This window comes from bacterium, assembly GCA_024742285.1.
Taxonomy (GTDB): domain Bacteria; phylum Myxococcota_A; class UBA9160; order UBA9160; family UBA4427; genus UBA4427.
In genome coordinates, this window is record JANSYR010000007.1 from 112,855 (window position 1) to 322,256 (window position 209,402).

General features: G+C 69.2%; 177 protein-coding genes and 1 tRNA gene (1 of these 178 running past the window's edge). 95 read left to right on the top strand and 83 right to left on the bottom strand.

The window, feature by feature from the left end:
- The 6 genes from cobA to NXI30_14355 all read right to left on the bottom strand — a co-directional run.
- On the bottom strand, positions 1 to 558 hold the 5' end (the start) of the coding sequence (gene cobA, locus NXI30_14330; protein MCR9095394.1) for a uroporphyrinogen-III C-methyltransferase. It extends 999 nt beyond the left edge of the window; 558 of the gene's 1,557 nt are visible here — the first part of the coding sequence; its start codon is at positions 556 to 558; the stop codon falls past the left edge of the window.
- Entirely contained in the window at positions 551 to 1,498 is a 948-nt protein-coding gene (gene hemC / locus NXI30_14335) for a hydroxymethylbilane synthase (GenBank protein ID MCR9095395.1), read from the bottom strand. The genes cobA and hemC overlap by 8 nt, the downstream gene beginning before the upstream one ends.
- Complete coding sequence (hemA, locus tag NXI30_14340) at positions 1,495 to 2,796, bottom strand: glutamyl-tRNA reductase (GenBank protein ID MCR9095396.1); 1,302 nt, start codon at positions 2,794 to 2,796, stop codon at positions 1,495 to 1,497. The genes hemC and hemA overlap by 4 nt, the downstream gene beginning before the upstream one ends.
- Before the next feature lie 10 nt (positions 2,797 to 2,806).
- Positions 2,807 to 3,592, bottom strand: a complete 786-nt coding sequence (locus tag NXI30_14345) for a cytochrome c biogenesis protein (protein ID MCR9095397.1) — start codon at positions 3,590 to 3,592, stop codon at positions 2,807 to 2,809.
- A 147-nt stretch (positions 3,593 to 3,739) separates the two neighbouring features.
- Positions 3,740 to 4,288 carry a macro domain-containing protein gene (locus tag NXI30_14350; protein MCR9095398.1) on the bottom strand — a complete coding sequence of 183 codons (549 nt, stop codon included), beginning with the start codon at positions 4,286 to 4,288 and terminating at the stop codon, positions 3,740 to 3,742.
- Positions 4,285 to 5,328, bottom strand: a complete 1,044-nt coding sequence (locus NXI30_14355; protein ID MCR9095399.1) for a deoxyhypusine synthase family protein — start codon at positions 5,326 to 5,328, stop codon at positions 4,285 to 4,287. The genes NXI30_14350 and NXI30_14355 overlap by 4 nt, the downstream gene beginning before the upstream one ends.
- Positions 5,329 to 5,620: 292 nt before the next feature.
- On the opposite strand from NXI30_14355, the gene trxA reads away from it, so the two are divergent.
- Complete coding sequence (gene trxA, locus NXI30_14360; GenBank protein ID MCR9095400.1) at positions 5,621 to 5,944, top strand: thioredoxin; 324 nt, start codon at positions 5,621 to 5,623, stop codon at positions 5,942 to 5,944.
- Between the two features lie 85 nt (positions 5,945 to 6,029).
- On the opposite strand, the gene NXI30_14365 is transcribed toward trxA, so the two are convergent.
- From NXI30_14365 to NXI30_14390, 6 genes are all read right to left on the bottom strand, one after another.
- On the bottom strand, positions 6,030 to 7,340 hold the full coding sequence (locus NXI30_14365; GenBank protein MCR9095401.1) for a cyclic nucleotide-binding domain-containing protein: 1,311 nt from the start codon (positions 7,338 to 7,340) through the stop codon (positions 6,030 to 6,032).
- A gap of 41 nt (positions 7,341 to 7,381) precedes the next feature.
- Positions 7,382 to 8,488, bottom strand: coding sequence for a rod shape-determining protein RodA (rodA, locus tag NXI30_14370; GenBank protein MCR9095402.1), 1,107 nt, complete (start codon positions 8,486 to 8,488; stop codon positions 7,382 to 7,384).
- Positions 8,485 to 10,485, bottom strand: coding sequence for a penicillin-binding protein 2 (mrdA, locus tag NXI30_14375; protein MCR9095403.1), 2,001 nt, complete (start codon positions 10,483 to 10,485; stop codon positions 8,485 to 8,487). Before mrdA ends, rodA begins: the two co-directional genes overlap by 4 nt.
- A gap of 31 nt (positions 10,486 to 10,516) precedes the next feature.
- A complete protein-coding gene (locus NXI30_14380; GenBank protein ID MCR9095404.1) occupies positions 10,517 to 11,068 on the bottom strand; it encodes a hypothetical protein in 552 nt (183 codons plus the stop codon).
- The gene (gene mreC / locus NXI30_14385; protein MCR9095405.1) at positions 11,065 to 12,012 is read right to left on the bottom strand and encodes a rod shape-determining protein MreC; all 948 of its coding nucleotides are present in this window, start codon (positions 12,010 to 12,012) and stop codon (positions 11,065 to 11,067) included. The genes NXI30_14380 and mreC overlap by 4 nt, the downstream gene beginning before the upstream one ends.
- Positions 12,013 to 12,245: 233 nt before the next feature.
- Entirely contained in the window at positions 12,246 to 13,289 is a 1,044-nt protein-coding gene (locus NXI30_14390) for a rod shape-determining protein (GenBank protein MCR9095406.1), read from the bottom strand.
- Between the two features lie 521 nt (positions 13,290 to 13,810).
- Here NXI30_14390 and NXI30_14395 point away from each other — a divergent pair.
- Positions 13,811 to 15,337 (top strand): SurA N-terminal domain-containing protein, encoded by a 1,527-nt coding sequence (locus tag NXI30_14395; protein MCR9095407.1) that lies wholly within the window; start codon positions 13,811 to 13,813, stop codon positions 15,335 to 15,337.
- Between the two features lie 153 nt (positions 15,338 to 15,490).
- Here NXI30_14395 and folE read toward each other — a convergent pair whose 3' ends face one another.
- Together folE and lexA are read right to left on the bottom strand one after the other, a co-directional pair.
- Positions 15,491 to 16,084 carry a GTP cyclohydrolase I FolE gene (gene folE / locus NXI30_14400; protein ID MCR9095408.1) on the bottom strand — a complete coding sequence of 198 codons (594 nt, stop codon included), beginning with the start codon at positions 16,082 to 16,084 and terminating at the stop codon, positions 15,491 to 15,493.
- A gap of 362 nt (positions 16,085 to 16,446) precedes the next feature.
- Positions 16,447 to 17,118, bottom strand: coding sequence for a transcriptional repressor LexA (gene lexA, locus NXI30_14405; GenBank protein MCR9095409.1), 672 nt, complete (start codon positions 17,116 to 17,118; stop codon positions 16,447 to 16,449).
- 436 nt (positions 17,119 to 17,554) lie between these two features.
- Here lexA and groES point away from each other — a divergent pair, with 436 nt between their 5' ends.
- The 9 genes from groES to NXI30_14450 all read left to right on the top strand — a co-directional run bounded on the left by groES (position 17,555) and on the right by NXI30_14450 (position 28,132).
- On the top strand, positions 17,555 to 17,842 hold the full coding sequence (gene groES, locus NXI30_14410; GenBank protein MCR9095410.1) for a co-chaperone GroES: 288 nt from the start codon (positions 17,555 to 17,557) through the stop codon (positions 17,840 to 17,842).
- Between the two features lie 26 nt (positions 17,843 to 17,868).
- Positions 17,869 to 19,512 (top strand): chaperonin GroEL, encoded by a 1,644-nt coding sequence (gene groL / locus NXI30_14415; GenBank protein ID MCR9095411.1) that lies wholly within the window; start codon positions 17,869 to 17,871, stop codon positions 19,510 to 19,512.
- 259 nt (positions 19,513 to 19,771) lie between these two features.
- Positions 19,772 to 20,935: an alpha/beta hydrolase gene (locus NXI30_14420; protein ID MCR9095412.1), complete on the top strand. Its 1,164-nt coding sequence runs from the start codon at positions 19,772 to 19,774 to the stop codon at positions 20,933 to 20,935.
- A 107-nt stretch (positions 20,936 to 21,042) separates the two neighbouring features.
- Positions 21,043 to 22,404, top strand: a complete 1,362-nt coding sequence (locus NXI30_14425; GenBank protein MCR9095413.1) for a hypothetical protein — start codon at positions 21,043 to 21,045, stop codon at positions 22,402 to 22,404.
- A 43-nt stretch (positions 22,405 to 22,447) separates the two neighbouring features.
- Entirely contained in the window at positions 22,448 to 23,209 is a 762-nt protein-coding gene (locus NXI30_14430; GenBank protein ID MCR9095414.1) for a sulfite exporter TauE/SafE family protein, read from the top strand.
- A gap of 82 nt (positions 23,210 to 23,291) precedes the next feature.
- Positions 23,292 to 25,784 carry an ATP-binding protein gene (locus NXI30_14435; GenBank protein MCR9095415.1) on the top strand — a complete coding sequence of 831 codons (2,493 nt, stop codon included), beginning with the start codon at positions 23,292 to 23,294 and terminating at the stop codon, positions 25,782 to 25,784.
- A 142-nt stretch (positions 25,785 to 25,926) separates the two neighbouring features.
- Entirely contained in the window at positions 25,927 to 27,048 is a 1,122-nt protein-coding gene (locus NXI30_14440) for a response regulator (protein ID MCR9095416.1), read from the top strand.
- Positions 27,045 to 27,701 (top strand): response regulator transcription factor, encoded by a 657-nt coding sequence (locus NXI30_14445; GenBank protein ID MCR9095417.1) that lies wholly within the window; start codon positions 27,045 to 27,047, stop codon positions 27,699 to 27,701. The genes NXI30_14440 and NXI30_14445 overlap by 4 nt, the downstream gene beginning before the upstream one ends.
- Positions 27,702 to 27,853: 152 nt before the next feature.
- Positions 27,854 to 28,132, top strand: a complete 279-nt coding sequence (locus tag NXI30_14450; protein ID MCR9095418.1) for a hypothetical protein — start codon at positions 27,854 to 27,856, stop codon at positions 28,130 to 28,132.
- Between the two features lie 21 nt (positions 28,133 to 28,153).
- Here the strand turns inward: NXI30_14450 and NXI30_14455 are convergent, their stop codons facing one another.
- Positions 28,154 to 28,507, bottom strand: a complete 354-nt coding sequence (locus NXI30_14455; GenBank protein MCR9095419.1) for a hypothetical protein — start codon at positions 28,505 to 28,507, stop codon at positions 28,154 to 28,156.
- A 199-nt stretch (positions 28,508 to 28,706) separates the two neighbouring features.
- Between NXI30_14455 and NXI30_14460 the strand changes: the two genes are divergently transcribed.
- Both NXI30_14460 and NXI30_14465 read left to right on the top strand, forming a co-directional pair.
- The gene (locus tag NXI30_14460; GenBank protein MCR9095420.1) at positions 28,707 to 30,344 is read left to right on the top strand and encodes a thiamine pyrophosphate-binding protein; all 1,638 of its coding nucleotides are present in this window, start codon (positions 28,707 to 28,709) and stop codon (positions 30,342 to 30,344) included.
- A 67-nt stretch (positions 30,345 to 30,411) separates the two neighbouring features.
- Positions 30,412 to 31,626, top strand: coding sequence for a CoA transferase (locus NXI30_14465; protein MCR9095421.1), 1,215 nt, complete (start codon positions 30,412 to 30,414; stop codon positions 31,624 to 31,626).
- A gap of 30 nt (positions 31,627 to 31,656) precedes the next feature.
- On the opposite strand, the gene NXI30_14470 is transcribed toward NXI30_14465, so the two are convergent.
- Complete coding sequence (locus tag NXI30_14470) at positions 31,657 to 32,562, bottom strand: phytanoyl-CoA dioxygenase family protein (GenBank protein MCR9095422.1); 906 nt, start codon at positions 32,560 to 32,562, stop codon at positions 31,657 to 31,659.
- Between the two features lie 190 nt (positions 32,563 to 32,752).
- Between NXI30_14470 and NXI30_14475 the strand changes: the two genes are divergently transcribed.
- The 3 genes from NXI30_14475 to NXI30_14485 all read left to right on the top strand — a co-directional run bounded on the left by NXI30_14475 (position 32,753) and on the right by NXI30_14485 (position 35,718).
- Entirely contained in the window at positions 32,753 to 34,024 is a 1,272-nt protein-coding gene (locus NXI30_14475) for a PLP-dependent transferase (GenBank protein MCR9095423.1), read from the top strand.
- 68 nt (positions 34,025 to 34,092) lie between these two features.
- Positions 34,093 to 34,704 carry an energy transducer TonB gene (locus tag NXI30_14480; GenBank protein MCR9095424.1) on the top strand — a complete coding sequence of 204 codons (612 nt, stop codon included), beginning with the start codon at positions 34,093 to 34,095 and terminating at the stop codon, positions 34,702 to 34,704.
- Positions 34,705 to 34,785: 81 nt separating this feature from the next.
- Positions 34,786 to 35,718 (top strand): hypothetical protein, encoded by a 933-nt coding sequence (locus NXI30_14485; protein MCR9095425.1) that lies wholly within the window; start codon positions 34,786 to 34,788, stop codon positions 35,716 to 35,718.
- Positions 35,719 to 35,761: 43 nt separating this feature from the next.
- Here NXI30_14485 and NXI30_14490 read toward each other — a convergent pair whose 3' ends face one another.
- On the bottom strand, positions 35,762 to 36,148 hold the full coding sequence (locus NXI30_14490; protein ID MCR9095426.1) for a PilZ domain-containing protein: 387 nt from the start codon (positions 36,146 to 36,148) through the stop codon (positions 35,762 to 35,764).
- A gap of 282 nt (positions 36,149 to 36,430) precedes the next feature.
- On the opposite strand from NXI30_14490, the gene NXI30_14495 reads away from it, so the two are divergent.
- On the top strand, positions 36,431 to 36,979 hold the full coding sequence (locus NXI30_14495; GenBank protein MCR9095427.1) for a hypothetical protein: 549 nt from the start codon (positions 36,431 to 36,433) through the stop codon (positions 36,977 to 36,979).
- A gap of 33 nt (positions 36,980 to 37,012) precedes the next feature.
- Here NXI30_14495 and NXI30_14500 read toward each other — a convergent pair whose 3' ends face one another.
- Together NXI30_14500 and NXI30_14505 are read right to left on the bottom strand one after the other, a co-directional pair.
- Entirely contained in the window at positions 37,013 to 38,311 is a 1,299-nt protein-coding gene (locus NXI30_14500) for an aromatic ring-hydroxylating dioxygenase subunit alpha (GenBank protein ID MCR9095428.1), read from the bottom strand.
- Between the two features lie 32 nt (positions 38,312 to 38,343).
- Complete coding sequence (locus NXI30_14505) at positions 38,344 to 39,549, bottom strand: amidohydrolase family protein (protein MCR9095429.1); 1,206 nt, start codon at positions 39,547 to 39,549, stop codon at positions 38,344 to 38,346.
- 182 nt (positions 39,550 to 39,731) lie between these two features.
- On the opposite strand from NXI30_14505, the gene NXI30_14510 reads away from it, so the two are divergent.
- A complete protein-coding gene (locus tag NXI30_14510; protein MCR9095430.1) occupies positions 39,732 to 40,622 on the top strand; it encodes an alpha-ketoglutarate-dependent dioxygenase AlkB in 891 nt (296 codons plus the stop codon).
- A gap of 10 nt (positions 40,623 to 40,632) precedes the next feature.
- On the opposite strand, the gene NXI30_14515 is transcribed toward NXI30_14510, so the two are convergent.
- The 4 genes from NXI30_14515 to NXI30_14530 are packed head-to-tail and all read right to left on the bottom strand — an operon-like array spanning position 40,633 to position 44,789.
- Positions 40,633 to 41,031: a carboxymuconolactone decarboxylase family protein gene (locus tag NXI30_14515; GenBank protein MCR9095431.1), complete on the bottom strand. Its 399-nt coding sequence runs from the start codon at positions 41,029 to 41,031 to the stop codon at positions 40,633 to 40,635.
- A complete protein-coding gene (locus tag NXI30_14520) occupies positions 41,032 to 42,282 on the bottom strand; it encodes a CoA transferase (protein MCR9095432.1) in 1,251 nt (416 codons plus the stop codon).
- On the bottom strand, positions 42,279 to 43,562 hold the full coding sequence (locus tag NXI30_14525) for a CoA transferase (GenBank protein ID MCR9095433.1): 1,284 nt from the start codon (positions 43,560 to 43,562) through the stop codon (positions 42,279 to 42,281). Before NXI30_14525 ends, NXI30_14520 begins: the two co-directional genes overlap by 4 nt.
- 54 nt (positions 43,563 to 43,616) lie before the next feature.
- A complete protein-coding gene (locus tag NXI30_14530; protein MCR9095434.1) occupies positions 43,617 to 44,789 on the bottom strand; it encodes a cytochrome P450 in 1,173 nt (390 codons plus the stop codon).
- Between the two features lie 82 nt (positions 44,790 to 44,871).
- Here NXI30_14530 and NXI30_14535 point away from each other — a divergent pair, with 82 nt between their 5' ends.
- The 6 genes from NXI30_14535 to NXI30_14560 all read left to right on the top strand — a co-directional run bounded on the left by NXI30_14535 (position 44,872) and on the right by NXI30_14560 (position 51,623).
- Complete coding sequence (locus NXI30_14535) at positions 44,872 to 46,323, top strand: FAD-dependent oxidoreductase (protein MCR9095435.1); 1,452 nt, start codon at positions 44,872 to 44,874, stop codon at positions 46,321 to 46,323.
- Between the two features lie 53 nt (positions 46,324 to 46,376).
- Positions 46,377 to 47,237, top strand: a complete 861-nt coding sequence (locus NXI30_14540) for a VOC family protein (GenBank protein MCR9095436.1) — start codon at positions 46,377 to 46,379, stop codon at positions 47,235 to 47,237.
- Between the two features lie 4 nt (positions 47,238 to 47,241).
- The gene (locus NXI30_14545) at positions 47,242 to 48,060 is read left to right on the top strand and encodes an SDR family oxidoreductase (protein MCR9095437.1); all 819 of its coding nucleotides are present in this window, start codon (positions 47,242 to 47,244) and stop codon (positions 48,058 to 48,060) included.
- Positions 48,061 to 48,166: 106 nt separating this feature from the next.
- Positions 48,167 to 49,630 carry a wax ester/triacylglycerol synthase family O-acyltransferase gene (locus NXI30_14550; protein ID MCR9095438.1) on the top strand — a complete coding sequence of 488 codons (1,464 nt, stop codon included), beginning with the start codon at positions 48,167 to 48,169 and terminating at the stop codon, positions 49,628 to 49,630.
- A 170-nt stretch (positions 49,631 to 49,800) separates the two neighbouring features.
- Positions 49,801 to 50,523, top strand: coding sequence for a TonB family protein (locus NXI30_14555; GenBank protein MCR9095439.1), 723 nt, complete (start codon positions 49,801 to 49,803; stop codon positions 50,521 to 50,523).
- 260 nt (positions 50,524 to 50,783) lie between these two features.
- Positions 50,784 to 51,623 (top strand): pentapeptide repeat-containing protein, encoded by an 840-nt coding sequence (locus NXI30_14560; GenBank protein MCR9095440.1) that lies wholly within the window; start codon positions 50,784 to 50,786, stop codon positions 51,621 to 51,623.
- Here NXI30_14560 and NXI30_14565 read toward each other — a convergent pair.
- The gene (locus tag NXI30_14565; GenBank protein ID MCR9095441.1) at positions 51,603 to 52,109 is read right to left on the bottom strand and encodes an elongation factor P hydroxylase; all 507 of its coding nucleotides are present in this window, start codon (positions 52,107 to 52,109) and stop codon (positions 51,603 to 51,605) included. The genes NXI30_14560 and NXI30_14565 overlap by 21 nt on opposite strands.
- Before the next feature lie 194 nt (positions 52,110 to 52,303).
- Here NXI30_14565 and NXI30_14570 point away from each other — a divergent pair, with 194 nt between their 5' ends.
- A complete protein-coding gene (locus NXI30_14570; GenBank protein MCR9095442.1) occupies positions 52,304 to 53,320 on the top strand; it encodes an alpha/beta hydrolase in 1,017 nt (338 codons plus the stop codon).
- A gap of 27 nt (positions 53,321 to 53,347) precedes the next feature.
- Entirely contained in the window at positions 53,348 to 55,855 is a 2,508-nt protein-coding gene (locus NXI30_14575) for a CoA transferase (protein MCR9095443.1), read from the top strand.
- On the opposite strand, the gene NXI30_14580 is transcribed toward NXI30_14575, so the two are convergent.
- Both NXI30_14580 and NXI30_14585 read right to left on the bottom strand, forming a co-directional pair.
- A complete protein-coding gene (locus NXI30_14580) occupies positions 55,852 to 57,111 on the bottom strand; it encodes an MFS transporter (protein ID MCR9095444.1) in 1,260 nt (419 codons plus the stop codon). The genes NXI30_14575 and NXI30_14580 overlap by 4 nt on opposite strands.
- Before the next feature lie 46 nt (positions 57,112 to 57,157).
- Positions 57,158 to 58,330, bottom strand: a complete 1,173-nt coding sequence (locus tag NXI30_14585; protein ID MCR9095445.1) for an acyl-CoA dehydrogenase family protein — start codon at positions 58,328 to 58,330, stop codon at positions 57,158 to 57,160.
- 250 nt (positions 58,331 to 58,580) lie between these two features.
- Between NXI30_14585 and NXI30_14590 the strand changes: the two genes are divergently transcribed.
- The 10 genes from NXI30_14590 to NXI30_14635 all read left to right on the top strand — a co-directional run bounded on the left by NXI30_14590 (position 58,581) and on the right by NXI30_14635 (position 69,885).
- Positions 58,581 to 59,372: an enoyl-CoA hydratase-related protein gene (locus tag NXI30_14590; protein ID MCR9095446.1), complete on the top strand. Its 792-nt coding sequence runs from the start codon at positions 58,581 to 58,583 to the stop codon at positions 59,370 to 59,372.
- A gap of 1 nt (position 59,373) precedes the next feature.
- Entirely contained in the window at positions 59,374 to 60,081 is a 708-nt protein-coding gene (locus NXI30_14595) for a TetR/AcrR family transcriptional regulator (protein MCR9095447.1), read from the top strand.
- 76 nt (positions 60,082 to 60,157) lie between these two features.
- Entirely contained in the window at positions 60,158 to 61,645 is a 1,488-nt protein-coding gene (locus NXI30_14600) for an ATP-grasp domain-containing protein (GenBank protein ID MCR9095448.1), read from the top strand.
- 18 nt (positions 61,646 to 61,663) lie between these two features.
- Positions 61,664 to 62,191, top strand: coding sequence for a biotin/lipoyl-binding protein (locus tag NXI30_14605; GenBank protein ID MCR9095449.1), 528 nt, complete (start codon positions 61,664 to 61,666; stop codon positions 62,189 to 62,191).
- A complete protein-coding gene (locus tag NXI30_14610) occupies positions 62,191 to 63,798 on the top strand; it encodes a methylcrotonoyl-CoA carboxylase (protein MCR9095450.1) in 1,608 nt (535 codons plus the stop codon). Before NXI30_14605 ends, NXI30_14610 begins: the two co-directional genes overlap by 1 nt.
- Positions 63,795 to 64,646 carry an SDR family oxidoreductase gene (locus NXI30_14615; GenBank protein ID MCR9095451.1) on the top strand — a complete coding sequence of 284 codons (852 nt, stop codon included), beginning with the start codon at positions 63,795 to 63,797 and terminating at the stop codon, positions 64,644 to 64,646. The genes NXI30_14610 and NXI30_14615 overlap by 4 nt, the downstream gene beginning before the upstream one ends.
- Before the next feature lie 68 nt (positions 64,647 to 64,714).
- Positions 64,715 to 66,232 (top strand): amidase family protein, encoded by a 1,518-nt coding sequence (locus NXI30_14620; protein MCR9095452.1) that lies wholly within the window; start codon positions 64,715 to 64,717, stop codon positions 66,230 to 66,232.
- Between the two features lie 400 nt (positions 66,233 to 66,632).
- Positions 66,633 to 66,875 carry a hypothetical protein gene (locus NXI30_14625; protein ID MCR9095453.1) on the top strand — a complete coding sequence of 81 codons (243 nt, stop codon included), beginning with the start codon at positions 66,633 to 66,635 and terminating at the stop codon, positions 66,873 to 66,875.
- A 62-nt stretch (positions 66,876 to 66,937) separates the two neighbouring features.
- Positions 66,938 to 68,287: a class I SAM-dependent methyltransferase gene (locus NXI30_14630; protein MCR9095454.1), complete on the top strand. Its 1,350-nt coding sequence runs from the start codon at positions 66,938 to 66,940 to the stop codon at positions 68,285 to 68,287.
- Positions 68,284 to 69,885 carry a hypothetical protein gene (locus NXI30_14635; GenBank protein MCR9095455.1) on the top strand — a complete coding sequence of 534 codons (1,602 nt, stop codon included), beginning with the start codon at positions 68,284 to 68,286 and terminating at the stop codon, positions 69,883 to 69,885. Before NXI30_14630 ends, NXI30_14635 begins: the two co-directional genes overlap by 4 nt.
- A gap of 57 nt (positions 69,886 to 69,942) precedes the next feature.
- Here the strand turns inward: NXI30_14635 and NXI30_14640 are convergent, their stop codons facing one another.
- The 8 genes from NXI30_14640 to NXI30_14675 all read right to left on the bottom strand — a co-directional run bounded on the left by NXI30_14640 (position 69,943) and on the right by NXI30_14675 (position 84,152).
- On the bottom strand, positions 69,943 to 71,994 hold the full coding sequence (locus NXI30_14640; protein ID MCR9095456.1) for a DUF3604 domain-containing protein: 2,052 nt from the start codon (positions 71,992 to 71,994) through the stop codon (positions 69,943 to 69,945).
- A gap of 65 nt (positions 71,995 to 72,059) precedes the next feature.
- Entirely contained in the window at positions 72,060 to 74,048 is a 1,989-nt protein-coding gene (locus tag NXI30_14645; GenBank protein ID MCR9095457.1) for a DUF3604 domain-containing protein, read from the bottom strand.
- Positions 74,049 to 74,081: 33 nt separating this feature from the next.
- Entirely contained in the window at positions 74,082 to 75,101 is a 1,020-nt protein-coding gene (locus NXI30_14650) for an MBL fold metallo-hydrolase (GenBank protein MCR9095458.1), read from the bottom strand.
- Positions 75,102 to 75,183: 82 nt separating this feature from the next.
- On the bottom strand, positions 75,184 to 76,209 hold the full coding sequence (locus NXI30_14655; GenBank protein ID MCR9095459.1) for a hypothetical protein: 1,026 nt from the start codon (positions 76,207 to 76,209) through the stop codon (positions 75,184 to 75,186).
- Positions 76,206 to 77,555: a hypothetical protein gene (locus tag NXI30_14660; GenBank protein ID MCR9095460.1), complete on the bottom strand. Its 1,350-nt coding sequence runs from the start codon at positions 77,553 to 77,555 to the stop codon at positions 76,206 to 76,208. Before NXI30_14660 ends, NXI30_14655 begins: the two co-directional genes overlap by 4 nt.
- A gap of 8 nt (positions 77,556 to 77,563) precedes the next feature.
- Positions 77,564 to 80,254 (bottom strand): TonB-dependent receptor, encoded by a 2,691-nt coding sequence (locus NXI30_14665; protein MCR9095461.1) that lies wholly within the window; start codon positions 80,252 to 80,254, stop codon positions 77,564 to 77,566.
- Between the two features lie 104 nt (positions 80,255 to 80,358).
- Positions 80,359 to 81,789, bottom strand: coding sequence for a sulfatase-like hydrolase/transferase (locus NXI30_14670; GenBank protein ID MCR9095462.1), 1,431 nt, complete (start codon positions 81,787 to 81,789; stop codon positions 80,359 to 80,361).
- Positions 81,786 to 84,152: a tetratricopeptide repeat protein gene (locus NXI30_14675; GenBank protein ID MCR9095463.1), complete on the bottom strand. Its 2,367-nt coding sequence runs from the start codon at positions 84,150 to 84,152 to the stop codon at positions 81,786 to 81,788. Before NXI30_14675 ends, NXI30_14670 begins: the two co-directional genes overlap by 4 nt.
- A 509-nt stretch (positions 84,153 to 84,661) precedes the next feature.
- Between NXI30_14675 and NXI30_14680 the strand changes: the two genes are divergently transcribed.
- On the top strand, positions 84,662 to 86,005 hold the full coding sequence (locus tag NXI30_14680) for a PEP-CTERM sorting domain-containing protein (GenBank protein MCR9095464.1): 1,344 nt from the start codon (positions 84,662 to 84,664) through the stop codon (positions 86,003 to 86,005).
- 196 nt (positions 86,006 to 86,201) lie between these two features.
- On the opposite strand, the gene NXI30_14685 is transcribed toward NXI30_14680, so the two are convergent.
- Positions 86,202 to 86,531, bottom strand: coding sequence for a hypothetical protein (locus NXI30_14685; GenBank protein ID MCR9095465.1), 330 nt, complete (start codon positions 86,529 to 86,531; stop codon positions 86,202 to 86,204).
- A gap of 208 nt (positions 86,532 to 86,739) precedes the next feature.
- On the opposite strand from NXI30_14685, the gene NXI30_14690 reads away from it, so the two are divergent.
- The 3 genes from NXI30_14690 to NXI30_14700 are packed head-to-tail and all read left to right on the top strand — an operon-like array spanning position 86,740 to position 89,524.
- Positions 86,740 to 87,414, top strand: coding sequence for a nitroreductase family protein (locus NXI30_14690; GenBank protein ID MCR9095466.1), 675 nt, complete (start codon positions 86,740 to 86,742; stop codon positions 87,412 to 87,414).
- A complete protein-coding gene (locus NXI30_14695) occupies positions 87,411 to 88,571 on the top strand; it encodes an acyl-CoA dehydrogenase family protein (GenBank protein MCR9095467.1) in 1,161 nt (386 codons plus the stop codon). The genes NXI30_14690 and NXI30_14695 overlap by 4 nt, the downstream gene beginning before the upstream one ends.
- Entirely contained in the window at positions 88,568 to 89,524 is a 957-nt protein-coding gene (locus tag NXI30_14700) for an LLM class flavin-dependent oxidoreductase (GenBank protein MCR9095468.1), read from the top strand. Before NXI30_14695 ends, NXI30_14700 begins: the two co-directional genes overlap by 4 nt.
- 11 nt (positions 89,525 to 89,535) lie before the next feature.
- On the opposite strand, the gene NXI30_14705 is transcribed toward NXI30_14700, so the two are convergent.
- Positions 89,536 to 91,110 (bottom strand): long-chain-fatty-acid--CoA ligase, encoded by a 1,575-nt coding sequence (locus tag NXI30_14705; GenBank protein MCR9095469.1) that lies wholly within the window; start codon positions 91,108 to 91,110, stop codon positions 89,536 to 89,538.
- An 88-nt stretch (positions 91,111 to 91,198) separates the two neighbouring features.
- On the opposite strand from NXI30_14705, the gene NXI30_14710 reads away from it, so the two are divergent.
- Positions 91,199 to 92,674, top strand: a complete 1,476-nt coding sequence (locus NXI30_14710; protein ID MCR9095470.1) for an alanine:cation symporter family protein — start codon at positions 91,199 to 91,201, stop codon at positions 92,672 to 92,674.
- Positions 92,675 to 92,700: 26 nt separating this feature from the next.
- A complete protein-coding gene (locus NXI30_14715; protein MCR9095471.1) occupies positions 92,701 to 93,162 on the top strand; it encodes a hypothetical protein in 462 nt (153 codons plus the stop codon).
- A 22-nt stretch (positions 93,163 to 93,184) separates the two neighbouring features.
- Here NXI30_14715 and fdhF read toward each other — a convergent pair whose 3' ends face one another.
- Genes fdhF through NXI30_14735 form a run of 4 tightly spaced genes read right to left on the bottom strand, consistent with a single transcriptional unit; the run spans position 93,185 to position 100,286 of the window.
- Complete coding sequence (fdhF, locus tag NXI30_14720) at positions 93,185 to 95,989, bottom strand: formate dehydrogenase subunit alpha (protein MCR9095472.1); 2,805 nt, start codon at positions 95,987 to 95,989, stop codon at positions 93,185 to 93,187.
- On the bottom strand, positions 95,986 to 97,788 hold the full coding sequence (locus tag NXI30_14725) for an aldehyde ferredoxin oxidoreductase family protein (GenBank protein ID MCR9095473.1): 1,803 nt from the start codon (positions 97,786 to 97,788) through the stop codon (positions 95,986 to 95,988). Before NXI30_14725 ends, fdhF begins: the two co-directional genes overlap by 4 nt.
- A gap of 2 nt (positions 97,789 to 97,790) precedes the next feature.
- On the bottom strand, positions 97,791 to 98,603 hold the full coding sequence (locus NXI30_14730; GenBank protein ID MCR9095474.1) for a molybdenum cofactor guanylyltransferase: 813 nt from the start codon (positions 98,601 to 98,603) through the stop codon (positions 97,791 to 97,793).
- Between the two features lie 48 nt (positions 98,604 to 98,651).
- Positions 98,652 to 100,286, bottom strand: coding sequence for an NAD(P)H-dependent oxidoreductase subunit E (locus NXI30_14735; protein MCR9095475.1), 1,635 nt, complete (start codon positions 100,284 to 100,286; stop codon positions 98,652 to 98,654).
- A gap of 158 nt (positions 100,287 to 100,444) precedes the next feature.
- Between NXI30_14735 and NXI30_14740 the strand changes: the two genes are divergently transcribed.
- Positions 100,445 to 101,275 (top strand): thioesterase family protein, encoded by an 831-nt coding sequence (locus tag NXI30_14740; protein MCR9095476.1) that lies wholly within the window; start codon positions 100,445 to 100,447, stop codon positions 101,273 to 101,275.
- A gap of 21 nt (positions 101,276 to 101,296) precedes the next feature.
- Here the strand turns inward: NXI30_14740 and NXI30_14745 are convergent, their stop codons facing one another.
- Positions 101,297 to 102,172, bottom strand: coding sequence for a DUF1207 domain-containing protein (locus NXI30_14745; GenBank protein ID MCR9095477.1), 876 nt, complete (start codon positions 102,170 to 102,172; stop codon positions 101,297 to 101,299).
- A 15-nt stretch (positions 102,173 to 102,187) separates the two neighbouring features.
- On the bottom strand, positions 102,188 to 102,694 hold the full coding sequence (locus NXI30_14750) for a 6-carboxytetrahydropterin synthase (GenBank protein ID MCR9095478.1): 507 nt from the start codon (positions 102,692 to 102,694) through the stop codon (positions 102,188 to 102,190).
- Positions 102,695 to 102,774: 80 nt separating this feature from the next.
- Here NXI30_14750 and NXI30_14755 point away from each other — a divergent pair, with 80 nt between their 5' ends.
- Entirely contained in the window at positions 102,775 to 103,566 is a 792-nt protein-coding gene (locus tag NXI30_14755) for a dihydropteroate synthase (protein MCR9095479.1), read from the top strand.
- A gap of 78 nt (positions 103,567 to 103,644) precedes the next feature.
- Entirely contained in the window at positions 103,645 to 104,394 is a 750-nt protein-coding gene (locus NXI30_14760) for an SDR family oxidoreductase (protein MCR9095480.1), read from the top strand.
- Positions 104,395 to 104,463: 69 nt separating this feature from the next.
- Here NXI30_14760 and NXI30_14765 read toward each other — a convergent pair whose 3' ends face one another.
- From NXI30_14765 to NXI30_14775, 3 genes are all read right to left on the bottom strand, one after another.
- On the bottom strand, positions 104,464 to 106,668 hold the full coding sequence (locus NXI30_14765; protein ID MCR9095481.1) for a xanthine dehydrogenase family protein molybdopterin-binding subunit: 2,205 nt from the start codon (positions 106,666 to 106,668) through the stop codon (positions 104,464 to 104,466).
- Positions 106,665 to 107,126 (bottom strand): (2Fe-2S)-binding protein, encoded by a 462-nt coding sequence (locus NXI30_14770; protein ID MCR9095482.1) that lies wholly within the window; start codon positions 107,124 to 107,126, stop codon positions 106,665 to 106,667. The genes NXI30_14765 and NXI30_14770 overlap by 4 nt, the downstream gene beginning before the upstream one ends.
- A 65-nt stretch (positions 107,127 to 107,191) precedes the next feature.
- A tRNA-Pro gene (locus tag NXI30_14775) sits at positions 107,192 to 107,266 on the bottom strand.
- Between the two features lie 271 nt (positions 107,267 to 107,537).
- Here NXI30_14775 and NXI30_14780 point away from each other — a divergent pair.
- Both NXI30_14780 and NXI30_14785 read left to right on the top strand, forming a co-directional pair.
- Positions 107,538 to 109,838 (top strand): response regulator, encoded by a 2,301-nt coding sequence (locus tag NXI30_14780; protein ID MCR9095483.1) that lies wholly within the window; start codon positions 107,538 to 107,540, stop codon positions 109,836 to 109,838.
- 118 nt (positions 109,839 to 109,956) lie between these two features.
- Complete coding sequence (locus NXI30_14785; protein ID MCR9095484.1) at positions 109,957 to 110,877, top strand: response regulator; 921 nt, start codon at positions 109,957 to 109,959, stop codon at positions 110,875 to 110,877.
- Here NXI30_14785 and NXI30_14790 read toward each other — a convergent pair.
- From NXI30_14790 to NXI30_14800, 3 genes are all read right to left on the bottom strand, one after another.
- The gene (locus tag NXI30_14790; protein ID MCR9095485.1) at positions 110,874 to 112,430 is read right to left on the bottom strand and encodes an ATP-binding protein; all 1,557 of its coding nucleotides are present in this window, start codon (positions 112,428 to 112,430) and stop codon (positions 110,874 to 110,876) included. The genes NXI30_14785 and NXI30_14790 overlap by 4 nt on opposite strands.
- A gap of 70 nt (positions 112,431 to 112,500) precedes the next feature.
- Entirely contained in the window at positions 112,501 to 112,932 is a 432-nt protein-coding gene (locus NXI30_14795; protein ID MCR9095486.1) for a hypothetical protein, read from the bottom strand.
- A 96-nt stretch (positions 112,933 to 113,028) separates the two neighbouring features.
- Complete coding sequence (locus tag NXI30_14800) at positions 113,029 to 113,724, bottom strand: response regulator transcription factor (protein MCR9095487.1); 696 nt, start codon at positions 113,722 to 113,724, stop codon at positions 113,029 to 113,031.
- Positions 113,725 to 113,855: 131 nt separating this feature from the next.
- Between NXI30_14800 and NXI30_14805 the strand changes: the two genes are divergently transcribed.
- Positions 113,856 to 114,878, top strand: a complete 1,023-nt coding sequence (locus NXI30_14805; GenBank protein MCR9095488.1) for a response regulator — start codon at positions 113,856 to 113,858, stop codon at positions 114,876 to 114,878.
- Between the two features lie 176 nt (positions 114,879 to 115,054).
- A complete protein-coding gene (locus NXI30_14810; protein ID MCR9095489.1) occupies positions 115,055 to 115,519 on the top strand; it encodes a response regulator in 465 nt (154 codons plus the stop codon).
- 94 nt (positions 115,520 to 115,613) lie between these two features.
- Here the strand turns inward: NXI30_14810 and NXI30_14815 are convergent, their stop codons facing one another.
- A complete protein-coding gene (locus NXI30_14815) occupies positions 115,614 to 116,294 on the bottom strand; it encodes a prolyl oligopeptidase family serine peptidase (GenBank protein ID MCR9095490.1) in 681 nt (226 codons plus the stop codon).
- A 174-nt stretch (positions 116,295 to 116,468) separates the two neighbouring features.
- On the opposite strand from NXI30_14815, the gene leuC reads away from it, so the two are divergent.
- Positions 116,469 to 117,893 carry a 3-isopropylmalate dehydratase large subunit gene (leuC, locus tag NXI30_14820; GenBank protein MCR9095491.1) on the top strand — a complete coding sequence of 475 codons (1,425 nt, stop codon included), beginning with the start codon at positions 116,469 to 116,471 and terminating at the stop codon, positions 117,891 to 117,893.
- Positions 117,894 to 117,898: 5 nt separating this feature from the next.
- The gene (locus NXI30_14825) at positions 117,899 to 118,507 is read left to right on the top strand and encodes a 3-isopropylmalate dehydratase small subunit (protein ID MCR9095492.1); all 609 of its coding nucleotides are present in this window, start codon (positions 117,899 to 117,901) and stop codon (positions 118,505 to 118,507) included.
- Between the two features lie 13 nt (positions 118,508 to 118,520).
- On the opposite strand, the gene NXI30_14830 is transcribed toward NXI30_14825, so the two are convergent.
- A complete protein-coding gene (locus NXI30_14830) occupies positions 118,521 to 119,297 on the bottom strand; it encodes an enoyl-CoA hydratase-related protein (protein MCR9095493.1) in 777 nt (258 codons plus the stop codon).
- A gap of 155 nt (positions 119,298 to 119,452) precedes the next feature.
- Here NXI30_14830 and NXI30_14835 point away from each other — a divergent pair, with 155 nt between their 5' ends.
- Complete coding sequence (locus tag NXI30_14835; protein ID MCR9095494.1) at positions 119,453 to 120,166, top strand: DUF1499 domain-containing protein; 714 nt, start codon at positions 119,453 to 119,455, stop codon at positions 120,164 to 120,166.
- A 13-nt stretch (positions 120,167 to 120,179) separates the two neighbouring features.
- On the opposite strand, the gene NXI30_14840 is transcribed toward NXI30_14835, so the two are convergent.
- A complete protein-coding gene (locus tag NXI30_14840) occupies positions 120,180 to 121,124 on the bottom strand; it encodes a terpene cyclase/mutase family protein (protein MCR9095495.1) in 945 nt (314 codons plus the stop codon).
- Positions 121,125 to 121,200: 76 nt separating this feature from the next.
- Between NXI30_14840 and NXI30_14845 the strand changes: the two genes are divergently transcribed.
- From NXI30_14845 to NXI30_14860, 4 genes are read left to right on the top strand one after another with little or no spacing between them, the layout of a single operon-like run.
- On the top strand, positions 121,201 to 123,264 hold the full coding sequence (locus NXI30_14845; GenBank protein MCR9095496.1) for a thioredoxin domain-containing protein: 2,064 nt from the start codon (positions 121,201 to 121,203) through the stop codon (positions 123,262 to 123,264).
- A 36-nt stretch (positions 123,265 to 123,300) separates the two neighbouring features.
- Positions 123,301 to 124,362: a deoxyhypusine synthase family protein gene (locus NXI30_14850; protein ID MCR9095497.1), complete on the top strand. Its 1,062-nt coding sequence runs from the start codon at positions 123,301 to 123,303 to the stop codon at positions 124,360 to 124,362.
- Positions 124,359 to 125,432, top strand: coding sequence for an alcohol dehydrogenase catalytic domain-containing protein (locus NXI30_14855; GenBank protein MCR9095498.1), 1,074 nt, complete (start codon positions 124,359 to 124,361; stop codon positions 125,430 to 125,432). The genes NXI30_14850 and NXI30_14855 overlap by 4 nt, the downstream gene beginning before the upstream one ends.
- A gap of 29 nt (positions 125,433 to 125,461) precedes the next feature.
- Positions 125,462 to 125,833 (top strand): response regulator, encoded by a 372-nt coding sequence (locus tag NXI30_14860; protein MCR9095499.1) that lies wholly within the window; start codon positions 125,462 to 125,464, stop codon positions 125,831 to 125,833.
- Positions 125,834 to 125,843: 10 nt separating this feature from the next.
- On the opposite strand, the gene NXI30_14865 is transcribed toward NXI30_14860, so the two are convergent.
- From NXI30_14865 to NXI30_14880, 4 genes are all read right to left on the bottom strand, one after another.
- On the bottom strand, positions 125,844 to 127,025 hold the full coding sequence (locus NXI30_14865) for a hypothetical protein (GenBank protein ID MCR9095500.1): 1,182 nt from the start codon (positions 127,023 to 127,025) through the stop codon (positions 125,844 to 125,846).
- A 141-nt stretch (positions 127,026 to 127,166) separates the two neighbouring features.
- A complete protein-coding gene (locus NXI30_14870) occupies positions 127,167 to 128,792 on the bottom strand; it encodes a peptide chain release factor 3 (protein ID MCR9095501.1) in 1,626 nt (541 codons plus the stop codon).
- Between the two features lie 89 nt (positions 128,793 to 128,881).
- Positions 128,882 to 129,772: a fructose bisphosphate aldolase gene (locus tag NXI30_14875; protein ID MCR9095502.1), complete on the bottom strand. Its 891-nt coding sequence runs from the start codon at positions 129,770 to 129,772 to the stop codon at positions 128,882 to 128,884.
- Between the two features lie 189 nt (positions 129,773 to 129,961).
- Positions 129,962 to 130,639 (bottom strand): PilZ domain-containing protein, encoded by a 678-nt coding sequence (locus tag NXI30_14880; GenBank protein MCR9095503.1) that lies wholly within the window; start codon positions 130,637 to 130,639, stop codon positions 129,962 to 129,964.
- A 166-nt stretch (positions 130,640 to 130,805) separates the two neighbouring features.
- Here NXI30_14880 and NXI30_14885 point away from each other — a divergent pair, with 166 nt between their 5' ends.
- Positions 130,806 to 131,600 carry a PAS domain-containing protein gene (locus NXI30_14885; protein ID MCR9095504.1) on the top strand — a complete coding sequence of 265 codons (795 nt, stop codon included), beginning with the start codon at positions 130,806 to 130,808 and terminating at the stop codon, positions 131,598 to 131,600.
- Positions 131,601 to 131,654: 54 nt separating this feature from the next.
- Here NXI30_14885 and NXI30_14890 read toward each other — a convergent pair whose 3' ends face one another.
- A complete protein-coding gene (locus NXI30_14890) occupies positions 131,655 to 132,383 on the bottom strand; it encodes a dienelactone hydrolase family protein (GenBank protein ID MCR9095505.1) in 729 nt (242 codons plus the stop codon).
- A 268-nt stretch (positions 132,384 to 132,651) separates the two neighbouring features.
- Here NXI30_14890 and NXI30_14895 point away from each other — a divergent pair, with 268 nt between their 5' ends.
- Positions 132,652 to 133,767 (top strand): MaoC family dehydratase, encoded by a 1,116-nt coding sequence (locus NXI30_14895; GenBank protein MCR9095506.1) that lies wholly within the window; start codon positions 132,652 to 132,654, stop codon positions 133,765 to 133,767.
- A 331-nt stretch (positions 133,768 to 134,098) separates the two neighbouring features.
- Complete coding sequence (locus NXI30_14900; GenBank protein ID MCR9095507.1) at positions 134,099 to 135,535, top strand: amidohydrolase family protein; 1,437 nt, start codon at positions 134,099 to 134,101, stop codon at positions 135,533 to 135,535.
- A 36-nt stretch (positions 135,536 to 135,571) separates the two neighbouring features.
- Here NXI30_14900 and NXI30_14905 read toward each other — a convergent pair whose 3' ends face one another.
- The 3 genes from NXI30_14905 to NXI30_14915 all read right to left on the bottom strand — a co-directional run bounded on the left by NXI30_14905 (position 135,572) and on the right by NXI30_14915 (position 137,657).
- Complete coding sequence (locus NXI30_14905; GenBank protein MCR9095508.1) at positions 135,572 to 136,309, bottom strand: NUDIX hydrolase; 738 nt, start codon at positions 136,307 to 136,309, stop codon at positions 135,572 to 135,574.
- A 98-nt stretch (positions 136,310 to 136,407) separates the two neighbouring features.
- A complete protein-coding gene (locus tag NXI30_14910; protein MCR9095509.1) occupies positions 136,408 to 137,241 on the bottom strand; it encodes a chemotaxis protein CheX in 834 nt (277 codons plus the stop codon).
- Positions 137,241 to 137,657 (bottom strand): response regulator, encoded by a 417-nt coding sequence (locus tag NXI30_14915; protein MCR9095510.1) that lies wholly within the window; start codon positions 137,655 to 137,657, stop codon positions 137,241 to 137,243. Before NXI30_14915 ends, NXI30_14910 begins: the two co-directional genes overlap by 1 nt.
- Positions 137,658 to 138,088: 431 nt before the next feature.
- Between NXI30_14915 and NXI30_14920 the strand changes: the two genes are divergently transcribed.
- On the top strand, positions 138,089 to 139,138 hold the full coding sequence (locus NXI30_14920) for a CoA ester lyase (protein ID MCR9095511.1): 1,050 nt from the start codon (positions 138,089 to 138,091) through the stop codon (positions 139,136 to 139,138).
- A 41-nt stretch (positions 139,139 to 139,179) separates the two neighbouring features.
- Here the strand turns inward: NXI30_14920 and NXI30_14925 are convergent, their stop codons facing one another.
- The 4 genes from NXI30_14925 to NXI30_14940 are packed head-to-tail and all read right to left on the bottom strand — an operon-like array spanning position 139,180 to position 143,621.
- On the bottom strand, positions 139,180 to 139,701 hold the full coding sequence (locus NXI30_14925; GenBank protein ID MCR9095512.1) for a group 1 truncated hemoglobin: 522 nt from the start codon (positions 139,699 to 139,701) through the stop codon (positions 139,180 to 139,182).
- Positions 139,701 to 140,546, bottom strand: a complete 846-nt coding sequence (locus tag NXI30_14930) for a DUF3034 family protein (GenBank protein ID MCR9095513.1) — start codon at positions 140,544 to 140,546, stop codon at positions 139,701 to 139,703. Before NXI30_14930 ends, NXI30_14925 begins: the two co-directional genes overlap by 1 nt.
- Before the next feature lie 22 nt (positions 140,547 to 140,568).
- Entirely contained in the window at positions 140,569 to 142,920 is a 2,352-nt protein-coding gene (locus NXI30_14935) for an EAL domain-containing protein (GenBank protein MCR9095514.1), read from the bottom strand.
- The gene (locus NXI30_14940) at positions 142,917 to 143,621 is read right to left on the bottom strand and encodes a methylamine utilization protein (protein MCR9095515.1); all 705 of its coding nucleotides are present in this window, start codon (positions 143,619 to 143,621) and stop codon (positions 142,917 to 142,919) included. The genes NXI30_14935 and NXI30_14940 overlap by 4 nt, the downstream gene beginning before the upstream one ends.
- A 142-nt stretch (positions 143,622 to 143,763) precedes the next feature.
- On the opposite strand from NXI30_14940, the gene NXI30_14945 reads away from it, so the two are divergent.
- The 4 genes from NXI30_14945 (at position 143,764) to NXI30_14960 (ending at position 148,131) form a co-directional block, all read left to right on the top strand.
- Positions 143,764 to 144,969, top strand: a complete 1,206-nt coding sequence (locus NXI30_14945; GenBank protein MCR9095516.1) for an MFS transporter — start codon at positions 143,764 to 143,766, stop codon at positions 144,967 to 144,969.
- A gap of 656 nt (positions 144,970 to 145,625) precedes the next feature.
- Complete coding sequence (locus tag NXI30_14950) at positions 145,626 to 146,189, top strand: PEP-CTERM sorting domain-containing protein (GenBank protein MCR9095517.1); 564 nt, start codon at positions 145,626 to 145,628, stop codon at positions 146,187 to 146,189.
- Between the two features lie 285 nt (positions 146,190 to 146,474).
- Positions 146,475 to 147,116: a PEP-CTERM sorting domain-containing protein gene (locus NXI30_14955; protein ID MCR9095518.1), complete on the top strand. Its 642-nt coding sequence runs from the start codon at positions 146,475 to 146,477 to the stop codon at positions 147,114 to 147,116.
- Between the two features lie 133 nt (positions 147,117 to 147,249).
- On the top strand, positions 147,250 to 148,131 hold the full coding sequence (locus NXI30_14960; GenBank protein ID MCR9095519.1) for a haloalkane dehalogenase: 882 nt from the start codon (positions 147,250 to 147,252) through the stop codon (positions 148,129 to 148,131).
- 25 nt (positions 148,132 to 148,156) lie between these two features.
- On the opposite strand, the gene nadA is transcribed toward NXI30_14960, so the two are convergent.
- Positions 148,157 to 149,110, bottom strand: coding sequence for a quinolinate synthase NadA (nadA, locus tag NXI30_14965; protein ID MCR9095520.1), 954 nt, complete (start codon positions 149,108 to 149,110; stop codon positions 148,157 to 148,159).
- 121 nt (positions 149,111 to 149,231) lie between these two features.
- Positions 149,232 to 150,098, bottom strand: a complete 867-nt coding sequence (locus tag NXI30_14970) for a VOC family protein (protein MCR9095521.1) — start codon at positions 150,096 to 150,098, stop codon at positions 149,232 to 149,234.
- Between the two features lie 40 nt (positions 150,099 to 150,138).
- On the opposite strand from NXI30_14970, the gene NXI30_14975 reads away from it, so the two are divergent.
- Together NXI30_14975 and NXI30_14980 are read left to right on the top strand one after the other, a co-directional pair.
- Positions 150,139 to 151,410, top strand: coding sequence for a hypothetical protein (locus NXI30_14975; GenBank protein MCR9095522.1), 1,272 nt, complete (start codon positions 150,139 to 150,141; stop codon positions 151,408 to 151,410).
- Complete coding sequence (locus NXI30_14980; protein ID MCR9095523.1) at positions 151,407 to 152,780, top strand: hypothetical protein; 1,374 nt, start codon at positions 151,407 to 151,409, stop codon at positions 152,778 to 152,780. Before NXI30_14975 ends, NXI30_14980 begins: the two co-directional genes overlap by 4 nt.
- 52 nt (positions 152,781 to 152,832) lie before the next feature.
- On the opposite strand, the gene NXI30_14985 is transcribed toward NXI30_14980, so the two are convergent.
- Positions 152,833 to 153,897, bottom strand: a complete 1,065-nt coding sequence (locus NXI30_14985) for a serine/threonine protein kinase (GenBank protein MCR9095524.1) — start codon at positions 153,895 to 153,897, stop codon at positions 152,833 to 152,835.
- Between the two features lie 217 nt (positions 153,898 to 154,114).
- Between NXI30_14985 and NXI30_14990 the strand changes: the two genes are divergently transcribed.
- The 5 genes from NXI30_14990 to NXI30_15010 all read left to right on the top strand — a co-directional run bounded on the left by NXI30_14990 (position 154,115) and on the right by NXI30_15010 (position 159,336).
- Positions 154,115 to 156,106, top strand: a complete 1,992-nt coding sequence (locus NXI30_14990) for a protein meaA (GenBank protein MCR9095525.1) — start codon at positions 154,115 to 154,117, stop codon at positions 156,104 to 156,106.
- Between the two features lie 26 nt (positions 156,107 to 156,132).
- Positions 156,133 to 157,170 (top strand): methylmalonyl Co-A mutase-associated GTPase MeaB, encoded by a 1,038-nt coding sequence (gene meaB, locus NXI30_14995; protein ID MCR9095526.1) that lies wholly within the window; start codon positions 156,133 to 156,135, stop codon positions 157,168 to 157,170.
- Positions 157,160 to 157,363 (top strand): hypothetical protein, encoded by a 204-nt coding sequence (locus NXI30_15000; protein ID MCR9095527.1) that lies wholly within the window; start codon positions 157,160 to 157,162, stop codon positions 157,361 to 157,363. Before meaB ends, NXI30_15000 begins: the two co-directional genes overlap by 11 nt.
- A 192-nt stretch (positions 157,364 to 157,555) precedes the next feature.
- Positions 157,556 to 159,064 (top strand): HAMP domain-containing histidine kinase, encoded by a 1,509-nt coding sequence (locus NXI30_15005; protein MCR9095528.1) that lies wholly within the window; start codon positions 157,556 to 157,558, stop codon positions 159,062 to 159,064.
- Positions 159,052 to 159,336 (top strand): hypothetical protein, encoded by a 285-nt coding sequence (locus NXI30_15010; protein MCR9095529.1) that lies wholly within the window; start codon positions 159,052 to 159,054, stop codon positions 159,334 to 159,336. The genes NXI30_15005 and NXI30_15010 overlap by 13 nt, the downstream gene beginning before the upstream one ends.
- On the opposite strand, the gene NXI30_15015 is transcribed toward NXI30_15010, so the two are convergent.
- The 3 genes from NXI30_15015 to NXI30_15025 are packed head-to-tail and all read right to left on the bottom strand — an operon-like array spanning position 159,333 to position 161,374.
- The gene (locus tag NXI30_15015; protein ID MCR9095530.1) at positions 159,333 to 159,902 is read right to left on the bottom strand and encodes a cob(I)yrinic acid a,c-diamide adenosyltransferase; all 570 of its coding nucleotides are present in this window, start codon (positions 159,900 to 159,902) and stop codon (positions 159,333 to 159,335) included. The genes NXI30_15010 and NXI30_15015 overlap by 4 nt on opposite strands.
- Positions 159,903 to 159,918: 16 nt before the next feature.
- The gene (locus NXI30_15020; GenBank protein ID MCR9095531.1) at positions 159,919 to 160,434 is read right to left on the bottom strand and encodes a cytochrome c-type biogenesis protein CcmH; all 516 of its coding nucleotides are present in this window, start codon (positions 160,432 to 160,434) and stop codon (positions 159,919 to 159,921) included.
- 4 nt (positions 160,435 to 160,438) lie between these two features.
- Complete coding sequence (locus NXI30_15025) at positions 160,439 to 161,374, bottom strand: serine O-acetyltransferase (protein MCR9095532.1); 936 nt, start codon at positions 161,372 to 161,374, stop codon at positions 160,439 to 160,441.
- Between the two features lie 332 nt (positions 161,375 to 161,706).
- On the opposite strand from NXI30_15025, the gene NXI30_15030 reads away from it, so the two are divergent.
- From NXI30_15030 to NXI30_15040, 3 genes are all read left to right on the top strand, one after another.
- Positions 161,707 to 162,576, top strand: a complete 870-nt coding sequence (locus NXI30_15030; GenBank protein ID MCR9095533.1) for a PD-(D/E)XK nuclease family protein — start codon at positions 161,707 to 161,709, stop codon at positions 162,574 to 162,576.
- 61 nt (positions 162,577 to 162,637) lie between these two features.
- Positions 162,638 to 163,402: a hydroxyacylglutathione hydrolase gene (gene gloB / locus NXI30_15035; protein ID MCR9095534.1), complete on the top strand. Its 765-nt coding sequence runs from the start codon at positions 162,638 to 162,640 to the stop codon at positions 163,400 to 163,402.
- Positions 163,403 to 163,474: 72 nt separating this feature from the next.
- On the top strand, positions 163,475 to 163,912 hold the full coding sequence (locus tag NXI30_15040; GenBank protein ID MCR9095535.1) for an acyl-CoA thioesterase: 438 nt from the start codon (positions 163,475 to 163,477) through the stop codon (positions 163,910 to 163,912).
- A gap of 115 nt (positions 163,913 to 164,027) precedes the next feature.
- Here the strand turns inward: NXI30_15040 and NXI30_15045 are convergent, their stop codons facing one another.
- Both NXI30_15045 and NXI30_15050 read right to left on the bottom strand, forming a co-directional pair.
- Entirely contained in the window at positions 164,028 to 164,498 is a 471-nt protein-coding gene (locus tag NXI30_15045; protein MCR9095536.1) for a YkvA family protein, read from the bottom strand.
- The gene (locus NXI30_15050) at positions 164,495 to 166,072 is read right to left on the bottom strand and encodes an alkaline phosphatase family protein (GenBank protein MCR9095537.1); all 1,578 of its coding nucleotides are present in this window, start codon (positions 166,070 to 166,072) and stop codon (positions 164,495 to 164,497) included. The genes NXI30_15045 and NXI30_15050 overlap by 4 nt, the downstream gene beginning before the upstream one ends.
- A gap of 200 nt (positions 166,073 to 166,272) precedes the next feature.
- On the opposite strand from NXI30_15050, the gene NXI30_15055 reads away from it, so the two are divergent.
- From NXI30_15055 to NXI30_15085, 7 genes are all read left to right on the top strand, one after another.
- Entirely contained in the window at positions 166,273 to 166,986 is a 714-nt protein-coding gene (locus tag NXI30_15055; protein MCR9095538.1) for a hypothetical protein, read from the top strand.
- Positions 166,987 to 167,025: 39 nt separating this feature from the next.
- On the top strand, positions 167,026 to 167,724 hold the full coding sequence (locus NXI30_15060) for an MBL fold metallo-hydrolase (protein MCR9095539.1): 699 nt from the start codon (positions 167,026 to 167,028) through the stop codon (positions 167,722 to 167,724).
- Between the two features lie 457 nt (positions 167,725 to 168,181).
- Positions 168,182 to 168,967 (top strand): electron transfer flavoprotein subunit beta/FixA family protein, encoded by a 786-nt coding sequence (locus NXI30_15065; protein MCR9095540.1) that lies wholly within the window; start codon positions 168,182 to 168,184, stop codon positions 168,965 to 168,967.
- A gap of 125 nt (positions 168,968 to 169,092) precedes the next feature.
- Positions 169,093 to 170,049, top strand: coding sequence for an electron transfer flavoprotein subunit alpha/FixB family protein (locus tag NXI30_15070; protein ID MCR9095541.1), 957 nt, complete (start codon positions 169,093 to 169,095; stop codon positions 170,047 to 170,049).
- 158 nt (positions 170,050 to 170,207) lie between these two features.
- Positions 170,208 to 170,951 (top strand): PilZ domain-containing protein, encoded by a 744-nt coding sequence (locus NXI30_15075; protein ID MCR9095542.1) that lies wholly within the window; start codon positions 170,208 to 170,210, stop codon positions 170,949 to 170,951.
- A 256-nt stretch (positions 170,952 to 171,207) separates the two neighbouring features.
- Positions 171,208 to 173,391 (top strand): marine proteobacterial sortase target protein, encoded by a 2,184-nt coding sequence (locus NXI30_15080; protein MCR9095543.1) that lies wholly within the window; start codon positions 171,208 to 171,210, stop codon positions 173,389 to 173,391.
- Positions 173,391 to 174,017, top strand: coding sequence for a class GN sortase (locus NXI30_15085; GenBank protein ID MCR9095544.1), 627 nt, complete (start codon positions 173,391 to 173,393; stop codon positions 174,015 to 174,017). Before NXI30_15080 ends, NXI30_15085 begins: the two co-directional genes overlap by 1 nt.
- Here NXI30_15085 and NXI30_15090 read toward each other — a convergent pair.
- Entirely contained in the window at positions 174,007 to 175,491 is a 1,485-nt protein-coding gene (locus NXI30_15090; GenBank protein ID MCR9095545.1) for a hypothetical protein, read from the bottom strand. The genes NXI30_15085 and NXI30_15090 overlap by 11 nt on opposite strands.
- Before the next feature lie 89 nt (positions 175,492 to 175,580).
- Positions 175,581 to 176,969 (bottom strand): MATE family efflux transporter, encoded by a 1,389-nt coding sequence (locus NXI30_15095; GenBank protein MCR9095546.1) that lies wholly within the window; start codon positions 176,967 to 176,969, stop codon positions 175,581 to 175,583.
- 123 nt (positions 176,970 to 177,092) lie between these two features.
- On the opposite strand from NXI30_15095, the gene NXI30_15100 reads away from it, so the two are divergent.
- The 4 genes from NXI30_15100 to NXI30_15115 all read left to right on the top strand — a co-directional run bounded on the left by NXI30_15100 (position 177,093) and on the right by NXI30_15115 (position 181,343).
- Positions 177,093 to 178,160, top strand: coding sequence for a zinc-binding dehydrogenase (locus NXI30_15100; GenBank protein ID MCR9095547.1), 1,068 nt, complete (start codon positions 177,093 to 177,095; stop codon positions 178,158 to 178,160).
- Positions 178,161 to 178,439: 279 nt separating this feature from the next.
- Complete coding sequence (gene efp, locus NXI30_15105) at positions 178,440 to 179,009, top strand: elongation factor P (GenBank protein ID MCR9095548.1); 570 nt, start codon at positions 178,440 to 178,442, stop codon at positions 179,007 to 179,009.
- Between the two features lie 18 nt (positions 179,010 to 179,027).
- Entirely contained in the window at positions 179,028 to 180,302 is a 1,275-nt protein-coding gene (locus tag NXI30_15110; protein ID MCR9095549.1) for a patatin-like phospholipase family protein, read from the top strand.
- 69 nt (positions 180,303 to 180,371) lie between these two features.
- Complete coding sequence (locus NXI30_15115; protein MCR9095550.1) at positions 180,372 to 181,343, top strand: WYL domain-containing protein; 972 nt, start codon at positions 180,372 to 180,374, stop codon at positions 181,341 to 181,343.
- Between the two features lie 49 nt (positions 181,344 to 181,392).
- Here the strand turns inward: NXI30_15115 and NXI30_15120 are convergent, their stop codons facing one another.
- Both NXI30_15120 and NXI30_15125 read right to left on the bottom strand, forming a co-directional pair.
- Positions 181,393 to 182,445 carry a diiron oxygenase gene (locus NXI30_15120; protein ID MCR9095551.1) on the bottom strand — a complete coding sequence of 351 codons (1,053 nt, stop codon included), beginning with the start codon at positions 182,443 to 182,445 and terminating at the stop codon, positions 181,393 to 181,395.
- A gap of 112 nt (positions 182,446 to 182,557) precedes the next feature.
- Positions 182,558 to 183,220: a TetR/AcrR family transcriptional regulator gene (locus tag NXI30_15125; GenBank protein ID MCR9095552.1), complete on the bottom strand. Its 663-nt coding sequence runs from the start codon at positions 183,218 to 183,220 to the stop codon at positions 182,558 to 182,560.
- Between the two features lie 436 nt (positions 183,221 to 183,656).
- On the opposite strand from NXI30_15125, the gene NXI30_15130 reads away from it, so the two are divergent.
- Both NXI30_15130 and NXI30_15135 read left to right on the top strand, forming a co-directional pair.
- The gene (locus tag NXI30_15130; GenBank protein MCR9095553.1) at positions 183,657 to 185,711 is read left to right on the top strand and encodes a hypothetical protein; all 2,055 of its coding nucleotides are present in this window, start codon (positions 183,657 to 183,659) and stop codon (positions 185,709 to 185,711) included.
- 76 nt (positions 185,712 to 185,787) lie between these two features.
- Positions 185,788 to 194,316 carry a hypothetical protein gene (locus NXI30_15135; GenBank protein ID MCR9095554.1) on the top strand — a complete coding sequence of 2,843 codons (8,529 nt, stop codon included), beginning with the start codon at positions 185,788 to 185,790 and terminating at the stop codon, positions 194,314 to 194,316.
- 173 nt (positions 194,317 to 194,489) lie between these two features.
- Here NXI30_15135 and NXI30_15140 read toward each other — a convergent pair whose 3' ends face one another.
- Positions 194,490 to 195,947 (bottom strand): insulinase family protein, encoded by a 1,458-nt coding sequence (locus NXI30_15140; protein MCR9095555.1) that lies wholly within the window; start codon positions 195,945 to 195,947, stop codon positions 194,490 to 194,492.
- A complete protein-coding gene (locus NXI30_15145; protein ID MCR9095556.1) occupies positions 195,944 to 197,281 on the bottom strand; it encodes an insulinase family protein in 1,338 nt (445 codons plus the stop codon). Before NXI30_15145 ends, NXI30_15140 begins: the two co-directional genes overlap by 4 nt.
- 315 nt (positions 197,282 to 197,596) lie before the next feature.
- Here NXI30_15145 and NXI30_15150 point away from each other — a divergent pair, with 315 nt between their 5' ends.
- Positions 197,597 to 198,031, top strand: a complete 435-nt coding sequence (locus NXI30_15150) for a CoA-binding protein (protein ID MCR9095557.1) — start codon at positions 197,597 to 197,599, stop codon at positions 198,029 to 198,031.
- An 11-nt stretch (positions 198,032 to 198,042) separates the two neighbouring features.
- Positions 198,043 to 198,438 (top strand): translation initiation factor Sui1, encoded by a 396-nt coding sequence (locus tag NXI30_15155; protein ID MCR9095558.1) that lies wholly within the window; start codon positions 198,043 to 198,045, stop codon positions 198,436 to 198,438.
- Positions 198,439 to 198,456: 18 nt separating this feature from the next.
- Here the strand turns inward: NXI30_15155 and NXI30_15160 are convergent, their stop codons facing one another.
- The gene (locus NXI30_15160) at positions 198,457 to 199,194 is read right to left on the bottom strand and encodes a glycosyltransferase family 2 protein (protein ID MCR9095559.1); all 738 of its coding nucleotides are present in this window, start codon (positions 199,192 to 199,194) and stop codon (positions 198,457 to 198,459) included.
- 34 nt (positions 199,195 to 199,228) lie between these two features.
- The gene (locus tag NXI30_15165; protein MCR9095560.1) at positions 199,229 to 199,864 is read right to left on the bottom strand and encodes a hypothetical protein; all 636 of its coding nucleotides are present in this window, start codon (positions 199,862 to 199,864) and stop codon (positions 199,229 to 199,231) included.
- Between the two features lie 70 nt (positions 199,865 to 199,934).
- Between NXI30_15165 and NXI30_15170 the strand changes: the two genes are divergently transcribed.
- From NXI30_15170 to NXI30_15180, 3 genes are all read left to right on the top strand, one after another.
- A complete protein-coding gene (locus NXI30_15170) occupies positions 199,935 to 201,605 on the top strand; it encodes a glycosyltransferase family 39 protein (protein ID MCR9095561.1) in 1,671 nt (556 codons plus the stop codon).
- A 359-nt stretch (positions 201,606 to 201,964) separates the two neighbouring features.
- Positions 201,965 to 203,251, top strand: a complete 1,287-nt coding sequence (locus NXI30_15175) for a citrate synthase (GenBank protein MCR9095562.1) — start codon at positions 201,965 to 201,967, stop codon at positions 203,249 to 203,251.
- 12 nt (positions 203,252 to 203,263) lie between these two features.
- Positions 203,264 to 204,013 carry an aminotransferase class IV gene (locus NXI30_15180; protein MCR9095563.1) on the top strand — a complete coding sequence of 250 codons (750 nt, stop codon included), beginning with the start codon at positions 203,264 to 203,266 and terminating at the stop codon, positions 204,011 to 204,013.
- A 188-nt stretch (positions 204,014 to 204,201) separates the two neighbouring features.
- On the opposite strand, the gene NXI30_15185 is transcribed toward NXI30_15180, so the two are convergent.
- Together NXI30_15185 and NXI30_15190 are read right to left on the bottom strand one after the other, a co-directional pair.
- On the bottom strand, positions 204,202 to 204,642 hold the full coding sequence (locus NXI30_15185; GenBank protein MCR9095564.1) for a PEP-CTERM sorting domain-containing protein: 441 nt from the start codon (positions 204,640 to 204,642) through the stop codon (positions 204,202 to 204,204).
- A gap of 179 nt (positions 204,643 to 204,821) precedes the next feature.
- A complete protein-coding gene (locus NXI30_15190) occupies positions 204,822 to 205,229 on the bottom strand; it encodes a hypothetical protein (GenBank protein ID MCR9095565.1) in 408 nt (135 codons plus the stop codon).
- A 211-nt stretch (positions 205,230 to 205,440) separates the two neighbouring features.
- On the opposite strand from NXI30_15190, the gene NXI30_15195 reads away from it, so the two are divergent.
- Positions 205,441 to 206,373: a COX15/CtaA family protein gene (locus NXI30_15195; GenBank protein MCR9095566.1), complete on the top strand. Its 933-nt coding sequence runs from the start codon at positions 205,441 to 205,443 to the stop codon at positions 206,371 to 206,373.
- A gap of 126 nt (positions 206,374 to 206,499) precedes the next feature.
- The gene (locus NXI30_15200; GenBank protein MCR9095567.1) at positions 206,500 to 206,976 is read left to right on the top strand and encodes a hypothetical protein; all 477 of its coding nucleotides are present in this window, start codon (positions 206,500 to 206,502) and stop codon (positions 206,974 to 206,976) included.
- Positions 206,977 to 207,079: 103 nt separating this feature from the next.
- Here NXI30_15200 and NXI30_15205 read toward each other — a convergent pair whose 3' ends face one another.
- The gene (locus NXI30_15205) at positions 207,080 to 207,991 is read right to left on the bottom strand and encodes an SDR family oxidoreductase (protein ID MCR9095568.1); all 912 of its coding nucleotides are present in this window, start codon (positions 207,989 to 207,991) and stop codon (positions 207,080 to 207,082) included.
- 266 nt (positions 207,992 to 208,257) lie between these two features.
- Between NXI30_15205 and NXI30_15210 the strand changes: the two genes are divergently transcribed.
- The gene (locus NXI30_15210; GenBank protein ID MCR9095569.1) at positions 208,258 to 209,046 is read left to right on the top strand and encodes a DUF3047 domain-containing protein; all 789 of its coding nucleotides are present in this window, start codon (positions 208,258 to 208,260) and stop codon (positions 209,044 to 209,046) included.
- Between the two features lie 70 nt (positions 209,047 to 209,116).
- On the opposite strand, the gene NXI30_15215 is transcribed toward NXI30_15210, so the two are convergent.
- Positions 209,117 to 209,402, bottom strand: a 286-nt coding sequence (locus NXI30_15215) for a hypothetical protein (protein MCR9095570.1), incomplete at its 5' end; no start/stop codon positions are given.

Sequence of the window (209,402 nt, forward strand, 5' to 3'; positions counted from 1 at the left end):
CTCGTCGACGAGTCGCGGCAGGTTGCGCATGCCCATCAGGATCACGAGCGTGTCGACCGCCTTGCCGAGCTCGCGCCACCGGGTCTGCTCGGCGGCCTTGGACGGATCCTTGTGACCGGTCACGACGGCGAAGGACGCCGAATGGCGGCGATCGGTCACGGGGATGCCCGCGTAGGCCGCCGCGGCGATCGCCGAGGTCACGCCCGGCACGATCTCGAAGGGGATCCCGGCCTCCGCGCAGGCGCTCACCTCCTCACCGCCCCGCCCGAAGACGAAGGGGTCCCCGCCCTTCAGCCGGACGACGGTCCGCCCCGCCTGCGCGTGCTCGACGATCAGCGCGTTGATCTCCTCCTGGGTCCGGGTGGGCTCCTCGTGACCGCGCTTGCCGACGTTGATCCGCTCGGCGCGGGCCGGCGCGAGATCCAGCAGGTCCCCGGTCGCGAGCTGGTCGTAGAGCACGACGTCCGCGCTCGCGAGCGCCTTCGCGCCGCGGACGGTGATCAGATCCGGATCCCCCGGCCCCGCGCCGATCAGCACGACGCGCCCGCGATCAGCCATCGTCCGACGACTCCGTCAGCGCAGCGAGGATCGCGCGCCCCCCCTGCGCGAGCACGCGCTCGGCGACTCGCTCCCCGAGCGCCGCCGCCTCCGACTCCGCGGCGGTCTCCTCCGCGCGCACGACCTCACGTCCATCGAGGCTCGAGACGAGCCCGCGGAAGCGGAGCGAGCCCGAGTCGATGCGCTCGGCGAAGCCCGCAAGGGGCACGCTGCAATCGCCGCCCAATGTGGTCTGAAAGGCGCGCTCCGCCTTCGAAACCGCCGAGACCTCTTCGGGCTCGAGGGCCGCGATCCGCGCGTGCCAGGGATCGTCGTCCCGGGTCTCGAGGGCGAGCACCCCCTGCCCGACCGCCGGCAGCAGGACGTCCGGCGCGATCCGCTCGTCGATCACTTCGGACAGGCCGAGACGATCGAGCCCGGCCGCCGCGAGCACGACGGCGTCGAGCCCGTCGCTCTCGAGCTTGCCCAGCCGCGTCGGCACGTTGCCGCGAAGCGGCACGATCTCGAGATCGGGGCGATGCGCCCGAAGCAGCGCCGTGCGCCGCGTGCTGCCGGTTCCGACGCGCGCGCCTTCCGGCAGCGCCGCCAGCGTCGTCCCGCGCACGCGACAGCAGAGCGCATCGCGGGGATCCTCGCGCTCGGGATGCGCCGCGATCACGCAGCCCGCCGCGATCTTCGCGGGCACGTCCTTCGCGCTGTGGACGGCGACGTCCGCCCGCCCGTCGAGGAGCGCCTCCTCGATCTCCTTCACGAAGAGACCCTTGCCGCCGATCTTGGCGAGGGAGCGGTCCTGGATCCGATCGCCGGTCGTGCGCAGCACGACGAGCTCGGTCTCGACGTCGAGCGCGCTCGCGATCCGCGCCGCGATGTGGCGGGTCTGGGTCAACGCGAGGTCGCTGCCCCGCGTCGCGATCCGCAGCGAACGTTCGCCCGCGGTCATTCCGAGGCGTCCTCGTCGTCGTCATTGCGCGGTCCGTCCAGACCGAAGAGCACCCGGGCCTCTTCGAGACGGACCAGCCCGGCTTCGCGGTCGGTCTCTTCGCGGAGTCGCGAAATCGGCGCGTGCATGAGCTTGTTGACGATCGAGTTCGTGAGCTGTTCGAGCGTGTCGGACTGGGCGCCGGAGAGGCCGAGGCGCCCCGCGAAGCGATCGATCTCGCCGCGACGGATGGCCTCCGCGCGGTCGCGCAGGTCCCGGATCGTCGGCACCGCCTGGAGCGCCACCAGCCACCCTTCGAACTGCTCGCGCTCCTCGTAGACGATCCGTTCGGCCCGCTCGGACTCCCGCCGCCGCTCCTCTTCGTTCGCCGCCGCGACCTCCTGGAGATCGTCGAGGTCGTAGAGATAGGCGCTGTCGAGCTCGTGCACGCCGGGATCGACGTTGCGCGGCACGCCGATGTCGATCAGGAAGAGCGGGCGACCGCGACGGGCGACCAGGCTCCGCTCGATGCGTTCCCGGGTCAGGATCGGTTCGTCCCCGCCGACGCAGGTCAGGACGACGTCGCTGTCGGGGAGCAACCGGTCGAGCTCGTCGAGGGCGTGGGCGCTTCCGCCGAACCGGTCCGCGAGGGATTGGGCGTTGGCGGCGGTCCGGTTCGCGACGCGGCGCTCGCCGAGACCGTGATCGTGCAGGGCGACGAGGGCCGCCTCGATCATCTCGCCCGCTCCGATCAGGAGCCCGCTCTTGTCGTCGAGGCGCTCGAAGATCTGCTTGGCGAGATCGACGGCGACCCGGGCGACGGAGACCGGCCGTTGGGCGATCCCCGTCTCGTTCTTCACGCGCTTCGCGGTCGCGAAGGCCCGCTGGAAGAGGCGCGCCAGGACGGGACCGCAGACGCCGGCTTCGGTCGCCTCTCGGTAGGCGTCCTTTACCTGACCCAGGATCTGCGGCTCTCCGACGACCATCGAGTCGATCGCCGAGGCGACCCGGAAGACGTGCTCGACGGCCTGCCGGCCCTCGCGCAGATAGGTGAGCTCCGCGAGCGCGCCCGCCGAGGGCCCGTCGCCGTTGCCGAGCTCCCGGGCGAAGAAGTCGTAGAGGACGTGCCGGGCCGCGTCGGCGTTCTCGGCGGTCACGACCAGCTCGACCCGGTTGCACGTCGAGATCAGCGTGGCCTCCGCGATCTCCGGCCGATCGATCAGCTTCCGGAGGACCGGAGCCGTCGCCTCCACGGCGAAGCGCTCGCGGACGTCCACCGGCGCGGTGCGGTGGTTCATGCCGAGGACGAGGATCTTCATGTCCACCCCCTCACGAGACCAGCCCGGCGCCGACCACGGCGAAGAGAAGGAAGGCGAAGCCGGCGACGGCGCTGGCGGCGGCCTGCCGCGCGCCTTGTCCCCCGCCGAACCGGAGCACGACGAGCCCGACGTAGATCGCCCACGCGATCAGCATCCAGGTCTCGTGCAGACTCCCACCGAAGTAGCTGCCCATGCGCGCGTGCAGCCAGAGGCCGCCGGTCACGACGCCCAGCGAGAGCAACGGGAAGCCGACCGCGAGGGTCACGCGATTGACCCGGTCGAGCGCTTCGAGCGAGGGCATCGGCACCTTGCGGGTGACCTTGCGGCGCTGCTTGAGGGTCCGGTGCTCGAGCAGGAAGAAGAAGCCGGCGAGGCCCGCGATGCCCAGGGCCGCCAGGCCGGCGCTCGCGAGGAGTACGTGTGCGTGCGGAAGCGTCACCCCGACGTCGCGGACCGCCGCCTCCGGGCGCCCGAGGGTCGCGCCGAACGTCGCCACGAATGCGACGAAGGCGACCGGCGGAACGAAGCCCGGCAGATTGATCCGCGTGAAGAGGAAGAGCGTCACGCCGACGGCGAGCCACGCCATGACCGAGATCGCGTAGCCTAGATCCGTGAGCGAGGGCGCGGGATCGAGCCGATGGACCGTCGCGAACGCCCCGAACTGGACGACGGCGCCGAGGGCGAGGCCCCACCGCGCACCACGCAGCACCTTCGGCGCGGGCAGGGAGAGTCCCAGCACCGCACCGACTCCGGCCGCCAGATAGAGGGCGGCCGCCATGTATTGGAGTGCGTACACGAAGTTCCTCGCGGGCGAGCCACGGGTGGGGGAATTCGACTGAGAGGGGAAGACGGGAGTATACCGAGGCGCCTCGGCCCCTCCCGCCGCCCGGCCCCGGGGCGCCGCCATCCGCTGCGGCGACGCCTCGCGTGGCCCCGGTCGTCGCTATCGGTTCTGCAGTCGGCGCATCTGCGCCTCGACTTTCGCCGCGTCGTTCACCATCTCGAAGAGCCGGTAGGCCGGCTCGCCGAAGAGCACGAAACGGATCTCCTCGAGGCCGCAGGCGTCGCCCCGCTCCTCGACATAGCGCCGGACCTCGGCCAGGGAGATCTCCGCGCAGGTCTGGAGCGAGAGTCCCCCGACCCCGGCCCCGATCGCGGGAAAGGCCACGGTCCGACACGCGTTCTCCTCGGCCAGAGCGAGGCTCGCGTGCAGCGTCCGTCGAAGCGCCTCCTCGGTCACCTGACCGCCCGGCGGCATGCCCGCCGCGTGGATCACGAACCGGGCCGACAGGTCGCCGGCCGTGGTGACCGCCGCCTCGCCGACCTCGATCGCGCCGTGGGCCGCGCACGCTTCGCCGACCGCCGGGCCGCCCTTCCGATCGATCGCGCCGGCGACACCGCTCCCGAGCACGAGGGCGCTGTTCGCGGCATTCACGATCGCATCGACCTCCTCGTCGGTGATGTCGCCTTCGCCGAGCGTGATCCGGGTCATTGCTTCTTCTTTCTCGCGCCGCCGCGCCGACCGCCCGGCGCCTTTCGCGCGCCGGCCTTCGTCTGCTTCGACCGCCGGGCCTTGCTCGCCTCGGCGTGTCGTTCGATCACGCCCGCCGCCATCAACGGGATGAGCACTTCGTGCTGCCCCACGAGCGAGATCCCGCGCCCGCCGAGCCGCGTCGGTCGCTCGACGACGTTCACCTGCGGCCGGTACTGGCGGAGGAAGTCGCAGTTGACCGTCGTGAAGCGCTCGACCCGGCGTCCGACGTTCCGCGCCAGCGCCAGGGCCTTCAGGAACACCTCCGGAAGAATCACCGCGGAGCCCACGTTGAGCAGCACGCCCCCGCCTTCGAGTCGCGGGACGAGCCCCGCCAGGGTCTCGAAGTCCCGGTAGCTCGTCTCGCCGATCGCCGCGCCGTCGGCGGAGGGATGCATGTGGTGGATGTCCGTCCCGATCGCCGCATGGACCGTGACCGGGACCTCGAGCCGCCACGCCGTCGCGAGCACGGAGCGCGCCGCGTACCGGTCGTTCGACGTGAAGATGTCGCGACCGATCGCCGCGCCCATGCCGAGGCCGTCGACCCGGCCGGCGGCGATCGCCGCATTGAGCCGCTCTCCCGTCTCCCGGGCCATTCCGAAGGTGCCGTCGTCGAGGGCCTCGGCGACGTCCTCGCTGGTCCGCCCCATCATCGCGAGCTCGAGGTCGTGCACGCACCCGGCGCCGTTCATCATCAGCGCGCCGATCGCGCCGCGCTCCATCAGGTCGACCACGATCGGCGCGAGCCCCACCTTGATCAGGTGCGCGCCGAACCCGAAGAGGACGAGCCGGTCGCGCTGCCAGGCCTTCACCCAGGCATCGATCGCCGCGTTCAGGTCCGCAGCCCCGAGCAGATCCGGCAGGGAGTCGAGGAGCTCTCCGACGCCGGCCCCGGGCCCGACGGGCCTCGCTTCGTCGAGGGTCTTGACCTTGCTGGGACGCCTCCGGGCGGGCTGGGTCCGGACCCGGGAGCGGTCGACACTGGGTGTGCGGCGGGTCACACGGGGGTCCTCTGCTCCGACGAAGAGCGGGTCACGGGCTTCTCTCGCGCCGCCGACCGAATCGTTCGACTGGCGGTCAGTCGCTTCGGATGTGCCCGGAACCACGAGGGAATCCGGGCCGGCGCAACTGCTATATTGGCGCGCCCCAACCCGGATCGACAAGCCTTCCGAGCCGGAGGGCTTGCCAACGGGCGATTCGGCGCGAGCTTCCCCGGCCTCGAACCGACACGCCCGGAACCCCACCTCGCGCCGCACCCAGGCACGGGGCCCGAAATCAGAAAAGAGAGTGGAAATGGCCGAGATCAGCGATGTGACCGATGCGACCTTCGACGGCGAGGTGCTCAAGAGCGATACCCCCGTCCTGGTGGACTTCTGGGCCGAGTGGTGCGCGCCCTGCCGCGCGATCGCCCCGATCGTCAAGGAGATCGCGGACGACAACGGCGAGAAGCTCAAGGTCGTCAAGATGAACATCGACGAGTCGCCCCAGACCCCGGGCACCTACGGCATCCGCTCCATCCCGACGATCCTCGTCTTCAAGGACGGCCAGGTCGCGGGACAGCTCGTCGGCGCGCGACCGAAGGGCGACTTCCAGGAGATGGTGGATTCCGTCGTCTGATCCGGAACGACGCCCGAACGGCGCCGAGGATCCGAACGGCCGTCGTGGGACTCTCGTCCCGCGGCGGCCGTTTTCCCTTCGGAGGTCAGTCGTCGTCGTTCTGCATGAGCTCGACGAGGCGCTCGGAGCGATCGACGAAGCGGTCGACGACGCCTTCGAGCATGGCGAGTACCCAGGGACTCAGACGTTCGGTCTCGGCGAGGAGCGAGGCGCGGTCGATCTCGCGCACGACCACGTCCGAGAGCGCCGTGGCGCTCGCGGAGCGCGGTCCGTCCCGGAGTACGCCGAGCTCGCCGAAGGTGTCGCCTGCCAGCGCACGACCGAGGACGCGGCGACTCTCCCCCTCGCCGCTCCAGATCTCGACCTCGCCTTCGACGAGCACGAAGGAGAGCGGCGCCTCCTCGCCCTCCCGGATGATCAGCTCGCCCTTCGCGAAGTGACGAAGCGGGAACTCGCCGGCGCTGCCGCGGAACGCTTCGAGCTCCGAGATCACGGCGTCCATGTCGTAGGGCCGGTCGTCGGGATCCTTCGCGAGCATCTCGAGGACGAGACTCGCGAGGCGCGCATGGACGCCGGGGGCGACCTTGCGCGGATCCGGCGCCTCGGTCTCCCGGATGTGGAAGAGGAGCTCTTCGAGGCTCTCACCCTGGAAGGGCAGCCGCCCCGTGAGCATCTGATAGAAGAGGATCCCCGCGGAGAAGACGTCGGAAGCCGGCGTGAGGGTCGAGCGGGCGCACTCGGTCTGCTCCGGCGACATGTAGCGGGGCGTGCCGACGATGAACTCGTCGCTCTGGACGAGCCGGGGGTCGAACTCGCCGAACTCGTCGAAGAGCTCGGCGCCGAGACTCTCGCTGAACCGGTCTTCGTCGTAGACCGTGGCGGCGCCCCAGTCGACGAGGATGACCTCGTCGTAGGGCAGCACGATCACGTTCTGCGGCTTGAGATCGAGGTGGACGATGCCGCGCTCGTGGGCGTGGCCGAGGGCCTCACAGAGCAGAGTGATGATCTTGAGCGTGCGCTCGAGGGGGAGCGGCACGACGTTCGCCGTTCGCTTGTCCATCTCGAGATGCTGGGCGAGGCTGCGACCGCTGATCTCGCGCATCGTGTAGGCGGGCAGACCGTCGGGGGTGAGCCCCGCATCGAAGATCGGGATGATCGCCGCCTGGTCGAGCCGCCCGAGGATGCGCGCCTCGTTCACGAACGATCGGAGCGCGTTCGTCTCGCCGAGGTGCTTCGCGTGCAGCGTCTTGGCCGCGACGACCCGCGCGAGATGGGCATCGTAGACGCGGTCGACACGACCGAGGGACCCTTCGCCGAGCTTGCCGAGCAGGCGGTACCGCTGCTCCTGGCGCAATCCGTCGAGGATCTCTTCGTTCTCTGCGCTGTCCCCGGCCATCGCGACGTACTCCCGCCGCGAACCCTAGCCCTCGCCGCAGCCTAGAAAACGTAACGCCGCATCGAGACGTTCAACAACAGCCCGATCACGATCGACGTGGAGAGCAGCGCGGACCCGCCGTACGAGAAGAGCGGCAGCGGCACGCCGATCACCGGCGCCAGCCCGAGCACCATCGCGACGTTGATCGCCGCAGGCCAGAGCAGCGTCCCCACGAGCCCGATCGCGAGCACCGCACCGAAAGCGTCCTTCGAGTTGCGGGCGATCAGCAGCCCCCACAGGAGCATCGCCGCGTAGACGCCGAGCGCGAAGCTCGAGCCCAGGAAGCCCCACTCCTCGGCGAGGACCGAGAACGCGAAGTCCGTGTGCTGGGTCGGCAGGAAGCGGAGCTGGGTCTGTGTCCCTTCCTGCCAACCGGTGCCGAAGAGCCCCCCGGATCCGACGGCGATCTTCGACTGCATCTGCTGGTAGCCCGACGAGAGCGGGTCGCGGGACGGATCGAGGAAGCCGAGAATCCGCTCCTGCTGGTAGGGCTTGAGGCCGTACTGCCAGAGCGCGGCGAGCCCCGCCGCTCCGAGCATCGCGAGCCCCACCCATGCCCGGAGCGGAACGTGCACCATCGGCAGGAGCGTCAACCCGATCAGGAGCGTGAGCACCGCCACGCCGAGGTCCTTCTGCGCCACGATCAGGCCGACGGGGATCGCCACGATCAGGCCGGGCACGAAGAGGTCCCGCAGGCGATGGATCGTCGAGGGCGGGTTGCGACCGAACCAGTGGGCGAGCGCGACTACCATGCCGATCTTGGCGAGCTCCGAAGGCTGGAAGCGCCCGCCGAAGAGCCAGGCGCGGGCGCCCCGGGTCTCCTCGGCGATGGCGAGGGTGAGCAGCAGGAGCGCGACCGTGCCGCCGTAGAGGAAATACGCGAAGCGGTCGTAGTGGCGGTAGTCGATCAGGACGACCACGGCGATCACGAAGAGCCCGAGGCCCATGACCATCATCTGACGGCTCACGATGTCCGAGCCGCCCTCGACGCCCGAGGCCGCCGCCGAGACGAGATTCACGATGCCCATGCCCATCAGGAGCAGGACCATCCCGGCGAGCACCCAGTCGAAATGCTGACCCCGACCGCGATCGACGCGCAGCGCGCTCATTGCACGACCTCCTCGGCTTCTGCCTCGGCCCCGGCGCTGTCAGCGACCGCGAAGAGCGCGGGATCGATCGCGATCCCGGCGACCTGGGTCGGCACCCGCTTCTCCTTCTTCCGGAAGTACTCGGCGAAGACCTTCTGGACCATCGGTGCCGCCACGGCGCCGCCGCCGAGCCCCGCATGCTCGGCCACGGCGACCACCACGATCTCCGGCGCCTCGACCGGGGCGAAGGCCGCGAAGAGCGCGTGGTCCCGATACTTGAGCGGGACCTCCTCCGGCTCGAGCCCTTCGATCAGGTCGAGGCTCACGACCTGCGTCGTCCCGGACTTGCCCGCGACGTTGATGCCGGGAACGGCGGCCCGACGGCCCGTGCCGCTCGGGTCCTGCACGACCTTCGAGAGGCCGCGGGTCACGAGCTCGAGGATCGCCGGCGCGATCACCGATCGTTCGCGGACGATCGGCGGGTTCTCGTCGAGGACCCGTCCGTCCCAGGTCTCGCGCCGCAGTACGATCCGCGGCTCGACGACGTGGCCGCCGTTCGCGATCACGGAGTAGGCGACGGCCAGCTGGATCGGCGTCGTCAGGTTCGCGCCCTGCCCGATCGAGAGCGAGATCGTCTCGCCGTCGATCCAGCGCTCCCCCCGCACCCGCATCTTCCACTCCGGCGTCGGCACGAGGCCGCCGACCTCGCCGCGAACCGCGAGCCCCGTCGGTCGTCCCAGCCCGAAGAGGCGCGCATATCGGGCGAGGGTCTCGACGCCGAGCGTCTTCCCGAGCTCGTAGAAGTAGACGTCGCAGCTCCCGGCGAGCGCCCCGGCGAGATCGACCGGCCCGTGGCCCGCGCGCTTCCAACAACGGTAGACGCGGCGTCCCAGCCGGAAATGCCCGGGACAGGGCACGACCGTCGTCTCGTCGATCACGCCCTCGGCGAGGCCGGCCGCCGCGACGATCGCCTTGTAGGTCGAGCCCGGTGGATACACGCCGGCGATCGCGCGATTGCGGAGGGGACGCCACTCGTCGCGGTTGAGGTCGCGCCAGGTCTCGCGATCAACCCCGCCGGCGAAGGCGTTCGCGTCGTAGGACGGGGCCGAGACCAGGGCGAGCACGTCGCCGGTCCGCGGGTCCATCGCGACGAGCGCCCCCATGAAGTCCGGCTGCGGACGAGGGCCGGCGTCGGGGTCTTCCGGATCCGGCGGCAGCGGCGGGCGTCGGAACGCCTCCTCGGCGACGCGCTGGAGGTCGAGATCGAGGGAGAGGACGAGTCGACCGCCGGGCGTCGGCTCGATCATGTCGATCGTCTCGATCTCACGTCCGGCGACGTCGACCACGCGGTTCTCGCCGCCCGCGCGACCGCGCAGATGATGTTCGTTCGTGGCCTCGATTCCGGTCTTCCCGATCGTTTCCCCCGAGCGGTAGTCGGCATAGGACTCTTCGGCGAGCTCGCTCGAGCCGATTTCGCCGAGGGTGCCCAGCAGCTGCGCGGCCATCGGTCCATAGACGTACTCGCGAAGGGGCTGGCGACGCAGCTCCACGCCGGGCATCGCATAACGATGGGCATCGACCTTCGCCCAGGCCTCGCGGGATAGATCCTTCGCGAGGGAGACCGGCTGGAAGCGGCGACGGCCGCGCGGCTGGCCGACGCGCTCGGAGAGCGCCTCGGGATCCTCTGCCAGGATCTGTCCGAGCACGGAGTACGTCCGCCACGGATTGCGCACTTCGTGGGGAATCACGTCGACGCCGTAGGCGAGACGGCTCGCCGCGATCGTCCGCCCCTCGCGATCCACGATCGAGCCCCGCTGGGCCTCGAGCCGGACCGTCCGCACGTAGTTGGCCTGGGACCGGCTCGCGAGATCGTCGCCCTGGAGGATCTGCAGCTGGAAGAGCCGGACCGTGAACAGGCCGAAGATCGCGATCACGATCAGCGCGACCGGCCAGAGCCGGATGTCCCCGGGACCGTCCGAGGTATTCGAGAGTCGGGTGTCGCCGAAGGGGTCGTTCACGACGACGCTCCGATCCGGACCTGCGGACGCCTCACAGGAGCCCCCCTCTTCCCGCCTCGAACCCGAGCGGCATCGGTCCGCGCCGCCCGACTTCTTCGTCGGAGAAGCGCGCGAGCACCCGCTCGACCCCGCCGATCATCGGCCCCGCCGCCAGCACGTTCACGATCGCGTGGGCGAGCGCAGCGCCGACCACCTCGAAGCCGGGCCAGCTCGCGCCGACGAAGAACGAGAGACTCGTGACCATCGCGACGCCGTACACCACGGTCATCACGAGCACGAAGATCCCGACCGGCACGCCGCCGGACAGGTCCAACTGGCGCGCCGCGAGGGCGGCGGCGAGGAACGAGACGAGGCGCAGGAGCGCGTGCTGTCCCATCAGCGATCCGGACAGCAGGTCCATGCCGTAGCCGAGGGTGACCGCCAGGACGACGCCGGACAGGAAATGGGGCCAGCGCAGGCCGATCCCGACGACGACCAGCCAGGCGAGGTCGGGGCACCAGGGCGGCGGGATCGTACGCGCGAGCGCGCCCTGCACGACGAGGGCGAACACACCGATGGCGAAGAGCGCGCCGATCGACTTCATCGCCCTTCCTCTCCATCTCCGTCCGTCGCCTCGTCCGGCGGCGGCGCGCCCACCGGCGCCGGTCCGTCGAGATCCTCGAGCGGAAGGTTCGGCTGATAGAGCAGGTCCATCTGGGGACCGCGGCGCAGCATCACGAAGACCTGCTCGAGCTGCCCGAGGTCGACGGCGGGCTCGATGACCGCGATGCGGGTGAGACGGCCGCCCGAATCCCGCAGCTCGGCGACCCGGCCGAGCCGCAGTCCCTTCGGATAGACGCCCCCGAGCCCGGAGGTCACGACCTCGTCGCCCTCGACGACGTCCGCGCCGCGCACCACGAACTCGAACTCGAGCCGATCGCGACCGACCCCACGCACGACCCCCCGCGCGCGGCTCCGCTGGACCAGCGCGTCGACCGCGCTCTGCCGATCGAGCAGGAGCATCGTCTTGGCCGCGTGCCCGGAGGTCGCCGTCACGACGCCGACCACGCCCTCGTGGGTGATCACGGGCTGACCCGGCTCGACACCGTGCTGTGTCCCCCGATCGACGAGCACCGACCGGAACCACGGCGCGACGTCGAGACCGACGACCTCCGCGGGCAGCATCGGAATCTCGACCTCGTCCCGCATGGAGGCCACGCGACCGAGATGGCCACTCGCGACGAGCGCTTCCCGGAACTGCAGGTTCTCCGCTTCGATCTCCGCGATGCGACGTTCGAGCCGACGGTTCTCGGCACGCACGCCGATCAGATCCACGTAGCCGTCGTAGAAGTCGCGGGTCGCGACGAAGGGCGCGGAGACGAGTCGCTCGATCGGCGCGGTGATCTCGAGGAGCGACGCCTGCCACCAGGGCAGGTCGCGACCGCCGTCTTCGCGCGCTCGCCGGTCGCCCACCATCGAGACGATGGTCAGCAGAACCAGGAACACGACGACCAGAGGCGCCGCGAGGCGTTTGAACAGATCCCCCAATGAAGCTCCTACGCGGGCGGCGATCGCACCGCATCTTCGAGCGCTTCTCCCTGCGCCCTGCTCGACGTACGAGAGTACGTCCGCGCGGGGCTCCGGTCCGAGGCACTCGAATCTACGGCACGCTTGCCGCCCTCCGCCGTGGGGTTGGCGTATTCAGGGCCGCAGCCCTCTCACTTGGCGCCCTTTGGGGGAATGGGGGCACCAGACTCCGAAAACCGGCTTGCTGCCCCGGCTCAGCTCACGCTGGAGCGGATCGTGACTTCCTTCAGGAGGCGAAGCTCGTCCAGGCAGCGTCCGGTGCCGACCGCGACCGCCGTCAGCGGATCCTCCGCGAGCATGACCGGAAGCCCCGTCGTCTCGCGCAGCAACACGTCGAGATTGGCGAGCATCGAGCCACCCCCGACCAGCACGATTCCCTTGTCGACGATGTCCGCCGAGAGCTCCGGGGGCGTCTTCTCGAGGGCCATCTTCACGGCCTCGACGATCGCGTTCACCGGCTCCGCCAGCGCCTCGCGCACTTCCTCGCTCTTGATCTCGAGCGTCTTCGGAACGCCGAGGACCAGGTCGCGACCCTTGACCTCGATCGAGTCCATCGAGTCGGTCGGGTACGCCGTGCCGATCCGGATCTTGATGTACTCCGCGGAGCGCTCGCCGATCAGCAGGTTGTACTTGCGCTTCACGTAGTTAATGATCGCCTCGTCCATCTTGTCGCCGCCGACCCGAACCGAGTTCGAGTAGACGACGCCGGAGAGGGAGATCACCGCGACCTCGGTCGTGCCGCCGCCGATGTCGATGATCATGTTGCCCGAGGGCTCGGTCACCGGAAGGCCGGCACCGATCGCCGCCGCCATCGGCTCTTCGATCAGGTAGACCTCGCGCGCACCGGCGAGCATCGCGCTCTCCCGAACGGCCCGCTTCTCGACCTCGGTGATTCCCGACGGCACGGCGATCACGATCCGCGGACGGACCATCGTGCGTCGATCGTGCACGCGCCGGATGAAGTAGCGGAGCATCGCTTCGGTGATGTCGAAGTCCGCGATGACGCCTTCCTTGAGCGGGCGGATCGCGACGATGTGGCCCGGCGTCCGGCCTAACATGTCCTTCGCCGCCTTCCCGACCGCGCGCACCTTGTCCGGCCCGCGCGCATCGCGCGAGACCGCGACGACCGACGGCTCCGAGACCACGATCCCGCGTCCCTTCACGTAGACGAGGGTATTCGCCGTGCCGAGGTCGATTGCCAGATCGCTCGAGAACCAGCCGAGGACGGTGTCGATGATCAAGTGGCCACTCCTACTGAGGTCGGGTTGAAAAGCGTGCGGGCTGCGGGCGGCCGAACGGGGCGCGGGGGCGCTTCGAGCGGCTGGAGATCGCGGGCGACGCCGACGGGGCAGGGACGGATCACTGCCCGGAAATGCGGCATCACTGCCCAGAAAGAAAGCTTCTAAATACCTGAAACTCCAAGACGTTTGGGCTCAGGGAGGTGCCGCCAAAGTAACAGCCGGTCATCCTTCGATCAATGCGAAAGTGCGCGCTCGTGATCTCAGGCGAACCCGCCGGATGAAGAGACCGACGATGCCGACGGGCCGACTGTTCCCGGGATCTCCACGCCGTCGGTTCGGGCAACGAAAGGCTTGGCGTTCTTCTTCCCTCGCCGCCCGTGGTCTCGTACTCTTCGCGCCCGTCGCGACCCGGTCGCGGCGACCCCCGATGACCTTCCAGGTCGTTCCCGCTCGTGCCGGTCCGGCGAACAAGCTCGGTCCGATCGACGACGACACGAAGGGCTCACACGAGGTCTCCATTGCTCGAATCGTTCCGCAAAGGCCAGCGCTGGCTCACGCTCATCTTCGTCGCGTCCATCGGCGGCGTCTTCATCTTCTTCTTCGGAAGCGGCGGCGGCGGGATCGGGCCGTCGACCCCCACGGGTAACGCGATCGTCCAGCTCGACGACGTCCAGCTGATGCAGCGCGACTTCCAGCGCGTGTCGAGCCAACGTGAGCAGCAGCTGCGCGAGCAGCTCGGTGCTGCCTACGAGCAGCTGAATGCGGACCAGATCGTCGCCTCCCAGGCGCTTCAGCAGCTGGTGAACGGCCTGGTCCTGGCGGCGGCCGCTCGGGACATGGGACTGCATGTCACCACCGACGAGGTCCGCCGCGTCGTCCAGGCGAGCCCGGCGTTCATCAACGCCGAGGGCAGGTTCAGTCCCGATGCCTTCAACAACTACGCCCAGAGCCTCTACGGCACCCAGCGCAACTTCATCCAGGCCTTCACCCGGGACCTGCTCGGTCAGAAGCTGCTCGAGCTCCTGACCGCGCAGACGACCGTGAGCGACGACGAGATCGACCTCGCGACCCGCTACGCCCTGGAGGAGGTCCGGATCGCCTACGCGTCGATCGACGCCGAGACGCTGCCCGAGGACGAAACGCTGCCCGAGGAGGCGGTGGAAGCGTGGGCCGAGGAGAACGAGGACGCGCTCCGTGAGACCTTCAATGCGAGGGCAGAATCCCTCGCCACCCCGGAGCAGGTCCGGGCCCGCCACATCCTGGTCCAGGTCCCGGTGGGCGACGACGACGAAGAGATCGCGGAGGCCAAGGTCCGGGCCGAGGCGGCCCGGAGCCGGATCGAGCTCGGCGAAGACTTCGAGGTCGTCGCCGGCGAGGTGTCCGACGACGTCGGCACGAAGAGCCTCGGCGGCGATCTCGGCCTCTTCGCCCGGGGCTCGAACGACCCCGCCCTCGACGAGGCGGCCTTCAGCCTGGAGGTGGGCGAGCTCTCCGAGGTGATCCGCTCCGGCGTCGGCTGGCACATCGTCCGGGTCGACGAGAAGGTCGAGGCCGAACCCGCCACCTGGCAGGGCCAGCGCCTGGCGCTGGCCCGGGAGGGGGCGCGCGCCGAACGCGCCGCCGCGTGGGCGCAGGAGCGCGCCGAGCTCCTGGTCCAGGCGATCGGCCGCGGCAGCTCACTGGAGGACGCAGCCCGCGATGCGGGCATGACCCTCGAACGTCCCCCGGCGCTCACGCGACGCCCCGACGGCTTCGTGCCGGGACTGGGTGCCGCCGAGGACCTGCTGACCGCAGCGTTCACCCTGGACGAAGGCGAGAGCAGCGACGAGATCTTCGACGTCGCGGGTCGCAAGGTGCTGATCCAGGTCCTCGAGCGGACGGTCGCCGACGAGGACACGATCGCCGAGCGTCGCGACGAGAACCGCTCCACGGCCCTCGTGCAGAAGCAGAACGCGGTGGTCGAAGCCTGGATGGCCGACTACCGGCGCCAGCTCGAAGAAGCCGGCCGCCTGAAGATCAACGCCGCCCTCGCCCTCGGCAGCTGAGAGCGAGCCTCAGCGACGCCCCGGACACGGACGGGCTGGGCGTCGCCCTGCGCGCACGGCGCCACGAAGGCGTCGGGCGCTTCTCCGCGCTGGGCGTCGCCTCAGAAGCAGGGTGCCACGAAGCCAGTTGTGGCGCCCAAAGCCGCAAGAAAGTCAGGCGAAGGATTCCTTCGCCTGGCGGATCAGCGCCATGAACTCGCTGCGCGTCTTCGAATCCGATTCGAAGGTCCCGCGCATGGAGCTCGTGACGGTGTAGCTGTTCTGCTTCTGGACGCCGCGCATCATCATGCAGAGGTGCTTCGCCTCGACGACGACGCCCACCCCCTGAGGCTTGAGCACCTGCTCGATCGTCTCGGCGATCTGCATCGTGAGCCGCTCCTGCACCTGCAGACGACGCGCGAAGATTTCGACCGTGCGCGGCACCTTCGACAGACCGACGACCTTGCCGTTCGGGATGTAGGCCACGTGGGCGCGGCCGAAGAAGGGCACCATGTGGTGCTCGCACTGGCTGTAGAAGTCGATGTCGCGGACGAGCACCATCTCGTCGTAGTCGACGTCGAAGAGCGCGCCCGTCAGGATGTCGGCGGGGTCCTGCGCGTAGCCCTGCGTGAAGAAGCGCATCGCCTTGGCGACGCGGCTCGGCGTCTTCTGCAGTCCGTCTCGACCCGGGTCCTCGCCGAGCTCCTTCAGCATGCCGTGGACGAAGCCCTCGATCGGGTCCGGCATGTCGTCGTCGTTCGCGCTCATCGTGTCTCCTGTGGGAATCGCCGCTCGAGGTCGCCCGCGCCGAGGCGCGCCTCGGAGAAGGCAAGGCCGCACAGAGCGTCGCCTCGCACCGCGGCGGACGGCCGACTCGTTGGCCTCTCCCCACACCGCAACCCCGGAGCGGTCGCGGCGGAGCCTAGCCCCGAAACCCGCCCACGTCAGATCGCCCGCGAGCCCCTCGAGCGCCACCCGGAGCCCTGGCAAGCGCCCCGAAACGCTCGGCATCCGATCCGAAACCACAGCCCCTGGATTCTCGACATCCGATCCGAAACCACAGCCCCTAAACACTCGGCGTCGCCCTACGAGCAAGGCGCCACGAAGTCACCCTGACGCTCAAAGCCGCACTAAAAGCTGCGCATCAGCCCCCGGACCACCCCACGGATCTCGACCTGCGAAGCGTGGTACTCCATGGGCTGCATCGTCGAGTTGGCCGGCACGAGCTTCACGTCCGCCCCGGACCGGTAGAAGCGCTTGAGCGTCGCCTCGTCGCCGTCGACCAGAGCCACGACCGTCTCGCCGTTCCGGGCCTCGCTCCGCCCTTCGATCACCACCAGGTCCCCGTCGCAGATCTGGTCCTCGATCATCGAGTCCCCCCGAACCCGGAGCACGTAGTGGTCCGTGCGGCCCGGGACCATCTCCATGGGAACCGCGACCTGTTCGGCGACGGCGGCATCCGGCTCGATCGCCTCGATCGGACGGCCCGCGGCGACCGTTCCCAGGATGGGAAGGTGCACGCTCTCCGGCGCTTCCTCCTCGGGAACGGGCTCGACGGAACGCGACCGGTTCCAGGCCTTCCGGAGGTAGCCCTTGTCCACGAGGTGCTTCACGTGCTTGTGGACGGTCGCGACGGAGGACAGCCCGAAGGCGGCCGCGATCTCCTCGAGACTGGGCGAGTATCCCTGCTCGGCCACGAAGCCGGAGATGAAGTCGAAGATCTCCCGCTGGCGGCGGGTCAGCGCGGCGGACCGGGCTCCGGAGAGATCGGTCACGGAAGCGGAGTCGGGCGTCTCGGGCATGAGCAGAGGGTCCTCCTCGGGCCCCGGGACGTCCTCCGAACGGAGGCGCCGGCGGGCCTTCGGTGCATTTTCGCCCGAGAGAGTGGCGAAGTCGCGGCGAAAGTCAACCAGGGTGCGATTCCGGGGGACTCATGTGCAACTTTTTTCGGGGCCTTGGTTGACTCGCTCGGGCGCGGGTATAGCTTGCGGCGCCGTTGGCACTCGGGCCCCCCGACTGCCAACGCCGGCCGGGCGCTGCCGTCCGACCACCACAACCCGTTCCCGACTGAACTCCGAGGCGTCCCGCCTGGCACCCATGGCGCACCCATGGCCAGGGGACGTTCCGGAGTCGTCCTTCAACCGCCCCCCTCGGTCAGAGCGGGGGCCCCTGCTCTCCGGCGCCGCCGGAGGACTCCCGACCCGGACGCCCGGGCGGGCAGTCGTAGAGAGGCGACCCATGAAGATCCGTCCGCTCCAGGACCGCATCCTCGTCAAGCGAGTCGACGAGGAAGAAACCACCAGCGGGGGCATCATCATCCCCGATTCCGCCAAGGAGAAGCCCCAGGAGGGCCAGGTGGTCGCTGTCGGCCCGGGCAAGACCCTCGACAACGGCTCGGTTTCCGAGCCCGGCGTGAAGGCCGGCGACCGCATCCTCTTCAGCAAGTACGCCGGCACCGACGTGAACGTCGACGGTGACGATCACATCATCATTCGCGAAGACGACGTCCTCGCGGTCTACGAGTAAGTCGTAGTCAAAAGGAGAAGACGAACATGGCCAAGGAAGTCATTTTCGAGCAGGACGCCCGATCGAAGATCCTCGAGGGCGTGGATGGACTCGCGAACGCGGTCCGCGTGACGCTCGGCCCGAAGGGTCGCAACGTCATCATCGACAAGAGCTTCGGCTCCCCCACGATCACCAAGGACGGCGTGACCGTCGCCAAGGAGATCGAGTTCGAGGACAAGTTCCAGAACATGGGCGCCCAGATGGTCAAGGAGGTCGCTTCGAAGACCTCGGACCTCGCCGGTGACGGAACCACGACCGCTACGGTGCTCGCCCAGGCGATCTTCCGCGAGGGCAGCAAGCTCGTGGTCGCCGGCATGAACCCGATGGACCTCAAGCGCGGCATCGACAAGGCCGTCGCCGCCATCGTCGAGAAGCTCGGCACCCTCGCCAAGCCCACCCGCGACTCCGCCGAGATCGCCCAGGTCGGTACGATCTCCGCGAACAGCGACGCCACGATCGGCGAGATCCTCGCCGAGGCGATGAGCAAGGTCGGGCAGGAAGGCGTGATCACGGTCGAAGAGGGCAAGAGCCTCGAGACCGAGCTCGACGTCGTCGAGGGCATGCAGTTCGATCGCGGCTACCTCTCCCCGTACTTCGTGACGGACCCGGAGAGCATGGAAGCGGTCCTCGAGGAGCCCCTGATCCTGCTCCACGAGAAGAAGATCTCGAACATGAAGGACCTCCTTCCGCTGCTCGAGCAGGTCGCGCGCGCCGGCAAGCCGCTGCTCCTCGTCGCTGAGGACATCGACGGTGAGGCGCTTGCCACGCTCGTGGTGAACAAGATCCGCGGCACGATCAACGTGTGCGCGGTCAAGGCGCCCGGCTTCGGCGACCGCCGCAAGGCGATGCTCCAGGACATGGCGATCCTCACCGGTGGCCAGGTCATCTCCGAGGAGCTCGGTCTCAAGCTCGAGAACGTGACCCTCAAGGACCTCGGCCAGGCCAAGACCGTCTCGATCGACAAGGACAACACGACGATCATCGACGGCTCCGGCGCCAAGAAGGACATCGAGGGCCGCTGCCAGGAGATCCGCAATCAGGTCGAGACCACGACCTCCGACTACGATCGCGAGAAGCTCCAGGAGCGCCTCGCGAAGCTCGTCGGCGGCGTCGCGGTCGTGAAGGTCGGTGCTGCGACCGAGACCGAGATGAAGGAGAAGAAGGCGCGCGTCGAGGATGCGCTCCATGCCACTCGTGCTGCTGTCGAAGAGGGCATCGTCCCTGGCGGTGGCGTGGCCCTGATCCGCTGTTCGGCCGTCCTCGACGACCTGCAGGGTGACAACGAAGAGCAGAACGCGGGGATCAACATCATCCGCCGCGCCATCGAGGCTCCGCTCCGCTTCATCAGCGAGAACGCGGGCATCGAGGGCTCGATCGTCGTCGACAAGGTCAAGGGCCAGAAGGGCAACAACGGCTTCAACGCCGCGACGGAGACCTACGAGGACCTCGTCAAGGCCGGCGTCATCGACCCGGCCAAGGTGGTCCGCACCTCGCTGCAGAACGCGGCGTCGGTCTCCGGCCTCCTGCTCACGACGGAAGCCATGATCGCCGACAAGCCGGAGCCCGCGGGCGCCGGTGGTGGCGGCATGCCCGACATGGGTGGCATGGGCGGAATGCCGGGGATGATGTAACTCTGGTTGGCCTGCGGCCTGCCCGCGCCTTCGGCACGGTGGGCCCATTCAGTCCGGTCCCCGCGCAAGCGGGGTGCTGAACCGATGAAGACGCCCCCGTTGCCTCGAGGCAGCGGGGGTGTTCTCGTTTCGGGGCGCACACTCCCGGAATCCCGGGCGATCCGTTACGTCCGCTACATCGCCCGCGATCTTCCATGTGCTAGTCGTGCGCCTCTGCGGATGCGTGATCTCGCGCTCCGCGGATCGAGGAGGCGGATCGATGGCGAAGCGGAAGCTCTTCTACGCGACCAATCGCGGGCACGTGAAAGGCGAGAACGGCTCGCGCCGGCGTCCCGAGAGCTACGGCCAGGGCTTCTCCTCGGACGGACTCGAGAACCTGCGCTTCGGCCGGCTGAACCTCTCCGTCGACGGGGACCGCATCCGGCGCCACCTGAACGGGAACACGAAGATCGGCCGGGGGAACGGCGGCGACCTCGCGAAATACCTGACGAGCCGGGCGAAGAAACCGGAAGCGATCTCGATCCGGACCTACCGCGAGCACCTGCCGGATCGCGAGGCGTCCGACGCGAATCAGCCGGAGGGCGCGGTCTGGGGTTCGCTCGAGATGTTCGCCGAGCTCCAGGAGGAGATGCGGGATGGGGCGGACGTGCTCGTCTTCATCCACGGCTTCAACGTCGACTGGTACGAGGCCGTGGGGAGCGCCCTGGCGCTCCAGGAGATGCTGAATCGCAAGCCCTCCCTCGTCTCCAGAAAGCAGATCGTCGTCCTCTTCAGCTGGCCGTCGGACGGCAAGGCGATCCCGCACGTCTCCTACAAGTCGGATCGCGCCGACGCCACGGCGTCCGGCCCCGCCGTCGGTCGCGCCTTCCTCAAGCTCCGCGACTTCCTGGTCGCCGAGCGGCGGCGCCAGCGGGACGACGACGCCCCGCCCTGCGACGGCGAGATGAACGTGCTCTGCCATTCGATGGGCAACTTCGTCCTGCAGCACGCGGTCGCCCGCCTCGCCGAGCACACCCCGGGCAGCACGCTGCCGCGCCTCTTCGGGCAGGTCTTCCAGTGTGCCGCGGACGTCGACGACGAAGTGCTCGAGCCAGGGCGCGGCCTCGGCCAGCTCCACCAGCTCGCCAACCGCGTGAACGTCTACTTCAATCGGGGCGACGCGGCCCTGGCGATCTCCGACTACACCAAGGGCAACACGGATCGGCTGGGAACCGCCGGCGCGGCGAGCATGAGCCGCGTCCACAACAAGATCCATCAGGTCGACTGCTCCCCGATCGTGCGCGGCGCGGTCGAGCACAGCTACTACGTGAACGGGCGCGTCAACGACGACATCCGCCTCTCCCTCGACGGCGCGGGACCGGACGACCCGGCTCGACCGCGGCGGCGACCGAACCCCGGGATCAACGAGTTCGTGATGAAATAGGCCGCGGCGTCCGCGCATTCGCCTCCTTCCGTGAACCCCTTCACGGAACGTCCCCTTCCCCCGGATCTACGCTCGTGTTCGTCGCCCGCCCAGGAGGTGCCGTCACGATGTCGAAACGATCCCTTCTCGCCCTCCCCTTCTCCCTGCTCGCGTCCCTCGCCGCGATCTCCCTCGCCGCCCCCGCCGGCGCCCAGTCCGTCGCGATCGCCTTCGAAGGCGACCCCGAACCGGGCGGATCCGGCGGGACCTACAGCGCGCTCCGGGCGCCCGTCGTGAACGACTCGGGCGTGGTCGCCTTCCGTTCGTCGATCGCGAGCGGAAGCGCCACCTCGGGCGTCTACCGGGACGCGGCGTCGGGCGTGGCCGCGATCGCGCTGACCGGCGACCTCGCCCCGGACACGGGCGGCGGAACCTTCACCTCCTTCGGCGACCCCGCGATCAACGCCTCGGGCGACGTCGTCTTCAACGCCACCGTCGGCGGGGGCACCGCGAACGCGGGCATCTGGCAGTCCACCCCTGCCGGTCTCCTCACGATCGTGACGACCCAGGTCGCCGCGCCGGGTACCTCGGGTGGCTTCTACACCGCCTTCGTGTCCCCGATCGCGATCAACGACGTCGGCGAGATCACCTTCTTCGCGAACACGTCGAGTCCCGCCGCGACCGGCGGGATCTTCGTCGAGGGCGACGGCGTGGCGAGCCGGTCGGTCTTCCTCGCGAACCAGGCGTCGCCCCCGGACGTGATCAACGGGACCTACTTCGCCTTCGGCCGGCCGGCCATCAACGCGAGCGGCGACGTCGCCACCACCGTCACGATCTTCGACGGCGTCTCCACCTTCACCGAGGCGGTCGTCGTCGACGAGGCGGGCGGCCCGCGCGTCGTCGCGTTCGCCGGCGACGCCGCGCCGGAGGTGGGCGGCGGCACGTTCCAGAACTTCAACTTCATCGGCCCGCCCGCGATCGACGACGGAGGCGCCGTCTCCTTCAGCGCGAACGTGAACGGCGGCACGGCCCTCCGCGGCCTCTTCCGTGACGAGGCCGGCGCGCTCTCGGCGTCCGAGCTCCAAGGCGAGGAAGCTTTCGGCACGTCGAGCGGCGATTTCTTCCTGTTCCAGGCGGACCGGCTGACGAACACCGCGAGCGGGGGCCTCGGTTTCGCCGCGAATCTGCTCGGCAGCAGCGTGAATGCGGGCGCCTTCTTCACGCCGCCGGGAGGAGACAGCTGGCCGATCGCGGTCGTCGGCGACGTGGTCCCCGACGGCGGGGGCAACACGTTCCGAGCCTTCCCGAGTGCACCGGACGTGAGCGACGGCGGCGATGCGGTCTTCCTCGCCCGACAGGGGCCGGCCTTCGATGACGTGATCGTCCTGGCGGTCCCGGAGCCCGGTCGGACCCTCGGCCTCGCGATCACGAGCCTCGCCCTGCTGCTCGGAACGGCGCGCGATCGGCGGCGCGCCTGCGCGGGACGCTAGGCCGACTCCGCATCCGCCCGGCGGCACGGTACCCTCCGCCGTCATGAGCGAGCTCGACCTCCTCATCGTCGCGCTCGTCTCCCTCGCCGGCTCCCTCGTGAAGGCCGTGACCGGCATGGGCTACCCGCTGATCGCGGTCCCCGTGCTCACGCTCTTCCTCGGAATCGAAGCGGCGATCGTCGTGATCGCCATTCCGAATTCGTTCTTGAATGCTTGGCTGGTCTACGACGCCTGGCCGGACCGCGAACAGACGCGCGACCTGCCGATCCTCGTCGCGGGGGCGCTCGGTGGCGGCGTGATCGGCGCATTCGTGCTGGTCCGCGCTCCGGAGCGGCCGCTGCTGATCTTCCTCGCGGCGGCCGTGTTGATCTACGTCGTCCAGCGGTTCCGGCAGCCGGACCTGGCGCTCGCACCGGCGACGACGAAGCGCTGGTCGCCGCTGATCGGTTCGATCGCCGGGTTCTGCCACGGCGCGGTCGGCGTCTCCGGGCCGATCGTCGCGGTCTGGTTCCACGGCTATCGCCTGCCGAAGAACGCCTACGTCCTGTCGGTCGCCTCCCTCTTCCTGATGGGCGGCCTTGCGCAGCTCGGCGTCCTGATCGGCGCCGGCGCCTACGGCGGCGATCGCTGGCTGGCCACGGGCGTCGCGCTCGTCGCGACCCTCTCCGTCATTCCCGTCGGCAAGCGCCTGCGCACCCGGATCTCGGCCCCGACCTTCGAGCGGATCATCCTCTGGATCCTCGTCGGGTCGGGCCTCTCGCTGCTCTGGCGCGCGATCGGCCAGGCGGGTCCGGGCGCCGTCTGACTCGCCTCGCCTCCCGCTCTACGTCTCGCTCCCTCCCGGCGATTCTCTTATCGTACGCAGCGGACGCGAGGGACGAGCGCCGATGGAACGAGAGAGCAGCGTCGCGGCGGCCGAGCCGAACGGAGAAGCCGGCCCCGACGGGCTCACGGACCGCTTCATCTCGCCGGCGATCCTCGCTCGCGGTGAGCCCCACGTCACCCGCGCGCGCGTGCTGGTCTTCCAGTCCGCCGCCATCGCGGTGATCGCGGCCTTCTCGACCCTCTACCAGGTCCGTTTCGGTGCGTCGGCGCTCGGCCTGGTCGGCACGTTCATCGCGGCCGCCGCGCTGATCACGCCCTTCCTCCTCAGGCGCGCGCACTCCCACGTCTGGGTCTCGGGCGTACTGACCGCCAACCTCTTTCTCGCCCTCTCGGTCGCCAACTTCGTGACCGCGGGACATGGGGTCGTTTCGACGATCTTCATCACGGCGGTCCCGCTGGTCGCGACGCTCACCCAGGGCGTGCGGCTCGGCGCACTCTGGGGCGCGCTCACCCTCGCCGAGCTGTTGGTCCTCGCGCTCTTCCGGGAGTTCGACGTCGAACCGCTCGTCATGCCGAACCCTCGCGCCGCCGAGATCGGAACCATCCGGGCCTCGGTCCTGGTCACGATGCTCGTGACCTCGACGGGCATGCTCCACGCCTACTTCAACGACCTCGCGAGTCGCCGCGCGGTCGAGAGCGAGAGCAACCTCGAGCGCAACCGGGCCAACTATCGGGAGATGCTCGACAGCTCCCCCGACGGTCTCTTCTCCGTTTCGGAAGGCGGGATCATCGACTTCGCCAATCACACGCTGATCCGGCTGCTCGGCCTCTCCTCGCGCCTGGACATCCAGGGGCGCAGTCTGTCCGAGATCCTGGTGGGCGCGGACCTCGAGCATCTTCGCGACGAGGCCGCCGAGCTCGGCGAGGCGGTCGCCGTCGAGTGCGACGTCGTGCACGCCGACGGGACGCGGATCCCGGTGGAGGTCGCCACCAGCCGCTTCTACGTCTACGGCGATCGCGGACAGGTCTTCCGCGTCCGCGACAATCGCCGTTTCCAGACCGCCCATCGCGAAGCGCAGATCCTCCGTGCGACCTTCGACGAGGCACCGATGGGCGTAGGTGTGTTCCGGCTCGATGACACGGAGGTCCTCTACGCCAACGACGCCTACCTCGAGCTGACCGCGTTCACCCGCGACGAGCTGATCGGAAACCGACTCATCGACCTCGGCCGCTCCGAGGAGTCGAACGAGCTCCTCCTCTCCATCCAGCGCGTGCTCGCGCGTGGGGAGTCCATCAATCTCCCGAAGCAGGACTGGCACCAGTTCGGGACGAAGCCGGGCTACGTCGACATCCGCTCCTTCACGGTCCAGCCCCCGGGCGAGGACGCCCCGCGCTGGGTGACCTTCGTCCGCGACGTAACCGCCGTCGTCGAGCTCGAACGCGAGGTCTCCCGCGCCGAACGCATCGACTCCCTCGGCAAGCTCGCCGGCGGGATCGCCCACGACTTCAACAACCTGCTGACCGTGATCATGGGGCAGGTCGACATCCTCGACGAGGACCTCGGCGGCGACCACTGGGCGCACGACTATCTCGCGACGATCATGGACGCGTGCGAACGCTCCGCGGCGCTCACCAGCAAGGTCCTCGACTTCAGCCGCAAGCAGATGCTCAGACCGACGGTCTTCATGGTCGACGACGCGATCCGCAGCCTCGTCCCGCTCCTCCGGCAGCTCGTGCCGGAGCGCATCTCCCTCGATCTCGGCATTGCCCCGGACGACGATCCGCGTGTCCGCTGCGACCCGAGCCGCTTCGAGCAGATCGTCCTCAACCTCGTGGCCAACGCGCGCGACGCGATCGATGGTACGGGCACGATCGTCGTCCGCGTCCGTACCCATCCGGGAAGCGAGGACATCCACCGCTCCCTGGGCGAGGTCGAGATCGAGGTCTCGGACGACGGCGCGGGCATGTCCAAGGACGTGCAGGACCGGATCTTCGACCCCTTCTTCACGACGAAGCCCGTCGGCGAAGGGACCGGCCTCGGCCTCTCGACGGTCCACGGCATCGTCCACCAGAGTGGTGGGCGACTCGAAGTGTCGAGCCGCGAGGGGCAGGGCACGACGCTCCGGGTCTTCCTGCCCTGGACCGATGCGCCGCTGACGGTCCCCGAGACGCAGGCCAACGCCGGCGCGGCGATCGAAGGCGGGCTGCGGACGGTGCTCGTCGTCGAAGACAACCCGGACGTGCGAGCGCTGGTCACGCGCACCCTCGAGCGACTGGGCTTCAGCGTCGTCGCAGCCCAGGACGGAAACGAAGCCAAGGCCTGGATCGAGGATCGGGATCGCGATTTCGAAGCACTGATCAGCGACATCGTGATGCCCGGCGTGAGCGGAGTCGAGGTCGCACGCCTCTTCCGGGCACGCTTCACCCGCCAGCGAATCATCCTGATGTCGGGCTACGCGGAGGACGAGATCGGTCCGATCGAGCAGCTCCCGAGCGACATCCGATTCGTGCAGAAACCCGTCACGGCGAAGGTGCTAGGCGACGCTCTCCGCTGATCCGTCTCCCGCCGCGAGAGCGACGCGTCGAAGCTCGGGAAAGGCCCAATTGACACTGCGCCGTTCGATCCGGTATCGACCCCAGAGGCAATCCGGACGGAACTCGGCTCCCAGGACGGATCAGGCGCTCGGGAAACGGTAGATGGCAGAAGCGAGCGACCCCCGACAGGACGACGCCCCGAACGAGCTAGAAGCCGAGCTCGATTCGCTGGAGCGACTCGTCAGCGGGGTCTCGCACGACATGAACAACCTGACGACCGCGATCCGGACCTCCGTCGACACCCTTCGCCGCCTGCCCGAAGACGCGCCGTCGACGGCGCGCGAGGCAGCGCTCGCGCAGATCGATCGCGCCGCAGCGCAGGCCTCGAGCCTGTCGAGCGCCCTCGCCTCCTTCGGCCGTCGGGAGGTCCAGATCACGGCGGCGGAGCTCGGTACGGTCGTCGAGGATGCTGCGCAGTTCCTGCGGCGCGCCCTCCAGACGGAGATCGAGGTGTTGCCGGCCGCGACCCCGGTCAGCGACCGGCCCACGGTGCACGGCCTCGTGCGAATGGATCTCTCCCGGCTCGTACGGGCCCTGATCCAGCTCTGTGTGCGTGCCGCGCGGGCCGGCGGCAGGATCCGCCTCGCCGCCGTCGGCGATCGGGAGATCTCGGTCGAGCTCGTCCCTGCGGAGGGAAGCGACGCGACCGTGGCCCCGCTCGAGCGGGAGGTCGAGCACGCGAAGACCCTGCTCTCGGAGATCGGGGGCTCGCTCCCGCTCTGCTATGCGGATCGACGCGGCGTCTGGAACGCTTCCCTCCGGGTTTCGTCGGCCCCTCCGGCGAGCATCGTGGATCCCCGCGAGCACGGACGCGGCGCCGCGGTCCGACGCGGACGGGCGCTGATCGCGGAGGATCATTCCCAGGTGCGCGATGCCCTGATCGACGCGCTCTCGCGCTGTGGCTTCTCCGTCGAGGCCGTCGGCGATGGGGACGCCCTCGTCGATCGCGGCCTCGCCGAAGCCGGACAGCACGACGTCTTCCTGATCGACTTCGACCTGCCCGGGCGCGACGGAGCGACGGCCCTCGAAGCGCTCCGGGCGGCCGGCATCCGGACACCTGCCCTGATGATCTCGGGTAACATCGATTTCGGCTCCCGCGTCGAGACGATCGAGAACGCGGACTTCCTGAAGAAGCCCTTCGGCCTCGCCGACATCCGCGCCTGGGCGACGCGCCATCTCGCCGAGGACGAATCGGACACCGCGACGGAGGCGTCCCCGCGATGACGACGACCTCGAAGATCCTGCTGGTGGACGACCAGGAGATGATGCGCGAGGCCCTGGCCCAGCATCTCGCGAGCCAGGACGGCTTCGAAGTCGTCGCCTCGGTCTCGAACCACGCGCTCGCGATCGAAGCCGCGGGCGATCACCAACCCGACGTGGCGCTCCTCGACATCGAGGTCCCCGGCCTCGACTGCTTCGTCGCCGCCCGCGAGATCGCAGAGCGATCTCCCGAGACCCGAATCGTCTTCCTGAGCGCCTTCTGTCGCGACCACTACATCGAACAGGCCCTCGAGGTGAAAGCGGCGGGGTACATCGTGAAGGGCGAAGAGCCGGGCGTCCTCCATCGCGCGATCGAGATCGTCGGGGCGGGCGGCACCTTCTTTTCCGAGCAGGTCGAGAATCGACTCGTCCTCGGCGACGATGGACTGATGATCGCCGAGCCGGGCTCGACCCGGGCGGCATCCTTGACCAAACGCGAGCGCGAGATCCTTCGCTACGTCGCGGTCGGCATGTCCAAGAAGGAGATCGCGTCCCTCGTCGACCTCTCCGTCCGGACCGTCGACGCCCACGTCCGGAACATCATGGAGAAGCTCGACCTCCACGACCGCGTCGAGCTCGCCCGCTTCGCCATTCGCGAGGGTATTTCGCCTCAATAGAGCGTAACTCTCCGATTTTGGAACATTTTTTCTCCGCCCCCTCGCAACCGAGACGACGCTCTCCGGTGTCATTAGTGTCCTGGAGGTGATGGCCGTCACCGCTTCGCGCCCCCGAATCAGGTGGGATGGTCTCAAGCGAGGAGGGATTCCCCATGGCGTCGGCAATTCCTGGACGAGTCGATCGAGACACACGCGGCGGTGAGGCCTTCAGGCGGACCGCCCACGATGCACGTGCGCGCGTCTCGACGCGCGCGCAGGCGGGCGGGCAGGTGGCGCAAGCCGTCGCGCCGCCCGACATCGACGTATTCCGCCTGGTCGTCGCGGCCGCAGGCCTCTCCGTGGGGGTCGTCCTGCCCGCGGCACTCATCCTGTGGGCGGCGTCGGACGTACTCGCGGGCCTGGGCGCACGCGTCCTCGCGCTGCTCGCCTAGCCCGACCCCCTGCGGCGTCGCTCAGTCGAACGCCGCTGCAATCCGCGGTGGGGCCGGCTCGGCACCCGTCGTGTCGATCGCGACCTCGATGTCGTCGCCGTCCCGCGACGAGCTCTCGAGGAGATTCCGCCGGACCTCGACGATCACGCCTTCGGTGTCGTGACCGATCTCGAGGCGAGGGGTCGCCGGCCGCTTGAAGCGGACCTCGGCGAAGGGCAGCTCGAAGGGAATCTCCAGCTCCAGCCCGGGCAGCGAGAAGTCGATCGCGCCCACCGCGCCCGCCGCGTCGTCTTCGCGGCCCCCGCTCCAGAGGGCGAGGCCCAGGACGAGGGCGAGGATCCCGAAGTAGAAGACGTCTCCTCGTCGACCGGTCATGACGCCCAAGCCTCGCGCGCGCGGACCGCGCCAGACGGCGGTCACGCGATCATCGAGGGGTAGCGCCGATCATAGCAGAGCCCCGATCCACCCCGTGCATTCGCCATTGCTCCGCGCGACGAGGATGCGAACCTGTTCGGACCGACGCGACCCGCGAGACGTCCTCTCGACGGGAAGACGAAGACCCGGAAGGAGCGGAATGGCGGAGATCGATGGCGGACGGATCGCAGCGCGACAGCTGAATGCGCTCGGGATCGATCACCTCTTCGGGGTGGTGGCCGGACCGATGATCGAGCTCTTCGGCGGCGCACAGGCCGAGGGCATGAAGGTGATCGGCAATCGGCTCGAGCTGAACGGCTGCTTCATGGCGAGCGCATGGGGCTGGCAGAAGAAGAAGCCCGGGGTCTTCGTCGCGGGCTCCGGGCCCGCCGTCACGAACTGCCTGACGCCCCTCTACGTCGCCACCGAGAGCGCGATGCCCCTCGTGGTCCTGGGCGGCTCGGCCTTTTCCGGGACGACGGGCCTCGGCGGCTTCCAGGAGCTCGACCAGGTCTCCGCAGCGAAGCCCGTGTCCAAGTGGACCGGCCGCGTCGATTCGACGGAGCGGATCGGGGAGTGGATCCGGCTGGCCGTCGGCAAGGCGCTCGAAGGCAAGCCGGGCGGCGTCTATCTCGATTTTCCGGCGGAGGTCGTGTCTCGCAAGCTCGATGCGGACGCGGTCCCGATCCTCGCCACGCCGGAGATCACGACGCCCCAGCCGGACGCGAACGCGATCGATCGGGTGGCGGAGCTCCTCGCGAACGCCGAGCGACCGCTGATCGTGATCGGAAAGGGTGCCGGCTGGGCCGACGCGGACGAAGCACTCACGAAGCTGGCCGACATGGGCATTCCCTACGTCTGCGCGCCCATGGCCCGGGGCACGATCCCGGACGATCATCCGAGCTTCGCCAACGCGGCGCGCTCCCATGCGATCGGCGGCGCCGACGTCGTCGTGATGATCGGCGGCCGCTTCAACTGGATCTTCGGCATGGGCCGCCGCTTCGCCCCGGACGCGACGATCGTCCACGTGGACATCGAAGCGGAAGAGCTCACCAGCGGAGCCCCGGTCGAGCTCGGGATCGTGGCCGACGCCCGGGCGACCGCGGAGGCCCTCGTGGCCGCCCTCGACGGTCGGACCCTCGCCACCACGCGGGGCGAGTGGCTCTCCGGCATCCAGGCGAAGGCACGCGCGAACGAAGAGAGCGCACGGGCGGTCCTGACGGACGACTCCATCCCGATCAATCCCTACCGGGTCGTGGCGGAGATTCGCGACGCCCTTCCCCGGGACGCGATCGTGACCTCCGAGGGCGAGACGATCATGGGCATCTGCCGCGCGATGCTCCCCTCCTTCGTGAATCGATCACGACTGAACGCCGGAACGACGGGCTGCATGGGCGTCGGCGCGCCCTACGTCGTCGGCTCCGCCCTCGCCTGTCCGGACCGGCTCTCCGTCGGCGTCCTCGGCGACTACGCCTTCGGCGCCGCGGCGATGGTCGTCGAGACGGCGGCGCGGGTCGGTGCGAATCCCGTGTTCATCGTCGTGAACAACGAGGGCGTCGCGGGTCACATGCTCCAGGACATGTACATGCCCCCGGACTCGCCGCGGATCGCGTCGCTGCTGCCCGCGCGATACGACAAGATCGGCGAGATGGTCGATGCACACACCGAACACGTCGAAAGACCCGAGGCGATCCGGCCGGCCATCGATCGGGCGCTCGAGACCGGAAGGCTCTCGGTCGTGCACATCAAGGTCGACCCAAAGTCGACGCGCATCTCCGGCTCGAACTATCTCCAATAGCGGTACACGAAGGCGGGACCGCGCCGCTCCGACGGCGACCGCGCGCGACCCTCAGGAGGATCCCAAGATGCCCCAGCCCCTCGAAGGTCTCCTCGTCCTCGACTGGACGATCTGGCAACAAGGTTCGGTCGCAGGCGCCATGCTGGGTGACATGGGCGCGCGCGTGATCAAGATCGAGCAGCGCGGGACCGGAGATCCCGGTCGCTGGCTCGTGGGCGCAGGCGGCGTCGATACGAGCGACCTGCCCAACTGGTACTTCGAGGCCAACAACCGGAACAAGGAATCGATCGAGGTCGACCTGAAGCGACCCGAGGGACGGGAGGTCGTGCTGGCCCTCGCGGAGAAGGCCGACGTCTTCATCCAGAACTACCGCCACGGCGTCGCGGCGCGACTCGGACTCGACTATGCGAGCCTGAAGGAGCGCAACCCGAAGATCATCTACGGAAGCGCCACCGGCTACGGCCCGGAAGGCGACGAGAACGCCGAGCCCTCGTTCGATCATCTGGGGCTCGCGCGGTCCGGCATCATGAACGCGGCGGGCGAGCCCGGCATGCCGCCGCTCGGCATCGCCGGCGGGATCGCCGACCAGATGGGCGCGATCATGCTGGCCTACGGCGTGATGACCGCCCTCGTCGCCCGGGAGCGCTACGGCATCGGTCAGGAGGTCAACGCCTCCCACCTCGGATCGATGTCCTTCCTCCAGGGTCTCTCGCTCTCGATGAAACTGATGGCGGGGATCGCGATGCCTCGCAGTCTCCGTAGCGAAGCGGGCAACCCGCTCTGGAACCACTACCGCTGCAGCGACGACCAGTGGATCGCCCTCGCGATGCTCCAGCCCGACCGCTACTGGGCGGACTTCTGTCGCGTCATCGAGCGCCCCGAGCTGGCGGAGGATGCGCGCTTCGCAGACATGGGTGCTCGAACGGAGCACCGCGTCGAGTGTGTCGCGATCATCGACGAAGCCTTCGCGAGGCGGCCGCGGGCGGAATGGATGCAGCGCCTGAAGGACGATCCCGGCGACTTCATCTACACGATCGTGAACACCGTCGACGACCTGCCCGACGATCCCCAGGTGCTGGCCAACGACTACGTCGTCGAGATGGACCATCCGCAGCACGGCCCGACGAAGATGGTCGGCGTGCCCGTCGGCCTCACCGAGACCCCGGGCAGCGTGCGCCGAGCGGCGCCGGAGCTCGGACAGGACACCGAGCTCGTCCTGATGGAGCTCCTCGGCTGGGATTGGGACCGGATCGCCGCGCTCCGCGAGAAGGAAGCGATCTAGCCCACCGGCCCGCCAGGGAGCCCTGCCTCCCTACTCCGCCGCGGTCTCCTTGATCTGCTCGTTGAGGGCCTCGAAGAGGGCTTCGGTTCCGAAGGACCCGTCGGTCTCCTCGTTCCCCGCTGCCCACTCGGGCCCGACGAGCTCGGGTCCCTCGCCCGGCGGGAGCGGAGGCGTGTAGTACCCGAGGGCGTAGCTCCCGCGCGCGTAGCCGATCAGCGCTTGCAGCTCGGGATCGAGATGGCGCGCGATCTCCGGGGGACACGCCAGGTACTGGTTCTCCTCCTGGCGAAGCCATCCGAGCGTGTAGGTCATGTTCACACCGATCCGGTCCGCGTCGGAGACATTGGCGCCGCCGCCGTGGAAGACGGAGCCCGAGTAGACGAGGACCGACCCCGCGGACATCTCCGCGAAGGTCACCTCGTCCGCAGTCGGGCGGCGCGTGTCCTCCCAGTCGACGCTCCCCGGCGCGACGTGGGTCGCCCCGTTCTCCCGCGTGAAATCCGTCAGCGCCCAGATCGTGTTGAACTGCGGCTGGAGCGCCCGATCGAGATAGGTGCCCCACGCCCAGCGGTCGCGGTGGATCGGTTGTTCGGACTGGCCGGGTTGAATCGTGATGATCTGGCTGAGGTGGAGCTGGATCGTGTCGCACCAGGGCGACAGGAAGTGGCGCGCGGCGGGCAGGATCGACGCGTGCACGATCATCTCGCGGCTCGCCTCCGAGCGTGCGACCAGCGCGCCGGTCCGCTTCGTGTGCTTGCCGGTGAACTCGTCGGGCCCGGTGTCGGTCGCCTCGATGTAGGGGTGGAGCTCGGCGACGGCACGCGCGACCTCGCCCGGAGAGAGCACCGCCTCGAGGATCAGGGCGCCGTCGCGGGCGACGATCTCGCCGATCTCCTCCGGCGACGTGGTGGCGGGACGGCGTTCGAGCACGGGCATCCAGGCGACCTCCGGCTCCCGAATCGGAGCTTCGCACCCGATTCTGTCGAACCCGGTGGCTCTTCGCCGCTCCGGGTCTGGCGCGCTCGCCGGTGGGAAATCGAGGGCATCCAGCCCCGCAAGCCGCTGCGCACAGCCCCCTCGCTCAAGCACCTCCGCGACCGCGCCGATTCGTGGAGGGGAGGTCCGCATGGCCCGAACCGACGACCGCGATCCCGACACGCTGATCCGGCCCGAGACGGAAGTCCTGAACCGCGGCTTCGATCCGCGGCTCTCGGTCGGCTCCGTCCGCCCGGCGGTCTTCCGCAGCTCGACCTACGTGTTCTCGTCGCCGGAGGCCGCCGAGCGTGCCTTCGAGGTCGCTCTCGGGAAGCGCGACGCTGCCTTCGGTGAAGACATCGAGCTGATCTACGCGCGCCTCTCCCACCCGAACGCCGAGATCGTCGAGGACCAGATCGTTCCGCTCGAGCAGGCGGCGACCGGCGCGGCCGTCTTCAACTCCGGGATGGCGGCGATCGCCACGGTGCTGATGACGCTCTGCCGTCCCGGTGGCGTCGTGATCCACACGGTGCCCGTCTACGGCGGCACCCATCACCTTCTCCACGAGCTCCTGGCGCCCTGGGGCCTGCGCGCGATCGGCGTGCCGGCGGGGGACGGGGACGGCCTCGAACGCGCGATCCTCGAGACCGAGGACGTCGGCGCCGTCCTGCTCGAGACCCCGGCGAACCCGACCCTCCGGATGACCGACATCGAAGCGGCCGCCCGCGCAGCCCGGTCGAGGACGCAGCCCGCCCCCGTCGTCGTCGACAACACCTTCCTCGGCCCCGTGCTGCAACATCCGCTCGTGCTCGGCGCCGACCTCTGCGTCTACTCCGCCACGAAATACCTGGCCGGCTTCAGCGACATGCTGGGCGGCGTCGTGACCGCGCGGGACCCGGCACTGATCGAAGCGCTCAAGGGCACCCGGGCGCTGCTCGGGAACATCCTCCAGCCCGACGAGTGCTGGCTCCTCGACACGCGGCTCCCGACCCTCGGCCTCCGCATGCGCCACCAGAGCGACAACGCCGCCCGGATCGCCGAGACGCTCGCCGAACATCCCGCGATTCGAACCATCCACTACCCGATGTACTTCGAAGAGTCCGAACAGCGCCGGATCACCGAGGCCCAGTGCGACCATCCGGGCGCCGTCTTTTCGATCGAGCTCGCCGACAAGAAGGCGGCATTCGACTTCCTGCGCCACCTCGAGCTGACGAAGAACGCCGTCAGTCTCGGCGGCATGGAGTCCCTCGCCTGCCATCCTGCGACGACCACCCACTCCGAGATGACCGATGCCGAGCTGGCGGCGGCCGGCGTGACACCGGGGCTCGTCCGAATCTCCGTCGGACTCGAGGACTGGCGCGATCTCGTCCGAGACTACGAGCGAGCGCTCGAGCGCATCGACGCGAAGGCGACCGACGCCTGACCGCAGGGAACGGTCGGCCGCGGCGCGGTGACCGAGGGACGAACCCGAGCCCTCCCGAGGTCGCGCCCATGACGTTTCGTCTCTTTCCGACCCTGCTGCTCTCCGGCGGCATCACCTTCTCGCTCTTCTGGGTGATGACGGCCCTGATCGCCGTCCCGGACGTGCTCGAGATCGAACCGGATCTCTTGCCGACGATCGACCTCGTCGACGTCCGGCTCGAGCAACCGCCGATCCCGGAGCCCGAGGAACGGCCGAAGCGCGAGGAGATCGAGCCCCAACCTCTGACGCCGACCCAGCCCTTCGAGCCGGGCGAGGGTCTTCGGGTCATCGCGCATTCGAAGCCCCTCCCGGGCGATCTCGTCGAGGCCAAGCCCACGCTCGGCGTCGCCGTCGACGGCGACGCGATCCCGCTCGTGCGTGTCCCGCCGCGCTATCCGGAGCGCGCGATGGCGCGAGGCGTCGAGGGGCGCGTGCTCATCGGCTTCACGATCGACCCGACGGGCAACGTGCGATCGCCCGAGGTGCTCGCCGCCGAGCCCCCGAACGTCTTCGACCGCGCCGCGATCGAAGCGGTCTCCCAGTGGAAGTACAACCCACAGGTCCGGAACGGTCGCCCCGTAGAGCGACCGGGCATGAAGATCGCGATTCCCTTTCGACTCGGCGAGCACGAAGCACGATGAATCGACGGTCGGTACGAGTGCGTTAGGATCGAAGACCGCCGTGCGACGTCTCGACACGGGCGGCGCAGGAGTCTTCGATCCATGGACATGCACCCCGACGACCGCTTCCATCCGCCGGAGAACGACGATCCCTTCTGGACCGAGACGTGCTGGTTCACCTTCGCCGTTCCCGAGCGCAAGCTCTCCGGACAGCTCTACCCGTTCTTTCGCCGGAACCAGGGAGTGACGTCGGGCGCCGCGGTCCTCTGGGATCCCACGGGCCACCAGCTCCACGACTGCCTCTACCACAAGAACCTGTGGCATCTCCCGATTCCCGAAGATCAGGACCTGACGGATCTCCGCCTCGTGAACGGCCTCCACTACAGATGCCTCGAGCCGCTCTCGAAGTACGAGCTCCACTACGTCGACCCGGATCGCGACGAAGTCGAGATCCACCTGACCTACGAGGCGATCTGCGAACCGAACCGGCTCGGCGGCGGACACCTCGACCAGCCCGGTCGCTACACCGGTACGATCCGGATCGAGGACGAGACGATCGACGTCGACGCCTTCGGCATGCGCGACCGGTCCTGGGGCTCGCGTTCACAGATCGGTCCGGGACTCCATCCGGGCGCGGACAACCGCAACGGCGGATACACCTACGCGACGATGTCCGACCAGGACGCCTGGCACATCATCACGGCCAACTTCGGCACCGGATACGTCGGCATCCACGGCTTCCTGCTCCGCGACGGCGTCTGGTCGAAGCTCGTCGAGGGCACCCGCGAAGTGCTCGAGCGGAAGGACTACTGCCCGTCACGCGTTCGCATCACGGGCAAGGACGAGCTCGGCCGGACCTTCGAGGCGGAGGGCGAGCCGCACAACCGATTCGGCGTCCACCTGAATCCGAATCTCTGGACCTGGAACTGCCTGACCGACTGGCAGTGGGACGACGGCAAGCGCGGCTGGGGCGAGGACCACGACAACTGGAGCGCTTCCGCGTTTCGCAGATTCGTCCGCTACGGCGAGGAGTAGGGACGCGCGCCCCGGCCGGACGCGCGAGAGCGCCGGCTACGGATCAGCCCTGGCGGGAGCGCACGTACTGCTCGAGCGCCCGGCGATGGGAGCCCGCGAGGGCGGTGAACTCGAGACCGAAGTGGTGCGCCTCGGCTTCGCACTCGGTCACGTGCTTGATCACGCCCATCGCGAGGAAGGGCTTCTGACCCGGCAGGGTCACGACGAGCTCCACCTCTTCCGCGAGATCGACCCCCTCGAAGCCGTGCGGCACGAAGATGCCGAGGCCCGTGGTGCTCACGTTCCGCGCGCGGAGCACGTCGAGGGATCCACGTCCCATGACCTGGACCTCGACGGGGGCCATCCGCAGCGGCACCACCCGCTGCTTGCGCCAGTTCTCTTCGTTCCGGGTCGCGAGCCAGCCCATGCGCCGCATATCGGATCGCGCCACGACGCGCTTGAGAGACGTGCGCGGGGCCTCTCGGGCATTCACCCGAGAAGCCACCCCGCCGCAGCCCCGGTATCCTCCGCTCGCCCCCCGCTCTCGTCGATGCGCGCCGCCCGCGACCGCGGCGTCCGTCGACGTCCGAGGCATCCCCTGGCGAGTCCCCGGCGACCCCGACGAAGACGCCGTCGTTCCCGGCGCAAGCAGCGCATCCCGCCGAAGCTGCGCACAGCCCTCGTACGCGGGCTGCGCTGGGCAGGCTTCGCGACCCTCCCCTTCCTGCTCCTGGTGCGCGGCTCCGTGACGGCCCACCAGTACTTCGATGCGCCGGGCTGGATCGCCGTCACGATCGGAGCGGGCCTCGCCGCGATCTGCCTGACGGTCTTCGGCAATCGTGCGTCCCGCCGCTTCACGGGCCGGGACCGGAGGCGGGAGGTCGCGCTCGTCGTCGCGCTCCCGCTGGTGCTCTCCTTCTCCGTCTACTCGCTCGGCTGGCTCTCCCACGCCAACGCCAAGAGTCCGGCGATCAGCGCGAGCTGGCAGGCGCTGCACCCGGCCCTGCGCCTGGCCGTCGGCACGGCGCGCCTCGCCGATGCGGACGTGGTCGTGACCGACATCGCCCGCAGTCGATCCGACTACGCGCGAATGGGCCTGCGACCGGTCCGCCGATCGAACCACTACGTCCAGGACGACGGCTGGGTCCACGCCGTCGACTTGCGGACCCGTGGCCGCGGCCCCGTACGCAACGCACTCGCCCACGCCTGGTTCGTAGCGATGGGCTTCGACACCCTGCGTCACGCCGGCACGGCGGATCACCTGCACATCGCACTGCCCTGACGGTCGGGCCCGACCGCAGCCGTCGAAGCCGGATCAATCGCCCTCGACGTAGTCCTCGAGCACCCGGTGGAAGTTCCGGATCCGGCGCTCCTGCGCAGCGAGGTGGAGCCCTTCGAAGCCGGCCGAGTGCATCCCCTGCTGGATCGGCGCGGCGGAATCCCCGTCCTGTCGGAGCGCCAGATGGAGCTCCTTCTCCTGCCCGTCGCCCCAGACCGCATGGCGGTGGACGGGCCGCGGCGGCGGCTCCATGCCGCGCGGGATGCGGTCGTAGTTGTAGTAGTCCCAGAACATCCGGTCCGGGTCCTTCGGATGCGGACGCGCGCGGAAGAGCCAGAAATGGCCGGGGCTGATGTTGAAGGTCAGGTTCGGGAAGAACGAGTAGTGGACGTCCATCATCAGCTGCTCGTCGTGCAGCTCGTCGAAGTCGAGGCCGTTCGCCTCGCCCATCGCGCGGAGGTTGCGGATCAGCTCCGGCCGGATCTGATCGGCCCGCCCGTCGTAGTCGCGGGGATCGAGGCCGAACGCCTCGAGCATCCCCGCCATCTCCTTCGTGACCTGCCCACGATCGCGGTAGCCCGCCGACTGCGCCTTCTGGTCCGTCCACCGCGGGCTCGGCGTCCCGATCTTGAAGAGGAAGCGACTGTGCTTGCCGAAGAGGTCGATCGGACAGTCGACGTCGTCGCTGATCTCGAGCAGCTCCGGGTGGATCCCCTGGACGTGGTAGACCTCGTTGAACGCGTCGACGCCCACCTTCCAGTTGCACTGCCACTCGAAGGTCATGTGTTCGGTCAGCGCGTAGTTGCGATCGAAGTGGTACGGCGCGAGGTGCTCCCCGGCGACCCCCAGGAACTCGGCGAGAGGCTCGGCCTCGGGGTCCAGATTCACGAAGACCCAGGCGCCCCAGGTGTCGACCGAGACGCTCGGCATGCGCCCGTGCTCGGGCAGCCCCTGCGGATAGTCCTCGCGATCCGGCACGCCGCGCAGCCGCCCCTGGAGATCGTAGGCCCAGAGGTGGTAGGGACAGACGAAGGTCTTCCCGTGACCGCGCTCGGCCTCGCAGACCCGGTAGCCGCGGTGCTGACACGAGTTGTGGAAGGCATCGATCCGATCGGGGCCGGAGCGCACGACGAGGATCGATTCCCGGCCGATCTCGAAGGTGAACCAGTCCCCGACCTCCGCGACGTCGGCCACGGGCCCGGCCATCAGCCAGGTCCGCGGCCACATCCGCTCGAACTCCCGCTCCATCCACTCGCGCGAGATGTAGCGCTCCTTGGGGATCAGGGCGGTGCCCAGATCGGGTTCGTCGTACTTCTCGAGGGGCGTGCGGGCCATCGGAACCTCTTCGTCTCCTGCGTGCGTGGCGGTCAGCCGAGACTCGGCGCGCGGTCCGGCTTCGCCACGTCGTAGATCCGCGCGGCGTTGTCGAAGAGCAGCTTGCTCCGGACCTCCGGCTTCGCCTCCCTGAGCCCCGCGTCGATCTTCTCGCGCACGTTGCCGTACAGACAGACCGGATGGGGGTAATCGGTCTCGAAGAGGATGTTGTCGACCGGGATCCGATCCATGAGCTGCGCCGGTGCGTACTCCTCGAAGAAGTAGCAGGCGTGGACCTGGCGCTCGAAATACTCGGAGGGCTTCAGCTTCATGTCCGGCCGCTGCTCGCGCACCCGACCGTAGTCGAAGGTGTAGTCGCAGGACTCGAGCAGGAAGGGAATGAAGCCGACGCCGCTCTCGACGGAGATGACCTTGAGCTCCGGGTATCGGGCGAGGACGCCGGAGAAGAGGATGTCGACGATCTGCTTCGCGTTGTCGAGGAAGAGGCCGGTCGTGAACATTCCGTTCACGCCGCCGGGTCCGTAGTGCTCGATCCGCTCCTCGGTCCAGTAGGCCTCGCCGGTGAAGTTCCCCGCGCCGATGTGGAAGCTGACCGGCATGGCATGGGCCTGGGCCGCCTCCCAGAGCGGGTTCCAATGGGGATTCGCGAGGACGGGCATCCCGTGGCTCTGGGGCTCTCCCGTGAAGAGGATCCCCTTGTGACCCTTCGCCGCGCAGCGCTCGATCTCCTTCACGGAAGCCTCGACGTCCCAGAAGGGCAACGCCGTGATCGGGATGAAACGTTCCGGCGCGGGCGACGCCCAGTCCGTCAGGAAGTCGTTGTAGGCCTGCACACAGGCGAGCATGAGGTCCGGATCCTCGAGTCCCAGGAAGACCTGACTGCCGAAGCCGCCGACGTTCGGATAGAGCGCCATCGCCCAGATCGCGAGGGAGTCCATGTAGTCGAGGCGGGCGTGGGCGTCGTGGGAGGCCTGGGGACACTCGGCGAAGCTCGACGGGGCATCCGGGAAGGGATTCTTCCAGCCGGCGGTGGCGGTGTGCCCGACCGGCGTGATCGGCGACATGTTCCCGACGACCCACTCCTCGTAGCCGCGATCGTTGATCTGGATCTTCGGCGCCAGGTCCTTCCACTTCGCCGGCAGCCGGCTCGAGAAGAGATCCGGGGGCTCGGTGATGTGCGTGTCGACGTCGATCACCCAGTCGACGATGGGGGAAGCGTTCAGAGCGGGCGCGGCCATGGCGGATCCTCCTCGTGCGGGCCCGGCGGTGGGCCCGGCGTCGCGATCTTGAAATTCTAGACCGAAACGGGACCCGCGCGAGACGGGATTTACGAGGCCTGACTCCCGGGCGGGCTACCGTTCAGCCACGACACCGCCTTCCCGATCGTCGTCCGCGACGAAGGCACGCCCACGACCAAGACGTGAAGTCCGAGGACCGACCCCTGACCGCGAAGCCGAAGCGCCCCTGTGCCTGCTCTGGTGTCCGGTGGTGCGCCGATTGCCGCGATCCCGAGACGAGGCGCCTCCATGGGCTGCGCACGCCGCTCCCGCTCCCGCCGCTCCTCGCCGGCGGCGACTACACGCCGGATGGTGAGGGCGTCCATGCGTTCGACGTGGCGATCCAGCGAGCGCCCACCCTCCCCGACTTCGAGGGCGTGCGTCTGCTCGAGGACTTCGTCTCCGAAGACGAAGCCGAAGCGCTCCTGGCCGGGTTCGAGCGAACACCCTTCCTGCCCTCACAGAGCGGTCGGGAGAAGCTCCATTTCGGCCCACGCGTGAACTTCAATCGGGGTCGGGTCGACCCCGAGCGCCTCCACGGTCTGCCCGCCTGGGCCCCACCGCTCGAGACCCGGCTGCGCGAACGCGTGGCCGCCGCCTTCCCCGCCGACGATCCGGTCCACGACGCCCTCGCGCGCTACGTCACGACGGACGTATTCGTCCTCCGCTACGCCCCGGAACGCGCCTCGAATCTCGACTTCCACCTCGACGATCTCTTCGCCTACGGCGAGCTGATCCTCGATCTCTCGCTCGCCTCCGACACGACCCTGACGCTCTACCGGGGCCGGCCGGACGGAGAAGTCGACGACCCCGACGACGTGGTGCCGGCGTGCGTTCGTGTTCCCCTGCCCGCGCGGTCCCTGGCCCTGCTCTTCGGGCCGGCGCGTTTCGCCTGGGAGCACGCGCTCCTGGCGCCGGACCTGCCCGCCCCGCGGACGAGCATCACGTTCCGGACCGTGAGCGAGGCGCTGGCCGCGCTCCCCGAAGGCCGCGAGGTCCTCGAACGGGCGAAGCGGATCCTGCCTGCGTCCTGAACCCGTCGGGTCAGTCGCCACTGCCGACGACCTTCGACGCCAGCTCGTCGAGCCGGTCGAAGACCTCACGCGCGACCCGCATGGATCGCAGCGCCTGAGGCACGCCCGCATAGACCGCGGTGTGCATGATCACCTCGGCGATCTCCTGCCGGGAGAGGCCGTTCGCGAGGCCGGCCTCGACGTGGACGCGGAGCGTGTGCTCGTCCCGCAGGACGGACATGATCGAGATCGTCGCGACGCTGCGCTGGGCGCGGGTGAGTCCGGGACGGTCCCATACGGCGCTTCCGTTGCGATCGATCCACTCGTTCCAGTCCGCCTCGATCTCCCGGGGCGCGGGGTTCCGGGAGAGGAAGTCCTGGGCCGCTTCCTCGATCGAACGTGCTCCTGCCTGCTCTTTCTCGTCCGCCACCTAGCGGGCCTCCGCCAGCGTCGCGGCGTCGACGCCGAGGGGACCGAAGATCTCCTCCGCATGCTCGTCGAGGGCCGGGGCCCGGCGACTGATCCGCCAGGGGCTCGCGGGCAGCTTGTAGGGCGCACCGGGATAGCGGACCGGCGCATCACGCTCGGGATGCTCGACCTCGACGGGGTAGCCTCGAGCGACGAAGTGATCGTTCTCGAAGGCCTCCTCCGGCGAAAGGATCGCGCCGACCGTGATGTTGATCTTCTGCGCCCCCTCGAAGAAGCCGTCCGCGGTCGAGTTCTCGGCGATCAGCTGGAGCGCGTCCCGTGCAGCGGAGAACGCCGCGGTCACCTCGTCGTCGACGCCGATGTCGGCGAATCCGATCGATTCCCGGTGGCGCGCGTTGTCGAGGAAGATCGCCTCCGGGAGCCGTGGGACGAGACCGAGCTCGTCGAGCCAGTCGTAGAGCGCTCCGAAGCCCGCCGGGGTGCGTGGCGGCATCCCCGTCGTCGCGTAGCGACCGTCCTGGCACTGGATCTGGACCGGCATCGTCATCATCGGCATCGCGTGCCGACCGGTCTGCCGGATCACCGTGGCCCCCTCGACCAGCCACATGTACGAGGCCATCTCGGTCGTGATGTTGGCCGCCGCGTGCATGCTCAGGTCGATGAACTGCCCCTCGCCGGTCACGCCGTGGTGGAAGATCGCCGTGAGCGCCGACATCACCGCGTAGTGGCTCGCGGTCTGGTAGCCCTGGTTGCCGCCGCCGCGAATCGGCGGGAGCGAGTGGTCGTCGTAGCCGCAGCTCCAGGCGGGGCCGCCCCCGGCGATGATCGTCAGATCGGTGACCGGCTCGTCCTTGCGACTCGATTCGCGTCCGAAGGGGGTGACCGACACGTGGATCAGATCGGGCTTCACCTTCACGAGGTCGTCGTAGTCGAGCCCGAGGACGGCGAGACGCCCCGGGGCCTCGGACTCGATCAGCACGTCGGCGCTCGCGACGAGGGCGAGGAACGCCTCTCTGGCGGCCGTCTTCTCGAGATCGAGCACGACACTGCGCTTGCTCGTGTTGTAGTGCCAGAAGTAGAGACTCTCCCCACCTTCCTGGTCGTCGGCGAAGGGCGCGTAGCCGCGACTCGCGTCGCCGCCGGGTGCTTCCACGAGGATCACGTCCGCCCCCATGTCGCCCATGAGCTTCCCGGCCCATGCGATCCGCTCGCTCGCGAGCTCGACGATTCGCGTTTCCTGGAGCGCGCTCATACGATCCCCTCCTCGTGCAGACGAGCGATCTCGTCTGCGTCGTATCCCAGCAGCGACGAGAGGACTTCGTCGGTGTGCTGCCCCACGCAGGGTCCGCCCTGCTCGATCTTCCAATCCGTCTTCGAGAAGTGCGCCGGAAGGCCGTCCACGCGGACGCGGCCCATCTTCGCGTGCTCCACCTCGGGCCAGAGGCCGAACTCCGTGGTGCCCGGATCGTGTTCGATCCGCTCTTCCGGCTTCTGGACCGCCGCGGTCGGAACACCCTCGCCGATCGCGCTCCGCTGGATGTCGAACTTGTCACGCGTCTGCGTCCAGGTCGTGAGCTTCGCATCGAGCTCGTCCTGCGACGCGATCCGGCCGGCGAGCGTTCGCCACTTCTCTTCCTTGGCCCAGGGCTCCCCGATGAGGTCGGACAGAGCCGCCCAATCGTCGTCGCTCCGACAGGCGATCGAGACCCAGTCGTCGTCTCCTGCACAGGCGTAGATCCCGTGCGGCGCCATCGGCGGCGACGAAGAGCGGTTGCCGTTGGGACTGCCCTCCCGTCGACTCGGGCGACCGTTGACCGTCCAGTCGAGGATCGCCGGTCCGTTGAGCGAGAGACCTGCATCGGTACAGGAGAGATCGACCCACTGTCCCTCGCCGGTTCGCTGCTTGTGGATCAGCGCGAAGAGGATCGCGAGGGCCATGTACATCCCGCCCGTATGGTCCATGTAGGAGTAGCCCCAGCCGGCGGGCTCGCGATCGGGCAGGCCTGAAGTGAAGGTGAGACCGCTCATCGCCTGCACGATCGGCCCCCAGGTCTTGTACGGCGCGTAGGGACCTTCGTGACCGAAGCCGCAGTTCGAGACGTAGATCATGTCCTCGCGGATCTCGCGAAGCCGGTCCCAGCCGAAGCCCCACTTGTCGAGGACCCCGGCCGCGTAGTTCTCGGACACGACGTCGGACTTCGCGATGATCTCGGTCAGGATCTCCTTGCCGCGATCGGTCCGGAGATTCAGGGTGATGCCGCGCTTCTCGACGTTGTGATTGTTGAAGCCGCCGCCGAAATCCGGGCCGCGTCGATCGTCGACGAAGGGCGCCATGTTCCGGAGGACGTCCCACATCCCCTGATTGACCGGATCCTCGACCCGGATCACCTCGGCACCGAATGCGGCGAGCCACTTCGTCGCCCCTGCCCCGGCGAGCTGCCCCGTGAAGTCGCAGATCCGGACCGTTCCCAGGGCGGTTCCGTTCGGAGCGGCGTGTCCGTTCCAGCTGGGCGGCGCATCGTTCTGGCTCATGGGAGCCTCCTCATTGCTCTCGCGGCTCCGGCCATGGGCGACGGGCCGGGCACATCAGTTGAATACCAGGGGCAGCCGATCGAAGCCTCTGAAGAACTCCGACCGGATGCGAACGGCCCGCGATTCGTCGACTTCGTAGTCGGGCGCGCGCGTCAGCAGCTCCTCGAGCAGGATCCGCCCCTCCATCTGGGCAACATGCGCGCCGAGGCACCGATGGCGGCCGTGATTGAAGGTCAGGATGCGGGGCGCCTGCCGATGGATATCGAATCGGTCGGGCTCGTCGAACTCGCGTTCGTCACGGTTCGCAGAGACCCATAGATGCATGATCTTCTGTCCCGCCGCAATCCGCGTTCCTCCGCCGATCTCCGTATCCTGCTCTGCGCAGGCCCCGAGCATGAGTGTCGGCATCTCGAATCGGAGCATCTCCCAGAACGCATTCGGCGCAAGGGACAGGTCCGCGGCGAGCTCCTTTCGCTGGTCGGGGTGCTTCGCCAGCTGATGGACGCCACCCGCGAAGACCTTCGGCAGGGTCTCGGTCCCGCCGATCACCATCAGGTACAGGTTCGAGAGAAGCTGTGCGAAGGGAAGCTTCTCTCCCTCGAACTCGTAGTCGATCAGCGCGTCGAGGAGCGTTCTGTCTCCCGGCGAAGCCTGCCTCGCCTCGATCTGTCCCTCGAGATAGGTGTGGAGCTCGGCCTGCGCGGCGAGCGCTCTCTGGTTCGGCCCCTTGATCTCCGGCGAACGATCGAAGGCCAGACCGACCAGCTCAGCGGCCCGGTCGGCGTCGGCTTCGGGGAGCCCGATGATCGCGAACGCGACCCGGACGCTGATGCGTCGTCCCAGCTCGCCGTTCGCGTCGATGGATCCTCGCTCGATCCCTTCCTCCACGAACCGAGCGGCGTGCTCCCGGACCCTCGACTCGAGCGCCCGCGCCCGACTCGGGGAGAAGAAGGGCCAGAGAACCCGGCGAAGCGCCGTGTGATGCGGCGGTGTCATCGACGACAGAGCCAGGTTCGGAGGCTTCCCGGCCAGGAGGTCCTGCGTGTTCGTTCCCTTGCGATGGGAAAAATGGCCGCTGCCGACCGCGTCCCAGATGTCGTCGAAGCGCGAGAGGAAGTAGCAGTCGAGCGCTTCGTGGTAGTAGGCGCGCGCCTCGTCTCGGAGCTGCTTGTAGATCGGGAAGGGATCGTCGAAATAGGACTCCGCGAACGGGTCGAACCGGACCATCGCACCTCCTCGCGCTCCTCGCGAAACGCCGGCCCGCGTCCGTTGCGGGCGCCGGCGCGTGCAGGGCATCATACTCTCAGTCATGAGCGTGCGATTCGCCACCGACCGCATCTGCGCAGCGAGCGAGATCCACGACGGATCCGAGACCACCGACGTCGTCGTCGTCGGGGCCGGCTCGGCAGGGGCCTGCGCAGCCCTCGAAGCCCGCCGCAGCGGGGCAGAGGTCCTCGTCCTCGAGAAGCAGTCGGCCGGAGGCGGCACCTCGGCGCGAGCGGCCGGCCAGCTCTATCTCGGAGGCGGAACGGCGCTCCAGCGAGCGTGTGGCTTCGAGGATTCGCCGGAGGAGATGCGCAAGTACATGCTCCTCGCCTGTGGCCCCGGCGCGCCGGAGGACAAGATCGACCTCTTCGTGCGCGAATCCGTCGGACACTACGACTGGCTCGTCTCGCAGGGTGTGCCCTTCCGCGCGTCCTTCGTCCCGACGACCGAGGCGACGAACCCACCCGGACCCGACGGACTCACCTACACGGGCAACGAGCCCGCGCATCCCTGGAGCGCCGAGGCACGCCCGGCGCCGCGCGGTCACAACGTCGAATGCGACGGCGATTCGGGCCACGTCCTGATGAAGGTCCTGCTCGACGCCGTCGAACACGAAGGCATCGAGGTCAGAACGGGCGTCGAGACGACGCGCCTCGTGATCGACGACGCGGGACGCGTCGCAGGCGTCGGCGTCCGCGAAGACGGTACGGAACGATTCATCCGGGCGCGTCGCGGCACGATCCTCTGCACCGGAGGCTTCGGATTCAATCGCGCGATGTTGGCCCGCTACGCCCCGACCTTCCTCGACTGCGCGCCCGTGGGAACCGAGGCCGAAGACGGTCTGGGCATCCGCCTCGGCATGGCCGCCGGAGGCGACGCGATCCGCATGTCGGCGGGCTCGGTCATGATCCCGTTCTCGAAACCGCGCTCGCTCGTTCGCGGAATCATCGTGAACGGACGGGGCGAGCGATACGTCAACGAGGACGTCTACCAGGCGACCCATGGCGCGCTCGCCCTCGACCGGCAGGACGGGATCGGATTCCTGATCGTCGACGCGGACACCTATTCGCAACCGCAGCTCCCCTACCCGGTCTGCGCCGAGGCCGAATCCATCGAAGCGCTCGAGGCCCTGCTCTCGCTGCCCCCCGGAAAGCTCGTCGAGACGATGGCTCGCTGGAACGCGGGTGCCGTCCGCGGGGAGGACCCGCTCTTCTCGAAGGCGAAGGAATGGATCACGCCCCTCGAGAAGCCGCCCTTTCGGGCGATCGATCTCCGCCGGGCGACGTTTCCCTACCCCTTCTTCACGCTGGGCGGGCTGCGAACCGACATCGACGGACGCGTCCTGACACCGGACGATGAGATCGTCGCGGGCCTCTTCGCCGCTGGGCGCGTCGCGTCGGGAATGCCGGCAGGGGGCTACAACAGCGGCATGTCGCTGAGCGACTGTACCTTCTTCGGGAGACGCGCCGGACGCGCCGCCGCCGCGTCCCATTGAGTGCGGGTTGGCCCTTTCCCGAAACGGCGGAGGCGCGCGGAGCGGAGGATCCCATGGATTTCGACATCGGACGCGGAGCGAGTGTCGGCGTGGCGGTGCGCGACCTCGACCCCGTGATCGCACTCTATTCAGAAGGGCTCGGGCTCGGCCCCTTCACGGTCGAAGACGTCGAGCTTGCGGCGGACGGCGGCGATCAGGCTGGGCCCCTGCGGCTCCGGGTCGCCACTGCCCCCGTCGGCCCCTGCGAGATGGAACTGATCGAAGTCCTGTCCGGCCGGCCGCCCCACGCGGAGTTCCTCGACGAACAGGGCGAGGGGATGAATCACTTCAATCTCGACAAGCGGACGCATGAGGGATACCTCGCGACGCTGTCCGATCTCTACTGGCGCGGAATCGAGCCTTTCTGGGGCCTCCCGTTCACTTCATTCTGTTATGTCGAGAGCGAAGACGTCGGTGGAGTGACCTTCGAAGTGATGGTCGGCAGCGGACACGCCGGAAAGCGGGGACACAACCATCTCGGCCTCGTGGTCTCGGACACGCAGAAGACGATCGACTTCTACACGCGGGTCCTCGGCATGCCTCCCTTCCGGACCGGCGAGTTCCCGATGCCGCGGGCCTTCTATCGCGATGCGCGTATCGAGACGAGCTTTCGAGCGAGCTTCTGTGATCTCGGAGAGACGCAGCTGAAGCTCTACGAGGTCGTGGAGGGAGAGTCTCCGTTCTCCGACCACCTGCGGAGCCAGGGCGAGGGGATGCACCATCTCTGCCTCAACGTGAGCGACCTGGAAGGCAGCCTCGCCGACCTCGAGACCGCGGGCATCGGCACGACCTGGCGCGTGCCGGCGCTCGGCCTCGCCCACCTCGATACGCGTGACATCGGCGGGATGACGTTCGCCCTCGCCCAGGCGGGCTGAGAGGATGCCGGGCCCCCTCCTCGAAGGCCGGGTCGCGATCGTGACCGGCGGCGCGTCCGGGATCGGCCGAGCGAGCGCGATGCGCTGTGCCGCCGAAGGTGCAAGGGTCGCGATCGGCGACATCGACGTCCCGGGCGCGACGAGGGTCGCGAACGAGATCGCGGAGGCGGGCGGCGAGGCCTTCGCCCACGAGACCGACGTCGCAGACGAGGGCGCGTTCCGATCGTTGATCGAAGCGACCTGTGCGCGCTTCGGCCGACTCGACGTGCTCCACAACAACGCCGCGGCGCTCGGCAACGCGAGCGCGGGCGAGGACGACGGAATCGAATCCCTCGAGGTCGACGTTTGGGACCGCACGATGGCGATCAACGCGCGGAGCGTGATGCTCGGATGCAAGCACGCGATCCCGAAGATGCTCGAGACGGAGGGCGGCTCGATCGTGAACACCTCGTCGGGCGCCGCGATTCTGGGCGGCCTGAACGGCACGGCGTACGCGGTCTCGAAGGCGGCGGTCAATGCGCTGACCCAGTACGTCGCGACCCAGTACGGCAAGCAGGGCATCCGCTGCAACGCGATCCTGCCGGGCCTGATCATGACCCCCGCGGTCGACGTCGGGCTCTCGGCTCCGGTGATCGACATGATCCTGGATCACCACATGACGCCCGAGGCCGGACGCCCGGAAGACATCGCCGCGATGGTCGCCTTCCTCGCCTCCGACGAGGCCCGCTACGTGACCGGCCAGCTGATCCGCGTGGATGGCGGGATCACGAGCCACGCTCCGACCTACGCCGATCTGCGTCGGATGATGGGCGCTCCGCGCTAGGCGAGGGGCGCGAGCGTCTCCCTGGTCGATCTGGGGCGGATTTCCTTGCCGGGCGGTCCCGTCCTCGGGCAGAATGATGAACCCGCCTTTCCGGAGATCCCCATTCATGTCCAAGTGGCACTACGACAGGCTTTCGGCGCAGGACAATTCCTTCCTGCTCTGGGAGAAGACCGGCAACGTGCGGATGCACGTGGCCTCGACCAACATCCTCGACATCGGCGCCCTGCGGAACGAGACCGGCGGCGTCGACATCGACCTCGTCCGCCGCGCGACCGAGAGCTACCTCCATCTCGTTCCGCGCTATCGCCAGCGCCTCTACCAGATTCCCGGGTTCGACCACGCGGTCTGGGTCGACGATCCGCGCTTCGACCTGAACTACCACGTCCGACACACGTCGCTGCCCAAGCCCGGCACCCTCTCCCAGCTGAAGGACCTCGTGGCCCGGGTCCAGGCGCAGCCCCTCGATCGCAACCGCCCGCTCTGGGAGACGTGGATCGTCGAAGGCCTCGAGGGGGGCGATCAGTTCGCGATGATCGTGAAGATCCACCACTGCATGATCGACGGCGCCTCCGGCGTCGATCTCGCGAACATCCAGTTCTCGATCTCGCCGGAGCCCGAGCCGATCGCGGACCCCGTGCCCTTCCAACCGCGTCCGGCGCCGCGAAGACTCGAGCTCTTCCTCGACGAAGCGAGGCGCACCGTCGGGATCCCGCTCGAGATCGTGCGCGATTTCCGGAGCTTCGTCGCCGAGACCGACGATCTGCGGGAGGACGTGAGTACGCGCGTCTCGGCGCTGACCCGCCTCTTCGGCATGGGCATGAACGCGGACGACACGCCGATCAACGGACGCCTGGGCCCCCACCGCCGCTTCGACTGGGTCTCGTGTCGCCTCGACGACCTGAAGGCGATCCGGAAGGGACTCGGCTGCTCGATCAACGACGTCGTGCTCACGATCGTGACCGGCGCCGTCCGCGAATACCTGCGCGGCAAGGGCGTCGACGTCTCGGCGATCGAGTTCAAGGTCTCGACCCCGGTCTCCGTCCGCAAGGAGGAGGAACGCGGACAGCTCGGCAACAAGGTCTCGTCCTGGATCATCCCGCTTCCCCTCGACGAGTCCGATCCACGTCGGCAGCTCGAGACCATCCACGAGCTGACCGAGGAGCTCAAGGAGACGAACCAGGCGATCGGCGTCCAGATGATGAACCAGGTCCAGGAGTGGACGCCCTCCGTCCTCCTCTCCCTCGGCGCCCAGGCGATGTCCGGACCGATCAACACGATCGTCACGAACGTGCCGGGCCCACAGATGCCGCTCTACTTCCACGGCGCGCGCGTCCGCGCGATCTATCCTGCGGTCCCCCTCATGCAGGGCATGGGCCTCGGCATCGCGCTGACCAGCTATGCAGGCACGATGGGGATCGGCTTCAACTGCGACCCCGACATCGTGACCGACGTCGAGCTCTTCATCGCCCGCTTCCGGCAGTCCTTCGAGAACGTCGCGGCGGCCGCGAAGGTCGAGGTCGGGCCGCTGAGCGAGGACGTGAACGAGATCCACGCGCTGCTCGAGGGCTGACCGCGTCAGCCGGATGAATCCCTCCCTCGCGTCCCCACGCTGGGGGACGCGGGGACGAAGTGCTCGGCGCCGCCACGCCCCTGCGTTGCGCTCCCTGAGCGGAACCATCCGTTCCCCCCTCTCCTGCGGAGTCCGGTATCCTCCGCGGGTCGATTCCGGAGAGACCGCCCATGCGCCCGCACCCGCCCGCCCTGCTCCTCGTGTTCGCCCTCGTCCTCGGCTGCCAGACTCCGACCGAGAGCACCAGCGGCGACGTGCCCCTCGAGACCACCACCTACGCCTACCAGGCCTACGAGCGAGGTGACTGCTCCGAGATCGAGCGCAGCGCCGGTCGCGTCTCGCTCGACGACTGGCCGGCGAGCGAGGCCCGATCGTCCTTCCTGCTCGTCGAAGGCTTCTGCGCGGAGCGCGCCGGGGACGTCGACCGCGCCCGGGAGACCTACCGCCAGCTGCTCCGCGAGGCCCCGCTCTCCTTCGCCTCCGACGATGCCCGCGAACGCCTGCGCGTACTCCGCCTGCGAGAGAACGATCCGGGGTACGAGGACTGGCTCGCGGATGCCCGCAGCCGGGCGCTCCAGGGCAGCACCGATCGCGAGCCGATCGAGCGCCTGCCCGCCAGCTACCCGCCGCTCGCTCAGGTCGCCCAGATCGGCGGCTACGCCGTGGTCGAGTTCGGCGTGACACCGCGCGGAGATACGGATGCACCGGTCATCGTGGACTCGGTGCCCCCGCTTCTCTTCGACGGCGTGGCCCTGCGCGCCGTACGCGAGTGGCGTTATGCCGCCGATGCAGACGGGACGAAGAGCGAGCGACAGGCGATCCGGCTCGTCTTCAAGCCCGAAGAGGCGCAGTCCCCCGATCTCGGCGCGCCCGTCGAATCGCGCCCGAACTAACGTTGGCGCTGCCCGGCCCGATGCGCAGCCCGCCCGGAGCAGTTCGAGCATTCCCTAAGCGGATCGGTCCGCGAGCTGGAAACGGAAACTCCATGCGCTGGCCCTCGGTCGCTTGTCTCGTGCTCGTAGTCTGGCTCTCCGGTGCGTCGGCGGCGTTCGGAGCTTCCTATCAGAGGACCGATGGGACGACTGTCGATCCGCTTCGACGCGTCCGGGATGGAACACCTCACCCCTATTCGGGGACGGACCTCGCACCCGGAGTGGACCTGCAGGACGCAGGGCTGGGAGGTGCCGACCTGAGAGAGGCTGCTCTTTCCGGAGCCGACCTGCGACGAGCGGGGCTTGTTGGCACCGACTTTCGGGATGCGGATCTCTCGAATGCCGACCTTCGACAGGCCGCGGGTACGATCATCAGCCTGGAGGGGGCGGACCTCTCGGGTGCCCAGTTGTCCGGGATGACCGGCTTTTCGTTCCGGATGACCGGGGCGAACGTGCGCGGGGCCACCTGGGTCGACTCGGTCGCAGATGAAGCTCGGCTTTCTGGCGCCGACTTCTCCTTCGCAGACCTTCGGGGCTGGAATGCCTCGGAAGCCAATATCCGTGGGGCGTCGTTCGTCCAGGCGAACCTGGACGGAGCTTCGCTTGCGGTGTTCGCCACGGACGCTGACTTCAGTCGCTCGACCCTGCGGGGCGTCTCGATCGCATACATCGATGACACCCAGACCACCCTGCGCGGAGCGAGCTTCCGGCAAGCCGACCTGAGTGACGCGTCCTTCTACGCCTACATCGTGGGTGGGGGCCTGCTCGTAGCTCGAATCGACGTCAACGACACCGACTTCTCCGGAGCCATCCTCGCCAACGCCGTCGGCCTGGAGAACACCATCGGCTCTGCCCTCTACGACGCGAACACCGACTTCACCAGCGCCTGGTCGGACCTCGGTGCGACTGTCCCCTTCGATCCGGTCGCCGCGGGGTGGACGCTGATCCCTGAGCCGGGAACCGGACTACTGATCGGGTTGGGTCTGGCGGGACTTACGGCGGGGCAGACGGCGGGACGGCGAAGTCGCTCACCCGTCGGTCTAGCCGAAGGCCTCGCGTAGGGCGTCACGAAAGCGGGCCGCGCGCTTCGGCAGGCCGTCTTCGAGGAAGCCGGCCCGGGCCGACTCGACCGCGGCCTCGAAGCTCGAACTCGGGCCGACGCCCCCTTCGAGGTTGTCGGCGCTCAGGTGGAAGTCGAAGGCACAGGCCTCGGAGAAGATCCACTCGAGCGCCTGCGGGCGCGCTTCGACGCGCTCGAACTCGGCCTGCTGGTCGACCGAGCGGCCGTCCGGCGCGTACCAGTAGCCGTAGTCCTCCCGGCTACGGCGCTCGGCACCGGCGAGGCACCAGTGGGCGACCTCGTGGAGCGCGCTCGCGAAGTAGTCGGCGCGGTAGACGATGCGATGCGGAGCGGAGGACGGCTCGGGGGACGGCACATAGAGCGGCTCGTCCCCGCCCCCTTCGAGGACGGTCCGGTAGTCGTCGGCGAAGCACGCCGCGAAGATCTGCTCGAGGGCCGCCGCGCTCGGCTCCAGACGATCAGCCACGCCGCCCCCCCGGAGACGACGTTCGGACCACGGCAGAAGACATCCAGCGCGACATTCGACTCCCCGCCCCGAAAACGCGTCCGCGGCGCGCGGAACGTAGCGCTTGCCAAGATAGAAAAGTCCCTTTAGTATTTTTCGACCCGGCCCCCGAAGTGCGGAGGCGAGGGATCGAGGAAGAGGAATCGAGGAAAGCCGTGCCCCCCGACGCCGTTCCGCCTCTGCCCGTCACGCGCGCGACCTGGACCTTCGACGTGAGCGACGTCGTCCCGGTCGCGGGTCGCTTCGAGGTGGCCGCGTCGTGGATCGCGCCGACGGATCTCGCGCCGAACACGCCGATCACCCTGCTCGTCTGCCTGCCCGGGGGCTTCCTTTCCCGCCGCTACTTCGACCTCGAGTCGGGCGGTGACCGGTCGTACAGCTTCGCCGAAGCGATGGCGGCGCGGGGCCACGCGGTGCTCGCCTTCGACCACCTCGGGACCGGCGACAGCACGCCGCCATCGCCGGAAGAAGCGGGACTCGAGATCGGCGTGGGCGTGATCGCGGCGGCCAATCAGGCCGCCCTCGATGCGGCCCGCGCGCGAATCGAGGCGGGCGACGCGACGAGCGGAACGGCCCCCCTCGAGATCGCGACCACGATCGGCGTCGGCCACTCCATGGGCTCGATGCTGACGGTCGAGCAGCAGGCCCTCGCACACCCCTACGACGCGCTGCTGCTCTTCTCCTTCTCGACCGCTGGCACCCCGCGCTTCATCGGCCCGGACCTCATGGCCTACGCCGATCAGCCCGAACGCCTGCGACGGGAGATGCCCCAGGTGCTCACCCGGGCGATGGGCGGCCCCTACCCGCCCCGGGCGAATGGCGTCGAAGAAGATCGCGTCGCGGCCTTCGGCGTGGGCACCGCACCCGCCGACGCCGAAGAGGCGCTGCAGCTCGCCGCGACCCGGCTGCTCGGCGTGGGCGGCCTCACGTCGATGATCCCCGGCGGCTATGCGCCCGCGGCGCAGAAGATCGACGTGCCCGTCCTGATGGTCTTCGGTGATCACGATCTCCACGACGACCGCGACACCGCCGACGAGCTGCCCCTGGTGCGCGCGCTCGAGACCTGGCAGCTGGACGACGCGTGGCATTGCCACTTCGTCGCAAACACACGCGAACGACTCTGGGAGCGCGTAGCGCTCTGGCTGGGCGCACGAAGGGCGTCCCGCGACTGACGACCCCACGAAGGAAGGATCCCCTCTATGGCAGGCGTACTCGACGGACTCCGCATCCTCGACCTCACCCGCGGCCTCTCCGGACCGATGGCGACGATGCTCCTCGTCGACCACGGCGCGGACGTCGTCCGGATCGAAGCCCCGGGCGAAGACCCGCTCCGCGAACAGACCGGCTACAAGGTCTGGAATCGCGGCAAGCGGAGCGCCGTCCTCGACCTGACGGACGACACGGACAAGGCGGACTTCCTCGCGCTCGCCGCGCAGGCCGACGTCGTGATCGAGAGCTACGCGCCCGGCAAGGCCGAGGCCCTCGGCGTCGACTACGCCACGCTGTCGAAGACGAACCCGCGGCTGATCCAGTGCTCGATCACCGGCTACGGCCGCGACAACGCGCACACGGATCGCCCGGGCTACGACGCCCTCGTCGCCGCGCGGACGGGACTCATGTGGGAGCAGCGCGGCTGGGTCGGCGGCTCGGCGCCGCACCTCGCCGGCAAGCCGCCGATCCACCCCGACTTCGAGGTCGGCTACGAGAAGCTCCAGGGCCCGCCGCGCGAAGGCCCCCTCTTCTCGGGCTCCCGCTTCCCGAGCCTCGGCGCCGCCTACGCCGCCGCGGTGGGGATCAGCGCCGCCCTCCGCGCCCGGGAGGTCACCGGCCGCGGCCAGCACGTCGAGACGTCGCTCCTGCAGGGCGCGCTGGCCGCCGGCGTCATGGCCTACGGCGTCGCCGACGAGCTCGAGGCTCCGTTCTTCCTGTCCTGGATCGGCGACAGCCGCGCGCCCAAGGGCCACTTCGAGTGCAGCGACGGCCGCTGGGTCCACGCCTGGCCGCCGAACCCTCGATTCATCCTCTCCGCCGCGGAAGGCGACACGCTGAACGCCACGCCGGACCTCACCCTTCGAGAGGATCCCGATCGGATCGGCCTCGGCGTGGAAGAGATCTTCGTCCTCGACCACTACTGGCAGCCGATGGCCGAGGCGGTCAGGAAGTTCACCGCCGACGAATGGACCGAGGCGGGCGCCCAGGCCGGCGTCTGCATCCAGAAGGTCTGCTCGCCCGAGGAAGGCCTGACCGATCCGCTCCTCGTGGCGGACGGGATCGTCACCGAGCTCGACGATCCCGAGCTCGGGCCGATCCGTGCCGCCGGCGTCCTCTTCAACCTCGAGACTTCGCCAGGCGAAGTCCGCGGGCCGGCACCGACCCTCGGTGCCCACACGGAAGAGATCCGGGCGGAAGCCGCGGCGGCGACCCCCGCGGCCGCGACGGATACCGGCGCCCGGCTCGCCAAGGGTCCCCTCGACGGGATCCGTGTCCTCGACTTCGGCCTCGCCGTCGCGGGTCCCTACTGCACGCAGGTCCTGTCGGATCTCGGCGCCGAGGTCATCAAGGTCAACGCCCTCTACGACTGGTACTGGCACTCGAGTCAGATCGCGATGTGCTGCAACCGCGGCAAGAAGAGCATCGCCATCGACCTGAAGCACGAGCGCGCCCGCGAGGTCCTCGACGAGCTGATCGGGTCCGCCGACGTGATCATGCACAACATGCGCTACCCGGCGGCGATCAAGCTCGGCATCGACTACGACTCGCTCAAGGAGCGCTACCCGCGCCTCGTCTACTGCCACACCCGGGGCTTCGAGCACGGTCCGCGCGAAGGTCTGCCCGGCAACGACCAGACCGGCGCGTGTCTCGCCGGGGTCGAGTGGGAGGACGGCGCCTGCCACCGCGGCGGAAAGCCGATGTGGTCCCTCACGAACATGGGCGACACCGGCAACGGCTTCCTCGCAGCGATCGCGATCTGCCAGGCGCTCTACGAGCGCGAAAAGACCGGCAAGGGACAGTGGTGCGAGACCGCGATCGTCAACGCGCAGCTCTTCAACACGAGCTACGCGGTCGCCAAGCCCGACGGCTCCCCGGTGGAGCGGCCGCTCCTCGACTCGATGCACCTCGGCTTCTCCGCGGGCGTCCGTCTCTATCCCACGGCGGACGAATGGCTCTGTCTCTCGCTCCTGACGGACGCCCACTGGGCCTCGCTCGGGGAGGCCCTCGGGCTCGAAGCGCTGCAGCCGGGCGGCGCGCTCGCCAGCGCCGCAGCGCGCAAGGCCGACGACGACGGACTGGCGGCCCTGATCGAGGCCGCCGTCGCGAACGAGAAGGGGATCGACGTCTTCACGAAGCTCGACCGGGCGGGCGTCCCCTGCGAGCTCGCGATGGGCGACGCCGCGATCGGCCTCTGGCAGGAGAAGGGCTTGATCGCGAACGAGCTCGTCGCCTCCTACGACCACCGCATGGTCGGCCATCTCGGCCATCCCGGTCTCGCGGTCCAGTTCAGCGACACGAAGACCGCCGTCCAGGGCGGCCCGCTCCTCGTCGGCGAGCACACCCGCGAGATCCTCTCGGATCTCGGCTTCGACGAGGCGAAGACGGAGGCGCTCTTCGAGGCGGGCTGCGTCGGGGACGAGACGATCTATCCCGCGCTGGCCAAGGATCCGTCCAAGGTCGCCGCATCGCCCTGGGATCCGGCGGGGGGTGACTAGGCGCTCCGCGTCGCCGCGAGATCCGCGCGATAGGTCCGCGTCGCCATGTAGTAGTGGAAGGCGGCCCACAGCAACAGGGCCTGCATGCACGCGAGCGAGTAGCGGATGCCTTCCTCGCCGCCGAAGGCGTCGCTCATCAGTCCGCTGACGGCCGGACCGCCACCGTAGCCGAAGAGATTCATGAAGAAGAGTGCCGTCGCCGCGGCGGTCGCCCGCCGCCGGTCCCCGACCAGCGATTGCGCGACCGCATGCCCCGCGCCGGCGTACATGTAGCTGCCGATCACACCCAGCGTCAGCCCGACGATCGAGAGCACGACGTTGTCGGTCAGATAGGCCGTCACGGTGAACGGGATCGACGCGACGGCGCCGACACCGAGACAACCGATCCGCCATCGGGGGTCGCTCCGGGCCAGACGATCGCCCAGGGAGCCCCCGAGATAGGTGCCGGCCGCTCCTGCGATTCCCGTCACGAGTCCGATGACCAGGCCGGCCTCTGCGCCCGACAGTCCGTGCACGCGTTGCATGAACGGAAAGTTGAACGTCGCCGTCGCGGCGAGGGTCATCGTCTGGATCGAGAGCGCGAGGAAGTGCTGGCGAATCGTCGGCGTCGCGAGCAGCTCGCGCACGACCTTCCCCATCGGCTCGACCTCCGCCGTGGGGCTCCGCTCGGGCTCGCGGATGACGAAGAAGGCGATCGCAGCCACGAGGAGACCGGGCAGACCGACCATGATGAAGACCTGCCGCCACTCGAAGTGATCGGAGAGCCAGCCGCCTCCGGCGAGGCCGACGAAGATGCCGATCGGGATCGCCATCTGGTAGCTCGAGAGCGCACGTCCGACGCGCTCCGGCGGGAAGCTGTCCGCGAGGATCGACTGCGCCGCAGGGGCGCAGCCCGCCTCGCCGATGCCGACGCCGACGCGCGCCGCGAAGAGCGTCCAGTAGCCGCGGGCCAGTCCGCACGCCGCGGTCATCATGCTCCAGAAGCTCAGCACGGCGACGATCACGTTCCGCCGATTCGCCCGATCCGCGAGCCGACCGAGCGGGAACCCGGCGATCGTGTAGAACACGACGAAGGCGGCACCGACGATGATTCCCATGTCGGTATCCGAGAGTCCGAGATCCGTCCGGATCGGCTCGATCAGCACGCTCATGATCTGGCGATCGAGCTGGCTCATCACGTTGACGGCGATGAGCATGCCGAGCGAGACGTAGGCGACCCGCCGGCGGTCACCTACGAATTCGGCTTCCGAGAGCATGGCCGGGATTTCAGCCCGAAAGGGGCGTCACCGCAATGGCGAACGCCTACTCCTTCAACAGCTCCTCGGCGATGATCATCTTGCGGACTTCCGTCGTGCCCGCGCCGATCTCGAGGAGCTTGATCCCGCGATAGAGCCGATTGATCTCGGTCTCCCAGATGTAGGCGACGCCGCCGTGGATCTGGCTCGCGTGGTCGAGGACCTTGTTGAGGGCGTCCGCGCAGTACATGACCGAGGTCGCCGCGATCTTGTGGACGGGACCGCGACCGCCCTCGCCCACGGGCATGTCGTTGAGCGCGGCGAGCGCGTAGTAGTTGTAGACCTTCATGGTCTCGACGAGCGCGACCATGTCGGCGAGACGCGACTGGATCATCTGGAAGTTCGCGATCGGTTCGCCGAATTGCTTGCGCTCCTTCGCGTGGGCGACGGAGAGGTCGAGGGCCCGTTCGGCCATCCCGACGCAGATCGGCGCGATCGTCGCGCGCTCGAGGTCGAGCCCGCTCATCACGCACTTCACGCCCTCGTTCTCCTTGCCGATCACGTTCCCGGCCGGCACGCGACAGTCGTCGAAGGCGAGCTCGGCCGTCTGGGAGCCCCGAAAGCCCATCTTGATCATCTTCTGCGCGACGGTGACGCCCGGGGCGTGCATGTCGACGACGAAGGCCGTGATCCCGTGTGCCCCCTTCGTCATGTCGGTCTTCGCGTAGAGCAGGCAGACGTCGGCGACGGGCCCGTTCGTGATGTAGAGCTTCCGGCCGTTGATGACGTAGTCGTCGCCGTCACGGACCGCCGTCGTCGCCATCGAGCCGAGCGCGTCGGAACCGGCCCCCGGCTCGGTCAGCCCGAGGCAACCGATCAAGGAGCCGTCGCAGAGCCCCGGAACCCACCGCTCGACCTGCTCGGGGGAGCCGTTGCGCAGGATGTTGTTCATGCAGAGGTTCTCGTGGGCGATCCACGAGAGGGAGAGCGCGTAGTTCCATCGCGCCATCGCCTGGCAGACCAGTCCGCTCGAGAAGAGATCGAGGTTCGCTCCGCCGAGCTCGTTCGGCGTGGTGATCCCGAGGTAGCCCGCCTTGCCCAGCGCCCGGAACTCCGCGTCCGGCCACCACTCCTCGTCGTCCATCCGCTGGGCGAGCGGATAGAGCTCCTCGCGCGCGTACTGGTCGGCGGCATCGAGGATCGCCTGCTGGTCTTCGTTCAAGCTGAATCCGGCGGACATAGGGGCTCCTTGGGTCTCCCGGGCGCGGGAGATCTCTCATGTCCATCGATCGGGGGTGAGTCTCACCTGAGGCGGCCATCCCAGCTGATCGAGATCTTCTCAATATCAGCGCCTTCCAAGGATAAAGTCCACTCAAATTCATTGACAGTGGGTCTTTTTTTATTGAGTCTCTCTCAATAGCGGTCGAGGCAGTCCCGAGGCCCCGCTCGCAGCCGGATGGCCGCCCGGTGGCCCCCCAGGAGACTCGCAAATGCCCCCCGCGCCCGACCTCGTGCTCGTCGACGTCCAGGACCACGTCCAGACGATCACGCTGAATCGCGAAGAGAAGCGGAACGCGCTGAACGACGAGGTCGCAGGGCGGATCGCGGAAGCGCTCCGCCAGGGGCAGGGCAATCCGGACGTGCGCGTGATCGTGCTGACCGGGGCCGGCGACAAGGCCTTCTGCGCCGGGGGCGACCTCGCTGCGAACGCGACCGACTCCCCCTTCGAGGTCGACCCCGCCCACCCCGAAAACCCGATCATCTCCCTCTTCAAGACCTTCGAGCAGACGACCAAGCCGACGCTCGCCCGCGTGAACGGCCATGCGCTCGCCGGCGGCATGGGCCTGATGTGCGCCTGCGATCTCGCGATCGCCGCGGACCATGCCACGTTCGGCGTCCCGGAATCCGGGATCGGCCTCTTCCCGATGATGATCCTGCCCTACATGCTGCGCGCGATGCCTCGGCGCCGACTGCTCGAGTGGTGCATCACGGGCGCGCGCTGGAGCGCCGAGCAGGCCCTCGAGGCGGAGCTGCTCAACCGGGTCGTGCCGGGGGAAGAGCTCGACGCGGCCGTCGACGAGCTCGTCGGCACGATCGTCACGCGCTCCCCTTCGGCGATCCGTCTCGGCAAGATGGGCCTCCACGCGCTCGAGGACATGACCCTGGCGCAGGCGTTCGAGTACGCGCAGCTCGCGCTGCCGAACATGGCCAGGACCGGCGATGCGATCGAGGGCTTCCGCGCGTTCCGCGAGAAGCGAAGCCCGGACTTCCAGGGCACCTAGCATGACCGCCCCTGCGACCCAGCGCCGACGCACCCGGCGCCCGCGCGCCGAACGGGAAGCCGAGATTCTCGAAGCCGCCCGCGCCGTCTTCGCCGAGCAGGGCTATGCGGCCGCTGCCGTCGCCGAGGTCGCCGCCCGCGCCGGGGTCGTCGAAGGGACCGTCTACGCCTACTTCGACTCGAAGCGCGCCCTGCTGATCGCCGTCATGAAGCAGTTCTACGAGGAGCTCATCCGCGACACCGAGCGCGGCCTCGACGCGGTCCGCGGCGTCGAGAACCGGTTGCGTTTCGTGATCCGCCACCATCTCGACACCTTCGCGCGGGAGCTCGGACTCTGTCGTCTGATCGTCTCCGAAGCGCGCCCGGACGTCGCCCTCTACGACGAGGCGATCCTGGACCTGAACCGGCGCTACACGGGCCTCGCCCTTGCCGTCCTCGAAGAAGGCGTCCGGGACCAGACGCTCCGGAGCGACCTGGTCCCGAGCGTGACCCGCGACCTCCTCTACGGAGGAATCGAGCACGCGGTCTGGCGTTCGGTCTTCACCGGCGCCCCCCTCGACGCCGCCGGCCTCGCAGATCAGCTCTCCGAGGCGCTGCTCCGCGGAATTCTGGCGCGCCCCGGCGTGGGCGCGAGCGACGCGCCCGCGGAAGCGACGGTGGCGCGGCTCGAGCGTGCGATCGAGCGACTCGAATCACGGGTCAGCCCATGACGATCCGCCGGGAGGCGCGCGCGAACGGGGGACACCGTCGCAGCCGCCGGAATCGGGGATCGAACGAGGAGAGGACATGACGAGCGTACCCGGGATCGAGAAGGTCCTGATCGCCAATCGCGGTGAGATCGCGCTGCGCGTGGCGACGACGCTGCGCCGGCTCGGGATCGCGAGCGCCGCCGTAGTGCACGCCGAGGATGCGGGCGGCCCCGCGGCCCTCGCCGTCGACGAGGCCTGCCCGATCGAGGGGGAGACGCCGGTGGCCGCCCACCTCGACGCCGACCAGATCATCCGGATCGCAGGCGAGATCGGCGCGGACGCCCTCCATCCGGGCTACGGCTTCCTCGCCGAGAACGCGCCCTTCGCCGAGGCCGTCGAGAAGGCCGGAATCAGATGGATCGGCCCGACCCCCGAGGCCATCCGCCTGATGGGCGACAAGATCGAATCGCGGCGCTTCGTCGCGGAGGCCGGCTACCCGCTCACCCCGTCCGCCAGCGAAGAGGACGACCCGGCCACCTTCGCCGCGCGGGCCGAGGAGATCGGCTTCCCACTCCTGATCAAGGCGAGCGCCGGCGGCGGCGGCAAGGGCATGCAGATCGTGCGGAGCACCGCGGACCTGCCCCGGGCGATCGAGCTCGCCCGCTCGGAGGCCCTCCGCTACTTCGCCGACGACCGGATCTATGCCGAGCGCTACGTCGAGTCGCCGCGCCACGTCGAGGTCCAGATCCTGGCCGACGCGCACGGAAAGGTCCTTCACCTGGGCGAGCGCGACTGCTCGATCCAGCGCCGCTTCCAGAAGCTCGTCGAGGAGACGCCGGCCCCCGCCATGGAGGACGGGCTCCGCGATCGCATCTGCCAGCAGGCGGTCGGGATCGCCCGCGCCGCGGGCTACCGGAACGCGGGCACCGTCGAGTTCGTGCTCGCCCCCGACGGCGAGTTCTACTTCCTCGAGATGAACACCCGCCTGCAGGTCGAGCACCCGGTGACCGAGATGGTGACCGGGGTCGACCTGGTCGAGGAGCAGGTGAAGATCGCGGCCGGCCAGCCCCTCGCGCTCGATCAGGACTCGCTCCGCTTCCAGGGCGCCTCGATCGAGTGTCGCCTCTGCGCCGAAGATCCCGACCAGGACTTCCGCCCGGCGGTCGGGCCGCTCCTGCTCGTGCGCCCTCCGGAAGGCCCCGGCGTCCGCTTCGACGGCGGGATCGCGCAGGGCCAGGAGGTGACGACGGCCTTCGACCCGATGCTCGCCAAGGTGATCGTCCACGGGCGAGACCGCGACGAAGCGATCGACCGCATGCGCAAGGCCCTGTCGGAGACCGTGATCCTCGGCTGTACGACGAACGCCGCCTATCTCGAGCGGATCCTCGGCCACCCGGACTTCGCGGCGGGCCGGGTCGAGACCGGCTTCATCCCGAGCCACGAAGGCGAGCTCGCGAGTCCGTCGCTCGCGAACGAAGAGCGCGACACCGTGCTCGCGGCGGCGGCGCTCTCGAACCGGGACTTCGTGGAGCGCGTCTCCGCGGTCCCCCAGCCGGCCGCCTCGATCGGGCGCTGGCAGAACTGAACCGGAGGTCGAGCGCAGATGGGATACCACTTCGAACTCCAGGGCGAGACCTTCGCGGTCCACCCGGTCCACCGACCGGGCCGCGGACGCCTCGCGATCGAGGGCCGCGACTTCGCGGCGGAGCTCTTCCCGGGCCTCGTCCCCGGCGAGCACTTCCTCGAGATCGACGGGCGCCAGGAGAAGATCTTCATCGCCGTCCAGGGCGACCTGCACTTCATTCACTGGCGCGGGCGCGTCCACCGGGTCGAGGCGATCAACGCCCTCGGACGCGCGCGACGCGCGGCGGATCCCTCGGGCGGCGCCGAGGTGATCCAGGCGCCGATGCCGGGGACGGTCGTCGAGGTGGCGATCTCGCCGGGCGATGCCGTGACGACCGGGCAGCTGCTCATGACGATCGAGAGCATGAAGCTCCAGACGGCGATCACGGCGGAGGCGGACGGGGTCGTCGGCGAGGTCTGCGTCGCGGCCGGCGACACCTTCGACCAGGGCGATGCCCTCGTCCGGCTCTCTTCGGGAGACGGCGAAGCAGAGGAGACGACGCGATGATGCGACGAATCGAGAGTCGGATCGATCCGCGGAGCGCGGACTTCCAGCGCTACCGCGCGGCCAACCTCGAGCGGGTGGCGGAGTTCCGGGCGAGACAGGACGCCGCGCGCTTCGAGCGGCCCCAGCGCGACCTGGATCGCCTGGCCCACCACGGCAAGCTCTTCGTCCGGGAGCGGATCGAGCGGCTGATCGACCCGGGGACGCCCTTCCTCGAGCTCTCCTCCCTCGCCGCGAACAGCGAGTACGACGGCGATGCGAAGAGCGCGAGCGTCGTCTGCGGGATCGGCGTGGTCTCGGGCCGCGAGGTGATCATCCGCGCGGACGATCCCTCCATCAAGGGCGGCGCATGGTACCCGCTGACCGTCAAGAAGAACGTGCGGATCCTCGACATCGCGATCGAGAACCGCCTGCCCGTCGTCCACGTCTGCGACAGTGCCGGCGGCTTCCTTCCGCTCCAGTCCGAGCTCTTCGCGGACAAGGACAACGCGGGGCGGATCTTCCGCAACCAGTCGATCCTGTCGAAGATGGGGGTGCCCCAGCTGGCCCTCGTCTTCGGACAGTGCACGGCGGGCGGCGCCTACATCCCGTCCCTCTCGGACTACTCGATCATCCTGCGCGGCAACGGCGGGATCTTCCTCGGCGGCCCGCCCCTCGTGAAGGCGGCGACCGGCGAAGTCGTCGACCACGACACCCTCGGCGGCGCGGACGTCCACACCCGGGTCTCCGGGGTCGCCGACTACGCGGCGAACTCAGAGGAGGAGGCGATCCTGCTCGGGCGCGAGATCGTCTCCCAGTGGCATCGACCGGAGAAGGCCGCGATCGAGCGCCGTGAGCCCGAGCCGCCGGCCTACGACCCGGCGGAGCTCTACGGGATCGTGCCCGACGACATCAAGATCCAGTTCGACATGCGCGAGGTGATCGCGCGGATCGTCGACGGCAGCTACTTCCACGAGTACCAGCCGGACTACGGCAAGACGCTGATCTGCGGATACGCCTACATCTGGGGCCAGAAGGTGGGCATCCTCGCCAACAACGGCGTGCTCTTCAACGACTCGTCGCTCAAGGGCGCCCACTTCATCGAGCTCTGCGACAAGAACCGGACGCCGCTCGTCTTCCTGCAGAACATCACCGGCTTCATGGTCGGCCGCGAGTACGAGGCCCGCGGCATCTGCAAGGACGGCGCGAAGTTCATCATGGTGCAGGCCGGCGCGTCCGTTCCGAAATTCACCGTGATGGTGAACGGCTCCTTCGGCGCGGGGAACTACGGAATGTGCGGACGCGCCTACGACGGCCGCTTCATCTTCTCCTGGCCGAATCACCAGATCGGGATCATGGGCGCCGAGCAGGCCGCGAACACCCTCGCCGACGTGAAGATCCGGCAGCTCGAACGCGCCGGGGAGAAGCCGACCCCCGCCGAGATCGAAGCGATCCGGCAGCCGGTGATCGAGTCCTATGCCCGAGAGTCGAGCGCCTACTACGCGACGTCACAGCTGTGGGACGACGGCCTGATCGACCCCGTCGACACGCGCAACGCCCTCGGGATGGCGATCAGCGCCTCGCTGAACACGCCGATCGACGAGCCCCACTACGGCGTGCTGCGCCTGTGAGCGGGCGTTCGTTCGGGATCCCCGACGAGGCGCTGCTCACCCGGGCGACCGTCTTCCGCGACGACCTGCTCCGAGGGCGGACCGCCCTCGTGACCGGCGCCGGGAGCGGGATCGGCAAGGCCATCAGCGTGCTCTTCGCGCGCCTCGGCGCCCGGATCGTCCTCGCCAGCCGAAGCGAGGAGAAGCTCGCGACGACCGCCGCCCTGCTCGACCGGATCGGCGCCGACCATCACGTGAAACCGACCAACATCCGCGATCCGGAGCAGGTCGACGCGCTCTTCGAGGCCCTCGAGGCCGATGGGATCGTCCCGGACGTCCTGATCAACAACGCCGGCGGCCAGTTTCCCCAGGCGTCGGCGGCGCTCTCGGACAAGGGCTGGCGCGCGGTGATCGACACGAACCTGAACGGGACGTGGACCATGATGCAGCGCGCCGCACGCCTCTGGCAGCGCGAGCAGGTTCCTGGCGCGATCGTCAACATCATCGCACCCCACCTGCGCGGCATGTACGGCCTCGCCCACACCGTCGCCGCCCGTGCCGCCGTCGATCACCTGTCCCGGAACCTCGCCGTCGAATGGGCGCCGGATCGCATCCGCGTGAACTGCGTGCTGCCCGGACCGATCGACACCGAAGGGATGAACGTCTACCCGCCGGAGGCCCAGGCACGAATGGCCCGGTCGAACCCCATGATGCGACTCGGGGACGCCCAGGACATCGCGCAGGCCTGCGTCTACCTGGCCGCCGACTCCGGCCGCTTCATCACGGGCGAGACCCTCGTCGTGGACGGCGGCCACCAGCTCTGGGGCGAGCTGTGGCTGACGGACAAGCCGTCGTACTTCGACGGCTAGCCCGATCCGCCGGAGCTGCCTAGCATCCCGCCGCGCAGGTGAGCGCTTCGAGCAGGGGGACCGTGGCGATGGCGGCGAACGATCGGATCGACGAGGACACGAAGAGGCCCTCGCTCTCGCGGCGGGGCTTCCTGGGCGCGGTCGGCGTCGCCGGTCTGACCCTGACCGGCTGCGGCACCACCGGCGCCACCGCCCCGCGCGTGCCGGAGAACGACCTGCTCGACGGCGATGCCCTCGATCAGGCGGCGCGCATCCGGAGCGGCCAGGCGACCGCGGAGGAGATGGTCCAGGCGACGATCGATCGGATCGAGGCGCTGAACGGCCCGATCAACGCCGTCGTGACCACCTTCTACGAACGGGCCCTGGCCCGCGCGGCCGGCCCGCTCCCGGAAGGCCCCTTCCGGGGCGTGCCCTTCCTGCTGAAGGACCTGAACGATCTCGAAGGGACGCCGAAGTCGATGGGCTCGCGGCTCTTCGAGGGCTTCGTCTCGACCGAGAGCTCGCCACACACGGAGGCCGTCCTCGAGGCGGGCTTCGTCGTCCTCGGCAAGACGAACACCCCCGAGTTCGGCCTGACCGCGACGACCGAGCCCGCCGCGCTCGGTGTCTGCCGCAATCCCTGGAACCTCGCGCATTCGGCGGGCGGCTCCTCGGGCGGGGCCGCCGCGGCGGTCGCCGCGCGCATGCTCCCGATGGCCCAGGCGAGCGACGGCGGCGGCTCGATCCGGGTACCGGCCTCGTGCAACGGCATCTTCGGACTGAAGCCGAGCCGCGGGCGAAATCGCGCCGCGCCCCAGACCCGCGCCGTCGACATCAGCGTGAAGCACAGCGTGAGCCGGAGTGTCCGGGATACCGCGGCCTACACGACGGTCGTCCAGCGTACGGACCCCGCAGCCCCCTTCGCCCCCCTCTCGTTCGTGGAAGGTCCGAGCGACCAGCGGCTCGAGATCGGCTTCTTCACGAAGAATGCCTATGGCGTCGAGGCGCATCCGGAGGTGAAGCGCTGCCTCGAGGAGACGGCGGCACTCTGCGACGAGCTCGGTCACGAGGTCGTTCCCACGACGATCGACTTCGAGGGCGACCGATTCCTCGAACACTTCCTCGATCTCTGGTGCTCGATCCCGGCTGGGATCCTGGAGCAGGTCCGGGCGCAGGGCCTCGATCCCGAAGCCGTGCTCGAACCGGTGACCCTCGGCATGGCCGAGCGGTTCGCGCGTGCGGGCGACGGGGCGATGACCCGGGCGGTGGACTTCTTCGAGGGCTACGGCGGCCGGATCGACGCCCAGCGTGCCGAGTTCGACGTCCTGCTGTCGCCGGTGCTGCGGCGACCGCCGCTCCGGATCGGCGAGCAGGCTGGAACCCAGCCCTTCGACGAGGTCTTCGAGCCCCTCGTCGACTACGTGTCCTACACCCCGATCTGGAATGCGACGGGACACCCGGGAATGTCCGTGCCCCTCGGCTGGACCACTGACGGACTCCCGATCGGCAGCCAGTTCGTCGCGGGTCACGGCGAGGAGGGACGGCTACTGGCGCTCGCCTACGAGCTCGAGGCAGCTCGTCCCTGGGCCGATCGCCGCCCGGCCTAGCCGGCCCCTCGCCCGAGGGGGCCTCGGCGTCCGGCCGCGGGTCGCAAGGGGGGCGGGCGGGGCGGGATGCCCCGCCTCCGGTGCGGCGGACCAGTTCTCATCGGAAAACCAGTCCGGACTCGCGTCGGATACCCGGCTCCTGGACGCCAGCGGCGCTCACGCCCACGCGGAGGGCGCGAGCGAGCCTCGTCGAGACCCCTCCGGGCCCTCGACGCAGGGGGAGCTCCGGCTTTCGGGGCCTCGATTCGGTAGTCTGTTCGACGGCAGGAAGATGCTTCCAGAGTCGGGGGGACCGAGCGGTATGGCCAGGCAGACGTACGCAGAGAACGGGTTCGATGCGCCGGAACAGCGAACGAAGTCCGGGGCGACGGATCGGTCGTTCCGTAGGCGATCGGCGTCCATGTCCAGGTCCACGGGCGTCGTCGCGGCGCTCCTCGTCCTGGCGATCGCCTCGCCCGCCCACGCCTACCTCGACCCGGGCACGGGCTCCACGATCCTCCAGCTGCTGCTCGGCGGTGTGGCCGGCGCGATGGTGGTGCTCAACCTCTACTGGGCTCGCGTGAAGGCGTTCTTCGGAATTTCTTCCGACTCCTCGGCCAGCGAGGCCAGCCCGGAGAGCTCCGAGACGCCCGAACCGAGATGACCCGATCCGACGAAGGTCGCGTGCCGGGATCCTTTCGGGATCCTTCGGGTCGAGTCCATCTCGTGGACGGTCGCGTCTTCCGGACCGTGACCGACCGGGCAATCGAGGACTTCGAGTTCGTCCGCGACTCCGGCTTCTACGACGACATGGTCCGGGCCGGTCGAGTGATCGCCGCGACACCGGTCGATCGCGAGACCCACGACCGCGTCGACCCCGAAGCCAGCGTCGTCGTCGAGCACCCTCGCCTCCCGGTCGTCTCGTATCCCTACGAGTGGACGTTCGCGCAGCTGAAGGTCGCCGCCCTCCTGCACCTCGATCTCCAGATCGAGGGCCTGGCCCGCGATGTGATGCTCTCCGACGCGACGGCCTACAACGTCCAGTTCATCGGCGCCGAACCGATCTTCATCGACACGCTCTCCTTTCGCCGATACCAGGAGGGTGAGTACTGGGCGGGCCATCGCCAGTTCACCGAGCAGTTCCTGGCGCCCCTCCTGCTTCGCTCGATGTTCGGGATCGCGCACAACAGCTGGTATCGCGGGCGCCTGGAGGGCATCCCCGGCGCGGACCTCGTCGCGATGCTCTCTTTCCGCCAGAAGCTCTCCTTCCGCGTGCTGACCCACCTGGTCCTCCCCGCTCGCTTCGACCGTTCGGCGAGGTCGAGCGGCCTCGAGGTCGACAAGCAGAGCCTCGAGCGCGCCACCCTGCCCCGCGCCGCGCTCGAGCGGATGTTCGCGAAGCTCCGGTCCTGGATCGAAACCCTCGAGCCCAAGGATGCGGACGAGACCACGGTCTGGAAGGACTACGCCGGCCAGACGAGCTACGTCGAAGAAGAGACCCAGCGCAAGCGGGACATCATCGAGGGCTTCGTCCGGGAGTTCTCGCCGAAGATGGTCTGGGACCTCGGCTGCAACAGCGGCGACTACTCGGAGCTCGCGCTCGAGAGCGGTGCCGAGCACGTCGTCGGCTGGGATTTCGACGACGGCGCGCTCGCAGCCGCATTCGACCGGAGCCGCACGAAGAAGCTCGCCTTCACGTCGCTCTACTTCGACGCGGCCAACCCGGCGCCGAATCAGGGATGGGCCGAGAGCGAACGCGAGGGGATGCGAGACCGAGGCCCCGCGGACGCGGTCTTCGCCCTCGCCTTCGTCCACCACCTCGCGATCGCGAAGAACGTGCCTCTCGACGACGTCGCCGCCTGGCTGACCTCCGTCGGCCGGAGCGGCGTCGTGGAGTTCGTCGACAAGGACGACCCGATGGTGAAGAAGCTCCTCGTAATGCGCGAGGACATCTTCGACGACTACTCGCTCGAGGCCTTCCTGGACGCGCTCGGCGCGCGCGCCGAGATCGTCCGCGTCGAGGCGTTGTCCACGCGCCACCTGATCACGTTCCGTACGAAAGACGGAGCGGCATGACCGAGCCGAGCCCCGGGTCCGAGAATCCCGAGAGCCCATCCGGATCCTCCGACCTGCTCGGCCGCACGATCCTCTGCTTCCTGATCCTCTGGATCCCCGTCTACTCTCTCGCCTCCATCCACGGCGACGTCTTCTCGCCGCTCCCGATCGTCTACTCCGCCGTCGTCTTCGCGGTTCCCGCGGTTCTCTGCGCCGCAGCGCTGGGCGGGATCGAGCGCCGCCGTCGCGCCGTCCTGCTGGGCGTGCTGGTCGCCTTCTTCCTCGACCTCCAGATGCCCGGAATCGGCAGTCTCGTTCTGGTTGCCGTCGCGGTCGGCCTGGGCGCCCTTTTCTGGGTCATGCGCGAGAACGTGCTGCGGATCCTGCTGGCGACCTTCGCCACGGTGCTCGCGTCGATGGTGCTCTTCCCGGGCACGAGCGCGGTCCCCGCGTCCGACCGAGCCGACGACGTCGCGACGTCCGAAGCGACCGCCGTCGGCCAAGGGCTCTACCTCCACCTCTTGCTGGACGAGTTCGCAGGCCCCTCCGGAATGCCGATGGACTTCGAGGCGACGGCGGCCCAGCGCGAACGGCTGGTCGGGTTCATGGACCGGTACGGGTTCAGCGTCGCCGAGGGATCCCGAGCGACCTACTACTCGTCGGTCGACTCGATCTCCGACGTCCTGAACTTCGGGACGCTCGACCCGGAGAACCCGATCTACAGCGGCAAGCACCCCTACGTCCTCGAGCAGAACGCCTACTTCGAGCGCCTGGGAGGCGCGCGGGGCGCGCTTCGTGTCGTCCAGTCCGACTACATGGACTTCTGCACGCATGCCCCGGTCGAGCTCGCCGTCTGCCGCACCTACCGACACGACGGCATGGGGTGGCTCGACGGAGATGCGTGGGACGCGAGCTCGAAGACCCGGATCCTGCTCGGCATCTACGGCAATCGGCAGGGTTGGATCGAATTCGTGATGAAGCGCGTGCGGCGCACGCACCGGGCCCTCGCGAACGCAGGCCTCGAACTGCCGACGATCCTCGCCTGGAACGGGACCCTGGCGCCCCTGAACGGCATGGAGGCCCTCGAGCAGCTCGAGCGCGACGTGCTCTCCGGACCCGCCGACGCGACCTGGTTCGCCCATCTGCTCGTGCCCCACTCGCCCTACGTCTTCGACGCGAGCTGCGAGATCCGCCGCGATCCCTACCGGTGGCTGTCGAACCACCCGCGCTATCTGAAGAGCAACGACGAGGCCGGGCGAGCGATCCGGTACGCGCAGTACGCGGAGCAGATGGCCTGCACCCTCGACCGGCTGGCGGACTTCTTCGACGCCCTCGACCGCGCGGGGCGGCTCGAGAACGCGACGATCCTCGTCCAGGGGGATCACGGTTCGCGCATCTCGCTCCTCCCGCTCAGGGACGTGGACCGCGAGGACGAGACCGGGCCCCACGTCCGAGACGTCTACGACGCGATCTTCGCGATCCGGAGCCCGCTCACGCGAGACCTGCCCCTCGACGCGAAGGAGTCGCTGCCGAGCCTGCTCGACGGCTCGAGTCTCTCCGTGCTCACGCCGGGCTCGGACGACGCCCCCGGGCGCGTGGCGGGCACCGACGCGCCGTAGCACCGGGCGCGCATGGAAGTCTTCGACGCGCCCAGCCCCCAGGCGCCCGACGAGCGCCTAGGATCGCGGCTCGACCCAGATCGCCGACGTCCACGCCCGCTCCTGCTGGATCGGCGAATAGAAGGGCTCCGCTTCCGGGTCGAGGCAGCACTTCCCGTAGACGTCCCCCTGCGCGCCCCGCTCATGGGCGGCCGCCGTCGCCGCCTCGGCCTGCACGGCACAGGACGCCGCGAACGGATTCACGCCGGCCGCCTGACACTGGAGGGTGCTCCAGCGGCAGGTCGGATTCTCGAGCACACGCACGTAGTAGAACGCGGAGTCCGAGGCGTTCCAGTCCGGGTCGGTCCATACGTCGCAGAGGCTCGACGCCCCTGAACCCGTCGGCGCACAGGTCTGCGGATCGACCGAGGCGCCGTTGTCCGCTTCTCCCGCAACGTCGTAGACGCGCTCCCGGCTCGATCCGTCGGCTCCGACCCAGCCCTTCACGATCTGGATGCGCTGGAGGTCGGTGCCCGGATGTCCCGGCGCCCCGGGATCCTTGAGCGCGCTCACGAGGAAGCGCGGTGATGCATCGGTGGCCTCGACCTCGAGCCGCCCGCCCATCGGAACGCCCTCGGAGTAGGCTCGAGCGACCATGTCCGGCGCGCCGCAGAGATCTTCCGAGAGCGCTGCCCCCGCGAAGAAGCGGACGATCGGCCGCGTCCCGCTCGTGGCGTAGGTCTCCTTGCGACGCATCCCGTCGAAGATCGCGTCCCGGCTGTTCTCCTCGGCCCAGACCACCGCGTGCCCGCCCGGGTTCGAGAAGAAGTGGTCCTGGACGTTCCGGTAGCCCGCGTCCCGACGTCCGAGATGACCCACGTAGTTGTCCTCTTCGGCACTCCCGGGCGTCGCGCTGTGGGTGTCGGTGCTGCCGATGAAGCCGAAGACGAAGGGGTTGGTCCCGGAATCTCGGCCGAGCTCGAGCCCCGCCTTGAGCGCGTTTCGCGCCATGTTGCGCGGATGGAACTCGTCGAGGGGAACGGGGGCCGCCTGCTCGGTCATGACTTCACCGTGGACCGAACCGAGCATGCTCAGGTTGTCCGCGACGACCTGCTCGTAGGTGCAGAGCTCGTCCTCGGTCAGGAGGCCGCGTCCCTCGAGGCGATCGAAGCGACACTCGGAGGCGCCCTTGTGCTGGGTCAGCTCGATCACGGGCTCGAACTTGATCCGATCGGTCGCTTCGCGCGGGGTCTGCGGATCGCGGAACATGAGCCCCGCGGCGAGGTTCGGGTTGTGCGGGATGGCGAGCACGTCGCAGCCGATCCCGGCGTCGAGACAGCGCTCCTGCAGCAGCTCCCAGAGGATCGGGAAGTTGTAGGGGCCGGTGTCGTAGGTCGAGACGGGACTCGCCGGGACGCTGGCGTTCCGGAAGATGACGTTGCGGTGCATGTTCGCCGCGTTCGGCGCGTCGGTGTACTCGTAGCCGACGAAAGTCGTGAAGGCGCAGTCCTCGGACCGGTCGTAGTGGGTCTCCGCCGCCGCCTGGATCCGATCCCATGCGCTCGTCGCCGCCTCGTCGCAGTCGGAGAGGGTGCAGGCGAAGCTCTGGCTGACCTCCTCGGTCTGGATCCCGCCCAGGGTCGTCCACCAGTTCGCCGCCAGCAGCTGCGTCCAGTAGTGATTCGAGCGGGTCATCACGCAATGGGGCCACCAGTAGCCGAGACGCCACGGGTCCCGGGTGCAGACGTCGATCGGACCGAGATACTCGGAGTGGTCGGTGATCCCCGCGAAGTCGAGGGGGCGCTGGAGCTGGGCCCGAACCGTCTGCTCGCCGTCCTCGTTCGGCAGCGTGATCGGCTCGCCCCTGGCGAAGCGATAGGCGTCGTCGGGCTCGTTCCGCTGACTCGAGATGTAGGAATCGAAGGAGTAGGCGGTGTGGACGTGGAGATCGCCGAACATCGGCTTGCGAAGCGGATCGTGGTCGGCGCAGGGCGCGCGCTCCTCGGAGTAGCGCCGCTCGGCGTCCGCGCCAGCCGACGCCTCGTTCTGCGCAGACGTCGGGAAGGACGGGACGAGGAGCGCAGCGACGAACGTCAGGAAGAACGGAATGCGAAGCGCGTGGGTCGACATACCCGAGAGTCTATGGGCAGTACGCGGCGCGAGCACCCTCGAATCGATCGGCCTTTCGGCCTCGGCTACGACGCTGGCGAGTACCAGATCGGCGACGTCCAGGCGCGCTCCTGGATCGTCGTCGGCACCCGAGGATCACTGCAGCCGTCGGGGCGCTCGTCCTCGGGCAGCGTGAGGCAGAGCCTCGCCGACCAGCGACAGCTGGGATTCTCGAGCACCCGCGCGTAGTAGACCGCCGCGCGCCCGGCATCGAAGTCGGGATCGCGCCACACCGAGCAGAGCGCCGTGGCGCCCTGCCCTCGTGGCGCGCACGTCGCCGGGTCCACGCCTGCGGACGGATCCGGACCACCGGCGACGTCGACCACGGACTGATGGAACTCGCCCTCGTCGCCCACCCAACCCTTGACGATCTGGATCCGTTGGAGCGAGGTCCCGGGACGCTCGGGCGTCCCCGGGTCCTGCATGGCCGACAGGAAGAAGGCCGGCCCCCGGTCGCCCCGGAGAGGAGGAAGATCTCCCCCCATCGCGACGCCCATCGCGTCGGCGCGTGCCAAGCCGTCGGGCGCCGCGCATAGATCCTCCGGCAGATCCCAGCCCGCGAACAAGCGCGGCGCGATTCGCGGCCCGCTCGTCGCGAAGGTCTCCCGCCGCTTCATCGCGTCGAAGAGTGCATCGCGACTGTTCTCCTCCGCCCACACGCCCGCGAGGCCACCGGGATTCTGGAAGATCCGCGGCCTCACGGCCTCGCCGATCGTGAGCATCGACTGCGCGTCCGACGGCGGGAACTTGCCGACGAAGTCGGACTCCTCCGTCGCGCCCGGCGTACCGCGGTGGGTATCCGTACTGCCGATGAAGCCGAAGGCAAAGGGGTTCACGCCGATCCGTGCCTGCTCGGCGAGCCCTTCGACGAGTGCATACCGCACGAAGTCCACCCGCGAGGTACAGCCTCTGGCCTTCTGCGCGCCCTCGCCGACGCCGTCACCGCAATCCTCCGCCGGCTCGTTCCAATCGCGGATCTTCTCGAAGCCGCAGAACTCGTCCTCGCCCCCGAGCACGCCCGCGAAGCCGTTTCGACACTCGGACTCGCCCTTCACCTGCATCATCTCGACGATCGGTTCGAGCCGCGCTCGGAGCGCGGCGGCCTCGCGTTGCTCTCCCCGGGGCAGCTCGAGCCAGGGCAGCGCGAACTGATGACCGTTCGAGAGGTTCGGGTTGTGCGGGATCGCGATCGCTTCGCAGCCGGTATCCGTGTCGAGGCAGAGATCGCGGAGACGCTCCCGGAGAAGCGCCTCGTTCGGGGTGTCGATCCAGGACAGCGGGAGCTCCGGGCCGATCTCGTTCCGGAGCACGATGTTTCGGTGGATCTTCGTGCTGGCGGTCGAGCGACTGTACTCCCAGGCGTGGAAGGTCGTGAAGGAGCAGGCCGCGCTTCGGTCGTAGTGGCGCTCCGCCGACCGCTGATTCTCGGCCCAGACCGTGCCGAGCCGCGCGCGACAGCGGGAAAGGTCCTCGCCGCAGACCTCGCGATTTCGCCCGTCGAGGTCGACGACGCCGAGCACCTTCGCGCGAAACCCCTTCAGGCCGAGGACCGTCGCCAGGAGCGTGCTCTCTTCGGATCGGTAGATCCGACACGAGCGCGTGTCGTAGACCGCCGAAGCGGGATCCAGACACAGCGCGGTCTCCGCCATCCACTCCGCGTGGTCCGTCACCGCCGCGAAGTCCAGCGGACGATCGAGTCGCGCGAGGCGCTCGGCACGCCCCTGCTCGTCGAAAGGAGCGAGCGCGACCTCCTCGCCCTTCGCGAAGCGGTAGGCGTCGTCCGGCGTGGTTCTCGTGCCGTGCAGCTGGGCGTCCATCGACACCCCCGTGTGTACGTGCAGATCCCCGTAGAAGGGGCGCCGAAGGGGATCCCGATCCGCACAGGGCTCGCGGGGCGCGATCGTCTGGCTGCGAGCCGGGCCGATCGGCGTCTCCCAGTCCTCGAGCCCGGGGTCGAAGCCGCAGCCCGCCGAGAAGACGGCCGACAGCGCGATGGAGCACAGCGTGCGCCTCATGACGTTGGGATTCCTTTCGGAGGTCGCGGGCCTCTACCGGAAGAGTACGACCGGCGCATAGCGCGGCAGCGTTCCGATCTGGAGACCTCGTGTCGCCGCGATCTTCTCGCGCAGGAACGCGAGCATCGTGTCGCCGCCCGCCGACAGGAAGGCGGCGGCCTTGACCTCACCGGTGAAGGGACCCTCGATCGGACCCGTCAGGCTGTCGTAGTGGATGGGGATGATGCGCTTCGCGCCGATCGACTCGACGGTCTCGCGCCAATAGCGCTCTCGGTAGTCCGCGGTCTGGGTCTCGAGACCACCGACGCCGAGGAAGACGGTCTCCGCGGGAAAGTCGCGGAGGCCTCCCTCGATGAAGCCGGCGCTCGCCTGGATCAGGAAGCGTCCCTTCGGATGGACGACGTGGATCGCGTAGGGCTGGCCCACCTTGTAGTCGAAGACCCCGACCGGCGGCACGAGCGGCGCGTCGATCCTCGGATCCGCGAGGGCGCGCTCGCGAACGGCGGGATCCGGGAATTCGAAATGCCGCGTATGGATGAGCGTGATCGTGAACGCGCCGAACCGAACCGGCTCACCGTCCTCGGCCACCCGGATCCGAGACTCTTCGAGGCCCCAGCCTCGCCCGATGTTCGCGGTCGACTCCGAGCCGAGCAACAGCGCGCCGGTCCGCCTGGCGACCTCGGGTGCGTCCATCGCATGATCGAAATGGGAGTGGACCGGGATCACGACCGCGAGACGCTCGACCGCGTTCCGCTCGAGGCCGCGCGCGATCGCCTCGACGTCGGGCTCGATCGTGCCGCCGAGCATGGGCAGCGCACCGACGCGCGTGAACCACCCGTCGACCATCCAGCTCGTCTCGCCGTCGGAGAAGAGCAGCGTAGACGTCCCGGTGAATCGTACGCTGACGGCGCCGGGCGGGACGACGTCGACCGAGGGGAGCTCCCAGGCCGGGTCGACCGGCAGGTCCTCGTAGGTGTTGAGCAGGTAGGTGCCGGTCGCGACCAGGCCCACCACGACCACACCGGCGATCGCGAACAGGGTGCGGAAAAGCATGGACAAGACGGTAGGCGGGACCCTGCGACGCGTCGAACGACCGGGAGACCCGAGGAATCCCCAGGAACGTGGCGTCACGCCCTCAGCGCTTGCCCGTCCACTGCACCTGGATCCCACCGTTCATCTGAAAGGCGAGATCGTCCGCTCGGGTCGCGAACGCGACTGCGCCCGTTCCCAGCGAGGATTGAGAGCCGAAGGCCGGATCGTCCGGGAAGAAGACCGCACGCCCCTGGAGATACATGCTCCAGCGGAACGGACCCGATTCGTAGACGTCGGCCGCGATCGCGAGCGACGGACTGATCCCGTGGTAGAGCTCGGCATCCCCGACCGAATTGGCCGATTCGATGAGGTCGTCGAGAGAGATACCCGAGTTCGTCCGCGTGAAATCGCCGACGGTCTGGATGGACATCCCGTAGTACTCGACCGCAGGCCGAAGGCGAATCGCGGTGTCGAGCGCCGGAATCGGAACCTCGAACTCGATGCCGAAGCCCAGACTCCACATCGCGTCGATGGTCACCTGGTTCCGGATCCGAAGACCGCACGACTCGATCCGCGAGAACGGATTCACGGTCGGGTTGCCGGCCTGGGGCGAAGTATCGGCACAGAGCGCCGCGAACTCCGCCTGCACGAAAGCCGAGTCGTCCGGGTTGGTGAGCTGGTTTATGCCGGGGGCGTAGCGGTTGATGAGCTCCGCGTCGATCCGCTCGGCGATCAGCTCCTCGGCGAGCGGAATGTGCACGCCGCCCGAGAGGAAGAGCCGCGGCTTCGACGGCACGTCCAGCTGCAGTGGGGTGTAGAGCTTGCCTTCGAGGGAGAGCGCGACCGAGATGTACGAGTCGCCGGTCTCTTGCGGAAAATCCGTATCCGTCGTCGACGTATCACCACCGAGCGATTGCGTATAGGCCCCGAAACCGAACGAGAGAGCCGGGCTCCACCCGAACTCCTCCCGGCCGGATTCGTCCTCGGCCGGATCGGCGGGCTCGTCCGCCGATCGCCCGCGATCCCCGACGACGCCGGGCGTCGACGTGTCGTCCGCGGCGAAAGCGACGCTCGAGAACAGGACCGCAGCGGCGGCGAAGAGCACCATCGAGAATTGCCGTAAGCTCATCCCTGCGGTCCCTCCTGCGCGCCCTGACCGGGAGAGGTCGGAACCGAAGGCACCACGTTCTCCCTCCCGCGGCGCTTCACACGAACGGCTTTCTGCGCCAAGCGAGTCCGGTAGTTGGAAGCGATCTCCTCGGAGACGCCGTGCTCTTCGATGTAGGCATCGACGGCGCCGGGATCGACCTGGCCCCACCGCACGAAGGCCGTGGCCAGCACCCGGGAACGATGCGGTTCCATGGCGTGTTCGCGAACGAGATCCGCCGCTTCGACGAAGCGCAGGCTCTCGAGAAGGTGGTTGGCGAGGGGGACCACGCCCAGTCGCTGGATGATCGGGTCGCCGAGGTTCGCGCGGATCCAGGCTTCGCCCGCTTCGCGGTCGGCGTCACGGGCCAGCCAGCCGACCATGATCTCGCGGATCAGCGCGTCCCGAACGCCCGTCTCCGGCCGCTCCCGCAGCCAGCCGATCGCGTCGCGGGGCTTCGAGGCGCCCCGGGCCTGGACGGCCTGCGGCATGGCCTCGATCGCCTTCTCCGGATTCTCGGCTTCGATCTTCTCGTACCACTGGGCCGCGCGATCGTAGTCCTGGCCCGCGACGAAGAGGAGCCCACGCTTCATCGTGGAAATCTTGAGATTGCCGCCGGCATCCCAAGGGATCGAGTCGAGCCACTCCCGGGTCGTGTCGAGCCCGTGGACCCGATTGATCTCGATCATCACCTCGGTGATCCAGAGCTCGCGATCGCCGTCCTCCTCGGCGTCCACCAGCATGTCCGTCAGCTGGTCCCAGTCCTTCGCGACGCCGAGTCCCTGCAGAACGGCGAGATACATGAACTTGGTCGGAGACCGGAGGGTTCCGGCGGAGCCTTCGTAGCGGGGATCGACGAACGCGCGCGCCTCCTCGCCCCCGCCGTTGATCGCCCACTGGAAAACCGCCTCGAGGATCGCCTGGTTCTTGGAGCGCGGATACGGCCACGCCAGGATCCCCGACACGGCGGCCTGCGGATCGATCTTCGACCAGCGATTCGCGAAGAGTCGTGCTTCGTGCGGATCGACCCGCCCGACGTTCTCCACGTAGGCGTCGGCGGCCCCCTGGAGGTTCGACTCGTCGATCGAGTCCATCAGCTGGACCATCCGTCGGTGCCGGTCGAGGGTGTCGGTGATGCGCAGCATCTTGCCGACCTCGACCCGCATCTGCTCTGCGTCGAGCTCGAGCGGAGCGGCGCCGTCCGGACCCGGCGCGTCACATCCGAGGAATCCACCCGCCGTCAGACAGAGCAGGGTCAGCTCGGTGATCCGGCGTCGGGCCAGACGCCATCCGGACCGCCGCGCGGACCCGAATCCCACGACCGACATCGCGAGCATCAGAAATTCACCTTCATCGTGAGGCTGTACGTCCGCGGATCGCCGATCGCGTGAAGCACGGAGCCGCGGAGCCGCGAGAGGTTGAACACGTCGAGGGTATAGGCCTGGTTGGTCAGGTTCTCGATCCGGCCGGAGAACTCGAAGGTCTCGTCGGGGCTCTTGTAGGTGATGCCCAGATTGAACAGCCAGAGCGCGTCCTGGCTCGCGAGGTCGACGTTCCCGGGACCGAAGTACACCTTGTCCTTGAACGACCAGTCGACGCGCGGCACGATGATTCCCCAGTCCCCGCCGAACGGCCACGCAACGAAGCCGATGAACGAGAACTCCGGGGAGTTGACCAGCTGGTTCCCCGTGAAGTCGGTGATCTGGACCTGGGTCGTCGGGAGCGGATCACCGGGCACGTTCACGATCTGGGTCACGACGAAGTCGGTGTACTTGCTGTCGAGCCACGCGAAGGTGCCGCGGATCCAGATCCCCTCGAAGATGGGGGGCGCCCAGCCTTCGAAGGGCTTGACGTCGACCTCCATCTCGAAGCCGAGGATGTCGGCGTCGCCCGCGTTGATCAGCTCCTGGACCGGGACCGTGCCGCCGTTGTTCCGGAGCTGGAAGACCTGGAGATCCTGGTAGTCGTAGTAGAACAACGCCCAGTTCCAGAGGATCCGGTTGCTCCAGAACTCGCCCTTCAGACCGATCTCGACGGAGTCGATGATCTCGGGGTTGACGGGCGTCGCGAGCTCCGAGCTGGCGTCCTCCCGGTTGCTCGCGTTCGTGATGCCGCCGTTGATCGCCGGTCCCTTCCAGCCACGCGCGTAGCGGAGATAGAAGTTCACGTCCGCCGCGGGACTCCAGGTCGCGATCACGTCACCGGCCCAGCCGAATTCCTTGGCGGCCGCGTTGGCCCGGCCGGGCGACCGGATGACCCCGTTGTCCTCGACCGGCGGGCAGCGATTCGATCCGTCCGGGAGGGGGCCGACGATGAACTGGCAGCTCTGGACGAGGAGGTTGAGCTCCTTCTCCTCGTAATTGAAGCGCGCGCCACCCTTGATCGAGAAGGTCTCCGCCGGCTCCCACTCGAGCTTGTACCAGGCCGAGCCGTAGCGGGTGAATTGGGTGTAGGTCTGGTTCAGCTCGGGCAGGTTCTGGTTGATCTGGAAGCGCGTCGAGCAGCTGCGCCCGAGGACGAGGACATCGCCGCCACCCGGCGCTCCGCTCGGCACCCGCGATCCACCGTTGCCCGCGTAGCCACCACAACCGATCGACAGCGTCTCATAGAGGAACATGCCGCCGAGCTGCCACGCCCAGCCCTCCCCCGCGTCCCAGTCGACACGAATCTCCTGGGTCAGCTGGTAGGACTTGTTGTTCAGGTTCGGCTCGAGGCTCGCGTAGGGACTCCCGTCGAGGTTCAGTTTCGTACTTCGCTTGTTCCACTCGTATCCCGTGATCGAGATGAGCTCGAAGTCGCCGAAGGTCATCTGCCCCGTCAGGCTGGCGCCGAAGAGATCGATCTTCTCCTTCTCGACGGAGTTGTAGTCCCCCTCGAACGGGTTGCCCTGGAAGGGGCTGGTGATCGGCACGAACGCGCCGAGGTTCGACGTGAAGAGCCGATTGTCGGCGTCGAAGTACTGGTCCGCGTCACCGTCGAAGGAGGGGGTGGGCTCGTCCTGCGAGAAGTTCTGGTTCGTCGCCACCAGCTGGAACTGGCGCGCATCACCGCGATTCTGCCCGCCGTGCAGATTCAGCTGCCAGTCCATGTCCAGGAACTCGTGCTGGAAGCGGATGATCGTTCGCGCGCCCCAGTTCCGGGTGTCGTTCACCCACTCCTTCACGCCGCCCGCCTGGCCGACGGTGAAGTTCGGGGCCGGCGGCGACTGCGCGGGATCGATGTTATTGGCGTTGTAACACTCTCGATGCACGGACTGGATGAGGGCGCGATTCTGCTGCACTGGATTGAGCAGGTTGCGAATGCGGCCGCCGATCGGGTTCGCGTAGTCCTGATCCGCGCAGCGATTCTTCGTCGTCCCGTCGCGCTGGTTCCAGCGTGCCGCCGTTCTCATCGACAGCATGTCCGGAATGATCACGTTCTCGACGGCCGCCTCGAAGCTGAGCTCATTGAAGCGTCCGTAGGTGACCGACGCCGTCACGCCCGGGGTGCCGGTCGGCTTGCGCGCGATCGTACGGATCGTTCCCGCGGAGGCGTTTCGGCCGTAGGTCGTCGTCTGCGGACCGCGCAGCACGTCGATGTTCTCGACGTCGAAGAGCTGGGCCAGCTGCGCCGCCGCGGAGTTGATGAAGATCTCGTCGTTGTACACCGCGACGGAAGAAGAGGAGTTCGCGTTGAAGTCGCGAATACCGACACCGCGGATGAAGAGCGTCGGGTTCGACGCGGCGAAGGGCGTTCGGATCTCGAGGTTCGGCGTGAACTGAGCGACGTCGGAGATGTCGCTGGCGCCGATCGCCTCGAGGTAGTCCGAGTCGAACGCGATCGCGGAGACTTCCTGTCCCTGGAAGAGGCTGCTGGCCCCCGTCCCGACGACGACCATCTCCTCGATCCCGGCGAAGGGGTCGTCCTCGGCTTGTGCGCGCGCCTGACCCGACGCACCCATCGCCAGCAGGAAGACCGCGAAGATCCGCACGAGGTGCCCGAGGTGCTCGAGGTGCCCAAGGCGAACGACGGGTGACCCCGGCCGCATCGCGCAACGCGCCACCTCGACTGATGACGCGAATCGAGAGCATGATTCGACGGTGGTGACGGGCGCGTTCACCAATGGGGGGGACCTCCGAGGGTTCCTGTGTATCACTCTTCGATCGAGTAGCCTAGCGCGCGAAGCTGGCGAAGCGACATCTCGTCCAGCTCGATCTCAGGAGCGCCGCCCTCCCAGGCGGGCGGCAGGGCCAGGTAGTCCTCGGCCGCAGAGCGGAGCCTTTTTAATACATCCGGTTCGTCCGCCGCAATGTTCCGCATTTCTCGGGGGTCTGACTTCACGTCATAAAGACGGTCGAAATCGGGGTTGTTCACGTCGTGGATCAGACGTCGGGTGCCTTCGGTGACGGCGACGATCGGGTCGGGGTCTTGCCCCGTCCGGCCCCACGTCCGGTCGAGGTGCGCGTAGTCGCGAGCCGGGAAATCCGGCGTGTAGTCGCCGAGGATCCAGTTCGCGCGCGACTTGCCGTCCATCTCCGGTGCGTCCTCGAGCCCGAGCAGCTCGTAGAGGGTCGGAAAGATGTCGACGTTCTCGGTCGGGAGTTCGATGACGAGCCCCGGATCCAGTCGGAACGGGAAGCCGATGATGAAGGGTGTGTGCGTGACCTCGTTGTGAACGTCCCGCGCGTGACCTTCGAGGCCATGTTCGCCGAAGGCTTCTCCGTGATCGGAAGCCACGACGATCAACGTCCGGTCCGCCATGTCGAGTCGGTAGAGCTCCGCGACGATCTCGCCGATCTGCTGATCCTCCCAGAGAATCGAATTGTCGTAGCCATCGGAGAGCGACGTTCCGAAGATCGCCGTCTCCTCGGTCGAGATGTACTGGTGAACGTCCATCAGGTGGACGTAGAGGAAGAAGCGACGTTCCTGGTTCGTTCGCAGGAACTCCTTGGCCGAGAACACGGCGTCGATGTCGGTTCCGTCGATTCGGCCCGCGATCGGCTTCCGGCGCATCGCGCTGGGCGCCTGCTTCGGACGAGGCGCCATGTAGATGTCGAAGCCCTGCCGGAACCCGAAGTTCGGTGCGACCCAACCGTTCCGCCAGATACCCGCCGAGTAGAAGCCGTTGTCGGTGAAGACCTCCGCCGGCATGCGGGCTTCTTCGTGGACCGCGTCGCGATGGGTCAAGACGTCTGCCCGCTGCGGGTAGAAACCGGTCCAGAGCGAAGCCATCGAAGCCTTCGTCCAGCTCGACTGCGCGCGGTGCCGGGCGAAGCGGAGACCCGTCCCCGCGATGTAGTCGAGAACGGGTGAGGTCGCCCGCTCGTAGCCGTAGCTGCCGAGGCGGTCGGCGCGAAGCGTGTCCACGAGGATGAAGAGGACGTTCAGGTCGGAGCGATCAGGGAACGAAGCGGCGTCCTGGAGCGTACCGACCGGGCGATCGTCGAAAGAGAGATCCCCTTCGGAAGGTGCGTCGACCTCGCTGCACGCCCAGAGGAACGGTGCGAGACAGACGAGCCCCCACAGACCATGCGGCCGAAACCGAACCCACGCCCCTTCGACTGCCCCCAGCTGCGCGCTCACCCCTTCTCCTCCTCGCGCCCGAGCGAGTCGAGCAGTGCGCGCGCGGCCTCGCGCTCCGTGAGCGCCTCCGACTCGAGCGCCCGTTCGAGCTGTCCCCGAGCCTCGCCGTCCCGCCCGAGCTGATCGAGCGCCCTGGCCATCGCAACGCGCGCGTCCGCACTCGGATGATGGAGGGCCACGGCACGCTCGAGTTGAACGAGCGCGCTCTCCGGATCGCCGCGCTCGAGCTCGATCAGACCCCGTTCGTAGAAGGCGCGTCCGCCGGAGAACCGGTGGTAGCGCGTCGCACGCCGGGCGAGCATGTGGACCTCGTCACTCGACCGGTCTCCCCGTCGCTTCGCGATGTCGATCAACGTCATCGCCGCTCGACCGTGCCACGGGTGCGGAATCAGGATCGCCTCGAGGCGCGCCTCGGCCTCGTCGAGGCGATCGGCCTCGAAGAGCGCTTCGGCGGCCGCGAACGCGGGGCGGGGATCGCGCTGCTCGAGGTCGGCCGCGCGATCGAGTACGCCGATCGCCTCGTCCAGGCGTTCCGCCTCGAGCAGAACCAGACCGTACTCGGTCAAGGCGACGGCATGCAGCGGGTTGATCTCGACCGCCCTGCCCAACGACTCGATCGACGCCTCGATCTCGCCGCGTTGGGCCGCGAGTCGACCGCGCAGCAGCGCCGCTTCGAAGGAGCCCGGATGGTCGGCTTCGAACCGTTCCAGACGAGCGATCGCCGCGTCCTCGTCGGGGGTCCCGCGCGCCAGCGCGATCCAGGCCCAGAAGGCCTCGACGTGACTGGGCTCGAAGAGCGCGTCGACTTCCTCGAGGTAGGCCCGGGCCTCCTCGTTGCCCGCAAGCAGCGAGAGGTCACCCGCGTGATCGGCATGGGCCAACCCGGCCCACTCGAGGTTCCCGACGAGCTCGTCCCGAACGCTCTTTGCGTACTCGTGGAAGCCGCCGGCCGCGGCGGCGCGAGCGAGCAGTCGGAGCGCGAAGGGCTCGTGCCCTGCCCGCGCGATCAAGAAGCTGATCGAGTCGATCGCCCAGTTGACTCGCCCTTCGGCCACCAACATCTGACCGAGCACGAGCCCGGCGTCGGTCGCGTGCGGATCGGATCGCAGCGCGTCCTGATAGAGATCGAGGGCGAGCTCGAACTCGCCGACCTCGACGGCGGCCCGGCCCGCCAGGTAGCGAGCGGCGGGGTTCGACGCGAAGGTGCGGAAGGCTTCGAGAAAGGCGTCGAGTGCCTCACGAGGCTGGCCCTGCTCGAGCTTCATCCGCGCGCGGATCAGTGCCGCCATCGACGGCTCGTCTTCGTCGAGGGAAGAAGCGATCCGCTCGGCGCGATCGAACTCGCCCGTCCGGACGTAGACATCGGCGATCCCGAAGCGGCTGTCGGGGTTCATGCGTCCCCACTCGAGTCCCGGATCGTCCGCCGGCTGGCCCATCGCCGCCTCGATCGCGGCATCGAGCGCCTCGACCGTTCCCGGCAGGTCGCGCCGCGCGAGCCACAGATTCGCGAGGGCGAGCCACGAATTCATGTGGCCGTCCGCGTCGACCCCCGCCTGCAGGACGGCCTCGGCCTCGTCGAGCTGCCCGAGTCGACCGAGCCGCGCCGCATACCCCTGGCGCAGGATCTGACGCTTGGGATACGCCTCGACGAGCGCGGCGAGCATCCGAGTCGCTTCGTCGGAGCGCCCGGTCGCATCGAGGAGCTCCTCGCGCGCGAAGGCCAGATTCGGGTCCGCCGGGAACGCCTCCTGGCACTCGTCCAGCCACTGCTCCGCGGCCTCCATCTCGCCCCGGGACTTCTCGAACCGGGACGCCGTCGCGCAGTGGACGGTGCGCGAGTCCTGCGACGCGCCCGTGCGCTCGAGGATCGTCGCGATCTCCCGAATCCGCTCTCGCGCTCCGTCCCAGTCCTCGATCTGGATCAGCGTGTTGAGGAGCCGCTCGAGGATCGCCGCGTGCTCGGGGGTTTCGGCAGCGAGGATCTCGAGATCGTCGACGGCCCGCTCGTAGTCGAGCGACACCTCGTACGCCTTCGCGCGAAGGTCCCGCAGCAGCAGGTCCTCGGAGTCGACCTCCTCGAGGTAGCGCGTCGTGTAGTCGACCGCGGTCAGCTCGTCGCCCCCGGCGACGAGTGCCTGCGCGTACATCCGGGGGACTCCCGGCGGGGCATCGTCCCTTTCCGATGCGCGCTGCAGCGGCCAGACCGCGAGGCTCCAGCGCTGGGAACCCATCAGCGCCCGACCGTAGAGGACCAGCGCCTGGGTCGTCGGGTTGGGCACGGAGACGTGTGGGCGAAGAGCCTCGGTCGCCTCTTCGAACTTCTGATCCCGAATCAGGTCGCGGGCTTCGTCGATCGACAGCACGACGATCCGGGGGTCCGGCCCGAGGGGAGCCTCGTCGGCCGAGTCGCAGCCTGGGAGCGTCAGAGCCGCGCAGAACGCAGCGAGGAGCACAGCCCGCGGGGGAATCCTGTACGAGAGGGGCAGGAGAGACAAGTGACGTGCAGTCCCGTCCAGGGCGCCCATCCGGAACCACTTTTTTATAGACAACGAAGAACGGCCCCTCATAGAATGGCCGCAATGTACCGGGGCCGGCACGGCAGTGTCGATACCCGCGTGACGAACAGCGAGTCGGGGGCCACCTACTCCTACCTGTGTAGGTTTCCTCCCGGAAAGTCTCCGACACGAAAGAGCGAATGAGGGCCGGGCCCCGCGGGTACTCCGCGTCTCGGCGAGGAGCCCAGGTCCTGCTGCGTCACGCAGGCATCGGTCGAAAGCAGTCGAGCGGGGATAACGTGGACGGAATGCTCAACGTCTGAGCACATCGAAGCTGAGATCCCACCGGCACCCAACATCAATGGAGATTCAGAAAGATGCGTAGATTCTTGAACATCGCCCTTCTGAGCGTGCTCTCGGTCTTAGTGGCCGGTCCGAGCTTCGCCCAGGCTGTGGCGTTCAGCGGCAAGCTCCAGATCGGCTTCGGTGATCAGGACAACGCCACCGGCTTCCGCAGCAACAACGCAGTTCCGATCTGCGCCGGCCAGGGTCCCCTGGTCAACCCCGGAACGGTTGGTACCACGCTCGGTACGCTCCTCATGAACGGAACCGCGACCGCGGCGCCGGGCGTCGGCGGAACGGTCACGTTCCAGGGCGTCCAGGCCGGTGCGGGCGGCGCCCAGCAGAAGGTCCAGTCGACCTGTAACGTCGCGATTCCCGGCTTCGCCAACCCGCGACTCCGCTCCCGCACGCAGATCGGTGCGGCGCAGTACCCGGGTCGGAAGGGTGCCTTCACGACGATGCTCTCGACGGCCACCGTCCCGACCGTCGCGCCCACGTACATGCTGTCCGCCGCGGGCGGTAACGAGCAGGCGACGACGGGTGGGGGCGCCTACGAGGCGTCGATCCCGTTCTTCGGCCTCGGCCAGGGCGTCCAGCGGGTCAACCCCGGCGCGGCGCGCTTCGGCGGCGCGATGCCCTTCTCGGGCGGCGGCGCGGTTCAGCTCGGCGTCAACTTCCAGACGCTGGTGCCCGGTGGTACCTCGATGGAGATCCTCGAGCCCGGCGACTACGGCCTCGTGCTCTACGCGAACGGCCTGCTGCCGACGAGCCCGCAGATCTTCGGTACCGACGCGACGGGTGTGAACATCATCAACCCCGTCACGGGCACGATCTACACGCCCAGCTTCACCTACACGGCGGGGATCGTGAACGGTCGCCAGGACAACCAGTACGCGGCGCGGACCCCGGGTGGAACGACCAAGGACCAGCAGGGTGCGGTCCGGACCGTCCTCGGTGGCAACACCGTCACGCCGGCTCCCGGCGGGCCCGCCACGCAGATCGTCTCCCCGGTCGCCTTCACGGGCGTCTTCGGCGAGTGGACGACGGGCATGGTGACGCACACGGACATGGTCGGTGACTTCACCACGATCCGAATGGCGACCGGCTTCGACCGTGTCCCCGCGACGACCGGCACCGCCGATGATGCGCGCGCCGCGAACGCGGGCGCCACGCGCCGGCTGCAGGTCGTCTCGCCCTGGGCGGCGACGATCCGACCGGTCGGTCCCTTCGGCCTCCCGGTCCCGAACCTCGGGTTCGGTGGTATCGCGTCGATGCAGGTCGACATCATCCCGGCCCCGGAGCCCGGCACGATTGCGATGCTCGGTTTCGGTGCGCTCGGTCTGGTGGGCCTCTCGGCCTCGCGACGCCGCAACGGCTGATCTGATCTCCTGAGTCTTCGGGCCGACCCCGGATGGGGTCGGCCCGAGACGAAGGGAATCACGCCGGGTCCTACCGGATCCGACGACCGAACGAAAAGGGCCGGCGAACCTTCGGGTTCGCCGGCCCTTTCTGTTTACGTCATGCAGTCGCCAGTGCCGTGCTCGCCGCCTCGTTCGACGGTCGAGCGGCCGGCGATCAGCGCCCGGCGAGATCCTCGCCGACCGGGCGCCCGAAGACGTACCAGGCGGGCTCGCTCACGTAGCGGTCCCAGCTCTCCTCGAAGTACGCCGGCTCCTGGGACACCGGCAGCACCACGAGATCCAGCACGCTCTGGAGGGGCAGCGCCACGAAGGTGCCGAGCGCCAGCCTCGCAGTCCCGAGCGGCCGCAGCACGAGGACATCGACCGTCCCGTTCCACAAAGTGCTCGCCGTCTCGAGGAGCGATTCCTCATCTGCGACCGCGGGCGAGGCGGCCATCGCGATCGCCGTCGCCAGGGCGGCGGCCAGGTGTCGGGGGCGCGTCATGGGGATTCCACCTTCTTTCTTCTTTCGCGGCCGCGCGAACGCGCCCGCGGAAGCGACCCGCATCATACCCCATTCACGGCTCGGAATGGCGCGAACGCCAGTCCGCTCCCGACCGTTTCGCGGGCTGCCTGACCCCAGCCGCACGGGGCTATCGTCGAGGTTCCCGTTCGTCGCCCGATGCGCGCGGGAAGAACGCACGGGAGAGCGCGTGAGCGAGATCGGCCTCTACGAAGCGATGAGCACCCTTCGTGCCGTCAGAAGACTTCGACCCGACCCGGTCCCCGAGGACGTCCTGCGTCGGGTGATCGAAGCCGCCAGCTGGGCGCCCACCGGCGGCAACGTCCAGCCCTTCCGGATCCTGGTCGTGCGCGATCGCGAGAAGCTGAGGCGACTGGGTGAGCTCTACGATGGACGGTGGCGCCCCTATATAAAGGAAAGACGAGCGGCGATGGAGGGCGCCTCTGCGAGCGTCCTCGAGAAGAACGAGAAGATGTTCGACGCCGGAACCTACCTGGCCGACCACTTCCACGAGATGCCCGCTCTCCTCGTCTTCTGCTTCAACCCGAAGAACATGGCGATCACCGACGCCAAGCTCGATCGCATCTCCGTCGTCGGTGGCGGGTCCGTCTACACGGCGGTCCAGAACGCCCTCCTCGCCTGCCGGGCGGAGGGCCTCGGCTGCGTCCTGACCACCCTGCTCTGCCTGGACGAGGTCGAGATCAAGCCGCTGCTCGGGATCCCGGATCCCTGGGGCACCGCCGCCGCGATCCCGATCGGCTACCCGGTCCGTGGCGGACACGGTCCGATCGCGCGGCGCAGTCCGGCGAAGCTCGCGTTCGCGGACACCTGGGGCGAACCGCTCTTCGGGGATACTGCATCGTGAGCGCCGCCCCCGGATCCGATCTCCGCGCCGCGGCCCGCGCCGTGGCCCCCGAGCTCCGCCGCCGCGCCGACGAGGTGGAGGCCGCGCGACGCCTCCCCGACGACCTCTCGAAGCGACTCGCCGCCGAGGGCTTCTATCGCATGTACGCCCCCGTCGCGTACGGCGGCCTCGAGACGCCGCCGGCAATCGCGATGGAGACCGTCGAGACCCTGGCGACCGCCGACGGCGCACCGGCCTGGGTCACGTTCATCGCGATCACCAGCACGACCGCCCTGTCGATCCTCCCGGAAGCCACCTGCCGCCAGATCTTCGCCCATCCCGACACGACGATGGCCGGCGTCTTCGCCCCGCGCGGGCGCGCCGTCGTCGTCGACGGCGGCTTCCAGGTCGAGGGCCAGTGGCCCTGGGGCAGCGGCACCCAGAACGCGGACTGGATCCTCGCCGGCTGCCAGGTCGTGCGCGACGGCGAGGTCGAGACCCATGCGAACGGGGCACCGCGCTCGCGCATGATGGTCGTCCCCCGCGCCGACGTCGAGTTCGTCGACACCTGGTACGTCTCCGGCCTCGCCGGAACCGGCAGCACCGATTTCGCCATCCGCGACCGCTTCGTGCCCGAGACCCACGCGGCCGGCCTCGGGATCGACGCGCCCCTGGACCGCCCCCTCTACCGCTTCCCCCAGTTCGGCCTGCTCGCCATGGGCATCGCCGCCGTCGCCCTCGGCCTCGGCCGCGCCGCGATCGACGAGCTGATCGACGTCGCGGGCGGCAAGGTGCCCGACGCGAGTCGCCGGCCGCTGGCCGCGCGCGCGAACGCCCAGTCCGACGTGGCCCGCGCGGAGGCCACGCTCCGATCGGCGCGCGCCTTCTACTACGAGACCATCGAGAAGGCCTGGGAAGAAGCGCTCGAAGGACGGATCTCCCTCGAGAGCAAGCGGGACATCCGGCTCGCGACGACCCACGCCACCCACGCGTCCGCCGAGGCCGTCGATCGGATGTACCACCTCGCCGGCGGGACGAGCGTCTACCGGAGGTCGCCGCTCCAGCGCATCTTCCGGGACGTCCACGTCGCGACCCAGCACATGATGGTCGGCCCGGCGACCCTCGAGCTGACGGGTCGCCTCCTGCTCGGTCTCGAGACCAGCGAGGTCGGACTGTGAGCGACGCGAAGACGGACGCGGTCGCTCCGCTGCGCGTCGGCACGAACGCGAACAACGAGATGACCACGGGACCGACCGATGCGCGACGGGCGCTCCTCGAACGCGTCCGGGCCGCCGGGATCGACCACCTCTTCACCGCGGACCACGTGAGCTTCCATACCGGCATCGGCATGGACGGCATGATCCAGGCCGCGACGCTGGCCGCGAGCGTCCCCGACCTCGCCGTCCACATCGGCGTCTACCTGCTGGCGCTTCGCCATCCGGTCCCGGTCGCGCGGCAGATCGCGCAGATCGCCGAGTCCGCGCCGGGCCGACTCCATCTCGGAATCGGCGTCGGCGGCGAGGACCGGCACGAGGTCGAGATCTGCGGCGTCGACCCGAAGACCCGCGGCCGACGCACCGATGCGTCCCTCGAAGCGCTCCGCGGACTGCTCTCCGGAGAGCCGACCCGCCACGCAGACGAGTTCTTCGCCTTCGAGGACGCCCGGATCGTTCCGGCGCCGGATCCGGCGGTCCCGATCGTGATCGGGGGACGGGTCGATGCCGCGGTCCGGCGCGCGGCGCTGCTCGGCGATGGCTGGCTGGGCGTCTGGTGCTCGGCCCGTCGCTTCGGCGCCGTCGTCGCGGAGATCGACGATCTCGCGTCGGAGCGGAAGTGGCCCCGCCCTGCCGCCTGGGACCACGGGCTCCAGATCTGGGTCGGCCTCGACGCGGACCGTACCGCCGCTCGCGAGCGGCTCGCGAAGGAGATGCAGGCCTTCTACCGGATCCCCTTCGATCCCTTCGAGAAGTACAGCCCCTACGGCACGCCCGAGGAAGTCGCCCACTTCCTCGCTCCCTACGCGGAAGCGGGCTGCCGGCACTTCAACGTGATGCCCATCGCCCCGAACGTCGAAGCCGCCCTCGACGGCGTCGCCGAGATCCGCGAACGCCTCCGCGGCAGCTACGCCTAGCACGCAAGTCGTCAGTTCACGCGGCGGGCACGGTCCTTCCAATAGGGCTCGCGCAGCTCGGTCTTCAGAATCTTGCCGGAGGGGTTGCGCGGCAACGCCTCGAGCCGGTCCACCGACGTCGGACACTTGTAGTGCGCGAGTCGCTCGCGGCACCACGCGACGAGATCGTCGTCGCTCGCGCCGCCCCCCGGTCCGTCGACGACGATCGCCTTGACCGTCTCGCCCCACTTGTCCGACGGCACGCCGATCACCGCCGCGTCCGCGACCGCGTCGTGGGCCATGAGCACGTTCTCGATCTCCGCCGGATAGACGTTCTCCCCGCCCGACACGATCATGTCCTTCACGCGATCGTGGATGTAGAGGTAGCCCTCGCGCATGTAGCCCGCGTCGCCGGTCCGGAACCAGCCGATCCCGCCGGCGTCGCGGCCTTCCGGATAGACCTCGGCGGTCGCCTCGTCGTTTCGCCAGTAGCCCTTCATGTTCTGGGCGGTCGAGCACCAGATCTCGCCGACCTCCCCGTCCGGGAGATCCTTGCCGGTCTCCTGATCGACGATCCGGATCTTCACGTCGCCCCAGGGCTTGCCCGCCGCCCGCAGCAGATGCGCCCTGGGACCGCCGGGATCGTGATCCTCCGGCTGGAGCGTCGTGATTCCTCCGGTCGTCTCCGTCAGGCCGTAGACCTGGATGAAGCCACAGCCGAAGACGTTCATCGATCGGACGAGCACCTCCTCGGAGATCGGGGAGGCGCCGTAGACGATCGCCCGGAAGGAGCTGAAGTCGGTCTCCTCGACGCCCGGGAAGCCGGAGAGGATCTGCAGGACCGCCGGGACGAAGAGGCTGTTCGTGACGCGGTGGGTCTCGATCAGCCGCAGGACCTCGGTCGGATCGAGCTCGTAGACGAGGACCTGCTCGGCGCCCTGCACGAAGCCGCCGACGCCCCAGCCGCTGCCCGCGATGTGGAAGAGCGGCATCGCCACGAGCACGACGCTGTCGGCATCGATCTTCCAGTCGGTCGCGCCCTGGTAGAGGGCGGTCATGAGATTGCGGTGCGTGAGCTCGACGCCCTTCGGAAGACCCGTCGTGCCGGAGGTGTAGAGCTGGTAGCAGACGTCTTCGGCGGTACAGCCGAGCGCCGGATCCTCGGCGGCGTGTCCGGCGATCCAGTCTTCGTAGGCAGTGTGGTCACCGGCATCGCCCGTCATCACGACCACCCGCTCCACGCTCTCGAGGTTCATCTGGGCGAGGTGTCCGAGGAACTCCGAACCGATGAACAGGACCTTCGCCTGCGCGTGGTTCAGGATGTACTCCATCTCCGGCGCAGCGAGGCGCCAGTTCACCGCCAGGGTGACGCCGTTGATCATCGCGGCGCCGAAGAGCAGGGTGAAGTACTCCGGGACGTTGCGGTCGAGGAACGCCACCCGCTCCTGGGGTGCGACGCCGGCGGCGAGGAGCGCGTTCGCGACGCGGGCGGACTCGGCGTGGAGGTCGGCGTAGGTCCAGACGCGATCGCCGGCGCGGAGGGCGACCCGGTCCGGGCGCTCGGCGGCGTGCTGTCGGAGGGCGAGGTCGAGGGTCTCGAGCGGCACAGGCGAGCCTCCTTCTGGAGCGCGATCGCGAACGTCCGTTCCATCCGGTCGCGCTCGAAGTGGGTTCGGACCAAGCTAACATGCGCCCGTGCCCAGCCCCACACCCGAACCGGCCGGCGACCCCAGTCTCGATCAGATCATCGATCGCGCCTTCCAGGACGTCGCCGACGTCGCCGACGCGATCGTGATGTTCGAAGCGCCGATCGGCGGGGTGGACGTCCCGCTGATCGTCGTCTGGCTGATCGCCGGCGCCGCCTTCTTCACGGTCTTCCTCGGCGGGATCAACGTGCGCGGCTTCCGGCACGCGCTTCGGATCGTCCGCGGCCTCGAAGACGAGGACGATGATCCCGGAGACGTCAATCATTTCCAGGCCCTGACCACGGCGGTCTCGGGGACCGTCGGCGTCGGCAACATCGCCCACGTCGCCGTGGCGGTCTCGGTCGGCGGCGCGGGCGCCGCCTTCTGGCTGGTGGTGGCCGGCTTCCTCGGCATGGCCTCGAAGTTCGCCGAATGCACCCTCGGCGTGAAGTACCGCCGCGACAACCCGGACGGCACCGTCTCGGGCGGGCCGATGTACTTCCTCGAGCGTGGACTCGCGGAACGCGGCTGGGCCCGACTCGGTCGTGGCCTCGCTCTCTACTACGGCGTCTGCGTGATCTTCGGCAGCGTCGGCGTCGGGATGTTCCAGGCGAATCAGGCCTTCGTGCAGTTCGTCGCCGCGACCGGCGAGACCGAGAGCTTCGCCTTCGGCCAGGGCTGGGCCTTCGGCGCCTTTCTGGCGGTGAGCGTCGCCGCGGTCATTCTCGGCGGCATCCGCGTGATCGCCCGCGTGACCTCCGGACTCGTGCCCGCGATGGCCTTCCTCTACGTCTCGACCGGCCTCTTCGTGATCGGCAGCAACGTCGATCGCGTCCCCGACGCGCTGGTCCGGATCGTGACCGAGGCGTTCTCTCCGGCGGGCGCCGTCGGCGGCGTGCTCGGCGTCGTGGTCCTCGGTTTCCGCCGCGCCGCCTTCTCGAACGAAGCGGGCATCGGCTCCTCGTCGATCGCGCATTCGGCGGTCAAGACGAGCGAGCCGCTGACCCAGGGCTTCGTCGCGATGCTCGAGCCCTTCATCGATACGGTGATCGTCTGCTCGATCACCGCCCTGGTCATCACGACGGGGCTGGACCCCGCGGTCCTGGGAACCGGTGCGGTCAGCGGTGTGGAGCTCACCTCTCGCGCGTTCGCCTCGGTCGTCTCCTGGTTCCCACCGGTCCTATCGGTCGTGGTCTTCCTCTTCGCCTACTCCACGCTGATCTCGTGGTCCTACTACGGACTCGAAGGCTGCGTCTATCTCTTCGGCCCGTCGAAGCGGATCCGCCTCGCTTTCAACCTGTTCTACTGTTTCTGCGCGATCGTCGGCTGCGCGACGACCCTCGCGGCGATCCTCAAGTTCTCCGACGCCATGATCTTCGCGATGTCCTTCGCGAACCTGATCGGCCTCTACTTCCTCGCTCCGGGTCTGCGGGCGGACCTCGACGCCTACTGGGCGCGGGTTCGCGCGCGACGCGAGACAGCTTGATCCTCCATCCAGAGAAGGAGCTCTCCATGACGACCCTCCGAATCGCCCTCGCCGGCCTGGCGCTCTTCGTCGCCGGGATCGCCCTCGCCGAAGACGCCCCGCGCCCGCAGATCACCATGGGCAACGGCGAGAAGAACTGGATCCTCGTCGACGGGCTCGAGCGCTCCGGGCGGACCCTCACCTTCCGGGAGGTCCATCTGGACGCGGGCGGCTGGCTCGTTCTGCACCCCTTCGAAGGCGGCAAGCCGAAGGGCGACATCTACGTGGGCGCGCGCTATCTCGCGGCCGGCACCCACAAGGACGTCTCGATCGACATCACGACCGCGCCGGAGCCCACCGCGGGAACCCCCTTCGTCGCGATGCTCCACAGCGACGTGGACGGCGACGAGACCTTCGACTTCGTGTTCGTCGACGGGGGACCGAACGTCGAAGACATCGCGGTCTTCGAGGGGACGACGATGGTCGCCCACGTGGTGAAGGTGCCCTGAGGACGGCGACCGCCCGAGCCGACTAGCGCTCTTCCGCAGTGACGCGGACGGCGCAGAACTTGAACTCGGGGATCTTCCCGTCCGGGTCGAGCTCGTCGAGGGTCAGGAGATTCGCCGCCGCCTCCCGGAAGTGGAAGGGCACGAAGACCGAGCCGCGACTCTCCCGGGTCGTGAGCCGCGCCGCGAGCTGGATTCGTCCGCGGCGGCTCTCGAGCATGATTCGATCGCCGTCTGCGATTCCGAGCTCCGCCGCGTCCTCCGGATGGATCGCGGCGAACGCCTCCGGCGCGAGGGCGTCGAGGGCGCTCGCGCGCCGGGTCATCGCGCCGGTGTGCCAGTGCTCGAGCAGGCGACCGGTGTTGAGCACGAAGGGGTAGTCGTCATCGGGCAGCTCCGGCGCCGCGGTCCACTCCGCGGGAACGAGCTTCGCCTTGCCGTTCGGCGTCGGGAAGCTCTCGTCGAAGAGGACGACGGGCCCCTCCTGCGTCGCCGGATCCGGATTCGGCCAGAGCTTGCCGTGGGGACCGAGGTTCTCGTGGCTGAGGGTCGCGTAGCTGCTCGTGAGTCCCGCCATCTCGTCGAAGATGTCCGAAGGGCTGGCGTAGTCCATCGGATAGCCCAGACGATTCGAGACGGCCTGGACGATCTGCCAGTCGAGGCGCGCCTCGCCGGGCAGGCGGAGCGCCGGTCGACCGAGCTGGACGCGTCGATCGGTGTTCGTGTAGGTCCCGTCCTTCTCGAGGTAGGCGCTCGCCGGCAGGATCACGTCCGCGAATTCGGCGGTCTCGGTCAGGAAGATGTCCTGCACGACCAGGAACTCCAGGTTCGCGAGGGCTTTCCGGACCTTGTTCACGTTCGGATCCGAGAGGAAGGGGTTCTCGCCCATGATGTACATGCCGCGAATCCCGCCCTCGAGGGCCGCACGGGTGATCTCGACGACCGTGAGACCCGGATCCGGCGACAGCTCGCGCCCCCAGGCCGCTTCGAATTTCGCCCGGACGTCGGGATCGCCGACCGGTTGATAGTCGGGGTAGACCATCGGGATCAGGCCGGCGTCGCTGGCACCCTGCACGTTGTTCTGGCCACGCAAGGGGTGGAGACCGGAGCCGGACTTGCCGACGTTCCCCGTCAGAAGCGCGAGCGAGATCAGGCAGCGGGCGTTGTTCGTTCCGTAGACGTGCTGCGAGATTCCCATGCCCCAGAAGAGGATGGCGTTCTCCGCTTCGCCGAAGACCCGCGCGACTTCGCGGATCGTGTCCGCGTCCACGCCGCAGATCTTCGCTGCGCGCTCGGGGTCGTACTCGGCGACCTTCTCGCGGAGCGCCTCGAAGTTCTCGGTCCGCTCGGCTACGAAGGTCTCGTCGACGAGCCCCTCCGCGATGATCACGTGCATCATCGCGTTGTAGAACGCGACGTCGGTCCCGGGCTTGATCCGACAGTGGTAGTCGGCGTGGTCGGCGATCGTCTCGCGACGAGGATCGACGACGATCAGCTTCGTGCCCTGCTTGCGGGCCTGCTTGAAGAAGGTGGCCGCCACCGGATGGTTGGCGGTGGTGTTCGATCCGGCGATCAAGGCGGCGCCGGCGTTTTCGATGTCGCCGTAGGTCGTCGTGACCGCGCCGCTGCCGATCGACTCGAGCAGGGCCGCGACGCTCGACGCGTGACAGAGCCGCGTACAGTGGTCGACGTTGTTGGTCCCGAAGCCGGCGCGGACGAGTTTCTGGAAGAGGTAGGCCTCTTCGTTCGAACACTTCGCGCTCCCGAAGCCCGCCAGGGCGTCGCCGCCGTCGCGGTCGCGGATCTCGGCCAGTCGAGTCGCCACGAGGTCGAGCGCCTCGTCCCAGGTCGCCTCCCGGAAGGCGGGCAGGACCTCGGCGTCGTCGACGATTCCGCCGGGCTTGCGACGGCCGTCGTGCTCGCCGCGCACGTCCTTCGAGAGGGCTCCCTTCGGATAGGCGCTCTCAAGCCGGATCAACGGCTTCGTGAGGCGCTGCGGATGGGCGGAATAGTCCCAGCCGTAGCGGCCCTTCACGCAGAGTCGGCCCTCGCTCGCCGAACCTCCGCGCCCCTCGGCGAAGACGATCTCGTTCGCGGCGCGATCGACGTGGTAGGTGAGCGCGCACCCCACGCCGCAATAGGGACAGACACTGTCGACAGGCTCGAGCTCGGTTCGCGGGCGGAGCGGGGCGTGGAGCGCACGATCGACGAGGGCGCCGGTCGGACAGGCCGCCGCGCATTCGCCGCACGAAACGCAGGTGCTCTCGCCCATCGGCTGGTCGAGATCGAAGGCGATCCTTGCGCCGTAGCCTTTGCCGGAGCGACCGATGACGTCGTTGCTCTGGACGTCGTCGCAGGCTCGGACGCAGCGATCGCAGAGGATGCAGGCCTGGTGGTCGACGTCGATCACGCGGGAGCTCGCGTCCTGCCCGCGCGGCGCGGTCTCTGCCGACGCGGGAAACCGCGCGCCGTCGACGTCGTAGCGGCGCGCCAGAGCCACGAGCTCGTTGTCTTCCAGGGCCGACTCGCGACGGTCCTCGGCCGGCACGCTCGGTTGGTCGCTCATGAGCAGATCGGTCAGCATCGCGCGATGGCGCTCGAGCTCGGGGGAGTCGGTCGTCACGGTCATGCCCGGCTGGCACTCGCGAACGCAGGCGGCGGCCTTCACCCGCTCGCCCACGTCGACGACGCACATGCGACACACGCCGACCGGATCGAGTCCGGGCGTGTGGCAGAGGGTCGGGATCTCGATCCCTGCGGCGGCGGCCGCCTCGATGATCGTCTGCCCCTCGTCCGCTTCGATCTCGAGACCGTCGATGGTGAGCTTCATCCTGCGTCGACTCCACCGCCCGGGCCCACGCGCAAGTCGAGTCCGAGCTCGGCTTCGAGCGCTTCGCGGCGCGTCCGCGGGACCCAGCCCGCTTCCTCGTATCCTCGCACGCCATTGTAGCCTCGGATCATCTCTTCGAGTCGAGCCGCCGGCAGCCGCGCACCGACGGCCGGACCGCTCGCCAGGGGCTCGTCGAGGAATCGCTTCGGGAGGCCGTCGTCCTCGGGACGCCACCCCTCCCGCTCGTTGCCCAGGCGTCGCAGGTCGACGACCCGGCGCGCGACCGCGTGGACGGCGTCCGCGTCCCACGCGTCGCCGGTCACGTCCCGGAGGATCTCCGCCGACTCCTCGAAGAGGTCGTCGAACGCACTCCGAACGAACTTGCAGAGCACCAGTGAATCGAGAACCGCGGCCCGGTCCTCCGCGGCGACGGCCGCCGCGACGGATCGCTCGTCTCCGTGCAGCCGATCGACCGTCTCCGAGAAATCCGCCTCGTAGGCGCTGCTGCGATTGTGATCGGCCCCGCGCGTGGAGACGGCGAGCCCCAGCGCCAGGCTCTGGAGCGCGCGCGGCTCGTAGCCCGGCATCTCGAGCCCCTTCACCTGCGGCGCAAGGTCGATGGCCCCGCCGCCGATCTCGAGGGCGAGCCGTCGCGATCCCTCCGCCAACCGGTCGCCCAGTCCTTCCCGGTTCGCGATCCGGTCGAGCCAGGGAAGGAGATCGTCCCCGAAGCGCGGACCCCCTTCGAGCAGGCCGCGCTCGCCGCATTCCATCGCGAACGCGAGCGTGCCCCCCGCCGAGATCGTGTCGAGGCCGAGCGCGTCACAGCGGGCCGAGGCGCGCAGGACCGCATCCGGGTCGTCGACCCCGACCAGCGGACCGAGCGCGAACTGGCTCTCGTACTCGATGCGCACGTCCGGCGAACCGTCGCGGGTGGTCGCGAAGCGCTGCTCGCAGCCGATCGTGCAATGGGCGCAACCCGCGCGACGATGGGAGCGCTCGCCCAGCCATCGTTCCGCCGCGAGGCGCTCCGCACCCTCGAAATGACTCGCCTGGAAGTTGCGCGTCGGCAGCGCACCGACGCGATCGAAGGCGAGCAGGTTCCCCACGGTCCCGAGCTCGCGGTATTTCGCAGTCGCCGGTCCCGCCGCACGGCGGCGCAGCCCCTCAGCCCGGCGTTCGAGGCTTGCGGGATCGGCCACGGGGGTCTCGACATCCCCCGCCACGACGAGCGCCTTCAGTCGCTTGGCGCCCATCACGGCCCCGAGACCGCCCCGCCCCGCGTGTCGCCCGTCCGCCGAGATCGTGGCGTACCGGACGCATCGCTCCCCCGCGACCCCGATCGCTGCGACCCGCCCTTCCCCCGCGAGCGCGGCCGCGGTCTCCTCCGCCGAGCGCCCCCACGACCGCGCCGGCCGGAGTTCGCCCGCGACCCACTCCGAGGGCTCGTCGCACGCGCCGATCACGACGATCGCGTCCACCCCCATGCGCTTGCCGGCGATCGCGAAATGACTGCTCGACAGCGCATCACAGACGAAGCCCGTGAGCGGCGACTTGGCGACCACCGCGAACTTTGCGCTGGTCGTGAGGCCCGTCCCGACCAGGGGTGAGAACGCGAAGACGAGCGGCGCCTCGGGCGAGAGCGGATCGAAGCCGCCCTGCGACTCGTGCAGCAAGAGCCAGGTTCCGAGACCGACGCCTCCGAGCACGCGTCGGGGGACGTCTTCCGGAAGCACTCGCGTCTCCGTCGTGCCGCGGGTCAGGTCGATGCGGAGGTAGCGGCCGTGGAAGCCGGACATCGCTAGCCCCCGGCCTGGGCGTCGAGGACGCTGATTCGCTCGCCCGGCCCGATCGGCAGCGAGAGGTCACGCACGAGATCGCGGCCGCCGATCGACACGAGATGGGCGCGCGCCACGCGATCGCCCTCGACGAGCGAGAGGTCGCGCCCCCGCTCGACGCGGGCGAGCACCTCGCCCAGGGAACCCACCGGCACGTCGACGACCACGGGTCCGCCGACGAGAGCGGCGCGACCCAGCAGCTCGACCTCGCAGCGCGCTCCCGGATCTACCATGCCCACCGCCTCCAGGTAGGCCGCAGGCGTATTGAATCCCTGCCACGGCGGTCGCCCCGAATCCCACTCCGTCGTCTCTTCGATCGCGACGTACTCGAGCGCTTCGAGGAGCGCGAGCGGCCGCGCGCGGTCCGCCGCGAGGAGACGCTCCGCCGTCGCGAACGCCGCCTGCGGATAGACCGCCGACAGGACCTGGACGTGCCCGTCGGCGACCGGCGCGCAGGCCACGCGCCGTTCCAGCATCGACGCGACCCAGGCGGACGAGAGGAAGGGCGCGTCGGTCGCCGTCACGAAGGCGTATTCCGCCGAGATCGCCGCGAGTCCGTCGCGCAGTCCCGCGAGCGGACCGCGCTCGGGCTCCCGATCCCGGACGACCCGCGCCTCGAGGGGCGGCAGATCGAGATCCGCCGACGTCACCACGACGACCTCGTCCACCACCGGGCGAAGGCGGGCCACGACGTGCTCGACCATCGTCCGCCCGCCGATCCAGGGCAGCCAGGCCTTCGCCCGCCCCATCCGCGACGACCGTCCCCCGCAGAGCACGATGCCCGCCCGCGTTCCGGCTCCGACCGACACGACGAGCCGTTCGGCTCAGTCGCCGTCGGTCGCGCGCGCGACCTCGGGGAAGCGATCGAGGATCGAGAGGAGCGGCCCGAGCGCGACCTGCCCGAGGCCGCAGATGCTCGTCTGCTGCATCGTCTCGTGGAGCGAGCGCACGAGCGCTTCGTCCTCCGCCGAGACGCCCTCGCCCTTCGAGAGCAGGGCCACCGCCTTCTCCGATCCGACGCGACAGGGCACGCACTTCCCGCACGACTCGTTCCGGAAGAAGCGCGTGATCGAGCGACCGACGTCGAGCAGGTCGCGGGACCCGTCGACGAAGACCGCCGCGCCGGATCCGAGCATCGTCCCGGCAGCCGCGAGGGCATCGAAGTCGAGGGCGAGGGTGAGGGCCTCGGGACCGAGGAAGTTGCTCGAGGCGCCGCCCGGTGCGACCGCCGCGAGGGTCGCCCCGTCCTTCACGCCGCCGTGGGCTTCGAGCACGTCGCCCAGGGAGACCCCGACCGGGAAGAGCGACACCCCCGGCGCCGCGACGTCCCCGCTCACGGAGAGGAATTTGTGACCCGCGAAGTCGCCGACGCCGAGCCCGTGCCACCAGTCGACGCCGCGGTACACGATCGAGACGACGTGGACCAGCGTCTCGACGTTGTTGATCAGCGTGGGCAGTCCGTCGAGGCCCGCGTTCCCGGGAAAGGGCGGCTTGTTGCGCGGCTCGCCCCGACGATCCTCCATGCACTCGAGGAGCGCGGTCTCCTCCCCGAGGATGTAGCCCCCGGGCGAGACGAAGATCTCGACGTCGAAATCGAATCCCGACCCGAAGAGGTCGCGACCGAGGCCCCCTGCGGCCCGGGCCGCTTCGAGCGCCGCTTCGAGTCGGAGGCGTTCGGCGCCGTACTCGTGGCGGATGAAGACGATGCCACGCGAGGCGCCCACGCAGTACGCGGCGATCGCCATTCCTTCGAGGACGAGGTGCGGCACGTCGTGGAGGAGCTCCCGGTCCTTGAAGGTCCCAGGCTCGCTCTCGTCGGCATTGCAGACGACGATCTTCTCGTGCGCCGTCTCCGCCGCGACGAGCGACCACTTCCGCCCCGTCGGGAAGCCCGCCCCGCCCATCCCTCGGAGTCCTGCGCCATCGAGTCGTTCGATCGGGTCGGTCTTCGAGCCCGCTTCGACGACGCTGCGGAGTACGCCGAACGAAGCGAGCTCGCCCGCCGCATAGGGATCGGCCTCGGGCCAGCTTCGCACCGGTCGCGGAACGGCCTCGCTCGCGTCGGCCGCGACGGCCGTCAGCACGGCGTCCTGGTCGGTCACGTCGAGCACGTGGTCGCCCAGGGCGGCCGCCGGCGCCGCGTCGCAACGACCGAGGCAGGAGACTTCGTGCACCTCGAAGGCCGGCGCGCCCTCGCCTCCGGCTGCGCGGGATCGGAGGCGTTCGCAGGCTGCTTCACCGCCGGCGAGTCGGCACGAGAGGTCGCGGCAGACTTCGACGATGGGACCGACCGGTCGCTCCCGCCGGAAATGCGTATAGAAGGTTGAGACGCTCTCGATCCGGTGGAGCGGGACGCCGAGTTCGGTGGCGAGCGCCTCGAGGCGATCCGGCGGAAGCCACCCCTCCTCCTCCTGGAGGCGGAGGAGCGCGCGCACGATGCCATGCGGTTCGGGGCTCAAGACGGGACTCCGGCTTCGCGCGGGGCGCGGTAGATCTCGCGCGAGTCTAACCCATCGAAGGGGCCGGTTGAGGGCCTCGCGGCGCACGCCCCGGCCGAACTCGAAGTGCGTTCGCGTGTGCCCCGCGCGCCGGCCAGACGGTCTACCGTCTGGCCGCCATGGAAAGAGCCGGAAGCGACGACGCCCTCTTCGAACGCCAGGACACCGAGACGCGGGAAGACGCGGAGACCCTCGCGATGACCTGCACGCCCTACACGGGCGGCCCCTGGAATCCGGACCACCAGCACGGTGGCGCGGTCTCCGCGCTCGTCGCCTATGCCGTCGACCGGATGCCGAGCCCGGTCCCGATGCGAGTCGCGCGCCTCTCCCTCGACATGTTCCGGGGCGTGCCGCTCACGCCGCTCCGGGTCGAGACGCGGGTGACCCGGGGCGGGCGACGCATCCAGGGGCTCGAGACGACGATCTACGACGGCGACACGCCGGTCACCCGCGCGACGGCCCTTCGGGTCCGCACGGAGGACGACCTGGCGGAGCTCGACGCGCCGCTCGCCTCGGCGCCGGATCTCGGGTCGCCGCCCGAGGTGGTGCCCGAGTTCGCGATGCGAAGCGGCTTCATGCGGATTCCGCCCTTCGTGATGGCCTGCGATCTCGTGCCCGGCCACGCGAAGGTGTGCGGCGAGCCGGCGTTCACCTGGGCGCGGCTGCGTTGCCGCGTCGTCGCCGGCGAAGAGACGAGCCCGCTCGTCCGACTCGCAGCGGTCGTGGACTTCGCGAGCGGGACCGGCAACGCGATGGACTACACGAAGTACACCTCGATCAACCCGGACCTCTCCATCCACCTGGTCCGCGCGCCCCGTTCGGCGTGGGTCGGCCTGCGCGGAATCACCACCCGCTCGCCGGACGGGATCGGTCAGAGCAGCGCCACGATCCACGACGCCCTGGGCGAGATCGGACGCGCGAACGCCACCCTGCTGCTCGACCGTCGTTAGCCTTGGGCGGCGTGCGGAGCGCTAGAAGCCCAGCCGCAGGCCAACGCCAACCAGATCGACGTCCTGGGTGAAGAACTGGCCGTCCGGGGAGCGGCCGTGGTAGTAGCGCGCGAAGAACTCCATGTTGCGCACTGCCTCAGGCTCCTCCGCGAGGCGAAGGCCCGCGAGCACCGCGACCTCCGGAACCCAGTCGTTGGCCTGTCGGATCTGGAGGTCCGTCGCAAAGATCGGCGTCAGCAGATCGCTCGCGAACGAGACCGGACTCGTGAGCTCGAAGCCCCACTGGCTGAGGAAGGGGTCGTAGTCCGGGGACGCGTTCGTGTAGAAGCCGATCCCTCCGTAGAGACGCAGCCACTCCTTCACGTCCCGGGAGACGAGTACGTCGATCACCTCGTAGGACACGCTCTCCCGTTCGAGGCCGTTCTCGATCAGGAATTCGTCGCCGAGATGCGAGCTGGTGTGCGAGATCCGAGCGAGTGCCGTCCCGTACTCTCCCTCGTACGCGAACGTGAAGGCGACGAAGTAGTCCTCGTTGCCGAGGTCGAAGGACTGCGCCGTCATGTCGAAGATCGCGTCGACCATCGCCTGGAGCCCGAACTCCCAGCGCCCCCAGTCGTACTCGGGGCTCTGGAAGAAGGCGAAGCTCTCCCCGAAGCTGACCTGGGCGACGCGGTCGAAGTCGTCGGTTCCCAGGCGCCATTGGTGGGAGGCGGAGAACCGGGGCCAGCGCAGATCGGCGACGAGCGGGTCGAAGAACTCGTCCGACGGGAAGAGCACGTACTCGTCGACCGGCTCGGTGGACGCCGATTCCGACTCCTCGGCCGCGACGGCGGCGGGAAGGGACACGACGAGGGCGAAGAGCAGAATCCGGAGAGCGGGAAGGCGGGGCGCGATCACGGGCTGAAGATACCCTCAGTCGAGGTCGTCCGCGTAGTAGTAGACGCCCCATTGCCCGGAGGTCTCGGAGACCGAGAGCTTCATCTTCTGGATCTGGGTCTTGCCGAAGCGCTCTCCGATCCGCCGGACGAGCTCACGACCGATCCAGGTCGAGAGGTTCTCCGCCGAGGTATTGTTGATCGGCAGTACGATCACCTCGTCGCTGGGCGCCAGGTAGTGGGCGTCGCGGTAGACGACCTCGGTGTGGCCATCGTCCCGTTCGTCGATCTTGAGCTCCGGATGCTCCCCGGGCAGCAGCCAGTGCTCGTCGAGGGAGTCGCAGAGCTCGCGGATCACCGGCTTCACGAGGATGAAGTCGATCACGATCCCCTTGTCGGTCAGCTCCCCCTCGATCTCGGCGTCGACGTGGTAGTTGTGACCGTGGAGTCGTTCCTTCGACCCGTCGGGGAAGATGAGGAAGTGCGCACAGGAGAACTTGAAGTACTCCTTGTGCAGATGGATGGCCCAGTTCTCGGTCGGCATCTCCGGATTATAACGCCCGCCACGCCCACTGACCCTCCGGCGCCTTGACCAGGCGCGTCTCGAAACGGACAGTCTCGGTCATGCCGCCCGAAGCCGATTCCTACGTCCCGCGCATCCTGGGCGTTCTGAACCTCTCGCCGGAGTCCATGGTCTCCGAATCGATCGCCGAGGGCGACGAGGCGGTCGCCGAGCGCGCCCGTCGTCTGGCCGGGACCGGCGCCGACTGGATCGATCTCGGCGGGCGCTCGATCACGCCGGACGCCCCGATGGTCAGCGACGAGACCGAGCAGGCCCGCCTCCGACCGGCCCTCGCGCTGCTGAAGACCCCCGGAGCCGACCACTTCCGCGAGCGCGTCTCCGTCGACACATGGAGTCCGGCGACGGCGCGCTTCGCCCTCGAGCACGGTGCCGATGGCGTGAACTACACCGGAGGACCGCTCCCGGGAGAGATGCTCGAAGCGGTCGCCGCGAAGGGGGCGACCCTCTTCGTGACCTTCATGCCCTACGTCGACGCCTACGCGATGCGCGACGCCCCGCCCGCTCCGGTCGGCCTCCAGGCCGTGCTCGACCACCTCGGGCCGAAGGTCGAGGCGGCGCGCGCCGCGGGCGTCGAGGAGCTCGTCCTCGACCCGAACCTCGGCATCATCCACCCGACGACCGACGATCACCAGAAGATCCATCAGCAGCTCGGGATCATCTGGAACCTCGATGTGCTCCGGCCGCTGGGCTGCCCGATCCTCCTCTATGCTGCGCGCAAACCGGAACGCCTCGCGCGGATCATGACTGCATCCGCGTGCCTCCACGCACGCGCCGACTACATCCGAACGCACACCCCCGAGATGATCTGGCGACTCCACGGGGGCTGCGCCTAGCACCGGAGTCCCGCTCTCGCTCCGGATGGGCGGACGGACCGACGCCGAGCGTCGAACGTGGGAGGCGACGAACGCGAAATGACCCAGGAACGCTCGAACGGAACCGATCTCGAAGGACGCGTCGCGCTCGTGACGGGCGCCGCCCTGCGATCCGGGCGCGCCCTCGCGATCGCCTTCGCCGACGCCGGCGCGGACGTGATCGTGCACTACCACCGGAGCCGCGACGCGGCCCTCGAGGTCGTCGACGAGATCGAGGCGCGTGGCCGGCGCGGGTTCGCCGTGTCGTTCGACCTCGCCGACCCGGAGGACGTTGCCTCGGCCATCGCCGAAGCCGTGGAAAGCGCCGGCGGTCTCGACATCCTCGTGAACAACGTCGGTTCGATCGTCTGGAAGCGTCTCGACGAGCTGACCGCCGAAGACTGGAAGACGTGCCTCGAGGGAACCCTGCTGGCGACGCTCCATGCGAGCCAGGCCGCGCTCCCCGCTCTGCGCGCGAGCGGGCGTGGACGGATCATCAACATCCTCGACGCCGACGCGGACGCAACGGACCCGGTCCCCTACGCCACCGCCTACAAGATCGGCAAGCGCGGCAGCTTCACGCTGACCAAGACGATGGCCGTGATGGAAGCGGAGCACGGCGTGACCGTGAACGCCGTCTCGCCCGGGACCCTCGAGGACTCGGTCGAGAAGCCCGCGCTCGACAGGATTCCGGCGGGCCGATACGGAACCTACGACGACGTCGCGAACGCCGTGCTCCACCTGGCGAGCGACGCCGCCGCCTACGTGACCGGTACACAGGTCAAGGTCTCCGGCGGCTACCTGATCTAGCGCCGCCGGCGCCCAGGCCTCGCGCGACTACGCCGCTCGGACCACGCCTCGCGGACTACACCTCTCGGACTAGACCTCTTGAACAAAGGGCAGCTGCGACACCGCCTGCCCGGTCAGCCGACGCCAGGCGTTCGCCACGGCCGGACCGATCGGCGGCACGCCGGGCTCCCCGACCCCGGTCGGGTCTTCCGTCGACCGGATGATCGCGACCTCGACCTCGGGCATGTCGTCGATCCGCAGGTTCTTGTAGCGATCGAAGTTGCTCTCGCGAACGAGACCTCCTTCGTCGAGATGGATCTCGCTGTAGAGCGTGGCCCCGAGGCCGAACCCGATCCCGCCTTCCATCTGGGCCCGGATCACGTTCGGATTGACCGGCACGCCGCAATCGACCGCGCACCACACGCGCCGCACCTTCGGCCGATCGACCGGCTGACGCGCGCGCTCGACCTCGACGATCTGTGCGACGAAGCTCCCGAAGGACTCGTGGACCGCGACCCCGAACGCCGTGCCCTCTTCGGGCCGTCGACCCCAGCCCGCGATCTCCGCCGCCCGTTCGAGCACGCCGCGGTGCCGCGGCTTGTCGCCGAGAAGCGCGAGCCGCCCCTCGACCGCGTCCTGTCCGACGGCCTCGAGGAGCTGGTCGATGAAGGCCTCGACCGCGAATCCCGTGTGGGTGTGACCGACCGAACGCCACCAGAGCGTCGGCACGCCGGTCGGCATCAGGTGCTGCGTGACGCGCAGGTTCGACGTCGCGTAGGCGAGGTTGTCCGCGCCCTCGACGATCGTCCGATCGATCCCCGACGTCTTCCCCGGGCGAAAGGGTTGCGCCGCGATCGTCTGGTCCCAACCGACGAGACGACCCGCGCGATCCATCGCGCCGCGCACGCGGTGGGCCACGATCGGTCGGTAGTAGCCGCCGCGTACGTCGTCCTCGCGGGTCCACTGGAGCTTCGTCGGGCGGCGATCCGCGGGCCCACCGGGCTGTGCCTTGAAGACGGAGCCCAGCTCGTGGATGAAGTGCGCGTCCCAGGTGGATCGACGACCGAAGCTCCCACCCGCCATCTCGATGTCGAAGCGTACGTCCTCTTTCGGGAGACCCATCTCCGCCGCGAGATGCGGATGCTCACGACCGGGCCCCTGGGAGGCGAGCGTCGCCAGCACGCCCTTCGGATTCTCCGGGTCGATCTCCAGGATCCCGTCGAGCGGCTCCATCATCGCGTGCGCCAGGAACGGAAAGGTGAACTCGGCCTCCGAGTAGACGACGTCGTCGCCGGCGGCCGCCGCGGCCAGCGTCGCGTCGACGTCGCCCGCCTCGACCGCGACCTCCCCCGCTCGCCTCGTCGCCTCGAGGAATGTCGCCTTGATCTCGGCGCTCGACCGGGTCTCGGCCTCGGAGAAGTCCCACTCGACCGAGAGCGCGCGACGGCCCTGGATCGCCGTCCACGTCTCGCTCGCGTAGACCGCGACGCCGGCGGGCACCTCCTCGACCGCAACGACCCCGGGCACCTCGAGGGCCTTCGTCGCATCGAAGGACGCGACCTTCGCGCCGAAGGCCGGCGGTCGCTCGATCATCACGACGAGCATGTCGTCCTTGTAGACGTCGATCGTGAAGCGCGCCTGTCCGGTGCTCTTCGCGAGGGTGTCGATCCGCGGAAGCTCCTTCCCGATCAGGACGAAGTCCCTCGGGTCCTTGAGCACGGGCGTTTCGGGAACCGGTCGCTTCGACGCGGCCTCGGCGAGTGCCCCGAAGCCACTCTCGCGACCGCTCGTCGCGTGGCGTACGCGGCCGTCGGAGACGGTGATCTCCGACGTCGGGACGCCCCAGGTCTCGGCCGCGGCTTCGACGAGCATCTGCCGCGCGGTGGCCCCGGCCTGGCGCATCTGCATGTAGGCGTTCCGGATCGCCGTGGAGCCGCCGGTTCCCTGAACGCCTCCGAAGAGCAGGTTCCCGAAGCGCGCATCGTCCGCGGGCGCCGCTTCCGCGCGCATCTGCGCCCAGTCCGCGTCCAGCTCCTCGGCGACGAGGGTCGCGAGGCCCGTGTACGGCCCCTGCCCCATCTCCATGTGCTTCGAGACGAGCGTGACCGTGTCGTCGCCGGCGATCCGCACGAAGGCGTTCGGCTCGAAGACGAGACCCGGATCGACGTTCGCGTTCACGATCGCGGGCGAGGGCGCTTCGTCGTTCGCGCAGGCGCCGAGACCGATTCCGAGGACGAGGGCGCCGCTGCCCTTGAGGAAGCTTCGACGGGAGAGGTCGGAGATCGTCTCGCTCACGAGGTCGCCCCCTTCGAGTCGGCCGCGTCGCGGACCGCCTGCCTGATCCGCGCATAACAGTTGCAGCGGCACAGGTTCCCGGCCATCGCGTTCTCGATCTCCTCGTCCGAAGGAGCGGGCTTCGCCTCGAGCAGCGCCACCGCCGACATCACCTGACCGGACTGGCAGTAGCCGCACTGCGGCACGTCGAGGGCGACCCAGGCGTCCTGCACGGCTTTCGCACTCGCGCCTTCGACCCCTTCGATCGTACGCACGTCGGCGCCCTCGACCGAGGCGACCGGCGTGACGCAGGCGCGCTGGGCGCGGCCGTTCACGTGGACGGTGCAGGCGCCGCACTGCGCGATTCCGCAGCCGAACTTGGTGCCCGTCAGGCGGAGGCGGTCCCGCAGGACCCAGAGCAGCGGCATGTCCGCCGGGACGTCGAGCTCGTGCTCTCGACCGTTGACGCGAAGCTTCATCGGTTGGGCCCTCGGCGCGTGGGAGACGCGCGTTGGAGGTCATGGGAGGTTCGAGCGGAGGTGCGTGGTCGGGGTGGTGGGATTTGAACCCACGACGCTGAACCCCCAAAGTTCAGGCTCTACCACTGAGCTACACCCCGACGCGCCGGCGATACTACCCGATCGGGACGGCGATCCGGGGAGCGTGCCCCGGCTGCTCGCGCGGCGCGGCGCCGGAGACGTCGCCCCCCGGGCGCCCGACGTGACCCGGACGCGCCCACGTGGGAAGGGCGGCCTCGTCGATTCGTCGCCGGAGTCGGGCTTACGGCCGGAAGGCCGCTCGAGGCCGACCCCTGCCTCGGTTCCCCCGGTGCAGGAATCTCCACACACGAGGGCGTCAAGTCGCGCTCGACACCGGCCGAACCACGCTTCATGGACGCGCACGAGCGAAGCCAGGAGGGCGAGCCCGCATCGGCGCACGGCGACGTCACCCACTTGCGCGTGCTCCACGTCGAAGACGACCCGGTCGACGCGGAAGTCATCGCTCGCTGCCTTCGGCGACCGAGCGAAGAGCGATTCGTGGTCGAACGGGTCGAGACGCTCGCCGAGGCGCGCGACCGACTCGCCGAGGACGCGTTCGACCTCGTCGTGCTGGACCTGTCTCTACCCGACAGCTTCGGGGAGAGCACGCTCGACGCGATCCTCGCGACCGGAACCGACGCCGCCGTCGTCGTGATGACGGGCTTCGACGATGCCGAGCTGGGTCTCGATCTGATCGTGCGCGGGGCCGAGGACTTTCTCTCGAAATCGGATCTCGTCGTCGAGCACGTCCCGACCTGCTTCCGCTTCGCGGTGGCTCGGCACCGCGGTCGCGCCGCGGTGGAGCGCGCTCGGCGCGATGCCGAGGACGCGTCCGAAGCCAAGAGTCGCTTCGTCGCCTCCATGAGTCACGAGATCCGGACGCCACTCAACGCGATCATCGGCATGGCCGACCTCCTCGCCGACGCGGACCTCGCACCCGACCACCGGCAGTACGTCGAGATCTTCCGGCGCTCCGGACGCAACCTCCTCTTCCTTCTGAACAACGTTCTCGAGCTCTCGTCGGTCGAGTCCGGCCAATTCGAGCTTCACGAAGCCCCCTTCGCGCCCGCCGAGATCGCGCGAGCGGCGGTCGAGACCTTTGCCTACGCGGCGCACAAGAAGTGCGTGAACATCGCGATCGATCAGAGGGCGCCTTCCCACCTCATCGTCTCGGGGGATGCCGACCGCATCCGGCAGGTACTCGTCAACCTGGTCGGGAACGCCGTCAAGTTCACGGACCACGGACACATCCTGACGAGCGTGGACTACGTCGAGCACGGCGACGGAGAGGGCGAGCTGATCTACCAGGTCGAGGATACGGGCCCCGGCGTACCGGAGGATGCCCTGGAGTCGGTCTTCCGATCCTACGTCCGAGCGGAGCACGGCGCCGAGATCAAGGCGGGGACCGGCCTCGGTCTCGCACTCTGCTCGGAACTCGTTCACCTGATGGGCGGTCGGATCTCCTTGTCGTCGGTCCGCGGCGAGGGCGCACGCTTCCGCGTCACCCTGCCGGTCCCGAAGCTTCCGTCGTCGCCCTCCGGCGTGCGCCGGATCGATGGACGAAGGGTCGTCGTGGCGGCCCCGGCGACCGTGGAACGCGGCGTGCTGGTGCGCAGCCTCGCGGACCGCGGCGCCGCCGTGTCCACGGTGAGCTCGATCGGGGAATGGCCCGATTCCCCGGACCAGGAGTCGATCGACGCCCTCGTCGTCGATTGCCGCATGGAAGGCGGGGGGCTCTCGCTCGCGGAGCAGGTCGCAGGGTCTCTCGAGGCGAAGATCGTCGTCTTGCTGCCTCTCGACCACCGACGCGCCGACGTCTCGCGCTGCCGCGCGTTCGGGGCGACCGCTCTGCTGCGCCCGGCGGACGTCGATGACATCTGTCACGCGCTGAACGGCGAGGAACCGGACGAGCCGGTCGTGGGCCTGCCGGACGAGGCGACCGCTCAGCCGCCGATGCGCGTCCTCCTGGCAGAGGATTCACCGGAGAACCGCACGCTGATCGAGGCCTATCTCGCCGGGGACACGTTCGAGATCGTCGTCGCGGAGAACGGAATCGAGGCGGTGACCGCCGCGTGCCCGGGCGTGTTCGACGTGATCCTGATGGACATGAACATGCCCGAGATGGATGGCCTCGAGGCGACGCGCGCCATCCGCGCCTTCGAGAACGAACGAGGGTTGACGCGGACGCCGATCCTCGCGCTGACCGCCTACGCGTTCGCGGAGCAGGCCGAGGCCTGCCTCGAGGCCGGGTGCGACGCGCACCTCTCGAAGCCCATCACCAAGCGGGAGCTCCTCGACGCCCTCGCGATCCGGGGGCGACGCGCCCTCACGGTCGCGGACGATCACGACATGGCCGACCTCGCCGACGACTACCTCGCCCAGCGACTCGTCGACGTCTCCGAGATTCGCACCGCGCTCGCGGCGGGCGACCTCGCGACGATCGACGTGCGCGGACACAACATGAAGGGGACCGGCGTGGGCTACGGATTCCCGATGGTGAGTGCGCTCGGTGAAGCGATCGAAGCGGCGGCGAGGGCGGAGGATCGCGCGGCGATCGAACCGCTGACGAATCAGCTCGAGGCGTTCGTCGCGCGCGCGCTGCCGACGGAAGACGAAGCGGTCAAGACCGAGGGCACCGGCCCGCCGCCTTGAGCGCGCGGGCCCTCGGGGCGCGACCAGTTTCCTGGATCGCGTGCGCCCGCGGTTCGGCGCAGGCGCCGAACCGCCGAAGGACCTTCGAAGGGCCGAATCGCCCGCGGAGAACCGCCGAATGAGATCCGCCCCCCCTGCCCTCGACGAGACCTCCTTCCAGGCACCGCTTCGCGTCCTCCTCGTCGAGGACGATCCCGAGTACGTCCGGATCGTCGAACGCGCCCTCGCGCCGGCGGGCCGGACCGTCGAGGTCGACCACGTCGAGACCCTCGGTGCGGCCCTTCTCGAGCAGGACCGGGACCCCCGTGACGTGGTGCTGCTCGACCTCGCGCTGCCCGATTCCGATCCCGCGACGACGACGCGATCCGCCGGACGCCGCCTGGTCCGCTCGGCACCGGTGTTCGTGCTGACGGGCCGCGACGTTCGAGACGGCGCACTCCGGGCGCTCCAGGCCGGCGTCGAGGACTACTTCGTGAAGGACCAGCTCGACCCCGACACGCTCTCCGCGGTCCTGCGCCTCGCCGTACTCAGGCGGGCGGCCCGAACCTCCCACGACCGCGGACGACGCCTCGACGCCGCCGCGTTCCGGGACGCCTTGCGGAATCGGATCGCTTCACGCGTCGACGGCGAATCGCTGCGCATCAACGTCGTGGAGCTCGACGGCTTCTCGACTTCGCGAGAAGCGCGGGGCGAAGCCTGGGCGCAGCGCATCATGCGCGAGGCAGGCGACGCACTCGTCTCGGCCGTCTCGAAGGACGGGATCGTCGGGGAGCTCGGAGAAGGCGTCTTCGCCGTCGTCGACGGAGATCGGGAGATCACGGCCCCCTTCGCCGACGGTGCGCTCGAGGAAGCGATGGCGCTCTCGCCGGAGGTGTCGCGCGGCGAGCAGCGGGACCTGACGGCCACCTGCGGCCACGTGTGCGTCCCGGAGCACGGAGCGCACCCGTCGTCGCTGCTCGCAGCGGCGCTGGAGCGAGCCCGAAAAGCGGCTCGCCCGCCGAGCGTTCGCCGCGGCTCGCCGACCGGGTCCCGAGCCTAGGACGGAACGGTGAAGGTGAACGTCGTCCCATGACCGCGCCTCGACTCCAGGTAGATCCGACCGCCGTTGCGTTCGACGATCTTCTTCACGATCGCGAGGCCGAGCCCGCTCGCGTCTTCGCCGGAGCGGGCGGCGAGTGTCTGGAAGATGAGGAAGACGCGCTCGTGGTGTTCCGGAGCGATGCCGACCCCGTCGTCCGCGACACGAAACTCCACGTGGTCGCGCACGCGATCTGCCGACACACGGACGGTCCCGCTGTCCGCGCCCATGTGGCGGATGGCGTTGGAGATCAGGTTCTGGAAGATCTGGTGGAGCTGGACACGCGGATACGAGACCTCCGTGAGCTCTCCGACCTCGATGGCGATCGAGGGCGGCGCGTCGATCGACTCGATGACTTCGTGGACGAGCGCGGAGACGTCGAGGCGCTCGGCCTCGACCGGATGAGTCGCCGCGCGCGAGTAGTCGAGGACCCCGTCGATCATGTTGTGCATTCGCCCGACGCGCTCCGTCAGCATCGCCAGCTGCTCGCGACCCTCCGCGTCCAGGCGGTCGCGCTGATCCTCCGCGAGAAACTGGGAGAGCGAGGCGATCCCCCGCATCGGCGACTTGAGATCGTGGGACACGACGTACGCGAACTGCTCCAGCTCGCGATTCGATCGCTCGAGTTCCTCCGCGCGACGCGCCAACTCGGCGGTCCGGTCGTCGACGCGCTTGGACAGCTCCTCGTTGAGATCGCGAAGGCGATTCTGGACGTCGATCCGATCGCTGATGTCCCGAATCGCGGCCGTGACGACCATTCCGGCGTGCGTATCGAGGGGACTCAGGCTGATCTCGACCGGGAACTCGGTCCCGTCGCTTCGCAGACCGAAGAGCTCCCGCCCGGCGCCCATGGGCTTGGGAGCGGCGTTCGCCATGTATCCGTTGCGCTGCAGAACGTGGGCCTCGCGGGCGGCCTCGGGCACCAGCATCTCGATCGCCTGGCCGATGAGGGCCTCGCGCGCGTAGCCGAAGAGACTCTCGCAACGCGCGTTGACGAGCTCGATGGAACCGCCTGCGTCGACGATCACCATCGCGTCGGGCGCCGCTTCGAGCAAGGAACGGAAGCGCTCCTCCGCGAGCCGCCGCTCGTCGATCTGCGTACGAAGCGCATCGTTCGCGGTCGAGAGCTCCGCTGGATTCGGGATCGCGAGGATGCGCGGGATCATCGGCCACAACGCCGATGCGGTGAGCACCGACACCACCGCCGTCGCCCCCTTCACGACCCCTTCCGCGCGATAGATCGGATCCCACATCGTCCAGATTCCGAGCACGTGGGTCAGGCCGCAGAGAAAGATGAACGCGGCGAAGAGAGTCAGGACGTGGGAGTAGTTGAGGTCCGTACGTCGCCGATAGAGGACCACGAGCGCGACCGGAATCGAGAAATAGGAGAGCGCGACGACCGCGTCCGAGATCACGTGGAGCCACAGGATGTCGGGCTTCCACATGAAGCAGTGCCCGTGCGGCATGAAGCTCGACTCGAAGAGGTTCGCGAAGAAGTCGATGACTGCGGACATGGCATCCCCCGAGCGTCAAGTTGGGTCGATGTGCCGGGGGGGAGGTCGAGCGATCCGGATCCGTCGGAGCTCACGTGATTCCGTCGAGGAGGTCGGCGAGGAACGCCTCGCACTCCTTGACGCCGAACGGCTTCCGCAGGAATCCGAAAGCGTGCTGCGGTGTGGAGATGGGTAGCGCCGACATCATGGCGAAGCGAGCGGCGGGCTGCAGAAATCGACAGGATCCGAGCAACGAGTAACCCGACTCCGAGTCGGCGAGCATGAAATCCGCGAGCACCGCGTAGTAGTCGGCGGAGGCCAGCGCCGATCTGCCCTCCTCCGCGTCACGTGCCCAATCGAGGACGACGTCCGGATCGAGCTGGTGCAGCGCCCGAGCGATGAGTGGGATCACCATCGGATCGTCCTCGATCACGAGCATCCGCGGCGAGCGGAGGCGGGGCTGGACGACGACGGTCTTCGGGGGCGGTCGAAGGTCTTCGAGAGGTCGGGGGGACAAGGACATGCGGAGAACTCCTGAGTGGTCGTTTCCACACTGATCGGTGTCACTCGATCGCGTCCCCGTCCACGTTCGATCCAGTTGTCTGGACGCGAGACGCGCTCACCCGGACGCGGGCTTCGCCAGCCGATACCCCACGCCGCGAACGGACTCGAGGAGACCGCCCAGGGGCGCGAGTTTCGCGCGCAGGTTGCTCATGTGCGTGTCCACGGTCCGCGCGGAGATGGTGACGCCGGCCCACGCGAACTCGATCAGGCCTTCGCGCGAGACCGGCTCTCCGCGCCGAGAAGCGAGGCAGTGGAGGAGGCGGAACTCGTGCGGTGTGAGGTCGCAGGCCCACTCGCGATCCTCGGCTCGAATCACGACCTCGAGCTGCAGCGGGTCGAGCCTCAGATCGCTGAAGTGGAGTTGCCGATTCTCGCGATTCGCGTGCCGCAAGCGCGCCTCGATCCGCGCGCGCAGCTCCGTGCCGTCGAAGGGCTTCTGCACGTAGTCGTCGGCGCCCAGCTTGAACGCCTTCACCTTGTCGTGCGCGTCACCGCGCCCGCTCAGGAAGATCAAGGGCACGCTCTCCAACGCCTGATGGCTCCGGATTCGGGCGCATACGTCGAATCCATCCTCGTCCGGAAGCCCCACGTCGAGCAGGATCAGGTCCGGTACATGGGACACCACCTGGCGAACGCCGTCGGCGCCCGTGTCCGCGACGGACAGGTCGAAATCCGAACGGAGGCACCGACGGATCAGGTCCTGGGCTTCGGGAGAGTCCTCGATGATCTGGATTCGAAACACGATCGACACCTCGCCTTCTCCGCGTTCCCACCTGAACGGAATCGACCGCACGTCCAGCGGACTTTTGTCCGGATATCTGGTCACAGCCAGCAGCGGCGTTGCCGATGAGACATTCGGGTGTTTCATGGAGCGTTCGAAAGGTGAACCGTCCGATTCGTATTCTCGTCGTCGAAGACGATCCGGTTGACGCGATGACCCTCGAGCGGGCCGTCCGCCGGCGCGCCCTCGACGTGGAGCTCGATCTGGTCGAGTCCGCCGAGGCGGCGCTGGACCGACTCCGCTGCGGACAAGAGACCGGTTCACCGAACGCAGAGCGGCCGCAGCTCATCCTCGCCGACCTCCGCTTGCCGCGTCTCTCCGGGCTGGACCTGCTCGAACGCGTGAAAGCGGACGAAGCCGTTCGCCGGATCCCCTTCGTCCTCCTCTCGACGTCGATCCAGGACCTGGACGTCGCGGCGGCCTACGCGCTCGGCGCGGCGGGGTATTTCTCGAAGTCCGTCGACTTCGACGACTTCGCGGATACGGTCGCTGCCATCGTGGCGTTCGTCGGGCGCGCCGTCCTGCTCTCGCCCCAGGCCAACGTGCCCTGGTCCAGCTCACTGCCGGGCCGTTCGACTTCCCACTATCTGGAGGGCGAGCTCGTGGCCCTGATCCGGGAGGATCCGAGGACCTTCGACTTCATCCAGAACGGCGCGACCGACGGCTTGTGGTACTGGGACCTCGAACAGCCCGAGAACGAATGGATGAGCTCGGGATTCTGGACGACTTTCGGCTTCGACCCGGCCACGAAGCCGCATCTCACGGCGGCATGGCAGGAGCTGATCGACGCCACGGACCTCGAGGTCTCACGCGCCAACTTCGAGAAGCACTGCGAGGACCCCGCGCATCCCTACGACCAGGTCATCCGCTGCCGCCATCGGGACGGACACACGGTCTGGGTCCATTGCCACGGCATCGCGATCCGGGACCGCGAGGGGAAGCCGGTCCGCATGCTGGGTGCGCACCGCGACGTGACGGCGAGGGAAGTGGCCCGGCGGCGCGCCGAAGATGCCGAGGCCCGGCTTCGGGCGATCGCATCGGTGCTCGACGAGACGGACGAGACGCAGGCGAGCCCGCGCGATGCGCGACTTCGCGCGATTCTGGCGGCTGGCCCCGCAGACTGAGCGCGTCCGCCGCGCGCAGACGCGGCGGCGAGCGATTCGCGATTCCGGAATCGCCAGGATTCCGGATCGAATCTCGACGTTGCCAGCGCGCCGACCGCCCGAAACACCGAGCATCCAATGGGCCTTCGACCCCAGGGAGGGGGGGAATCGAAGGGCCACTCCTGCGAGGAAGCCCCGTGAGAACGTCCCTCTACCCGTCCTACCCTCCCTATCCGCCCTGCCCGCCGCGTCGACTCCTGATCGTCGAAGACGACCAGGAGCTGCACACCGTGCTCGCACGCTCTGCGCAGCGCCAGTGCCCGGACCTCGAGGTCGACTGGGCCTGCGACCTGGATACCGCGCGTCGCCTGCTCACGCATCATCGATACGACGCCGTGCTGGCGGACTACCGCCTGGGACCGAACGAGCGAGGAACCGAGATCCAGCGCTGGTGCCGGACGCGTCACCTCGCGCCACGCATCGCGATCATGTCGTCGACACCGCTCGCCGAGCTGATGGAGTGCGTGCCCGACGCATCGACGCAGCTGCTGCCCAAGCCGTTCACGACGCGCGAGTTCGGCGACTTCGTCGCATCGCTTCTCGACACCGCGCGCAGATCCGTACGATCCCGTCGCCCGCCGGCAGATCGGTGCCCCGGGTAGCCCATCGGACGCGTCGAACGCGGTCGCCCGATCTCGGGGCGTCGTTCGGCGCGCGACGCGGGGCGCCCGAACCGGCAGAGCGATTCGTCTCGCGCTAGGCGCTCGGGCCCGCGGGCGCGAAGGGTCCGTTCGCCAGCCACTGCAACAGATCCCGCAGCGCGTGCTGGTTGATCTCGTGGCCCATCGGATACTCGCCCCAGGCGGCCTGGATCCCGAGGTTCTTGAGCTTCTCGAGGGACTCGCGGCCGTTGTCGATCGCGACCATCGGATCCTCGGTCCCGTGGATGAGGAGCGTCGCGAGCTTCGCCCGGGCGTCGTCGTCCTGGAGCCCCTGGAGGATCAGATTCGGCAGCCAGGTCGAGAGCGCGACCAGCGCGCTGAATCGGTCGGGGCGCCCGAGCGCCAGGTCGTAGGCCATGACGCCGCCCTGGCTGAAGCCCATCACGACGAAGCGGTTCGGATCGATCGGATACTGCTGGAGCGCGTCCTCGACGAAGCCCTCCAGGATTCCGCGTGCCCCGACCAGCGCGGGCGCGTCGATCTCTCCGCCGGAAGAGAGCGGGAACCACGCGTAGGCGCGCTGGCCGGGCTGGGGCTCGAGCACGATCGGCCCCTGCGGACACAGGAACATCACCTCGTCCCCCGGCACGACCTGCGAGACCAGGGGCGCGATTCCGAGCAGATCGTGCGCGCTCGCCCCGAAGCCGTGGAGCGCCAGGATGGTCGGGAAGGGGCCCGACCCAGCGGGGATGTGCGCGGTGTGCATCAGCTCCATGAATCCGGTTCTTCCTTCTCTTTTGGCCAGCTGGCCAAGCCTCGCCCCCCTCCACGCCTGCGAGCGAAGGATATTCGAAGCCCTGCGGCGCGGAGGGTACAGGGCTTCGGGGCCCGTGCTATCCCTGCGACCCGCCGGCGGAAAGGCCGGCGTCGTACTCGAGAAAGATCGCCCATGAGCAACGCATCCACACCGAAGAGTCTCTTCCAGAAGGTCTGGGACGCCCACACCGTCCGCGAGCTGCCCTCGGGCCAGACCCAGCTCTTCATCGGCACCCATCTGATCCACGAGGTCACCAGCCCGCAGGCCTTCGCGATGATCCGCGAGCTCGGCGTGCCGGTCCGGTTCCCGAACCGGACCTTCGCGACCGTCGATCACATCATCCCGACCGACGACCAGAGCCGCCCGTTCTCGGACGAGCTGGCCGAGGCGATGATGACCGAGATCGAGCGCAACTGTCGCGACCACGGCATCCAGTTCTTCGGCCCCGAGTCCGGCGCCCAGGGCATCGTCCACGTGATCGGACCCGAGCTCGGCCTGACCCAGCCCGGCATGACGATCGCCTGCGGCGACTCGCACACCGCCACCCACGGCGCCTTCGGCGCGATCGCCTTCGGGATCGGCACGAGCCAGGTCCGCGACCTGCTCGCGACCCAGACGATGGCGATGGCCCCGCTCAAGGTGCGTCGCGTCGAGGTGACCGGCGAGCTCCGGCCCGGCGTGTTCGCGAAGGACGTGATCCTGGCGATCATCCGCGAGCTCGGCGTGAACGGCGGCGTCGGCTACGCCTACGAGTACGCGGGCGAGGTCTTCGACCGGATGACCATGGAAGAGCGGATGACCGTCTGCAACATGGCGATCGAGGGCGGCGCGCGCTGCGGCTACGTGAATCCCGACCAGACGACGATCGAATATCTCCGCGGCCGACGCTTCGCGCCGCCGGCGGACGAGTTCGACGCGAAGGCCGCCGAGTGGCTCGCGCTCGCCAGCGACCCCGGCTGTCACTACGACGACGTCGTCACGATCGACGGCGGGGAGATCGAGCCCTCGGTCACCTGGGGCATCCACCCCGGACACAACCTCGGCGTCACGGAAGCGATCCCCGGACCGGCCGAGGTCGACGACGAGGACCGCGCCGGCGTCGAAGAGGCGCTCGAGTACATGGACTTCGCCGCGGGTTCCAGCATCTCGGGCATCCCGATCGACGTCGCCTTCATCGGCTCGTGCACCAACGGCCGGATCTCGGACCTGCGCGAAGCGGCGAAGGTCGCGAAGACCGGCAAGGTCAAGGATGGCGTTCGTGCACTGGTCGTACCCGGGTCGGTCGCGGTCCAGAAGCAGGCCGAAGAGGAAGGATTGCCGGCGATCTTCACCGCCGCCGGGTTCCAGTGGCGGGAGCCGGGCTGCTCGATGTGCCTCGCGATGAACCCCGACAAGCTGCAGGGCCGCGAGGTCTGCGCCTCGTCCAGCAACCGCAACTTCAAGGGCCGCCAGGGCTCGCCCTCCGGACGCACGCTCCTGATGTCGCCGGCCATGGTCGCCGCCGCCGCGATCGCGGGCGAAGTGGTCGACGTCCGAAACGTGCAGACGGAAGAGTAGGAACGATGAGCAACGACACCCTGATCAAGATCGAGCGCGTCGAAGGCCGTGGCTGCGTGGTCCGCGGCGACGACGTCGACACGGACCGGATCATCCCCGCCCGCTTCATGAAGGAAGTCACCTTCGACACGATGGGCGAGCATGCCTTCGAGGACGCCCGCAAGGACGCCAAGGGCGAGCACCCGCTCGACCAGGAGCGCTTCCAGGGGTCGTCGATCCTGGTCGTCGGTCAGAACTTCGGCTGCGGTTCGAGCCGCGAACACGCGCCGCAGGCGCTCATGCGCTTCGGTTTCAATGCCTTCATCGGCGGCAGCTTCGCCGAGATCTTCTTCGGCAACTGCACCGCCCTCGGACTGCCCTGCGTGACGCTCGCGCCCGCGGATCTCTCGACCGTCATGGACTCGATCGAGCTCGACCCCCAGCAGAACGTCGAGATCGACGTGCAGGCGAGCAAGGTCCGCTGCCGCGCGGGCGAATTCGACGCCGGCATTCCGGCGGGCACGCGCAAGATGCTCCTCGAGGGGTCCTGGGACGCGACCCGCGTCCTGCTCGAGGCCGGCGATCTGATCGAGGAGACGGCGAAGGCCCTGCCCTATGTGGAGCTGCCGGCCTAGCGATCCGCGTCGCCTACTTCCCGCTGAAGTCCGGATCCCGCTTCTCGACGAAGGCCGTCGTGCCCTCGACGCGATCGTCGCTCGCGAACGAGAGGCCGAAGGCGCGCTGCTCGAGGGCGTGGGCGAGACGCACGTCGGCGTCCTGGCCCTGCTGCATGACCTCCTTCGCGAGGCGGGTCGCGACGGGGCCCCGCGAAGCGATTCGTTCGCCGGCGGCGATCGCCGCGGGCAGCAGCTCCTCGGGCTCGAAGACCCGGTTCACGAGCCGGATCCGGGCGGCCTCCGCGGCCGAGATCGGATCGGCGACCAGGACGAGCTCCTTCGCCCACGCGAGCCCCACCCGGCGGACGAGTCGACTCGTCCCGCCGAAGCCCGGGATGAGCCCCAGGCCCGTCTCGGGCTGGCCGATCTTCGCCTTCGTCGACGCGTAGATGAAGTCGCAGCTGAGGGCGAGCTCGCAGCCGCCGCCCAGGGCGAAGCCGTTGACCGCTGCGATCGTGGGAATCGGCAGCTCCTCGAGCCGGCCGAAGATCCGGTGGGCGCGGGCGGAGAAGGCCTCGGCCTCGAGGGGCGTCATGTCCTTCATCTCGGTGATGTCGGCGCCGGCGACGAAGGCGCGCCCCTCGCCGGTCACGACGACCGCCTGGACGCCGTCGTCCGCCTCGATCGCGTCGATCGTCGTCCCGACTGCGCCGATCACCTCGCCGTTCAGCGCGTTCAGCGCCTCCGGCCGGTCGATCGTGACGATCGCGACCGCGCCCTGCTTCTCGAGTCGAACGACGTCTGCCATGGAGCTGCTCCTCTGCGGCCGCGCCGGGAAGGTCGGACGCGGCCGGAATCCGTGGACGCGGGAGGGTATCGCGTCGACTGACGGTTTCCGGCCCGGAAATCCGACCCCCGGCCAGCGTGATACCGTCGCGATCCCGCTCTCTGAAAGGACCCGCCATGGCCAAGGCCTCCCCGATCATCAGCCTCATCTCCGCCGGTCTCGTCGTGGTCGGCGTGCTGGGCGCCAACCTCGGAATCCTGGCGCCCATGCAAGGCTTCACCACCTACGCGATGGGTGGCCTCGCGGGGGGCCTCTTCTCGACGGTCGTGGCGCTGATCGCGCTCTATCTGACCCGGGGCGGGCGCGACCCGGAGGGGCGCCAGAAGGCGTTGATCGGCCTGGTGATCGCCCTCGCGCTGCCGATCGCCGTCCTCGCTCCCGCCGCGCTCGTCGGCGGGGACGCACCTCCGATCAACGACATCACGACGGACCTCGCGGACCCGCCGGCCTTCGCCGGGGCCGAGCTCGTGCCCGACTACCGCAACCGCGACATGAGCTACCCCGCGGACTTCGTGCCGATCGTGCAGGAGAGCTACCCGGACCTCGCACCGCTGCGCGTCGCCGACGCCCCGATGGCGGCGTTCGCCCGGGCCGAGATCGCGGCCGAAGAGCTCGGTTGGGAAGTCGTCGCCCGGGACGGCGATGCCCTCGCCTTCTACGCCCGGGACGAGACCGGTCTCTTCCGCTTCGTCGACGACGTCGTCGTGCGCGTCCGGTCCGACGGCGCCGGCGCGAAGATCGACGTGCGCTCGAAGTCCCGCGACGGGCGGGGCGACATGGGCACCAACGCCAAGCGAATCCGCGCGCTCCTCGCAGCGGTCGAGGGCTAGGCGCCGAGCCTCCCTACGAAGCGTCGACGTCGAGAACCGCGCACAGGCGCACGATCGCGATCATCGCGTCGACGGTCTGCGACGTGCGCGTCTCGGGCCCGCCGAGGGACAGCTCGGCGAAGCCTCCGTCTCCGGCCTGCTCTTCCATCAGGCGTTCGAGCAGCTCGACGATGTCGAAGGTCGCGCCGGGCATCGCCTGTGCGTCGCAGGTCAGCAGCACGCGAAGCGTCGACACCGCGTCGAGGTGGCGACTCCGGAAGCCCTTCTCTAGGGCGCGGCCGCACCACTGGAGCGCCTCGTCCGCCTCGTCGTCCGGCACGTTCGTATAGAAGTGGGAGTACGCGAGCAGGGGCGCATAGCCGTCGTGCTCGACTGCGTCCGGCGAGAAGCGCTCGGCCAGGAAGGCACCGGCGGCCTCGAGGGGCGCGATCTTCGAGACGGGGGTGCGCCCCAGGATCCCGGCGATCATGCCGGTGAAGAAGACGTCCGCCTCGGCCTGCGCGGCGAGATCGCTCGACACGGGGAGGCGATAGCCACCGTCGTCGGACTGATGGGCTTCGAGGAAGCGGACCGCCGGCTCGACCCAGTCCGCCGCGAGCGCACGCGCATCTCCGGCCACGAGCATCGCCTCGAGGGTCCCGAGGACCGCGGCCGTGTCTTCGTCGAGGGAGGACGGGTCGATCGGCGGGAAGCCCACCTCGCCCCCGGAGATCAGGGTCCCGAGCGGAAGGCTCCCGTCGGGCCGCGCGGTCTCCCCGAGCTTGCGGGCGAGGTCCGCGGCGGGCCGCGCCTGGCAGAGCACCTGGGCCCGCAGCAGCGCCCAGGCGTCGGGCTGGGTCTCGAGGAAGCGGTAGGCGCGCTCGAGGGCGTCCGCTGCGCGATGGCGCAGGGCCTCGATGAACGCGGCGTCGTCGTCGCCACCCGACCCGCCGCCGGTATCCAGAGTCACGATCGTCACGCGCGGGAAAGTAGTCGCCCCGGGGCGGGGGCGCCGCCGGGCGGGCCGGCGACCGGCTAAGCTCCGCCGCGACGCCATGACCACCCACCCCCCGGATCCCGATCGCAGAAAGAACCGTCTCGGCCAGGAGACGAGCGCCTATCTGCGGCAGCACCAATACAACCCCGTCGACTGGGTTCCCTGGGGCGAGGAGGCCTTGGCGCGCGCGAAGGCCGAGGACAAGCCGCTGCTGGTCTCGATCGGCTACAGCGCCTGCCACTGGTGTCACGTCATGGAGCGCGAGTCCTTCGAGGACCCGGCGATCGCGGCGCGCATGAACGAGGCCTTCGTCTGCATCAAGGTCGACCGCGAGGAGCGTCCCGACGTCGACCAGATCTACATGGACGCGGCCCTCAAGCTGAACGGACAGGGCGGCTGGCCGCTCAACGCGATCTGCACGCCGGACGGCCGCCCCTTCTTCGTCGGTACCTACTTCCCCCCGGAGACGCGCGGGAACACGCCCGGCTTTCCAGACGTGATCGACTCGGTCGAACGCGCCTGGAAGGAGCAGCGCGACCAGATCGAGGAGAACGCGGGCACGATCGCGGAGGCGCTCGTCGCGCGACCGGAAGGTGAGGCGAAGGGGGCGATCGGCGCCGAGCGCGTCGCCGAGGGCGCGCGCCAGATTCTGCGCGTCGCCGACGCTCGCCACGGCGGCTTCGGCCAGGCCCCGAAGTTCCCGACGCCGACCAGCCTCGAGTTCCTCGCGGCGGCGCTCGACTTCGTGCCCGAGGAAGAGGCGCGGAACATGGCCCAGTTCCTGGCGCTGACCGCCCGGGAGATGTCCCGCCGAGGCCTCTGGGATCACCTCGGCGGGGGCTTCCACCGCTACTGCGTCGATGCCAACTGGACCATCCCGCACTTCGAGAAGATGCTCTGCGACCAGGGGCAGCTCCTCGCCTTCTACGCGGAGCTCGCGCGCCGCGCCCACGAGCCCGGAGACCTGCTCTGGCCGATCTTCGAGACGGTCGAGTATCTGCGGCGCGAGATGCGGGCCGAAGGGGGCGCCTTCTACGCGAGTCAGGACGCCGACAGCGAGGGGGAAGAAGGCAAGTACTTCGTCTGGACCCCCGGACAGATCGCGAACCTGTTGGGCGACGACGCCGATCCGTTCTGCACGACCTACGGCGTGCGCCTCGCCGGCAACTTCGAGAACGGCACGACGCATCTCGTCGACGAAGCCCGCGCCCCGCGCGAAGAGCTCGCCGCGGCCCGCGCGACGCTCCTCGCCGCGCGACAGGAGCGGGTCGCGCCAGAGACCGACCCCAAGCACGTCGCGGCGTGGAACGGCTACACGATCAGCGGTCTCGCGCGAGCGGCATGCTCGACGGGGGACCCCTCCATGCTGGACGATGCGGTCCGGGCCGCGGAGTTCGTCTTCGCCGAGATGTTCGACGCCGAAGGGCGACTACTGCGGGTCCACGACGAAGGTCGCGCCCACGTCCTCGGCTTCCTCGACGACCATGCGGCGATGCTCGGTGCCTGCCTCGATCTCCACCGGGGTGGCGCCGGCGACGCGTGGCTCGAACGCGCCCGGGGCCTCGCCGACCAGATCCGCGCGCGCTTCGCCGAAGAGGCGACCGGCGCGCTCTACCTCACACCGGCCGACGGAGGCCGCCTGATCCATCGCCCGCGGTCGGACCACGACGGCGCCACGCCGGATGCCGCAGGCCTCGCGCTCCTCGGCCTCACCCGGCTCGCCGCCCTCGCCGACGACGCCGAGCTCGAAGCGTTCGTGACGCGGGCGATCGCGGAGCAGGCGCTCTTCCTCGAGAAGGCCCCCCAGGCCTTCCCGACCCTGCTCCGCGCGGTGGCCCTCCGGGCGCGCGGGACCTCCGTCGCCGTGATCGTGGGCGACGAGAGCGATTCCGCCACGCGTGCGCTCGCCGATCGCGCCCGTCGCGTCCTGCGACCGGAGGACGCCGTCGTCGTCGCGGCCCCCGGTGCGGCTGCGCCGCCCGTCCTCTCGCGGGACTGGCTGGCCGGGCGCGAAGCGATCGACGGACGGGCCACGGCCTACGTCTGCCTGGGCACGCAGTGCTCGCTGCCGGTCCAGGATCCCGCGGCGCTCGTTGCCGAGCTCGTCCCGGGCCAGGGTTGAACCCGCGGCCCCGCGCCGCCGAGCGACAGGTCTCCGATGTCCGATCCGACTCCCAAGAAACGTGACGCCGCGAACTACGGCTCCGGCCACGACGACGGCCTCGAGCCGCTCGTCCCTCTCGACGTCGGAAGACTCGACAGCGTCGATGCGCTCGTCTCGGCGATGGCGAACACCGCCTTCGGCGGACGACGACTCGGTGAGGCGGCCGATGCCCTGGAAGCGATGGTGCGCGATCCGGACTGCTTCCGGGTCGTGACGATCTCGGGCGCGATGACGATCGCCAAGCAGGGGCTCGTCCTCTGCGAGATGATCGAACGCGGCTGGGTCCAGGCCGTGGTCGCGACCGGCGCGCTCATGACCCACGGCTTCGTCGAGGGCGCGGGCATGCTCCACTTCAAGCACCGCGCGTCGATGCGCGACGAGGAGCTGTTCGAGAAGGGCTACAACCGCGTCTACGACACGATCGAGCTCGAGAAGAATCTCGACGACGCAGAAGCCCTCCTCGACGCGGTCCTCGGCGAGATCGAACCCGGGAGCACGATCTGCAGCCACGACCTGCTCGCGCGGGTCGGCCACATGCTCGACCGGAACGACGTCGGCCGCGCGATCCTTCGAAGCGCCGTTCGTCACCAGGTCCCGATCTACGTCCCGGCCTTCACCGACTCCGAGCTCGGTCTCGACTTCGCGATCCACAACCACCGGCGCCGTGCGAACGACGAGGAGCCCTTCGCCTACGACCCCTTCCTCGACCTCGAGGACTTCGCCGACCGCGTCCGGGCGAGCGAGACCCTCGGCATCTTCACCATCGGAGGCGGCGTCCCGCGCAACTGGGCGCAGCAGGTCGCGCCCTATCTCGAGATCACCGCCGATCGGCTCGGAACCGACGAGCCGGTCCGCCGCTACAAGTACGCGGTCCGGATCTGCCCGGAGCCGGAGCACTGGGGCGGGCTCTCGGGCTGCACCTATACGGAGGGCGTGTCCTGGGGAAAGTTCGTCCCCGAGAGCGAGGGGGGCCGACAGGTCGAGGTCCACGCCGATGCGACGATCGCCTGGCCGGTGATCGTGCGCGCGGTCATCGAGCGACTCGAGCGCGAATGAACGGGCCCGTTTCCGGGACCATGCGCGCCGCGGTCGTCGCCGACGACCTGCGGATCGGGACGCGCGAAGTCGACGTCCCCGAATGCGGACCCGGCATGATCCGCGTCGCCGTCGACGCCTGCGGTCTCTGCGGCAGTGACCTCCACTTCCACCACGCGAAGTCCTGGCCCGCCGGCCTGGTCCCGGGCCACGAGATCACGGGACGCATCGACGCGATCGGCGACGCGCCGCCTTCGCTCGTCGAGGAACGGGGGCTGCACATCGGCCGGCGCGTCGTCGTCGAGCCGCTCGAGAGCTGCGGGACCTGCGAGTTCTGCGCGGCGGGACGGGACTCGATCTGCCCGACCCTGACCCTCGCAGGCGTCTCGCGTCCGGGCGGCTTCGCCGAGGCGATCGTCCTCCCCGCCCTCCGCATCCACCCCGTCGCCGACGACCTCGATCCCCCCGTGGCCGCGCTGGCCGAACCGCTCGCGGTCGCGCTCCACGGCCTCGATCGCGGCCGCTTCTCGCCCGCCGACCGCGTGCTCGTGTTGGGCGGGGGGGCGATCGGTGTGCTCGCCGCCTTCGCGGCGCGACGGGCCGGCGCCCGGGAGGTCGTCGTGCGCGCCCGCTATCCGCATCAGCGCGAGATCGTGCGGGCCGTGGCCGACGCCGAGGCCCGCGGAACCGACGCGACCCTCGCCTCCGACGGACTGGTGTCTGCGTTCGATCTCGTCGTCGAGACCGTCGGTGGGCGAAGCGAGACCCTCGTCGAAGCGGCCCAGGCCGCGCGGCCCGGCGGACGCGTCGCCATCCTCGGCCTCTTCGAGCCGTCTCCGCCCCTCACGCCCCTCGAAGCGCTCGTGAAGGAGCTCACCTTCCACTGGTCGAACTGCTACTGCCGGAGGATCGGGTCGACGAAAACGCCCGAAACGTCAGATTTTTCGGAGGCCACCCGCATCCTGGACGGCGACAGGGCCCGATTGTCACAGCTCGTCACCCACCGGGTCCCCCTCGCCTCGATCGACCAGGCCTTCGAGATCGCGAGTGACAAGCGTCGCGGTGTCGGAAAGCTGTGCGTGGTACGCTAGGCGCGCTTGCGAGTGGTGGAGAACAGCTGATGAGCTCGAGCACGCGGATCCTGACCGTCGACGACGAGCCGACGTACCGGGAATACCTCGAACGTTTCCTGAGTCGCGACGGTCTCGACGTGCGCACGGCGGAGACCGGCGCCGAAGCGATCGAGCTCGCCCGGGAGTTCGCGCCGGACATCCTCCTCGCCGACTGGATGCTGCGCTGTGAGATGCACGGCATCGAGGTGGGCGAAGCCCTGCGCGCCCAGCGTCCCGACCTGCGCATCCTGCTCATGACGGGCTTCCCGACCGCCGACCTCGAAGCCGAGGCAGCGCGTGTCGGGATCGACGGGTTTCTCGAGAAGCCCTTCGCCCTCGAAGACCTCTCGAAGGCGATCGAGTCGGCGACCACGATCTGAGCGCGACGCCCTACTCGGCTCGAAGAGACGCGGACAGCAGTTCCGCCTCCGCCAGCGTCGCGACGATCGAGATGCGCGGGGGGAGCTTCACGTATTTCTTGCACCGCTCCACCCGACACGTCTGCGTGTCCAGCCGACCGATCTCGCAGACCTTCGGTTCGCGATCGCCGTCGAAGCGCTGCGTCTCCGCGAACACGTCGATCGTCCGACCGCCGATCTGCCTGGGCGTCCGGGCGAAGACGTAGGTCCAGCGATGGGGTGACATCTGGTTGCAGTGCTCGTTCCCGGGCATGGTCACTCGCTCTTGAGCCCAGAACTGCTGGTGCTGCGGATACCACCAGCCGTCGAGCAGCTTCTCGCCGTCCTCGACGTCATGGACGTCGATCGCGTAGCTCCCGTCGTCGTCGCGCGGCCGGAACAGCTCGATCCGGTGGACGCGGCCGCTCTCGGACAGGAAGAACATCCCATCCGGGTTGTTGATTCCCGTTACGTCGCCTTGCGCGTCTCTCACGTAGCGCGCGGACGCGCCGGCCGCGTGGGCGCGACGGCGTGGAGCGATCGAGTCGGGGAGGCGCTTGCGCGATGCATGGAGATCCTGGGTGCCGCGTCGGAACCATTGCGCCGGGATTCCGGTCGCCTTCTGTCCGTAGGCCGGTCGGACGGGCGCATTCGCGTTCTCACGCGAGAACGTCAGCCGCGTCACCGGCTGCTCGGGCTCTTCCAGATCGGGGTCGCCCGATCGCGAAGACGGTTGCCCGTTCGAATAGTGTTCTCCCGTCGCGTAGACGATCATCGTGACGAAATCCCCGAAACGCCGTTCCGAGAAGAGGCGATCCACGGCCGGCATCAGGTGCTCGTTCATCCGCTTCGTCTCCGACGCGGCGACCTGGAAGCCGTCGTGCTCCTTGCCGTAGTCGTCCTGGATTCGGGCGGGCATCGCACGGACGAGCGTGCCGTCGGGGGCGGGGTTCCGGACGGCCACGATGTGGAAGACGATGTCGTACTCGTCGATCCCCGGTCCGCTCGGGGGGCCCAGGTAGCGGGTGGTGTAGAGACCGAAGTACGTCCCGGACGAATCCGTGTACAGGTGTTTTCCGGGTGGCAGATTCCGATCCGCGAGCGGGTCCGCCGACGAGAGCGTGGCCGCGACGGTGACGAGCAGCACGGGAACGAAGAGACGGACGAGCCTCATGGGGAATCCCCTCTTTTCGGCGAACGGGATCGCCCGGCTTTTTCCGAGCGAAGCGAGCGCGACCGCGAGACTACCCGAAGCCGGACCCCGTGCTGCGGGGTGCCCGCGAGGCGAGGGACGGTTCCGAGAAGATCCGAAGGGTCAGCTCGCGCTCTCGAAGAGGGACGGATCCGGGGTGTCGGCGAGCTCGAGGGCTTCGTTGCGCTCGAGGACGCGGTCGAAGTCCCAGGGGCTCTGGGCGAGCAGGGCCCAGTTGTCGTCCCGGTCCTTGACGACCCGGATGCGCTCCGAGTACCGGAAGTCCTCGGGATCGAAGCCCGCCTGCGGCCATCGCGCGAGGGTGTAGGGCAGGTTCGAGAGCTTGAGCTCCACGCCGTACTCGGTCCCCAGCCGGTGCTTCATCACGTCGAACTGGAGCGGCCCCATCGCGCCGAGGATCCAGCTCGCGGAGCCCCCTTCGGGATCCCGGAAGAGCTGGACCACGCCCTCGTGGACGAGCTGCTCGATCCCTTTCTCGAGGCTCTTGCGCTTCTCGACGCCGGCGACCTCGACCCGCATGTAGGACTCCGGCGCGAAGATCGGGATGCCGGCGTAGACGACGTCCTTCTCGTCGGCGAGGGTGTCGCCGATCCGGAACACGCCGGGATCGAAGAGCCCGACGACGTCGCCGGCGAACGCCTCCTCGATCTCCGCGCGGTCCTTGCCCATGAGGAGGGTCGAGTTGGCGAGGCGGATCGGCTTCCCCGTCCGCACGTGCTGGGTCTGCACGCCCTTCTGGAAGCGCCCCGAACAGATGCGCACGAAGGCGACGCGGTCGCGATGGTCCGGATCCATGTTCGCCTGGATCTTGAACACGAAGGCGGAGAAGGGACGCTCCGTGGGATCGATGCCCTCGCCCTGCGAGAGACGCGGAACCGGTCCGGGTGCCATCTCGAGATACCGCTGCAGGAAGGGATGCACGCCGAAGTTGGTGAGCGCGCTTCCGAAGAACATCGGGGTCTGCGACCCGCTCGCCACCGCCTCGGGGTCGAGCTCCGCCCCCGCGCCTTCGAGCAGCTCGAGCCCCTCGACGACTTCGTCGGCGAAGGGGCCCATTGCCTCGCGGATTGCCGGCGAGTCGGGCTCGCCCTCGATCACGTTCTCCTCGACGCGATGGGTCCCGTGGTCTCCGCCCGAGAAGGTCACGAGTCGGCGTTCGAGCAGGTCGTAGATCCCGCGGAAATCGCTGCCCGCTCCGACCGGCCAGTTCGCGGGGACGACGTCCATCCCGAGCACTTCCTCGATCTCGTCCATGATCTCGAGGGGGTCACGGCCGTGTCGATCCATCTTGTTCACGAAGGTGAAGATCGGGATCTTGCGCAGGCGGCAGACCTCGCAGAGCTTGCGCGTCTGCGGCTCCACGCCGCGGGCAGCGTCGATCAGCATGACGGCGCTGTCCGCCGCCATCAGGGTCCGGTACGTGTCCTCGCTGAAGTCGCGGTGGCCCGGGGTGTCGAGGATGTTGACCCGGTGGCCCTCGAACTCGAAGTGGAGGACGGAGCTCGAGACCGAGATGCCGCGCTGCTTCTCGAGCTCGAGCCAGTCGCTGGTGGCGTGGCGGTCGGCCTTCTGCGCGCGGACGGCGCCGGCCTCTCGGACGGCGCCCCCGTAAAGGAGGAGCTTCTCCGTCAAGGTGGTCTTGCCGGCGTCCGGATGCGAGATGATCGCGAACGTGCGCCTTCGCGCGATCTCGCGCTTGATCTCGTCGGGGCTGCGGTCGGTGGACACGATGGGTCGTCCGGCGAGGGGCGTACGCGCCCCACGCGATCGGGCGCCTGCGGCGCCGTGGAGGCGGGCGCGCGGCCCGCGGAAGAACGCTAGGTCCGGGAGGCCTGGAAGATCGACTCGATCGACTGGTCGAGGGTCGCGTCGAACGCCTCGTCGGACTGCTGGGCCGAGAGGCCCTCCGTCAGCGCGCGGGAGAAGCTCGCGACCATGCCGGTGTTCTGGGCCAGACGGCTATTCGCTTCCTCGCGCGTGTAGCCGCCCGAGAGCGCCACGACGCGCACGGTGCGCTCGTGGGCGATGTGCTTCGAGTAGAGGTTCGTCTCTTCGGGGAGCGTGAGCTTGAGCATCACGTTCTGATCGCCGAGCGCATCGAGCTGGGACAGGATCTCGCCGGAGAGAATCGCCTCGGCGCGGGCCTTGTCCGGGGCGTTGATGTCGACCTCCGGCTCGATGATCGGGACGAGGCCCGCGGCGCAGATCCGCTTGCCGATCTCGAACTGCTGCTCCACGACGGCGCGGATGCCCGACTCGCTCGCGCTCTTGATGACCGAGCGCATCTTGGTCCCGAAGACGCCCCGCGCGTTGGCCTTCTCGAGCAGCGCGTCGAGATCCGGCATCGGCTTCATGACCTGCACGCCGTCCGCCTCGTCCGCGAGGCCCTTGTCGACCTTCAGAAAGGGCACGACGTTCTTTTCCTGCCAGAGGTAGGCGGCCGAGTTCTTGCCCGCGATGTCCCGGTCGAGGGTCATCTCGAAGAGGATGGCGCCGAGGATGCGCTCGCCGGTGAAGACGGGGCTCTCGCAGATCCGGCAGCGCATGGCGTGAACCAGGTCGAACATCTCCTCGTCGTTCGCGTAGGCGCTCTCTTCGACGCCGTAGAGCCGGAGGGCCTTGGGCGTGCTGCCGCCGCTCTGGTCGAGGGCGGCGATGAAGCCGTCCTGGTTGCGCATCTTCGCAAGCTGATCGTCTCGGTCGCTCATTCGTTCCGCCTCGATGTGGATCGGGTGTCGGGGAGGGAGCCGGGCTCGAGGGATCGGCCCGGGAAATCGCGCGCGGCAGTATAGGCTACGCCGCCCTCGCGGCTGCCCGTGCGCGCCGGCCGCGCGCGGAACCCGCGTCGTCGGCGCGTGCCGGCTCCGGCTCGAAGCGAGGCACGGTGTCGCGCCGGATCAGGCGAGGATCGTCTGGGTGACGAAGCGGCCGAGGGCCTCGCGGCTCCCGGCGTCGATGGCGCTCCAGACGAGGCCGGTGTCGGGCAGGAGCTGGTACGTCGCCTCGGCTTCGAGCGCGATCGACTCGCTGCGCGGGAGGACGAGCTCGAGCTCGACCTTCTGCCCCAGCAGGATCGCCTCGGGGCTGCGGATCAGGCAGCCGTTCTCGGAGAGGGAGAGCACCCGCCCCTCCCAGTTCGATCCGCCCGAAGCACAGCGCGCCCGGAGCTGGGTCGCGACCCGCGGCGTCGAGCGCGGCACGTCCTCGAAGACCTGCTGCATCAGGCGATAGAGGTCGTGGAGCCCGGCCGGCCGCTTCACGGCGCCCACGATCCGCGGATCCTCGCCGGTGGCCCCCTGCGTGCCGGTCAGCAGCACGACCGGCGGTCCGGGACCGTCGCCCCGATAGGCATCGGCTTCTTCGATGCGTCGCTCGTCGATCACGAGCAGCTCCGCTTCGAGCTCCGGATGCTTCGCCCGCATCGACTCGAAGGTCTCCGGCAGCAGCATCTGGTAACCCAGGCGACTGAGGATCACGTCGGTCTTCGGCCCCAGCGCATCGCGCGAGGCGTGGTAGACGATCGTTCGGCTCCAGGTCGGCGCCTGGGCCAGCGGCTCACGGAGGGATCCCGACATGCCTTGAAAATCGGATGTCGGGAGGGGCTGATTGAGGGTTTCCTGCCCCGAGCCAGCCTTTTTCCCCTCGGGACCCGCGCTGATCGAGCCCTGATTCGCGAATCGCAGGGTTCGAGAATCCATTTGGGGCACGTGGCCCTCGGTCAACCGCTGCTAGCTTGTGCGCGTGGAAGAAGCGGTCGTCGGCGATGTGAATCGGGATCTGGCCACCTGGCTGGTCGCACAGCGGCTCGAGATCGAGCGCGTGATGCAGGAGCGACTCGGCGCTGCCGCCCCGGCCGCTTCCGGCCCGGAAGCCGAGACCCTGCGCCGCTTCCGCACGTTCGCCTCGACCGCGCTCATGCGCGGGGAGGCGCCGCGGCCGGTCCTCGACGGCCTGCGCCCGAACGAGCGCCGCGTGATGGCGCTGCTCACCGCCTGGGCCGAGGCCGCCGTCAGCCTCGCGGGCCCCGACGCGGACGCCGTCCGCACCTCCCTGGCGCCGCTCCTCGATGCGTTCCGACTCGCCATTCGAACGACGGGGACCAAGCGAAAGGCCAGTGGCCGCCCGCGAGCCGCCCGCCGCGCGATCACCGCCGCCATCGATCGCGTCGCCGACCTCTACTTCGCGATCGACGTCGACTCGGGCGAGATCCTCGACGCCAACCCCGCCGCGGGCGCGGCGCTCGGCGTCGCCCGCGACGCGCTCATGGGGATCGAGTTCAACGCCTTCGTACCGAACGATGCCCAGAGCCCCTGGTGGACCGCCCTCGACGCGATCGCCGAAGGACAGGAGAGCGTCGTCTTCGCGGCCAGCATGCAGGACCGCGAGGGCCGGGTGATCCGGCTCGCGACCTCCGCGACCCGCTACCTGCGCAGCAACAGCCGGACCCTCGCCCTCGTCCTCGCCCGACCGGACAACAAGATCCAGGCCCTCGTCGACGCGCATCCGGTCGCGCCCGTCGAGGCGACCGGGGCCTGATTCGTCGGCGCGGCGCGCCTTGCGCCGAGGACTCAGCGGGTCGTGGGCCGCGGTCTATGCCTGGAGCGCGTTCCGCATGAACGGAACGACCCGCGACCAGGCGGCGGCGGAGGCGTCCTCGCGGTAGGCCTCCGGGCGGGTTCGGTTGAGGAAGGCGTGGCCGGCGCCTTCGTAGCGGTCGACCTCGAAGCGCGTGCCGCTTCGCGCGAACCCCGCTTCGAGCGCATCGACGTCGGACTCCGGGATGAAGCCGTCCTCGCGTCCGAACGACGCGAGCGTCGGGCACCGGAGCCCCTCCGCCCCTTCGATCGGCGAGACCGGCTTGCGCGTGCGGTCGCGCTCTCCATCGGCGGCGAGCATGCCTTCTTCGTAGGACAGCATCCCATAGAAGGGCGCTGCGGCCGCGAAGCGATCCGAGAGACACGCGGCGAGCAGCGTGAACATCCCGCCCATGCAGACCCCGGTGATCCCGACGCGACGCCCGCGGCAGACGCCGCTCTCGTTCACGAGCCAATCCGCCCCCGCCGCGAGATCGGCCACGACGTCCGGGTCGGAGAGGCCGCGGATCCACGCGCCGACGTCCTCGATCTCGACGGCCGCGAAGCGCCGGTACAGATCGATCTCGAGGACCGCGAAGCCCTCGCGCGCCCAGTCCGCGGCCAGCGCCCGACTGTGATCCGACAGGCCCCAGACGTCGTGGACGAGCACGAGTCCGGGCAGGTCGTCGTCGCCCGCCGGCCGATGGAATCGTCCCCGTTCGACGTCTTCGATCGTCGTCGTCATCGCGCCCCCTCCACGCCGCACAGGCGGCGTCCGTCCGCAATCTAGGCAGGCCTGCTGCCCGAGACCATCCCGAATCGCGTCGGCGGGATCGGTCGCGCGCTGGCCGCTCCCCGAACCGCCGGTCGCTGGCAGCCCTCCGGGCCCGCAGATAGACTCGCGCGCCGCTCGACCGGCTGCGCGCCGCGCGCCGTCCCGGCTCCCCGAACAGATCCCGCGCCCGCGCTCCCCACCCGAGCGCGCGAGCCTTTGAACCCTCTGGAGACCCCCGATGGCCGAAGAGACGTCCGAACCCACGAAGATCATCCGAAAGAAGACCGGCAACTTCCTCGAGGACTTCAAGCCGGGACAGATCTTCCGACACAAGGGCGGCAAGACGATCACGGAAGGTCTCTTCACGACCTTCACCGAGTTCGCGATGACGACCCATCCCTTCGCCAAGAACGCCCGCTACGCCAGGGCGTACGGCTTCGAGGGCATGGTCTGCCCGCCCGGCGTGGTGATGCTCGTGGCGTTCAGCCAGACGGTCGAAGACATCTCCGAGAACGCCCGCGCGAACCTCGAGTACATCGACATGAAGTTCGGCGCGCCGGTCTACATCGGTGACACCCTCGAGGTCGAGACCAAGGTTCTCGGCGTGAAGTGTTCGAAGAGCCGCCCGAACCTGGGCGTCGTCCACGTCCAGTCGACCGCGCGCAAGAACCTCGGAGCGGACGACGAAGCGATCGTCGCGACCTGGCAGCGCAAGGTCCAGGTCTACAAGGGGGACGACGATGCGGTCGTCGAGGATTTCCTGATCGACGCCGACGACATCGACTGCGAGCTCTTCATCCCGCCCTACGCGGGCCCCGAGCTCAAGGAGATGGCCCACCTGACGAGCCCCGACTCCTACTTCGAGGACCTCGAGATCGGCTCGCGCATCGAACACAGCCGCGGGCGAACCGTGACCGACGAGCACATCGCCATGACGGCGATCCTCGACAACACGAGCCAGGTCCACTGCAACCAGTACATGATCGACCTCGACCCCAAGCAGTACGTCGGCGGCCAGCTGATCATCTTCGGCGGCATCCCGTTCACGCTCTGCCTCGGCCTCTCCTGCCCGGACGTCGGCGACAACACCCTCGGCGACGTGATCTACACGACGGGCAAGCACACGGCGCCGCTCCAGGCGGGCGACACGGTCTTCGCGGCGACCCAGCTCCTCGACAAGTGCGACTACCCGGGCCGCGACGATCTCGGCCTCGTGAGCACCCGGCTCTTCGGGTACAAGTTCGTCAAGGAAGAGGGGCATACCTCGGAGGATGCGCCGGACGGCTGGAAGAAGGTGCAGATCTTCGAGCTCGATCGGCAGATCGCGGTGAAGCGGCGGTCCCACTACGCTTGAGGGCCTAGCTCGTTCACCGCGCGCTTCGCGGCGTGGTGCGGCCGGCGGCGAATGGCTCGCCCACGTGGGTCGGGCCTTCGCTTCGTCGGCCGTTTCTGTTTCCAGGCAGCCGTGCTCCAACCCACGCCTCAGTGGGCTGCGCTTTATTTCGCCGACGTCCGCCCCACGCCACTCAGGCGCTCCGCTCCTGGCTGGCCTGGCGCTTCGGGCACGCTCGTCTGGCGGGTGTCGGGGGCGACTCGGAGCGGGCTGCTGGGGGGTGGGGCGGCGCCGGCGGCGCCGGGGGGTGCTGACTATGCTGCTGGGATCGTCAGCTTGAGGAGCACCCCCAATGAATTTCGTTCGCAGCGATGAAGTCGAGGCCATCCGGAAGCAGCTGGACCATCCCGTCGTCGACGGCGATGGCCATCTGATCGAGTACAACCCGTTGGTCCGGGACTTCCTCGTCGAGATCGCGGGGGAGGAAGTCGCCCAGGGCTTCGACCAGATGCTCGGGGGCAGCGCGCTCGCGCGACAGGTTCCGCACGAGGCGAAGCGCGGCCTCGGCATGACGCGCTTCGCGTGGTGGGGCGTGCCGACCCGGAACACGCTCGACCGGGCGACCGCGATGATGCCGAAGCTCATGTACGAACGGATGGACGAGCTCGGCCTCGACTACGCCCTGCTCTTCCCGACGTATGGGCTGACGGTCACGGCGACACCCGACGATTCGCTGCGCCCGGCCCTCGCTCGCGCCTACAACCGCTACTACGCGGAGTGCTACGGCGAGTACCGGGATCGGATGGAGCCCGTCGCGGCGATCCCGTGCTTCACGCCGGAAGAGGCGATCGCGGAGCTCGACTACGCGGTCGGCGAGCTCGGGCTCAAGGCCGCGATGTTCTCCGGCGTGATCTCGCGACCGATCCCCGGCGCCGAGGACGTGCGGGGTGCGCGCTGGATGGACACCCTCGCGCACGATTCGGACTACGACTACGACCCGCTCTGGAAGCGCTGCGAGGAACTCGGCGTCGCGATCACGTTTCACGCGAGCGGAATGGGCTGGGGCTCGCGCATGTCGCGGAGCAACTACGTCTACAACCACATCGGGAACTTCGCGAGCGCCGGCGAAGCCGCCTGCCGCGCGATGTTCTTCGGCGGCGTGGCCCGGCGGTTCCCGAACCTCCGCTTCGGCTTCCTCGAGGGCGGCGTCGGGTGGGCGGCCAACCTCTTCTCGGACATCCTCGGCCACTACGAGAAGCGCAACCAGGACGCGATCGCCCACTACGATCCCGCCGAGCTCGACCGCGGTCTGATCGAGCAGCTCCTCAAGGAGCATGCCCCGGCGCCGGTCCAGGGTGCCCTCGATCGGCTCGACGACGCGCTGCTCATGCTGAGCGACCCGGAGGAGGACCGCGCCCTCGCGAACGAGTTCGCGGAAGCGGGCATCGAGTCGACGGAGGACATCAAGGACGTCTTCGAGCAGAAGTACTTCTTCGGATGTGAAGCGGACGATCCGATGAACGCGATCGCGTTCGACAAGGCGAAGATCCCGATGGGTGCCCGGCTCAACGCGATCTTCGCCAGCGACATCGGCCACTGGGACGTGCCGGATTTCCGGGAGGTCCTGCCCGAGGCCTGGGAGCTCGTCGACGACGGCCATCTCGACCGGGAGGACTTCCGCGCCTTCACCTGCGACAACGCGATCGCGCTGCTCGGCGGTGCGCGACCGGACTTCTTCGAGGGAACGGTCGTCGAGGACTACGCGAAGCAGAGGCTCGGCGGCGCCTGAGCCGCGCGGCGGAGCGAGTCCCCGCTCGAGCGTCGCTCAGCGACTCCGCTCGAAAGTCCAGGGCCCGCCCTTCGCCATCGTGAGGCGATGGCGCGGACCGGTGACGTGGGGATTCCCTTCGGCGTAGCCCGCGTCCCCGTGCCAGATCGACACCGGCCCGACTCCGTCGAGCACGCCGATCTTCGTCGCGTAACGCTCCGGCGTCCGATCTGCCGCGGCGGCGAGCGCGGAATCCACGGCGTCGAAGGCCATCAGATCCATGAGCGTCACGAAGGTCGGCGGCGCGAGTTCGATCTCCTTGGTCGCCTGCCGCTCGAGGGCCGCGCGCGGCGAGAGCCACTCGGACTGCTTGATCTCCCCGTCGTCGATCGCGACCTCACCCGAACCCGCCCGCGCGGCGAAGAACCAGGTCAGGAACCGCTTGGGCTGGATCGGCGGCGGCGTCCAATGGGAGAAGGGCACCATCGAATCGACCTCGACGGCGAGCCCCGACTCCTCCATCGCTTCACGAGAAGCGGCTTGTCGCGAGGCGGCGAGCTCGTCGCCGGCGGGCACGCCGGACCAGTCGGCGTCGTCGAGTCGGCCTCCCGGGAAGACCCACATCCCGCCGAAGACGATCTTCGAGTTCCGCTTCAACATCAGCGTCTCGAGCCCCGTCGGTCCGTCGCGCAACAGGATCACCGTCGCCGCGAGGATGGGCGGAAGCCCGGTCCTGCCTTCCTTCGCCCACCGTTCGAGGCGGGCGGCGTGTTCTTGCTGGGTCTCTTCCGCCATCGCACGATCGTAACACGCAGCCCGGCGCGAACCTGCGCCTCGGACCGAAGCACGAGCGCGTGGTCGGTGGCGCGCTCGCGGCGCGCAGACCAGCAGGATCAGAACGTGCTGAGCACCAGGGCCGCTCGCCCGGTGCCGACCGCGAGCTCGACGATCCAGCCGTCCGCGAGCTGCGCATCGTAGTCCGGCGGACCGAGCTCGACCCGCTGGCCTTCCTTCGTCACCGCGCTCACGGCGTTGCCGCCGAGGACGTTCAGGAACTCGCCCACCCCGTCCGCGACCATCTCGGGATCGAGGTCGGAGGGCTGGAGGCCGCTGGCGGCCATGGCGAGCGCCTCGGCGAACGCGTTGTCCGAGACGAGGGCGACCTCGAGACCGCGCACGCCCTTCACGTGGACCGAGACGCAGACCTCGGCGAAGGGGGGCACGCTCGCGAATGCCTGGATCTCGCCGAGCTTCGCCTGCATGCGCGCGACCCGCATGAGGAAGCGCGGGAGCAGCTCGAGGACGTACTTGGTCGCGCGGTGATTCGCGAGGGCGTCCGGCAGGTCCGGTTCCGCGACGTCGTAGGGAGCCTGGTCCGCCTTGTACGCGTCGAGCAGCATGCCGAGGCGGTCGGCGTCGAGGTAGCCGAGCCGGACCAGTGCCTGACCGACCGGCAGGCGCTGGGTCGCCTGGCGCTGCACGACGTCGACCAGCTGATCCGAGCCGAGGAAGCCCATCTTCACGGCGAGATCACCGAAGGGAAGATCTTGATTCCGCTGCGCGGCGCTGACCTGGGTGGCCTGGCGCTGCGTCATGTAGCCGCACTCGATCGCGAGCTCGCCGAGCGTGGGATTCGTGTCCTCCATCAGATCGAGGGCTTCGCGAAGGTGGCTCGCGTCGATCTCTCCCTGGTCGATGAGGAACTGGCCGAAGAACTTGACCGCCATCAGCCCTCCCCCTCTTCCATCGAAGCCGGAGGATTCCCGGCGGCGACGCGCACGTTCTCGACGAGCGACTCGATCACCTCGGGATCGAAGGGCTTGCCCAGGACCTGACAGGCACCGAGCCTGAACGCCTCTTCGGCCTTCTGCGCATCCCCGCTCACGGACGACACCATCGCGACCTCGATCCGGGGATGCATCGACTTGATCGTGCGGAGCGCGGAGAGTCCGTCGAGACCCGGCATCACGATGTCGAGGAGGACGAGGTCGGGCGAGACCTCGGACGCCATGCGGATCGCGGCCGCGCCGTCGCGCGCCGTGCCGACGATCGCGACACCGTCGACCTCCTCGAGAATCCGCTCGAGCTGCGCCAGCACCGTACGGCTGTCGTCCACCAGCAAGACGTTGATCTTTCGCGCCATGATCTCCTCCGACTGCCGTCCGGTCGCGCGCGCGACCCGGACCGGCGCGGCCGATCCGACACCGGCCCGCGAAGAATCTTTCGACGCGAAGCCGGTCCCGATTGAGCGGGACCCGGCCCCTCGCAACCCGAATCCGAGGACGCTGCGCGCGGCTTGCCTTCGGAACGCCGGTCAGTGCTGTCGTTCTTGCCGTTGCTTACGAAAAGTCATAGAGTCCGCGACCTTACGGGTTCCCCGCTCCGTCCGGGGCGGCGCTCCGGGCGACGCTTGGGAACGCCTGTGAACAGGGAACCCCCGAGAACTGCCAGCCAGACCTCACTTCGCCTCGACGGGCCGCCGGAACGCGGGCCCCCCGAGGCGGCGCTCGTCGACCGACCGAGCGCATGGAAGCGGCGCGACCGGTCCGGCGCGCACGCGAGGAGACCCCCAGGATGCGAAGCGCGAAAGACTTCTTTCAGCCGATGGCGCTCGGTGCGCCCGAGCCCCTCCGCGAGATCCCCTTCAAGCCCTCGCGGATGATCCACTTCTTCGATCCCAGCAACGCGAAGATGGCGACGAAGATCCCGGACATCGCCAAGAAGTGCGACGTCCTGCTCGGAAACCTCGAGGATGCGATCCAGGCGGACAACAAGATCGCGGCGCGCGAGGGCCTCGTGAAGATCGGCAACGAGACCGACTTCGGGAGCTGCCAGCTCTGGACCCGCGTGAACAGCCTCGACTCGCCCTGGTTCCTCGACGACGTCATGACCCTCGTCGAAGGGCTCGGCAACAAGCTCGACGTGATCATGGTCCCGAAGGTCGAGGGGGCCTGGGACATCCACTACGTCGACCGCCTGCTGGCCCAGCTCGAGGCGCGCCACCGCCTCGAGAAGCCGCTGATGATCCACGCGATCCTCGAGACGGCCCTCGGCGTCGCGAACGTCGAGGAGATCTGCGCCGCGAGCCCGCGGATGCAGGGCCTCTCGCTCGGGCCGGCGGACCTCGCCGCCAGCCGCCGCATGAAGACGACCCGCGTCGGCGGCGGCCACCCGGGATACGTCGTCCGCACGGACCCCGACGCCGCGAACCCCGACGCCCCGCGCCCGACCGCGCAGCAGGACCTCTGGCACTACACGATGGCCCGCATGGTCGACGCGTGTAACGCCAACGGCATCCTCCCCTACTACGGCCCCTTCGGCGACATCAAGGACACGGTCGCCTGCGAGGACCAGTTCCGGAACGCCTTCCTGATGGGCTGCGTCGGCACCTGGAGCCTCCACCCCGTTCAGATCGACATCGCCAAGAAGGTATTCTCGCCACCGGTCGACGAGGTCCTCTGGGCCAAGAAGGTCATCGACGAGATGGGCGACGGCACCGGCGCGGTCATGATCGACGGCAAGATGCAGGACGACGCGACGGTCAAGCAGTGTCGCGTCATGGTCGAGCTCGCGCGCATGCTCTGCGAGAACGACGACGAGCTGCGGGAAGCGTACGGGTTCTAGCTTGCTCGAATGATGTGGCGGCCGTGCTCGGTCGTCGCGCGCTACTCGCTCGAAGCGGGCGCGTCGAGGGTCGGATAGCGCGCCTTCGCCCGCGACGTGACGATGTCTGCGTGCATCGGCGCGAGCCGGGCGAGCAGGCGGTTCTGAGCGGGCACTGGCACCCGGAGCGACTCCATCGCCCGGATCAGACACTCCACGGTGGCGTTGAACGCGCGCTGATCGATCTCCATCCCCCGATGGACTTCGAGCATCGAGTCGCCGTCGTAGGTGCAGGGGCCATCCGCGATCTCGCAGAGATGGGCCGCGATCTGAGAACGGAAGCGACGCGCATCGATCCCCTCGAAGTGCGGTCGGGTGTTCGGGTCGGTCGCGAGCTCGCGCACGAAACGGTCCGCGACCCGATCGACGCCCTCGACGCCCCCGAGCTGGACGTAGAGCGGTCGCCGGTCGAGCTGAGGAATCTCGGCGCAGCCCGTCACGAACGTCGAGAGCGCGAGCCAAAGGGTCGCCCCCAGCACGGCGCGCGCCCGGAGACTCGTCGTTCGATGGGTGTGGTTCCGCATCAGAAGCTCCCCTGGATCGAGAGATAGCCCCCGTCCTGGTGCCCCAGGCCGGCGACCTGCCCGAAGCGTCCGTAGGCCGCGACGAGCTTGAAGTGGTGACTCGGAACGACGGCCAGGAAGACGTCGTGCCACGGGTCTTCGTCGAAGGCGCGCAGATTGCTGTTCTTGTGGCGGAAGTCGTAGCCCAGGAGCACGCGGCGCGTGAGGAAGATCGCCGCGGTCCCCTCGAAGTGGAACTGGTAGTTGTCGCGACCGGGTCCGCCGAATCCGAGCAGCCCGAGCTCGTTGGCCCGGCTCGCTCGGACGACGCCGTTGAGCAGCACGTTGTGCCCCGCCAGCGCGCCCAGGTAGACCTTGCTCACTCCCGCGTAGAGATCGACGCCCCAGTCGTCGTCCGCGCCGACCAGCCGCGGGACGTCGAAGTCGAGGACGTGTTTGAACTGCGCACCGACCGCGATCGCCGGCAGCGATCCGTAGACGAGGTCACCCGCGACGCGCACCTTCACGCCGAACACGTTCTGCTTGATCAGCTCGTCGAGGGGGCGGACCTCGAGGCGCTGGTGCGCGAAGGAGAGCTCCACGCGGTCGTAGAGCCCGATCGCAGCGCCGAAGCTCGCGAGCCGCAGATCATCCACGAAGACGCCCGTACCGAAGGCCGATCCGCCGACCTCGGAGTCCGTCCCGGTCCCCGCGATCACGGCCCACGGGACGATCCCACTCCCGGCGGAGCCCTCGATCTGGGTCGCGCCTCCGGTCGCCAGCAGACGCCCGCCCGCCGCCGCCGGTGACGCCGCCAGGAGCGCGGCGATCACGCCCAGCGCGATGCGAGGGCCCGCCCGTCTCATCCGCCCTCGTTTCGCTCGACGATCACGCATCGAGGCCCTCCTTCTCGAATCGATCGAGCCAGATCGAGAACTCGTCTTCCGGCATGGGCCGCCCCATCCAGTAGCCCTGCGCGACGTCGCAGCCGTTTCGCTGCAGGATCTTCCAACTGATGCGGTCTTCGACGCCCTCGGCGACAACCTTGAGTCCGAGACTGTGTCCGAGCTCGACGGTCGCCCGGATGATGGCCTCGTCGGCGGAGGCTTCCCGGAGATTCCGGACGAAGGCCTGATCGATCTTGAGTTCGTCCACCGGGAGGGTCCGCAGCTGCGCCAGCGACGAATGCCCCGTCCCGAAGTCGTCGATCGAGACGCCGACGCCCATCTCGCGCACTCGCGCCAGGACGTCCGCCGCCTGCTCGGGGTGATCCATGATCGCGCTCTCGGTCACCTCGATCGTGAGCCGTTCGGGCGGCGCACCGCTCTCTCGGAGCACCTCGGCGATCCGCTCGGGCAGATCTGGCTCGCCGGCGTCGTGGGCGGAAAGATTGATGCTCACGACGAGATCGATCCCGCTCGCCGACCACTGAGCGATCCGTCGACACGCGACCTCGAGAACCCAGCGCGAGACGTTCCCGATGAAGCCGGTCTGCTCGGCGATCCCGATGAACTCCTCCGGATTCATTCGCCCCATGACCGGATGGGTCCAACGAATCAAGGCCTCGACGCCGACGACCCGCGCCGAGACGAGGTCGAGCTTCGGCTGGTAGTGGAGCTCGAGCTGGCCTTCTTCGAGCGCACGTTCCAGCTCGATCGCGATTCCGATCCGACGTTGATTCGCCTCTTCCAGACCAGGCAGGTAGGCGGCGATCCCGGACGGCGATTGTTTCGCCAGCCCGAGCGCCATCTCCGCCCTGCGCATGACCTCGTCGACGGCGCGACCATCCGCGGGAACGCTGGCCGTTCCGACGCGAACACCGACCGACACCTGGACGTCGCGAATCTCGTGCGGCGCCTCGAGCTGCTCACACGCCGCGCGGGTGACTTCTTCGAGCGCGACGGCGTCCCGCGCCTCGGTGATCGCGAGGAACTCGTCACCCCCGACGCGGCCGAGCCACGTGATTCCAGCCGTCGCCGCGAGTCGCTCCGCGCTCCGCACCAGCAGCTCGTCGCCGATCGTGGCGCCGAACGCGCCATTGATGTCCTTCAGCTGCGCCACGTCGATGTGGAGCACGCAGAAGGCCTCGTCTCCCGAGAGACGTCGGTCGAGCTCGTTCTCGACTGCGGCGCGATTCGGCAGGCGCGTCAGCCGATCGTGAAGACTCTCGTGCAGGATCCGCTCCTCGCGATCCGCGACGGTCTCCTGCATGATCCGAAACGTACGCGCGAGCGCACCGAACTCGTCGCGCGATTCCGGCAGGTCGATCTCGGCACGGACGTCGCCCGCCGAGACGGCCTCGACGGCATTGGCGAGCATCGAGACCGGACGCGTCACGCGTCGCGCGACCGCGAGGGAAGACGCGAGCGCGAGCGCGACGGCGGCCGCGAAGAAGGTCACGAGTTCGCGTCGCTGTTCGACGACCGGCGCCATCGCGGCGGCATAGGACGTCTGCAACACCGCCCCGAAGCTCGCGTCGGAACCTCCGCCCAGCTCGACCGCCTGCGCGAACCAGCCCAGCGCCTCGAAGTTCTCGGAGCCTGCGGCGCGGGCGTCGAGTTCGTCGAGCGCGAGCCGCGCGGCGAGCGCCCTGCGGTCCGGCAGGGGGAGCGTCGACGAGAGTCGAACGGATCCGTTCGGAGAGCGACGCGACCAGAACGAGACGTGGAGTCCGGTGAGCCCCTGCAGCTCGCGCGCAAGATCGACGTCGAGCTCGAAGCCCATGCCCACCCAACCGACCGTGATCGGCGCCTTGACGGGGACCAACACGATCTGTTGCAGCTGCCCACGGAGGAAGACGACCCCGCTGGCCGCGCCGGCATCTCGGGCCTCGGCGACGACGCGATCGAGGCGCTCGGTGTCCGTGTCGAGACTCGCCTGCGCCGGATCGACCGCCACCAGGTCGCCGTCGACGTCGAGCAGGAAGGCCAGGCTCGCGCCGACGCGACGACCATGGTTGGCGAGCGCCGACGCGACCGTCGCCGCGTCCTTCGTCGCGACCGCACTCCGCAACCCGAAGTCGGTGACCAGGACGCCGACGGTCGAGAGCAGGCGTTGCTCCCGATCTTCGAACAGCCGCTCGAAGACGCGACGACCGGCGTCGAGCTCGGCGATGGCACGTGCCTCCCCCTGCCGCTCGGCGCGGGCGAGGACGACGTAGCTCGTCGCCGCGTGCAGCCCGACGATCACGACGAGCATCGCCGCGAGCAGCCGGGCGCGGAAGCCGAGTGACTCGATCAACGGAGCGCCCCGAAGACATCGCCCAGATCGTCGTCGTGCTCCTCACGCGGTGCGGCGCGCGGTGGGGGCCGGGAAGGCAGGGTCAGCTGGAGGTGGTCGTCCGCGCCGAGCGATCGTTCCGACTCGAGCACGATGCTCTCCTCGAGGCGAGGGTGTCGCACACGCACGCGGTAGCGAGCAGCGACGACCCCGTCGATCCGGGCCCGCCCGTCCGACCCGGTTACCGCGAAATGCTTCGTCTCGAGGACGTAGACGTAGGCGAGCATGTCGTCGTGAATGTTGCAGCCGAGCACGGCGAGGCCCGCGCGACCGAACTGGATCGGAGGCACTTCGCTGCCGCGGTAGAGCTTGATCTCGAAGGTGCGTGCGGCGCTGAACGAATAGATGCTGTGGCGGACCTGGTCGCTGTTCGGAAAGTCGATCCATGTGCCCGCCTCGACGGCGAGTACGTGCGGCTCGAAGGCGAGGTCGATCTGATCCATCACGGCGCGCGGCCCGGACCGTTCGGACGACGACGCGGGGCCTTCGCTCGAGACGACGAGGCCGCTCGCTTCGTCGATCCGCTCGAGCGAGACGACCGCATCGCGTACTGGCGACCCGTCGAGCGCCGACACCTCGACGGTCAGGCCGGAGATCGCCTGTCGGCTCGTCAGAAGGGCGGCCAGCAGGACCCACACGCCGAGCCCCCCGCGTCGGCGCATGCGTGCAGTCCGACGTGAAGACGCTGCTTCCATGGGGTCTTTTTCGACGCTGCGTGGTCCCGGCTTGAGGGCCGCGGCCCCCGGTCGCGTCGTCGGGAGTGCACTACCCTCGATCTGAGCGCCGATCGCTACAGTCACGGAGATGAAAATGGAAGCGCCGGCACGTGCGCACATCGCGCTCATGGGCCTTCTTGCCGTCTCGATCATGATGCCGGTGACGTTGCCGGTGCCGATCCTGCGTGAGCTGGTCGGCGAACGCTTCGCGGTCTCGGAGCTGCTGACCTCGCTCTTCATGTCGATCAACATGATCGGCGCGGCGATCGCAGCACCGATCGCGGGGGCGCTGGCGGACCGGATCGGCAAGCGTCGGCCGCTGGTAATCGGCGCCCTCGTGGTCGACGCGCTCTGCTTCGTCGCGATGTCCCTCGACACGTCCTTCCCGGTCTTCCTGGGCATCCGCTTCATCGAGGGCTGCGCCCACATCTTCGCGCTCTCGCTGCTGCTCTCGATCTCGGCGAGCCTCGGCGGCGAAGACGGGCGCGGGTTCACGATGGGCATGACCGGCGCCGGGATGATGCTCGGCGTCGCGATCGGCGCGCCGATCGGCGGCGTCCTCGGGCGGGAGGACGTGCTTCGGCCCCTGATGACCGGCGCCGGGCTGCTGGTGGGCGCGGCCCTCCTCGCCTCGTTCGCCCTGCTCGACCCGAAGAGCACGGAATCACGGCCTGGCGCGAGCGAGATCTGGCAGGCGATCAAGCGCCACCGCTCGATGATCGCGCCCCTCGTCTTCGCCTTCGCCGACCGCTTCACCGTCGGCTTCTACACGACCACCTTCTCGCTCTTCGCCTCGGGGCTCCACGGCGCCGACCCGCCGCAGGTGGGGATGTGGATCGCGGTGTTCATGCTGCCCTTCGCGCTCCTCTCCTTCCCCTTCGGCGTCCTCGCCGACCGTCTCTCGAAAACGGCGCTCCTGTGCGGCGGCTCGGCGATCTACGGCGTCCTGACGGCGAGCCTCGGGTTCTGGCCGACGGAGTGGATCGCGCCCGGCATGGCGATCATCGGCATGTCCGCGGCGGTCATGTTCGTGCCGTCGATGCTGATGACGACGGATCTGACCCCGCCGGAGATCCGTTCGACCGCCCTCGGCGCGTTCAATACCGCCGGCAGTCTCGGCTTCATCCTGGGACCGCTCACCGGCGGCTTCGTGAGCGACACGGTTCGCGCGAGCCACGGGGCCGCGGCCGGCTACCAGGCGGCCTTCGTCGTCGCGGGGGCCGCGGAGATGCTCTGCGTCGCCGTTTCCCTGCCCTTCCTGCTTCGACTGCGCGCGCGGGGACTGACCACCTGATCCGCACGCGCCGTGCGCGGATCGAACGTCGGACTCCATGGGGCGCAGAGTCCGACGAACTGTCGTACCGACCGGCGCCCCGCACCCGCGCAACCGGCCTGTGCGCGAAAATACCACGAGATACCGGATAGTTACGAGAACATTTCAGATCGGGGTCGGATCGGTTCCCTCTAATCAATAAAGCATGACGGCGGGGACAATATTTCCCACCCAAGTGGTTCATTCCTGTAGGGTCGAATGTGCAGGATCCCTGGATCCCGCACTGGGAAGGCAGCGTGAATTCGGCTTCACGCGGTTGCGACATCCATTTATCGTTCGGCGCGTCCCTGGCTCGCGAGAGTCAGGAGGCACAGACGACCGTCGCCCGCGAGATCCCGCCCCGCTCGACACGACCGGTGCGTTCGATCCCTCCTCGTGCTGCGAGGTGACGGAGTCCTGCCTCACCAAGCATGCGGCCCGCGGAGCATGCAAGGTCACGTGGTGAGTCGAACCTCTGCAGAAGTATCGGCGCCCTACTGGGAAGGGGGCGCTCATCGTTGAGAAGGACCTGTTCAATGCTGAGAGATCTGGCTGTTCGTTGCGCCGTATTCGTTGGGCTCCTGCTGCTCGCACCTACGTTTGCGTCCGCTGCCACCTACACCTTCACCGGCGGCTCGATGTCGCTCCGCGCGGAGCTCGCGGGGACGAGCACGTCCGTGATCGAGCCCGGTGCGGCGGATCCGGTGATCCTCACCCTGGGCGGATCCTTCGTGGAGTTCGACCCCGGCACGGACACGCTGTCGGGGCTCGAGCTGATCCCGACCGGGACGTTCGTTCTCGATCTCGACCAGACCGTGGTCGGACTCGACATCGTCGAGGTGAGCAACGCGATGCTCGTCGAGGCCCCCGGAGCGACCGCCCTGGTGAGCGGCGCAGGCTCCTTCAACATTGCCACGGTCATGAGCGGCGACGTCCAGGCCGTCGGAGCGCCGCCGCCGCCGACCTACTACGAGTCCACGAACTCGTCGACGGGCGGATCGCTCTTCGTCTCGGGGACGCAGCTCGACCTGGCGATCTTCGGCGTCACGCTGGCGACCTTCGACGCCCCCATGGGCCAGACCATCGACGTGAAGGCCGACTTCACCTTCTTCGGCGTCGTCCCCGAGCCGGGAACGGCTCTGCTCCTCGGCCTCGGTCTGGCGGGACTCTCTGCCTCCGGTCGCCGCACCGAGCAGCGCTGACGCAGGGATCGGGAAGCAGGTCCCCGAGCCGAGGGCTCGGCGCTCGCTCGGGGATTCGCTGCCCAGGGGTTCCGTCCGTCGCGATACCCGCCCTCGTCCCCCGCCCGTGGGGGCCCCGAGGGTAGCCGCGCGCGCGGAGCAGTTCGGGTCGGCAAAGACACGTTTCGGGTGCGGAAATCATGCTCTGCGCCTCAGAAAGTCTGACATTTTCGAGAGCGCGTGGTTTAAGCTTCTCGGCGTACCCGCTGACCTGACAATGCTCGATTCCGGTAGAGGAACCTCCCGATGCGACTGCGATTCTCGAAGGCTGTTCCGGTACTTGCACTGAGTGGCTTGCTCTTCTCGGCCAGCTCGGCGCTCGCCGGCCCGATCGATCCCGCCTCGAGTGGGCTCGATCAGGCGCAGGGCTGCGGCGATTCGCCCTGCGCCTTCGACGTGATCTACAACCTGGATGCCTCCGCCCCCGTGACGGGCGACCTGGAGATCACCGGGAGCACCCTCGACTTCACGATCAGCCTCGCCTCGGCGACGCTGTCGGGTTCGGACGGCGCCGTCTCGTCGATCGACTTCTCCGGGGTGACCTACTCCGGCTCGTTCGCGATCACCCTCGACGGAAGCGGTGGCGCGACCATCACGGACCAGATCGCGACCATCACCGGGACCGTGACGCCGGACATCGGTGGCGCCGTGGTCTTCAACGCGATCAACGTGAACACCACCGGGCTGTGCACCGGCGTCGACACGGCTTCGCCGACGTGCGGGCTGATCTTCGGCGGGCCGACCTCGGACTTCAGCGCGAGCGTCGACGGCAACACCCGCTACTTCCGCCACACGGTCGACGTCTCGGTCGTTCCCGAGCCCGGGACGGCCCTGCTGCTCGGTCTCGGCCTGAGCGGCCTCGCGAGCCTCAACCGCCGTCGCAGCTAGTCCTTCGCGCCGCTCGACGAAGCGGCGTTCGAAGACCTGGAATCGACGCCCGACATCGCCTGCGATGTCGGGCGTTCGCGTTTCGGACGTCCGGTTTCTTGCGCGGGACCGGTGCGTCCGTCATCGTCGCCGGATGCCGCACACGACCGCTCCCCTCGCGAAGAAGAAGATCGAGATCCTCGGCTACGAGATGGCCTATCACGAGCGGGGTTCGGGCGATCCGATCGTCCTGCTTCACGGCAATCCGACGTCCTCGTACCTCTGGCGCGACGTCGTCCCTCATCTCGAGGGCTCCGGTCGGTGCATCGTCCCCGATCTGATCGGGATGGGCGACTCAGAGAAGCTCCGCGACCCCGGCCCCGATTCGTACACCTTCGTCGAGCATCGCCGCTTCCTGGACGCGCTCCTCGAAGCCCTCGACGTCCGTGAGAACGTGACCCTCGTGATCCACGACTGGGGCTCCGCCCTCGGTTTCGACTGGGCGAACCGCCATCGCGACGCGGTCAAGGGCATCGCCTACATGGAAGCGATCGTGGGTCCCGTCGACTCCTGGGACCAGTGGCCCAAGCCGGTCCAGCCCGTCTTCCAGGGCTTCCGCTCCGAGAAGGGCGAAGAGATGATCCTCGAGAACAACCTGTTCATCGAGGGAGTCCTCCCGAGCTCGATCCTCCGCAAGCTGTCGGACGAAGAGATGGACGAGTACCGCCGCCCCTTCGCGAACCCCGGCGAGGACCGACGCCCGACGCTGACCTGGCCGCGGCAGATCCCGATCGAGGGCGAGCCGCCCGGGATGGTGGAGATCGTCGGCGCCTACGCCGAGTGGCTCGCGACGAGCGAAGTGCCGAAGCTCTTCTTCGACGCGAAGCCCGGCGCGATCCTGCGCAAGGCGCTGCGGGACGGCTGCCTCGCGTGGCCCAACCAGAAGGTGATCGAGATCCCGGGCATCCACTTCGTCCAGGAAGACGCACCGGACGAAATCGGACAGGGCGTCCGCGACTGGCTCGCCGCGCTCTGACGCGAGACGCTCGGACCGTGCGCGCCTACTTCGAGAGCTCGAGCATGCGCTCGATCGGCACGAGCGCCTGCTTCGCGAGCTCCTCCGGGACCGTCACCGTCGGTCCCTCGTTCACGAGGCAGTCGTAGAGCTTCTCGAGCGTGTTGAGCCGCATGAACGGGCACTGGTTGCAGGCGCAGCTCTCGTCCATGCCGGGCGCCTGATGGAGCACCTTGTCGGGGACCTGCTTGCGGATCGCGTGGAACACCCCGTCCTCCGTCGCGATGATCGAGGGGCGGTCCGGCGAGGCGACGGCCCGGGCGATGATGCCGGTCGTGCTGGCGATGAAATCGGCCTGGTCGAGGACGGCCTGGTCGCACTCCGGGTGGGCCAGCACCTCGGCGTCGGGGTGCTGGGCGCGGAGCTTGGCGAGGCCCTTCGCGCTGAACTGCTCGTGGACGACGCAGGCACCGGGCCAGACGATGAAGTCGTCGCGGCCGGTCTCCCGGCCGATCCAGCGGGCGAGGTGGCGGTCCGGCGCGAGGATGACCTTCTCGCCCTCGAAGTGCTCGACCATCTCGACCGCGTTCGAGGACGTGCAGATCAGATCGCTCATCGCCTTCACGCCCGCCGAGGCGTTGATGTAGGTCACCACCTTCGCGCCGGGGTGGTCGGCGATGAAAGCCTTGAACTCCTCCGGCGGACAGCCGTCCGCCAGGGAGCAGCCGGCTTCGAGATCCGGCACGACCACCGGGATCCCCGGGTTCAGGATCGCCGCGGTCTCGGCCATGAAGTGGACGCCGCAGAAGACGATCATCTCGCAATCGATCTCCTGGGCGGCGCGGGCCAGCGCCAGCGAGTCACCGACGACGTCGGCGAGATCCTGGATCTCGTCCTCCTGGTAGAAGTGCGCCAGGATGACCGCGCCCTTCTCGCGCTTCAGCTCGAGGATCGCGGCTTCGAGGTCGGCCGGGCGGTCGGCGGGCGGGGTCGTCGTCATCTTCGGGGGTCTCCGAGAAGGGGCGCCGTTCGGGAGGGAAGAGGTTAACCCCACCCGACGTGGACGCGCGAATACACGTCTCCGGGACGCCCGCGCGGCGCGAGAACCGGCCGAAGCGCGCCTAGATCGGCTGCACGGGCTCGATCAGAAGGGTCGGTACACCGTGGACGGGGCCACGCACGGTGCAGACCCGCGTCCCGGGCTTGTTCCCCGAGCGGACCTCCGAGACGTCGAAGCCCTCGCCGGCCAGGCGCGCCCGGATCGCGTCGACGTCCGGCACCTGCCAGGCCAGCCCACCGAAGCGGTCGGCCTTCTCCGGCGCCGGATCCGCGCCCGCGCGCGCACCGATCTCGATCGTGAGCCCCGCCAGACGAAAGAAGAGGAGCCGCACCCCACGCTCGTCGAAGGTCTTGTCGAGGGCGAGGCGGATCCCGAGCCCGTCGCCGTAGAACGCGCGGGTGGCTTCCGGGGACGGGCTCATCACGACGACGTGATCGAGCCCGTGGACCCTGGCTTCCCGGGCCTCGGCCCCGGCGACCGGAACCGGCGCCCCTCCGAGCAGCCCGGCTTCGGGCGTCTCGTCGACGATCAGCTCGACCGGCAATCGGCGGGACGCCTCCGGTGCGAGCGCATAGCGGGTCCAGGTCCGATCGCCCTCCGCCGAGTCGCCCTCGGCGGCGGCCCGAAGCTCGCACCGGGACGTGACGGCGATTCCCGCCGCCGCCAGCGCTTCGGTCGGGTCCCCGTCCTCCCAGACGAGCCGCAGCGCCGCCTGCCCCGTTCGCGGGGGCTCCCCCTCGGCGGCGGGCTCGGCAGAGCACGCGCGAAGCTCGAGCGCCATGTTCGCGAAGACGAAGAAGGCGCTGCGGCGTCCTGCGGCGTCGCGTTCCTGCCGGACGGGCGCGAAGCCCACCAGCCGCGCATAGTCCGAGACCGCCCCTTCGAAATCGGCGACATCGACCAGCGCGCTGTGGAGTCGAGTGATCATGTCCCGAACATCGCACGTCTCATTCGCTATGCCCTCCGACATGAGCGGAACGCCGGTCGTGCCCGACCCGTCCTCGACACAAGCCCGCCACCACGGTCGCGCGCCGTCCGCGCGCCCGACCGGTCCCGTCGCGGTCGTCGCGCTGCTCACCCTCCTCCTCGCCTGCGCCGAGGACGTGCCGGACCACCCCGATCTCGTCCTCGTCACCCTCGATGCCCTGCCTGCTTCCGCCCTGTCGTGCTTCGGCGGCCCCGCCGAGTCGGGACGTGGGCTCTGCGCTCAGGCCGAGGGCGGCACGCGCTTCGCGTGGGCCGTGAGCGCAGCCCGCGGCGAAGCCTCCGCGGCCGCCACGGTCCATTCGGGGCTGCCGCCGCAGCTGCATCCGGTGCGGGACGACGGTGCGACCTTCCTGCCCCACCACTTCGAGACGATCGCCGAGCGGCTCGTGGCGAGCGGCTTCCGTGCGGCCGCCTTCGTGACCAGTCCCCGGCTCAATCGCACGCGGCGACTCGACCAGGGCTTCGAGCACTACGACGATCGTCTGGCCGGACTCTCCGACCCCGGCGCCCCCGATGCGCTGGCGGATGCCTTGCAACGATGGATCGGCAGGGCCCCGGGGCCGCGCTTCGTCTGGCTCCATCTGAGCGGCGCGTCCGACCTCGGCGCGGTCGAGCGCGCCGTCGCGCGGGTCGACGTCGCGCTCGGCGACCGGCGGCGCGGGATGCTCGTGGCGGGCCTCCTCGGGGATGCCGAGGGAGCGGCACTCGACTGGGAGCGCCACCGCATTCCGCTGCTCTGGCGGCCCCCCACGCCGGGTCCGCGAGACGGCCCCGGCGTCTCGTTCCGCCTCGCCGGACTCGAGGACGTCCGACCGACCCTGCTCGGCGCAGTCGGGACGACGGCGACCGCGACACCGGATGCGACGGCCCCCGTCGCCCGGGGACGCGACCTCGGAGATCTCTCGCGGGCCCCTCGAGCCACCGAGGCCGAGGACGAGCGACGCATCCTGCTCGGCGGCGGGTCCGCGGCGGCGACGGTCGGCCTCGCGACGGCGACCCACGTCTATGCCCGAGGCGAAGCCCCCTCCGACGGCAGTGGCACCCCGATCCCGACCGAGCACCTCCCTGCCCTCGAGGCTCGCTTCGTCCCTCTTCCGCTCCCGGACCCGGTGCGCGATCCTGCGCCGCGCTCGGCGGCGCTCCGTCCCGGGCCCTGGCGACGGGACGTGCTCGCCTCCGACAGTCCCGTTCCTGCCCTCGAATTCCATCTCGCCCGCCGCCTCGCCGAAGGTCGGCGGGAGGACCCCCGATGAGCTCCCCGCACGAGACCCCGATCACCCCCTTGCCGCCGAGACCGACCGACGACGGATCCGACGGCCGCGGCGGCACCTTCCTCGCGATCGTCGGCGGCCTGGTGATCGGGCTCGTGATCGTGTTCTTCGGCGTCCGCCAGGAGCGCTTCGCCGGCCTCGAGGAGGCCGAGATCGAGATCCGGATCAACGACCTCGGGACTCGCGTCGGGCGCGATGTCCTCGTTCCCCCCTCCGGTTGGACGCTCCAGGTCGAGCTACCCGCGGATCTGCCCGCCGGCGTACGCGACACCCTGAAAGTCGTGATCCGCGAGGAACGAACCGGCGCCGTCGTCGAGATCACCGACCGGTTCGGATTCGAAGGGGACGTCGGCACTTTCGTCGTCCCCGAGAACCTGGGACTGATCGAAGGTCTCTTCTCGGTCAGCGCGACCCTCGTCGACGCCCAGGAACGCGAGCTCACGACCTTCCGCCGCCAGCGGATCCGAACCTGGCTCGGCGGCCCTCCGATCGGCTCGCGACAGATCATCCACTTCGATTTCGGCGTCGATCGCGACCGCGATGGGCGAGCGGACTTCGAGACCGACCTGGAAGACCTCGGCCTCGTCGGCTCGGCGACGGCCGACGACACGCGACGCTTCGCGGACGCCGTCGCCGAGCGCGCCCTCGCCCGCGTTCGACGTGCCTACGACCGACGCGACGACCCGAACCGGACCGGCCGCGGGCGCGACCAGGTCTTCGTGCGCTTCGAGCTCGAGGTCGAGGTCGAGGACGGTCCTTTCGTGACACGCGTGTGTGTCGGCGGGCGAAACGCGAAGCACCCGGACTCGATCGGCTTCGTCCGCTTCGACTCGGAGAACGGCACGAAGGGGAGCGAGGAGTGCATCGGAACCGCCGAAGACGGCAGCGACGCCGGCATCTTCCCGGCCGCCTTCGCCGTGTACGCCGACGATCCGCTCTGGGCCGAAGCGTTCGGCCCGCTGCTCGAGCGGCCTCTCGGCACCGAGCCCGGCGACGCCGCGCGCCTCGCGGCTCCGGACGGCAGCCCGCGCAGCCTCGCCCTCTCGAACGCGGTCGCGCGTCTCGGCGATGCGCTCGGTACGGTGATGGCCCACGAAGGGGCCCATGCGCTCGGACTGGTCGCGCCCGGCAAGCCGGGCCTCGGGCTCTTCGCCGGGAGCGAGAAACGCGGCGAGGGCTACGCCCACAACCTGACCGTCGACGACGCGGTGCCGAGCGAGCCCTGGCTGATGAATCCGGGCGGGACCTTCGAGTTCGCCGACCTGACGGGCCAGGGTGAATCCGGCGAGCTCCGCTTCCGCCCGCTCAACTGGGCCTACCTGAAAGATCGCATCGTCCTCAAGAAGCGATAGACCCGGCGCGGACCCGCCATTGCGAAGAAGCGATCGGCCCGGCGCGTCCTCGCTAGAGATCCCAGAAGAAGTCCGCGTTCGTGAGCTCTTCCCCGCCCTCGCCCGCGCGCTCCCCCTGCTCCGCCGGCGCGAGAAGATCGTCCCCGCGCTCGATGCGATCGACGAGCTCCTCGAGGTCCCGCGTCTCGTCCTCCCAGTAGGCGTCGGTCCCGAAATGCGGGAACGCATCCGGGAAGGCCGGATCGTCCCATCGGCGAGCGATCCACCCGGCATAGAAGACGAACCGGAATCCGCGCAGGGGCTCGATCAGGGAGAACGTTCCCTCGTCGAAATCGCGGAACGTCCGATAGGCGTCGACCAGGAGACGGCGTTGGCGATCCGCCTCCGCGTCGCGCCCGGGCACGAGCATCCAGACGTCCTGGACCGGCGGGCCGATCACCATGTCGTCGAAGTCGAGGAAGAACCAGCCTTCGTCGCCACGCAGCAGATTGCCCGCATGGCAGTCCCCGTGGATCGGCTGGACGGCGACCCCTCGACTCCGCTCCCGGTAGATCGCGACCAGCCGCTCCACCGCCCCCGCGTAGCGGGCATGGCACGAAGGCGGCAGCCAGCCTCCGTCTTCGAGCAGCGCGAGCGCGTCGAGCGGCCCCTGCTCCGGATCGAGAGGGCGACGGTTCGGCGCGCCCAAGTCCGCGGCGATCGCGTGGATCCGCGCCATCAGGCGCCCGAGCACGCCGAGCTCGTCGTCCGCCAGCTCGTCCGGGGAGCGGCCGCCGGTGCGCGGCCAGATCGCGTAGTGGATGTCGTCGTCGGTATGGAGCGTGTCGCCGTCGGGGAAGCGGAGCGGCGCGCAGACCGGAATCTCCGCCTCGACCAGCGCCGAGAGAAGTCGATGCTCGTCCAGGATGGTCTCCCGGGACCAGCGACCGGGCCGGTAGAACTTCGCGACCACGTGACGACCGTCTTCGAGCCGGACGTCGTAGACCCGGTTCTCGAGCGCATTCAGCGCGAAGCAGTGGCCCGAGGGGGCGTGCCCCGCCGCCTCGACCGCCGCGAGGACCCGCGCGGGCGTGAGCCCCAGGAAGGAAGCGCGCAGATCCTGGGTGGGCTGACTCATGGTTCGGAGCATACCCCGGCCCGGATTTGCCCCGCAGGAGGTGTTTCGATAAGTTTTTCAGCCACTTAGGGGTAGTACCGCCCCCCGCTCGTGGCCATGGAGCAAGCTCGTCGGCCCTCGCCGGATCGATCGCCCCCCACGTAGGCCCGGCCAGCTCCCATCCCAGCCTCGCTCCTCTCGTCTTCCCACCCCCGACCGCCCATGAACGGAGCCCCCCGTGTCCTCGATCGACTCCCGCCCCGAACGCGACCGCCCGTGGATGTTCCGGACCTACTCCGGACACAGCTCCGCCAAGGCGAGCAACGCTCTCTATCGAAGCAATCTGGCCAAGGGCCAGACGGGTCTCTCCGTCGCCTTCGATCTCCCGACCCAGACCGGCTACGACTCGGACCACCCGCTCTCCCGCGGCGAGGTCGGCAAGGTCGGCGTCCCGATCTGCCACATCGACGACATGCAGGTCCTCTTCGACGAGATCCCGCTCGAGAAGATGAACACGTCGATGACGATCAACGCGACCGCGGCGTGGCTCCTCTCGCTCTACATCGCGACCGCCGAGCGCCAGGGCACGGATCAGAGCGCCCTCCGCGGCACGACCCAGAACGACATCATCACGGAGTACCTGTCGCGCGGCACGTTCGTATTCCCTCCGGAGGCGTCCATGCGCCTCACGAGCGAGATCGTCTCGTACACCGTCGACCACGTTCCGAACTGGAACCCGATGAACGTCTGCTCCTACCACCTCCAGGAAGCAGGGGCGACGCCGGTCCAGGAGATCGCCTACTCGATGGCGAACGCGATCTCGATCCTCGACGTCGTGCGCGCCATGCCCGAGGTCGACGACGAGACGCTGTCGCGGGTCTTCGGTCGGATCTCGTTCTTCCTGAACGCGGGCATCCGCTTCGTGGAAGAGATGTGCAAGTGCCGCGCGATGAACCAGCTCTGGGAGGAGATCGGTCGGGATCGCTACGGCATCACGAACGAGAAGATGCTCCGACTCCGCTACGGCGTGCAGGTCAACAGCCTGGGCCTGACCGAGGCGCAGCCCGAGAACAACATCATCCGGATCGCCCTCGAGGCCCTCGGCGTGACGCTCAGCAAGCGCGCCCGGGCGCGTTCGCTCCAGCTTCCGGCCTGGAACGAGGCCCTTGGCCTGCCGCGCCCATGGGACCAGCAGCTCTCCCTGCGCACCCAGCAGATCCTCGCCTACGAGACGGACCTGCTCGAGTACGGTGATCTCTTCGACGGCTCCCACGTGGTCGAGGCCAAGACGGCGGCGCTGCTCGAAGAGGCGCGCGCCGAGCTCCAAAGCGTCCTCGACATGGGGGGCGCGGTCACGGCGGTCGAGAACGCGTACATGAAGCAGAAGCTCGTCGAGAGCCAGACGGAACGGCTGCGCGCGATCGAGAGCGGGGAGATGACCGTCGTCGGCGTGAACGAGTACATCGAAGCCGTCGACTCGCCGCTCGTCGAGGAAGGTGCGGGCTCGATCCTCAAGGTCGACGAGAGCGCCGAGCGCGAGCAGATCGCGTCCCTCGAAGCCTTCCGCAACCGCCGCAACGCGGCGGACGCCGCCGCCGCGCTCAAGAACCTCGAGGACGTGATCAAGAACGGCGGCAACATCATGGCGCCTTCGATCGCGGCCGCGAAGGCGGGCGTGACGACCGGCGAGTGGTCGCAGATCCTGCGGGACGTGTTCGGGGAATACCGTGCCCCGACCGGCGTCGTCGCGGCGCCGGTCGCGGAAGCCAGCGAGGACGTGAATCAGGTCCGCAAGCGCGTGGACGCACTGTCCGAGACCCTCGGCCGTCGACTCAAGATCCTCGTCGGCAAGCCGGGCCTCGACGGCCACAGCAACGGCGCCGAGCAGATCGCGGTGAAGGCCCGCGACGTCGGCATGGAGGTCGTCTACGACGGCATCCGTCTCACGCCCCAGGAGATCGTGCAGTCGGCCCAGGACGAGGGCGTGCACGTGATCGGTCTCTCGATCCTCTCGGGCTCCCACGGCGTCCTGGTGACCGACGTGGTCGAGCAGCTGAAGGACGCGGGCATGGGCACGATCCCCGTCGTGGTGGGCGGGATCATCCCGGACGACGACGCCGAGAAGCTCGAGGCAGCCGGCGTCCGCCGGGTCTATACGCCCAAGGACTTCGACTTGACCCGGATCATGGACGAGATCGTCGACGTGGTCGCCGAGTCGAATGACGGCTGAAAACGGCGACGGCGTCGCGGCTTCGCATGACGGCTGATTCCGCGAACCCGGGGTCTCGGGCCGAGCTGGAGGCCGCCCGGAAGCTCGCGGAGCGCGTCTGCGCGGGCGAGCGATCGGCGATCAGCCAGGCGCTCAATGCCGTCGACGACAACCGCCCGGACCATCGGGAGGCGCGGCTCGCCCTCCTCGATGCGGTGGCGTCCCACGCCCGGGGTGTCCGGATCGGCGTGACCGGGGCCCCCGGCGCAGGCAAGTCGACGCTGCTCGATGCGCTGGTGTCCGGGCTGCGGGAACGCGACCGGTCGGTCGGCGTGCTCGCCGTCGATCCTTCGAGCCAGCGGACCGGGGGCGCACTGCTGGGCGACCGGATGCGGCTCAGCTCCTCGGCCCGCGACGCAGGCGTCTTCCTCCGCTCCCTCGCGGCGCGGGACCAGCTGGGCGGCCTCTCCGAGGTGACCGGTCCCTCCCTCGACATCCTCTCCGCCGCACTCGACTACGTGTTCGTCGAGACGGTCGGTGTGGGCCAGTCCGAGGCGCAGGTGATCGACGTGGTCGACACCCTCGTCTTCGTGGCCCAGCCCGCGGCCGGAGATCTGATCCAGTTCATGAAGGCGGGCATCCTCGAGTGGCCCGACCTCTTCTTCGTGAACAAGTCGGACCTGGGCGACGTCGCCACCCGGGCCGCGGCCGAGCTCCGCGCGGGCCTCGACCTGGGCCAGCGCCGCGACCCCGATCGCGTCCCGCCGGTGCTCACGGGCTCGGCCCGCGACGGCCTCGGCATCGATGCATTGATCGACGGCCTCGAGGAGCACACGGCCTACCTCGCGGCGCGCGGTCTCGGGGAGGCGCGCCGCCGCGAAGGGCGAAGCAAGCGCATCGAGCACGCGCTCCAGGTCCGGTACGGCCGGTTCGGGGTGGCGAAGCTCGGCTCGGCGAAGGACCTCGCCACGGCGATCGAGGCGGATCCGAGCGTCTCCGTCGATCGCATGGTCGATGCACTCGGTCGGCGGATCGAGCGCGCCCTGACCCGGGCCGAGGCGCCGGACGACCCGCGTGGCGCGTGATCCGCTCCGACCGCCGGGCCGCGGAGGCCTTTTCGGCCGGGTCGTACGGACCGTGCTGATCGCGCTGCTCGTCGCCTTCACGGTCGGCTTCGTGATCGGCACGCTCCTGCGTCGCCAGCTCGAAGAACCCGTCCGGTACTACGGCCACCTGGACGAGCGACACTACGAAGCGACACGCGCGCTCCAGACCTGAACGACCGACGCCCTCTCGCCCGCACCTTCTCCCGCACGGTGTGCCGCGCTCCGCTCGCGCCCCTCCGTCGAAACGCGTAGACGCCTTCGGCGAAAGAGTCGCATTCGGCGGACGCTCGTCGAATCCGCGCGATTCCCTCGTTCCGAGCGACCGAAACCCGCTACCTTGCCAGGGCATTGGGGGGCGACGGTGATGGAACGATCTCGCCAGACGGCGTCCGAGCCACCGCGATCGGAGAGCCCCTTCCCGGGTCGGTCGACATCCGGGGAGCGACCGGCGCACGCGCCCACCGGACATCGGGTCGAGGGCGGACCGCTGCGGGCCGTCGACTGGTTCCTCCCGGAATCGGCCACGCTGCCGGACCACGACGCGCTGCGACGCGCGCGCCTCACGATCAGCGTCTCCTTCGTCGCCGGGTGCACCGTGCTCGCGACGCTGATCGCGGCGACCGACCAACCCGACTCGTGGAAGATCCGGCTCCTCTCCTACGCCCTCGGCCTCCTGCTCGTCGCCACGCCCCTCGCGTTCAAGGCGGGCGTGCCGGTTCGATGGCTGGGGCACGGCGTCGTCGCGATCATGGCGGGCTACGCGCTCTCGCTGGCCGGGGCGACTGGCGGGCGGGATACCGGCGGGTTCTTCCTCGCCATGCTCACACCGCTGCCCGCGGTGCTCCTGCTCGGCCGCCGCGCCGGCACGTACTGGGCCGTCGGCCTCGCGCTCGGCATGGGCGCCCTCGCAACCGCCTTCCAGCTCGGCGCGCAAGAGATCGTGTCGCCGTTGCAGAGCGAGGTCGCTCGTTGGAGCTTCTGGGGATGCATCGCGGGCATCGCCGGAACCTGCGGCGTCGCGTCGATCTACGAGTCGCTCCAGGCACGCACCCTCGCGCGACTCGTCGAGGCGAAGCGGCTCGCCGACCGCGAGCACGAGCGACGCCTCGAGCTCGAAGCCGGCTTCCGGGCCGACCTCGAGCGACTCGTCGAGGAACGCACCCGGGAGCTCCGGGAGTCTCGCGAGCAGCTGCGTCACGCGGACCGGCTGGCCTCGATCGGCACCCTCGCCGCCGGCGTCGCGCACCAGATCAACAATCCGGTCGGTGCGATTCTGCTCGGCTCGGAGCTCGCCCTCAGCGACGACGACGCGGGAGCGGGCGAGGAGCGCTATCGCGAGACGTTGGAACGGATCCGGATCGACGCCGAACGGTGCGGGGAGATCGTGCGCAACCTGCTTCGGTTCTCGCGACGCGCCGTCGCAAATCACGACGACCTGGACCTGAACGAAGTCCTCGAGCGCGCGATCGAGACGCTCGGGACCTCGGGTCGGCAGGTCGAGCTCGTTCGATCCGGAGAGGCGTTACCGCTTCTCGCGAACGCGATCGAGCTCGAACAGGTGATCCTGAACCTGGTGACCAACGCGGTCCAATCGGGCGCGGAGACGATCTCGGTCTCGGCACGCCGCGTCCAGGACGAGGCCCAGCTGGAGGTCGCCGACGACGGGTGCGGGATCCGCGAAGACGACCGGGACAGAGTCTTCGACCCCTTCTTCACGACCCGCCCGACGGAGGGCGGAACCGGCCTCGGCCTGAGCATGGCCCACCGCATCGTCGAAGATCACGGCGGGCGGATCGGGGTCGACTCCAAGCCCGGGCGCGGCACCCGGTTCTTCGTGTCGTTGCCCCTGCGTGGCGAGTCGTGCGAGCCCTGATCCGGAACGCCAACCTCTTCGATACGGACACCCTCGACTTCGTCGGCGAGCGCACGCTCGTGATCCAAGACCGGAGGATCGACGCCATCGAAGGCGCCGCGCCCGCGAGCGCGGACCGGGTCGTCGAGGCCGCCGGTCGATTCGCCTTGCCGGGACTGATCGACGCCCACGTCCACTTCCGGCTCGTGAGTCTCGACTTCCGCCGCCGGTCGATCATGACCGAGGTCGAGTTCGGGATCCTCATGGCCCGCCTCACGCGACCGCGTCGCTAGTCCCCGCCCGTCCGCCCCACCCAGGCCACGTCCGCGACGCCCAGCCGCGCGTTCTCGTGGCGCGCGACCACGAAGAGCGCGTCGGAGAGCCGATTGAGGTACCGGAGCGAGTTCTCCTCGACGGACTCACCGTCGATCCTCGCCAGCCGGACCACCGCGCGCTCCGCCCGTCGACACACGGTCCGAGCGGCATGGAAGGCCGCCGCCGAGGGCGAGCCACCGGGCAGGATGAAGGTCTTCAGCTCCTCGAGGTCCGCCTCGAGCCGGTCGATGAGCGATTCGAGTGCTTCGATGTCGGCCTCCGCGATTCCGGCGATCCCGTACTTCTCGCGGTGCGCCGGGTCCGGCGTCGCCAGGGACGAGCCGAGATCGAAGAGTGCGCTCTGGACGCTCTGCAGCGTGTCCGCCAGCGCCGTGTCGCAACCGCTCGCCGCGGCGACCCCGACGACGGAGTTCAGCTCGTCCACGTCGCCATAGGCCGCGACGCGCAGCTCGTCCTTGCCGACGCGCTCGCCCCCGAAGAGGTCGGTCTGCCCGGCGTCGCCGCGCTTCGTATAGATCTTCATGAGTCCTGCTTCTCGCCTAGCGCCGGTTCGACAGCTCTTCGTCGACGAGGCGCGCGAGCTCGTCGTCCTCGGGCGAAGTCGGCCCCGAGGGCGGTGCGGGCGGCGCCGAGTCGTCGTCCGGGTCGTCATCGTCTTCGTCGTCGTCGTCCCGCCGACCGACGATCCGCCGGAGTACGACGGCGACGAGTCCGCCGCCACCCAGGAAGCCAGCGACCGGGAAGACGTAGGCCCAGAGCGTGATCCCCTCCGCGGGCGGAGCGCCCTGGATCTCCTCACCGAAGCGGTCGATCAACATCGCGACCACCTCGTCCTTGGTCGCGCCGGCGGCCTCCTGGACCTGGATCCACTGGATCAGCTCACCCGCCTGCGGACTCGGACAGGACGCCAGCGTCCGCCCGGGACAGAAGGGGCTCATCAGCTCGGACGAGAGGTCCTGCGTGTACGGCCCCTCGTCCGCGCAGCCCGACAGAGCGAGCGCGAGCGCAGCGACGAGCACACCACGAAGCCAGGATTTCGCGCGGGATCGCGTCACGGCTCTAGAGGTCCCATTGGAGCTGCATCGACTCCTCGTCTTCGCCCTTGACCAGCTGCCGCGGTGCCTCGGCCATCACGCGGCTGTTCGCCGGCACGCTCTCGGTCAGGAAGACGCTTCCGCCGATCACGCTGCCACGACCGATGACTGTATCTCCGCCGAGGATCGTCGCACCCGCGTAGATCGTGACGTCGTCCTCGATCGTCGGATGGCGCTTCTTCCCGCGCAGCTTCGAAGCATCGCGGAGCGACGCCGCCCCGATCGTCACGCCCTGGTAGAGCCGGACGCGGTCGCCGATGTGGGCGGTCTCGCCGATCACGATGCCGGTCCCGTGGTCGATGAAGAAATGGCTGCCGATCGTGGCGCCGGGATGGATGTCGATTCCCGTCCGGTCGTGGGCGTACTCGCTCATGATCCGCGGCAGGAGCGGCACGCCGTAGCCGTGGAGCTCGTGGGCGATCCGATGGACCGCGAGGGCGCGGATCGCCGGGTAGGCGACGACGATCTCGTCGTAGCCCGCCGCGGCAGGATCTCCGGCGTAGGCGGCCTCGACGTCGTGGGAGAGCTGTTCCCGGAGCTTGACCAGGTTCTCGACGAAGCGGGTCGTCAGCGCCGCCGCGTCCGGCCCGTCTTCCGGCAGGTCGACCTGCTCGAGGAGCCTGAACAGACCTTCCGCCACGCCGGGCACCTCGGAGCGGAGCTCCGCCGGATCCACGCGGAAGCGCAGCAGCCGCTTCGCGCGGTCGACCCACTCGGTCACCAGGTTCGGGTCCAGGATCCCGCCGCACACGGTCTCCGACAGCACCGTCTCGTCGCAGCCCGCGAGGCCTTCGATCGCCTGCTCAAGGACCTCCTCCGGGCACGTGAACGAGCTCGTGGCGTCGTTTCGGATCGTGCGAAGGGTCGGGGTCGCCGTTCGCGACCTGGGATTGCTGGCCATCGCCTACTCCTGTGCCCGATCCGTCCGGCGTCAAGCGACGGACGATCGAGCGGGCGCGTCGGGGGATCGAGAACCGGCGGCAGAGACCCGACGCCCGCCGAGGCGGATCGGGCCCGCCGAACGGGCTGCGGGGAGAGTATGGGCGCGCTGCAGAGTCCCGTCGGGTCGGGAGCCGAAGCGGCCCATAGGATGCCCCACATCCCGCGCGAGGCCACCTCGACGCGGTCGGACGCCGGGAGATCGCAGGGCGCCGGCAGCGTCTGGAGCGACCCCCTATCCTGAAGCCGGATCCGCCGCCTTCGGAACGGCGCGGTCACGGACGGGGGGTCCGCTTGGCGACCATCTACAGCCATTCGCGTCTTTCGAGCTTCGAGAACTGCCCCAAGCAGTTCGAGTACCGGTACATCCAGAAGATCCCGGCCGAATCCGAGGGGATCGAGGCGTTCGTGGGAAAGCGCGTCCACGAGGTTCTCGAGCGTCTCTACATCTTCGTCGGCCGCGACCAGATCCCCGGGATCGAGAAGGTCGTCGACCGCTACCACAAGCTCTGGGAAGAGACCTACGACCCCGAGCGCGTCCGGATCGTCCGCGAGAACACGCCGCTCTCCTACTACCGCCAGCTCGGCGAGGACTGCCTCCGCGGGTACTACCTGCGCCACTATCCCTTCGACGAGAGCGAGATTCTCGGCCTCGAGAAGCGCGTCGTCTTTCCCCTCGACGACGCGGGCGAGTACAAGATGCAGGGCATCATCGACCGCATCTCGCGCACGCGCGACGGTGTGATCGAGATCCACGACTACAAGACGGGCGCGCGGGTTCCGTCGCAGCGCATCCTCGACCAGGACCGGCAGCTCGCGCTCTACCAGCTGGGCCTCGCCCGCACCTACGGCGAGAACACCGAGTTCCGCCTCGTCTGGCACTACGTCGCGAAGAATCGAACCTGTGTCTCGAGCCGGACGAAGGAAGACCTGGGAAAGCTCCGGACCGAGACGATCGCGCGCATCGAAGAGATCCAGGCGGCGACCGAGTTTCCTGCTCGCAAGATCTCTCTCTGCGGCTGGTGCGAGTACAAGCGCCGTTGTCCGCTCTGGACGACGCCGGAGGACCGCGCGCGAATCGAGGCCGAGGAGACCGCCGCGCGGGCCGCCCGCGAAGAGGCGGAGGCGGAGGCGGGCGACGACAGCCAGCTGAGCCTGCTCTGATCGAGGACCGCGCGACGCCCGGTCGCCCCGACGAGCCCCTGCGCTCTGCTAGCTTCGCCGCATGGGCCTGACCATCGAACGCATTCCGACCTTCGGCGACAACTACACCTATCTGGTGATCTGCGACGAGACGCAGGACGCCGCGATCATCGACGCACCGGAAGAGGATCCGGTCGTCGAGCGAGTCGCCGCGACCGGGGCGAACGTCAAGCTGATCCTCTCCACGCACCACCACTTCGACCACTCGATGGCGAATCCGCAGCTCGCGGAGCGCTACGGCGTCCCGGTCTATGGACACGTCTCGGACCAGGAGCAGGATCGCCTGCCCGGCCAGACGATCGGGATCGACGAAGGCGACACGATCCAGCTCGGCGACCAGACGGGACGCGTCCTCTTCATCCCGTCCCACACGACGGGCCACGTGGCCTACGTGTTCGACGATGCGAAGGCCGTCTTCACCGGCGACATGCTCTTCGCCGGCGGCTGCGGTCGCCTCTTCGAGGGCAACGCGCAGATGATGTACGACGCGCTCTGCGTGAAGCTCGCCGCCCTGCCCGACGACTACCTCGTCTACTGCGGTCACGAGTACACCCAGGGAAACCTCGAGTTCGCGCTGACCGTCGAGCCCGAGAACCCCGAGATCAAGGAGCGCCTCGACCGGGTCGTCTCGCTTCGGGCGAACGCCGCGGCCGACTGGCACGACGCGACCCCGGCGGAGATGACGATCCCGTCGACGATCGCGGAAGAGAAGGCGACGAACCCCTTCATGCGCGCGTCCGACGCCGAAGAGCTCGGCCGCATCCGCGAGCTAAAAGACAACTTCTAGCCACGGGCGCAGACGCGCCCTGGGCACTCTTTTCAGCGGGCGCGTGCGCGCCCTTGGGCCGCAGGCGCTCGCATGATCCCCGAAGACGCGACGACGATCACGATCCGGCATCGGGTCGGTTTCCACGAGACCGATGCGATGGGGATCGTGCATCACTCCAACTATTTGAAGTACTGCGAGAACGCGCGGGTCGTCTGGCTCGAGACCCACGACAAGAGCTATCCGGACTGGATCGAGCTGGGTCTCCACTTCGCGGTCACGAAGGTCGATCTCGACTACAAGCAGCCGGCCCGCTTCGACGACATGCTCGACGTCGCGACCTGGCTCGAGTGGGTCCGCGGCGCCTCCCTCGCCATGGCCTACGTGATCGCGCGCGACGGCGAGCTCCTGTGCTCGGGACGAACCGAGCACGCATCGATCAACGACGATGGTCGTGTGCGGCGCCTGCCCAAAGAGGACAGGAAGCGCCTCGGACGCAGCGCGCTCAGCGAGTACCATCGCGGAGACTGAACCGCCGGCTGCGGGCACTCGCCGGGTACCGCCGGCTGCGAGCGCTCGCCGGGTACCGCCGGCTGCGAGCGCTCGCCGGGAACCGCCGGCTGCGGGCGCTCGCCGGCGGCCGCGCCTAACGCGCGCCGCGGCCGGCGAGGAAACGGCGCAGGTCGCTCACGCGCAGCGCCAGCTCGCGCTCGAACCAGCCGGTCGTGTTCTGGATGACCTCGAGGGCATCCCCCCGACCGGACCAATGGGACCGGACGACGTCGGGGTGGACGTGGTTCACGAGGCGGGAGAGGCAGGCGGCGACGATGAAGAGATCGTCGAGGAGGCCGACGGGGCCCATCACGAGGGCGGGCAGGACGTCGATCGGCGAGAAGACGTAGGCGAGCCCCGCGACCGCGAGGCCCTTGTCGAGGAGCGGCACGCGCTCGTCGCGCAGGAGTCGCAGGAGCAGGATCGTGAGATCCGGCAGGAAGAGCAGGACGTCCCCGAAGCCGGAGGCGTTGCCCGCGGTGGGCGGGGCGAGCCGCTCGCGAAGCTGATCGTAGAGCCGCTGCTCCTTGGGGTTGAGCTCGATCGTGACGGGCGGCCCGCTCACGGACTCTCCTCCCGCCCGCGCCGCAGCTCCCGGAGTCTCGAGTCCGCATCCCGGTCCTGGCCGAGACGCCGGGGCCCGGCCGGCGGCGGCTCGACCGCCGCCCGAAGGATCCCGAGGATCGGCTCCCCGTCGACGTCCTTGCCCAGGCGAAGCCCGAGCAGCGCGCTGATCGTCGGGGCCACGTCGAGCAGGTCGACGCTCGGCAGGCGGACGTGATTCCGGACGCCGCGGCCCCACGCGACGAAGCCGACGCTCGTCTGCTCGGTCCCCTCCCCCAGCACGCCCGGAGCGCCGCGGACGCGCGCGGGCGCCAGCAGCGGGCCGGACAGATCGTCGGAGATCACGATCCCGGGCGGAGACACCAGGGCGAACCAGGCCTGCGGGTCGCCGCCGAGGATCGCCAGCTCCTTGGCCGAGACCAGCTCGAACGCGCCGGTCCGATCCGCCTCTTCGCGCAGGACGTCTCGTGCATCGAGGGCATTCGCGGCATCCCGCGCATAGACATAGGCTGATCGCCCGTGTGAGCGCGCAAGGGCGAGCCAGCTCCGTACGCCCGTCGAGGTCCGCGGATCGCGCCCGACGAGCCCCTTTCGCGCGAGCGCCGTATTCGGAGCGACACGCGTGTGGACGGGATGGTGCGCCGCGTCTCCGGTCACGAAGATCGCGGTGTCTTCGATCTGTCCGTTCGTGGACAGGCAGTCGACGAGTCGCTCGATTTCCGCGTCGACGCGGTCGAAGGCATCGTCCGCCTCGACCGAGCCCGGGCCGAAGGCGGCGAGGGGCCCGAGGGTCTGGTCGAGCCGCAGGAGCCAGAGTCCCGCGTCCCGCTCCGAAGCGATCAGGCGGCAGGCCACCTCGACGAGGACGCCGTCTTCCTCGCGCGCCGACGGCCAGGGCACGGCGCGCTCGAGCTCACCGTCCCTCGCCTCCCGGGTCTCGGCGGCGATCGTCGCGATCTCCCGTGTCAGCGCCGGACTCGTGCCGGGCCGCGCGAACGCCAGCCCCTCGCCCGTCGGCTCCGGCAGGAGCAGCTCGATCCGAGCCCCGGTGGTCGTGGGCCAACCGAGGGACACCACGCCCCGGGCAACGGCCGCGTCCCAGAGGGTCGTGCCTTGAAGCAGGCGGCTGTCGTGGAAGGGCAGCGATCGCGTGCCCTCCCCGTCGAGGGTCGCGTCGGCGACGATCCCGTGGCGCGGCGGCGTGCGACCGGTCACGAGGGTCGCATGGGTGGCCCGCGCGGCACTCGGCGCCGGCGGAATCGCGGCGAGACCGGTGGCGCCCTCGCGCGCCATGCGGGCGAGGGTCGGCATGTGGACGAGGGCACCCTCCGCCGCGGCATGCCCGAAGGGGTCGAGGTAGTCGGCAGCGCGAAGCCCCGCGACCGTGATCAGGAAGACGCGCTCCGGCGGGCCCTCCGAGAATCGCGCCTCCTGTCGCGGATCGACGTCGACGAGGGTGCGCTCGCCCTGGAGGGTGGGCGTCGAGCAGGCGAGGGACGCGACTACGCCCAGGAGGCCCAGGAGGCCCAGGAGGCCGGGGAAGCCGAGACCGCTCCGCCCGCCTGAAAGAAACACCGTTTTCCCGTCGGCCCGCTCCACGTTCGTCCCACCCCCCGTGCGATCCGCCGGGCGAGGCGTCCGCGTGCGGGAACGATGCGGGAGGCGATCGTCCCTGTCGAGCCGGAGCGCGGGATTCTTTTTCTCTTTCATAAACGGATACTTGCGGTCATTCAGGGGAGACTCCCGCCCTCGTTTTGCGTAGCATGGGCCCCGCCATGGAGCCCTCCGCCACCTTCGAAGAACTCGAGATCCCCCTGCCCGAGCCGGTCCACGGCAAGGACCACGTGAAGGGGGTCCTCGGCATCCCCGAGTGGTGGCCGACCGGCGAGCGGATCGCCGTCGTCTTCGCCCACGGTGGCGGCAGCGACCACGAAGACCCGCTGATCGCCGCGGTCTGCAACGCGCTCACCGAACGCAGCTATCTGACCCTGCGCTTCAACTTTCCGTTCGCCGAGGCGGGCAAGCGTGCGACCGCCGACTCCCCGGCGGTACTCGAGCGCGGCTACCGCGCCGCACTGAACATCCTCGGGCGCGATCCGACCGCCCTGCCCGCGCGCCTGATCGTCGGCGGCATGGGCCTCGGCGGCCGCGTTGCCGCCGGACTGGTCGCCGACCGACTGCAGGCCGATGGTCTCTTCGTCCTCGGCTTCCCGCTCCACCCGCAGGACAAGCCCGAGAAGAGCGACCCCGAGGTGCTCTTCCGCTCGACGGCCCCGACACTCTTCGTCCAGGGAACGCGCGACCGCCGCTGTGATCCGACGGCGCTCCGCCAGGCGCTCCGCAGGGTCGGTGCGCCGATCGAGCTCTACGACGTGGCCGAGGCGGACTCGAACTTCCACGTGCCCCGCAAGTCGGGCCGCACGAACGAGCAGGTCCAGGCCGAGGTCTTCGGCGTGCTCGCGAACTGGATCGGCCGGCGAACCCGCTAGCAATCCGCGAGAGCGACCCCGAGGAGTCCGAGGAGAACGATGGCCACCGAGAGCGACCTCTACTTCGTGCAGCAGGCGGTCGGCGAGATGGCCAACCTCGCCTACCTGATCGGAAGCCGCGAGCAGCGCAAGGCCTACGTCGTCGACCCCGCCTGGAACGTGCAGGGGCTGCTCGATCAGGCCGCCAACGACGGAATCGAGGTCGTCGGCGCACTGGTCACCCACTATCACCAGGATCACGTCGGCGGTGAGATCTTCGGCCACAACATCGAGGGGCTCGCGAAGCTCCTCGAGGTCGCGCCGATGCCGATCCACGTGAACAAGCACGAGGCCGAGGGCACGATCAAGGTCACGGGCGTCTCCGAGGGCGATCTCGTCCAGCACGAAGGGGGCGACGTCCTCGAGCTCGGTGGCGTCGGCATCCGGCTGATCCACACCCCCGGCCACACGCCGGGCAGCCAGTGCTTCCACGTCGAGGAGCGGGACCAGGCCGGTCATCTCGTCTCGGGCGACACGCTCTTCCTGAACGGCTGCGGACGGGTCGATCTACCGGGGGCGGATCCGAAGGCGATGTACGAGAGCCTCGAGACGCTGAAGCAGCTCCCGGACTCGACGAACCTCTTCCCGGGCCATCTCTACTCCCCCGAAGGGCACGACTCGATGGAGGCGCAGAAACGGACGAACCCGTATCTCCGCGCCGCCAACGTGGAGATGTTCCTTTCGTTCATGGGGTACTAGTCCGCCGCCTGCGGGCGCTCGGCGGGAGGTCCGCCGCCTGCGGGCGCTCGGCGGGAGGTCCGCCGCCTGCGGGCGCTCGGCGGGAGGTCCGCCGCCTGTTTCCGCCGCCTGCGGGCGCTCGGCGGGGCTGGCGCTTCGACCGGCATCCTGCACCGGGAACGCCCGGTCGACGGGTGCCCGGGAGTCGGTTTTCGTCGTCGAAATGCCGCGGTAGACGCGCTCTCCCCGGCGAATCCGGGCGCGCGGCCGCAGCCCTCCGCGGCACCTCGCTGCGTTGAAATCCGGCCCCCCGGGCGGTAGAGTCCGCCGCGTTCGATTTCCCGGCGAGTCATCCCACGCCGGGATTCCCGACAGACCCAATCCCAACTCGCAACGCTTCGCCCAGGTCGCGTCGCGCTCCCCTGTCTCTACGAGAATTCAGGAGCGGACGGCGCCTGGCCAGAGGAGGCTCGCCCCCATGAAGGTCATGGTGTGCCTGAAGCAGGTTCCCCATCAGGACGCACGTCTCGACGTGAACGCCGACGGAACCTGGATCCAGGAAGACAACATCAAGTTCGAAATCAACTCCTACGACACCTACGCCGTCGAGGAGGCCCTCAAGCTGAAGGACGCCGGCTCGGCCGACGAGGTCATCGTCGTGTCCATCGGTCCCGACCGCGTGACCCAGGCGCTCCGCACGGCCCTCGGCATGGGTGCGGACCGCGCGATCCACGTCAACGACGACGCGGCCGCCGGAGCCGACGCACTCGCCACGGCCAAGATCCTCGCGGCCGTCGCCAAGGAAGAAGGTGCGGACCTCGTCTTCGCCGGCCTGATGGCGGACGACGACAACGCATCGGCGATCCCTCCGATGGTCGCCGAGCTCCTCGGCTTCCCGAGCGCGACCGGCGTCCTCGCCACCGACTTCAGCGGCGACGCCGTGAAGGTCGAGCGCGAGCTCGAGGGCGGCGCCCTCGAGGTGGTCGAGCTGCCGAAGCCCTGCCTGATCGCGATCCAGTCCGGTGCCAACCAGGTCCGGTACGCGTCGCTCAAGGGCATCATGCAGGCGAAGAAGAAGCCGGTCGACGTGAAGAGCCTCGCCGACCTCGGCGTCGCCGATTCGGCCTCGGCCGCGCAGAACAAGACCAAGATCAACAAGATCTACGTCCCGCCGAAGGGCGACTCCGCCGAGATCCTCTCCGGATCGACGGACGAGGTCGTCGGCCAGCTCGTGACGAAGATCAAGGAGCTGGGCCTTCTGTAGCCGCGGGTGCATGCGCACCCCGGGCCGCGGGCGCTCGCGAGAAGCGACGTCGGGCGGCAGACGGAGCAGCCGAGCAAGACTTCCGCGCAGGCCAAACCGGCCGGCGGAACTAGGAGGAGGACACGATGGGAACCGTACTCGTCGTTGCTGAGATTCAGAAGGGCGCGATCCGCGAAGCGAGCTTTGAACTCGTCGCGGCCGCGCAGGGCATCGACGGTGCCGAGGTCAACGGCCTCGTCATCGGATCCGGTGTCGGAGACCTCGCGAACGAGTTCGCGAGCAAGGGCGCGGGCAAGACGTACGTCGTCGACGACGCCGCGGCCGAGAACTACAACGTGGACGTCTGGAGCAAGGCGATCAAGGCGGCGGCCGAAGCGTCGGGCGCCGACCTGATCCTCATCTCGAACACGCCGACCGGCTGGGACGTCGCACCGCGCATCGCCGCGGGCCTCGACTGCGCCTTCACCAGCGACTGCATCAAGGCCAGCGCCGGCGACGGCGGCTACGACTTCGTGCGCCGCGTCTTCAACGGCAAGCTCGACGCCGAAGTCTCGACGACGGGCAAGACGGTCGCCACGATGCAGCCCGGCGCGATGGCGCCCTTCGAGGGCTCGAGCGACGGCGGAACCGAGGCGCTCTCCGCGGACCTCTCCGCGGGCGCCAGGTTCGTCGAGATCAAGGTCGCCGAGTCGACCGGCGTGGACCTGACCAAGGCCGACGTGATCGTTTCCGGTGGCCGCGGTGTCGGCGACCCGGAGAAGTTCCCGGAAGTCATCCAGCCGCTGGCCGATGCGCTCGGCGGCGCGATGGGCGCCTCCCGCCCGGTCGTCGACGCGGGCTGGCTGGACCACCCCTACCAGGTCGGTTCGTCGGGTCAGATCGTCGCGCCGAAGCTGTACATCGCCGCCGGCATCTCGGGCGCGATCCAGCACCTCGTGGGAATGAAGGCTTCGAACTTCATCGTCGCGATCAACAAGGATCCCGACGCGCCGATCTTCGAGGTCGCGGACGTCGGCGTCGTCGCCGATCTCTTCGACATCATCCCGGCACTGACCGAGGCGGTCGGAGGCGCGAAGGGCTAGTCCCCACGCAGCCGAAGATCATTCGATCGATCGAACGAGGTCCGCGGAGCGATCCGCGGGCCTCGTGTCGTTTGGGGTTCGACTCATCGTCTCTCGGCAGAACGCCCGACCCGCACGCTCCGGTCGGACCCCCAATCATCTGTTGCGACGTCACGTTGATGGCGCATCGAACCGATGTCTGGCTCGTGGAACCGGAACGCCGTCTCCTGATCGTCGACACGCCCGAAGGCGAGCTCCAGCAGCTCGCGATGGATCTGCTCGGGCGCGACTTCGAAGTCCACTACGCCGCCGACATCGACGAGGCCCAGCTCCTCGCCGCGGAGTGCGCCGGCCAGATCAATGCCGTCCTGTTGACCGCCGACCTCGACATGGAGCGCGTGCCGGACCTCGCCCGGCGTCTGCGGGTCGCGCCGGACGCGCTCATCCCCTTCGGCCTTCGACCGGCGGAGCGCGTCGTGAAGGCGCTCCACCACCATGGCGTCCGCTGGCAGCTCTGGGACGATCCGCCGGACGAATCGATCCGCTTCGTGATCTCGGGTGTCCTCCACGACCACGATCCCTTCGAGCTCCGCTATCACCTCCGCGTTCCGACCCGGATCGCCGCCCACTTCGAGATCCCGGGACGGAAGGCCGAGACCACCATTCGGGACGTCGGTCTCGGCGGCGCCTGCCTCGTCGGCGGAACCCTCGGCGAAGACGGGACCGAGGGCGAGCTCACCTTCGAGTTCGGCGGCCGGCCCCTCTCGCTTCCGACGCGCACCGTCTGGTCCGCGCCGGCCACGGGCGACGGCCTCTCGATCGGCGGCGTGTGTTTCCTGGAAGTGGACCACGAAGCCGGCGAGATCCTCGACGACCTGCTCGGCTCCGTGATCGCACGCCACCGCATCAGCCCGGGCACCTGACCCGCCCCCCTCGCTGCGGCGACTCGCACCACCTGACGGCGCCGCAGAACCGCACTCCGGGGCGCGGGGTCCTTCCGAGCGAATCCCGAACCACCCCGGTGTCGCCGGATTCGCAATCGCCTAACACGCGACGTCCAGGCACGAGCCGCCACGACGAGACGCCCGTGATTCCGGCGACGAGGGCCGCGACACCCCGCATGGCCCTCGTTCGCGCGGTGCAGCGTCCGCGACGGCCGAGCTGCGCCCGGAGAACGCGATGTCCGCCGTACGCCCCCGATCCCTCTTCCTCCTGCTCTCCCTCATCTTCTTCCCCCTCGTCGCGCTCGCGGCGACGCCGACGCTGGGCCCCGTCCGGGATCCGGGCGAAATGGGCGCCGGGGGGCTCTTGATCCGGGCCGACGACGGACTCCGGGAGGCGCCGCTCCTCGAGACCGACGTCGCGATCGAGGTTTCCGGACTGATTGCCCGCACCCGCGTGACCCAGCGCTTCACCAACCCGACCCGCGACTGGGTCGAAGGCGTCTACGTCTTCCCGCTTCCGGAGGACGCCGCCGTCGACACGCTCACGATGCGGATCGGCGAGCGCGTGATCGCCGGACGCGTCGAGGAGCGCGCTCGCGCGAAACGCACCTACGAGAAGGCGAAGTCCGAAGGCCGGAAAGCGAGCCTCGTCGAGCAGGAGCGCCCCAACGTCTTCACCACCTCGATCGCGAACCTCGGTCCCGACGAGACCGTCGAAGTCACCATCGCCTACCAGGAAGACGCAAGGTACGACCGGGGACGCTTCAGCTTGCGCTTCCCCCTCGTCGTCGGCCCGCGCTACGTCCCGGGCACGCCCATCGCAAGCGGCTTCGCAGGGACGGGTTGGGGCGTGAACACCGACGAGGTCCCGGACGCGGCTCGGATCACGCCCCCCGTCGCGAAGCCCGGCGACGGGCGCGAACACCCCGTGACCGTGCGTGCGGAGATCGATGCCGGCTTTCCCCTCGACTCGGTCTCGAGTCCGAGCCATCCGCTCAGGATCCGCGCGCAGCGCGGCGACGTCTACGCGATCGGGCTCGACGACCCCGACGCACAGGCGGATCGCGACTTCGTCCTCGAATGGGTCCCCGCCGTCGGCAACGCGCCGAACGCCGCCCTCTTCCGCGAGTCGATGGACGGCGACGAGTACGCGCTCCTGATGGTGATGCCGCCGCAGGTCGAGACCCAGGCGACCCGCGTCTCGCGCGAGACGATCATCGTGATCGACACCTCCGGCTCGATGTCCGGAGAGTCGATCGTGCAGGCCCGGCGCGCCGTCCGGGAAGCCCTCGCGACCCTTCGCCCCGAGGACGCCTTCAACGTGATCGAGTTCGACTCGGGCTTCCGGAGTCTCTTCCCCGAGGCGCGACCGGCGACGCCGGAGGCCGTGGCGAGGGCGAACCAGTGGGTCGAGGGCCTCGACGCGGAAGGCGGGACGAACATGCTCCCCGCCCTCGTCGCGGCGCTGCAGCCCGGAGCCGAATCCCGCGCGGTCCGCCAGGTCGTCTTCGTGACCGACGGCGCGGTGGGGAACGAACGCGGCCTCTTCTCGGCGATCGAGCGCCATCTCGGTCGCAGCCGGCTCTACACCGTCGGGATCGGCTCCGCCCCGAACGGCCACTTCATGTCGAAGGCCGCGGAGTTTGGCCGCGGGACCTTCACCTACATCGGCAACCCCGCCGAGGTCGTGCCGAAGATGGCCGCGCTCTTCGAGAAGATCGACAGTCCCGTCCTCCACGACCTCCACGTCGACTGGGGCGACCCGTCGGTCGAGAGCTGGCCCGCGCGAATCCCGGACGTCTACGCCGGCGAGCCGGTCGTGGTCGCGGCCCGGCTCCCGCGAGAAGCGAAGCGCGTCGTCGTGTCCGGCAAGCGCGGCGGCGAGGACGTCCGCCTCGAGCTCGACCTCGGCGGCGGTGCGGATCACGAAGGCGTCTCGCGCCTCTGGGCCCGGCGCAAGGTCGCGGGCCTGATGGACTCGCTCCACGAGGGTCGGTCCATGGACGAGGTCTCGGCGGAGGTCGCCGCCATCGGTGTCCGCCATCAGCTCGTGACGCGCTGGAGCAGCCTGGTCGCCGTCGACGTGACCCCGACAGCGCCGGTCGACGCCGAGCCGACGACGCGCCGGGTCCCGTCGCTTCTGCCCGCCGGCTGGGACTTCTCGAAGATCTTCGGTCGCCGTGGGCGACGCGAGCGCGCCGACGCATCGCCGGCTCCGATGGCCGTGGCGCCCCCCGCCGCGGACGCCGTCGCGATCGGCCAGCAGATCGCCTCCGTCCGGATCGGCCGCCTGCCCCAGGGCGGGACCCCGGCCGCCCTGCTGATCACGCTCGGCGCGAGTGGACTGGGACTCGGCGGAACGCTGCTGGCGTTCGCGAGCGGTCGAAGGCGGGATCGCCGGGCCGAGGAGGCGGGCTAGTGCCCCGGGGTCGGGGCGGCCGGCTCCGGTCGGCCGCCCTCGCCCTCGTCGTCGTGAGCGCGGCGGCGATCGTCTACGGCGGCTGGATCCCGGCGAAGGCGTTGCTGGCCCAGCACCTGATCGCCCGGGCCTGGGCCCACGCCGAGCCGGGCGCCGCCCCGCCGAAGCCCTGGCCGTGGGCGGACACGGGACCGATCGCCAGGCTCTGGCTCGCGCCAGACGCGGACCCGCTCTACGTCCTCGCCGGGGCGAGCGGCGAAGCGATGGCCTTCGGGCCGGCCCACGTCTCTTCGAGCGCGCGCCCCGGAGAGGCGGACAACGTGGCGATCGCGGGCCATCGGGACACGCACTTCGCGGCGCTTCGCTGGTTGAGGACCGGAGATCTCCTTCGACTGGAGAACGAAACGGGGGCGGTGCGCGACTACGAGGTCGTCGCGACCACGGTCGTCCACGAGTCGCGCACAGAGCTGCTCGAACGGACCGGACGCCCGGAGCTCACCCTGATCACGTGCTTTCCCTTCGACGCGGTCGTGCCGGGCGGGCCGGAGCGGTACGTCGTCCAGGCGCGTGCGCTCGACGGAGCCGGAGCACTCGGATCGACGGTTCCGGCCGGCGCTAGACCGTGAACGTAGGCGGGCTCGCGCCGGTCACCCGGATCGTCTGCCCTTCGAGGACTCGCCCCGACAGGGTCGGCAGCGTCGCCTCGTCGGCCACGGCGCAGATCCGCCTTCCGTCCGGCAGCGTCGCGATCACGGGCGCGAAGGCGGGCGAGCCATCCCGCCCATAGACGACCGTCCCCGCGTCGACCACGGCCTCGCCTTCCGCCTCGCTGGTCCACTCGAGGGCCGAGTCCTGGATCGCCTGCTGGGCCGCGCTCGTGTCTGCGATCTGGAAGGGCCGCTCGGGCGCTTCGTTCGAGTAGATGCCGATCGAGTGCTTCGAGAGGATCCCGCCGTTGCCGGTCACGTAGCCCAGGCGGCCGCCTTCGCGGAGGCGGAGGGCGACCGCGGCGATGCCGTGGGTCGTGTAGTTGTTCCCCGGACCGCCGAAGAAGGACATGCCGCCGGTCTGGGTCAGGCCACGCGGGTCGTCGAGCTCGAGGCCGATCTCGCGGGCGCTGATCTGGACCGCGATCGGGAAGCAGGAATAGAGGTCGATGAAGTCGATGTCGTCGAGGGTCACGCCGGCCGCCTCGAAGGTCGCGGCCGCGGCGGCGCGGATCGCCGGCGAGGCGGCGAGGTCTTCTCGCTCGATCGGCACGAGGTCCGCGCTGTTCGCGCCGGCCCATGGGAAGATCGCCTGACGCTCGAGACCGAGCTCCCGGGCGACGGCGAGGGTCGTCACGATCAACGCGGCACCCTGGTCGACGTTCATGAAGCTGTTCATGCACTTCGTGTAGGGCTCGGCGGTCATCCGGTTCGCCGGGGTCGGCGTCGCGATGTCCTCCGCGGAGCGGACGTCCTGGAACCAGGCCATCGGGTTCTTCGCCGCGACCTCGCTCGAGCGCGACATGAACGCGGCGATCCGCGCGCGGGAGCCTTCCGGGTCGGTCCCGAGCTTCGCGGCCAGGGCGTTCTCGAAGATCGGATAGGTGTCCGCGGGGCGAACGAGCTTCGCCTCGATCTCGGGCGGGCTGAGCATGCCCCGCATGGTCGCGCCGACGACCTCGTCCGTCGGGCCCCCTTCCTCACGCGTCTCGAGCCCCGCACGCATGAAGTCCTGATCCGGGTCCGCCTTCCGCATCGACCGCGTCGACTCCGCGCCGACCAGGATCGTCGTCTCGAGCTCGCCGGCGACGATCTGCTCGCACGCCCGGTTCATCAGCCATTGCGGCGTATTGCCGCCGGGCGTCGTCATCTCGCGTTTCACGTCGGGCAGCGAGAGTAGGTCGCAGACCTCGGTCGCCGCCCCTTCGCTCGCGGGCGAGAAGATCACGGACACCATGCTCAGGCGCTGGATCCGCTCCCGGGTTCCGGGCGCGTCCTCGAAGGCGAGCTCCGCGGCGCGGGCGCAGAGCTCGACGGTCGAGACGATCCCGTCGCGTTCGAGGCATTGGCCGATGCCGAGGAGGACGGGGGTGCGGGTGGGGTCGAGGGACATGAGGGTCTCCGGCTTGGGGTCGATTCCGATCTTAGAGATTCGGGGCGGAGCGCGAGAGGCCCCCGACGAACCCGGCGTCTCGTGCCGATTCAGACCACGCGGCGCTTCCACGAGCCTCGCCGGAAGCGCTCGACGAAGAGGACGGCCTTGAGCGCGTAGTCGAGGATCAGGACGGACCAGACCCACGCGATTGGTGCCCCCAGGAAGACCACGAGGCCGGTCGCGATTCCGAGCCGGACGACGACGAGCCCCGAGAAGACGCAGAGGAGCGGGAAGACCGTGTCGCCGGCCCCGCGCAGCCCGCCGCCGAGGGCGAACTCGATCGCCATCAGCGGATGCGCGACCGCGAAGATCGTCAGCGCGACGATCGAGAGCTCCACGACCTCGGGATCGGTCGTGAAGCCCTCCGCGATCGGGCGCGCGAAGATCGCGAGGGCGAGTCCGATCCCGGTCATCGTCACGATCGCCCAGAACATCGCCCGCCAGCCCTCGCGCGCGGCGCGGTCCGGATCGCGCGCGCCCAGGTGCTGGCCGACGAGGGTCGACGCCGCGATCGAGAACCCCACGCCCGGCATGAACGAGAAGCTGAGCAGCATCGACCCGACGTTGTAGGCCGCGATCACGTTCGTCCCGAAGGTCGACATGACGCGCTGGAAGAGCATCAGCCCGATCTGGAAGAGGCCGCCCTCGAGACCGGAGGGGAAGCCGACCCGGAAGATCCGGCGCTGAAGGTCGAAGTCCGGTCGCCACGAGCCCTCGTCCGGCACGATCGTCATCCGCTTCGTGAGCCAGAGGAAGACGAAGTGGATCATCATGACGGTGAGCGCCAGATTCGAAGCGATCGCGGCCCCGGTGACGCCGAGCGCGGGCGCGCCGAGCTTCCCGTAGATCAGGACCCAGTTCATGAACACGTTCACGACGCCGGCGACGAGCCCCGCCCAGAGCGGCGTGCGCACGTCGCCCGCCGCGCGCAGCGCGCTGCCGAAGCTCATCGCGATCGCGAGGGGAACGGTCCCCCAGAGCCGCCACCAGAGATAGTCGGAAGCCAGCGCGACGACGTCCGACTCGACCCCGTAGATCCCGATCGCCAGCTCGGTCGCCGGGAAGACGAGCGCGCCGCCCAGCAGCGCGAGCACGATTCCCTGCAGGTGGGCCTGTCGGTGGGAGGCGCCCGCGAGCGCCCGGTCGCCCGCCCCGACGGCGCGGGCGACGATCGCCATCAGCCCGAGCGAAGGCACCGAGGCGAGCGACTCGATCAGCCAGTAGAAGTTGCCGCCGACGCCGATCGCGGCGGTCGCGCTCGGCCCGAGCTCCCGGACCATCGCGAAGTCGGTCATCCGCACGATCGTCGCGGAGCCCATCGCGAGCATCGTCGGCCAGGCGAGGGCCCAGATCCCGAGCGGCGTAACGCCCAGGTCGCTCGCTTCTCCTTCGCGATCGCGCGAAGCGTCGGAACCCGGAGCTTCGGGGGAGGACATGGGTGGACTCCGGGGAGGGGCGAGCGGCCCGGCAGCTTAGCAGGCGCCCCGTCCGTGCGATCGCGCGCACGAGCCCTCCGCTCACTATGCTCGGGGCCTTCTCCGATCCGAGGGGTTCTTTCGATGAGCGGATGCCGAGCGGCCGTCTTCAACGGCGACGGGACCTACGAACTGCGCCAGTTCCCGATCCCCGAGCCGGGACCGGGCGGCGCCGTCCTCGAGGTCGAGGCGGTCGGCATGTGCGGCAGCGACGTCGCGCAGCTGAACGGCCACCACCACGTTCCGGGCGAAGTCGCGCCGATCGTCCCCGGCCACGAAATCGTCGGCCGGATCCACGCGCTCGCGCCCGACGCCGATCTCGGGGTCGAGGTCGGCGACCGCGTCGCCGTCGAGATCATGGTGCTCGAGACGCCTTCCGCGAAGAACCCGACCGGGATCATCGCCGGCTATTCCTACACCCTCGGCGTCGAACACGAGCACGGCCTCTGGGGCGGCTACGGCGAGTACATGGGATTGATCCCCGGGACGCGCCTGCACAAGCTGACCGACGACCTGCCCGCGTCGGAGCTCACTCTCTTCGAAGGCCTGGCGAGCGCCGTCAACTGGGTCGACGTGGCCGGTGTCCGCGAGGGCGACACCGTCGTGGTTCAGGGGCCCGGCCACATGGGTCTCTGCTGCATCGTGATGGCGAAGCTCCGCGGCGCCGCGCGGGTGATCGTGACCGGAACGACCCAGGACGAAGCGCGCTTCGAGATCGCGCGCGCCGTCGGCGCCGACGACTGCGTCGACGTCCTGAAGGAGGACGCCATCGGTCGCGTCCGCGAGATCACCGGCGGCGCGATGGCGCGGATCGTCATGGACATGGCCGCGGTCGCGACCTCGACCGTCCCGCAGGCGATCGCGCTGGCGAGCCACGGGGGTCACATCCTGCTCGGCGGCCTCAAGAACGAGCAGCCGGTCGAGATCATCAGTGACCACCTGATCTTCCGATCGCTCACGATCCACGGGGGCTCGGGCTCGACGACCGCGTCCTGCGCGGAGGCCTGTCGGCTCCTCAACGAGGGACGCATCCCCGCCAAGCAGCTGCTCGGCCAGACCTGCACCCTCGACGATCTGGATCGGGGAATGGCGCTCTTGCAGCGCCAGGTTCCGGGGGACGACGCGGTCCGGGTGGTTCTGACCCATCGGTGAGCGCGCTTCGGGCGAAAGGCCACGACTCGACGGCGCCCCGCGCCCGGCACGAACGCGACACGCCCCACGCGCCCCCCACGAACGACCACCCGTCTGCGCTCAATTTTCGACCGGATCCGTCCGATCGTCCCCCCAGCGGCCCGTTTCCTGGCCTGGGGCCGCCCCTCCGCTAGACTCGGCGCCCGTTCGGACCGGCCCGGACCCCTCTCCCGACACATCCCGTCTTTGATGCGCACTCGCTCGACCGCGTGACGGACGCACAGGATTCCACCGACAGACATGGCGACCACCGACACTTCGCAGTTCAAGAACGGCCTCAAGCTCGAGCTCGATGGCCAGCCCTTCACCATCACCTACTTCCAGCACGTGAAGCCGGGCAAGGGCGGCGCCTTCGTCCGCACCAAGATCAAGAACCTCCTGAACGGTCGGACCGTCGAGCGCACCTTCCGCTCCGGGGAGAAGGCCGAGGTCGCCGACATCAGCGAGAAGTCGATGCAGTACCTCTACAACGACGGCGAGTCGATGATCTTCATGGACCAGGAGACCTACGACCAGATCCCGATCCCGCCGGACGTGATCGGCGACCAGGAGAAGTTCATGATGGAGGAGATGGTCGTCGACGTGCTCTTCTGGAAGGGCAACCCGGTCAACGTCGATCTCCCCAACTACATCGAGTCCAAGGTCGTCCAGTCGGATCCCGCCGTGAAGGGCGACACGAGCTCCGGCGCGGTCAAGCCCGCGACCCTCGAGTGCGGCGCCACCCTCGACGTCCCGCTCTTCATCAAGGAAGGCGACGTCCTTCGCGTCGACACGCGGACCGGCGAGTACGCCGAGCGCGTGAGCGGCTAGGCCGCTCCCCCGAGCCCGATGGCCACAGCGACCGCACCCGGTCCGTCCAGCTCGCCCGCGCACGGTGAGAAGCCGAAGCGCGCGATCGTGCTCTCCGGCGGCGGTGCGCGCGGGGCCTACGAGGCCGGCGTCCTCCGCTTCATCCTCGACGAGCTCCCGCGGCGGACCGGCATCCAGCCCGACTTCGACATCATCTGCGGAACGAGCGTCGGTGCGATCCACGCCTGCTTCCTCGCCGCGACCGCGGACGAGACGGAGAAGCGGGGCGAGCACCTGGTCGACATCTGGCACCGGATGAAGGTCCACGAGATCTTCGAGTTCACGACCCGGGACTTCTTCCGCCTCCCGCGGCGGATGCTCGGCGTGAAGCGCGTCGCCCAGCAGCTGCGCGAGGGCCAACGCCCGGATCGCCTCTACGGCCTCCTCGACACGGAGCCCCTCGAGCGCCTCGTCCTCCAGTCGATCCCCTGGCGCGGGATCCGCCGCAACCTGCGGACCGGCCGGGTCGACACCGTCTGCATCGCCGCGACCCAGATCGCGACCGGCCGCGCCGTCGTCTTCTGCGACTCGGCGCGCCCCGAGCTCCCGCCCTGGGCCTCCGTCTCGAACATCCGCATGCAGCGCATCCGACTCTCCCCGCTCCACGCCCTCGCCTCCGCGGCGATTCCGCTGCTCTTCCCCTCCGTTCGCGTCGGGGCGCGCTACTACGCGGACGGCGGGCTGCGTCTGAACACCCCCCTCGCCCCCGCGGTCCGCCTCGGCGCGGATCGCATCATGGTGATCGGCCTGACCCACCCGACGGAGCCTTCGGTCAACGAGGCGATCGCCCAGGAGCGGACGGCCGAGTTCGGCAACCCGATGTACCTCTTCGGCAAGGTGCTGAACGCGCTCATGCTGTCCCCGATCGAGGCGGACGTCGCGCGGATGCACTTCATCAACGACATCCTCGACGCGGGGCGCGACGTCTACGGCGACGACTTCCTGGCGCGAATCAACGCGAAGCTCCAGACGGAGGGAGACCGGGACCTCAAGCGGATCGACGACCTGGTGATCCGCCCGTCCGAGGACCTCGGCGTGCTGGCGGCAGAGGTCGTGCGGGACGATCCGGATCTCGACTTCGGGCCCTTCCTGGGCCTGCTCCGACGGGCCAGCGGCGCCGGCACGACCGCCCGCGAAGCCGACCTGCTGTCCTATCTGCTCTTCGACGCCTCCTACGCGCGACGCTGTGAAGAGGTCGGGTACAAGGACGCGGAAGGCCGGGAAGACGAGCTCGCCGCCTTTTTCGACGCTTAGCCGCAGCGCCTTCGACGCTCAGCCGCGGCGCTTTCGACGCTTGGCCGGGGAGCCGGTACTGTCCTCGCCATGCGGGGGGACCAGCTCGCACGACAGTGGCAGTTGATCCAGCGTCTGGCACGGAGCCGTGCGGGCGTCGGCCTCGACGAGCTCGCCGAGGATCTCGGCTGCGTCCGGCGCACCGTCTACCGCGACCTCGATGCGCTCATGTACGCGGGCTTCCCGGTCACGAGCGAGAAGCGGGACGGCAAGGCCTACTACCGCTTCCTCGACACGTTCCAGATGGGCCAGGTCCCCTTCACGCCGGACGAGCTGCTCGCCCTCGCGTTCTCGGAAGACCTGCTCAAGACCCTCGAAGGAACGGTCTTCCACGACTCGATCCAGGCGGCGCTCGCCAAGGTCCGCGCAGGCCTCGGCCCCGAGCTCTCGGGCTACCTCGAGCGGCTGGGCGACGGATTTCGCGTCCTGCCCGGGCCACACAAGCGCTACGCCGCCTTCCACGACACGATCCGGGTCCTGAACGAGGGCGTGCTCGAGAACCGGACCCTCGAGATGACCTACCGGACCGGTCGCACGGGCGAGGAGTCGACCCGACGGATCGATCCCTACAAGGTCTGGTACCACGGCGGTGCGCTCTACGTGATCGGACACGACCACCGGAGCGAGGAGATCCGGACCTTCGCCGTCGACCGGATCCTCGCGATCTCCGCGACGAGCGACGCCTTCGAGGTCGATCCGGAGTTCGACTTCGATGCCTACACGGCTTCCAGCTTCGGCGTCGTCGCGGAGCCCGCCGTCCCGATCCGCATCCGGTTCACGGCGCAATGGGCGTCCTACGTGAGCGAGCGCGAATGGCACGCGAGTCAGAAGACGGAAGCGCTCGCAGACGGGGGCCTCGAGCTCACGATGGAGGTCGGGGGAAGCCAGGAGCTCGCCAACTGGGTGCTCTCCTTCGGCGGCGGCGCCGAAGTCGTCGAGCCCGAGTCGCTGCGCAGCGAGGTGCGCGCCTCCCTCGAAGCGGCGCTCGCCCGCTATTCGTGACCGGCCAGGCCGGGGCGAACGAGCGCCCGGAGAGAGAGCCGGGCCGCGCCTATGCGGCCGTCGCCGCGGACGCATCGTAGATCATGCCGACGCGCTTCCAGTGGTCCTCGGTCCGCCCGGTGATCAAGCCGAGGTTGCGCAGGTTCGGCACGACCGTGTGCATGTAGATCGGGCTGTTCAGCTCCGCGAAATTCGGCAGCTGAGTCGCGACCGCGACGACGCCTTCCGGGTCGTAGCCGTACTTGTCCGCGAAGGTCCGGAGCATCTCGAGCTGCTGGTTCGCGTTCAGCGTCTCGAGGATGTTGAAGGCCCAGTCCTCCATTTCGTCCATCTCGTCCTTCGACGCTTCCGTGACGATCCGACGCATGTTGAGGACGCCGAAGGCCGCGTGTCGCGATTCGTCCTGCTCGACCCGGTGGATCATCGTCGACAGCAGCTCGTTCCGGCTCTCCTTGCGGATCGTGTCCATGATCCCGACGGCCATGCCTTCGAAGAGGGTCTGCATGCCGAGCACCTTCTTCTGCATGCCCTCCGCCTGGAGCAGGATGTCGAGCAGCGTCTTGAGATCGGCGCCGATCGGATGGATCTCGCCGACCTTCTCGTGCAGGAACTTCGCGAGGACTTCCACGTGGCGCGCTTCGTCGATCACCTGGCTCGCGGCGTAGAACTTCTGGTCGATCTCGCTGCAGACGTTCGTCAGCTGGCCGCAGAGCTGGAGCGCCGCCTGCTCGCCGTGGAGCAGCTGCGAGAGCGTGTACGCGACCTCGTCGTGGGTCGCTTCCTTCTGGGCCGCCTCGCTGCCGCCGCTCATCTTCACGCAATTCGCCATCAGCGAGAAATCGGGGTTCATCATCCATTCGTCGCGATCGATCGGCGTGTCCCAGTCGAGGTCGGTCTGGGCGTTCCACTGGCCCGCCTTGCCCTTCTCGTAGAGACGGCGCAGCTCGTCGATCTCGCTCTCGTAGGACCAGGTCCAGTGGAGCTCGACCGGCACGTCGACGTCGACGCGACTGCGCACGCCCTGGACGACGGCCTCGTCCTCGAAGTCGATGACCTCGAAGCCACCGATCTTCTTTCGCTGTTCACTGAGAATCTTGTCCATGGGTTTCCTCTGTTGGGGAGCCCTCAGCGGGCATGGGAGCCCTCAGCGGGCAGAAGAGCCCTCAGCGGGCATGGGAGCCGAGAGGGGCGTAAGAAGACGCTGGGGTCCGACGTCAGGCCACGAGCCCGCGCCGGATGAACTGGGCGACCTCGCGGCGACGGCGTTCGACCGCCGGGCCGGAGAAGACGGACTCCCCGAGCAGCGCTTCGCCGAGCTCGCCCGAGGAGAAGTGGAAGGTGATCGCCCCGATCACCGTCAGCAGCGTGTCGGGGATCGAGACCGGCCGAAAGGCACCGGAGGCGATCCCCGCCTCCAACAGCGCCGCGAAGCGCTCGAGGATTCCGGCGAGCCGCAGCTCGAAGTCCTCGAGGTCGCGATCGAGCCCCTCGGCGGCCTGGAGCACGATCGCCGGGAAGGGCTCCTCGTCGACCAGCGCCCGCATCATCAGACGGCCCGCCGGCACGTCCTCCGAGAGCGTGCAGACGACGGCATCGATCCAGGCCTCGAGCTGCTCCACCGGCGATCCGTCCGTCGCGACGGACAGCAGCGCCCCCTCGATCCGTATCAGCGAGCGGTCGAGGACGGCGCTGTAGAGCTCCTGCTTGTTCGGGAAGTGGTGGAAGAGCGCCGATTTCGAGAGCCCCACCGTCGTCGCGAGCTCTCGCATGCCCACGCCGGCGTAGCCGCCGATCGCGAACAGGCCCTCGGCGGTCTCGAGGATCTTGTCGCGGCTGTCCGGGGGCCGGGGGTGGGGGGATTCGTCGCTCGGGATCATGGTGGAGAGACTATCGACCGACCGGTCGGTCGGTCAACTGGAAAGCCGATCGCGGATCGTGACCTCGAGTCGATTCCGGGACGGACGGAACCATTCCGAGGCCCCGCTCCTCCAAGGAAATCGGGGGAGCATCGACCGCAACAAAGCCGTAATTCTGAAGCGGAATTCGCTGCGAACCGGGGGAGTTGCGAGGCGGATCTCGCTATCGTCCGCCGCCCCGGCCGCGGCCGTTCCAGCCTGACCGCGCCGCGCCGAATCGAGGGGCGCGTCTCCATCGAGGCGCGGGCCGCGATCGAGGGGCGCGCCGCTGGCCTCCACAGACCGTTCGCGTCCGCATGCCCGCTCGAATGTCCGGAGCGGCGCGCCCGCCCCTTCACATTGGCCGACTCCGGCCCGAACCCGCTTCCCAGCGATCCCAGAGCGACCCGAGAAAACCTTGCCGCCCCTTCCGCGACGCGCCACCGCCCCGAGTCGACCGACCCCCCTGCGTGTCGGAGTCCTGCTCGCCGTGGGGCTCGCGGCGCTGGTCGGCGCCTCGGGCGCCCCCGCCCAGGTGCTCCTCGACGAGGCCGATGGGCGGCCGGTCTTCCCGGTCGGCGATCTCGAGCTCGTGTATCCGACCGCCCACACGGACCACCCCGCGATCGAGGGTCTGCTCCCGATCGAGGTCGCCCTGCGCGAGACCGCCAACGGGTTCACGGCCGCGCGTCCCGACGCGCCGACGATCCCCCACGTCTTCCGCGCGAGCGGGACCGAACCGATCGACCTCGACGCGGAAGGCCTCGTCGCCGTCCTGACCGCCGTCGTGAAACGGCTCCACGCCGCCGGCTACTACGGCGTCGACGTCCGCCCGGCCGCCCGCGACTTCGACCTCGTCGAAGCGCGCGACCTGCGAACCGGAGGACGAACCGCCCTCGGCCTCGAGATCCGGATCGGACGCGTCGGGCAGGTCCGCACCATCGCCGCCGGCGACCGCGTGAAGAGCGACTGGAAGATCGACAACGAAATCCACGAACGGATCCGCCTCGCCTCCCCGCTCCAGCCGGCCAGCGTCGGGGACGAAGCCGCGACGGACCTGCTCGATCGACACGCCCTCGAGGACTATCTCCATCGCTTGAACCGCCACTCGGGCCGACGGGTCGAAGCGGCGCTGTCCCCCGGCGAAGAGCCCGGCGAGGTCATCCTCGACTACCGCATCCTCGAGACGAAGCCCTGGTTCGTCTACGGCCAGGGCAGCAATACGGGAACCAGCCGAACGAACCTCTGGCAGCAGCGGTACGGCTTCAGCCATCGTCAGCTCACGGATCGCGACGACGTCCTCTCGTTCGAGTACCTGAACACGGGCCTCGACGACGTGAACGCCGTCGCCGCGCGCTACCAGGCTCCCTTCTTCGGTTCGGATCGCCCGGACTGGATGAACCACCGGCGCGGTGACCCCGAGTGGCTCGAGTGGATCCCGCGCGACGACATCCCGTGGTGGGGCGTCGATCGGCTGCGTTGGGAGGCGGAGTTCAGCTGGAGCCTGTCGGAAGTCGGTTCCGCCGCCACCTTCCTCAATCTGGCCAACGACATCGTGCGCAGCGAGAGCTTTCTCTACGGCGGGCGCTTCGTCTACGAGGTGTACCAGCACCGGAACTTCTTCGTCGACGTCTGGGGCGGACTCCGACTGCAGGACCTCGACGTCGACAACAAGAGCCCCGCCTCCCCGACCCGCGGACAGGCGCTTCTCGTCGTTCCCCGGGTCGGTGTCCACGCGGAGCGGATCAACGAGCTCTCCGCGTTCTCCGCCGACCTCGACATCTCGGGCCAGACGAACGAGATCGACCCATCGAACCGGACCGCCCTGGGCCGAACGGACGTCGTCGACCGCTATGCCCAGCTCGGATTCAGCGTGAACTGGTCCGGCTACCTCGAACCGATCGTGAACCCCGATGCCTGGCGCGACCCGGCGACGCACACGAGCTCCACCCTCGCCCACGAGCTGGCTCTCAGCTTCCGCTCCCAGTACACCTTCGACGACGCACGGGTGATCCCGCAGGCGAACGCCACCCTCGGCGGTCTGTACAGCGTGCGCGGCTACCCTCAGTCGGTGGCGGTCGGCGACGATCTCTACGTCGGATCGGTCGAGTACCGCTTCCACGTTCCGCGGGCGCTGCCGATCCGCCGGAAGCCGCTCACGATGCCGCTGCTCGGCGACTTCCGCGCCTCGCCCCAGCAGGTCTACGGTCGCCCGGACTGGGACTTCGTCTTTCGCGCTTTCTTCGACGTCGGTCGGACCGAGCGGAACGAGTCGAGCCTCCAACCCGGCGAGCGGGACCAGACCCTGATGAGCGCGGGCATCGGTGCCGAGCTCCAGATCCTCTCGAACGTGCGCGCGCGCGTCGACTGGGCCGTCGCACTCGAAGACGAGCTCGGCGTGGGCGGCAACGGACGCGAAGTCGTCAACAGCGGAGACAGCGAGATCCATGCGTTGTTCAGCATCGTCTACTGACGCTGGGCGGCGCGAAGGCCGCCCCCGGGACGCCCGCGCGCGCACGCGAGGCAAGCGATCCGCGTTCGAGCGCGCCGTGGCGCGGCTGCTCGTCGCGGCGATCGTGTCGCTCACGCCCGCGACCGGCTTCGCCGGTGAGGAGTTCCAGTCCGCGGACCAGGCGGTGATGCTCACGCCGGGCGAGATCGACAACTCCCAGCGAGGGCTCACGGTCATCCACTCGGCCGAGCAGGAGGGCGTGACGGACTGGCGGGGCGGCTTCGACCAGCCCGTCGACAACACGCTGATCTTCTCGCTGACCGCCGAGGGCGCGCAGCACCTGAACCTGATCGGCGGCGATCAGATCGCGATGATCCACGGCCAGGTCCGCTCCGGCGCCGACGACACGATCATCTTCGCCGCCCCCAACGGCATCTACATCGGCACGACCGCCATCATCGACGTCGGCAACCTCGTGGCCGTCGGAGCCGACCTGACGGACATCGATTCGATCGGCGGGCGGGATCTCGAGCTGACCGGGCGCGTCGTCGCAGCGCCGGGCAGCGTGATCGCGGCCGAAGAGAACGTGCTCCTCTACGGCACCGACGTCCTGCTGGCCGGCGAGATCTTCACGCCGGGCGGACGCCTCCTCGCGGTCGGTGCCGACTCGATCCACTTCCTCGACGCCGACACGATCACGGAGGGCTTGACCAACCCGATGGACCTGATCGCCCTCACGGGCAACGGCGGCGTCCAGAACCTCGGGGAGCTGACCGCGGAGACGGCGGCGCTGATCGGCCGGCGCGTCGTGAACACCGGGCACATCGAGATCGAAGACGGCACGCTCATGATGCTCGGCGGCGAGGCCGTCCGGCTCGTCGAGTTCGACAATCCGGTCGTGGTCGAGATCCCCCGCGCGAACGGACCCGACAACCACGTCGAGGCCCCCGAGTACGCCGTGGAGAACCGCGGCACGATCGACGCCGGTCGCGGGCGCGTGCGTCTGGCCGCCGCGGATCCCCTCGGCTGGGGCATCCGACAGATCGCCGAGGCCGGCGGCGACACGCCGTCGATCCGTGCCGGCACCATCGAGATCGCCGGGGGCGAGAACGGCCGGGTCGAGATCGCGGGCGTGCTCGACGCGAGCGACCGGTCGGACGATGGCCTCGGCGGCACGATCGACGTGACCGGCGAGACGATCGTGCTGGCGGGAGACGTCCGGGCCGACGACGGAACGATCATCGCCGAGGGCGCGACCCTCGACGCGTCCGGTGGCGCGGGCGGCGGCTCGATCCGCGTGGGTGGCGACGAGCTGGGCAAGGGCGAGCTGCAGCGCGCCCGGGGCCTCGTCGTCGCCGAGGGCGCCGAGGTCCGCGCCGACGCGATCACGAATGGCGACGGCGGGCGGGTCATCCTCTTCGCCGAGTCCCTGACCCACATCGCCGGCGCGGTCTCGGCGCGCGGCGGGGCCGAGGGCGGCGACGGCGGCTTCGTCGAGACCTCGGGCCTCGAGCGGCTCTCCCTCGAAACGACCCCGGACCTCTCCGCACCGGAGGGCGAAGGCGGGCACTGGCTGATCGACCCCTTCTCGATCCGGCTCGTCGACGAAGACAATGATCTCGACTGCGGCTTCGGCCAACCGGCTTGTCTGAACCGGGCCGTCGAAGCGATCCTCGACCCGAATTTCGACAGCGCGGGCTTCGATGACGTGCTGCGGGCCATCGACTTCGAAGTGGGCGGCACGGACCCCAACACGGTCGACGTCGCGCTGATCGTCCGCGCGCTCTCGGTCGGCACCGACGTCACGCTCTCGACCGAAGCCTTCGATCCGCGGGTCGAGAGCAGGGACGAGATCGCCGACGGCGCCGGCAACATCGACGTCGAAGCCGACATCCTGATCCCCGATGGTGCCGCCGCGCCGGGAACCCGCGCCACGCTGACCCTTCTCGCCGCCGGCGACATCAACATCGACGCGAACATCCTCGTCGGAGACGGCGACACCACCGTCACGCCTAACATGTCCCTCGGCCTGGTGTTCAATGCAAACGACCAGGCCCAGCGCGACCCGAACGAAGACTTCGACCGGGACCAGGTCAACGGCGACGTGAACATCCGCGCCGACATGCGGACCGGCGGCGGCGGCTTCGTCGCCCGCGGCATCAGCGTGCGCCAGGACGCCGGATTCACCCTCGAGACCGACGGGGGCTCCGTGTTCCTGCAGTCCGGATCGATCGATCGGTTCGGCAACGTCGGCGAGTTCGAGGCGTCCTCCCGCTCGGAATTCGATCCCACGACGGCCGGAATCTCGACGGGCATCGACATCGACGGAACGATCGACACCGCACGCCCGGACGACGACGCCCTCGAAGGGGGAGCCATCACCCTCGAGGCCGCGAGCGTGAACGTCCGCCGCCGACTCAGCCCGACCGAGATCTTCATCGAGGCCGGCGAGCTCGACGTCTCGGGCACGCTCCGATCCGGCGGCGGCGCGATGTCCCTGCGCGCCGGCGTGAGTGGAACGACGAGCGTCGGCAACGCGCGCTTCGATGGCGCGACCCTCGACGCCCGCTTCACGAATCCCGCGGTCGACTCGGACGGCGGTCCCATCTCGATCGTCGCGAACCGCCTCGACCCGGAGGACCGCCAACTCCGTTCGGTCGACGTCGTCGACGACATGTCGCCGGACGCCCAGGGCGGCGTCATCGCGATGAGCGGCGCGAACGACGTCCGGACCGAAGGCGGACTGCTCACGATCGGCAGCGCGACCACGCGAAGCGTCAGCCTGGAAGGCACGTTCGACACGACCGGCGGCGACGACGGTGAGAACGGCCTCCTCGCGGTCTTCGCCGGAGACCGCAGCGGAATCGACACCGACGACGATCTCTACGGGAACGGAGAGATCACGATCGGCGGAAGCACGCCGACCACGCTCGCCGCCGCCGGCATCACGCTGCGCGCACGAGACGTCGTCACCAGCACGAACGCGGGCGCCGCCGCAGTCCAGATCCTCGCGAGTGGCGAGAGCCTCCAGTCGCTCCCCTTCGCGATCGTCGGCGCGCAGGACGACGTCAACGACGGGGACGACGCCTTCGTCACTTCGGGCACGCTCCAGATCGACGCGGAGCGGCAGGCGTCCTTCGCCCGAAACACGCTGCTGGCCGCCGAGACCTTCGATCTGAACGTCGCGATCGACCCGACTGCGCTGACCCTGGAAGAACAGGGGACCATGCCCCCCACTGGCTTCGACCCGGACGTCCGCCTCGTCTTCGACGGATCCGGCGGCGCGAACGCGGCCGGGGGTGTCCGCATCCAGGCGGACTCGGTCTCGATCGAGACCGCGCCGGTCCTGGCGGTCACCTCGGATCTCGCCGACCCGGTCGACGACCGCGAGACGGAGCTCGCTCGAGAGGCCGGCGCGAACTACGAAGGCTTGCAGCTACGCGACTTCTCCGGCGCGCTCCGTCCCGAAGCGGTCACGATCACGCAGGCGGAAGCGTTCGCGGTGACGAGCGCGGCCGCGACCGGGGACAACGAGATCTTCTTCGGCGGTCGGTCCGGTGGCGCGGGCGCCGGAGGCGTCTTCGACACGGCGCAGATCGGCGCCGACGGCCAGCGGATCACGCTGACGAGCGAGTCCGGAACGCTCACGATCGAGGATGCCGCCGGCCTGAACGACGACGCGGGGCGAACGCCCGGCGCGGACGCCGGCGCCAGCTGGGTCACGCTGAACGGCGGGCTCCTGCTCGACTCCCAGCTCCCGGCCCCGGCGGTCGACTTCTCGTCGATCGTGAACCCCTTCGACGTGGCCAGCCTCGCGGTCACGTCCCCGCGCAGCTTCACGATCGACACGAGCGTGACCGGCGCGATCCTGGACGCCGACGAACTCTCCTTCACGGCGGGACGCCAGACGGGCATCGAGCAATCCGGCTTCGACGTCGGCCAGCTCGGCGGGACCCTCGAGGTCCAGGCCGGGCTGACCCTCGCGGCGACGGACGTCCTGTCGCTCCACGCGGGGGCGACCGGCTTCGGCGATCTCGAATTCGATTCGACCGGCGCGCCGATCCGGCTGCAGGCGAACTCGATCGCACTCCGAGCGGGGGCCGGCGGCGAGACCGAGGGAAGCGAGGCCGAGGGCCGCTCGGCCATCGTCGGCCTCGCGGCGACGGCCGCGACGCCGATCGAGCTCCGCGACGGGGCCGGCGGTGCGTTCGTCGCCGACGGGACCGAGAAGTCCTTCTCGTTCCGACAAGACGCGGCGATCGATGCGGCGACCCATCTCCCCACGATCGACCAGTTCGGAATCACGATCGGCAACGGCTTCGGACTCGACGACGAGCGCGTCGACTATGCGCTCCAGTCCGATTTCGGCGCAATCGACCTGTCGACCGGCGGTTTCGATGCCTCGCAGTTCCGGGACGTCGACATCACGCTGATCGGCCGCGAGACCGGGAGCGGCGACGCGATCCAGCTGCCGGCGGGATTCGTCTTCGACGGGCGCCACGTGACCCTCGGCGGCGCCACCCGCTTCCTGTACACGACGGAGCTCGCCGACGCCTTCGCGCCGGCGGGAACCGACGCCGACGGCAAAGAGCTCACCCTTCGCGCCGGCTCCCAGGGCGTCGGAAGCCTGACCTTCCAGAGCGGCGTCGTCGTCCGGGCCCCGCACATCCGACTGGTCTCCGGCGACGGCTCCAGCGGCAGTACGGGCTCCCGGGTCTCGGTCAGCGGCGCGACCTTCGACCTGACGGACGATCCGGCCGCCGGTTCGGGTCGAAGCTTCGTGTTCCAGGAAGACCAGACCTTCTCGGAAAGCGACCTCCCGGACCGCGACCAGTTCGTCGAATCAGGCGGCGCGCCGGTCCTGCCGTCGATCCTCGTGATCCGCAACGACGCCGGCGCGATCGACTGGCGCAACCCCGACTTCACCGACCTGCCCCTCGATCTGGATTCGGGTGCCGGGCGGCTCGTCCTCGAAGCGGAGGTGATCACGCTCCGCGCGACCCTCTCGGACAGCGACCTGGTGCTCACGTCGGATACCGGCGCCCTCGCGAATCTTCGCCTCCGCCTGCGCGCGAACGATCTCGACCTGATCGCCACCGGGAACGAGGACGCGGGCTTCGGACGACTCCTCGCGGGCGAGCGAGCCGGCGATACGACCGGTGCGATCCCCGCCGGCGGCGACGACACCTTCGACGACGAACGCCTGCTGATCGAAGCCTTCCAGGCGGACGCCGACGCGACGACCCGGAACCTGAGCGACCTCGCTGCCACGGAAGCCGACCCCGACGTCTTCGACCTCGCGATCGGACGCGGCCCCGAGAGCATCCTCGTCGACGTGGACGGTCAGATCACCGGCGACGAGCTCTTCGAGAGCTTCAACGTCGGCGGTCACCTCGGCCGTGGACCGACCGACGATGCCTTCGGCGACGACGACCCGACCGACCTCTTCCTCTTCACGAGCTTCGACAGCGACGACGACGACCCGCTGGACCCGACGTTCGCCGCGATCACCTTCGGCGCCAACAACGTCACGGGGAGCAACCTCTTCATCGGCAACGAGTTCACCCCGATCGAAGACGAAGTCTTCCTCGAAACAGGCGCGTACGAGTTCGGCAGCGTCTCGATCTTCACCGAGGGGAGCATCGTCCTCCGGCCCGATACGGACATCGATGCCGAGTCCATCGTGCTCGAGGCCGGCTTCCTCGAACAACAGCCCTTCGACGAGATCAACGACGAGAACCCGATGGGTGATCTGATCTTCGAGACCTCGGGAGCGGCCGCCTCGGAGCTGACCGCCCGACGGATCGCCCTTCGCGCCGGCAATCTGCGAGACGGCCCGCCCTTCCGTGTCACGAACCGGGACTTCGATGGGGACGGCGAACGGGATCCGCTGGTCGACGAGACCCCCGCCGACGACTTCCGGGCCGAGATCGACTTCAGCGGGCTCGAGTCCATCTCCGTCCGCGCAGGCGACGGTGAAGGCGACGGCGACACCTCTCTGACCGTTTCGTCGACGGCGGACCTCGACACCGAGCCGATCGTCGCCGCGCTGAACGCGGGCACCGGCCGCTTCGGCCGCGTCGAGCTCGCCTCGGTCCAGGCGGAGACCACGGTCGCGGACGCCGGCGGTCTGGTCGCGCTCGACGTCCTCGCGAATTCCGCCGAAACCCTCTCGCTCGGCTCCGACGAGGAAGACGCGAGCCTGCGCATCGTCCTGGGCGCGGGAACCGCTCCCGCTCCCTTCTCGACCGCCGCCGGCTTCGGGGGCACCGTCGAGCTCCGCTCGAACGACATCACGATCGATGCGACCGGCGCGGGCGTGCAGCTCCAGCTCGACGACCCGAACCTGCGGATCGTCAGCCGCGCGCTTCGCAGCGACTTCGACGACGTGGACGAACTCGGCCGTGTCGCGAGCGACCCCGACGTGCTCGAACGCTCGCGTTTCACCCTCATCCAGGACAACGACTTCTCGACGACGACGCTGCCGCGCCTCGATCGCTACTTCCGCCGCGGCTTCGCCTTCGGCTCGTCGGAGCTCGAGACCGACCGCCGCGTGGATCTCCGCTTCGTCGAGATCCGACTCCAGACGGACGACGACCTCGTCTTCACCGACGACCTCCGCAACGGCGTGATCGGATCGAACCTCGTGCTGGAGACCACCGGGCCGGGCGGCGTGCTCGACCTCGCGCTCACGGACTTCCGCCCCGGCATCTCGAACTACGCCTTCGAGTCGCTCACCGACGTCGAAAACGCCAACAACGCCGCGATCGAGCTCGCCTCCTTCCAGATCGCCGGCTTCGACGAGGTCACGGTCCCCGACTTCGCCCCGACCCTCGCGGCCCCGAACGGCGCCCCCCCGACCTCCGACTCGATCGACTTCACGGTCGAGACGACGGGCGACCAGCTCTGGGACACCGACGTGCGTCTCGCCGGCACCCTCGACGTCGTCGGCCGGGATCTGACCTTCGGCGGCGACGTCTTCCGTGACGGGGGTGCCCCGATCGGGGCCGGCCTCGTCGTCCAGACCCGCGGCCAGGTCTTCTTCGAAGGGGATCTCGGCTTCGACAACGACACCGGCACGCCCACCAACGGCAGCACGCCCGCCGAGCGACTCGCGTTCCTCCATGTCCTCTTCGACGACGCCGACGACGCCGACGGCCGGGTGCAGTTCGGTCGGCGCATCGACGACGACAACGGAAACGGGATCGACGACCAGCAAGACATCCTGGACGAGGGAATGGGCGATCCCGACTTCGAGCTCCCCGGCGATCGCGACACGATCGCCGAGACGCCGATCGACGAAGACCGCTTCGTCTTCGTCGAGGGCGACACCGTCTTCGCGAGCCTCGCTCTGAGCGAACCGGGCGACCCGACCGAGGCCGACGCCGATCCGGCGGAGGACTTCCGGAGCGCGATTGCCGGCGCCGTCGGTCTCGACGCCATCGAGAGCGTCCTGACCGGCTTCCGGGAAGACGGCGTCGGCCGCGAGGACACGTCCCCGCTCGCGACGATCGGCCAGGGCGCCGGCAACCTCACGTTCCGCAGCACGGGTGGCGGGTCCTTCGTGATGGCCTCCGGCGAACGCCTCGCCGTCGCGGGGGACCTCCGGATCGACCACGCGGGTCAGGCGGTCACGCTCGGGGACGTCGCCGCGGGCGGCGCGAACGGCATCACCGTCGTCGCCAACGAGATCGGCCTCGTCCGGCGCAACGCCGGGGTGACCTTCCTCCCGAACGGCGCGTCGACCCAGGACGGCGGCCCGGTCATCGTCGCGAACGCCCTGGACTTCGGCGGCGTCACGCCGAGCGCGATCGGTCGCGGAAAGCAGATCGGCTTCGGCCTGCCGGATCCCTTCGACCCCGCGCTGCCCGCCTTCCTCTCGCGCTTCCCCGCCGCGGCGATCTCGGCCGACGGCACGGGTCTCGACGCCTCCGATTTCCGCTTCACACGGGGGTCGAGCCTGCTCGACCAGGTCGCCGCGCCGATTCCCCTCGGCGCCTCGCGCTCCGAGCTGACGGGCGCGATTCCGCCTCACGATCGGGCTCGAGCCGACCGGAAGCGGCGCGACCTCCCTCCGCTCCAGAATCCGGAGCGGATGGCCGAGCTCGGCGTCGATGCGCGGGAGACCCCGGTCGAGACCCTGGTCGCTCGCCTCGAGGGGGGTGCCATCCTCGACGACACCGGTCAGTACCCGAAGGACGGCAACGTCCCGGTCACCGACAGCCGACTGAACCCGACGGACGCCGAGGCGGCGATCGCGCTCTACGAATCGCTCTTCGGGAGCGAAGGCGAGCGGGCCCCGGAGGTCAAGGCGGTCCTGCAGGACGCGCTCGACCGATACCGGGCACAGACCCGCTCGCGACGGATCGTCGGCTTCGAGCTGCGCCGCTTCGTGAAGAACCGGCCGAGCACGCTGCTCGAGGCCTACGGGACCCTCGATCAGCTCGACGCCCTCTTCCGCTACCACCGCCGACTCGGCCTCTCCCGGGGCGAGTTCCGGGTGATCCAGCGGGAATGGCTCGAGGCCATCCAGCCCGAGGGCATCACCCTCGACGAGCTGTCCGAGGCGATCCACCCGTCGCGCTACGTCCGCGGCTCGGACATTCTCGACATCTTCGGACGCTAGGCCTCGACGGAATCGGGCCGTCCGATCGTGGGACGCTCGGCCCCAACCGGATCGGGCCGTCCGGTCGTGGGACGCTCGGCCCCAACGGGATCGGTTCGTTGGAGCGTCGGACGCGGAAACGGGAACGGGCCCGTCGGGACGCGACGGCGCCGACCGTCGCGCCCGGGATCCGGCTACCAGACCTCGACTTCGCCGAGCGACTCGAGCTGGGGGACGATCTCGGCCGCGGGGCCGAGCACGACGATCGCGGCGCGATCCGGGGCCAGCCGTTTGCGCGTGACCGCGTGCACGGTCTCGAGGTCGACCGCACGGAGCCGTCCGCGATAGGTGTCCAGGGAATCGTCGGGCAGGCCGTGCACCTCGAGATCGACGAGGGACGAGAGGACCGACTGGCTGGTCTCGAGCGAGAGCCCGAACCGTCCGACGTTGTACGAGACGAACTTCGCGAGCTCTTCCGGCGAGACGGGCCGGGTCTCCCGGATCGCCGACATCTCCGCGAGGACGAGATCCACCACGCGGCGGACCTGATCCTTGCGCGTGAAGGTCGAGATCGAGAAGGGTCCCGGAACCGCGCGCAACGAGAAGCCCGAGCCGATTCCGTAGGTCAGCCCCTCGTCGGACCGGATCTTCTTCATCAGACGCGAGGAGAAACCGCTGCCTCCGAGCGCGTCGTTCATCAGGTCGAGGGGGATCCGCTCGGGCTCGGTTCGCGCGATGCCTTCGTGGGCGACGATGATCCGGGCCTGGCCGAGCTCGGGCTTGTCCACCACGACGATCCGCCGGGCCTCCGGCGCGCGCTCCGGGGTCGGCGGCGTCTTCGGCGGCACCGGGCCCGACTCGAGGCCGCCGAAGAGCGCCTCGACCTCCGCGACGAGGACCTCGGCGTCGATGTCCCCGACGGCCCAGAAGATCGCGTTCGAAGGAACGAGTCGGTCGGTCCAGTAGGCCATCACGTCGTCGAGGGTCAGCGCGGCGATCGTCTCCTCGGTTCCGGCGCGCGGAACGCCGTAGCGATGGTCCTCGTAGAGCGCCCGGATCGCGTTCCACCGGATCAGCGTGGCCGGATCGTCCTGCGCCGACACCAGGCCCGCGCGATGTTCCGCGACGGCCTTCGCGAACTCGCCTTCGTCGAAGCGCGGACGAAGCGCCACGTCGCCGAGGATCTCCATCAGGAGCTCCCGGGTCTCGGCGAGTCCCGCGAGCGAGATCCCCGTCGTGTCCCAGCCGGCGTCGACCGAGAGCGACGCTCCGGCGTCCTCGACGACCTTCGCCAGCTCGAGGACGTCGCGATCACCGGCACCGCGCTGGAGCACTTCACTCGTGATCGCAGCCACCCCGGCCTTCCCGGGCGGAACACTCCCGGCCCCGCGGCGAAGCTCGAGGCCGAGCGCGACTCGCGGCAGGTGGTGGTCTTCGAGGATCAGGATCGTGAGCCCGTTCTCGAGGGTCGCCCGGTGGAGCGCACCGGCCTCGACGATCGGACCTTCCGCGGGCGGCGGCGGCGGCAGCTCCCAGGCCGGCGGCGGAGCGCCGCCCAGGGCCGGCGGGAGGCTCGCGCAGCCCGAGAGCGCGAGCGGGGCCAGCAGGGACAGGGACGTCGCCCGGAGGAGCTTGCGCGCCGTTCGCTTCATCGGGCACCCCCTTCGTTCACCGCGATTTCTTCTTCGGTCGCTCCCGGCATCTCGACGGGCGGCGCCATGACGCGGACGACGTTCCGTCCGGAATCCGTCAGGTAGGTCGCGACGACGCGCTGGACGTCCTCCGCATCGACCGCACGGATCGCCGCGATCCGCTCGGAGAGGGGCCGAACGCGCCCGAAGGTCACGATCTCGCGGCCGAGCCGGCTCGCCATCGCGTGGTTCGTCGCGAAGCGGTTGATGAGGGAGACCTCCATCTGCCGCTTCGCCCGGTTCACTTCCTCGTCGGTCACACCCTCCCGGGCGACCTTCGCGATCTCGGCCATGAAGGCCGCTTCGAGGGTCTCGAGGTCGACGCCCGGCCGCGCACCGGCGGAGGCGTAGAACATGCCAGCGTCGGTCATCTCCCAGTAGCTGCCGTGGGCGTAGAGGGCGATCTCCTTGTCGTAGACGAGAGAGCGATAGAGGCGACTGGAGCGCCCGCCCGACAGGATCTGGCTCGCGACGTCGAGGGCCTCGCCGTCCTCGTGGCCCGTGGGCGGCGTATGCCAACCCGCGAACAGCAGCGGGAGCTGTGCCTCGAAGTAGACGTCGGAGCGACGCTCGCCGCGCTGGGGAACGACCGTCGTCGGGTTGCGCGGAATCGCCGGCGCGCTCGGCAGCCGCCCGAAGGCGCGCTCGATGTGCGCGAGGGTCGGTTCGGTCTCGAAGTCGCCGACGATCACGAGCGTCAGGTTGTTGGCGGCATAGTAGGTGTCGAAGAAGGCCTGACAGGCTTCGACGGTCACCTGCTCGACGTCGGTCCGCCAACCGATCGTGGGCCAGCGGTAGGGATGCGCCTTCCAGACCAGCGCCGCGAGCGCCTCGAAGCCTCGACCGTCCGGGGTGTCCTCGGTCCGGAGCCGGCGCTCCTCGAGGACGACCTCCCGCTCGCTCTCGAGGGTCTCGTCGTCGATCACCAGGTTGAGGAAGCGCTCCGCCTCGAGGTCGATCACGAGGGGCAGGGACTCCGACGTCACGTCCTCGTGGTAGACCGTCACGTCCCGGCTCGTGTAGGCGTTGATCCGCCCGCCGCGCTCGTTGATGAGCTGGGCGTGGACCTCCTCCCCGATGTTCTCGGAGCCCTTGAACATCATGTGTTCGAAGAGGTGGGCGATCCCGGTATGGAAGGACTCGTCCGCGGAGCCGGCGTCCACCCAGAGCTGGACCGCCACCACCGGCGTCCGATGATCCTCGAGCAGCACGACCCGGAACCCGTTGTCCAGCCGCGTCTCGAACATCGCCTCGGCCGGATCCGCCACGGCGGACGACGTGGCCTGCTCGGCCACCGGATCGACAGTCGCCTCGCCGCTCGCATGAGCGCCCGGAGAAGCGAGCAATCCGGCCGCGGAAAAGAGCGCAGCCGCGCGCGCAGCGCGGCCGACGATCGATGGCCGGGAGAATCGCGCGGCCACCCCCAGCCGTGCGAAGAGACCCTCGAGAGGGCGTGCTCGGTCCGTCATGGCCGGGACCGTATCGATTGCGCCCGGAAGTGTCGAGGATGAGCCGGCCCACGGACGAATCCGCGACGAAGGAAGCCGTGCTGGAAAACGGCTAATCTGGGGCGCCCCCCTCCCGGAGAGCGGGAACGAGGAACCGGACGAATGAGCGCTGCCATCGAAGAGACCGACGATCAGATGCGTGCCCTGCTCCACGACGCGAAGACGATCGCCGTCGTCGGCGCGAAGGACGACGCGGCGGAGGACGCCTACCGCATCCCGCTCTACATGCAGCAGGCCGGCTACCGGATCGTGCCGGTGAATCCGAAGCTCGAATCGACGCTCGGTGAGGAATGTCATGCGGATCTCCGCACGGTCGACGCGGAGGTCGACATCGTGAACCTCTTCCGGGCGTCCGAGCACGTCCTCGGCCACGTGGACGAGATCCTGGCCCTCGAGCCGCGGCCGCGGGCGGTCTGGATGCAGCTCGGGATCCACAACGGCGAAGCGGCCCAGCGCCTCCGCGAGGCGGGAATCGGCGTGATCCAGGACCGCTGCATCATGGTCGACCACCGCCGATTGCTCGGCGCGAGCAACTGAGAGCGGCTGGGATGGCGCGCGGCGACGGGGACCGGCTCGTCTACTCGAGCGAGCAGGGACGGATGTGCCCCGAATGCGGCCGGACCGAGGCCCGCTGCCGCTGTCGCGGCAAGGGCGCGCGTGCGCGGATCAAGGCCCGCGAGGAGGCGGCCGCTGCCGAGAAGAGCGACGGCATCGTTCGCGTCGGGCGCTCGACCAAGGGTCGCAAGGGCAAGACCGTCTCGACCGTGACCGGCGTGCCGGTCGACGCCGACGCGCTTCGCAGCCTCGCCGGCGATCTGAAGCGCAAGTGTGGAACCGGCGGTGCCCTCAAGGACGGCGTGATCGAGATCCAGGGCGACCACCGGGACACGCTGGTCGCGGAGCTCGAGGCGCGCGGCTTCCAGGTCAAGAAGGCCGGTGGGTAGCCCGAACCGCCGAGCCGTCTACGCGTCGCTCACCGGACGCGTCGATTCCTTGACGTCGTAGCGATCGATCCGGCGCGACCACCAGAGCATGGCGAGGAGGTCGAGCCAGACCACCGCCAGCCGGGACCCGACCGAGTAGCTCGACGTGCCGTGTCGCCGCGGGCGATGCGCGACGGGCCGTTCGATGACCCTCGCGCCCTCCATCTTCAGCATGGAGGGCAGGAAGCGGTGCCCGCCGCGGAAGAGCTTGACCCTCGACAGGGGGCCGGCGCGCATCACGCGCAACGAACAGCCGATGTCGCTCAGCCCGTCCCCGAGCAGCCTCCCGCGAACGGCGTTCGCGATCCGGGACGCGATCCGCGTGCTCCACACGTCCTGCCGATCGACCCGGACACCACACACGCAGTCCGCACCCGGGAGCGCCGCGAGCAGGTCCGGAAGATCCGCCGGATCGTTCTGCCCGTCCGCGTCGAGGGTCGCCACGACCTCGCCGCGCGCTGCCCGGAAGCCGGCCTCGAGCGCCGCCGACTGCCCGGCGTGCGGGGTGACGCGCAGCAGGCGGATCCGCGGGTCGCGCGCCGCCAGCCCCTCGAGAATCGAGGGCCCGTCGTCCCGGCTCGCATCGTCCACGAAGATCCACTCGATCGGCCGATCGAACGGATCGAGCGCGTCGCAGAGCTCCTCGTAGACCCCGGTCAGGGAAGGCGCTTCGTCGCGAAAGGGAACGACCACCGAGAGCCACGGTGTCTCGGTCATGCGCCACTTCCTTCGACCCGGGAAGAAGCTCGTCTCACCCGTCGTCCCGCGTGAGCGCGAAGTAGCTGCCGAGCTCCTGGCCCTTGCGCGCGGCGGAGCCGATCGTGACGTGCTCGGAGACGCGGCGGACGCGGTCGACCATGAAGCCGTACACGAAGCGGGACAGACCTCGTTCGTTCGAACGCACCTCGGGCCAGTCTTCGGGTCGGGCCTCGGGCAGCTGGTTGTAGTCGACCAGGACCTCGCGCGTGTTCTCGTCCTCGACCGCCACGAAGTAGCCGGGACCGGTCACGAAGGCCATCGCCTGGAAGTTGTAGCCCGCCAGTCGATCGGGCTTGGCGGCGTCGGTGCCCGGAAGCCGGCAGAAGCGCTTCTCGAAGACCCGAAACGCGGGCAGGGTGTTGAGGCCCAGGTGCCGGACCTCCTCGAGATCGGCGCGCTCGGGAGAAACGAGATCCGCGAGCCCGACCGGCGCGTAGCCCTCGACCTTGCGGTAGAGGTCGCGCTGTTCTCGCCGGCCCAGGCGCCGAACGAGGCCGACACGCAGGTCCGCCGACAGTCCATCGAAGAGCGCGGCGATCCCGCCGGGCCCGACCCCGGCGTCCCCGACCTGGCGACGAAAGGCCTCGTGCACCTCCTCGAGGGTGTTCGCATCGGCGGACTGGGCCACGGTCGCTTCTCCTGCGCGGGCGACGTCTCGCCGGCGATCGTTCGACGTCGAGGGTACCGTCGAACGCGTCTTGGATCCCGCCGACCCGCCCCGCCCTTTCGAAGCCCGGAATCCCCCTTTCCCGTTCCGGTCCGGCCTGGCCGTCGTCCTCGCGTCGGCGGCGGCGCTCTATCTCACGGGGCTCGGCTGGACCGACCTGTGGGCACCGGACGAGCCACGCTATGCGGCGATCGCCGAGGAGCTGCGGTCGATGCGGCACGGGTTCGGCGGCCTCTTTCTGCTCCACTTGAACGACGCGGTCTACACCCAGAAGCCGCCGCTGTGGTTCTGGCTGGCGGCCCTGGCAGGGGGATGGGAGTGCCGGGTCGACGAGGTCGCCGCGCGACTGCCGTCCGCCTTCGCCGCGCTCGCGAGCCTCGGCCTGACGGCCTGGATCGGTCGCGCACTCCGGCTTTCGTCGCGGACCGCCCTGATCGCGACGGCCGTCCTCGCGACGAGCTACCGGTTCGTCTTCGTGGCCCGGCGCGCCCAGCTCGACGGCGTCCTGACCACCTGCCTCCTCGTCGCGACGGCGCTCTTCCTCTGGCTCGACCGCGACCCGTCCGCGCGCCGTCCGACCTGGGCAATCGCGACGCTCCACCTCGCCCTCGGCGCGGGAGCCCTCACCAAGGGACCCGTCGCGTGGCTCCCGCTCGCCATCTTCGCCGCCTTCCTGGCCTGGGAAGGACGCCTGCGGGACCTGCGGCGGATCACGCCGGCCTGGGCCTTCACGCTCTCGGTCGGACCGCTGGCGCTCTGGGCGGGGCTCGCCGTCGCGATGGCCCCGCCCGGCTATTTCGACGAGGCGATCGTGGACAACGTCGTCGGCCGCTTCTTCGCCGGGACGTCCCACGCCCGCCCCTTCTACTACTTCCTGGTCCAGCTCCCGATCGAATTCCTCCCCTGGAGCGTGGCGCTCCCACTCGGCCTGCTCTGGCTCCACCGCACCTCGAAGGAGGCCTCCGCCGACCCGTCCAGCAACCGGGCGGCGCGTTTCCTGATCTGCTGGATCGGACTGCCCTTCCTGTTCTTCTCCCTGTCGGCGGGCAAGCGGGGCCTCTACCTGCTCCCGATCCTGCCCGCGCTCTCGATCGCGACCGCTGCCGGCCTCGATCGGGCGCTGCGCCAGCGCCGGACCGACGCGGTCGTTCTCGGCGGAAGGCTCTTCGCCGGCCTCGCCGCCGTCGCCCTCGCCCAGGCCGCGCTCTTCGTGGGCCTCGGCCCGCTCGTCCTGGATGCGCACAAGTCGCCGCGCCCCATCGCGGCGGGGGCACGGGCCGAGATCCGATCGGGCGAGGTCCTCGGGGTCTACCGACTCGCTCCGCTGGAGCCCGCCCTCACGTACTACGGCGCCGGCCAGGTCGTCCCGATCGCCGACGAGTCGGCGCTGTCGGCCTTTCTCGAGGCCCGACGGGGCCCCGTGGTGCTGCGAACCCGCGATTTCGCGGCGCTCTCCGGATCGCTCCCGCTGACCGAGGTCACCGGGTTCCGGGACGGTGAGCGTGCGCTCAGCCTCGCACGCGGCGCGGCCGCGCTTGCCCCGCGGGACGCGGGTTCTTCCGTACCGGATTCTCCCCGAGTGAGCCCCGGCGAACGCACCAGATCCCCGTATGCCCTCGCAATTCCACCGTTTTCGGGAACACCCGCCCTGCCGCCGGGAGCCCACCTCCGCTACTCTGCCCGCGGTCCGGATCCCCGCTGACCCCCGTTCTCTCCTCCGACCCGGAAGCCTCCGAGCACACGACACTGGCGCCGCCAGATCGTCCTCCAGAGCCCTCCCGGTCCGTCGAGCGCGCGGGTTGACGGGAGGTCAGGTGCCGGGAAAGGTCCGCCTGCCCGCCCAGTGTCGCCCCGCGACGACTGCGCGGCCGGGCCGACCGACTCGTGCGAGGAGGGAGACCGACGCGACGAAGAGGTGTGGCGGGCGCAGCGAATGAACGGATGCGCCGCCCGACCCCGTCCCGTCCGATCCCCGGTGCGAGCCCGAAGGCCACCGCAGGGCCAGCTGAAAGCAACCGGGACCCGCTGACCGCAGGCGGGGTGAGCAGAGGAGATCAAGACATGTCGGAAACCGCAGAACTCCGCGTCGGAGACAAGACGCTCGAATTGAACGTGATCGAAGGAAGCGAGGGCGAAAAGGGCATCGACATCACGAAGCTCCGCGCCCAGACCGGCTACATCACCCTCGATCCCGGCTACGCGAACTCGGGGTCCTGCCAGAGTGCCATCACCTTCATCGACGGAGAGGAAGGCATCCTCCGCTACCGCGGCATCCCGATCGAGGAGCTCGCCGAGAACTCGAACTTCATGGAGGTCAGCTACCTCCTGGTCAACGGCCATCTTCCGACCACCGACGAGCTCGCGACGTTCGAGAACACCATCAGCCGCCACACGATGCTCCACGAGGACCTCAAGCTGATGTTCAACGCGCTGCCGAAGGACGCGCACCCGATGGCGGCGTGTTCGACGATGGTCGGCGCCCTCTCCACCTTCTACCCGGATTCCCTGGATCCCCGGGACGACCAGGAGGTCGAGATCTCCGTCCACCGCCTGATCGCGAAGCTGCCGACACTGGCGGCCTACGCGTACAACCATTCGATCGGGCAGCCCTTCCTCTATCCGCTGAACGAGCTCGACTACGTCGGCAACTTCCTTCGCATGATGTTCGGCAACCCGTGTGAGGACTTCGAGGTCGACCCGGTCGTCCGGAACGCGCTCGACCTGCTCTTCATCCTCCATGCCGATCACGAGCAGAACTGCTCGACGTCGACCACGCGCCTCGTCGGCTCGTCGATGGTGAACCTCTTCGGGACGATCTCCGCCGCGATCAACGCGCTCTGGGGTCCGCTCCACGGCGGCGCCAACCAGGCGGTGATCGAGATGCTCGAGTCGATCCACGCCGAGGGCACGAGTGCGCGTGACTACCTCGAGCGAGCCAAGAGTGGCGACGAGAGCGCACGGCTGATGGGCTTCGGCCACCGCGTCTACAAGAACTACGACCCGCGCGCGAAGGTGATCAAGAAGGCCTGCGACGACGTCCTCGAGCGCATGGGCATCCACAGCCCCCTGCTCGAGATCGCCAAGGAGCTCGAGGAGATCACCCTCAAGGACGACTACTTCGTCGAGCGAAAGCTCTACCCGAACGTCGACTTCTACTCGGGCGTGATCTACAACGCGATCGGCACGCCGGCGAACATGTTCACCGCGATGTTCGCAATCGGTCGACTCCCGGGCTGGATCGCCCAGTGGAAGGAGCTCCACGACGATCCGGCGTTCAAGATCGGCCGCCCGCGCCAGATCTACACGGGGCCGACCAAGACGGCGTACGTGCCGATCGACAAGCGTTAGGCCGCAGCGCGCATGAGTCCTTCGAACGAGGCGCCGCGGGCCGAGCCCCGGCGCCTCGGTTCGTATACGACCGCCAAAGTCTGCAGGGGCCGCGTGGAGCGCCTCGAACAGCACGTCGCGAGGCTACGACGTGACGCAGCGCGCCTGGGGCTCCCGCTCCCCGACGCGCGGGAAGTCGAGCGGCTCTTCCTCACGACCGCACGCGTCGAGTTCGGCGGGAACGACGGGATCGTTCGCCTCGAGTGGTCCCACTTGCCCGGCGAGCCCCCGGAGCTCCTCGCGAAGCCGCGCGCGTTCAAACCATTGCCCGACCGCTGGCGCGCCGCGAGCTCGAAGAACGTCCATCCGGGTCGTGAGTTCCGCGCGAACACCAAGTACGTCGACGTGACGACCTACGATCTCGGGCGCGAGGAAGTCGCCGCGAACGACATCGAGGAGGTCCTCCTCTTCGACGGAGACGGGTTCCTGGTCGAAGGGGGCCACTCCAACTTCGTCGTCGTGACCGAGTCGGGCGACCTCGTGACGCCCGACTTCGACCTGGGCGGGGTCGAGGGCCTGGGCCTCGCGGTCCTGCGCCACGGCCGCCCCGAGCTCGGCTTCGCGCGCCTCGACCGGGCCGCGCTGACCCGCGCGCGGGAGGTGATGAGCGTCAACGCCGTTCGCGGGGTGGTGCCGATCGTCGCGATCGACGGGCGTCCCGTGGGCTCGGGCGCGCCCGGACCCACGTCGCACCGCCTGCAGGCAGTCTTCGGTCGACGCTGAAGCCCGCCCCGGCAGCGGAGCCCCTGCACCAGAGGCGGCCGCGCCTGTGCGACACCTGCCTTGCACCGGAGGCGGCCGCGCTGGTGTGACACCTGCCTTGCACCGGAGGCCGCCGCGCCGGTGTGACGCGTTCCTTGCACCGGATGCCGCCGCGCCGGTGCGAGCGGCGGCGACATCCGGTCGGTGGTTCAGGAGCGATCGGGGTCGCGGACCCTGCGGGCTCGGCGGGAGGCCTGACCCACGACGACCGTACCCAGGCCGAAGAGCAGCGCTGCGCTCGGCTCGGGCACCGCATTCGAAGGCCGGATCGGCGGGCGCCGGCCCGGCAGATTCGGCAGATCCGGCAGCGCGATCGGGAACTCGAACGACGGCCGATCGTCGCTCCCTCCCCCGCCACGCGGAGGCGGCCACGAAGGAGCGGGCAGCTGCGGCAGCTCGATCGACGGCAGCTCGAACCGCCATCCGTCGCCGCCCGGCCGCTCGAGCACGATCGTGAACGAGTCGTCCCCGTCCTGATTCAGGGAGAAGTGGTTCCCTGGATTCCACTGTGCGGCCGCAGGGGTCGCTGCGAACAGCAACACGACCGCGACCGCGAGCCCAAGCGGGCCCATGGTTCTCGACATCTCCATCTCAAGGTCTCCACCGTCCGGCGAGCCGAACGGTCCAGGACGCCCAGAGGCGTCGGGTTCCCTCGCTTCAATGGAGTGGGTGCCCGAAATCGGAGATCGGATGCAGAAAATCGGTTCCGAACCGGCAGATCGGTGAATGCCGAGCGGCGAGCCGCCCGCAGGGCGGCGCGCGGGCGCGGCTAGTGCAGCGCTTCCTTCGAGCCGAAGACGCTGGTCAGCACTTCCTTCACGGAGAGCGGACCGATCCCGGGCGTGACCTCGAGCATGCGCTGCTCGAACTCGGGGGCCTCGGCGGTCGGGAATTCCTCGCAGAACTCACCGAAGATCCGCACCAGCACCTCGGCGGCGCGGGTGGCGTCGACGTCGGACAGATAGAGCACGGCTCGCTCGCGGGTCATGCGGAATATCTGATCCTCGACGCGCAGAGCGCTCTCGAGGTAGGCGAGATAGTCCGGGAAGAGCAGGTCGCCCTCCTGGGCGGCAACGCCCACCACGACCGAGCTCACGGAGTGGGACTCCGCCAGCTCGGAGACGCGCGCAATCATCTGTGAAAGCTTGCGCGGGTCGTCGTTGATCTCTCGAGTCATCTGGGCTTGCACCATAACAGTCTCCGTATCGACGCCGAAGGGGAAGGACTGAAGGCTGGATCCCCGGCAGACCCGAGCGGCCTGGTCCCGCGGGGAAACACGTCCTCGATCCCGGCGAGGCCGTCCTGCAACGAAGCGCACCAGGCGACCCGAGGCTCCCTCTCCTAGAGTCCTCGCGCCCGCAGCGCGCAACCTGCCCGGGAGAGTCCCCTTGGCCGCCCCGTCCGTGTCCCTGTCCAGCGAATCCCTCACGGCCCGCCGTCTCGCATCGGGCTTCGTCGCCCTCGCGGGCGTGACCTACGTCCTGATCGTCTTCGGCGCTCTCGTCCGGGCGAACGGGGCCGGTCTCGCCTGCCCCGACTGGCCCCTCTGCTTCGGCGAGGTCATCCCCGCCTTCGACGTCGGCGTGGCCTTCGAATGGGGTCACCGTGCCCTCGCGGGCAGCGTGGGCCTCGTCTTCCTCGCCCTCGGAATCGCGACCCTGCGGCTCCCCAGCCTCGGCCCTGCCATGCGGGGCGGGCTCGCAGTCGCCGCGCTCCTGCTCGCCACGCAGATCGTCCTCGGCGGCCTGACGGTGCTGGAGCTCCTCGCTCGCTGGACGGTGACTTCCCATCTCGTCACGGGGAACGCCTTCGCACTCGCGGTCGTGCTCCTCGCTCGCCGCCTCTTCCGTCTCTCCGCCGACGGCCCGCCGACATCCCCGATCGCGCCGAAGGCAGACCGCACCCAGCGCGCCTTCGTCTCGATCTCCGCCGCCTTGCTGGTTGCCCAGATCGTCCTCGGCGGCCTCGTCTCGTCGAGCTACGCGGGCCTCGTCTGCCCGGACTGGCCGACCTGCATGAACGGCGAGTACTTCCCGACCTGGTCGGGCATCCAGGGCCTCCACCTCTTCCACCGCACCGTCGGCTACGGCGTGGTCGTCGCGCTGATCGCGACCGCCTGGGTCGTCCGCGCCCACGCGGGCTCGCGACGCTGGCTCGCGATCGCCGCCGTCTTCGCCGGCGCCCAGGTCTGCGTCGGGATCGCGAACGTGCTGCTCCGGCTGCCGGTCGAGGTCACCGCCGCCCACTCCGCGCTCGCCGCCGGCCTCGTCTGCACCGTCGGCGTCGGGTTTCGCGAGGTCTGGCGCGGCGCCCACGCCTGAGCCCGCGACGGGTCGGGCGCGCCCTGGCGACGCCGGAGACCGGCGCCCGGCGCGGCGCGATGCTACATCCCTCTCGCCCCGGAACCGGGCCCCGCGTCAGAGGCGCCGGGATCACGAGGAGAGACGATGCGACCCCATCAGATCATCGGCGCGATGAGCCCCGAGGAGTTCGCGAAGATCATGGGGGCGATCGAGGCGGAGTCGCCCGAAGCCATCCAGAGCACGACGATCGCCGCGGCGCAGGTCCTCAAATTCCGGCCGAAGTTCCTGCTCAAGCAGCCGCCGGCCAAGCGGCTGGGCTCCGTGAAGGGCGCGCTCTCCCGCGTGACGGCGGCGAGCCTCGCCGAAGAGCTGCTGGCGGTCTACTTCCTGAAATGCCGCCTCGAGCTGCTCACCGAGTGGCTCGACCTCATGGGGCTCGAGCACGAGGACGGCATCCTGACGCAGGAGGAGATCCCGACGCCGGAAGCGGACGCGCTGAAGGCGAACGTGGACACGTTCCTGGGCGGCGACGATCCCGATGAGCGCAAGCTGCTCCTCGAGGTCTTCAACGCGCAGACGGCCATCGAATGGCCCGCGCTGGGCGAGCTGCTGGCCGGATAGCGACGGCCGATCGTCGAAACGAAGAACGGGAGGCGCCGTGAGGCCGCCTCCCGTTCTCGTTTCGGGGACGCGTCGGAGAACCGACGCGTCGCGGGATCGTCGATCAGCCCTCGCCCTTGAACGCGGCGAGCAGGCTCGAGATCTCGTGGCCGATGCTGTCCGGGATCACGTAGCCGGCGTCGGAGTCGATCGTGCTCCAGTTGGCCGCGATGTCCTCGGCCGTCGGCGTGCTGCCCTGGCCGGCGAACCAGCCCTCGGCGACGCCGATGAACATGCGCGAGAACTTGCCGCCGCCGACCGAGTAGATCGAGTGGGTCGTCTCGCAGGCCTCGGAGCAGAGGTAGGTCACGAGCGGGGTCACCTGCTCGGGATCGATCAGCTTCGAGAGCTCACCCATCAGCTCCTCGGTGAGGCGGGTACGAGCGATCGGCGCGATCACGTTCGAGAGGATGTTGTTCTTCTTGCCCTCGACCGCGAGCACGTTCGACAGACCGACGAGGCCCATCTTGGCCGCGCCGTAGTTGGTCTGGCCGAAGTTGCCGAGCAGGCCGGCGGCCGACGCCGTGAACACGAAGCGGCCGTAGTTGCGCTCCTTCATGGCGCGGAAGGCCGGCTGCGAGACGAAGAAGGCGCCCTTCAGATGGACGTCGAGCACGATCTCGAGCTCTTCCGGCGTGAGCTTCGCGAAGGACTTGTCGCGCAGGATGCCCGCGTTGTTCACGACGATGTCGACCTGGCCGAAGTTGTCGAGGGCCGTCTGGATGATCGACTCGCCGCCTTCCGGCGTCGCGACCGAGTCGTAGTTGGCGACGGCCGTGCCGCCTGCCTCGTTGATCTCCTTGACGGTCTGGTCGGCCATGCTGGAGCCGCCGCCGGTGCCGTCCGCGGCGCCGCCCAGGTCGTTCACGACGACCTTGCCGCCGCGCTTGGCGAAGTCGAGGGCGTAGGTCTTGCCGAGGCCGCCGCCGGCCCCGGTGATGACGGCGACGCGGTCGTCGAATCGGATTTCACTCATGGTCTAGACTCCTGTGGAATGGATGGGAGGTCGGGATTGGGCCGGATCCATCACGAGCGTACGCGTGGCTCGGCGAGCCGCGAGCGGGTGGACGCGCCGAACCGTCGAGGCCAGCGGCCTGCGACCGGTCTGCAGCGCGCGGCGCCGTCACGAACTGGGGTCGGGTGCCCCCGCGCGATCCCGAGGGCGCGAGCCGGCGTCCGGGATCCCGGTGCGCGGCCGGCGCCGACGATAGCAGGGCCGCCGGGGGCCCACGGAGCCCTCCGTTGACCCGGCGTCCCGGCGGGATCGCCTCCCAGGGAGGCCTCGGGCGGGCGCTCCCGAGCCTCCTCGTGGCGTGCCTCGCCCTCGCCGGCACGCCCGGTTCGCTCCCCGCCAGCGAACCCGACGCCCAACCTCTGCCGGTCCCCGGCGAGGCCCCCTGGCAGCCGCTGACCTTCCGTTCGGTCCCCAAACCGACCGGGTACTCGATCCGGACCGGGCCGGAGGGACGGCGGATCCTCGTCGCCGAGAGCGACTGCGGGGCCTCGGGCTTCGTGCTCCAGCTCCACCCGCCGGTCGATCTCCGTCAGACCCCCCGGCTCGCCTGGCGATGGCGGATCACACGTCCCCTCGGCGGCGATGCCCGGAGCCGAGACGAGCGCCATCGCGAGGGGGACGACTTCGCAGCCCGGGTCTACGTGCTCTTTCCCTTCGATCCCGAGCGGGCCTCCTTCCTCGACCGACTGCAGCGCTCGATCGGCGAGCGCTGGTATGGATCCCAGATGCCCGGTTCCACGCTGACCTACGTCTGGCCACGCGCGGTGGCGCGCGACACGACCTGGACGAGCCCCTACCGGGACGAAGTGAAGCTCGTCGCGACGGAAGTCCCGACGAAGGACGCCGGGGCGACGACCTGGCGCGAGGCGATCGTGAACGTCGGCCGCGACGCGCGGCTGGGTCTCGATCTCGCCCCCGACGTCCCGGTGGTCGGGATCGGCATCATGACCGACGCGGACGACACCTGCGACGTCGCCGGCGCCGAGTACACCGACTTCCGCTGGCTCGGCCCGTGAGACGTGGACCGATGATTGCGCCTCTCTCGACCGCACCCGGATAGGAGACGCCTCCTCCCGTCCCATCTCTCTAGATCGCGAACCTCGCCCGATGCTCTCGGCAGCGCTCGATCGCCCGCGTCCGGATCCGACCGAAGTAACACTCCGCCAGCCAGCCTCGTAGCGACGGGATCCGCCCCGCGAACAGCCGCTCACTCAGGACGTCCTTCACCTCCAGCGCCCGCCTCGTGATCCCCAACGCCTGCGCCGGTGTCCCCTTCCTTCGGTTTTCCGACCGATCCTTCATGTAGTTTCGCCACACCGCCCAGATCGCCATCCGGTACAGCGCCGACTGCCGCCGCTTCGAGAACGCGATC

Coding starts and splice junctions, on each gene's coding strand:
- NXI30_14655 (MCR9095459.1), bottom strand. CDS start 76,209: ATGAGCTTACGGCAATTCTCGATGGTGCTCTTCGCCGCCGCTGCGGTC.
- NXI30_14780 (MCR9095483.1), top strand. CDS start 107,538: ATGGACGCGCACGAGCGAAGCCAGGAGGGCGAGCCCGCATCGGCGCAC.
- efp (MCR9095548.1), top strand. CDS start 178,440: ATGGCGACCACCGACACTTCGCAGTTCAAGAACGGCCTCAAGCTCGAG.
- NXI30_14910 (MCR9095509.1), bottom strand. CDS start 137,241: ATGGCGGTCAAGTTCTTCGGCCAGTTCCTCATCGACCAGGGAGAGATC.
- NXI30_14625 (MCR9095453.1), top strand. CDS start 66,633: ATGTCCAGGTCCACGGGCGTCGTCGCGGCGCTCCTCGTCCTGGCGATC.
- hemC (MCR9095395.1), bottom strand. CDS start 1,498: ATGACCGCGGGCGAACGTTCGCTGCGGATCGCGACGCGGGGCAGCGAC.
- NXI30_14940 (MCR9095515.1), bottom strand. CDS start 143,621: ATGCGCCGACGCGGGGGGCTCGGCGTGTGGGTCCTGCTGGCCGCCCTT.
- NXI30_15080 (MCR9095543.1), top strand. CDS start 171,208: ATGTCCGCCGTACGCCCCCGATCCCTCTTCCTCCTGCTCTCCCTCATC.
- NXI30_14685 (MCR9095465.1), bottom strand. CDS start 86,531: ATGACGCGCCCCCGACACCTGGCCGCCGCCCTGGCGACGGCGATCGCG.
- lexA (MCR9095409.1), bottom strand. CDS start 17,118: ATGCCCGAGACGCCCGACTCCGCTTCCGTGACCGATCTCTCCGGAGCC.
- NXI30_14865 (MCR9095500.1), bottom strand. CDS start 127,025: ATGAGGCTCGTCCGTCTCTTCGTTCCCGTGCTGCTCGTCACCGTCGCG.
- NXI30_14640 (MCR9095456.1), bottom strand. CDS start 71,994: ATGTCGACCCACGCGCTTCGCATTCCGTTCTTCCTGACGTTCGTCGCT.
- NXI30_14645 (MCR9095457.1), bottom strand. CDS start 74,048: ATGAGGCGCACGCTGTGCTCCATCGCGCTGTCGGCCGTCTTCTCGGCG.
- NXI30_14955 (MCR9095518.1), top strand. CDS start 146,475: ATGCGACTGCGATTCTCGAAGGCTGTTCCGGTACTTGCACTGAGTGGC.
- NXI30_14915 (MCR9095510.1), bottom strand. CDS start 137,657: ATGGCGCGAAAGATCAACGTCTTGCTGGTGGACGACAGCCGTACGGTG.
- NXI30_14755 (MCR9095479.1), top strand. CDS start 102,775: ATGCCGCCCGAAGCCGATTCCTACGTCCCGCGCATCCTGGGCGTTCTG.
- NXI30_14470 (MCR9095422.1), bottom strand. CDS start 32,562: ATGCCCGTGCTCGAACGCCGTCCCGCCACCACGTCGCCGGAGGAGATC.
- trxA (MCR9095400.1), top strand. CDS start 5,621: ATGGCCGAGATCAGCGATGTGACCGATGCGACCTTCGACGGCGAGGTG.
- NXI30_14680 (MCR9095464.1), top strand. CDS start 84,662: ATGCGTAGATTCTTGAACATCGCCCTTCTGAGCGTGCTCTCGGTCTTA.
- NXI30_15090 (MCR9095545.1), bottom strand. CDS start 175,491: ATGTCCCTCGACCCCACCCGCACCCCCGTCCTCCTCGGCATCGGCCAA.
- groES (MCR9095410.1), top strand. CDS start 17,555: ATGAAGATCCGTCCGCTCCAGGACCGCATCCTCGTCAAGCGAGTCGAC.
- NXI30_14545 (MCR9095437.1), top strand. CDS start 47,242: ATGCCGGGCCCCCTCCTCGAAGGCCGGGTCGCGATCGTGACCGGCGGC.
- NXI30_15040 (MCR9095535.1), top strand. CDS start 163,475: ATGATCCCCGAAGACGCGACGACGATCACGATCCGGCATCGGGTCGGT.
- NXI30_14550 (MCR9095438.1), top strand. CDS start 48,167: ATGTCCAAGTGGCACTACGACAGGCTTTCGGCGCAGGACAATTCCTTC.
- NXI30_15140 (MCR9095555.1), bottom strand. CDS start 195,947: ATGAAGCGAACGGCGCGCAAGCTCCTCCGGGCGACGTCCCTGTCCCTG.
- NXI30_15095 (MCR9095546.1), bottom strand. CDS start 176,969: ATGTCCTCCCCCGAAGCTCCGGGTTCCGACGCTTCGCGCGATCGCGAA.
- NXI30_14845 (MCR9095496.1), top strand. CDS start 121,201: ATGACCACCCACCCCCCGGATCCCGATCGCAGAAAGAACCGTCTCGGC.
- NXI30_14860 (MCR9095499.1), top strand. CDS start 125,462: ATGAGCTCGAGCACGCGGATCCTGACCGTCGACGACGAGCCGACGTAC.
- NXI30_14420 (MCR9095412.1), top strand. CDS start 19,772: ATGGCGAAGCGGAAGCTCTTCTACGCGACCAATCGCGGGCACGTGAAA.
- NXI30_14610 (MCR9095450.1), top strand. CDS start 62,191: ATGCGACGAATCGAGAGTCGGATCGATCCGCGGAGCGCGGACTTCCAG.
- NXI30_15110 (MCR9095549.1), top strand. CDS start 179,028: ATGGCCACAGCGACCGCACCCGGTCCGTCCAGCTCGCCCGCGCACGGT.
- NXI30_15015 (MCR9095530.1), bottom strand. CDS start 159,902: ATGAAGATCTATACGAAGCGCGGCGACGCCGGGCAGACCGACCTCTTC.
- NXI30_14740 (MCR9095476.1), top strand. CDS start 100,445: ATGGAAAGAGCCGGAAGCGACGACGCCCTCTTCGAACGCCAGGACACC.
- NXI30_14350 (MCR9095398.1), bottom strand. CDS start 4,288: ATGACCCGGATCACGCTCGGCGAAGGCGACATCACCGACGAGGAGGTC.
- NXI30_15115 (MCR9095550.1), top strand. CDS start 180,372: ATGCGGGGGGACCAGCTCGCACGACAGTGGCAGTTGATCCAGCGTCTG.
- nadA (MCR9095520.1), bottom strand. CDS start 149,110: ATGACGACGACCCCGCCCGCCGACCGCCCGGCCGACCTCGAAGCCGCG.
- NXI30_14770 (MCR9095482.1), bottom strand. CDS start 107,126: ATGAAGCTTCGCGTCAACGGTCGAGAGCACGAGCTCGACGTCCCGGCG.
- NXI30_14635 (MCR9095455.1), top strand. CDS start 68,284: ATGACCGAGCCGAGCCCCGGGTCCGAGAATCCCGAGAGCCCATCCGGA.
- NXI30_14925 (MCR9095512.1), bottom strand. CDS start 139,701: ATGCGGAACCACACCCATCGAACGACGAGTCTCCGGGCGCGCGCCGTG.
- NXI30_14980 (MCR9095523.1), top strand. CDS start 151,407: ATGAGCTCCCCGCACGAGACCCCGATCACCCCCTTGCCGCCGAGACCG.
- NXI30_14485 (MCR9095425.1), top strand. CDS start 34,786: ATGGACATGCACCCCGACGACCGCTTCCATCCGCCGGAGAACGACGAT.
- NXI30_14890 (MCR9095505.1), bottom strand. CDS start 132,383: ATGACGACGACGATCGAAGACGTCGAACGGGGACGATTCCATCGGCCG.
- NXI30_14600 (MCR9095448.1), top strand. CDS start 60,158: ATGACGAGCGTACCCGGGATCGAGAAGGTCCTGATCGCCAATCGCGGT.
- NXI30_14455 (MCR9095419.1), bottom strand. CDS start 28,507: ATGACCGGTCGACGAGGAGACGTCTTCTACTTCGGGATCCTCGCCCTC.
- NXI30_14760 (MCR9095480.1), top strand. CDS start 103,645: ATGACCCAGGAACGCTCGAACGGAACCGATCTCGAAGGACGCGTCGCG.
- NXI30_15205 (MCR9095568.1), bottom strand. CDS start 207,991: ATGAGTGAAATCCGATTCGACGACCGCGTCGCCGTCATCACCGGGGCC.
- NXI30_14530 (MCR9095434.1), bottom strand. CDS start 44,789: ATGGTCCGGTTCGACCCGTTCGCGGAGTCCTATTTCGACGATCCCTTC.
- NXI30_14590 (MCR9095446.1), top strand. CDS start 58,581: ATGCCCCCCGCGCCCGACCTCGTGCTCGTCGACGTCCAGGACCACGTC.
- NXI30_14895 (MCR9095506.1), top strand. CDS start 132,652: ATGGCCGAAGAGACGTCCGAACCCACGAAGATCATCCGAAAGAAGACC.
- fdhF (MCR9095472.1), bottom strand. CDS start 95,989: ATGAAGCTCACCATCGACGGTCTCGAGATCGAAGCGGACGAGGGGCAG.
- gloB (MCR9095534.1), top strand. CDS start 162,638: ATGGGCCTGACCATCGAACGCATTCCGACCTTCGGCGACAACTACACC.
- NXI30_14790 (MCR9095485.1), bottom strand. CDS start 112,430: ATGTCCGCAGTCATCGACTTCTTCGCGAACCTCTTCGAGTCGAGCTTC.
- NXI30_14920 (MCR9095511.1), top strand. CDS start 138,089: ATGCGAAGCGCGAAAGACTTCTTTCAGCCGATGGCGCTCGGTGCGCCC.
- NXI30_14950 (MCR9095517.1), top strand. CDS start 145,626: ATGTCGCTCCGCGCGGAGCTCGCGGGGACGAGCACGTCCGTGATCGAG.
- NXI30_14430 (MCR9095414.1), top strand. CDS start 22,448: ATGAGCGAGCTCGACCTCCTCATCGTCGCGCTCGTCTCCCTCGCCGGC.
- NXI30_14445 (MCR9095417.1), top strand. CDS start 27,045: ATGACGACGACCTCGAAGATCCTGCTGGTGGACGACCAGGAGATGATG.
- NXI30_14815 (MCR9095490.1), bottom strand. CDS start 116,294: ATGGAGCTGATGCACACCGCGCACATCCCCGCTGGGTCGGGCCCCTTC.
- NXI30_14365 (MCR9095401.1), bottom strand. CDS start 7,340: ATGGCCGGGGACAGCGCAGAGAACGAAGAGATCCTCGACGGATTGCGC.
- NXI30_14985 (MCR9095524.1), bottom strand. CDS start 153,897: ATGAGTCAGCCCACCCAGGATCTGCGCGCTTCCTTCCTGGGGCTCACG.
- NXI30_14650 (MCR9095458.1), bottom strand. CDS start 75,101: ATGCTTTTCCGCACCCTGTTCGCGATCGCCGGTGTGGTCGTGGTGGGC.
- rodA (MCR9095402.1), bottom strand. CDS start 8,488: ATGAGCGCGCTGCGCGTCGATCGCGGTCGGGGTCAGCATTTCGACTGG.
- NXI30_14575 (MCR9095443.1), top strand. CDS start 53,348: ATGGCAGGCGTACTCGACGGACTCCGCATCCTCGACCTCACCCGCGGC.
- folE (MCR9095408.1), bottom strand. CDS start 16,084: ATGAGCGCGAACGACGACGACATGCCGGACCCGATCGAGGGCTTCGTC.
- NXI30_14525 (MCR9095433.1), bottom strand. CDS start 43,562: ATGAGCCAGAACGATGCGCCGCCCAGCTGGAACGGACACGCCGCTCCG.
- NXI30_15075 (MCR9095542.1), top strand. CDS start 170,208: ATGGCGCATCGAACCGATGTCTGGCTCGTGGAACCGGAACGCCGTCTC.
- NXI30_14480 (MCR9095424.1), top strand. CDS start 34,093: ATGACGTTTCGTCTCTTTCCGACCCTGCTGCTCTCCGGCGGCATCACC.
- NXI30_14900 (MCR9095507.1), top strand. CDS start 134,099: ATGAATTTCGTTCGCAGCGATGAAGTCGAGGCCATCCGGAAGCAGCTG.
- NXI30_14795 (MCR9095486.1), bottom strand. CDS start 112,932: ATGTCCTTGTCCCCCCGACCTCTCGAAGACCTTCGACCGCCCCCGAAG.
- NXI30_14605 (MCR9095449.1), top strand. CDS start 61,664: ATGGGATACCACTTCGAACTCCAGGGCGAGACCTTCGCGGTCCACCCG.
- NXI30_15160 (MCR9095559.1), bottom strand. CDS start 199,194: ATGACCGAGACACCGTGGCTCTCGGTGGTCGTTCCCTTTCGCGACGAA.
- NXI30_14715 (MCR9095471.1), top strand. CDS start 92,701: ATGACGACCCTCCGAATCGCCCTCGCCGGCCTGGCGCTCTTCGTCGCC.
- NXI30_14620 (MCR9095452.1), top strand. CDS start 64,715: ATGGCGGCGAACGATCGGATCGACGAGGACACGAAGAGGCCCTCGCTC.
- NXI30_14785 (MCR9095484.1), top strand. CDS start 109,957: ATGAGATCCGCCCCCCCTGCCCTCGACGAGACCTCCTTCCAGGCACCG.
- NXI30_14930 (MCR9095513.1), bottom strand. CDS start 140,546: ATGAGACGGGCGGGCCCTCGCATCGCGCTGGGCGTGATCGCCGCGCTC.
- NXI30_15125 (MCR9095552.1), bottom strand. CDS start 183,220: ATGATCCCGAGCGACGAATCCCCCCACCCCCGGCCCCCGGACAGCCGC.
- NXI30_15070 (MCR9095541.1), top strand. CDS start 169,093: ATGGGAACCGTACTCGTCGTTGCTGAGATTCAGAAGGGCGCGATCCGC.
- hemA (MCR9095396.1), bottom strand. CDS start 2,796: ATGAAGATCCTCGTCCTCGGCATGAACCACCGCACCGCGCCGGTGGAC.
- NXI30_14855 (MCR9095498.1), top strand. CDS start 124,359: ATGAACGGGCCCGTTTCCGGGACCATGCGCGCCGCGGTCGTCGCCGAC.
- NXI30_14540 (MCR9095436.1), top strand. CDS start 46,377: ATGGATTTCGACATCGGACGCGGAGCGAGTGTCGGCGTGGCGGTGCGC.
- NXI30_14725 (MCR9095473.1), bottom strand. CDS start 97,788: ATGTCCGGCTTCCACGGCCGCTACCTCCGCATCGACCTGACCCGCGGC.
- meaB (MCR9095526.1), top strand. CDS start 156,133: ATGACGGCTGATTCCGCGAACCCGGGGTCTCGGGCCGAGCTGGAGGCC.
- NXI30_14880 (MCR9095503.1), bottom strand. CDS start 130,639: ATGTCGGGATCCCTCCGTGAGCCGCTGGCCCAGGCGCCGACCTGGAGC.
- NXI30_14875 (MCR9095502.1), bottom strand. CDS start 129,772: ATGAGCGACCGAGACGATCAGCTTGCGAAGATGCGCAACCAGGACGGC.
- NXI30_14465 (MCR9095421.1), top strand. CDS start 30,412: ATGCCCCAGCCCCTCGAAGGTCTCCTCGTCCTCGACTGGACGATCTGG.
- NXI30_14535 (MCR9095435.1), top strand. CDS start 44,872: ATGAGCGTGCGATTCGCCACCGACCGCATCTGCGCAGCGAGCGAGATC.
- NXI30_14585 (MCR9095445.1), bottom strand. CDS start 58,330: ATGTCCGCCGGATTCAGCTTGAACGAAGACCAGCAGGCGATCCTCGAT.
- NXI30_14665 (MCR9095461.1), bottom strand. CDS start 80,254: ATGCGGCCGGGGTCACCCGTCGTTCGCCTTGGGCACCTCGAGCACCTC.
- NXI30_15060 (MCR9095539.1), top strand. CDS start 167,026: ATGGCCACCGAGAGCGACCTCTACTTCGTGCAGCAGGCGGTCGGCGAG.
- NXI30_15200 (MCR9095567.1), top strand. CDS start 206,500: ATGCGACCCCATCAGATCATCGGCGCGATGAGCCCCGAGGAGTTCGCG.
- NXI30_15180 (MCR9095563.1), top strand. CDS start 203,264: ATGAGTCCTTCGAACGAGGCGCCGCGGGCCGAGCCCCGGCGCCTCGGT.
- NXI30_15190 (MCR9095565.1), bottom strand. CDS start 205,229: ATGACTCGAGAGATCAACGACGACCCGCGCAAGCTTTCACAGATGATT.
- NXI30_15055 (MCR9095538.1), top strand. CDS start 166,273: ATGGAGCCCTCCGCCACCTTCGAAGAACTCGAGATCCCCCTGCCCGAG.
- NXI30_14475 (MCR9095423.1), top strand. CDS start 32,753: ATGGCCCGAACCGACGACCGCGATCCCGACACGCTGATCCGGCCCGAG.
- NXI30_14440 (MCR9095416.1), top strand. CDS start 25,927: ATGGCAGAAGCGAGCGACCCCCGACAGGACGACGCCCCGAACGAGCTA.
- NXI30_14520 (MCR9095432.1), bottom strand. CDS start 42,282: ATGAGCGCGCTCCAGGAAACGCGAATCGTCGAGCTCGCGAGCGAGCGG.
- NXI30_14830 (MCR9095493.1), bottom strand. CDS start 119,297: ATGGCAGACGTCGTTCGACTCGAGAAGCAGGGCGCGGTCGCGATCGTC.
- NXI30_14960 (MCR9095519.1), top strand. CDS start 147,250: ATGCCGCACACGACCGCTCCCCTCGCGAAGAAGAAGATCGAGATCCTC.
- NXI30_14435 (MCR9095415.1), top strand. CDS start 23,292: ATGGAACGAGAGAGCAGCGTCGCGGCGGCCGAGCCGAACGGAGAAGCC.
- NXI30_15185 (MCR9095564.1), bottom strand. CDS start 204,642: ATGGAGATGTCGAGAACCATGGGCCCGCTTGGGCTCGCGGTCGCGGTC.
- NXI30_14450 (MCR9095418.1), top strand. CDS start 27,854: ATGGCGTCGGCAATTCCTGGACGAGTCGATCGAGACACACGCGGCGGT.
- NXI30_14425 (MCR9095413.1), top strand. CDS start 21,043: ATGTCGAAACGATCCCTTCTCGCCCTCCCCTTCTCCCTGCTCGCGTCC.
- NXI30_14595 (MCR9095447.1), top strand. CDS start 59,374: ATGACCGCCCCTGCGACCCAGCGCCGACGCACCCGGCGCCCGCGCGCC.
- NXI30_14580 (MCR9095444.1), bottom strand. CDS start 57,111: ATGCTCTCGGAAGCCGAATTCGTAGGTGACCGCCGGCGGGTCGCCTAC.
- NXI30_15175 (MCR9095562.1), top strand. CDS start 201,965: ATGTCGGAAACCGCAGAACTCCGCGTCGGAGACAAGACGCTCGAATTG.
- NXI30_14970 (MCR9095521.1), bottom strand. CDS start 150,098: ATGATCACTCGACTCCACAGCGCGCTGGTCGATGTCGCCGATTTCGAA.
- NXI30_14505 (MCR9095429.1), bottom strand. CDS start 39,549: ATGGCCGCGCCCGCTCTGAACGCTTCCCCCATCGTCGACTGGGTGATC.
- NXI30_14500 (MCR9095428.1), bottom strand. CDS start 38,311: ATGGCCCGCACGCCCCTCGAGAAGTACGACGAACCCGATCTGGGCACC.
- NXI30_14380 (MCR9095404.1), bottom strand. CDS start 11,068: ATGAAGTCGATCGGCGCGCTCTTCGCCATCGGTGTGTTCGCCCTCGTC.
- NXI30_15005 (MCR9095528.1), top strand. CDS start 157,556: ATGGAACGATCTCGCCAGACGGCGTCCGAGCCACCGCGATCGGAGAGC.
- leuC (MCR9095491.1), top strand. CDS start 116,469: ATGAGCAACGCATCCACACCGAAGAGTCTCTTCCAGAAGGTCTGGGAC.
- NXI30_15065 (MCR9095540.1), top strand. CDS start 168,182: ATGAAGGTCATGGTGTGCCTGAAGCAGGTTCCCCATCAGGACGCACGT.
- NXI30_14750 (MCR9095478.1), bottom strand. CDS start 102,694: ATGCCGACCGAGAACTGGGCCATCCATCTGCACAAGGAGTACTTCAAG.
- NXI30_14945 (MCR9095516.1), top strand. CDS start 143,764: ATGAAAATGGAAGCGCCGGCACGTGCGCACATCGCGCTCATGGGCCTT.
- NXI30_14555 (MCR9095439.1), top strand. CDS start 49,801: ATGCGCCCGCACCCGCCCGCCCTGCTCCTCGTGTTCGCCCTCGTCCTC.
- NXI30_14825 (MCR9095492.1), top strand. CDS start 117,899: ATGAGCAACGACACCCTGATCAAGATCGAGCGCGTCGAAGGCCGTGGC.
- NXI30_14905 (MCR9095508.1), bottom strand. CDS start 136,309: ATGGCGGAAGAGACCCAGCAAGAACACGCCGCCCGCCTCGAACGGTGG.
- NXI30_14850 (MCR9095497.1), top strand. CDS start 123,301: ATGTCCGATCCGACTCCCAAGAAACGTGACGCCGCGAACTACGGCTCC.
- NXI30_14975 (MCR9095522.1), top strand. CDS start 150,139: ATGAGCGGAACGCCGGTCGTGCCCGACCCGTCCTCGACACAAGCCCGC.
- NXI30_15150 (MCR9095557.1), top strand. CDS start 197,597: ATGAGCGCTGCCATCGAAGAGACCGACGATCAGATGCGTGCCCTGCTC.
- NXI30_14460 (MCR9095420.1), top strand. CDS start 28,707: ATGGCGGAGATCGATGGCGGACGGATCGCAGCGCGACAGCTGAATGCG.
- NXI30_15100 (MCR9095547.1), top strand. CDS start 177,093: ATGAGCGGATGCCGAGCGGCCGTCTTCAACGGCGACGGGACCTACGAA.
- groL (MCR9095411.1), top strand. CDS start 17,869: ATGGCCAAGGAAGTCATTTTCGAGCAGGACGCCCGATCGAAGATCCTC.
- NXI30_14835 (MCR9095494.1), top strand. CDS start 119,453: ATGGCCAAGGCCTCCCCGATCATCAGCCTCATCTCCGCCGGTCTCGTC.
- NXI30_15025 (MCR9095532.1), bottom strand. CDS start 161,374: ATGGCCAGCAATCCCAGGTCGCGAACGGCGACCCCGACCCTTCGCACG.
- NXI30_15155 (MCR9095558.1), top strand. CDS start 198,043: ATGGCGCGCGGCGACGGGGACCGGCTCGTCTACTCGAGCGAGCAGGGA.
- NXI30_15120 (MCR9095551.1), bottom strand. CDS start 182,445: ATGGACAAGATTCTCAGTGAACAGCGAAAGAAGATCGGTGGCTTCGAG.
- NXI30_14660 (MCR9095460.1), bottom strand. CDS start 77,555: ATGTCGGTCGTGGGATTCGGGTCCGCGCGGCGGTCCGGATGGCGTCTG.